Source organism: Paenibacillus sp. EKM211P (assembly GCF_011066175.1).
In the GTDB taxonomy this organism is placed as follows: Bacteria; Bacillota; Bacilli; order Paenibacillales; family Paenibacillaceae; genus Paenibacillus; species Paenibacillus polymyxa.
In genome coordinates, this window is record NZ_JAAMNS010000003.1 from 173,014 (window position 1) to 401,262 (window position 228,249).

The 228,249-nt window shown below is 45.8% G+C and carries 259 protein-coding genes, 5 tRNA genes, 2 pseudogenes and 3 riboswitches (1 of these 269 only partly in view); of the genes and pseudogenes, 214 read left to right on the top strand and 52 right to left on the bottom strand.

The genetic code is table 11. From position 1 onward, the window contains the following. Window positions 1–318, top strand: the 3' portion of a protein-coding gene (locus G9G57_RS06660; RefSeq protein WP_164964684.1) for an AraC family transcriptional regulator. Its footprint begins 516 nt before the window's first position; only the last 318 of its 834 coding nucleotides appear in the window; its start codon lies beyond the left edge, outside the window; the stop codon is at window positions 316–318. Window positions 319–451: 133 nt separating this feature from the next. Here the strand turns inward: G9G57_RS06660 and queF are convergent, their stop codons facing one another. From queF to G9G57_RS06690, 6 genes are all read right to left on the bottom strand, one after another. After that, window positions 452–949 carry a preQ(1) synthase gene (gene queF, locus G9G57_RS06665; protein ID WP_017426398.1) on the bottom strand — a complete coding sequence of 166 codons (498 nt, stop codon included), beginning with the start codon at window positions 947–949 and terminating at the stop codon, window positions 452–454. A 455-nt stretch (window positions 950–1,404) separates the two neighbouring features. Further along, on the bottom strand, window positions 1,405–2,268 hold the full coding sequence (queE, locus tag G9G57_RS06670) for a 7-carboxy-7-deazaguanine synthase QueE (protein WP_153794743.1): 864 nt from the start codon (window positions 2,266–2,268) through the stop codon (window positions 1,405–1,407). Next, window positions 2,261–2,752, bottom strand: coding sequence for a 6-carboxytetrahydropterin synthase QueD (gene queD, locus G9G57_RS06675; RefSeq protein ID WP_164964685.1), 492 nt, complete (start codon window positions 2,750–2,752; stop codon window positions 2,261–2,263). Before queD ends, queE begins: the two co-directional genes overlap by 8 nt. Further along, window positions 2,745–3,428 (bottom strand): 7-cyano-7-deazaguanine synthase QueC, encoded by a 684-nt coding sequence (queC, locus tag G9G57_RS06680; RefSeq protein WP_016821332.1) that lies wholly within the window; start codon window positions 3,426–3,428, stop codon window positions 2,745–2,747. The genes queD and queC overlap by 8 nt, the downstream gene beginning before the upstream one ends. A 135-nt stretch (window positions 3,429–3,563) precedes the next feature. Then, window positions 3,564–3,607: riboswitch (PreQ1 riboswitch) on the bottom strand. Between the two features lie 85 nt (window positions 3,608–3,692). Continuing rightward, window positions 3,693–4,397 carry an AIM24 family protein gene (locus tag G9G57_RS06685; RefSeq protein WP_090888202.1) on the bottom strand — a complete coding sequence of 235 codons (705 nt, stop codon included), beginning with the start codon at window positions 4,395–4,397 and terminating at the stop codon, window positions 3,693–3,695. Between the two features lie 25 nt (window positions 4,398–4,422). Beyond that, entirely contained in the window at window positions 4,423–4,863 is a 441-nt protein-coding gene (locus tag G9G57_RS06690; protein WP_017426402.1) for a hypothetical protein, read from the bottom strand. A gap of 309 nt (window positions 4,864–5,172) precedes the next feature. Between G9G57_RS06690 and G9G57_RS06695 the strand changes: the two genes are divergently transcribed. From G9G57_RS06695 to G9G57_RS06705, 3 genes are all read left to right on the top strand, one after another. Beyond that, entirely contained in the window at window positions 5,173–5,328 is a 156-nt protein-coding gene (locus G9G57_RS06695; protein ID WP_164964686.1) for a hypothetical protein, read from the top strand. A 223-nt stretch (window positions 5,329–5,551) separates the two neighbouring features. Next, the gene (locus G9G57_RS06700; protein ID WP_016821328.1) at window positions 5,552–6,319 is read left to right on the top strand and encodes a hypothetical protein; all 768 of its coding nucleotides are present in this window, start codon (window positions 5,552–5,554) and stop codon (window positions 6,317–6,319) included. A gap of 71 nt (window positions 6,320–6,390) precedes the next feature. Continuing rightward, the gene (locus tag G9G57_RS06705) at window positions 6,391–7,374 is read left to right on the top strand and encodes a helix-turn-helix transcriptional regulator (RefSeq protein ID WP_016821327.1); all 984 of its coding nucleotides are present in this window, start codon (window positions 6,391–6,393) and stop codon (window positions 7,372–7,374) included. Window positions 7,375–7,415: 41 nt separating this feature from the next. On the opposite strand, the gene G9G57_RS06710 is transcribed toward G9G57_RS06705, so the two are convergent. From G9G57_RS06710 to G9G57_RS06725, 4 genes are all read right to left on the bottom strand, one after another. Continuing rightward, window positions 7,416–8,087 (bottom strand): 3'-5' exonuclease, encoded by a 672-nt coding sequence (locus G9G57_RS06710; protein WP_016821326.1) that lies wholly within the window; start codon window positions 8,085–8,087, stop codon window positions 7,416–7,418. Window positions 8,088–8,332: 245 nt separating this feature from the next. Next, entirely contained in the window at window positions 8,333–10,246 is a 1,914-nt protein-coding gene (locus G9G57_RS06715) for a 5'-nucleotidase C-terminal domain-containing protein (RefSeq protein ID WP_164964687.1), read from the bottom strand. 194 nt (window positions 10,247–10,440) lie between these two features. Further along, window positions 10,441–10,866: an ImmA/IrrE family metallo-endopeptidase gene (locus G9G57_RS06720; protein WP_017426406.1), complete on the bottom strand. Its 426-nt coding sequence runs from the start codon at window positions 10,864–10,866 to the stop codon at window positions 10,441–10,443. 11 nt (window positions 10,867–10,877) lie between these two features. After that, window positions 10,878–11,351 (bottom strand): helix-turn-helix domain-containing protein, encoded by a 474-nt coding sequence (locus G9G57_RS06725; RefSeq protein ID WP_017426407.1) that lies wholly within the window; start codon window positions 11,349–11,351, stop codon window positions 10,878–10,880. 275 nt (window positions 11,352–11,626) lie between these two features. Between G9G57_RS06725 and G9G57_RS06730 the strand changes: the two genes are divergently transcribed. The 31 genes from G9G57_RS06730 (at window position 11,627) to G9G57_RS06870 (ending at window position 39,502) form a co-directional block, all read left to right on the top strand. Further along, complete coding sequence (locus G9G57_RS06730; protein ID WP_017426408.1) at window positions 11,627–12,103, top strand: ArpU family phage packaging/lysis transcriptional regulator; 477 nt, start codon at window positions 11,627–11,629, stop codon at window positions 12,101–12,103. Between the two features lie 118 nt (window positions 12,104–12,221). Next, the gene (gene ant(6) / locus G9G57_RS06735) at window positions 12,222–13,076 is read left to right on the top strand and encodes an aminoglycoside 6-adenylyltransferase (protein WP_019686365.1); all 855 of its coding nucleotides are present in this window, start codon (window positions 12,222–12,224) and stop codon (window positions 13,074–13,076) included. A 344-nt stretch (window positions 13,077–13,420) separates the two neighbouring features. Continuing rightward, window positions 13,421–14,389: a hypothetical protein gene (locus tag G9G57_RS06740; protein WP_164964688.1), complete on the top strand. Its 969-nt coding sequence runs from the start codon at window positions 13,421–13,423 to the stop codon at window positions 14,387–14,389. Between the two features lie 10 nt (window positions 14,390–14,399). Further along, window positions 14,400–14,618 (top strand): hypothetical protein, encoded by a 219-nt coding sequence (locus G9G57_RS06745; RefSeq protein ID WP_016821321.1) that lies wholly within the window; start codon window positions 14,400–14,402, stop codon window positions 14,616–14,618. 2 nt (window positions 14,619–14,620) lie between these two features. Beyond that, entirely contained in the window at window positions 14,621–16,087 is a 1,467-nt protein-coding gene (locus G9G57_RS06750) for a phage tail sheath family protein (protein ID WP_017426412.1), read from the top strand. Window positions 16,088–16,209: 122 nt separating this feature from the next. Then, the gene (locus G9G57_RS06755; RefSeq protein ID WP_013369776.1) at window positions 16,210–16,617 is read left to right on the top strand and encodes a phage tail tube protein; all 408 of its coding nucleotides are present in this window, start codon (window positions 16,210–16,212) and stop codon (window positions 16,615–16,617) included. A gap of 100 nt (window positions 16,618–16,717) precedes the next feature. Further along, window positions 16,718–17,152: a phage tail assembly chaperone gene (locus G9G57_RS06760; RefSeq protein ID WP_007429164.1), complete on the top strand. Its 435-nt coding sequence runs from the start codon at window positions 16,718–16,720 to the stop codon at window positions 17,150–17,152. A gap of 23 nt (window positions 17,153–17,175) precedes the next feature. Next, on the top strand, window positions 17,176–17,304 hold the full coding sequence (locus G9G57_RS26190) for a hypothetical protein (protein ID WP_013369777.1): 129 nt from the start codon (window positions 17,176–17,178) through the stop codon (window positions 17,302–17,304). Window positions 17,305–17,324: 20 nt separating this feature from the next. Further along, window positions 17,325–19,202, top strand: a complete 1,878-nt coding sequence (locus G9G57_RS06765) for a transcriptional regulator (protein WP_164964689.1) — start codon at window positions 17,325–17,327, stop codon at window positions 19,200–19,202. Between the two features lie 16 nt (window positions 19,203–19,218). After that, window positions 19,219–19,860, top strand: a complete 642-nt coding sequence (locus G9G57_RS06770; protein WP_164964690.1) for a LysM peptidoglycan-binding domain-containing protein — start codon at window positions 19,219–19,221, stop codon at window positions 19,858–19,860. Continuing rightward, complete coding sequence (locus tag G9G57_RS06775) at window positions 19,857–20,834, top strand: XkdQ/YqbQ family protein (protein ID WP_164964691.1); 978 nt, start codon at window positions 19,857–19,859, stop codon at window positions 20,832–20,834. The genes G9G57_RS06770 and G9G57_RS06775 overlap by 4 nt, the downstream gene beginning before the upstream one ends. Further along, window positions 20,827–21,234 carry a hypothetical protein gene (locus G9G57_RS06780; RefSeq protein WP_164964692.1) on the top strand — a complete coding sequence of 136 codons (408 nt, stop codon included), beginning with the start codon at window positions 20,827–20,829 and terminating at the stop codon, window positions 21,232–21,234. Before G9G57_RS06775 ends, G9G57_RS06780 begins: the two co-directional genes overlap by 8 nt. Further along, on the top strand, window positions 21,221–21,691 hold the full coding sequence (locus G9G57_RS06785) for a DUF2634 domain-containing protein (RefSeq protein WP_164964693.1): 471 nt from the start codon (window positions 21,221–21,223) through the stop codon (window positions 21,689–21,691). Before G9G57_RS06780 ends, G9G57_RS06785 begins: the two co-directional genes overlap by 14 nt. Further along, window positions 21,691–22,842 carry a baseplate J/gp47 family protein gene (locus G9G57_RS06790; protein WP_164964694.1) on the top strand — a complete coding sequence of 384 codons (1,152 nt, stop codon included), beginning with the start codon at window positions 21,691–21,693 and terminating at the stop codon, window positions 22,840–22,842. Before G9G57_RS06785 ends, G9G57_RS06790 begins: the two co-directional genes overlap by 1 nt. Beyond that, window positions 22,835–23,509, top strand: coding sequence for a YmfQ family protein (locus G9G57_RS06795; RefSeq protein WP_017426419.1), 675 nt, complete (start codon window positions 22,835–22,837; stop codon window positions 23,507–23,509). Before G9G57_RS06790 ends, G9G57_RS06795 begins: the two co-directional genes overlap by 8 nt. A 1-nt stretch (window position 23,510) precedes the next feature. Next, on the top strand, window positions 23,511–26,135 hold the full coding sequence (locus G9G57_RS06800; RefSeq protein ID WP_164964695.1) for a hypothetical protein: 2,625 nt from the start codon (window positions 23,511–23,513) through the stop codon (window positions 26,133–26,135). A 12-nt stretch (window positions 26,136–26,147) separates the two neighbouring features. Next, the gene (locus G9G57_RS06805; RefSeq protein ID WP_164964696.1) at window positions 26,148–26,753 is read left to right on the top strand and encodes a hypothetical protein; all 606 of its coding nucleotides are present in this window, start codon (window positions 26,148–26,150) and stop codon (window positions 26,751–26,753) included. Window positions 26,754–26,817: 64 nt separating this feature from the next. Next, window positions 26,818–27,084 carry a hypothetical protein gene (locus G9G57_RS06810; RefSeq protein ID WP_142611622.1) on the top strand — a complete coding sequence of 89 codons (267 nt, stop codon included), beginning with the start codon at window positions 26,818–26,820 and terminating at the stop codon, window positions 27,082–27,084. A 41-nt stretch (window positions 27,085–27,125) separates the two neighbouring features. Next, the gene (locus tag G9G57_RS26195) at window positions 27,126–27,257 is read left to right on the top strand and encodes a hypothetical protein (protein WP_274597694.1); all 132 of its coding nucleotides are present in this window, start codon (window positions 27,126–27,128) and stop codon (window positions 27,255–27,257) included. 52 nt (window positions 27,258–27,309) lie between these two features. Further along, on the top strand, window positions 27,310–28,077 hold the full coding sequence (locus G9G57_RS06815; RefSeq protein WP_414004399.1) for a putative phage tail protein: 768 nt from the start codon (window positions 27,310–27,312) through the stop codon (window positions 28,075–28,077). Between the two features lie 41 nt (window positions 28,078–28,118). Beyond that, entirely contained in the window at window positions 28,119–28,508 is a 390-nt protein-coding gene (locus G9G57_RS06820; RefSeq protein ID WP_164964698.1) for a phage tail-collar fiber domain-containing protein, read from the top strand. A gap of 15 nt (window positions 28,509–28,523) precedes the next feature. Next, entirely contained in the window at window positions 28,524–29,225 is a 702-nt protein-coding gene (locus G9G57_RS25805; RefSeq protein ID WP_238799268.1) for a phage tail protein, read from the top strand. 11 nt (window positions 29,226–29,236) lie between these two features. After that, window positions 29,237–29,395: a hypothetical protein gene (locus G9G57_RS06830; RefSeq protein WP_164964699.1), complete on the top strand. Its 159-nt coding sequence runs from the start codon at window positions 29,237–29,239 to the stop codon at window positions 29,393–29,395. A 439-nt stretch (window positions 29,396–29,834) separates the two neighbouring features. Further along, entirely contained in the window at window positions 29,835–30,281 is a 447-nt protein-coding gene (locus G9G57_RS06835) for a phage holin family protein (RefSeq protein ID WP_016821295.1), read from the top strand. A 152-nt stretch (window positions 30,282–30,433) separates the two neighbouring features. Next, window positions 30,434–31,402, top strand: coding sequence for a glycoside hydrolase family 25 protein (locus G9G57_RS06840; protein ID WP_164964700.1), 969 nt, complete (start codon window positions 30,434–30,436; stop codon window positions 31,400–31,402). A 743-nt stretch (window positions 31,403–32,145) separates the two neighbouring features. After that, the gene (locus G9G57_RS06845; protein ID WP_016821272.1) at window positions 32,146–33,801 is read left to right on the top strand and encodes an ABC transporter substrate-binding protein; all 1,656 of its coding nucleotides are present in this window, start codon (window positions 32,146–32,148) and stop codon (window positions 33,799–33,801) included. A gap of 29 nt (window positions 33,802–33,830) precedes the next feature. Then, window positions 33,831–34,835 (top strand): ABC transporter permease, encoded by a 1,005-nt coding sequence (locus G9G57_RS06850; RefSeq protein ID WP_017426444.1) that lies wholly within the window; start codon window positions 33,831–33,833, stop codon window positions 34,833–34,835. A gap of 35 nt (window positions 34,836–34,870) precedes the next feature. After that, entirely contained in the window at window positions 34,871–35,782 is a 912-nt protein-coding gene (nikC, locus tag G9G57_RS06855; RefSeq protein WP_019686396.1) for a nickel transporter permease, read from the top strand. A gap of 280 nt (window positions 35,783–36,062) precedes the next feature. Then, a complete protein-coding gene (locus G9G57_RS06860) occupies window positions 36,063–37,478 on the top strand; it encodes a deoxyguanosinetriphosphate triphosphohydrolase family protein (protein WP_016821269.1) in 1,416 nt (471 codons plus the stop codon). Window positions 37,479–37,549: 71 nt separating this feature from the next. Beyond that, window positions 37,550–38,494, top strand: coding sequence for an MsnO8 family LLM class oxidoreductase (locus G9G57_RS06865; RefSeq protein ID WP_044785740.1), 945 nt, complete (start codon window positions 37,550–37,552; stop codon window positions 38,492–38,494). Between the two features lie 21 nt (window positions 38,495–38,515). Beyond that, window positions 38,516–39,502, top strand: a complete 987-nt coding sequence (locus G9G57_RS06870) for a methyltransferase domain-containing protein (RefSeq protein WP_044785742.1) — start codon at window positions 38,516–38,518, stop codon at window positions 39,500–39,502. A 4-nt stretch (window positions 39,503–39,506) separates the two neighbouring features. Here the strand turns inward: G9G57_RS06870 and G9G57_RS06875 are convergent, their stop codons facing one another. Further along, window positions 39,507–40,463: a D-2-hydroxyacid dehydrogenase gene (locus G9G57_RS06875; protein ID WP_044785744.1), complete on the bottom strand. Its 957-nt coding sequence runs from the start codon at window positions 40,461–40,463 to the stop codon at window positions 39,507–39,509. 227 nt (window positions 40,464–40,690) lie between these two features. On the opposite strand from G9G57_RS06875, the gene thpR reads away from it, so the two are divergent. The 23 genes from thpR to G9G57_RS06990 all read left to right on the top strand — a co-directional run bounded on the left by thpR (window position 40,691) and on the right by G9G57_RS06990 (window position 71,883). Then, on the top strand, window positions 40,691–41,257 hold the full coding sequence (gene thpR, locus G9G57_RS06880; protein ID WP_025364252.1) for an RNA 2',3'-cyclic phosphodiesterase: 567 nt from the start codon (window positions 40,691–40,693) through the stop codon (window positions 41,255–41,257). Window positions 41,258–41,368: 111 nt separating this feature from the next. Next, window positions 41,369–42,181, top strand: a complete 813-nt coding sequence (locus tag G9G57_RS06885) for a cell wall hydrolase (protein WP_016821264.1) — start codon at window positions 41,369–41,371, stop codon at window positions 42,179–42,181. 170 nt (window positions 42,182–42,351) lie between these two features. Next, complete coding sequence (locus tag G9G57_RS06890) at window positions 42,352–43,035, top strand: metal-dependent hydrolase (RefSeq protein ID WP_017426450.1); 684 nt, start codon at window positions 42,352–42,354, stop codon at window positions 43,033–43,035. Between the two features lie 460 nt (window positions 43,036–43,495). Further along, on the top strand, window positions 43,496–48,094 hold the full coding sequence (gene gltB / locus G9G57_RS06895) for a glutamate synthase large subunit (RefSeq protein WP_025364254.1): 4,599 nt from the start codon (window positions 43,496–43,498) through the stop codon (window positions 48,092–48,094). Between the two features lie 322 nt (window positions 48,095–48,416). Next, entirely contained in the window at window positions 48,417–50,054 is a 1,638-nt protein-coding gene (locus G9G57_RS06900; protein WP_013369810.1) for a sensor histidine kinase, read from the top strand. Window positions 50,055–50,170: 116 nt separating this feature from the next. Next, on the top strand, window positions 50,171–50,815 hold the full coding sequence (locus G9G57_RS06905; RefSeq protein ID WP_013369811.1) for a response regulator: 645 nt from the start codon (window positions 50,171–50,173) through the stop codon (window positions 50,813–50,815). A 277-nt stretch (window positions 50,816–51,092) separates the two neighbouring features. Continuing rightward, a complete protein-coding gene (locus G9G57_RS06910) occupies window positions 51,093–51,836 on the top strand; it encodes a YveK family protein (RefSeq protein WP_185156676.1) in 744 nt (247 codons plus the stop codon). After that, window positions 51,820–52,458: a CpsD/CapB family tyrosine-protein kinase gene (locus G9G57_RS06915; protein ID WP_016821260.1), complete on the top strand. Its 639-nt coding sequence runs from the start codon at window positions 51,820–51,822 to the stop codon at window positions 52,456–52,458. The genes G9G57_RS06910 and G9G57_RS06915 overlap by 17 nt, the downstream gene beginning before the upstream one ends. Before the next feature lie 42 nt (window positions 52,459–52,500). After that, window positions 52,501–53,391, top strand: coding sequence for a UTP--glucose-1-phosphate uridylyltransferase GalU (gene galU, locus G9G57_RS06920; protein ID WP_025364257.1), 891 nt, complete (start codon window positions 52,501–52,503; stop codon window positions 53,389–53,391). A 16-nt stretch (window positions 53,392–53,407) separates the two neighbouring features. Further along, entirely contained in the window at window positions 53,408–54,106 is a 699-nt protein-coding gene (locus G9G57_RS06925) for a sugar transferase (RefSeq protein WP_013369815.1), read from the top strand. Next, the gene (locus G9G57_RS06930; protein ID WP_017426453.1) at window positions 54,106–55,041 is read left to right on the top strand and encodes a glycosyltransferase; all 936 of its coding nucleotides are present in this window, start codon (window positions 54,106–54,108) and stop codon (window positions 55,039–55,041) included. The genes G9G57_RS06925 and G9G57_RS06930 overlap by 1 nt, the downstream gene beginning before the upstream one ends. A 10-nt stretch (window positions 55,042–55,051) precedes the next feature. After that, window positions 55,052–56,389 (top strand): O-antigen ligase family protein, encoded by a 1,338-nt coding sequence (locus G9G57_RS06935; protein ID WP_013369817.1) that lies wholly within the window; start codon window positions 55,052–55,054, stop codon window positions 56,387–56,389. A gap of 4 nt (window positions 56,390–56,393) precedes the next feature. Then, window positions 56,394–57,164 carry a WecB/TagA/CpsF family glycosyltransferase gene (locus G9G57_RS06940; RefSeq protein ID WP_014599532.1) on the top strand — a complete coding sequence of 257 codons (771 nt, stop codon included), beginning with the start codon at window positions 56,394–56,396 and terminating at the stop codon, window positions 57,162–57,164. A gap of 5 nt (window positions 57,165–57,169) precedes the next feature. After that, complete coding sequence (locus G9G57_RS06945; protein WP_026065389.1) at window positions 57,170–58,612, top strand: O-antigen ligase family protein; 1,443 nt, start codon at window positions 57,170–57,172, stop codon at window positions 58,610–58,612. A 5-nt stretch (window positions 58,613–58,617) separates the two neighbouring features. Then, window positions 58,618–59,997, top strand: a complete 1,380-nt coding sequence (locus G9G57_RS06950) for a lipopolysaccharide biosynthesis protein (RefSeq protein ID WP_016821254.1) — start codon at window positions 58,618–58,620, stop codon at window positions 59,995–59,997. Window positions 59,998–60,019: 22 nt separating this feature from the next. Next, window positions 60,020–60,859 carry a glycosyltransferase family 2 protein gene (locus G9G57_RS06955; RefSeq protein ID WP_016821253.1) on the top strand — a complete coding sequence of 280 codons (840 nt, stop codon included), beginning with the start codon at window positions 60,020–60,022 and terminating at the stop codon, window positions 60,857–60,859. After that, window positions 60,846–62,033 carry a glycosyltransferase family 4 protein gene (locus G9G57_RS06960; RefSeq protein WP_017426458.1) on the top strand — a complete coding sequence of 396 codons (1,188 nt, stop codon included), beginning with the start codon at window positions 60,846–60,848 and terminating at the stop codon, window positions 62,031–62,033. The genes G9G57_RS06955 and G9G57_RS06960 overlap by 14 nt, the downstream gene beginning before the upstream one ends. Then, window positions 62,030–63,178 (top strand): glycosyltransferase family 4 protein, encoded by a 1,149-nt coding sequence (locus G9G57_RS06965; RefSeq protein ID WP_016821251.1) that lies wholly within the window; start codon window positions 62,030–62,032, stop codon window positions 63,176–63,178. The genes G9G57_RS06960 and G9G57_RS06965 overlap by 4 nt, the downstream gene beginning before the upstream one ends. 28 nt (window positions 63,179–63,206) lie before the next feature. After that, complete coding sequence (locus G9G57_RS06970; protein WP_025364260.1) at window positions 63,207–64,307, top strand: glycosyltransferase; 1,101 nt, start codon at window positions 63,207–63,209, stop codon at window positions 64,305–64,307. Between the two features lie 5 nt (window positions 64,308–64,312). Further along, window positions 64,313–65,641: a UDP-glucose dehydrogenase family protein gene (locus G9G57_RS06975; RefSeq protein ID WP_153794517.1), complete on the top strand. Its 1,329-nt coding sequence runs from the start codon at window positions 64,313–64,315 to the stop codon at window positions 65,639–65,641. A 670-nt stretch (window positions 65,642–66,311) separates the two neighbouring features. Continuing rightward, a complete protein-coding gene (locus G9G57_RS06980) occupies window positions 66,312–67,688 on the top strand; it encodes a sugar phosphate nucleotidyltransferase (RefSeq protein ID WP_045244088.1) in 1,377 nt (458 codons plus the stop codon). Between the two features lie 155 nt (window positions 67,689–67,843). Then, a riboswitch (cyclic di-GMP riboswitch) is annotated at window positions 67,844–67,925 on the top strand. 13 nt (window positions 67,926–67,938) lie between these two features. Next, complete coding sequence (locus G9G57_RS06985; RefSeq protein WP_113050678.1) at window positions 67,939–69,540, top strand: glycosyl hydrolase; 1,602 nt, start codon at window positions 67,939–67,941, stop codon at window positions 69,538–69,540. 48 nt (window positions 69,541–69,588) lie between these two features. Beyond that, window positions 69,589–71,883 (top strand): hypothetical protein, encoded by a 2,295-nt coding sequence (locus G9G57_RS06990; protein WP_153794656.1) that lies wholly within the window; start codon window positions 69,589–69,591, stop codon window positions 71,881–71,883. 547 nt (window positions 71,884–72,430) lie between these two features. Here G9G57_RS06990 and G9G57_RS07000 read toward each other — a convergent pair. Then, on the bottom strand, window positions 72,431–72,799 hold the full coding sequence (locus tag G9G57_RS07000) for a helix-turn-helix domain-containing protein (RefSeq protein WP_016821244.1): 369 nt from the start codon (window positions 72,797–72,799) through the stop codon (window positions 72,431–72,433). A gap of 328 nt (window positions 72,800–73,127) precedes the next feature. Here G9G57_RS07000 and G9G57_RS07005 point away from each other — a divergent pair, with 328 nt between their 5' ends. The 16 genes from G9G57_RS07005 (at window position 73,128) to G9G57_RS07080 (ending at window position 90,158) form a co-directional block, all read left to right on the top strand. Beyond that, window positions 73,128–73,877 (top strand): YveK family protein, encoded by a 750-nt coding sequence (locus G9G57_RS07005; protein ID WP_016821243.1) that lies wholly within the window; start codon window positions 73,128–73,130, stop codon window positions 73,875–73,877. Then, a complete protein-coding gene (locus G9G57_RS07010; protein WP_016821242.1) occupies window positions 73,858–74,535 on the top strand; it encodes a CpsD/CapB family tyrosine-protein kinase in 678 nt (225 codons plus the stop codon). The genes G9G57_RS07005 and G9G57_RS07010 overlap by 20 nt, the downstream gene beginning before the upstream one ends. Window positions 74,536–74,618: 83 nt before the next feature. After that, window positions 74,619–75,317 carry a sugar transferase gene (locus G9G57_RS07015; protein WP_102998587.1) on the top strand — a complete coding sequence of 233 codons (699 nt, stop codon included), beginning with the start codon at window positions 74,619–74,621 and terminating at the stop codon, window positions 75,315–75,317. Window positions 75,318–75,351: 34 nt separating this feature from the next. Continuing rightward, window positions 75,352–76,290 carry a GDP-L-fucose synthase family protein gene (locus tag G9G57_RS07020; RefSeq protein ID WP_016821240.1) on the top strand — a complete coding sequence of 313 codons (939 nt, stop codon included), beginning with the start codon at window positions 75,352–75,354 and terminating at the stop codon, window positions 76,288–76,290. Between the two features lie 20 nt (window positions 76,291–76,310). Then, entirely contained in the window at window positions 76,311–77,300 is a 990-nt protein-coding gene (gmd, locus tag G9G57_RS07025; RefSeq protein ID WP_025364263.1) for a GDP-mannose 4,6-dehydratase, read from the top strand. A 122-nt stretch (window positions 77,301–77,422) separates the two neighbouring features. Further along, a complete protein-coding gene (locus G9G57_RS07030) occupies window positions 77,423–78,766 on the top strand; it encodes a flippase (RefSeq protein ID WP_126666712.1) in 1,344 nt (447 codons plus the stop codon). After that, window positions 78,753–80,021 (top strand): hypothetical protein, encoded by a 1,269-nt coding sequence (locus G9G57_RS07035; protein WP_164964702.1) that lies wholly within the window; start codon window positions 78,753–78,755, stop codon window positions 80,019–80,021. Before G9G57_RS07030 ends, G9G57_RS07035 begins: the two co-directional genes overlap by 14 nt. Window positions 80,022–80,762: 741 nt before the next feature. Further along, on the top strand, window positions 80,763–81,977 hold the full coding sequence (locus G9G57_RS07040) for a glycosyltransferase family 4 protein (protein WP_102998583.1): 1,215 nt from the start codon (window positions 80,763–80,765) through the stop codon (window positions 81,975–81,977). Beyond that, window positions 81,974–83,215 carry a glycosyltransferase family 4 protein gene (locus G9G57_RS07045; protein ID WP_102998582.1) on the top strand — a complete coding sequence of 414 codons (1,242 nt, stop codon included), beginning with the start codon at window positions 81,974–81,976 and terminating at the stop codon, window positions 83,213–83,215. Before G9G57_RS07040 ends, G9G57_RS07045 begins: the two co-directional genes overlap by 4 nt. Beyond that, window positions 83,193–84,002, top strand: a complete 810-nt coding sequence (locus G9G57_RS07050; protein WP_025364267.1) for a WecB/TagA/CpsF family glycosyltransferase — start codon at window positions 83,193–83,195, stop codon at window positions 84,000–84,002. The genes G9G57_RS07045 and G9G57_RS07050 overlap by 23 nt, the downstream gene beginning before the upstream one ends. Window positions 84,003–84,054: 52 nt before the next feature. Continuing rightward, complete coding sequence (locus tag G9G57_RS07055) at window positions 84,055–85,395, top strand: UDP-glucose dehydrogenase family protein (protein WP_102998581.1); 1,341 nt, start codon at window positions 84,055–84,057, stop codon at window positions 85,393–85,395. A gap of 13 nt (window positions 85,396–85,408) precedes the next feature. Then, the gene (locus tag G9G57_RS07060; protein ID WP_102998580.1) at window positions 85,409–86,386 is read left to right on the top strand and encodes an LCP family glycopolymer transferase; all 978 of its coding nucleotides are present in this window, start codon (window positions 85,409–85,411) and stop codon (window positions 86,384–86,386) included. Between the two features lie 117 nt (window positions 86,387–86,503). Beyond that, entirely contained in the window at window positions 86,504–87,001 is a 498-nt protein-coding gene (locus G9G57_RS07065; protein ID WP_102998579.1) for a hypothetical protein, read from the top strand. 115 nt (window positions 87,002–87,116) lie between these two features. Beyond that, a complete protein-coding gene (locus G9G57_RS07070; protein ID WP_102998578.1) occupies window positions 87,117–88,037 on the top strand; it encodes an ABC transporter ATP-binding protein in 921 nt (306 codons plus the stop codon). Next, on the top strand, window positions 88,030–88,812 hold the full coding sequence (locus tag G9G57_RS07075; protein WP_102998577.1) for an ABC transporter permease: 783 nt from the start codon (window positions 88,030–88,032) through the stop codon (window positions 88,810–88,812). Before G9G57_RS07070 ends, G9G57_RS07075 begins: the two co-directional genes overlap by 8 nt. A 260-nt stretch (window positions 88,813–89,072) precedes the next feature. Continuing rightward, window positions 89,073–90,158, top strand: coding sequence for an AI-2E family transporter (locus G9G57_RS07080; protein WP_025364270.1), 1,086 nt, complete (start codon window positions 89,073–89,075; stop codon window positions 90,156–90,158). A gap of 39 nt (window positions 90,159–90,197) precedes the next feature. Here the strand turns inward: G9G57_RS07080 and G9G57_RS07085 are convergent, their stop codons facing one another. Next, window positions 90,198–90,662 carry a bactofilin family protein gene (locus G9G57_RS07085; RefSeq protein WP_164964703.1) on the bottom strand — a complete coding sequence of 155 codons (465 nt, stop codon included), beginning with the start codon at window positions 90,660–90,662 and terminating at the stop codon, window positions 90,198–90,200. A 45-nt stretch (window positions 90,663–90,707) separates the two neighbouring features. Then, window positions 90,708–91,739, bottom strand: a complete 1,032-nt coding sequence (locus G9G57_RS07090; RefSeq protein ID WP_164964704.1) for a M23 family metallopeptidase — start codon at window positions 91,737–91,739, stop codon at window positions 90,708–90,710. Between the two features lie 122 nt (window positions 91,740–91,861). Between G9G57_RS07090 and cls the strand changes: the two genes are divergently transcribed. After that, window positions 91,862–93,292, top strand: coding sequence for a cardiolipin synthase (cls, locus tag G9G57_RS07095; protein WP_019686424.1), 1,431 nt, complete (start codon window positions 91,862–91,864; stop codon window positions 93,290–93,292). A 194-nt stretch (window positions 93,293–93,486) separates the two neighbouring features. Then, the gene (locus tag G9G57_RS07100) at window positions 93,487–94,431 is read left to right on the top strand and encodes a YitT family protein (protein ID WP_013369852.1); all 945 of its coding nucleotides are present in this window, start codon (window positions 93,487–93,489) and stop codon (window positions 94,429–94,431) included. 68 nt (window positions 94,432–94,499) lie between these two features. Here G9G57_RS07100 and ligD read toward each other — a convergent pair whose 3' ends face one another. Further along, window positions 94,500–95,402 carry a non-homologous end-joining DNA ligase gene (ligD, locus tag G9G57_RS07105; protein ID WP_164964705.1) on the bottom strand — a complete coding sequence of 301 codons (903 nt, stop codon included), beginning with the start codon at window positions 95,400–95,402 and terminating at the stop codon, window positions 94,500–94,502. Between the two features lie 212 nt (window positions 95,403–95,614). On the opposite strand from ligD, the gene G9G57_RS07110 reads away from it, so the two are divergent. The 10 genes from G9G57_RS07110 (at window position 95,615) to G9G57_RS07155 (ending at window position 106,692) form a co-directional block, all read left to right on the top strand. After that, window positions 95,615–96,901 (top strand): sulfotransferase family protein, encoded by a 1,287-nt coding sequence (locus G9G57_RS07110; RefSeq protein WP_164964706.1) that lies wholly within the window; start codon window positions 95,615–95,617, stop codon window positions 96,899–96,901. After that, window positions 96,876–98,801, top strand: a complete 1,926-nt coding sequence (locus tag G9G57_RS07115; protein ID WP_164964707.1) for an asparagine synthase-related protein — start codon at window positions 96,876–96,878, stop codon at window positions 98,799–98,801. The genes G9G57_RS07110 and G9G57_RS07115 overlap by 26 nt, the downstream gene beginning before the upstream one ends. A 53-nt stretch (window positions 98,802–98,854) precedes the next feature. Next, the gene (locus G9G57_RS07120) at window positions 98,855–98,983 is read left to right on the top strand and encodes a paeninodin family lasso peptide (protein ID WP_013369856.1); all 129 of its coding nucleotides are present in this window, start codon (window positions 98,855–98,857) and stop codon (window positions 98,981–98,983) included. Window positions 98,984–99,111: 128 nt separating this feature from the next. Further along, complete coding sequence (locus G9G57_RS07125; RefSeq protein ID WP_025364273.1) at window positions 99,112–100,167, top strand: dephospho-CoA kinase; 1,056 nt, start codon at window positions 99,112–99,114, stop codon at window positions 100,165–100,167. Continuing rightward, entirely contained in the window at window positions 100,154–100,456 is a 303-nt protein-coding gene (locus G9G57_RS07130) for a lasso peptide biosynthesis PqqD family chaperone (protein WP_017426480.1), read from the top strand. Before G9G57_RS07125 ends, G9G57_RS07130 begins: the two co-directional genes overlap by 14 nt. A 1-nt stretch (window position 100,457) precedes the next feature. Beyond that, window positions 100,458–100,943 (top strand): lasso peptide biosynthesis B2 protein, encoded by a 486-nt coding sequence (locus tag G9G57_RS07135; protein WP_025364274.1) that lies wholly within the window; start codon window positions 100,458–100,460, stop codon window positions 100,941–100,943. Window positions 100,944–101,000: 57 nt separating this feature from the next. Beyond that, window positions 101,001–102,527: a nucleotidyltransferase family protein gene (locus G9G57_RS07140; protein WP_017426482.1), complete on the top strand. Its 1,527-nt coding sequence runs from the start codon at window positions 101,001–101,003 to the stop codon at window positions 102,525–102,527. Between the two features lie 20 nt (window positions 102,528–102,547). Then, on the top strand, window positions 102,548–104,407 hold the full coding sequence (locus tag G9G57_RS07145) for an ABC transporter ATP-binding protein (RefSeq protein WP_164964828.1): 1,860 nt from the start codon (window positions 102,548–102,550) through the stop codon (window positions 104,405–104,407). 25 nt (window positions 104,408–104,432) lie between these two features. Then, window positions 104,433–104,624 carry a UDP binding domain-containing protein gene (locus tag G9G57_RS25810; protein WP_274597696.1) on the top strand — a complete coding sequence of 64 codons (192 nt, stop codon included), beginning with the start codon at window positions 104,433–104,435 and terminating at the stop codon, window positions 104,622–104,624. A gap of 736 nt (window positions 104,625–105,360) precedes the next feature. Next, window positions 105,361–106,692 carry an erythromycin esterase family protein gene (locus tag G9G57_RS07155; protein ID WP_164964708.1) on the top strand — a complete coding sequence of 444 codons (1,332 nt, stop codon included), beginning with the start codon at window positions 105,361–105,363 and terminating at the stop codon, window positions 106,690–106,692. 196 nt (window positions 106,693–106,888) lie between these two features. Here the strand turns inward: G9G57_RS07155 and ku are convergent, their stop codons facing one another. Continuing rightward, a complete protein-coding gene (gene ku, locus G9G57_RS07160) occupies window positions 106,889–107,803 on the bottom strand; it encodes a non-homologous end joining protein Ku (RefSeq protein ID WP_164964709.1) in 915 nt (304 codons plus the stop codon). Window positions 107,804–108,011: 208 nt separating this feature from the next. Between ku and G9G57_RS07165 the strand changes: the two genes are divergently transcribed. Then, window positions 108,012–108,251 (top strand): hypothetical protein, encoded by a 240-nt coding sequence (locus tag G9G57_RS07165; RefSeq protein ID WP_016821216.1) that lies wholly within the window; start codon window positions 108,012–108,014, stop codon window positions 108,249–108,251. 53 nt (window positions 108,252–108,304) lie between these two features. Next, window positions 108,305–108,484 carry an H-type small acid-soluble spore protein gene (locus G9G57_RS07170; protein ID WP_017426487.1) on the top strand — a complete coding sequence of 60 codons (180 nt, stop codon included), beginning with the start codon at window positions 108,305–108,307 and terminating at the stop codon, window positions 108,482–108,484. A 131-nt stretch (window positions 108,485–108,615) separates the two neighbouring features. On the opposite strand, the gene G9G57_RS07175 is transcribed toward G9G57_RS07170, so the two are convergent. The 5 genes from G9G57_RS07175 to G9G57_RS07195 all read right to left on the bottom strand — a co-directional run bounded on the left by G9G57_RS07175 (window position 108,616) and on the right by G9G57_RS07195 (window position 113,150). Further along, entirely contained in the window at window positions 108,616–109,272 is a 657-nt protein-coding gene (locus G9G57_RS07175; protein WP_016821214.1) for a 3-oxoacid CoA-transferase subunit B, read from the bottom strand. Further along, the gene (locus G9G57_RS07180) at window positions 109,265–109,933 is read right to left on the bottom strand and encodes a CoA transferase subunit A (protein WP_164964710.1); all 669 of its coding nucleotides are present in this window, start codon (window positions 109,931–109,933) and stop codon (window positions 109,265–109,267) included. Before G9G57_RS07180 ends, G9G57_RS07175 begins: the two co-directional genes overlap by 8 nt. Window positions 109,934–109,971: 38 nt before the next feature. After that, entirely contained in the window at window positions 109,972–110,712 is a 741-nt protein-coding gene (locus tag G9G57_RS07185) for an acetoacetate decarboxylase (RefSeq protein ID WP_044785771.1), read from the bottom strand. Window positions 110,713–110,767: 55 nt separating this feature from the next. Further along, complete coding sequence (locus tag G9G57_RS07190) at window positions 110,768–111,952, bottom strand: acetyl-CoA C-acetyltransferase (protein WP_164964711.1); 1,185 nt, start codon at window positions 111,950–111,952, stop codon at window positions 110,768–110,770. Between the two features lie 667 nt (window positions 111,953–112,619). Further along, window positions 112,620–113,150 (bottom strand): cysteine hydrolase family protein, encoded by a 531-nt coding sequence (locus G9G57_RS07195; protein WP_164964712.1) that lies wholly within the window; start codon window positions 113,148–113,150, stop codon window positions 112,620–112,622. 135 nt (window positions 113,151–113,285) lie between these two features. On the opposite strand from G9G57_RS07195, the gene tsaE reads away from it, so the two are divergent. The 4 genes from tsaE to tsaD are packed head-to-tail and all read left to right on the top strand — an operon-like array spanning window position 113,286 to window position 116,198. Next, window positions 113,286–113,765, top strand: a complete 480-nt coding sequence (gene tsaE, locus G9G57_RS07200) for a tRNA (adenosine(37)-N6)-threonylcarbamoyltransferase complex ATPase subunit type 1 TsaE (RefSeq protein WP_016821205.1) — start codon at window positions 113,286–113,288, stop codon at window positions 113,763–113,765. A gap of 3 nt (window positions 113,766–113,768) precedes the next feature. After that, window positions 113,769–114,605, top strand: coding sequence for a tRNA (adenosine(37)-N6)-threonylcarbamoyltransferase complex dimerization subunit type 1 TsaB (tsaB, locus tag G9G57_RS07205; protein WP_044785772.1), 837 nt, complete (start codon window positions 113,769–113,771; stop codon window positions 114,603–114,605). 16 nt (window positions 114,606–114,621) lie between these two features. Further along, a complete protein-coding gene (gene rimI / locus G9G57_RS07210; protein WP_017426492.1) occupies window positions 114,622–115,137 on the top strand; it encodes a ribosomal protein S18-alanine N-acetyltransferase in 516 nt (171 codons plus the stop codon). Continuing rightward, window positions 115,134–116,198, top strand: a complete 1,065-nt coding sequence (tsaD, locus tag G9G57_RS07215) for a tRNA (adenosine(37)-N6)-threonylcarbamoyltransferase complex transferase subunit TsaD (RefSeq protein WP_017426493.1) — start codon at window positions 115,134–115,136, stop codon at window positions 116,196–116,198. The genes rimI and tsaD overlap by 4 nt, the downstream gene beginning before the upstream one ends. 544 nt (window positions 116,199–116,742) lie before the next feature. On the opposite strand, the gene G9G57_RS07220 is transcribed toward tsaD, so the two are convergent. Further along, window positions 116,743–118,707, bottom strand: a complete 1,965-nt coding sequence (locus G9G57_RS07220) for an ABC-F family ATP-binding cassette domain-containing protein (RefSeq protein WP_153794655.1) — start codon at window positions 118,705–118,707, stop codon at window positions 116,743–116,745. Between the two features lie 269 nt (window positions 118,708–118,976). Here G9G57_RS07220 and G9G57_RS07225 point away from each other — a divergent pair, with 269 nt between their 5' ends. The 7 genes from G9G57_RS07225 to groL all read left to right on the top strand — a co-directional run bounded on the left by G9G57_RS07225 (window position 118,977) and on the right by groL (window position 124,259). Then, a complete protein-coding gene (locus G9G57_RS07225; RefSeq protein WP_164964713.1) occupies window positions 118,977–119,630 on the top strand; it encodes a 5-formyltetrahydrofolate cyclo-ligase in 654 nt (217 codons plus the stop codon). Between the two features lie 38 nt (window positions 119,631–119,668). Beyond that, entirely contained in the window at window positions 119,669–120,157 is a 489-nt protein-coding gene (moaC, locus tag G9G57_RS07230) for a cyclic pyranopterin monophosphate synthase MoaC (RefSeq protein WP_017426496.1), read from the top strand. A 113-nt stretch (window positions 120,158–120,270) separates the two neighbouring features. Then, window positions 120,271–120,753 (top strand): MogA/MoaB family molybdenum cofactor biosynthesis protein, encoded by a 483-nt coding sequence (locus G9G57_RS07235; RefSeq protein ID WP_013369877.1) that lies wholly within the window; start codon window positions 120,271–120,273, stop codon window positions 120,751–120,753. Window positions 120,754–120,855: 102 nt separating this feature from the next. Continuing rightward, on the top strand, window positions 120,856–121,107 hold the full coding sequence (locus tag G9G57_RS07240; protein ID WP_164964714.1) for a twin-arginine translocase TatA/TatE family subunit: 252 nt from the start codon (window positions 120,856–120,858) through the stop codon (window positions 121,105–121,107). Between the two features lie 112 nt (window positions 121,108–121,219). Further along, complete coding sequence (gene tatC / locus G9G57_RS07245; RefSeq protein WP_016821197.1) at window positions 121,220–121,987, top strand: twin-arginine translocase subunit TatC; 768 nt, start codon at window positions 121,220–121,222, stop codon at window positions 121,985–121,987. A gap of 288 nt (window positions 121,988–122,275) precedes the next feature. After that, complete coding sequence (gene groES / locus G9G57_RS07250) at window positions 122,276–122,557, top strand: co-chaperone GroES (protein ID WP_007429271.1); 282 nt, start codon at window positions 122,276–122,278, stop codon at window positions 122,555–122,557. A gap of 73 nt (window positions 122,558–122,630) precedes the next feature. Then, window positions 122,631–124,259, top strand: a complete 1,629-nt coding sequence (gene groL / locus G9G57_RS07255; RefSeq protein ID WP_016821196.1) for a chaperonin GroEL — start codon at window positions 122,631–122,633, stop codon at window positions 124,257–124,259. 66 nt (window positions 124,260–124,325) lie between these two features. On the opposite strand, the gene G9G57_RS07260 is transcribed toward groL, so the two are convergent. Next, window positions 124,326–125,522, bottom strand: coding sequence for a tyrosine-type recombinase/integrase (locus tag G9G57_RS07260; protein WP_164964715.1), 1,197 nt, complete (start codon window positions 125,520–125,522; stop codon window positions 124,326–124,328). Window positions 125,523–125,537: 15 nt separating this feature from the next. Continuing rightward, on the bottom strand, window positions 125,538–126,464 hold the full coding sequence (locus G9G57_RS07265) for a helix-turn-helix domain-containing protein (RefSeq protein WP_164964716.1): 927 nt from the start codon (window positions 126,462–126,464) through the stop codon (window positions 125,538–125,540). 181 nt (window positions 126,465–126,645) lie between these two features. On the opposite strand from G9G57_RS07265, the gene G9G57_RS07270 reads away from it, so the two are divergent. From G9G57_RS07270 to G9G57_RS07620, 72 genes are all read left to right on the top strand, one after another. After that, window positions 126,646–126,927 carry a hypothetical protein gene (locus G9G57_RS07270; RefSeq protein WP_164964717.1) on the top strand — a complete coding sequence of 94 codons (282 nt, stop codon included), beginning with the start codon at window positions 126,646–126,648 and terminating at the stop codon, window positions 126,925–126,927. A 19-nt stretch (window positions 126,928–126,946) separates the two neighbouring features. Further along, window positions 126,947–127,180 (top strand): helix-turn-helix domain-containing protein, encoded by a 234-nt coding sequence (locus G9G57_RS07275; protein WP_164964718.1) that lies wholly within the window; start codon window positions 126,947–126,949, stop codon window positions 127,178–127,180. A gap of 13 nt (window positions 127,181–127,193) precedes the next feature. Beyond that, window positions 127,194–127,937, top strand: a complete 744-nt coding sequence (locus G9G57_RS07280; RefSeq protein WP_164964719.1) for a phage antirepressor KilAC domain-containing protein — start codon at window positions 127,194–127,196, stop codon at window positions 127,935–127,937. Between the two features lie 2 nt (window positions 127,938–127,939). Continuing rightward, the gene (locus G9G57_RS07285; RefSeq protein ID WP_164964720.1) at window positions 127,940–128,206 is read left to right on the top strand and encodes a hypothetical protein; all 267 of its coding nucleotides are present in this window, start codon (window positions 127,940–127,942) and stop codon (window positions 128,204–128,206) included. 2 nt (window positions 128,207–128,208) lie between these two features. Then, window positions 128,209–128,400 (top strand): hypothetical protein, encoded by a 192-nt coding sequence (locus tag G9G57_RS07290; protein WP_164964721.1) that lies wholly within the window; start codon window positions 128,209–128,211, stop codon window positions 128,398–128,400. Between the two features lie 2 nt (window positions 128,401–128,402). Then, window positions 128,403–128,534 carry a hypothetical protein gene (locus G9G57_RS26200; protein ID WP_274597695.1) on the top strand — a complete coding sequence of 44 codons (132 nt, stop codon included), beginning with the start codon at window positions 128,403–128,405 and terminating at the stop codon, window positions 128,532–128,534. A 5-nt stretch (window positions 128,535–128,539) separates the two neighbouring features. Next, window positions 128,540–128,734 carry a hypothetical protein gene (locus G9G57_RS07295; protein ID WP_164964722.1) on the top strand — a complete coding sequence of 65 codons (195 nt, stop codon included), beginning with the start codon at window positions 128,540–128,542 and terminating at the stop codon, window positions 128,732–128,734. Between the two features lie 2 nt (window positions 128,735–128,736). Continuing rightward, the gene (locus G9G57_RS07300) at window positions 128,737–128,994 is read left to right on the top strand and encodes a hypothetical protein (protein WP_164964723.1); all 258 of its coding nucleotides are present in this window, start codon (window positions 128,737–128,739) and stop codon (window positions 128,992–128,994) included. Continuing rightward, on the top strand, window positions 128,969–129,136 hold the full coding sequence (locus G9G57_RS07305; RefSeq protein ID WP_164964724.1) for a hypothetical protein: 168 nt from the start codon (window positions 128,969–128,971) through the stop codon (window positions 129,134–129,136). Before G9G57_RS07300 ends, G9G57_RS07305 begins: the two co-directional genes overlap by 26 nt. 50 nt (window positions 129,137–129,186) lie before the next feature. Further along, window positions 129,187–129,750, top strand: a complete 564-nt coding sequence (locus G9G57_RS07310; protein WP_153794648.1) for a host-nuclease inhibitor Gam family protein — start codon at window positions 129,187–129,189, stop codon at window positions 129,748–129,750. A 3-nt stretch (window positions 129,751–129,753) separates the two neighbouring features. Beyond that, window positions 129,754–130,665 carry an AAA family ATPase gene (locus tag G9G57_RS07315; protein WP_153794649.1) on the top strand — a complete coding sequence of 304 codons (912 nt, stop codon included), beginning with the start codon at window positions 129,754–129,756 and terminating at the stop codon, window positions 130,663–130,665. Next, a complete protein-coding gene (locus G9G57_RS07320; RefSeq protein WP_153794650.1) occupies window positions 130,658–131,269 on the top strand; it encodes an HNH endonuclease in 612 nt (203 codons plus the stop codon). The genes G9G57_RS07315 and G9G57_RS07320 overlap by 8 nt, the downstream gene beginning before the upstream one ends. Then, complete coding sequence (ssb, locus tag G9G57_RS07325; RefSeq protein WP_164964725.1) at window positions 131,259–131,693, top strand: single-stranded DNA-binding protein; 435 nt, start codon at window positions 131,259–131,261, stop codon at window positions 131,691–131,693. Before G9G57_RS07320 ends, ssb begins: the two co-directional genes overlap by 11 nt. 8 nt (window positions 131,694–131,701) lie before the next feature. Then, complete coding sequence (locus G9G57_RS07330) at window positions 131,702–132,028, top strand: hypothetical protein (protein WP_164964726.1); 327 nt, start codon at window positions 131,702–131,704, stop codon at window positions 132,026–132,028. A 12-nt stretch (window positions 132,029–132,040) separates the two neighbouring features. Then, a complete protein-coding gene (locus tag G9G57_RS07335) occupies window positions 132,041–132,361 on the top strand; it encodes a hypothetical protein (RefSeq protein ID WP_164964727.1) in 321 nt (106 codons plus the stop codon). A 12-nt stretch (window positions 132,362–132,373) separates the two neighbouring features. Beyond that, complete coding sequence (locus G9G57_RS07340) at window positions 132,374–133,114, top strand: hypothetical protein (RefSeq protein WP_164964728.1); 741 nt, start codon at window positions 132,374–132,376, stop codon at window positions 133,112–133,114. 10 nt (window positions 133,115–133,124) lie between these two features. Beyond that, on the top strand, window positions 133,125–133,490 hold the full coding sequence (locus G9G57_RS07345; RefSeq protein WP_164964729.1) for a hypothetical protein: 366 nt from the start codon (window positions 133,125–133,127) through the stop codon (window positions 133,488–133,490). Then, window positions 133,487–134,782: a replicative DNA helicase gene (gene dnaB / locus G9G57_RS07350; protein ID WP_164964730.1), complete on the top strand. Its 1,296-nt coding sequence runs from the start codon at window positions 133,487–133,489 to the stop codon at window positions 134,780–134,782. The genes G9G57_RS07345 and dnaB overlap by 4 nt, the downstream gene beginning before the upstream one ends. A gap of 27 nt (window positions 134,783–134,809) precedes the next feature. Next, complete coding sequence (locus G9G57_RS07355; protein ID WP_238799270.1) at window positions 134,810–135,253, top strand: BC1872 family protein; 444 nt, start codon at window positions 134,810–134,812, stop codon at window positions 135,251–135,253. Then, window positions 135,250–135,456, top strand: a complete 207-nt coding sequence (locus tag G9G57_RS07360) for a hypothetical protein (protein ID WP_164964731.1) — start codon at window positions 135,250–135,252, stop codon at window positions 135,454–135,456. Before G9G57_RS07355 ends, G9G57_RS07360 begins: the two co-directional genes overlap by 4 nt. 32 nt (window positions 135,457–135,488) lie before the next feature. Further along, complete coding sequence (locus tag G9G57_RS07365; protein WP_164964732.1) at window positions 135,489–135,680, top strand: hypothetical protein; 192 nt, start codon at window positions 135,489–135,491, stop codon at window positions 135,678–135,680. 3 nt (window positions 135,681–135,683) lie between these two features. Beyond that, window positions 135,684–136,022, top strand: coding sequence for a hypothetical protein (locus G9G57_RS07370; RefSeq protein ID WP_164964733.1), 339 nt, complete (start codon window positions 135,684–135,686; stop codon window positions 136,020–136,022). A 102-nt stretch (window positions 136,023–136,124) separates the two neighbouring features. After that, window positions 136,125–136,277, top strand: coding sequence for a hypothetical protein (locus tag G9G57_RS07375; protein WP_164964734.1), 153 nt, complete (start codon window positions 136,125–136,127; stop codon window positions 136,275–136,277). After that, on the top strand, window positions 136,246–136,491 hold the full coding sequence (locus G9G57_RS07380) for a hypothetical protein (protein ID WP_164964735.1): 246 nt from the start codon (window positions 136,246–136,248) through the stop codon (window positions 136,489–136,491). Before G9G57_RS07375 ends, G9G57_RS07380 begins: the two co-directional genes overlap by 32 nt. Further along, window positions 136,488–136,910, top strand: a complete 423-nt coding sequence (locus tag G9G57_RS07385; protein WP_164964736.1) for a RusA family crossover junction endodeoxyribonuclease — start codon at window positions 136,488–136,490, stop codon at window positions 136,908–136,910. The genes G9G57_RS07380 and G9G57_RS07385 overlap by 4 nt, the downstream gene beginning before the upstream one ends. Window positions 136,911–136,946: 36 nt before the next feature. Then, on the top strand, window positions 136,947–137,162 hold the full coding sequence (locus G9G57_RS07390; protein ID WP_164964737.1) for a hypothetical protein: 216 nt from the start codon (window positions 136,947–136,949) through the stop codon (window positions 137,160–137,162). 34 nt (window positions 137,163–137,196) lie between these two features. Then, entirely contained in the window at window positions 137,197–137,535 is a 339-nt protein-coding gene (locus tag G9G57_RS07395) for a hypothetical protein (RefSeq protein WP_164964738.1), read from the top strand. A 50-nt stretch (window positions 137,536–137,585) separates the two neighbouring features. Continuing rightward, window positions 137,586–138,389 (top strand): phosphoadenosine phosphosulfate reductase family protein, encoded by an 804-nt coding sequence (locus G9G57_RS07400; RefSeq protein WP_164964739.1) that lies wholly within the window; start codon window positions 137,586–137,588, stop codon window positions 138,387–138,389. A gap of 49 nt (window positions 138,390–138,438) precedes the next feature. Continuing rightward, entirely contained in the window at window positions 138,439–138,657 is a 219-nt protein-coding gene (locus tag G9G57_RS07405) for a hypothetical protein (protein ID WP_164964740.1), read from the top strand. A 39-nt stretch (window positions 138,658–138,696) separates the two neighbouring features. After that, a complete protein-coding gene (locus tag G9G57_RS07410; protein ID WP_164964741.1) occupies window positions 138,697–139,017 on the top strand; it encodes a hypothetical protein in 321 nt (106 codons plus the stop codon). 64 nt (window positions 139,018–139,081) lie between these two features. Beyond that, window positions 139,082–139,495 (top strand): YopX family protein, encoded by a 414-nt coding sequence (locus G9G57_RS07415; RefSeq protein WP_164964742.1) that lies wholly within the window; start codon window positions 139,082–139,084, stop codon window positions 139,493–139,495. A 6-nt stretch (window positions 139,496–139,501) separates the two neighbouring features. Further along, window positions 139,502–139,681, top strand: coding sequence for a hypothetical protein (locus G9G57_RS07420; RefSeq protein WP_164964743.1), 180 nt, complete (start codon window positions 139,502–139,504; stop codon window positions 139,679–139,681). Next, the gene (locus G9G57_RS25630; RefSeq protein WP_185156677.1) at window positions 139,678–140,043 is read left to right on the top strand and encodes a hypothetical protein; all 366 of its coding nucleotides are present in this window, start codon (window positions 139,678–139,680) and stop codon (window positions 140,041–140,043) included. Before G9G57_RS07420 ends, G9G57_RS25630 begins: the two co-directional genes overlap by 4 nt. 350 nt (window positions 140,044–140,393) lie before the next feature. Further along, window positions 140,394–140,552, top strand: a complete 159-nt coding sequence (locus G9G57_RS07430) for a hypothetical protein (RefSeq protein WP_164964744.1) — start codon at window positions 140,394–140,396, stop codon at window positions 140,550–140,552. Window positions 140,553–140,576: 24 nt separating this feature from the next. Then, complete coding sequence (locus tag G9G57_RS07435) at window positions 140,577–140,882, top strand: hypothetical protein (protein ID WP_164964745.1); 306 nt, start codon at window positions 140,577–140,579, stop codon at window positions 140,880–140,882. Between the two features lie 60 nt (window positions 140,883–140,942). Beyond that, window positions 140,943–141,269: a hypothetical protein gene (locus G9G57_RS07440; protein ID WP_164964746.1), complete on the top strand. Its 327-nt coding sequence runs from the start codon at window positions 140,943–140,945 to the stop codon at window positions 141,267–141,269. 120 nt (window positions 141,270–141,389) lie between these two features. Beyond that, window positions 141,390–141,605, top strand: coding sequence for a hypothetical protein (locus G9G57_RS07445; RefSeq protein WP_164964747.1), 216 nt, complete (start codon window positions 141,390–141,392; stop codon window positions 141,603–141,605). A 21-nt stretch (window positions 141,606–141,626) separates the two neighbouring features. Continuing rightward, window positions 141,627–142,148: a sigma-70 family RNA polymerase sigma factor gene (locus tag G9G57_RS07450; RefSeq protein ID WP_164964748.1), complete on the top strand. Its 522-nt coding sequence runs from the start codon at window positions 141,627–141,629 to the stop codon at window positions 142,146–142,148. 488 nt (window positions 142,149–142,636) lie between these two features. Beyond that, a complete protein-coding gene (locus G9G57_RS07455; RefSeq protein ID WP_164964749.1) occupies window positions 142,637–142,888 on the top strand; it encodes a hypothetical protein in 252 nt (83 codons plus the stop codon). A 291-nt stretch (window positions 142,889–143,179) separates the two neighbouring features. Beyond that, complete coding sequence (locus G9G57_RS07460; RefSeq protein WP_164964652.1) at window positions 143,180–143,605, top strand: hypothetical protein; 426 nt, start codon at window positions 143,180–143,182, stop codon at window positions 143,603–143,605. Between the two features lie 41 nt (window positions 143,606–143,646). Continuing rightward, entirely contained in the window at window positions 143,647–143,967 is a 321-nt protein-coding gene (locus G9G57_RS07465; RefSeq protein ID WP_164964750.1) for an HNH endonuclease, read from the top strand. Beyond that, complete coding sequence (locus G9G57_RS07470) at window positions 143,957–144,175, top strand: hypothetical protein (protein ID WP_164964751.1); 219 nt, start codon at window positions 143,957–143,959, stop codon at window positions 144,173–144,175. The genes G9G57_RS07465 and G9G57_RS07470 overlap by 11 nt, the downstream gene beginning before the upstream one ends. Further along, complete coding sequence (locus G9G57_RS07475; RefSeq protein ID WP_164964752.1) at window positions 144,172–144,438, top strand: hypothetical protein; 267 nt, start codon at window positions 144,172–144,174, stop codon at window positions 144,436–144,438. Before G9G57_RS07470 ends, G9G57_RS07475 begins: the two co-directional genes overlap by 4 nt. 114 nt (window positions 144,439–144,552) lie before the next feature. Continuing rightward, window positions 144,553–145,176, top strand: a complete 624-nt coding sequence (locus tag G9G57_RS07480) for a P27 family phage terminase small subunit (RefSeq protein WP_090887593.1) — start codon at window positions 144,553–144,555, stop codon at window positions 145,174–145,176. Next, window positions 145,169–146,932: a terminase large subunit gene (locus G9G57_RS07485; protein ID WP_164964753.1), complete on the top strand. Its 1,764-nt coding sequence runs from the start codon at window positions 145,169–145,171 to the stop codon at window positions 146,930–146,932. The genes G9G57_RS07480 and G9G57_RS07485 overlap by 8 nt, the downstream gene beginning before the upstream one ends. Next, a complete protein-coding gene (locus G9G57_RS07490; protein ID WP_164964754.1) occupies window positions 146,929–147,099 on the top strand; it encodes a hypothetical protein in 171 nt (56 codons plus the stop codon). The genes G9G57_RS07485 and G9G57_RS07490 overlap by 4 nt, the downstream gene beginning before the upstream one ends. 5 nt (window positions 147,100–147,104) lie before the next feature. Beyond that, window positions 147,105–148,361, top strand: a complete 1,257-nt coding sequence (locus tag G9G57_RS07495) for a phage portal protein (protein WP_164964755.1) — start codon at window positions 147,105–147,107, stop codon at window positions 148,359–148,361. Beyond that, window positions 148,358–149,209: a head maturation protease, ClpP-related gene (locus G9G57_RS07500; protein ID WP_164964756.1), complete on the top strand. Its 852-nt coding sequence runs from the start codon at window positions 148,358–148,360 to the stop codon at window positions 149,207–149,209. Before G9G57_RS07495 ends, G9G57_RS07500 begins: the two co-directional genes overlap by 4 nt. Then, on the top strand, window positions 149,210–150,616 hold the full coding sequence (locus G9G57_RS07505) for a phage major capsid protein (protein ID WP_164964757.1): 1,407 nt from the start codon (window positions 149,210–149,212) through the stop codon (window positions 150,614–150,616). A 49-nt stretch (window positions 150,617–150,665) separates the two neighbouring features. Next, a complete protein-coding gene (locus G9G57_RS07510; RefSeq protein WP_164964758.1) occupies window positions 150,666–150,998 on the top strand; it encodes a hypothetical protein in 333 nt (110 codons plus the stop codon). Continuing rightward, window positions 150,973–151,515 (top strand): hypothetical protein, encoded by a 543-nt coding sequence (locus tag G9G57_RS07515; protein ID WP_164964759.1) that lies wholly within the window; start codon window positions 150,973–150,975, stop codon window positions 151,513–151,515. Before G9G57_RS07510 ends, G9G57_RS07515 begins: the two co-directional genes overlap by 26 nt. 9 nt (window positions 151,516–151,524) lie before the next feature. Beyond that, window positions 151,525–151,995: a hypothetical protein gene (locus G9G57_RS07520; protein WP_164964760.1), complete on the top strand. Its 471-nt coding sequence runs from the start codon at window positions 151,525–151,527 to the stop codon at window positions 151,993–151,995. Window positions 151,996–152,005: 10 nt separating this feature from the next. Continuing rightward, on the top strand, window positions 152,006–152,380 hold the full coding sequence (locus G9G57_RS07525; protein WP_164964761.1) for a hypothetical protein: 375 nt from the start codon (window positions 152,006–152,008) through the stop codon (window positions 152,378–152,380). Next, complete coding sequence (locus G9G57_RS07530) at window positions 152,340–152,816, top strand: phage neck terminator protein (RefSeq protein WP_164964762.1); 477 nt, start codon at window positions 152,340–152,342, stop codon at window positions 152,814–152,816. The genes G9G57_RS07525 and G9G57_RS07530 overlap by 41 nt, the downstream gene beginning before the upstream one ends. Window positions 152,817–152,821: 5 nt before the next feature. After that, a complete protein-coding gene (locus G9G57_RS07535) occupies window positions 152,822–153,823 on the top strand; it encodes a DUF3383 family protein (RefSeq protein WP_164964763.1) in 1,002 nt (333 codons plus the stop codon). Between the two features lie 13 nt (window positions 153,824–153,836). Beyond that, on the top strand, window positions 153,837–154,235 hold the full coding sequence (locus G9G57_RS07540; RefSeq protein ID WP_019686501.1) for a phage structural protein: 399 nt from the start codon (window positions 153,837–153,839) through the stop codon (window positions 154,233–154,235). Window positions 154,236–154,260: 25 nt separating this feature from the next. Further along, window positions 154,261–154,572, top strand: coding sequence for a hypothetical protein (locus G9G57_RS07545; RefSeq protein ID WP_164964764.1), 312 nt, complete (start codon window positions 154,261–154,263; stop codon window positions 154,570–154,572). Next, complete coding sequence (locus tag G9G57_RS07550) at window positions 154,535–154,726, top strand: hypothetical protein (protein WP_143069131.1); 192 nt, start codon at window positions 154,535–154,537, stop codon at window positions 154,724–154,726. Before G9G57_RS07545 ends, G9G57_RS07550 begins: the two co-directional genes overlap by 38 nt. Window positions 154,727–154,766: 40 nt before the next feature. Next, the gene (locus G9G57_RS07555) at window positions 154,767–157,343 is read left to right on the top strand and encodes a phage tail tape measure protein (RefSeq protein ID WP_164964765.1); all 2,577 of its coding nucleotides are present in this window, start codon (window positions 154,767–154,769) and stop codon (window positions 157,341–157,343) included. Next, window positions 157,343–157,876 carry a phage baseplate protein gene (locus G9G57_RS07560; RefSeq protein WP_164964766.1) on the top strand — a complete coding sequence of 178 codons (534 nt, stop codon included), beginning with the start codon at window positions 157,343–157,345 and terminating at the stop codon, window positions 157,874–157,876. The genes G9G57_RS07555 and G9G57_RS07560 overlap by 1 nt, the downstream gene beginning before the upstream one ends. A gap of 15 nt (window positions 157,877–157,891) precedes the next feature. Next, window positions 157,892–158,227, top strand: a complete 336-nt coding sequence (locus G9G57_RS07565; protein ID WP_164964767.1) for a phage baseplate plug family protein — start codon at window positions 157,892–157,894, stop codon at window positions 158,225–158,227. Next, window positions 158,211–159,008 (top strand): phage protein, encoded by a 798-nt coding sequence (locus G9G57_RS07570; protein WP_238799271.1) that lies wholly within the window; start codon window positions 158,211–158,213, stop codon window positions 159,006–159,008. Before G9G57_RS07565 ends, G9G57_RS07570 begins: the two co-directional genes overlap by 17 nt. Then, entirely contained in the window at window positions 159,005–159,403 is a 399-nt protein-coding gene (locus G9G57_RS07575; protein WP_164964768.1) for a Gp138 family membrane-puncturing spike protein, read from the top strand. The genes G9G57_RS07570 and G9G57_RS07575 overlap by 4 nt, the downstream gene beginning before the upstream one ends. A gap of 10 nt (window positions 159,404–159,413) precedes the next feature. After that, window positions 159,414–159,782: a DUF2634 domain-containing protein gene (locus tag G9G57_RS07580; protein ID WP_164964769.1), complete on the top strand. Its 369-nt coding sequence runs from the start codon at window positions 159,414–159,416 to the stop codon at window positions 159,780–159,782. Next, complete coding sequence (locus G9G57_RS07585) at window positions 159,772–160,959, top strand: baseplate J/gp47 family protein (protein WP_164964770.1); 1,188 nt, start codon at window positions 159,772–159,774, stop codon at window positions 160,957–160,959. The genes G9G57_RS07580 and G9G57_RS07585 overlap by 11 nt, the downstream gene beginning before the upstream one ends. After that, window positions 160,943–161,584 carry a hypothetical protein gene (locus G9G57_RS07590; RefSeq protein ID WP_164964771.1) on the top strand — a complete coding sequence of 214 codons (642 nt, stop codon included), beginning with the start codon at window positions 160,943–160,945 and terminating at the stop codon, window positions 161,582–161,584. Before G9G57_RS07585 ends, G9G57_RS07590 begins: the two co-directional genes overlap by 17 nt. A 15-nt stretch (window positions 161,585–161,599) precedes the next feature. Further along, window positions 161,600–164,170: a hypothetical protein gene (locus G9G57_RS07595; RefSeq protein ID WP_164964772.1), complete on the top strand. Its 2,571-nt coding sequence runs from the start codon at window positions 161,600–161,602 to the stop codon at window positions 164,168–164,170. Window positions 164,171–164,185: 15 nt separating this feature from the next. Then, on the top strand, window positions 164,186–164,671 hold the full coding sequence (locus tag G9G57_RS07600) for a hypothetical protein (RefSeq protein WP_164964773.1): 486 nt from the start codon (window positions 164,186–164,188) through the stop codon (window positions 164,669–164,671). A 17-nt stretch (window positions 164,672–164,688) separates the two neighbouring features. Further along, window positions 164,689–164,895, top strand: coding sequence for a hypothetical protein (locus G9G57_RS07605; protein WP_164964774.1), 207 nt, complete (start codon window positions 164,689–164,691; stop codon window positions 164,893–164,895). 159 nt (window positions 164,896–165,054) lie between these two features. Then, complete coding sequence (locus G9G57_RS07610; protein WP_164964775.1) at window positions 165,055–165,519, top strand: phage holin family protein; 465 nt, start codon at window positions 165,055–165,057, stop codon at window positions 165,517–165,519. A 12-nt stretch (window positions 165,520–165,531) separates the two neighbouring features. Next, window positions 165,532–166,482 carry a GH25 family lysozyme gene (locus G9G57_RS07615; protein WP_164964776.1) on the top strand — a complete coding sequence of 317 codons (951 nt, stop codon included), beginning with the start codon at window positions 165,532–165,534 and terminating at the stop codon, window positions 166,480–166,482. Window positions 166,483–166,484: 2 nt separating this feature from the next. Then, entirely contained in the window at window positions 166,485–167,036 is a 552-nt protein-coding gene (locus G9G57_RS07620; protein ID WP_164964777.1) for a phage holin, LLH family, read from the top strand. 258 nt (window positions 167,037–167,294) lie between these two features. Here the strand turns inward: G9G57_RS07620 and G9G57_RS07625 are convergent, their stop codons facing one another. Further along, a complete protein-coding gene (locus G9G57_RS07625; protein ID WP_164964778.1) occupies window positions 167,295–168,266 on the bottom strand; it encodes a DUF6414 family protein in 972 nt (323 codons plus the stop codon). Window positions 168,267–168,487: 221 nt separating this feature from the next. Between G9G57_RS07625 and G9G57_RS07630 the strand changes: the two genes are divergently transcribed. Further along, on the top strand, window positions 168,488–168,934 hold the full coding sequence (locus G9G57_RS07630; protein WP_164964779.1) for a NucA/NucB deoxyribonuclease domain-containing protein: 447 nt from the start codon (window positions 168,488–168,490) through the stop codon (window positions 168,932–168,934). A gap of 326 nt (window positions 168,935–169,260) precedes the next feature. Here the strand turns inward: G9G57_RS07630 and G9G57_RS07635 are convergent, their stop codons facing one another. Continuing rightward, a complete protein-coding gene (locus G9G57_RS07635) occupies window positions 169,261–169,869 on the bottom strand; it encodes a hypothetical protein (RefSeq protein ID WP_164964780.1) in 609 nt (202 codons plus the stop codon). A gap of 273 nt (window positions 169,870–170,142) precedes the next feature. On the opposite strand from G9G57_RS07635, the gene G9G57_RS07640 reads away from it, so the two are divergent. Together G9G57_RS07640 and G9G57_RS25815 are read left to right on the top strand one after the other, a co-directional pair. Beyond that, complete coding sequence (locus G9G57_RS07640) at window positions 170,143–171,558, top strand: helix-turn-helix domain-containing protein (protein WP_164964781.1); 1,416 nt, start codon at window positions 170,143–170,145, stop codon at window positions 171,556–171,558. A 341-nt stretch (window positions 171,559–171,899) separates the two neighbouring features. After that, entirely contained in the window at window positions 171,900–172,139 is a 240-nt protein-coding gene (locus G9G57_RS25815; RefSeq protein WP_238799272.1) for a hypothetical protein, read from the top strand. A 64-nt stretch (window positions 172,140–172,203) separates the two neighbouring features. On the opposite strand, the gene G9G57_RS07645 is transcribed toward G9G57_RS25815, so the two are convergent. From G9G57_RS07645 to G9G57_RS07670, 6 genes are all read right to left on the bottom strand, one after another. Next, complete coding sequence (locus G9G57_RS07645) at window positions 172,204–172,662, bottom strand: hypothetical protein (protein WP_164964782.1); 459 nt, start codon at window positions 172,660–172,662, stop codon at window positions 172,204–172,206. Between the two features lie 183 nt (window positions 172,663–172,845). Beyond that, the gene (locus G9G57_RS07650; RefSeq protein ID WP_164964783.1) at window positions 172,846–173,046 is read right to left on the bottom strand and encodes a hypothetical protein; all 201 of its coding nucleotides are present in this window, start codon (window positions 173,044–173,046) and stop codon (window positions 172,846–172,848) included. Window positions 173,047–173,058: 12 nt separating this feature from the next. Next, a complete protein-coding gene (locus G9G57_RS07655) occupies window positions 173,059–173,262 on the bottom strand; it encodes a hypothetical protein (RefSeq protein WP_164964784.1) in 204 nt (67 codons plus the stop codon). Then, window positions 173,262–173,687, bottom strand: coding sequence for a type II toxin-antitoxin system HicB family antitoxin (locus G9G57_RS07660; RefSeq protein ID WP_164964785.1), 426 nt, complete (start codon window positions 173,685–173,687; stop codon window positions 173,262–173,264). The genes G9G57_RS07655 and G9G57_RS07660 overlap by 1 nt, the downstream gene beginning before the upstream one ends. Before the next feature lie 29 nt (window positions 173,688–173,716). Beyond that, window positions 173,717–173,911: a type II toxin-antitoxin system HicA family toxin gene (locus tag G9G57_RS07665; RefSeq protein WP_164964786.1), complete on the bottom strand. Its 195-nt coding sequence runs from the start codon at window positions 173,909–173,911 to the stop codon at window positions 173,717–173,719. A 133-nt stretch (window positions 173,912–174,044) separates the two neighbouring features. Then, window positions 174,045–174,554, bottom strand: a complete 510-nt coding sequence (locus G9G57_RS07670; protein ID WP_164964787.1) for an Ltp family lipoprotein — start codon at window positions 174,552–174,554, stop codon at window positions 174,045–174,047. Window positions 174,555–174,715: 161 nt separating this feature from the next. Between G9G57_RS07670 and G9G57_RS07675 the strand changes: the two genes are divergently transcribed. The 5 genes from G9G57_RS07675 to G9G57_RS26375 all read left to right on the top strand — a co-directional run bounded on the left by G9G57_RS07675 (window position 174,716) and on the right by G9G57_RS26375 (window position 176,827). Then, window positions 174,716–175,048: a YolD-like family protein gene (locus G9G57_RS07675; protein ID WP_164964788.1), complete on the top strand. Its 333-nt coding sequence runs from the start codon at window positions 174,716–174,718 to the stop codon at window positions 175,046–175,048. A 124-nt stretch (window positions 175,049–175,172) separates the two neighbouring features. Then, the gene (locus G9G57_RS07680; protein ID WP_164964789.1) at window positions 175,173–175,796 is read left to right on the top strand and encodes a hypothetical protein; all 624 of its coding nucleotides are present in this window, start codon (window positions 175,173–175,175) and stop codon (window positions 175,794–175,796) included. Beyond that, window positions 175,793–176,320, top strand: a complete 528-nt coding sequence (locus G9G57_RS07685) for an accessory gene regulator ArgB-like protein (protein WP_164964790.1) — start codon at window positions 175,793–175,795, stop codon at window positions 176,318–176,320. The genes G9G57_RS07680 and G9G57_RS07685 overlap by 4 nt, the downstream gene beginning before the upstream one ends. Then, window positions 176,317–176,436 carry a cyclic lactone autoinducer peptide gene (locus G9G57_RS07690; RefSeq protein WP_330707789.1) on the top strand — a complete coding sequence of 40 codons (120 nt, stop codon included), beginning with the start codon at window positions 176,317–176,319 and terminating at the stop codon, window positions 176,434–176,436. The genes G9G57_RS07685 and G9G57_RS07690 overlap by 4 nt, the downstream gene beginning before the upstream one ends. 13 nt (window positions 176,437–176,449) lie before the next feature. After that, window positions 176,450–176,827: a LytTR family transcriptional regulator DNA-binding domain-containing protein gene (locus tag G9G57_RS26375; protein WP_164964791.1), complete on the top strand. Its 378-nt coding sequence runs from the start codon at window positions 176,450–176,452 to the stop codon at window positions 176,825–176,827. A gap of 271 nt (window positions 176,828–177,098) precedes the next feature. Here the strand turns inward: G9G57_RS26375 and G9G57_RS26380 are convergent, their stop codons facing one another. Further along, complete coding sequence (locus G9G57_RS26380; protein WP_414004470.1) at window positions 177,099–177,323, bottom strand: helix-turn-helix domain-containing protein; 225 nt, start codon at window positions 177,321–177,323, stop codon at window positions 177,099–177,101. Between the two features lie 71 nt (window positions 177,324–177,394). On the opposite strand from G9G57_RS26380, the gene G9G57_RS07705 reads away from it, so the two are divergent. From G9G57_RS07705 to G9G57_RS07740, 8 genes and pseudogenes are all read left to right on the top strand, one after another. Then, a complete protein-coding gene (locus G9G57_RS07705; RefSeq protein WP_185156678.1) occupies window positions 177,395–177,649 on the top strand; it encodes an oxidoreductase in 255 nt (84 codons plus the stop codon). Between the two features lie 320 nt (window positions 177,650–177,969). Next, a pseudogene (locus tag G9G57_RS07710) lies at window positions 177,970–178,592 on the top strand (LysE family translocator). Window positions 178,593–178,841: 249 nt separating this feature from the next. Then, on the top strand, window positions 178,842–179,603 hold the full coding sequence (locus tag G9G57_RS07715) for a collagen-like protein (protein WP_164964793.1): 762 nt from the start codon (window positions 178,842–178,844) through the stop codon (window positions 179,601–179,603). A 140-nt stretch (window positions 179,604–179,743) separates the two neighbouring features. Then, window positions 179,744–179,971: a hypothetical protein gene (locus G9G57_RS25820; RefSeq protein ID WP_231124968.1), complete on the top strand. Its 228-nt coding sequence runs from the start codon at window positions 179,744–179,746 to the stop codon at window positions 179,969–179,971. 57 nt (window positions 179,972–180,028) lie between these two features. Further along, window positions 180,029–180,652, top strand: a complete 624-nt coding sequence (locus G9G57_RS07725; protein WP_031463095.1) for a LysE family translocator — start codon at window positions 180,029–180,031, stop codon at window positions 180,650–180,652. Between the two features lie 64 nt (window positions 180,653–180,716). Then, window positions 180,717–180,791 (top strand): annotated as a pseudogene (locus G9G57_RS07730) (phage terminase small subunit-related protein); the annotation flags it as partial. Window positions 180,792–181,059: 268 nt separating this feature from the next. Next, a complete protein-coding gene (locus G9G57_RS07735; protein ID WP_151255751.1) occupies window positions 181,060–181,932 on the top strand; it encodes an AraC family transcriptional regulator in 873 nt (290 codons plus the stop codon). A gap of 100 nt (window positions 181,933–182,032) precedes the next feature. Then, entirely contained in the window at window positions 182,033–183,358 is a 1,326-nt protein-coding gene (locus G9G57_RS07740; protein ID WP_164964794.1) for a prolyl oligopeptidase family serine peptidase, read from the top strand. A gap of 105 nt (window positions 183,359–183,463) precedes the next feature. Here G9G57_RS07740 and G9G57_RS07745 read toward each other — a convergent pair whose 3' ends face one another. Beyond that, the gene (locus tag G9G57_RS07745) at window positions 183,464–184,432 is read right to left on the bottom strand and encodes a Gfo/Idh/MocA family protein (RefSeq protein ID WP_164964795.1); all 969 of its coding nucleotides are present in this window, start codon (window positions 184,430–184,432) and stop codon (window positions 183,464–183,466) included. Window positions 184,433–184,462: 30 nt separating this feature from the next. Beyond that, the gene (gene rpiA, locus G9G57_RS07750) at window positions 184,463–185,140 is read right to left on the bottom strand and encodes a ribose 5-phosphate isomerase A (RefSeq protein ID WP_164964796.1); all 678 of its coding nucleotides are present in this window, start codon (window positions 185,138–185,140) and stop codon (window positions 184,463–184,465) included. 135 nt (window positions 185,141–185,275) lie between these two features. On the opposite strand from rpiA, the gene G9G57_RS07755 reads away from it, so the two are divergent. After that, window positions 185,276–186,250: a sugar-binding transcriptional regulator gene (locus G9G57_RS07755; protein ID WP_238799273.1), complete on the top strand. Its 975-nt coding sequence runs from the start codon at window positions 185,276–185,278 to the stop codon at window positions 186,248–186,250. Between the two features lie 89 nt (window positions 186,251–186,339). On the opposite strand, the gene G9G57_RS07760 is transcribed toward G9G57_RS07755, so the two are convergent. Further along, a complete protein-coding gene (locus tag G9G57_RS07760) occupies window positions 186,340–187,128 on the bottom strand; it encodes a polysaccharide deacetylase family protein (RefSeq protein WP_031463100.1) in 789 nt (262 codons plus the stop codon). A gap of 366 nt (window positions 187,129–187,494) precedes the next feature. Here G9G57_RS07760 and G9G57_RS07765 point away from each other — a divergent pair, with 366 nt between their 5' ends. Beyond that, entirely contained in the window at window positions 187,495–187,869 is a 375-nt protein-coding gene (locus G9G57_RS07765) for a hypothetical protein (protein ID WP_025364291.1), read from the top strand. 117 nt (window positions 187,870–187,986) lie between these two features. Here the strand turns inward: G9G57_RS07765 and G9G57_RS07770 are convergent, their stop codons facing one another. Continuing rightward, complete coding sequence (locus tag G9G57_RS07770; protein ID WP_044785783.1) at window positions 187,987–188,307, bottom strand: hypothetical protein; 321 nt, start codon at window positions 188,305–188,307, stop codon at window positions 187,987–187,989. A gap of 193 nt (window positions 188,308–188,500) precedes the next feature. Between G9G57_RS07770 and G9G57_RS07775 the strand changes: the two genes are divergently transcribed. The 6 genes from G9G57_RS07775 (at window position 188,501) to G9G57_RS07800 (ending at window position 195,223) form a co-directional block, all read left to right on the top strand. Next, window positions 188,501–189,466, top strand: a complete 966-nt coding sequence (locus G9G57_RS07775) for a carbohydrate ABC transporter permease (protein WP_016821187.1) — start codon at window positions 188,501–188,503, stop codon at window positions 189,464–189,466. After that, window positions 189,463–190,284: a carbohydrate ABC transporter permease gene (locus G9G57_RS07780; RefSeq protein ID WP_016821186.1), complete on the top strand. Its 822-nt coding sequence runs from the start codon at window positions 189,463–189,465 to the stop codon at window positions 190,282–190,284. Before G9G57_RS07775 ends, G9G57_RS07780 begins: the two co-directional genes overlap by 4 nt. A 117-nt stretch (window positions 190,285–190,401) precedes the next feature. Next, window positions 190,402–191,769 (top strand): ABC transporter substrate-binding protein, encoded by a 1,368-nt coding sequence (locus tag G9G57_RS07785; RefSeq protein ID WP_123796901.1) that lies wholly within the window; start codon window positions 190,402–190,404, stop codon window positions 191,767–191,769. 255 nt (window positions 191,770–192,024) lie between these two features. Further along, window positions 192,025–192,609: a TetR/AcrR family transcriptional regulator gene (locus G9G57_RS07790; protein WP_016821184.1), complete on the top strand. Its 585-nt coding sequence runs from the start codon at window positions 192,025–192,027 to the stop codon at window positions 192,607–192,609. Window positions 192,610–192,633: 24 nt separating this feature from the next. Continuing rightward, on the top strand, window positions 192,634–193,998 hold the full coding sequence (locus G9G57_RS07795; RefSeq protein WP_016821183.1) for an HlyD family secretion protein: 1,365 nt from the start codon (window positions 192,634–192,636) through the stop codon (window positions 193,996–193,998). A 1-nt stretch (window position 193,999) separates the two neighbouring features. Continuing rightward, window positions 194,000–195,223 carry an ABC transporter permease gene (locus G9G57_RS07800; protein WP_164964797.1) on the top strand — a complete coding sequence of 408 codons (1,224 nt, stop codon included), beginning with the start codon at window positions 194,000–194,002 and terminating at the stop codon, window positions 195,221–195,223. An 83-nt stretch (window positions 195,224–195,306) separates the two neighbouring features. On the opposite strand, the gene G9G57_RS07805 is transcribed toward G9G57_RS07800, so the two are convergent. Both G9G57_RS07805 and G9G57_RS07810 read right to left on the bottom strand, forming a co-directional pair. Next, window positions 195,307–197,898: a glycine betaine ABC transporter substrate-binding protein gene (locus G9G57_RS07805; protein ID WP_164964798.1), complete on the bottom strand. Its 2,592-nt coding sequence runs from the start codon at window positions 197,896–197,898 to the stop codon at window positions 195,307–195,309. After that, window positions 197,873–199,096, bottom strand: coding sequence for a quaternary amine ABC transporter ATP-binding protein (locus G9G57_RS07810; RefSeq protein WP_014599546.1), 1,224 nt, complete (start codon window positions 199,094–199,096; stop codon window positions 197,873–197,875). Before G9G57_RS07810 ends, G9G57_RS07805 begins: the two co-directional genes overlap by 26 nt. 514 nt (window positions 199,097–199,610) lie before the next feature. Here G9G57_RS07810 and G9G57_RS07815 point away from each other — a divergent pair. Together G9G57_RS07815 and G9G57_RS07820 are read left to right on the top strand one after the other, a co-directional pair. Continuing rightward, window positions 199,611–200,174, top strand: a complete 564-nt coding sequence (locus tag G9G57_RS07815; protein ID WP_164964799.1) for a GbsR/MarR family transcriptional regulator — start codon at window positions 199,611–199,613, stop codon at window positions 200,172–200,174. Between the two features lie 152 nt (window positions 200,175–200,326). Next, a complete protein-coding gene (locus tag G9G57_RS07820) occupies window positions 200,327–201,808 on the top strand; it encodes a carboxylesterase/lipase family protein (protein WP_164964833.1) in 1,482 nt (493 codons plus the stop codon). Window positions 201,809–201,947: 139 nt separating this feature from the next. On the opposite strand, the gene G9G57_RS07825 is transcribed toward G9G57_RS07820, so the two are convergent. The 6 genes from G9G57_RS07825 to G9G57_RS07850 all read right to left on the bottom strand — a co-directional run bounded on the left by G9G57_RS07825 (window position 201,948) and on the right by G9G57_RS07850 (window position 208,957). Further along, window positions 201,948–203,978, bottom strand: a complete 2,031-nt coding sequence (locus G9G57_RS07825; protein WP_164964800.1) for a methyl-accepting chemotaxis protein — start codon at window positions 203,976–203,978, stop codon at window positions 201,948–201,950. Between the two features lie 226 nt (window positions 203,979–204,204). Continuing rightward, a complete protein-coding gene (locus tag G9G57_RS07830; protein ID WP_107734004.1) occupies window positions 204,205–205,152 on the bottom strand; it encodes a DMT family transporter in 948 nt (315 codons plus the stop codon). 171 nt (window positions 205,153–205,323) lie between these two features. Next, window positions 205,324–205,468: riboswitch (FMN riboswitch) on the bottom strand. Between the two features lie 124 nt (window positions 205,469–205,592). Then, window positions 205,593–206,285: an ABC transporter permease gene (locus G9G57_RS07835; protein WP_016821175.1), complete on the bottom strand. Its 693-nt coding sequence runs from the start codon at window positions 206,283–206,285 to the stop codon at window positions 205,593–205,595. Then, window positions 206,278–207,201, bottom strand: a complete 924-nt coding sequence (locus G9G57_RS07840; RefSeq protein WP_107734003.1) for an ABC transporter ATP-binding protein — start codon at window positions 207,199–207,201, stop codon at window positions 206,278–206,280. Before G9G57_RS07840 ends, G9G57_RS07835 begins: the two co-directional genes overlap by 8 nt. 102 nt (window positions 207,202–207,303) lie before the next feature. Beyond that, window positions 207,304–208,248, bottom strand: a complete 945-nt coding sequence (locus tag G9G57_RS07845; protein ID WP_107734002.1) for a sensor histidine kinase — start codon at window positions 208,246–208,248, stop codon at window positions 207,304–207,306. Between the two features lies 1 nt (window position 208,249). Beyond that, window positions 208,250–208,957: a response regulator transcription factor gene (locus G9G57_RS07850; protein WP_107734001.1), complete on the bottom strand. Its 708-nt coding sequence runs from the start codon at window positions 208,955–208,957 to the stop codon at window positions 208,250–208,252. Window positions 208,958–209,263: 306 nt separating this feature from the next. On the opposite strand from G9G57_RS07850, the gene G9G57_RS07855 reads away from it, so the two are divergent. Both G9G57_RS07855 and G9G57_RS07860 read left to right on the top strand, forming a co-directional pair. After that, window positions 209,264–209,752: a DUF6933 domain-containing protein gene (locus tag G9G57_RS07855; RefSeq protein ID WP_107734000.1), complete on the top strand. Its 489-nt coding sequence runs from the start codon at window positions 209,264–209,266 to the stop codon at window positions 209,750–209,752. Between the two features lie 275 nt (window positions 209,753–210,027). Next, window positions 210,028–211,659, top strand: coding sequence for a formate--tetrahydrofolate ligase (locus G9G57_RS07860; RefSeq protein ID WP_107733999.1), 1,632 nt, complete (start codon window positions 210,028–210,030; stop codon window positions 211,657–211,659). A 27-nt stretch (window positions 211,660–211,686) separates the two neighbouring features. Here G9G57_RS07860 and G9G57_RS07865 read toward each other — a convergent pair whose 3' ends face one another. Beyond that, on the bottom strand, window positions 211,687–213,408 hold the full coding sequence (locus G9G57_RS07865) for an ABC transporter substrate-binding protein (protein ID WP_107733998.1): 1,722 nt from the start codon (window positions 213,406–213,408) through the stop codon (window positions 211,687–211,689). Between the two features lie 109 nt (window positions 213,409–213,517). Then, complete coding sequence (locus G9G57_RS07870) at window positions 213,518–214,489, bottom strand: ABC transporter substrate-binding protein (protein ID WP_107733997.1); 972 nt, start codon at window positions 214,487–214,489, stop codon at window positions 213,518–213,520. Window positions 214,490–214,723: 234 nt separating this feature from the next. Between G9G57_RS07870 and G9G57_RS07875 the strand changes: the two genes are divergently transcribed. From G9G57_RS07875 to G9G57_RS07900, 6 genes are all read left to right on the top strand, one after another. After that, a complete protein-coding gene (locus tag G9G57_RS07875; RefSeq protein WP_045244041.1) occupies window positions 214,724–215,356 on the top strand; it encodes a LysE family translocator in 633 nt (210 codons plus the stop codon). A gap of 110 nt (window positions 215,357–215,466) precedes the next feature. Beyond that, window positions 215,467–216,744: an outer membrane lipoprotein-sorting protein gene (locus G9G57_RS07880; RefSeq protein ID WP_164964801.1), complete on the top strand. Its 1,278-nt coding sequence runs from the start codon at window positions 215,467–215,469 to the stop codon at window positions 216,742–216,744. 267 nt (window positions 216,745–217,011) lie between these two features. Beyond that, window positions 217,012–218,208 (top strand): alanine racemase, encoded by a 1,197-nt coding sequence (gene alr / locus G9G57_RS07885; protein WP_103042652.1) that lies wholly within the window; start codon window positions 217,012–217,014, stop codon window positions 218,206–218,208. 293 nt (window positions 218,209–218,501) lie between these two features. Beyond that, complete coding sequence (locus G9G57_RS07890) at window positions 218,502–218,783, top strand: CopG family ribbon-helix-helix protein (RefSeq protein WP_007429334.1); 282 nt, start codon at window positions 218,502–218,504, stop codon at window positions 218,781–218,783. Window positions 218,784–218,789: 6 nt separating this feature from the next. Further along, window positions 218,790–219,140, top strand: a complete 351-nt coding sequence (locus G9G57_RS07895; RefSeq protein ID WP_007429335.1) for a type II toxin-antitoxin system PemK/MazF family toxin — start codon at window positions 218,790–218,792, stop codon at window positions 219,138–219,140. Between the two features lie 178 nt (window positions 219,141–219,318). Further along, a complete protein-coding gene (locus tag G9G57_RS07900; RefSeq protein WP_185156679.1) occupies window positions 219,319–221,541 on the top strand; it encodes a Tex family protein in 2,223 nt (740 codons plus the stop codon). Window positions 221,542–221,644: 103 nt separating this feature from the next. On the opposite strand, the gene cmpA is transcribed toward G9G57_RS07900, so the two are convergent. Next, the gene (cmpA, locus tag G9G57_RS07905) at window positions 221,645–221,779 is read right to left on the bottom strand and encodes a cortex morphogenetic protein CmpA (RefSeq protein WP_016821163.1); all 135 of its coding nucleotides are present in this window, start codon (window positions 221,777–221,779) and stop codon (window positions 221,645–221,647) included. 142 nt (window positions 221,780–221,921) lie between these two features. Here cmpA and G9G57_RS07910 point away from each other — a divergent pair, with 142 nt between their 5' ends. The 3 genes from G9G57_RS07910 to G9G57_RS07920 all read left to right on the top strand — a co-directional run bounded on the left by G9G57_RS07910 (window position 221,922) and on the right by G9G57_RS07920 (window position 222,644). Beyond that, window positions 221,922–222,434 carry a SprT family protein gene (locus G9G57_RS07910; protein WP_045244039.1) on the top strand — a complete coding sequence of 171 codons (513 nt, stop codon included), beginning with the start codon at window positions 221,922–221,924 and terminating at the stop codon, window positions 222,432–222,434. Window positions 222,435–222,478: 44 nt separating this feature from the next. Further along, window positions 222,479–222,554 (top strand) — tRNA-Asn (locus tag G9G57_RS07915). 1 nt (window position 222,555) lies between these two features. Next, window positions 222,556–222,644: transfer RNA gene (locus tag G9G57_RS07920), tRNA-Ser, on the top strand. Window positions 222,645–222,812: 168 nt separating this feature from the next. Here the strand turns inward: G9G57_RS07920 and G9G57_RS07925 are convergent. Together G9G57_RS07925 and G9G57_RS07930 are read right to left on the bottom strand one after the other, a co-directional pair. After that, window positions 222,813–223,688, bottom strand: coding sequence for a Cof-type HAD-IIB family hydrolase (locus tag G9G57_RS07925; protein WP_045244038.1), 876 nt, complete (start codon window positions 223,686–223,688; stop codon window positions 222,813–222,815). A gap of 72 nt (window positions 223,689–223,760) precedes the next feature. Then, window positions 223,761–224,522 carry a DeoR/GlpR family DNA-binding transcription regulator gene (locus G9G57_RS07930; RefSeq protein ID WP_017426528.1) on the bottom strand — a complete coding sequence of 254 codons (762 nt, stop codon included), beginning with the start codon at window positions 224,520–224,522 and terminating at the stop codon, window positions 223,761–223,763. Window positions 224,523–224,768: 246 nt separating this feature from the next. Here G9G57_RS07930 and G9G57_RS07935 point away from each other — a divergent pair. From G9G57_RS07935 to G9G57_RS07960, 6 genes are all read left to right on the top strand, one after another. Next, window positions 224,769–224,840, top strand: a tRNA-Glu gene (locus tag G9G57_RS07935). 86 nt (window positions 224,841–224,926) lie between these two features. Then, window positions 224,927–225,002 (top strand) — tRNA-Lys (locus G9G57_RS07940). Between the two features lie 15 nt (window positions 225,003–225,017). After that, window positions 225,018–225,100 (top strand) — tRNA-Leu (locus G9G57_RS07945). Window positions 225,101–225,265: 165 nt separating this feature from the next. Continuing rightward, window positions 225,266–225,721 (top strand): MarR family winged helix-turn-helix transcriptional regulator, encoded by a 456-nt coding sequence (locus tag G9G57_RS07950; protein WP_017426529.1) that lies wholly within the window; start codon window positions 225,266–225,268, stop codon window positions 225,719–225,721. 186 nt (window positions 225,722–225,907) lie between these two features. Then, window positions 225,908–226,282, top strand: coding sequence for a helix-turn-helix domain-containing protein (locus G9G57_RS07955; RefSeq protein WP_164964802.1), 375 nt, complete (start codon window positions 225,908–225,910; stop codon window positions 226,280–226,282). Window positions 226,283–226,369: 87 nt separating this feature from the next. Then, window positions 226,370–226,753, top strand: a complete 384-nt coding sequence (locus tag G9G57_RS07960) for a helix-turn-helix domain-containing protein (protein ID WP_016818371.1) — start codon at window positions 226,370–226,372, stop codon at window positions 226,751–226,753. Between the two features lie 116 nt (window positions 226,754–226,869). On the opposite strand, the gene G9G57_RS07965 is transcribed toward G9G57_RS07960, so the two are convergent. Further along, on the bottom strand, window positions 226,870–227,091 hold the full coding sequence (locus G9G57_RS07965; RefSeq protein ID WP_013369935.1) for a Rha family transcriptional regulator: 222 nt from the start codon (window positions 227,089–227,091) through the stop codon (window positions 226,870–226,872). 290 nt (window positions 227,092–227,381) lie between these two features. Beyond that, window positions 227,382–228,119, bottom strand: coding sequence for an urease accessory protein UreF (locus G9G57_RS07970; protein WP_016818370.1), 738 nt, complete (start codon window positions 228,117–228,119; stop codon window positions 227,382–227,384). Window positions 228,120–228,249 lie beyond the last annotated feature (130 nt).

Sequence of the window (228,249 nt, forward strand, 5' to 3'; positions counted from 1 at the left end):
AAGACGATCATGGACTTTATTAAAGAACATTACGCTGAAAATATTAGCCTAGCGAAAACAGCTCGAATATGTGGCTATTCAGAGGCCTATTTGTCGAGAATGTTTCATGAATATACAGGTCAGACGTTTACGGAGTACAAGCAAATTCTTTGTCTAGAAAAAGCAATCGATTTATTGGAAACAACGAATAAGTCACTTACAGAAATTTCTTACGAGGCAGGCTTTCCCAACGAAAAATCGTTTAGAAAAGCTTTTAAGGAAGTTATGGGTAAGACCCCTTATGAATATAAAAAATCAAAATTTGATCTGAGTGTGTAAACGACGCCACAAGCGCTATACTCTTATGGATGATTTCAATAGACTAGAAATATGGGGGCTGTCCCTGAGTCATTTATGACCTGTGGGACAGCCCCTTATTTATATTTGTAGCGAATGAGTAGAGGTGATCAGCCTATCGATTATCCACCGTCTCTGGATACATATCATGGTTCATCATACGGTGCTCTGCGATTTGCTCATACTTCGTTCCCGGCTTGCCGTAGTTGGTGTACGGGTCGATAGAGATACCGCCGCGTGGTGTGAATTTGCCCCATACTTCAATGTAGCGAGGGTCCATCAGCTTAATCAAGTCATTCATGATGATATTGACGCAGTCTTCATGGAAATCACCGTGGTTGCGGAAGCTGAATAGGTACAGCTTAAGGGACTTGCTTTCAACCATTTTAATATCAGGAATGTAGCTGATGTAGATGGTTGCAAAATCAGGCTGTCCTGTGATCGGGCACAGGCTGGTGAACTCTGGACAATTGAATTTTACAAAATAATCGCGGTACGGGTGTTTATTATCAAAGCTTTCGAGAATGGCGGGATCATAGGCAAATGTGTATTGTGTGCCTTGATTGCCAAGTAGGGTAACGTCGGTCATTTCTTCGGGTTTTCTTCCGGTCATGTTGAGTGAGGCTCCTTAAAGTTGGTTTAGTTTGGTAAAAGAGAGAGGGAGTTATGGTGGTGGGGAGGTTCGGTTCGGTTCGGTTAGGCGACGCTTCGCGAAGGATTTGAGCTTCCGATCGCTGTTGAAATGGGATTCTTTCTGATAAAAGATCTATAGGTTAGAATCCCATTTCAAAGGCGAACGCTAACGCTTCTCCAGCTTCAAATCCTCCGCTCCGCTGCTGACCGCCGTCAACACCATAAAGTCCCTACCCGTTTACTTATAGATTGGTGTAGAAGAGAATAATGCGCACTCCTATATGAAAGGAGCGTTATTTTATTGAGAAACCCCGTCCTTGCAGACGAGGGTTTCTCACTTTTTATATGGCTTTGGGTGTCGAGGGTGTACTTCGACTAATTTGGTGTATCTTGTGTATCACATACAGACCATATGGAATATATTGTATATGCATGTTATACGCCGCGTTTGTTGCCCCATACGAGGGTGTGGAGCTGCGGGAGTACTCTTACATCGTTTAGTCTGGAATCGTCCATGACGCGGTCGATAAGCCATTCATAACGATGTAAAAGAGACTCTGCAATCTGCCCGGTGTTCTCCGTGTTCACATCTGGATTACCCGTCTGGAGGAACAACGGTACGTGTGGATAGCGCTCATGAACGGTGCGGGCATAGGCAAGATCGGTGTCATCGAAGATGACGACCTTCAGGCTGCATGCTCCAGCGTATAGTCTGACCGATTCATTATTTGATTCCTGGGTGCACGTTGTAACTGAGACGTTTGTTGTAGACTTGGACGCTCCAGCCATTTTCCGGTTGGTCAGACGGGCCACGATATCATCCAGCACGTCCCAGTTGGTCGTCATGCCAGAGCTGGGCGGCTTCGGGGATAAGGTCACCTCATCAATATCGTACAGCCATTCCTGCCAACGGGAGCCTTGTGTTTCGACAGCTGTGGCAATGCCTTGACTGCGTAACAGGGTAATCAGCGTCCCGAGCTGTGGCAGCAGGACGGGATTGCCTCCGGAAAGGGTCACATGCGAGAACCGTTCGCCGCCGATGGACTGTAGTTCCTGCCAAATATCAGTGGCACTGAGACGACGGATTTGATCCTTGGCGCTGCCGTCCCAGGTAAAGGCGGAGTCGCACCATGAGCAATGGTAATCGCAGCCTGCGGTACGAACAAACATCGTTTTACGACCAATGACCATACCTTCGCCCTGCACGGTGGGACCAAACACCTCCAGCACAGGAATAGGGGCTGCTTTAGCCCTGTCGGGGGTTGCCATAGGTTGGTGAGTAGTTACAGTATTACTCATCGTACATCCACTCCCGTCGAAATTCGGCGTAGCTGGTAGGTGTTTCGAACAGTCGTACAAATTCGGTACGTCCGCCTTCAACACGATTGCAGTATGCATCCGAGGTCAAGGCTGACTCCATTTGTTCAAAGATCCAGACGACCATGTTTTCTGCCGTTGTATTCATTGGCGGGAGCGTTTCATTCAAGTAACGGTGGTCCAGAAAAGGCTCAATTCGCTCTTTCCAAATCGTTTTGATATCACCAAAATCCAGCGTCAGACCTATTTCGCTCGGTATACCGCTTATGCCAAATACGACGATATAAGTATGTCCGTGCAGATTTTTGCATTTGCCTTCGTAACAGTGCAAATGGTGCGCTGCATCGAACGTAAATTGTTTGCTGACGAGAACACGCTTGCGGTGATAGCGCAGCTGAGAGTGCTCAATGTCTGTCCCGAACTGCTGGAGCTTGTCGACAATACGAAAGGTACCTGGCTCACGCATGACCTTCAGCTCCTTGGGACGAAGCGCCGCGAACTGCGAGATATTGCTCCAGTCCGGCACGACGGAGATTGCAGGCAGGACATTCGCCACAGCCATCGCCAATGATGCCGTTATAGCACGTTAGTGTACGGGTTCTAACAAATTCAAAAGCTTTCAGCTCATCAGCCATTTGCCAGGTTTCGGCCTTGTTCAGCCACATGAGCGGGGTATGAATCACAAAGGGATAGTCCATCGAAAGGTTCAGTGTGACGTTCAGCGATTTAATAAAGGAATCCCGACAATCGGGATAGCCGCTGAAATCTGTCTCGCAAACGCCTGTAATGATGTGGCGCGCTCCTTTTTGCTTGGCGAGAACTGCTGCAAAGCTCAGGAACAAAAGATTACGACCGTCTACAAAGGTGCTAGGCAGTTCGCCTTCCTCTTGAGTAATGTCAATGTCGGTGCGTGTGAGGGCATTCGGGGCAAGTTGGTTGAGCAGGCTCATATCCAGTACCGTTTGCGGAACACCCAGCTCGCTGGCGATTCCGGCGGCAACTTCAATTTCCTGCTTGTGGCGCTGACCGTAATCGAACGTCACAGTTTCTACTTCGGCAAAATGTTTTTTTGCCCAAAATAAACAGGTTGTACTGTCTTGACCGCCGCTGAATACGACGACTGCTTTTTCGTTTGTAAACATAAAAAAACCTCTCGATCTTCTTGGAATGGTGTAAGACACAGAGTCTTGTCACGTGGAAGAAGGAGAGTTCTTGAACCGGCTTCAACAAAAAACAGGCCTTGCCCCGCAAATTCATTTTTCAATGCGGAGGACAAAGCATCGTTAGTTTTTTATAGAGGGAGTTCGCGAACCTCTCCCATGCGTTATGCATGGATTTTCTTCATTAGCAGCTGCCACAAGGACAGACAGCTTCATTGATAGCATTGCCATTATAGCATGGCAGGGCTATTTGATAAACACTCCACCAAATGGAATGACTTCCCTTAAAAATCGTTTGATCACGCCATCGTCGTTCATATCCTGCTGAAGTCGCCGATGATGCTCACCAGCATGAAATAGTACGGTACCGTGCCCCGTCATTTTAAAATGATAGTTCATATGCTGGCTGGCCAAATGGTTACCATATACGGTTAACTCCAGCTTGGCGTTTTCGGGATAGGCAATGACGCTGCTCGCATCGACGTAGATCGGCTCCGATGGATGAAGCTGTTCTTGACATACCAATCCCTGCGTCAAAATGCCAATGTGGCCGATACCGTCAAATTTCATTTTAATGACATCACGGCTAAACAACATGTTTTTCATGCTTAGCAGCTTGGTACGCATTTGGATGCCGGCGCTGTACCAGAACAGGTTGCGGAAATCGTATAGCAAATCGTCGCTTCCTTCTAGCTTGATCATCTTCAGACTAAAGCCAGGAGGAAGTGCGGCAATTAGCCGGCAAGCGCCTGTGAAATCGGCCTGAATCAGTTTGTGTTTGCGATACATGCCTTTAATATTCATCAGCTTATCACTGCGACCTGAGTTGGGTCCGCGATAGGCGATGATTTGCTGCGGATGCAGAACGTGCAGCTTTTCCCCTTCAGCCAGGTCGAGCGTTACGACCGAACCGACACTTTCATCATGGTGTTGTCCTGCTTGTATGTCCATTCAGACCCTTCATCCTTTCAGGCAGTTAGTATCTTCCCGAGCGTCGACGCATCCCGTAACGTAACAGTCGGATACCTATAAAATAACCGGCCAGCAGAATGACAGCCGTGAGGATGAGCATTTTATTTCGGTGTGAAGCCTGATCGCGCTGGGTTTGAAGATTTTTTAGTTCTGTAACGGTGTCGTTCAGCTTGCGATTTTGCTCCAGCAGTTGGGCGTTTTGCTTCTGGTAGGTCTCGATGCTGGTACGGGCTTTTTCCAGGTCTTCCTGTGTTTGGCGGTAGCTTTCCTTGAGCTGATATACATCGCCTGGCAAACGTGAAAACTGCTCAAAGCCTTGATATACATCATCCCAATAAGCAGCATGAGCTTCGGGTACACGGGTTACTCCAAAAATAAACAAAAGCGCTATAGCAGCGCAGACAATGCGGCGGTACAAAGCAAAGCGATAAGTTGCTCGTGCCAAGTGATGTTCCCCCTTTTGAGAAACCAAGATGTTAGATGTTACAGATCATTACCCATATCACATGGTTACGTACAATATAATGATTTGGATGCAGTATTTAGAATATATAGACGACAAATACGGGAAAAGATTATCAAAAAAACTCGATTATTAGTTTAAGTGTAACCTAAAACGGGTATATCAAGGAAGCGGCAACATTCCGGCATTTTTCCCAACAAACGAGTCAAGAACCATCCGCACCTGATCAGGGCTTGAACAAAATATATGAACTAGAAATATTAAAATAGATATAGAAGGAGATTTTGAAAGATGAATGAGAGAGAACAAAACTATACAATTTTAAAAATCACTGTAAATGGCAAGCCATTATCGAAGGAACTTATCGTGGATAGCACTACTTTTGCTCCAATATCCGATATTTGCACAAATACGAAAGCATCTTTAACAGAAACTACGATTTCATAATTTTAAATATAGAAGCAGACTATCATGTAGCCCGGCAAAAGCCGGGCTATTTTTGCGTATTTATGTAATTAGAATGGATGAAAATGTTATTTGCCGAATTAGGTCCCCTTTCATAAAGATTACCATGTATAATTTTCACAATCAAACATATGTTCCCTGACAATATAGTGTCAGATAACACTGTTAATTTAGAGTTACATGTTCTTTTAGGGGGAATTTACCAGTGGTGAAGTCAATGCTCAATGTAACGTACACATGGGACAAAGAGTCTATATCGGCGAATGGGTCCAAACAAGTAAATCTACTGATAGAATGGGGCTATGGGGCTATACGTAAAAGAAAAGGGAATCTAATACCGAAGGCAGCGGGATGTGACCTTCAACTTCAGTTCATTCCAGAAAACGGGGTAAATCTATTAAAAGCTGAAGGGGTGAGGCTCGGGTTTAAACAATCAGAAAACGGAGATTGCATGCTGGTTCACTGTGGTGATGTGCGACGGGGAAAATATAGACAAGCTATTTTAACGTTTTCTATACCGGCTCACGCGTCCGGAAGACATACGATTGGAATGATCGAGTGGAGCTGGCGCAAGCCATCGCAGGAAAAGCGAACGCTGATCCGCACAGACCAGCTTTATATCCATTACACGCATCATCTTGGTCTGCTGAGCATTCCATCCAACCCGAAGGTGGAAAAATACATAAAGCTGAATGAGACGTCCCCAATTGTAAAAAAGGCATTACGTATGTATGAGAAAGGGGAGCCTGAGCGAGGGGCGTTCATCCTTACGAGACAAGCAGATGAATTGCTTATATGTGCAGCTAGAAGCGAAGACATGGATTACCTTGAGGAAGCCGAGTTACTTCTATCCATACGCAATAAATGGAGTGGGTCTTTTGTATCGTTTACTGCGTATAGTTCTAAGGTCTTTTTTAATAAGGAAATATCGTTAGGAGATGTTCGTTTTACGAAGAATAATAGGTTGAGATAGGTAATTGTGCTAGTTTATTTGTGCAAATTAGTGAGTCTAATTTACTATCTTTTTGTAAAGGAGAGACTTCCTTGACTGATCGGTTGATACGTTTAATGCGGATTATTACTATTGTTCAGGCAAATCCAGGAATATTGGCAAGAGAGCTTGCCGAACGTTGTGAAACATCAGAACGTACCATATACCGAGATATGGAGGCGCTAAGCGCTATGCATATTCCGATTACGAATATGGGGCATGGCAAGGGGTACATTTTTATTAGCAATTTTGCTTTGTATCCTCTGAATTGGACAGAAGAAGAGGCAGAGGCTTTTACCAAGCTGGGAGAGATGATGGAAACGATAAAGCCTCTTCTACCGCCAGCTTTTGAAAGTGCTTATGAGAAAGTGATGGCCTCTAGTCAGAAAAAAAAGATGGACCAGACGAGCTTCGCGCAGGAAATGAAAAATATCATCCGGCTCGGCTCGACACTTGATCGGGAAAACCAGCCCTATCTGCTCAGGCTGATTGTTTTGGCGAGTCTTACGCAGCAGACAATTGAAGCGGAATACAGCTCGCCTCAAAATGAAGATGTATCATTGGTGCAAGTAGATCCTTATTGTTTGGTTCCTCAAGATCGGCGATTCTATATGCTTGGTTTTTGTCATAAGCAATCCGCCATGAGAACCTTTCGGATCAGCCGTTTTCGGAATATGAGGATTTTGCCGTATACGTTTCAAAAAAATACATCTGAAATGGAAATGTTTTTTAAAGGCACCTGGTCGGTGACCAAAGGAAATCAAAATATTCGGTTTGTCGTACGTTTCTCTGCCGATTCTGTATATCGGGTCAAAGAAGAGGAGCTGTTCATCAAGCCTCTTCTCAAGGATTTGCCAGATGGAAGTTTGTTGTTTGAGGTGACGGTCAATCATGACCGTGAATTTCTGGATTGGCTCACATCCTATGGAGCTGAGGCCGAGATTCTGGAACCTTTACGGTACCGCAAACGTATGCAAGAAATGCTGCGAACCTGGGGGGCGTTTTACTTCGATAAAAAGGCAGGAAATCAAGAATAACAGGGGGAAGATCCCCCGGAACGGGCCGGGGAGCTATCTGCTTAACGGTCCTTAAACAGGTTGGCGAGATTGCCGAAGGGACTGTACTGCTCCTGTTCTTCTTCTGGTGAGGAGTAGACGAGCTTCGAGCCGCGACTTTCCTCATCGTCGGCAGCATTATGAACTAATGTAAGACGATCAAAATGGTACATGAAAACCTGAGCGGTGTTCACGGCATCATCCAGTGCCCGATGCTGTTGACCGTCAAAGTCAATGTTGCACAATTCCAACGCCTGAGACAGGCTCAACTGACGATACTTTCCATTGGAACTAAACAGACGGGAAATTTGCTTCTGTATATCATTTGTATTATGAATCCAACCGAGATCTACATGATGGGTACGACAATGGGATACCAGCTTCTGACGGTCATCCGGTCCCCATGCGCATAAATAATAGGGCGAATCTGTACCGAGCCAGGCAATAAATTGCTTCACAGCTTCAGGAAAGAGTGGAGCGGCATCAATGTCTCGTTGAGTAATACCCGTGAATTGAACGGTATCTGTAGAGATCACAGGTCGATTCGATGGTCTCACAAAACTGTGAAATGTATCCGCAACGAATAGGCCATCGTCTCCCTGAATAACTTTGACGGCACCGATATCAATAATTTCGGAGGAATATCTGGCGTTACGGCTAACGGTAAATTCAAGATCATAAATAATGTATTGCATATAATGGACTCCTTCCACACACATAACTGATCCCGATGGATACCGGGACAAATGTTCTCTGCCCGAATAACTCTTCTCCATCATACCTCTCGGTTCACAACTTGTCAGCGGTTAAAAGGCATGCTTTCAAAAAAAATATGCGATGTCCAAATAATCTTGGACTATCGCATATCTATAAACTCCCTGACATACAGCAGCATCCGAAACCACTTGGATTTCGAACGCTGTTTATGCTAGCTATTGAATTAGGCCGGGAGGTCCAACTTTTGACCCGGATAAATACGGTGAGGATTCTTCAACTTATTCAACTTCTGAAGCTGTTGCCAGGTGGTACCGTGTTTGCGAGAAATGGCATACAGCGTATCCCCGGATTTCACAACATATACATGGCTATTTGCAGCTTGTGCAGTAGCCGATGCCTGCTGTGGCTTGCTAGCTTGGGACTTTGCAGGTGTCAACTTTGCGGGTGCCGATTTCACAGGTGCTGGTTTCGCAGCCGATGTGGAATCGGATTGCGGTATCTCCTGCAGAGGTGCTGGCGTCGTGGCTGGAGCAGACGGTACAGCTTGTGTGGCAGGGACAGAAGTTTTCCCGTCTGCCTTGGCTTCCTGAATACGGCCGGCCGCTTGTACTTGCAGGCTAGTAGACCCGGCCTTTTGTATATAGCGGATTAACGCTTCATCCAGCGATCCGAACATACCTGCCTGTGGATATTTAGCGAACATTGTATATTGGTCACCACCTACGGCAGTAAAATCATTGGTAGCCAGTGTATATGTTGCCTCAGGATCAAGGGCCTTGCCACCGATCAGGATGGAGTGAACACGGTTGCCTTTGGCTGCTGAGGTGTCTATTTTGAACGAGATACCGGACACTTGCGGGAAGCCCCCGCTTGGTTCCGGGTAGGAGGCTGCGCCATTTTCCAGTGCGGCCTGAAGGTCAGAGCCTTTCACTTTCAGGGTAACGATTTGGTTGCCGAAAGGCAGTACGGTGATGATGTCTCCCTTGGTAACCGTTCCTGCCTTGATGGAAGCGCGGATGCCGCCACCGTTCGTTAAAGCCACGTCTGCTCCCGAAACGTCACGCATAGCATCAGTGAGCAGGTCGCCGAGATTAGTTTCACCCGCACGTACCTTTTCGCGCGCGCCCTCCAGATCCACACTGGTTTGTGCTACAACCTCTTTAAGAATAGGTTCTTGCTCCTTCTGAATGGAGGCGATTAATGCAGCAATTTCAGCGTTGGGCTGCACGTCAGCAGCTTGAGTCGAATCGATCAGCTTCGCTTGCTTTTGGATAACCTTGCCGCCATCGACCCACAGATCCACCACACCTAGATACTTGGTGTATTCACCTGCACTAGCGATTAACGTGCCATTGTCACCGACCAGGCCTTTTTCCAGCACGGTATGGCTGTGTCCATCGATGAAAATATCAATGCCAGGCACTTCCTTCACAACCTTGAGGCTGGTGTCTTTGCTGGATGCATCTTGTCCCAGGTGACCCAGAGCAACGACGACATCTACTTTGCTGCGGATTTCGTCTACTGCCGCTTTGGCTTCAGCCGCAGGGTCGGTGAATTGAATGCCCTCCACATTTTTAGGATTGGTTTTATATGCTGTTTCAGGCGTAGTTAGGCCGATAATACCGATTTTAACGCCATCGACTTCTTTAATAGTATACGGTTGGAACAAGCGTGTTCCGTCGGTTTGCTTAATGTTGGCGCTCAGTACAGGGAACTGAATCTCTTTACTCAGCTCAACCAGATGCTTCCAGCCGTAGTTAAACTCATGGTTACCTGGAACCATTGCATCATAGCGCAGCTTGTTGATTACTTTTACGATACTCTCACCATTGACCAAAGTAGCGAAGGTCGTCCCATGAACGGTATCCCCGTCATCCAGCAGCAATGTATTGGGGTTAGCGGCGCGATATTGGTCGATGATTCCCGCCAGCTTGGCGAACCCCATTTCCTTATCGTTGGCCACTACGTGAGCATGGGTATCATTCGTATGTAGGATGGTGATGTGTTTACCGCTGACTGGAGTCATTGTTGTCCCCGTTCCCGCAGTAGTAGCTGGGTCCGCTGCTGCTGTACCGAGACATCCGAACAGAAGCGCGGCGGTCGTCAAGATCGACGAGAGTTTTTTCCATGAGTTCATGTTGTTCCTTCAACCTCCCATAAAATGAATGAATTAGAGAAACCGCTTACGTCCACATTTTATCAGATGATTGTAAAAATAACTCTTATTTTATATCAAAGCACTACATTTTTTTGAGATATCGGTTGTTAAACACACCGTCTAGTTACCTATATTGTAGAGGCAGTAATAGACAGCAACTCATAGAATAGGAACTATTGTTCTGTTTTGTGATCAAAAAAAAGGGCAGTCTCTTTGGGCAGCCCGATCCGGGGTAAATAGTGATCCAATGTTTCGTCAGCCAGCGGCGGATTGCCTGCACTCAGCAAAAGCACGGCAAAGCGATTAGCCTGCTGTTCAAATTTTCCTGGAGAAAAGTAGGAATGCTCCTCCATAAAAAAACGGCTAATGCCTTTATGCAGTCGGTCATGTCCCAATTCATGCGCACAGACGAAACGTTCCCATTCTGGTGTAAGGCCATTGTGAATGACGATAAATCTTCTGCGCAACTTGTGATAATACAACCCTTTGGTTGTGGAGCCCAGATCGCAGTATCGGATATGGATGCCTAGGGCTTTCGCAATATCGAAGGGGCAATTAGTGCGGTATTTTCGGACAAGTTGGTGAATGAGTTCCTTCATACGATCACCTACTATCCCTGATCATTGCTCGCACCGGGATCGGCGGGCTTTTTATGTTTGTTCATTTGCTTGGCTTCCCAGAACAGACCTGTCAGTACGTCCTTGATTCGTTGCCGGTCTTTTTCATCCAGCGGAATGCCATCAAACATTAATTCGTCGTCTTCCTCCAACATTTTTTTAAAATCCCGGCGGTCTTTGGAGTTTGCCCATTCTGGTACAGTAGAACGATAAAGTTCGTGTGGGTTTTGCTCTATTGAATCATCGTCCGCCCAATATCCGGCGGCCTTCATCATTTCGGTATAGGATACGCTGAGCGCGTCCGCTATTTTGCGGAGGGTGGAGGGTTTGGGCACTCCGCGCAGCCCATTTTCGATGCGGGAAATTTGTGAATTACTAATACCTGCGGCATCTGCTAATTGGTTGATGCTCAATTGCTTGTGCTCACGCTGCTGTTTTAGGTAAGTTCCGAATGCTGGCTGTTCCACAATGGAGCTCCTTTCTGCAATAGAATCATAGAATTAGCTTTATTATACCATTAGGCAAATAGTAAAAGCACGTAATATGCCAAAAGGCATAGAAAAGTAGAGCGAATATCCTGTTTTTGGGGCTATATTGCTTTTTTTCACGATGGATACCTATCCTAAATAATGTTATGTTATACTAAAGATACGAACAAAAGGGGAACAAAATGTAAACAAGTGCGTTTTTATTTGAAAATACATCATTGTCAAAAGGCATAATATAAGGAGTGTTGCTTTTCATGAGAAATAACTTACCCGAATTAGACCGTCGCAAAACGCAGAATGCATTGGAGGGTGTATTTGAGAAATACCGGATTTATAAAACAATAACCTTTATGGATCGGGAAAGCTTTATTACTGCTGGCTATACGGATCGCCCGAACGGACCCACGAATGTGACAAGCGACCCAACGGCCCGGACTGCTGTATATAATGTAGATGCTCCTGCCGCCCGCTTGGCCTATTGCCAAATGGTGGATGCCGTAGTGAGCCGCTTGAATGAACGTGAACAGTTGCTGATCCGTGAACGTTATTTAAAGGATGATGATGTGTTCGATTACAAGGTTTACAATTATGTGCTGGACCCGCCAGTCAGCAAAGATACGTATACGAAGCTTCGCACACGTGCTTTTTACAAAATGGCGCTAGCGCTGGCAGACCAAGGCGTTCTGAATCTGGCAAACTTGCAAAAGGGTGCGGATCGCAGACTGGGGTAGGTAAATGCATAGGGGTCACAACCTGTGGCTCTATTAACCTAGACAGCAAGGAGTATGAACCGCAACGGTGAATAAGAAGCATAGGTCTCAATTAAAATAGGAACGGAGGACGGATGTATTGAGAAGTGAACCAGAAATGATGAATATCCTTATAAAGTTTGCTATGAACGATAAAAGAATACGATTGGTCACGATGGAAGGATCACGTACAAACTTCAATATTCCTCCTGATTCATTTCAAGATTATGATATTTCTTACTTTGTAACAGATATGGATTCTTTCAAGGAAAGTGATCAATGGCTCCACGTGTTTGGGGATAGGCTTATGATGCAAAAACCCGAGGATATGGAACTTTTTCCATCAGAACTAGGTAACTGGTTTTCATATATCATTCTTTTTGAGGATGGAAATAAATTAGATCTGACACTGATCCCTATAAACGAGGTAGAGGATTATTTTACGAATAGCGATGGTTTAGTTGAGGTTCTGCTCGACAAGGATGTGCTGATCCAAGAGGAAGTGATCGCGAACGACCATCAATATTGGATTAAAAAGCCCACGGCAAAGGAATTTGATGATTGCTGTAATGAGTTTTGGATGGTTTCAACTTATATCGTAAAAGGATTGGCGAGAAAAGAAATCCTGTTTGCTATTGACCATTTGCACGAGATAGCACGACCTAATTTGCTGCGAATGATGGCTTGGAAGATTGGCTCAGAGCAAGGGTACACCTTTAGCGTAGGAAAAAACTATAAATTTATAAATCAGTACCTTCCTAATGAAGATTGGGAAAGTTTACTATCTAGTTACTCTGAAAATGGCTATCGAGAAATGTGGGAGTCTTTACTTACTTGCTATGCATTGTTTAGAAAATACGCTAAGGCTGTGGCCAGAAGTTTGGAGTATGAGTATCCAGATTACGATGAAGCCATCACTAGGTATACTGCAAATATTTATAATTCATTGAATTGAACGGTGTAATAACCGCCCTTTTAAAGGGCGGTTATTTTTTTGTGTGCACATCAACAATGAGATTAAACGCATTTTTAATATAAGAACAAACGTTCGCAAAATACCACCTAACTTCATCCCTAGTCTCTACTTTTATCGTCCATTTCCCCGGCAACGCATTCGTTATAAGGGTGTAAGATTATATCATCGGGAATCAAGACAAGAGGACATACCGAAGACACACACTGTCAAACGTTAGCCGGCCAATAGGGCCGGTTTTTTCATGCGGTCATCGTCTTTGTCACTTCCCGGGAATTCGATGTATAGAAAGGAGGAGTCGTGTTGCCTAAGCAAGGGATGCTGCAATGCATGAGTACAAGGCTACGCCGGCTGAGAGCATGGAAGTGGAAAAAAGCCTGGCTAAACAGCCACAGCATGCGAGCACAGGATACGCAAGGGTGGCATGCCACAGGATGAGACAAGCCTTTAAGCAAAAGCTCATTGACATTATTCCGGCGCTGCAAGGGCGTGTATACGATGTTCAACCCCCGTCGCAGACGGCAGAGGAGCCGTATGCGGTTATGGTGCTGGGCGAGGAAATCTGGAAGTCTTCCTGGGCCGGTTACCGGCAGGTTGTCCGCATCAAGCTGTACGCAGGACAAGCGGGGCTGGCGCAGGCCGATGTATGGGCGAATACCCTGATTGCCGGACTGCACCGAGCATCGGTGACAGGTAAAGGTGAGGACACGTCTGCTTTTACCGCGCACTATTTGGGCGTGCGGGATGCAGAAATGCTGGACATGGTTACGGGCAAGGCCTATAGAACGCTGCGTTTTGGCGTGTATGTGCCTGAAACAGAAGGTGGATCGGCCGCTTCAGTACCTGGTGCAGTACAGCCGGAAGAATGGCTGGCAGCACTGGTCGGCTGGACGCAGAAGCAACTGGGCGAATTATGGTCGATATACGCCGACGCATGGCCCGCACAGCCGGGAAGCCACGCGGTATTATGGCGGCTGAGCGGCTGTGAAACCCGGATGGCAGGAGCCTCCATGTATGAGCTCCGCAAACGGTTCATCGGGCATATCACTGCTCCGGTCACCACCGAAGAGAACCGCGCAGCTTCCGCGCTGGTCGAAGGCTTTGCCGCTCAAATCCAGCTTCCTCTGGAGCAGGACAAGGGCCGTTATATGTCTACGGCTGAAGCCTCAGCCGATTTGCAGGCGGATGCCATTTTAGACGGTCAGCTTCGGCTGACGCTGGTACAGCGGCGTATGCGTCCGGCTGAGGAAGCGGCATTGATTCGCAGAGTGGAAATTCATCCTATTTTGAAATGAGGTGGTCCGAGTGACCTTGGAAAGCCATGAGAAGACCCCGCTACATAGCGGGCAGGAAGCAAGTGGCCCACGCTATACGCTAGAGGAACTAAAGGAACACGCAGAACAATTATTTTCTGTAAAAGTAGAAGTGCTGGCAGGCGCCTTTTTTGGCACACAGGACAAGCTGTTTACGGTAGCAGAAGCACACACTAAAATCGAACAATTTATGAAAGCGAAGGTGGATTAATTATGGCAGGCGGAACATGGGAAAACACGAATAAACCGGTATTACCGGGTTTGTATATGAATTTTCAGGCAGCAGCAGCTTCAGCGATTCAAGGTGGATCACGTGGTACGGTCGTTGTACCCGTCAAGGCGAATTGGGGCCCTGTACGTGAGTTTGTAGAGGTGGGCAGCGAAACGGCTATTAGCCAAATCTTCTCCGGTGACAGTGAGAACGGTGCGACAGCATATTCCACGTTGTATCTGGCTTTGCTGGGCGGTCCGAAAAAACTGCTCGCTTACCGATTGGCAGATGACACGGCTGCTGAAGCGTCTGTAACACTGAAAAGCGGTGGCGAGACCCCGACCGACGTGCTGCGTTTGAAGGCTTTGTACACAGGTAGCCGCGGTAATGGTTTTGCCGTAACGGTACAGCCAACTTTGGGCGACGAGCAAGCTCGTGAGGTGCGCCTCTATGAAGGAACCAAACTGCTGGGTACGTACAAAGGCAGCGACGGTACGGCTGCTTCGATTGCCAAAGCGCTGAACGAAAACAGCGAAAACGTATGGGTGAAAGCTGAGGTTGTCGGCGAAGGCGGCATTCCAGCGGATGTCAGCGGCGTACATCTGACAGGTGGCAATAGCGGCAATAGCAAGCTGGTTAATGCCGATTACATCGCCATGCAGGAAGCATTGGAAGGACAGGAGTTTAATGTGCTGGCCCTGGATTATGCAGCCGATCTGGCTTTGCTGCAAAGCTTTGCTGCCTGGATCAAACGTGTCCGGAATGAAGGCAAAGGCGTCATCGCTGTATTCGGCGGTTCTGCGGCAGATGATGTGTCCAAAACGGCTGTCAGCTTGGCTTCTGCACGTTCTTTGGCACTGAACCATGAAGGCATCGTAAACGTGGGCACAGGCGTACGTCTGGCAGGTACGGACTACAGCTCCGCCCAAACGGCTGCCTATGTAGCCGGACTGATCGCAGGCCAACGGTTGAACCAATCCGCAACGTATGCGGTTACGCCTTTTGAGGATGTAACCCGCCGCTGGACACGTTCCGAGCAGGAACAGGCTGTCCGTAACGGGGTGTTCCTCCTGTTCTTCGATGGCCGTCAGGTCAAAGCGCTGCGTGGAATCAACAGCTTGGTGAACCCGTCTGCCGGACAAAACAATGCGTGGAAGAAAATCCGTTCCATCCGTGTCATGGATGCCATTAACGCTGACTTGCAGCGTGCAGCCGAAGAGACTTACATTGGCAAAATCAACAACACAGTAGAAGGCCGTCTGGCACTCATCGGTGCGATCAAAGAATACCTGGCACAGCTGTCGCTGAGCAACGTGATCGAGGCGGATGGCTACGATGTCATTCTCGATCCGGCTTACTACGGTGATGCGCCAGTCATCAAACCGGAGCCGGATCAAGTGTTCCTGCAATGGAATGTGAAGCTCACCGACGTGATGGAGCAGCTGTTCGGCACATTTTACGTGCAATAAATAAGCATTTTACGCGCCTAAGCATTTCGCAGGCGATCAGTAGGATTAAGGTAGCTTTTTAACAACGAGGGTTTTGTGAAATCCCGAACTATATTATGAATTATTTTGAGGAGGAAAAAGAAATGTTGGATGCTTCAAGAGTTATTTTAGGTACGTTTGGTCAGGCATATATTGATGGGGTATGGCAGACACATATTAACAAGCTGGAAGCTAGCGTGGAAATTGATAAAAGAGAATTGAATTTGGTAGGTAATACGTGGAAAGTCCATAAAAATGGAGCTAAAAAAGGTACTGGAACGATGAGTGGTTACAAAGTAACTTCTGATATGATTCGTCGCGGTTTTGAAAAATTCGATATTATTTCCAAGCTGGACGATCCCGAATCTTTTGGACATGAACGCGTTCGTTTGATTCGCTGCATGCCGGATAAAATTCAATTGGCTAACTGGACTGCAGGGGAAGAAGTGCCAGAAGAAACGACTTTCACCTTCGAAGGCTATGAGCTGCTTGATCCGATTGTAGCAAACTAACTTGGTAAACGGGGAATTGGGATGCTGTCAGGTGTCCCGTTCCCCAAATACAAATAAGGATTTTTAAAATTCTGAAATTAACAATAAGGGAGAATGACCTATGAGTTTGAATGAGAATATGACAGAAGAACAAATTTTGGACAGTCTGTTTGAAGCCGCTGAGAAACTACCGGAAGAAACGGTTCGTATCAAGCGCCTGGATATGAAAATTGTGCTGCACGGACTGACCTCTAGTAAGGTGGACAGCATTCGTGAGCGTTGCACGATTCGCCGAACCGTGAAGGGTGCTGTAGACGAAAAGGTAGATACCGAAACGTTCAACGCCTTGTTGATTTCGGAAGCTACCGGAAAGTTGGAAGTGAAGGGCCTGTCCCTTAATGGTTGGGGAGATCCCCGGATTACAAGCCGCTTGAAGCTGTCCGGTGGCGAACAGTCTGTCCGCCGTATGCTGCTGGCGGGTGAACTGGATGCAGTGGGAGATAAAGTGCTGGAACTGTCCGGTTTTGGCGTTGAGATTGCTGATCTAAAAAACTAATCAGCTCCGGGGGAATGACGACGATGCTGTACCACTTGTGGGTCCGGCACCACCTCCGTCCCGGAGACTTTTGGCGGCTTCCCCGCGGTGAGCGCATGCTGCTGCTGGCGTTTGCTGAAGAAGAACTAGATGCTCTAGCAGATAATATGTAGTAGTTAAAGGAGGTGTAGGTGTGGATGATATCTTGGATATAAGAAGTTTAAGTAGAGTTAATAAAGAATTAAAAGCTATGGATCGATACTTTGAGAGTATCCAGAAGCGGGCAAGAAATTTTGGGCTTAGTAGTTTTCAAAGACAAAAGATAGTTATTGACCAAACTACGGAGTCAGTTAAGCGACTTTCTAATGCGTTGAGTAATTTAACTTCACGTTTATATAAAATAAATCGCCTGACCCGAAATTTATCTGGAATTAAGATTGCTGTTAAATGTGTCTGTTCTAAGGATTGCTCGAAATGTAGATCAACATGTCACAGTAAGATGGGCAGTTCTAATGGGGTCAACCATTCTTTTACTAATTTACAAAAAAAGATCACGTCTCAACTTGATTTACAAAACAAAGTAAACATTAACAAGTCCTCAGCTCCTGGCGTGCCCTTAAAAACTAGCACATCTAATTCTCCCAGTAGATCTGTAATTTCTCAGAGCTCTGCGACTAAAAATACTGAAAAAGAAAAGATAGTTGTAATAAAGCCTGTTATGAATACTATGGCTTTCATTAAGAAATTTAGTAAGGTGAATGATACTGTAGAATCACTAAATAAAACTGTTAAAGCCTACAAGGCCATTACTCCATCACAAGTTGCTGCAATGCCTTCATGGTTACAAACTGCTAAAACTAAAATTGACGATGTAGTAAATCGAATTAAAACATCTACTATTTACACACGAGCAGCCTCTATGTACTCGGGTGCGCCATCTTGGGTAAAAACAGGTTTGAAGGGTGCAGGTAAAATAGCCAAAAGCGCCATTGTTGTTGCAGATATTGTATATGATGCTTCTGAAATACTCAATGCTACTGGAGAAGAAAAGTATAAACTAATAGGTGAATTTGTTGGCTCAAAAATAGGTAATATAGTAGGTAAAAGTGTAGGTGGAGCTACCGTGGCTATTCCTTATGTGGGACCAGTTATCGCTCCTATTGCCTCATTAGTTCTTGGGGCAGCAGGAGAGTGGTTAGGTGGTATAGGTGGGGGCAAAATTATGGAAAAAGTCTGGTATGCTAAAACGCATCTTAAAGGCTGGACTAAATCCTTAAATGAAGGCATTGATACTACTACCAAAGATTTTAAACAAAGTATGAATGGTTTTAATAATGAAGTGGCTAATAAAACGAATAATATAAAGACTACTGCTCCTGTAACAATTGATTCTTGGAGTAATAAAATTGTCAATTTCATTGGGAACAAAAGTGAAAGTGCTATCGGAATTGTTGAGAATATAACAGGGAAACTATCGAAAAAAATACCTTTATCTAGTGATTTGACTAATAATATAAAGGGAGCTTTTGAAAACAAGATTAATGGTGTGAGTAATCGATTAAAAGATTATGTTCCAGGGTTAGCAGAAGGGGTCAAGGAGAAAATCAACAATATTAGTGAAGGGACTAAAAATTTCTCTAATAAATTGAATAACTTTGTTCAGAAAAATGCTGACCCTTTTAAAGAAAAGGTTAAAAAAGCAACATCAAAAACAAGCGATTTCCTTCAAATGATCTTGGATTCTCCAGAGAAATTGAACTGGGAGATTTTTCAGAGTACAGAGAAAACTGCTGCTAAAAAAAGTACTCCGAATAAATATTCTCGGACTCTAGTTGCAAGTTCTAGAACATATCGTGCAAATGATAGACACAGAACGGCAGCAGTTCATTCAGTAAAGAACGCAAATAGAAATAAATCAAACATGCAAGTGAATATGCCAACAGGAGCAATTCAGGTGGCTGTTGGAGAACGTGTTAATTTTGATGCTTTGGCTTCAGAAGTAGGCAAACGCTTCGTAGCAGGATTTCGTCAAGCTATGGATAACAACAAGACAGCGAGGGCCCTAGTGTGAGTAGGAGGTGAATAGTATGGAATTTAGTTTGACGGATGGTAAGGGAAAAAAGTTTCAGTTTCCAGTAAATCCTGAGGAAGTAACGATTTCACGACAAAAGGGATTTGATACAACGACGATTTTATCCTATGGGGAGTTTGACTTTCCACAAGGGGAGAAGGTGAAGGAAATCTCCTTCTCTTCTTTTTTTCCGAAAGAATACAATCCAGCATATTGCACATATGAAGACATCCCTGATCCGCAGGAGGCCATGAACACGTTGAATGGCTTTTTGTTATCCAAGAGTCCGCTACGTTTTATCATTACGGAGACAGCTGTGAACGTACCCGTAATTGTAGCTTCTCATAATTCGACCTTTCGGGGCGGGGAATATGGGGATGTGAATTTTGATTTGTCACTGCGAACCTGGAGCGAAATGAAAGTAGCCAAAAAAGCTGGTACCGGTTCGAAGTCTGTGACAGTCAACAAAAAGCCTCGCACGGATATGAAAGAAAAAAAGAAAACTTACACGGTTAAATCGGGAGATTCCTTGTCCAAAATTGCCAAGCTGGAGCTGGGAGATAGTTCGCAATGGAACCGCATTTATCAGCTTAACAAAAAGGTCATCGGGAAAAATCCGAATGCGATTAAACCGGGGCAAAAGCTGGTGCTGTCATGAGCTATAAAGTCATTTTACAGGATAAATATGATCTTTCGCCACTTGTGGAGAACATTAATTTGAGAGATTCGCTGGAGCAAATCGCCTATCAGGGGACGGTCAATTTGGTCGTTACGTCCGATATGCCGACCATTTCTCCAGGGATGTCAATCCGGGTTAGTGGTATTCCTTATGGTAAAAAAGACTATGTTCCTTTGCTATCTCCAGCGGTGATCTGGGAAGTGGAAACCTCCAACAACGGGCTTAAACGTATGACGCTGACGCTATATGACCGTACGGTATATTTGGACAAGTCCGAGGATGAATATTTGCTCCCTGCCAAGCAGACGGCTACCCAGCGTTTTCAGAAATATGCGAGGGATTGGAAGCTGAAAATCGCTTCTTTACCAGACACAAAAAAGCAGCTCGGGCGCGCCGTATACCGGACTCAGTCCATTTATTCCATGATGCTGGGCGATCTGCGGGAGACGGCCAAGGCGGGCGGCAAGCTGTATCATCCACGTATGATTTCTTCCGGCTTGGAGCTGTACGAACTGGGCACGAACAAAGATGTATATGTTTTGGAGAAAGTGACCGATACGACACAATCCCGTACATTGGAAGGCGCAGCCACGAGAGTGAAGGTGCTGGCTACGGCGGCCAGTGAAACGGGGAAAGAGGTTCCTTCCAAGGTGATGGCGCTTGAGGAAAAGGATATTGCCAAATATGGAACACTTCAGGTGATCGTACAGGATGACGAGGTGAAATCGGGTGCGGCGGCACGTGAGTTGGCCAAAAGTAAGCTGAGAGGCATACAACAAACGATATCGGTAAATGCACCAGATATGAATACGATTCGAGCAGGAGACGCGGTAATGTTAGGGACCATGAAGCTGCTGGTGATTTCAGTAAGCAGGGAATTGGGCAACCCTGGGAGTATGTCGCTGGAGCTCGGAACGTATGACGATGTAAAAAGGAGGTTTTACCTTGAATAAGGACCCCTACGGGCATTTAGCCACTGCGCTGCAATCTTCATTTCATAAACACACCAAGCAAGCGCTGAGTGGAGTAGGTGCAGTATTAGGTACCATCACTTCCACAGGACTCAAGCTGGATGATTTTAAACATGAGCTTCAGGATTATCTGGTCGCCGAGCTGCCGGGGCTGCTATCTGTACCACGCCATATGTACAAAGGTACCTCAACATCGGTAGAATCAGAAAATTGGGAAGGCAAAGAGCTGAAAACCTCTTTTTATATCGGGGAGGATGAGCTGGAGGATGTAAATCTGAGCCTGAACAAAGGACTTAAGCCTAGGGATCGTGTACTCGCGGTGCGGGTGAATAGTGGTAACGATGTGGTGGTCGTGTGTAAGGTGGTGAATGGACGTGGCTAATTTATTTCCCGAAACAGATGATATGATCTGGACAGACATAGATGTGACCAATCCAGATGTGCTGGAGGATAACCGTGCGGTATTTGGGCGAAGCTGGAGGTTTGATTTTGAAGCTGGGGAGTTTGTAATGAGCCCTAGCCGTAAAATCGTGACTACAGGCGAGAAAGAAGCTTGGGTACAGTGGTGTGAAAAAGCCATACGCACTCCTCGCTACCGTCATGTAATCTATTCGCCTGATTATGGAAGTGAGCTGGAGGAGCTGATTGGCAGCAGCTATGGGCACGGTGTGCAAGAAAGTGAAATTAAGCGCATGGTCACAGAGGCGTTGCTAGCAGATGCACGTACGGCTAGTGTGGATCAGTTCACGTTTCGCTGGGAAGGTGAGGCATGCTATTTTAGCTGCCAGATTACGAACGTGCGGGATGAGACAGAAATTGTGGAAAGTGTGGTGATCTAATGGCAGACTTGCCGGAATATTTGGTAGACCAGACGGAAGAGGAAATTTTAAATCGAATGCTGGAAAAAGTGCCTTCGGACATCGATAAGTCCGAGGGCTCTTTTATTTGGGATGCGCAGGCGCCAGTGGCATTTATGCTTTCTGAAGCGGCAATCTGGGCGCAGGAGCTGCTGCGTCGGGGGTTTGCCAGCACAGCAGCCAGTGATAACCCGGATTTTCGCTCGCCGGAACTGGATTTGCGTACAGCAGAGCATGGAGTGACACGACGGGAAGCCGTTGCTGCATCAGGGAAGGTCAAGTTCACAGGCACAGCTGAAACAATCGTCCCGGCGGGAACGTTGGTGGCGACTCCAGCAGATGATGTATCCGGGGAAGCCTCTATTGAATATGCGACCACGGCATCGGTCACGCTGGATGAACAGGGCACCGGGGAAGCGGCCATTCGGGCGGTTAATCCTGGACGCAGCGGCAACGTGCCAGCGGGTGTCATTCAGGTGATGGCTACTCCGATTAGCGGGGTTTCCTCCGTGATCAATACGGAGGAAACCAAAAGCGGCACAGACGTTGAGAGCGACCAACTGTTGCTGGAGCGTTTTTATGCCAAGGTGCGGAACCAGGGTACAAGCGGTAACAAGGCGCAGTATACCCAGTGGGCGAATGAAATTGCTGGAGTGGGTGGCGTGGAAGTTGTTCCGCTCTGGAAAGGGCCAGGAACAGTGGGGTTATATGTGCTGGATACGGACAAACGAGCTGCCAGTCCGGATATCGTGGCTGCGGTGCAGAAGTATATTGATCCGACTCAGGATGGGCAAGGGGAAGGGCTGGCACCAGCAGGTCCCGTGGTGACGATCATGCCAGCGACAGAAGTGGAGATTAACATTTCGGTCAAGGTACAGCGCACCAAAGAGAAGCCGTCCACACTGGATGAAATCAAAAAGCTGATCGAAAACGGTGTGCGGACGTATTTGAAGCAGCTTGCTTTTTACAAGGCAGATCCGTTGGTAAGGTACACCCGGATTTCTGCTGTGCTGTTAGACATTCCAATTATTATTGATTTCTCTGAGCTGAAAATCAACGGACAGAGCAATCAGAATATTGAGATTGGATCAGGTCAGGTGGCAGTGCTGGGGACGGTGAGCGTCAGTGAGTAACAACGGAATGGACAGTTTTGAAGAGTTTTTGAATAACCCTGACGAGGGAAAACGTGTAAACCGTGATGACACCTTTGCTAACCGGTTAGCAATAGCGGGAGATACAGTAAGCCAAATGAGCAGCGAGCGGGGACGCGAGTTGCTTTCCTATTTGCCTGCCTATTATGAAACCTCACGTGTGATGCGTTCCGATATGGATGCTAAAGGAAGCGAACTGGACGCCTTGTATCTTGCAATGGATGCAACGGTGGGACAGTTTTTCGTACGTACCGCCACCTGGGGGCTGGAACGCTGGGAAATGGAGTTGGGGATCGAAACCGATCTGGGGAAGCCGTTGGATCAGCGGCGCGCAGTGGTGGAATCGAAGCTACGGGGAGCAGGAACCTTTTCAGGCAAGCTTGTCAAAAATGTAGCTGAGGCGTATGACGGAGGCACAGTAGATGTTACTTTTCACCCTGCTGAATGGGGATTTACGGTCAAATTTATGGACACCATCGGAATTCCGCCCAACGTGGAGGATCTTAAAGCAGCCATTGAGGAGATCAAACCTGCTCATATGGCGGTAGAGTATAAATTACGCTACCTGACCATTGCGGAAGTGGAGTCCATGACCCTCTATGAAAATGAACATACAACACAGGATAGATATTTAGGAGGTGGCGCATAACATGGCAAGCGAAAAAACACCGAATCTTGGTTTAAATCAAATTGACCGCACATCGCCCAAAACAACATATTTTGATCTGGAGAAGTACTTGGATGAAAACTGGCGGTCTGTAGATAAATTTGCAGGTGACGTGAATGACGGTGTGAATGAGATTAAGAAGCGTTTGAATACAACAGAGCGTAAGGCGGTAACTTTGGAACCTGGGGTACAGATTGTTCATGCGGAAAAGGCTGCGCCATTTTCGTTGACGGGGCTGAGCGGGCGTACTTTAGTGAATTTGTTGGGGCGGGCAGGCTCTTGTGACCGAATCGGCAGCCTTTTAGGTTGGGAAGCTGATCTTGCAGTTGAAACATCTAATAAGGCGCAGGGTGCAGGATCTATCAAGGTTACTGCAAAGAATGCCTCCGGTGTGTATAACGTGTATAGTACCGGATTGAAGTTTACTGGTGGAAGATACTATATCGCCCTAGCTGATGTTAAAAACATCAATGCTTCAAACAATATCTATGTAAACTTTTCAACAGGTGGTAATAAGGCCCTCAAGCAGTCAAAAGATCAAAGTCGATTCGTAACGATCTATACAAAATGTGCACCGACAAACGATACTGCGACGAACTTGGAAGTTACATCAATTTCAACAGCAACTGGCCAAGCTTTTTATGCAGACGCTATTCGTCTTTATGAGATTAGCGCTTCAGATTATGCTGCCTTAGACAGCATGACCGCTGAACAGGTAGTTACCAAATATCCATATGTGGACAGCATAATGCCTGTTCGTAATCCGTATGCGATTCGGTACGGAGAAAACCTGGCCCCGCATTCTTTTTATTCTTGGGATACTAAGGTTGGAACGCCTATTATTAAAGATGGTCAAAATGTTGTCGTTTCTTCTTCGAATATAATGATAGCATCCATCTCCCCGCTAGTTCCCGGGCAAATTTACACTGTTTCCGGTCAGTCGAGTGGGGCAACGGGCAGAATACATGTAAATTCACAAAATGAGACTGCTGTTATCGGTAATGTGACAGGTAGTGGACGTATCTCGTACACATTCACAGTTCCTGCGGGCACTAATGGTATAGTAATCCGTTTGTTAGGGACATCCACGGAAGAAATAACGCTTTCGGATATTATGCTCAACATTGGCAACACAGCCAAATCATTCAAACCACGCGAGGATTCCATGCTGGCGTTGCAAACAGACTTGTACGCCGATCCAGTTACAGGAGCTAATGCGGATACAGTGTTTGAGCGTGACGGGCAATATTCCAAGTCCAAACGATGGCAGGGGATAACGCTTGATGGCAGTAGAATCTCCAAAGTGAATAACATTGTGTCGGGAACGGGTTTTAAAGCCCTCTATCCTGTAGTAGATGGCATTAATTATGCTTACGCTGGTAACGGGGTGGGCGTGAAATTTGACGGTAAAATACTACTGTGGGGTGGGCAAGATACAACAGTAGATAGATGGGCAATAGATGGCACAGCTGGCAATTTTGCTATTTCTATTTCTGCTGCCGACAGTGGATGGGGAGACAGCTACACGCCCACAGTAGATGAGATTAAGGCGTACTTCATGGGCTGGAAGATGTACGACAGTGTAGACCCTTCCGGAGTATCCGTGTACAACCGAACGGACGGCATTAATAAAGCTTGGACACCGTTGGATAGTTTTAACGGATCTGGCTACAGTGGCGCTACCACCTCAGTACCTACGGTGACAGCGGACAAAAGTGGGGTAGCGTACACGCGTAAGACCTCGTGGACACCTTACCAACTCGTTTATCAACTTGCGACGCCTACCGTGGAGCCTATTGTATCCGAGGGACAACTAAGTTTTGTAGAGGGAGATAATCAGATTGAAGTAGGTACGGGGATTGTATTGCGTGAAAACTCTGGTATTAACACAATCGCGGGTGCTTATGCCTATATTAACGCGGAATACCCATTAAAATACAAACCAAGAAATATCGTTGCTGTATACAGGAATGGTAAAAAAGATTCACGATGGGAAGTCATTATCAGACAAGGATCAGATGTATTCTCACCAATAGGCGTAGCATTCGCGCGGTTAGTTGTGGGGCTATATGATCCAACGGATAGCTTTTCGACAACCTACTTTATGACAGCTGACTCACCGTCCGCACCATTCACAGGTAGTTACGCTGCCAATGAAAAGACGCTGCTGACGGACTTGGTGGACAGTGTGCAGAAAAACACAGAGCGTGTGTCGGTACTGGAGAACAAGAAGGCTGACAAAGATAATCCTGCGTGGATTACGCCTACTTTGCTTAATGGATGGGTGCCGTACGATGTTCAGACAGGTACAGGATACCGGACAGCACAATATTATAAAGATAGCTCCAATCGCGTTCATATGCGAGGTTTGATAAACAGCGGTGCGAAAACAGTAGGAACAGTCTTGTTTAAGCTTCCGCAAGGATACAGACCAGAGTTTGCAGTAACCTTTATAGTAGCTATGGCCTATGCAAACACTACTGCAACTTATCATTCGAGAGTAACGGTTTTGCGTACAGGTGATGTGATCCTGGCTGCTGATCTTACGGGTGGTACTGATCCGTACTGGATACAACTATTTGGTATATCTTTTTTAGCTACACAATAAGGAGGTCACGCCATGAAAGCAGTACCTAAAGTAAATACAAACGGCCTCTATCTTGAGGACGAGCTGGTGGACGATACCTTTTCAGGTATCGTCCCTTTTTATACTCCATTTTCACCTACGCTATCTGATACAAACCAGCAACTAGCCACCCATCGGCTTGCTGACAGTAGTTCTAGTACCACAGATGGAACAAGTTCAGAAAGCATCCCTGCTGGTTATACAGTGGGGATTCCAGTGCCATCTGGTCTATACCATCCTCGTTTTGACATCCAAGGCTGGCTGACCTATGAAGCGGAATATAATCAAAAGCTGATGGAAGCACAAAAAGCCTTTGATCAGTTGAACAACGAATCCCAAGTTTTATTTCAGAAGCAGCATGATGAATGGCGAAGCAAGCCGGAAAACGAACGTGGAGACGAACCTGTATATTCTGCTCAGACATTCACGGCTCCAGAACGAAGAGAGCCGACGACATTCTGGAATGAAGGGTTGAGTGAGGAAGCAATTAAGGAACTGGCACAAATAGCAGGGCAACAGCCAAGCGAGACAGATCAACTGAAGCAGCGGATTGCAGATCTCGAAGTGACGTTGACCCAGCTCATGCTTGGTAACACATGAAAATAACGTGTACTGACGATGATATGTAACAACAATCTTTATAAAAAGAGGTGAAGTCATAACCATGGCAGCTTTAACAGAGGCTCAAATACGTATTTGTGCTCATGCTTGCATCACCCGCTATGATCGGGGAGAAGGCCATGTAGCAGCTATTATTGGAAACTATGCTTTAAATGAAGAACAACGTAAACAAGTGTTTGGAATGATTTTATCCAATCGCTCTGATCTGGTGTTGGATAACATAGAGGATTCGCCATCTATGGAGGTTTCGAGTGCACAGCGAGAAACGGTTAAATGGTATAGCTCAATTTTCCGTAAGAAGACAGTATAAGTACAGAGCAAAAAATGCCTGTACTCAAAGGAGGAGTGAGCATGTATGAAAGAGTGTTTTTAGTTTTGATGAGTTTCTCCAGGCTGAAAATGAAAAGACAAAGCAAACCTTTTATAAACATTCAGCCCGATCAGGTGGCAGAGCTGGGGATGGTGAGTATGGATGGGTATTGATGAAAAAAAGGAATCTGTTATCCAAGATATAACCGGAGAATTCAAAAATCGAATGTTCAGTTCGCGGGGACAAAAGCTATTCTCCTATCTGCCAGCCTATTATGAAACCTCTCGTGTAATGCATGTCGATATGGATGTAAAGGGTAGCGAACTAGATGTTCTATATCTTGCTTTGGATGATACATTAGCCCAATTTTTTGTTCGCACCGCCACTTGGGCGCTGGAAAGCTGGGAGATGGAGTTAGGTATCCCGATCAATTTGGAAAAGCCGTTGGAACAGCGACGTTCTGTCGTGGAGTCGAAACTCCGTGGGAGTGGTAAATTTTCAGGCAATTTAATACGGAAAATCATGAACTCTTTTGGTGTGGAAGGGGAAGTAGACTTTCATCCGACGGAATATAAGTTTGGTATAAGCTTTGAAAACCATATCCCCGAAAATATGATTGATTTCAAAAAGATTATCGAGGATATTAAGCCTGCTCATCTTGCTTTTTATATGAATAATAAAACTAGGCTTGCATTTCTTCATGAGAATCTAATGGTTTCTCGTATTCGATTACGTTCGCGAGTTCGCTTTTTTGGTGGGAAGCCATGGTATCTAGATGGTGTCGAGTTACTGAACGGAATAGCCTCTTTGTCTGGGTGGACAGAGGAACCTATGCGTTATGTGAACCGTATGAAATTAGTCACCAAATATCAAGTGATTCATCATCAGGAAGGCAACGTGAAAATTCGAAACCATTATTGGAAGTTAGATGGAAGTAGGAAGCTGGATGGAAGTCAGATGTTAAGCTCAACGGAGAAAGTCATTTCAATTTAAACAAACTAGCTTTTACTTTTAAAATAGAAAGGATGATAAGTGTGGCAGAACAAGTTCTGACAGTTACAACTGCTTACGCAAGGGAACAAATGGCACATGCCCGCGCTGAGGGAGGAACGCTGACAAAAGTGATAAAGATGGCGTTTGGTAGCGGAGGCGTAGATCAAGCGGGGAAACCACTGCCTTTGGACGGAGCAGAACAGGCCTTGAAAAAGGAATTGATCCAAAAGGAAATTACTAGTTTTGAATTCATTGCGCCTGCGACGATCCGTTATATTTGTTCACTAGCAGAAAATGAACTGGCGGGTGAGACGATTAATGAGCTTGCGCTGGTAGACTCGACGGGTAAGCTGACAGCTGTTCGTACAATGACTAATAAAGTGAAAGATAGTGATATGGAATTTGTATTCGAAATTGATGACATTTATTAAGGAGGATGAAGAAGTATGAGTATACAACAACCACGCAGATTTGTTACTACTGATCAGGGACATGCGGACGTTCTGAATGTCCCCATTGATACTCTTTACGCAAACGATCAGGGATTGGCCGCACAGGTTGAAAATATTAAAAAGGATCCGGCTGGAAACGGGGTTGCTTCTAAGGAAGCGTTAGACAGCCATGCCAGTAATACAGATCTCCACGTTACGGCAGCCAAACAAGCGGCATGGAGTGCAGCTGAGGGAAATGCCAAAAAGTATACAGAGCAATATGCAGCACCAAAGCAGCATAGTCATCCGGCATCAGATTTGCCTTCTGCATCAACACAGGCGAGAGGGATTGTGCAGCTTAATACCTCTACCAGCAGCACAGCTACAGATCAGGCAGCTACGCCGAGTGCGGTAAAGGCAATGGGCGATGAATTAAGACAACTTATAAACAATATAAAGGAGGCTGGTTCTGTGAAAAGTGTACAAAGGTTAGTTGTATCTCTAGAAGCAGGTGTTAAAGAACTTGTTGTCAATATTAACCCAGTTAACTCAAGTAAAACCATGTTGTCTCATTTAGGTGCACAAGGTTACTCAACTGATGATGGATTACTTGCCATGTTAAGTTTGATTAGCTCTAATCAAGTTAAGGTTACTCTTACGAATATTTATGATAATGCTAGTCATAATGTTAGTTTCGAAGTGATTGAATTTAATTAGGAGGCTTGGTCATGTTATATGCTTATGCGGATTTAAATAATCGCATTTATGCTGTTTTAGAAGCTGCAGCCAGCCCAGATCATGAACATACAATACTTGTTTCTTCACGGGATGTTTTAGGAAAAAATATAATCCAGAAACTCATGAATTTGAAGATATACCGGTACTAAGGAATCCAAGAAAATTATCAGAACTGGATTAATTGAAGGCACAGATTGAGGAAGTTCAGACCCAAAATGCTGTACTGAGGCAAGCGGATTTGGACAATAAAAAATCTATAGTAAAACTGATTCAGATGATTATGGGCAAAAGTGATAATTTACGAGCAATTGAAATCCTTTAGAGTCACTGGTACTTAATGCAAAGGAGGTAAGTCAAGTGGATGAAAATATAAAAAACCTTTTGTAACTGTATTCTTTCATCTTGTTCAATCTGGTCGTCGTTCAATTGATAATGTGTCAGTAGTGCTCCAAGACATGGTTAAGGCGAATTTGGATTTAGCTAAAAATAAAAAAGTATAAAAAATGCCCACGCACAGCGTGTTTTTTTATGCCCTTGGATCAACCAAGGGCATTCACTTTACACCTAGGTTCAAAAGGGGGAACAAACATGCATGAAAAGATCGATCAGATTTGGCTGGGGTTTTCCACGGGGACCTTGATCGGTTATTTTTTCGGGGGGTGGACCACAATGTTGACGTTGCTGTGGTGGATGGTCGTGATCGACTTTTTCACCGGATGGGCAGCGGCCTGGATCAATGGAGAGCTGAAAAGCCGCCAGGGGTATTATGGTATTTTTCGCAAGGTTACCGTATTTTTGCTCATTACGGTAGCCCATCTAATCGACGGTATTCTCGGGGATGCACACTATTTCCGGGATGCCGTCGTTTTCTTTTATTTAGCGAACGAGCTGTTGTCTATTATAGAAAATGTGGGCAGAATGGGAGTGCCGATGCCGGATATTTTGCGGAATGCGGTCGCCATTTTTGAGTCCAAGTCGAGTGGGGAAAAAATAAAGCCAACCGATCCTTCTGACAAGCAAAATAAAGCTTTATAAAGTGCTGACTGTTGCCATTACAAAAAAGGAAGACTACCTTATCGCCCTTTTTCGGCGTAAAAGTGGAAAAGCCTAAACCGTTTCCTTGGTCCAAGCATATATAACAGATACAGAGTGCTACAACATTATGAATGACAAGGAGGGAGCGCCTTATGCAAAATCGCATCCCTAATGCTGCCGAAGGCATTGACGTGTCCCGATATCAGGGAACGATTGATTGGAAACGCGTACGAGCCGATGGTAAATCGTTTGCATTTATTAAAGCAAGTCAAGGACAGCGTTACGTTGATCCAACATTTATCACGAATGCAAAAGGGATCAAGGCAGCCGGGCTTCTGCTGGGAGCTTACCATTTTGTAGATGCAACCAGTGTAAATACAGCCAAAGCGGAAGCCAGACATTTCGCCGAGGTACTGGATCAGGTAGGGGGTGCGAAAGCGCTAGACTTGCCAGCGGTCATGGATTATGAAAACAATCCGGGAGGGCTTAGCTCAGCTGCAATTCATGAGATTGCACTGGCATTTTTGACGGAATTTGAACGAGTTAGCGGCCGCAAGCCGATGGTATATACGGGCAATGCTTTTGCTGCCCATTTTAAAGTCCCGTTGGGTAGTTATAAGCTATGGATTGCGCGATACAGTAGTACACGAGTGCCCAGTGATACCACACCATGGAAGAGCTGGGACTTCTGGCAATACAGCGATAATGGACGGGTTGAAGGCATTCAAGGACCAGTTGATCTGAATGTATATGCTGGAACAGAGGCCGAGCTACGACAAGCATTTGCAGGAGAAGAGGGGGAAGAGCCAATGACAGCAGAGGAAAAAGCGGTATTTAAGGCCCTACAGCAGCAGGTGGCCGCCCTTGAAAACAGCAGAGATGTGCTCAAGCAAACATTAAATGAACAGAGTGCTTATATTAAAAAGGTGGATCAGCGAGTAGCTGAACTGGAGGCACATCAGGCTATGCCTGTACCGGCCTGGGCCAAGGAAGCGATGGCTGCTGCTGTTGCAGTTAATCCGGCAAGCCTGATTGTGGATACGAAACTGCCAAGCAGTTATGATTTTTATCGTTTGCTGGTCGTGTTGAACCGTCTAGGTGTGTTTAAAACCACCAAGTAATTTACTAGAGCGCTTTAAAAGTGTGAATCATTGGGTGAAAATGTAGCATATCTACCAGCTGGACCGAGCTGCGACGGCCCCTGTATGTTTCTTTATTTTAGAACATAGCTGGGAGTTGGGATTTAAAGGATGGAAGCGGTGTTGTAAGAGGCAGATGTTTACCTATAAAGTTTCTGTGCATTTTTTCATCGAAAAAGGAGTCAGGCCGTGTCTGTAGGTTCAGTGATGAATGCTTCTTTGAGAAAGATCTACTCCTGCTTGTAGGTTTACGACCACAAGCAGGAGTTTTATTTGATATGAACGTGTAAGTTGATTTGTGATGTTAATTAACATGATGCATAAAAACATTTCGTAATGTATGAAGAACCCCCTTGTCTGCTTCCAAATTTTATAGTAAAGTATCCAATAATCAACTTATTTTGAAACAAGTATTCACTATCTGTGAGTATATATCACACATTCTCCATAATCTAACATAATCCTCTCTTTTATGACATTACATCTATTCAATTTTCCTACTACATCTCTTACATACACCACTAGATTATGAGTGCTTCTGCCAGTATTTTACGATAAAAGCCTGTCCAGAACCCCCATACTTTCCCTACTACTACACCTATTGGATGAACTCTGAACTTGGGACTACAGCTTGAGGACAAGCTTGTCATGCCAATCCAAAGGAATTGGTATTCATCCGGTATCAACGAATTAACAATATATAAGGTGTGAAAGGGGTTCGCTGCATGAGCAAAAAGTACGTAAAACACAAGATCTGGACCGTACTGCTGGTACTTGCGCTAGGAACTGTTTTGGTGCTTTCCGGTTGTGGGGGATCAGGTGAAGGAGCAAAACCAGAAGCAGGACAACCGCCAGGTGGAGCGGGAGAAGGCGCGCAAGACACGTTGATCTATGGGCGTGGCGGAGATTCCGTGGCATTAGATCCTGCCATTGTGACTGAAAGCGAGTCGTTAAAAATCGGAATACAGGTGTTCGATACACTACTGGAATACAAGGAAAGTACCACGGAGATTCAGCCGGGGCTCGCAGAGAGCTGGGAAGTATCACCGGACGGACTTGTCTATACGTTCAAGCTGCGTCAGGGCGTAAAATTCCATGACGGAAGTGACTTTAACGCAGAAGCAGTTGTATTTAACTTTGACCGCTGGGTTGATCCAAAAAGTCCATACAAATTTGAGGGTGACTCGTTTGACTATTATGATTCTATGTTTGGGCCTGATGGAAGCAGAGTGATTAAGGAGGTTAAAGCGGTGGATGCGAATACCGTCCAGTTTACACTGAACAAGCCGCAGGCTCCTTTTTTACAAAATATCGCTATGCCATCCTTTAGTATTGCAAGTCCCAAGGCTATTAAGGAGAAAAAGGCTGATTTTAAAAATAATCCGGTCGGCACAGGGCCGTTTGTATTTAAGGAATGGAAACGTAACGATACGATCACCTTGGAAAAGAATCCTACTTATTGGAAAGAAGGACAGCCAAAGCTAGCTAAGGTCATCGTTCGTTCCATTCCAGACAACACTGCGCGATTTAATGCTCTGCAAAACGGGGAAATTGACCTGATGGAAGATTTGAATCCGGATGATGCGAAGCAGTTAGAAGGTAACAGCGAGTTGGTAAAAATCGAACGTCCCTCCTTTAATGTGGCATACATTGGATTTAATTTAAAGAAAAAGACATTTAGTAATCCCAAGGTACGGCAAGCACTGAATCACGCAGTGAACAAACAGGCCATTATTGATGCATTGTTTGCGGGCGAGGCCAAGCCTGCGGTCAATCCGATGCCGCCTACGTTATGGGGATATGACGAAAGCATTCAGGACTACACTTATGATCTAAATAAGGCTAAATCTTTGCTAGCGGAAGCGGGTTTTCCTAACGGACTTCCAGAGCCGTTAACCTTCTATGCAATGCCTGTATCTCGCCCATACATGCCTGACGGCAAAAAGGTAGCAGAGGCCATTCAAGCTGATTTTGAAAAAATAGGAGTCAAAGTCAACATTCAATCTCCAGAATGGGCTACGTATCTGGATGATCTTAAAGCTGGAGAGAAGGATGATCTGTACATGTTGGGATGGAATGGGGATAATGGCGACCCGGATAATTTCCTTTACACATTGCTCGACAAGGACACGATCCCAGGCAATAACCGCAGTTTTTATGTGAATGAGGAACTTCACAAAATACTGGTAAAGGCGCAGGTTGAGGTTGATCAAGATAAGCGTGCGGAATTGTATAAACAAGCACAAGTCATTATTAAACAAGATGCACCTTGGATTCCCTTGGTTCACAGCACGCCGTTGATGGCAGGCAAAGCCAATCTTAAGGGTTTTGTACCTTGTCCGGCAGGTATTGAAGCGTACGGTAATATTTATTTTGAATAGCCCAAACGCAAGTAGGCGGTGAATAGCATATGAACTCATATATTGTAAAAAGGCTGGCCATATTGATTCCCGTATTGCTGGGGATGACGCTTATCGTGTTTTCGATTATTCATGCTATTCCCGGTGATCCGGCGGAAACAATACTGGGGGACAAGGCCACGGAACAGTCCAAACAGGCGCTGCGTGAGCAATTAGGGCTGGACAAGCCGTGGTTACAGCAATATGGGACCTATCTAAGTGAGCTGGCACGAGGGGACTTGGGCGATTCCATTCGCACCCGGCAGCCGATTGCCCGGGAAATGGTCCCTTATCTGGCGGCTACGCTAGAGTTGACGGTAGCAAGCATGTTTTTTGCCGTTGTCGTGGGTATGAATGCAGGCATCGTAAGTGCCTGGAAGCGTAACTCTTGGTTTGACTATGTCAGCATGGTCATTGCCCTGGTCGGAGTATCGATGCCGATTTTTTGGCTGGGCTTGATGGAGCAGTGGATCTTTGCTAATAAGCTGCATTGGCTCCCTTCCATTGGACGTATGAATTCTCGTGATCCGGTGGAAGCTGTGACACATTTAGCCGTGATTGATGCGGTCATAGGTGGACGTATGGATCAGGTATGGACCGTCATCAAGCATTTGATCCTGCCCAGTATCGCACTGGGAACGATTCCAATGGCGGTCATAGCGCGTATTACCCGTTCCAGCATGCTGGAGGTGATGGATGCGGACTATATCCGCACGGCTCGGGCGAAGGGGCTGGCATCTTTTCAAGTCGTGTACAAACATGCGCTTAAAAATGCTGCGATCCCTGTGCTTACTGTCATTGGTCTTCAGACCGGATCGTTACTGGGAGGCGCCGTACTGACAGAGACCATATTTGCCTGGCCCGGCATCGGACGGTACATTTTTGAAGCGATCAGCTCGCGTGACTATCCGGTTATCCAAAGCGGAATTCTAATCATTGCGTTCCTGTTCGTCATCATTAATCTGATTGTCGATTTGCTGTACGCTGTTCTCGACCGGCGTATTCGTTATCAGTAATCAAGTCGTCAATTGGTCAAGGGGGAGCATGTCCGATGTCACAATTTTCAATCGAACCCAATAACATACCGACAACACGCAATACATTGGCGCATTTGCCTGTGGTGTCGGGCCCTTGGAGAGACGCGTGGAGAGCGTTCCGTCACAATAAAATGGCGTTCGTCGGTCTCAGCATTATTATCTTCTTTGTCATCATTGCTTTGATCGCGCCCTGGATTGCTCCTTTTGACTATAAAGAGCAAAATTTGGTGAGCCGCTTGCAGCCTCCTTCCGCAGAGCATTGGTTCGGTACCGATGATCTTGGTCGTGATTTGCTGACTCGTACGCTGTATGGCGCCAGAATCTCATTATGGGTCGGTTTCTTGTCCGTTATTGGTTCCATGATTGTAGGAACTGCCTTGGGATTAATTGCTGGATTCTATGGAAAATGGGCTGATATGATCATCTCACGCCTATTCGACATTTTACTGGCATTTCCGGGGATTTTGCTGGCAATTGCTATTGTGGCCATTCTGGGGCCTTCGTTGGAAAATGCGTTATACGCCATTGCCATTGTCAATGTGCCAACGTATGGACGATTGGTTCGCTCCAAGGTGCTGAGTGTCAAAACGGAGGAGTATATTACGTCTGCCAGAGCGCTTGGAGCTAATAATCGGCGAATCATACTCCGTTATATTTTGCCTAATAGCCTGACGCCGATCATCGTACAAGGAACATTGGGGATCGGAACGGCCATTATTGAAGCAGCAGCGCTCGGATTTCTGGGCTTGGGTGCACAACCTCCTGAGCCCGAGTGGGGCAAAATGTTGTCCGATTCGCGGCAATATATCCAAAATGCGCCGTGGACAGTTATTTTTCCGGGGATATCTATCATGCTGACCGTATTGGGCTTTAATCTGATGGGTGATGGCCTGCGGGATGTTTTGGACCCAAGAGCGAAGCGTTAGGGTAAAAATAGCGAGGTATATAAACAGCATCATTCCGTCTACACCGTTTTCCATGCACATTTTTTAGTTTTACTTATATACTTCTATTTAAATTGAAGAAAAAAGGTGTTCCCTGAATCTGGTAGCTGGGGAACACCTTTTTATATGACTTTGTTTACGTTTAGTGTACTTCGATTCATCCCGCTATGGTTTGCAATCTTCTCCGTAAGTCATGTGAACTTTCCTGAGGCGTGAAAAAAATGTATAATCACTCCAATTGAGTACGTAGGGAGTGGGCTTTATGACATGGCAAAATAAAAGAGAGCATCGACAATTTGCGGAGCAGACACGAAGCGACGCTTCACGGGCAGCATATGAACGGGATTATTCCCGATTGATCCATTCACCGACTTTCCGTCGGTTGCAGGGTAAATCACAAGTATTTGGCGCAGGCACAGGCGACTATTATCGCACACGGCTGACACATTCGTTGGAGGTAGCGCAAATTGCGCGTGAGGCAGCACGAAGCTTGCTGCGCCGTCATCCAGAGGTAGAGTTGGAACAGGCGGATAACGCAGGACTGATCATTGACCCTGAGGTGGTGGAGTGTGCTTCGATCGCGCATGACTTTGGGCATCCACCGTTCGGACACAAGGGAGAAGAGGTGCTGGACGGGATTTTGGATCAACTGATTGAGACGAAGGTAGAAAAGATATCAGCTGCTGGTGGCTTTACGCCAGAGTCCAAGCGTGGGCTTGAGGCCTATGCACGCGAGCGACGAATTTATGAGCATTTTGAAGGGAATGCGCACAATTTTCGGCTGATTATGTTTTTGGAGAAGCGGGAGAATGTAGATGGTTTGAATTTGTCGGACGCTGTATTGCTCGGAATCAACAAATACCCGTATCCAGGGATTCTGAACAAAAAAGGGTTGTACCTGCATGAGTGGGAATATATACGTTCGATCCGCGAGGATTGGGGCATCCCTGACGGTAAAAAAACGCTGGAGGCCCAGCTCATGGATCTGTGCGACGATATTGCTTATTCCGCGCATGATTTGGAGGATGGGATTAAGGCAGGGAAAATTGAGGTGCACGAGCATTTCTTATATGACCCATATTTAATTCGTCTGATCACGGAAAAAATCACTACGTTGGAGGATAGCTTCTGGCAAGGCTGGCAACTGGCTGAGATTGAGCAGAAGGTCGCAGCGGTACTAAGCGAATTTTTGAAGGTGTGGAATGGGAAGATGCCGATATGTGAACACGATTATTCTCGCACCCGCCGGGAGGTCAAAGCATACTGGGTCAGCCTGTTTGTCAGCAGCTTAGGTGTAATTGATGATGGAAACTGGAAAAAGGTAACCTTCGTACGGGATGGAAGCGAGGATTTGGATATGCTGCGCACGGTGAGTGTATTAAAAAGCTTTGCTTGGGTCACCATGATCCGCGATCTGCGCGTACAGCGTCTGCAAAAACGCAGTGAATGGATGCTTAGACGGTTATGGTTGGCTTTTCTGGACCCCGAAACATCCAAGTCCATTATTCCGACCGATTGGCTCCAGCGCTACGAGCGAGACCAGGCCAAGGCCAAACCAATCTGGACATGGGAGCATATGGTCATTGACTATATTGCAGGCATGACTGATGCTTTTGCTGAAAAAATTTATAATGAGTTATATGGCCTGAAGGTAGGTTCCATTTATGACCTGGACTAACGTTTTTATTTAACCCTATATAGTAGAAGAAACTTGTTTAGAACGGATAGAAGGGAGAGGAGAAGGCGTATATGCAACCTCAGTCTTTAGCTACTAACTCGTTGAATCTCGGTGTGCTTGATATGGTACCGCTGCTGCCCGGCAATCGTCCGGAGCAAGCAGTTCAATGGGCGGCAAAGCTGGCGAAACAGGCGGAAGCATGGGGATATACACGCTACTGGACCTCCGAGCATCATGATATGGAGGGGCTGGCTTCCTCCAGTCCGGAAGTGCTGTTGTCTCATATCGGGGCGGTGACGACGACCATCCAACTGGGGGCGGGGGCTATATTGCTCCCGCATTATAGTCCAGTCAAGGTCGCCGAATGGTTTCATCTGCTGGCTGCTCTATATCCAGGCAGAGTCGAATTGGGTCTGGGGAGGGCCCCTGGCGGGGGGCCTCATGCTTCGATGGCACTAAGCGGCAATTTTCTTCAACATGTGACTGAGCTGCCACAGAAGATGGAAGCTCTATTGGCTTTGTTGGAAGGCACATATGAATATGAACAGATCCCCGTGTTTGCCCGTCCAATGCCAGAACAGCCGCCAGCGCTGTGGATGCTGGGTACCAACCGAAAAAGTGCCGAATATGCTGCGCAGTATTCAACGGGCTATGTATTCGGCCAATTTATGAGTGAACAGCAAACGGAAGAAATGCTAAGCATTTACCGCTCCAGCTTTCAGCCGTCCGCACGTATGGACAAGCCCCGTACTATGGTTGCTGTAGGAGCAGTATGTGCGTCGACAGATGAGTTGGCGCAGCAATGGGCTGCACAGATTTCATTAGGCGATCCAGCGATCCGAGCCAGTTGGCTGGTGGGAACACCATCGGTTATTGCCGAACGGTTGCGTAGCTTGCAGGTCAAATATGACAATGATGAGTTTCTGTTGGTCACGCCCATTCCCGATTATGAGCAGCGACTTCATTCCTACCGACTAATAGCGGAGGCTGTGAATGGTAGTCTTGATTCCAAATGAAAAGATGAAAAGAGAACTGACATGAATAAATACAAAATCGATACAGATAAAATGAAACCTCGCTACATATATACCTATGCGTGTCATGAGACCGAGCGTGAATTGTGTCTTTTGGAACTAAAGTGCTTGTTCGGTCAACAGCCTGTGCATAGTTCCATGCTGTCGTCCCATCTTCGGCTGGAGCCGGGGATCAGCCCGTTTATCCATCTTCGTCTGGATATCATCATCGAGGCGGACACGCTGGAGGAGCTATGCGAGGCAGCTTCCATGTTACAGCTTGAGGAAGGAAAGACCTTTAAGGTGCTGTGCCTTAAAGAAGGGGACAATGAGGCTGATTATGACGAGCGGCGCGAGATAGAACGCCGGATTGGCGCACGTATTCAGGGGCAGGCGCAAATGAAGACACCGGATGTAATCCTAGGAGTCATACGATTAGGAGAACGATGGCTAATGGGCATATGCGAGTATAGCGACAGGTCGTGGCAGGAACGTCGTCAGAAGCCGCAAAACTATTCTACTGGACTACCCGTTCTGGTAGCCAGAGCACTTGTGAATTTGGCAGCAACGGATCTAACTGCATCTAAGGGAAAGTCAGACTCCTTGAAACTGCTGGACCCGTGTTGTGGGATGGGCAATGTAATGATTGAGGCATTGAGTATGGGCAAGGATATTCGCGGCTGTGATATCAACCCGTTGGCGGTGCGTGGGGCACGAGTGAATTTACGCCATTTTGGATATGAAGAGGATCTGGTGAAACTGGGGGATATGAACATGCTCACAGGTAATTATGATGCAGCTATATTGGATATGCCTTATAACCTGTGCTCCGTGCTCCCTGCTGACGAACAAAAAAAGATGCTGCGCAGTCTGAGACGCCTGGCCGCGCGGGCAGTGATTGTGAGCACGGAGCCGATGGCAACATTGCTATCCGAGTCAGGCTGGACCGTTATGGAGCAATGCCGTATCTATAAGACAGGTATGAGTCGGGAAATCTGGATCTGTAAGTAGCTTGTTAATACTGAGTTTTGTAGTTAACCAAATTCAGCGGCAGCTTCTGACCAGTAGCATAGGCCTTCAAATTAGTGAGAAAAATATCTACCGCTCGTTCAGCATATCGGTCTGTATCCCCTGCAATATGCGGCGTAATCAGGACATGCTCTAGGCCCCATAGTGGATGTGACGCAGGTAGAGGTTCTTCCTCGAATACATCCAGTCCGGCAAAGGCAATATGTTTTTGTTCCAGCGAGCGTACCAGCGCATCTGTATGAACAGTCTTGCCGCGACCGACATTAATGAAGAAGGCGCCTTTACGCATCGCTGCAAATGCTTTTTCGTCAAAGAAGTGATGGGTCTCTTCAGTGAATGGCAAAATATTAACCACAATATCCGCAACGCCCAATGCTTCATGTAGTTGTTCGTTTGTGTACATGTGTTCTACATGGGGAGCTTCCTTGCCGGAACGGCGAACCCCGATCACTCGCATGCCAAAGGCTTCTGCAATCCGAGCTGTTTCACGGCCAATTTCGCCAACGCCTGTAATCAACAGCGTTTTGCCACGTAATTCCGTCAGTTGACCTTCCGGTGGCTGCCATGTTTTCTGACGCTGCAAGAGAGCCGCTTGCTGTAAATAACGGGTATGCGATAGCAGCATTCCAAAGATCTGCTCTGTAATTGGAATCGCATGTACACCACTCGTATTCGTGAGTGCAATGTTGCGCTTTTCCAGTTCGGTAAGCGGGAGCTTATCAATCCCAGCCGACCAGGTTTGTACCCACTTTAGCTTGCTGTCTGGATGTAATGCTTCCTCGGCAATATGCTTGGACCAGCCTAGAATAACCTTAGCCTCACGGATCTGTTCAGTCTCCAATTCCTGGGCTTTGCCAATAATCAACTCGTAGCCTGGAGCCGCTGCACGAACCTGTTTTTTTTGATCATCCGTCAATTGATGTAAACTTAAAATGCTTCCCATGATTCATAGCCTCCTCGATGTTTGATTCCTTGGAGTTTCCAATATATTCTGGCGAACCATCCCTTCAAGGATAACAGATTGCCGGAAAATTTGCATAAGATGGGTAGAAACAAGCCCGCGGTGTCATCATATATAACAACAAGTGGCTTTACCCTGATTGGGGACCAACCAAACAGCTACTTTTTGGGATATCCACGGGATATTCATTAAGAAAGGAGAAGAGATTGATGAAAGGTGAATCGCAAAGACTCTTTACAGCGATAGCTCTCCCGGACCAGCACAAGAAGAAGTTACGTCATTGGGTAGAGCAGGATTTGAGTAATTTGTCTTTCCGCAAATGGAGTGACTTCAGAGATTACCACGTGACACTTCAGTTTCTGGGTGATGTGGCGAATTCGGTTATTCCAAAACTTGAGTCGGCTCTAGTTCATGCTGCAGCTGAGCATCGCCCGTTCACGCTTGGCATGGGTGAAGCAGGCTTTTTTGGACGCGAAGATTTTCCGCGTGTACTATGGAGGGGAGTGACCGGGCAGCGAGAGTCACTGGATCAGCTGTACCAGTCCATACTTCGAGCTACCGAACCGCTGGGTTTTAAACCCGAGGAACGACCTTATCGACCTCATATCACTGTAGCACGTTCATATACAGGAGGGGAGCCTGTTTCAGCGTCTGTGTGGCAGTCAGATGACCGAAGCGGCGAGCCTTGGGAAGTGGGGGAATTTGTATTATATGCAACCCGAATGGGACAAAAACCGATGTACCAAATAATTCAAACATTCCCATTAATGAGGTGAAACCCTTGATCTATCAGCGAATTTAGTGATATAGTGTTTCAGCGTTATTCAAAAAGCGCATTTTGGGTTACATATCTGAGGAATGTGCTTAAAGTTAACGGGAGGAACATTATGGAAATCGTTAAAGAACATCGTTGGTTTGCACCTCTTTTGAGTGTGCTGCTTGTTTGTATATTGGGGATAGGCCTCTACGCTGAGGTTCAGCAAACACAGAATAATCATAAAAATGCACCTATGCAATCTCTGAGCTGGTCAGGGAACACTTCGGTTCCTACATATGGCGACAGGATGGGGACCCATAACGGGTCAAACAGGACAAGCCCCATCTTTGTCGCTGCTCATGGGCAGCCAAGCTGGAAAGAAATCATGCCGACTCCGTTACCCGCTTCCCAGATGAAGCAGGTGGAACAAGCTCGGAATAACGCTGTTACAGGCAAGAAAAAGCCTGAGGTCCAGCATAGCAAGTCCGCAATCCTAACCCCTCCTACAACCATCTACTTTACGAAGACAAAAATGCTCACTCAGGATGACAAGGCGTTGTCTACCTGGAGCTATCCTGTCTCCGCTAAAGAACTGCTCCTGCTGCAAAAAATAGTGATGGCAGAAGCAGAAGGCGAACCGTACGAAGGCAAAGTGGCAGTTGCCAACGTTGTCTTAAACCGGCTGCGGTCAGCCTCATTTCCCGATACGATTCAGGCAGTGATTTATCAAAAAGCGCAATTTAGTCCGGTTGCGAACGGGCGTCTTCGTCGTGTTCAGCCTAACCAGGACTGCATACGTGCAGTTACGGCCGCTTTGAATGGCCATAAAGCCGTGCCTGATAACACCTGTTTTTTCCTTTCGCTTACGTTGGCCCAGGACCTTACGGTTCATCATTCGCGTACCAAGGTGAAAACTATCGGTCATCATACCTTTTATAAATGAGCATTTGGTATAAATCCCATGAGCGACAAATAACAGCCCTTTCTAAACAACAGGGTTCAGCTTTGTGAGCGTATTTTGTGTGCGCAGGTGAAGCAGGTATGCAAAAGAGGTATAATTAGGTAAAGGAAAGTAACCTAAATAATGAAAGTGACAAAGGAGGCGTAAATGTTATGAAAATCACATATTATGGACATTCAGTTGTGTTGGTGGAGGCAGAGGGGAAACGGATTATTATCGATCCTTTTTTGACGGGGAATCCTAAAGCAACCGTACAGGCCGAAGATATTCAGGTCGATGCAGTACTGTTGACACACGGTCACGCCGATCATTTTGGTGATGCAGTTGAAATTGCCAAGCGCAATGATTGCCCTGTAATTGCGGTGGCGGAACTGGCTGAATATTGTGCATCCTTGGGAACCAAAGCTCACGGTATGAATCTGGGTGGTGGTCACCAATTTGACGGTTTTCATGTGAAATTTACGCTGGCGTTCCACAGTTCCTCTTTGACAGTGAACGGACAAACCATCTACATGGGAGAGCCTGCGGGGATTTTATTGACTATGGGAGGCAAAACATTTTTCCATGCAGGGGATACCGGCTTGTTTGGCGATATGCGTCTCATTGGAGAAACCAACTCCATCGATGCCGCAGTATTGCCGATCGGAGATGGTTATACAATGGGACCGGAGGATGCTTTGCTGGCAGCGAAATGGCTACGGGCAAGCCGCGTGATACCGGTGCATTACAATACTTTTCCCGGCATAGAGCAGGATGGAGACGGCTTCTGTGACCGTCTTCATAAAGAAGGTATTGAAGGGAAAGCATTGAAGCCAGGCGAAAGTCTCGAATTTTAATACGGTTTGTCGATTTGCGGGAATGTACATGATGGTCCGTATGTATATTAAACTCCTTTGTCAGCCTTTTCTGTTCCTTGGGAATAGAAAAGGCTGACTTTTTTAATGAATATTTATACATAAAAATGATATATTTTTGCATTGGTACGTTGAAGCTGTAATGTAAAAGATTTATTATCACAACCATAAAAACTTTGAATTGCTAACACAATAGGTCAATGATAAAATGATAGAACTAATTAGATTCATCAGTGGAATCGACGTGTTTTTCAAGTCAAGCCATTGCATAATTATTGAAAAACATGCGCATTCGGCGGACCGTACCGCCTTGAATACGTCTTATGTTTTTGTCCCCCATTCCTCGTAGTTGTTCTTTGATTTACCTCTTGTTGCCACTGTCTTCTATTCGGCCGCCTGTATTTCAGGCCAGCATGACTTTATAACAGAAAGGTTGCGTTCCATGAGACAGACAGGTTTACCACCCAAACAGGGACTATATGATCCCCAATTCGAAAAAGACGCCTGCGGCATGGGCTTTGTTGCCCACATCAAGGGAAAACCATCGCACGATATTGTAAGTCAGGCTTTGACCATGCTCGTAAACATGGAGCATCGGGGCGGTCAGGGAAGTGAACCAAACTCCGGTGACGGAGCAGGGATCATGATTCAGGTTCCGCATCTGTTTTTTCAAGAGGAAGCGGAGCGATTGGGCTTCAAATTGCCTAAGGCCGGACAATATGGCGTGGGTATGCTTTTTGTATCCAATGATCCAAAAGTTCGTGAGCTGCATGAGCAGAAGCTTAGAGAAATCATTGTGGACGAGGGCCAGAACTGTCTGGGCTTTCGCGATGTACCAACGTATGACGAAATGCTGGGTAAATCGGCAAAAGCAGCTAAACCTGGCGTACGTCAGGTGTTCATCGGCCGCAGTAGCGATTTGAAGGAAGAACTGGATTTTGAACGGAAACTGTATGTCATTCGTAAACGTGCAGAGCTTGCTATTCGCTATAACCAAGAGGATATGAATGGTGAGTCGTTCTATATTCCAAGTTTGTCATGTCGCAAGGTTGTATACAAAGGAATGCTGACAACCGAGCAGGTAGGTAAATTTTATCTGGATTTGCAGGATGAGCGGGTGACATCGGCGATCGCGCTGGTCCATTCCCGTTTTAGTACGAATACGTTCCCGAGCTGGGACCGTGCGCATCCTTATCGTTTTATGATTCACAACGGTGAAATTAATACCATGCGCGGCAACGTAAACTGGATGCATGCGCGTCAGGCACAGTTTGAAAGCGAAGCGTTTGGCAACGATATCAAGAAGGTTAAACCTGTCATCAACCCAGATGGCTCGGATACAGCTATGTTTGATAATACCCTGGAATTTCTGTATCTGAGTGGACGTTCGCTTCCTCATGTAGCCATGATGATGGTACCTGAGCCTTGGAACAAGCATGAGACCATGGACCCGAAGAAGCGGGCATTTTATGAATATCATAGCACCATGATGGAGCCGTGGGACGGACCTGCTGCGATGGCGTTTACAGACGGTATCCAAATCGGGGCGATTCTTGATCGCAACGGCCTGCGTCCTGCACGTTACTATGTGACCAAGGACGACCTGATTGCACTGTCATCTGAGGCGGGCGTATTGGATATTGCTCCTGAAAATGTGCTTTATAAGGATCGTCTCCGTCCAGGGCGTATGCTCCTGGTGGATACTCAAGAAGGCCGCATCGTTTCTGATGAAGAGTTAAAGGAACGTATCGCATCCGAAGAACCTTATCAGCAGTGGCTGGATGAGCATTTGATTGATCTGGATGATCTGCCTGAAGCACTGGAGCAGCCAGAGCCGAAACATGAAAATGTAAATCAGTTGCAACTCGCTTTTGGATATACGTTTGAAGAACTACGCAAACTTCTGGAGCCGATGGCACTTACAGGTGCGGAACCGATTGGCTCAATGGGGTATGATGCTCCATTGGCGGTATTGTCTGACCGTCCGCAACGTTTGTACAATTACTTTAAACAAATGTTTGCTCAGGTTACCAACCCGCCGATTGACGCCATTCGTGAAGAAATAGTGACGTCAACTGCAACGACGATTGGACCAGAGCGCAATTTACTGCACCCAGAACCGGAAAGCTGTCGCCAGATTCGTTTGGATTCGCCGGTGCTGTCGAATGAAGAGTTTGCTAAAATTCGTCACGTACACCGTCCAGGCTTCAAATCCATGACCATTCCGATCTTCTTTGAAGCAAAAGAAGGTGCTGAGGGCTTATACAAGGCGCTGGAAGGACTGTTTGAGGCGGCTGACCGTGTCATTGACAAAGGTCATAACATTCTGATTCTGTCTGACCGTGGAGTGGACGCAGAAAATGCAGCCATTCCGGCGTTGCTAGCTGTTTCCAGCCTGCATCACCATCTGATTAAGCAGGGTACACGCACACGTGTGAGCATTTTGCTGGAATCCGGGGAGCCAAGAGATATTCACCATTATGCGGTACTTTTGGGCTACGGTGTGAGCGCGGTTAATCCGTATCTGGCGTTTGAAACGCTGGATGTCATGATTCAACAGGGCTTGCTGCGCGGCATCTCGCACGAAAAAGCAGTTAAAAATTATATTAAAGCGGCAACCAAGGGTGTCGTTAAAATATTGTCCAAAATGGGTATTTCCACGATTCAGTCGTACCGTGGAGCGCAAATTTTCGAGGCCGTAGGTCTGAAGCAGGATTTCGTTGACCGTTATTTCACATGGACGCCTTCCCGCATTGGCGGTATTGGTCTGGAGGAAGTGACGATGGAAGCGCTGGCCCACCATAACCGTGCTTTCACTGATAAGGACGGCAATGACAAGGTGCTCGATTCGGGCGGCGAATACCAATGGCGCAACGATGGAGAAGAGCACTTGTTTAACCCGCAAACAGTGCATTTACTCCAGCAGTCGGTTCGCTCGGGAGACTACGAGCTTTACAAGAAGTATACCAAGCTGGTACAGGGTGAATCTGAACAACATTTGACGATTCGCTCCATGCTTCAATTGAAGCCTGCTGGTGAGCCTGTGCCGCTGGATGAAGTGGAATCTGCTGCATCGATTATGCGTCGCTTTAAAACAGGGGCTATGTCTTTTGGCTCCATTAGCCAGGAAGCGCATGAAGATTTGGCGATTGCGATGAATCGGATCGGTGGCAAGAGCAACACGGGTGAGGGCGGGGAAAACCCTGCGCGTTTCATCCCGGATGCTAATGGTGATTCACGTCGCAGTTCGATCAAGCAGGTGGCATCTGGCCGATTTGGTGTCACGTCGAACTACTTGGTGAATGCCGACGAAATTCAGATTAAAATGGCGCAAGGCGCGAAGCCGGGCGAAGGTGGGCAACTACCAGGACGCAAGGTGTATCCTTGGGTCGCCGAGGTACGCGGTTCAACGCCAGGAGTAGGCCTGATTTCGCCACCACCGCATCACGATATTTATTCTATCGAGGATTTGGCAGAGCTCATCTATGATCTCAAAAACGCCAATCCACGTGCTGATATTAACGTAAAGCTGGTATCAGAGGTAGGTGTGGGCACGATTGCTACAGGAGTAGCCAAAGGCCGTGCTGACATTATTCTGGTCAGCGGTTATGACGGTGGTACAGGCGCTTCCCCGCAAGGCTCCATCCGCCATGCGGGTATGCCTTGGGAGCTGGGGCTGGCTGAGACGCATCAGACGCTCATGCTGAACAACCTGCGCGACCGCGTGGTACTGGAGACAGACGGTAAGATGCTGTCTGGACGTGATTTGGTCGTAGCTGCCCTGTTGGGTGCGGAAGAATATGGCTTCTCCACAGCGCCGCTCGTAGCGTTGGGCTGTATTATGATGCGGGTATGCCAAATGGATACCTGTCCGGTTGGTGTGGCTACGCAGAATCCAGAGTTGCGCAAAAATTATATGGGTGATCCAGCCCATGTGGTGAATTTTATGCGTTTCATCGCAGAAGATGTCCGTGAAATTATGGCGGAGCTGGGATTCCGCACGATTCAGGAAATGATTGGCCGTACGGATTGTCTGGATACCGTGAACGCCGATTCACATTGGAAGAAGAAGGGCGTAGATCTGAGCTTGCTACTGCATGTTCCTGAGTTGGAAGATGGAAGTGTACGTTACCGCGTACAGCGCCAAAACCACGGTCTGGAAGAAACACTTGATATGCAGAAGCTCTTACCGATGGCTGCGGAAGCACTGGAGAGCGGAACGCCTGTGGAGGGTACCTTGCCTATTACTAACGTGAATCGGGCGGTAGGTACGATTCTGGGCAGCGAGGTTACACGTAAGTATGGAGCGGCAGGTCTGCCTGAGGATACGATTCGCTTTAACTTCATTGGATCGGCAGGTCAGAGCTTCGGAGCCTTTATTCCGAAAGGTATCACGTTGAGCGTCGAAGGCGATAGCAATGACTATGTCGGTAAAGGGCTATCTGGCGGTAAAGTTATTGTAAAGAAATCTCACAAAGCGACCTTTAAGGCTGAAGAGAACATTATTATCGGAAATACAGCCTTGTATGGAGCGACCAGTGGTGAAGCTTATATTAACGGAATCGCAGGCGAGCGCTTTGCCGTTCGGAATTCCGGCGCACGTATTGTTGTTGAGGGCGTTGGTGATCATGGCTGCGAATACATGACGGGCGGACGTGTAGCTGTATTGGGTGGAACCGGACGGAACTTTGGAGCCGGGATGTCCGGAGGTATTGCATACGTCTATGATCCTGAAGGAACGTTCCTGAGCCGTTGTAATCTGGAGATGGTGTTGCTGGAAGATGTGGAGGACCCTGCAGAAGCAGCGGATTTGCGCGGCTTAATTCAGCGCCATGTCACTTACACGGGTAGTGAAGCAGGACAACGTATTTTAGATGAATGGCAGACTGCGATTCAGCAATTTGTACGGGTGATTCCAAAGGATTACAAGCGTATGGTTGAACAGATCCAAAAAGAAGAGGCGACCGGTTTGAGCGGGGATGAAGCTCTACTGGCAGCATTTGAAGCCAATATGCGTGAGTTGGCGCGTACCGGGGGCTAAAAAGCAGACCGCCAAATTCACTAAAAAGGACTTGCTGAATACCGCTGTTATAGTCACGGCGGTGCCAGCAAGTCCTTTTTTTAGGCTGATAAAAATGTGATTTATTACCTTGACAAACGTCATAAATTCTGACATTACCCCCAAAATGTTTTCCTGAAACGGTAAATATGTTATAAAAAGTACCAAATTTTTTGGAATGTAACCGTTTACGTAAGAGTTTATGTCTTGTTATTTATTTTTGGATTGGTTATGATTTTTTTAGAGTACGCAAACAAACCTAATATGCCCATCGTCCCTTCAAAACACAGAATAGGGTGACAGGATGAAGTTGAAGAAGTCAGCAGAAGACAAAATGATTTTTTTATACCGTTATGTATCATTATCTTTAACATCACTTGTTTTTCTGTTCGAAACATCTAGATTAATGGTATGGCAAAAGCTATTACTGATTGTTTTTCTATTTTTATCCGTTACAGCATTTACTTGGATTTACCGTAAATACAGACTTCATGATATGGTATTGAAATGCAGTATTGCACTAGAAACCGCAGGGATCATTTTGCTGTTATTCCCGACCGGAGGGATCAATAGCCCGTTCAAATGGTATGTGATTACTCCCATGCTGGTAGCTTGTGCTCATCTATCTATGAGGTACAGCTGGACGCTCCTACTTTCTTATATCGGTTTGGTGCTCACATTTTGTTATATCTTTTTTACACCAGGTCAATATTTTTTGTGGGATCTTATATTGCAGAACATTAATCTGTTTCTGGTATTGATCGTAACCACTATGGCAATGCAGGTTATTCGCGTCATGAAGGACGAACTGAAGGTGGCTAAAGAACAAGCCAATGAGACGATGGATCATATCAAGTCGATTTACCACATCATGGAGACGACCAGCCATAATGAGGCATTAAATCTAGGTCAGGTCATCTCGGATTACACTGTCAAGTTAACCAAGCAGAGCCGTGCATTTTTCTGGCTGGATAGTCAGGAGGAAGATGCGCCGGCAAGCAGCCAGACAGGCTGGACGGTAGAGGAAGAGGAACAGCTATTCGAGGAACTGGAGAATTACCGGGAGGAGTTCAGGGAAGAGCGCGAACCATTTTTCAGACATCTGCCGGAATGGGGCGACTTTCTCATGATCACCGTACCGATGACGACCCGCTTTGTAGCGACGATTGGCCTCAAGCTGGGACCGGATCAAAGTTTGACAGGAAGACGCTGGCTTGTGCAACAACTGATATTCTTAGCTGAGCTGAGTGCTGTGTTTTTGGAACGCTATGAGCTGGAGCGTATTGAGAATCAGTTGATTGTGACGAATGAGCAGAACCGGATTGCAAATGAAATGCATGACAATGTTTCACAAAGTCTTTTTGGTATTGTGTATGCAACGCATTCTCTCCGGCAGACTTGGTGCCATCAGCCTAAGGAGCAGGTGGAGGAACAAATTGATCTAATTCAGCAATCGGCCAATCAAGCGGTTAGAGAGCTGAAGGGGGCAATTCATAGTCTAAGCTCGAAAAAAAGCGGAGGATCAACTTGGTTGGGGACGGTGAAAAGTCATCTGCATACACTCTCCAAGCTGAACCATGTACAAATTGATTTTGACATCCATGGTGATCATTATTCACTTCCGTATTTGTACCAAAAGGCTTTGTTTCGCATCATTTCCGAAGCGGCGGGGAACGCAATCCGTCATGGATTGGCCAAGCGAATTGATGTGAAGTTAAAATTGACGCCCCAAGTGATTAGACTGTCTATTCATGACGACGGAGTAGGGTTTGAGACGGCGAGAATGGTAGCAGGAGGTGAGGCGGTCAGTGCAGGCGGGGGCCTGGGCATGATGAATATGGAATATTTAGCTCAATCGATGGGAGGCGAATTTGATATTTCAAGTCGAATCGGAGAGGGAACACAGATCCGATTGTCCATTCCGGTAAATGCTTATGAATGAGGATTTTACAAAATCCTTGAATACATTGCGTGAACATTCTGCAATACAAAATCTGCGGTAACAATCGGATACATAGGGATTATGCAAATCCTGAACTGTAGACAGGAGGCCGAATCATGAAAATTGTCATTGTCGATGATCATCCTTTAGTACGGAAAGGACTCGCTGCGGTTATATCCATGCAGCCCAATGTTCAGTTCGCGGGAGAGGCCCAGAATCAACAGGAAGCACTTGCGGTGATCGAGGAAACGGATCCGGATTTGGTGCTGCTGGATTTGAAATTAGCTGATGAATCAGGTCTGGATATTATCAAGATAGCGCGCGGACGCGGGTTCAGAAGCAAATTTATTTTGCTGACCTCTTCTGCAACACGTGAAGATTTTCTGAAAGCGGAGGAAGCCTCTGTGGACGGTTACGTGCTTAAGGAGGCTTTGCCTGAGGAACTAATTTACGCGATTCATCTTGTCAACAAAGGACGCAAATATTATGATCCGGCTATTCTCGAAAATAAGCTGCGTGAAGATGCTGGCAATCTCACGGACGACCTGACACCCAAGGAAAAGGAAGTGCTGGTCGAGCTGGGACAAGGGGCTTGCAATCGTGAAATAGCATCCCGGTTATTTATCAGTGAGTTCACCGTCAAAAAGCATGTCAGTCAGATCTTGGCCAAGCTGCGACTGGCAGATCGTACGCAGGCAGCATTATATGCCAATGCGATTGGTCTAGCGAAGTACGAGCCAACCAATATGATGATGCGCTAACCCCATAAGCTACGCAGTAGTTTCAATATGCGAGTGGTATAGAGAAATCCTCAAAATCACCAACTTTGGTGGTTTTGAGGATTTTTTCTTGTGTATTTACCATAATCGACAAAGTATGGTACAAAAGTATACCATGCCGTGTCCAAAAGTATACATCCCCCTTCCTCTGTAGTGAGGGAGAAAGTGCCGTTCGGTTCCATGTCGTTAATACAACGGATTGTTACAATTAGATCATACTTAAAATAAGAAGAGAAATTGTATGGGAGGGAGGATTTTTGTGGAGAAAACCATTTTGGATTATCTAGTCCTGATCAAAAAAAGATTGTGGCTGATTGCGATTTTTGTCATTCTCTCATGTGTAACGACTTACTTTGTGAGCGACAATGTCGTAAAGCCAGTCTACTCCGCTTCAAGCCAACTGCTGGTTAATCATATTTCCGCCAAGCAGGGGAGTAACAATCTGAATGACGTCAACACAAGTCTTAATTTGGTGGAAAGCTACAAGCAAATTCTCACTTCACCTAAAATTATGGACGCTGTGGTAGCGACTCATCCTGAGTTCAATTTGACGTCGCAAAAGTTGGCAGAGAAGCTGCAAATTAAATCCTCGGATAAAAGTCAGGTGATTGGCTTGACGTTTGAGGCAGGGAATTATCCCCAGGCCGCAGCGGTTGTAAACGCAGTAACCCAGAAATTCGTGCAGACGGTTCCGGGATTGATGGAATTAAATAATGTGAAAATTTTAAATGAAGCGGACCCGCAAGCCAATCCTGACCCGATTAATGGGAATCCGCTCATGAATATTGCGATTAGTTTTCTCGTATCGCTGATGATTGCGCTGGGCACGATTGTGTTCCTGGAAAGCATTAACGGCACGCTGCGCACGGAAAAAGAAGCGGATGCAGACATCGGCATTCCGGTAATTGCATCGATTCCCGTCATTCGCAAGAAGGACATCGATGGAGTGGCCGGAAATTCCAAAGAACGGGTAGGGGAGCGTAAATATGCTGCGATTGAATGACATGTTGATTACAGAAAGTAATCCATCATCGTATATCTCGGAATCATTTCGATCCCTCCGTACATACATCCGGCAGCAGGTGGTCGGGCAAAAGGACCGTGGGACGGTTCTTTTGTTAACCTCGCCGGAAAGCGGAGCGGGGAAAACAACAATGATCGCCAACATCGGAGTTTCCTTTGCTCAAGAAGGCAAGAAGGTGGCTCTGGTGGATTGCAATCTGCATAAACCAGCGCTGCACGAGATATTCGGAATGGAGAATACCGGAGGTCTATCGGCTTATTTGCGCGGTGGGGCTTCTTCCAAATCTATCGTTAGGCATGGTGGACTGGAACTATCGGTTGTTCCTGGTGGGGACAGTCTGTATAACGCAGCAGATCTGCTCGGTAGCGAACGTATGGCAGAGCTGTTGGAAGAACTCAAACGTGAATATGACATCATATTACTCGATTCGGCGCCAGCGCTGAATTATACGGATGCTCGCCTGATTGCAGGCTTGACGGATGGTGTGATTCTCGTTGCCAAACATGGCCGGACCAAACGGGAAGATCTACGCAAAACAAAGCAACTCATGGAGCAGGCTAGCGCGACGCTGGTTGGAATTGTGATGAATCAGGTGAAGTAAGCAACACCAAAATTCGATGAAGCAAGGAGAATGAGTGCGATGATGAAAAAAGTGAAAAAGGCCATTATTCCAGCAGCAGGATTGGGAACGCGCTTCCTCCCTGCCACCAAAGCAATGCCTAAGGAAATGCTCCCGATTATCAATAAGCCTACGATTCAATATATCGTGGAAGAAGCGATTGCTTCTGGTATCGAGGACATCATTATCGTTACGGGTAAAGGTAAACGTGCCATTGAGGACCACTTTGACAACGCATTTGAGCTGGAATCCAAACTGCTCGAGGACGGTAAGCTGAAGCTTCTGGAGGAAGTACAGCGTTCTTCAGGCGTGGAAATTCATTACATTCGCCAGAAAGAACCCAAAGGTCTTGGACATGCGGTATGGTGCGCAAGACGCTTTATCGGGGACGAGCCATTTGGTGTGCTGCTGGGCGACGATATCGTAACAGGTCAAAAACCTTGCCTGCGCCAGCTGATGGATCAATATGAGGAAACACAAAACTCTGTGATCGGTGTGCAGCGGGTACCACAGGAATTCACGAACCGGTATGGCATCATTGAACCGGACCAACAGGACGGACGATTGTACCGAGTGAATAATTTTATTGAAAAACCGGCTCCAGGCACAGCCCCATCCGATTTGGCTATTATGGGTCGCTATGTGTTCTCGCCGAAAATTTTCAAATATCTTGATCTTCAGGAAAAAGGAGCTGGCGGCGAAATTCAGTTGACGGATGCGATCCAAAAGCTGAATCAGAGTGAACGTGTGTACGCCTATGACTTTGAAGGCACGCGTTATGACGTAGGTGAACGTCTTGGATATATTTTAACCACTCTTGAATTTGCACTTGCCAGCGATGATTTGAAGTATCCGGTTATGGAGGCCATGAATGAATGGCTGAAAAAAACCGAGAAAGCAACCACAGCGGGTTGAGAGGAGGTACGTCAGCATGAGCATGGAAAATTTACCGGAGGATGGCGAGGCTGTCATGTCAGGTAAAGCGTTTTACATGCCATACGGAAATACACAAATTCAGGATAAAACGTCCTACCTGGTCACAAAACGCCTCCTTGATATGCTGCTGTCTTTTGTGGGCTTAATCGTATTGCTTCCATTGTTTGCAGTGGTGGCCATTCTGATTAAGCTCGAAGACCCAAAGGGAAGTGTGTTTTTCAAGCAAACTCGGGTGGGCAAGAATGAGAAGTTATTCGATATGTATAAATTCCGTTCAATGGTGTCCAATGCCGAGGAACTGAAAAAGGACCTGATGGAGCTGAATGAAGTGAGCGGCGCCATGTTCAAAATTAAAAACGATCCTCGGATCACGAAAATTGGCAGTTTTCTGCGCAAGACGAGTATTGATGAGATTCCGCAGCTGTGGAATGTGTTGGTTGGAGACATGACTTTAGTCGGTCCGCGTCCGCCGTTGCCCAGCGAGGTTGAGCAATACTCCGATTATGACAAGCAGCGCCTGATTGTAACACCGGGATGTACGGGTTACTGGCAGGTGAGCGCACGTAACAGTGTAGGCTTCGAAGAAATGGTGCAAATGGATTTGAAGTATATTCATGTTCGCAATACGTGGCTCGATCTGAAAATCATCATGAAAACAGGCGTTAAAATGCTGTTCTCCAAGGATGCTTACTGATGGATGCATTTAAGCGATGTCCCGCAGTGTCCGTCGTTATTTGCACCTATAACCGGGCGGACCTGCTGGAGAAAACGTTAATGTCTCTACTGAAGCTGGAAGACCTTGCACTGGCTGAGATCATTGTGGTCGATAACCGATCCACCGATCATACAGCAGCGACGATCAAAAGATTCACCGTTGCGCATGGTCAGCATATTCATCTTCGGTATCATTATGAGCGCGAACAAGGACTGTCTGCCGCTCGTAATGCTGGCATTACGTTATCAAAAGCAGACGTCATTGCTTTTCTGGATGATGATGCAATTCCGTGTGTTACATGGCTGCAAACGATTATGTCGGCCTTTGGGAACAATCCCGAGCTAACGGCTATGGGTGGGAAGATTGATCCTAAGTTTGAGACGGAACGGCCGAACTGGTTGACAGGGCCGCTTGAACTGCCTTACACGATTATTGATCTGGGGAAATCCGTTCGGGAATATCCAGCGGGCCTGAATCCATTTGGAGCGAATATGGCTATGCGCAAAACGGCTTTCGCCGCCGTCATGTTCCCGCTCCACTTGGGCAGAAAGGGAGATATCCTCCTATCTGGTGAAGAATCGTGGGTATTTGAGCAAATCCGTAAAAATGGTGGAACGATTATGTATCATCCGCACATGGCGGTAGAACATTTTGTTCCGGCTTCACGCTTAACGAGAGAATGGATTTTGAATCGCTACTATTGTCAGGGCATGTCTAATGCTGCTCAGGCTGCAGGTCTGCGCGGCAACGCGGTGCTGATGGCAAAAGTGGCAGCCAAAGTGTTATACATCACGGTGGATTCCCTGCTGGCACGTACTGAGGGCAGGAAGCTGTTGAACCGGTGCAGGCTTGAAAATATCCGCGGAACGCTGGATACACTGCGCAACCGGAAAAGCGAGTCAGCTGCGGGGTGAAAGATTGAACATGAGTAACTATCCTTGGACTTCCAGAATAAACACGATACAGCATGTTTTTATTTTTCTACTAGGCGCTCTTGCTGTAGGAATTGCAGCTACCTATCAACCTGTGGTCAGTATTGCGGCGGTATGCTTACTGCTTTTGTTGGCTGTCTCTATCCATCATCCTGAGCGCATTAGCTATGCGGTTTTACTAAGCACAGCGGTCTCGGTCGATTCTCTGTATCAGGGTGGCGTGTTCGGCATTGAGATATTGTCATTGTACAAATTGGGCATTTTGGCTCTGCTAGTGCCCTGCATGCTCGTGTATGGCATTCGTCTCAAGTTCAGCTATCCAGTTTGGGCATTGGTGATCATGCTGGGGATTACATTTGGATTTTCAGCATGGCTGCCTTTGTTAACGACCTCGATTGCCGTCAAGGCGTTCGTGGGACTATCACTGCCCTTCTTTTTTTTACTGATCCAGTGGAAAAAGGATGTGGCGGAAAAGCATATTCGACTGATTAGCCTGTTGCCGATTATTAGTGTGGTCATTGGATTAGGCTTACAGGTTTTAGGATTGCACTCATTTACGGATGTGGAATTTACGGGCGCAGTCAGAGTACAAGGAGCGAACATACCGCCGCATTTGGCAATGCTCTCCTTTCTCGGAATTGCTGTCTCTCTGATTGAGGTAAAGCGCAAACCTAGGCAAGCTGCCTTTTATTACACGGTGTTGGCCCTGAACTTTCTAATCCTGATCGCCACCGGTACACGTGGGCCGATTCTGGCATTGCTATTAATGTTTGCTGTGTATCTGTTTGATATTGCCCGTCAGTACCTCAAGGGAAAAGTCAATTATTTGCTACCGCTGGCCGGATCGTTTTTGGTTGCTCTGGGGGCGGTGGCCCTACAATGGAACAATTTAAAAAAACGCTCCTTCGAACGGGAGACCGACACAGGCATTGACCTATCGGGACGCTCGGAGGCATGGGAATATTTTTTGAACAGAGTACATGATTACCCTTGGTCAGGCAGAGGCCTTGGCGCGGTAACGGTTGCGAACGACGGGACGTTATTCAATGGTTTTGTTGTACCGCATAACGAGTATATACGATTTTATTTTGATACCGGATATATCGGTTGCGGGCTATTAATGCTTTCATTACTGATCGTGTTCGCTCTTATTTACCGGTCACTTGCCAAGTCTATCAAACCTTATTTTGCAACTTTAATTGCAGGTTTTTTGATCTACTCGTTTTCAGATAATACGTTGTCGACGGTTCAGATGATTATTCCGTTTTGCTGGTATTTGAACGCATTATACCAGACATCTACTCAAACCGATTTTCGCAAAGAGAAGTGATACGATGAGCAGAGTGAACATGTTCGATGTCAACTTTGATAATTACGATTTTAATGATCTACTCGAATTTATAGATACTTCTATTGAGCATCAGCGTCATTCCTACATTTTGACCTGTAATGTCGATCATGTGATCAAGCTTCGTAAGGATGATGAATTCCGCAAGGTGTATTCGGATGCCGGAGCTGTAGTGGCCGATGGAATGCCTATCATTTGGGCGTCTAAGTTGCTGAAAAAGCCCCTCAAACAAAAAGTGTCAGGGTCCGATTTGTTCACCCGGCTGGGAGAGGCTTTTGAGGATCGGGGCTATCGCTTGTTTTTTCTGGGTGCAGCTGACGGTATTCCTGAGAAGGCTATGCTTAATCTCCAGGAATCCTATCCAAACATGAATGTAGTAGGCTGCTATTCTCCTTCTTATGGTTTTGAGAAAAACGAAGAGGAGAACAGATACATTATCCAGTTGCTTCAAGAGGCTCGCCCAGACATCGTTTTTGTAGGTGTAGGAGCACCGAAGCAGGAAAAATGGATTTACAGATATTATGAGACTTACCGTGCTCCAGTTTCGATTGGGGTGGGAGCGACCTTTGATTTCCTGTCGGGAAATGTAAAGAGAGCACCGGAGCTGATGCAGAAGACAGGATTTGAATGGTTTTGGAGGTTGTCTCAAGAGCCTAAACGATTGTGGAAAAGATATTTGATTGAGGATTCCCAGTTCCTCGTTCTGCTGTTTAAAGAGATGTTTAAGCGGAAGCGGATGAAGGGAGGCCAGGGGTGAGAAACATGAGTCGGTTGGCAGATCAGCAGATTTCCTTCTGGCTAGGAAGTCGGCGTGGAATCGGCATGATCGGCATGGGGGTGCTGGCTTGTATGCTACCACTCGCCATCGGATTTGTCAGCGCCAAGATGAATCCCACCACGAGCCAGCAGGGAGCCATATTGCTGGCGATCGTTTTTCCAGCCTTCCTGCTGGCGATCTTGCAATCACGGCTATTGATTTCTTACACATTGGTGGTGTGGGCAGTAGGCCCGGAAATCCGCCGCATTGCAGATTGGTTGGAGGGAACGTATCACTCGGTTTCCTTATTGAGCGTGGCGCCGCTGCTGGTAAGCAGCATGCTGATCATTCCTGTGCTGCGGGGTATTCATCTGGCGGAAAAGCCATTAACCCGGATTGCTGTATTTTTCGGCATAGAGTTGGCCTACGGAAGTGTGGTCGGGTTATTCAAAAATGGTATTGTTTTTGCTTATGATTTGGCCAATTATGTGGTTCCATTGCTTCTATTGCCTTATCTTGCAATTAAGCCTATGAAAGCCAAGGAGTTGGACCGACTGCTGTATTCATACGCCAACATTGCTGTTCTAGTAGCGATATACGGCATTATTCAGTACTTGACGGTGCCTCCTTGGGATGCATTTTGGATGAATCATGTGGAAATGAATTCCATTGGCGTGCCAGAACCGCTTCAAATCAGAGTGTTTTCTTCCATGAACTCGCCCGGCCCATGCGCTATTTTCCTGGCAATGGCACTTGTACCGATGCTGATGGAGAAACGGTGGCGAGGCACTTTGGGATGGATTGGAGTCCTGCTAACAGTTGTTTGTCTTTTGGTCACGCTCGTACGTTCAGCCTGGCTAATTGCATTCGTCATGTTGCTGGCTTACATTCTCAGCTCATCCTCCAAAGGAAAGTGGAAGACTCTGTTTCAACTTGCTATCGTCGGCCTTCTTCTCTACATCATCGTTCCAAAACTTCCAGGGGCAGAAGGTTTGGTGGCTCGCATGCAGACGTTGACAGATATTCAACAGGATCATTCGTACAATGAACGTTTGGATCTACTGCATACAATGCTTCCGGCGATTACTAGCAATCCGGTCGGGCAGGGGATCGGGAGTGTAGGTATCGGAACCAAGCTTGATAACGGCGGCGATCTCGGTGAACTTGGGATTATGGATAATGGATATATTGCCATTTTCCTCACCTTCGGTATTTGCGGAGCATTCTTTTTCTTCGGTGGTCTGTTCGTTATCATCAAGCGCCTTCTCGTCCGTATTGCCGAACGGAATTCCAGTCAGCCTTATATCAGACTGGCGTTGGCTACATGGGCCGGAGCTGTAGCCAGTCTCATATCGGATAATGGTTTCCCCGGTATGCGCGGCTATTTGATCTGGATGATGATCGGAATAGGACTATGGGCAAAAGATGTCATCGCGGAAAGAAGGTAAAGGCTGTGCAAAACTTACAAGCATTATCCGCACCTGTCCGGACACTATGGTCCACGGTGATTCGGTTTGCCAAAAGCAAGGATAACAGCTCTGCAGCAGTAAAAACGATGATATTCAGTATGCTGATTCTCGTCGTGAATATGCTGACTGGTGTGCTGACGGCACGATTCTTGGGTCCTACTGGACGAGGAGAACAGACAGCGATGGTGAACTGGTCCCAATTTCTTGCCTTCTGCATGAGCTTCGGTGTTCCATCTGCATTGATTTACAATGCCAAAAGGAAACCTGAGGAAACGGGTAAGCTGTATGGTCTGGCCTTGCTGCTGGCTACGGTATTTGGGGGAATGGCGACACTCGTCGGAGTATTTCTAATTCCTTATTGGCTGCGCTCTTTTTCTTCATCGGTCATACTTTTTGCGCAGTGTTCTATGATGATGTGTCCGCTCATAGCGATTTCACAGATCAATAATGCATTGCTTCAAGTTCGCTCGGAATATAAACAATACAATTTATTCCGGTACCTGGTACCACTAAGTACACTGCTGGGTCTGGCGATTCTGATCCTGACGGGGACAATGAATCCGTACACCTCAGCATTGGCTTACTTACTGCCAGGCTTGCCGATCTATATCGGTGTCACGATACGAATGATTCGGCTGTACAAACCAAAGGTGAAGAACAGCTGGACGCAATTTAAAAATCTCTTTACCTACGGTATGGGTTCATACGGGAATGATCTCATGGGGCAGGTTTCCACTTACATTGACCAGATTTTGATTGCAGGTCTGCTCAGACCTGCTGATCTCGGTTTATATGCGGTAGCGGTCAGCCTGGCCCGGATGGTGAATGTATTTTCAACCTCGATCATTGTCGTGTTGTTTCCCAAAGCCTCTGGTCTGGATAAGGAAGAGGCAGTGGCCATAACATTCCGGGCATTTAGAGTGACTTCAACGGCAACCTTTTTGGCTGCGGTGATGTTAATGCTGGTTGCTCCGTTCGTATTTACATTGTTATATGGTCAAGAGTTTAAACAAGCGCTTACGGTATTCCGGTTTCTGGTGCTTGAGGTTGCTATCAGTGGAGGTACCATGGTGCTGGCACAACAATTTATGGCGCTGGGTAAGCCCAAACTGGTTACCATTCTACAGGGTGTCGGATTGGCGCTCGTCATTCCATTGCTGTCCATACTCGTGCCGAGATATGGATTGACGGGTGCAGGGATAGCAATGCTGTCTTCGGGGATTTTACGGTTCGTTTTCATTTTATGTAATGTTAAGTTCGTTCTAAAAATGAAAATTCCAAGACTGCTTATTTCCAAACAAGATTTTCAATGGCTCCGATCAACGATGTCACACTACATCCGGAAAAAGCCAGTTAACGGTTAGATAAAGAAGGAGGCACCTGCTAATGAACCACATGTCTAGCGTTCCCGCGGACAACCGGATATCCGTAGTTATTATCGCTCAGGATGATGGCACTCGAATTACAGCCGCCATTAAATCCTGTCAGCCCTTTGCGGACGATATCGTCGTCATTGACGGAGGGAGCAAGGACAATACGATTCAGGTAGCTGAATCATTGGGCTGTCGGGTGTTTTCCAACCCATGGCCCGGTTATGCCAAACAGCGCATGTTTGGTGTTGATAAAGCGGAATTTGATTGGATTTTCCTGATTGATACAGACGAAGTAGTGGATGCAGAGTTGCTTGGTGACTTATTGAAAGTAAAGGAAACGCTCCACGATCCGGCCAAAGCCTATTCCGTATTTCGCATTGGCGATTTTCTCGGCAAATGGATGAACAAAGGCGAGTATTTGGTTCGTTTGTACAATCGGCGAATTTATGGCATTACGAATAGTCTTGTTCATGAAATGCCGGATGTAGCCTCTTCCCAGATCATCAATCTGGAGGGCGTGTTATGGCACTATGGCTTCCGCAGCATCAGCGATCATATGACCCGTTTTAACAAATATACGGATCTGGAAGCAGAGACGGCATTTAACAAAGGAAGATCCTTTCGGATTACTAGACTGTTGTGGAGACCGCCTGCCCGCTTTGTACAGAAGTATTTTGTTCAAGGCTTATACCGCAAGGGGTTGGCGGGTTTTGCCGTAGCCGTTTTCTGGGTGATGTATGAGTTTCTCGTCTGCTTCAAGCATTATGAGTTAACCAAGCGGCGAAAAAAGATTGAAGTTGTGGATGGCGGACAAACCGAGCAGAAAGGAGAAACCAGCTATGTCGTACAATAACGGATTTCGTATTGCGGCAACCGGGCTGAGCTGGCCGTCCTTGCAGCCAGGAGGTCTCAACACATATTTCAAATCCATCTGTGAGCAGCTTACGCTAGAGCGCAATACGCTGGATGCTTTAATCTGTAGTGATGAGCAGCCTCAGGCGCCTGAACGTATTCGTATTCATTCAATTGCTAGCAAGCAGCAATCCATCTGGAAGCGTCGAGAGCTGATGCAAAAATATGCAGCAGAACTGTTCGACAAGCAACCGATAGATGTGCTGTATTCCCACTTTGCTCCCTATAGTGTCGGACCGGCACTGGAGGCGAAAAAAAGAGGAATCCCGGTCGTTACCACCTTCCACGGACCGTGGACGGAGGAAATGAAGATTGAAGGACAGGGAATTAAGCATTTTCTTAAAACGACGTTGGCCAAATCCATTGAAATGAAAGCTTATGGTTTGGCGGATAAATTTATAGTGCTAAGCGAGACTTTTCGGGATATTTTACACGAGCACTATAAAGTTCCACTTAGTAAAATTCATATTATTCCTGGTGCGGCGAATGTAGAAAGGTTCCATCCGGCAGAGGATCAGGAGGCCGTACGGAAGCGGCTGAATTTGCCGCAAAATGCGACGATTGTGCTAACCGTTCGTCGTCTTGTTAATCGCATGGGACTGCTACAGCTGCTTGAAGCATGGCGGCGAGTAACCGAGCGACACCCTGATCATCTGTTGCTGATTGGTGGGAAGGGCCCCTTGATGGAGGAATTGGCTTCCAAGGTGGCGGAATACAATCTTCATAATCACGTAAGATTGCTTGGTTATGTGTCGGATGAGGAGCTGCCCCTGTACCATCAAGCCTCGAACCTGTTCGTTGTGCCAACACAGGCACTAGAGGGTTTCGGTCTGATTACAGTCGAGGCGATGGCCTCGGGACTACCGGTGCTGGCCACTCCTGTAGGCGGCAACAAGGAAATCTTAAGAGGATTCCGTCCTGAGCTTTTGTTCCAGGGGACGGACAGTGAAGCCATTGCTGCTGGGCTGCTGCGTGTGCTGGATCATCGTGAACTTCTACCGAATGCACGGGAATGCCGGGACCATGTCCTGAGCAGATACACATGGGGACATGTAGCGGAGCAGGTAGAAGAGGTGTTCCGACAGGTCCTTGACAGAAAGGCGGCGGCGAAATGATGAGAGTAGCTTATATTGACCATACGGCAAGATGGAGCGGCGGCGAAGTCGCTTTGTATAACATCCTGACGAATATTGGGGAACATATCGACCCGCTCGTTATTTTGGCGGAGGAGGGCGATTTGGCGGATCGGCTTCGGCAGCGTGATATTGATGTGCGCATCGTTCCACTAGATGATTCGATTCGCAATCGAGGACGAAATGCTGTTAATCTGGGTGCGCCTGCAGCAGCCTTTCGGTTGCTGGCTTACGGCAGAAAACTCGCGCCATTGCTGCGTGAGGAAAAAGTCGTGTGTGTGCACACAAACTCACTCAAGTCTGCACTGTATGGTGCAGTAGCCGCCAAATCGGCGAAGCTGCCCTTGATCTGGCATATCCGTGACCACATCGGTCCGCCGTATCTGAAGCCGATTGTAGCCAAAGGGATTCGGCTCATGTCCCGCTTTTTGCCTAACGGTGTGATTGCCAATTCCAAATCCACGCTGAGTGCATTGGAATTACCCCCGGACAAAAAGACGCTCGTCGTCTACTCCGCTTTTGCCAAAGCAATTACGGCTCGTGATTCGGCTGCGCATTTGCGTGGCGATGACTCGTTTAACGTCGTATTGGTCGGCAGATTGGCGGAATGGAAGGGACAACATATTTTATTGGAAGCGGCACGTTCTTTTTTACCAGATCAGCGTGTGAAATTCTGGCTGGCTGGAGATGCGTTGTTCGGAGAAGAGGAATACAAACAACGATTGGAATCCACGATGCGCGAATATGGGTTGACCAACGTCAATCTGATGGGACACGTCGATGACATTCAGGGACTGATGCAGCGCTGTGACCTGCTAATTCATACTTCCATTACACCGGAGCCATTCGGTCAAGTCATTATTGAGGGCATGGCTGCAGGTTTGCCAGTGATCGCTTCAAACGAAGGTGGTCCCAAGGAAACGGTGGTACCTAATGAAACCGGGCTGCTCATTGAACCGGGAGACCCGGCCAAGCTGGAAGAAGCCATCCGCTGGATGCTGGAGCATCCACAGGAACGTCAGCAGATGGGTGAGAGAGGGATGGAACGGGTCAAGAAGCATTTTGTCATCGAGAACACTGTTAAGGATATAGTTCATTACTATAAGGGTTTGTTGGCAGGAGTCTGACCGACATTCGCGTTAAAGGATGATTCAGATGAAAATAGCGATAGCACATGATTACTTAATCCAAATGGGCGGAGCGGAAAGGGTAGTAGAGGTATTCCATGATATGTATCCGGAGGCTCCCATCTTCACAACGGTGTTCAGCGACGAGCGCCTGTCGCGCAACTTGAAGGATGCGGACATTAGAGCCACTTGGCTACAAAACGTCCCAGGAGTGAAGACCAATTTCAAAGGAGTGCTGCCGCTGTATCCCATCGCTATCCGTGATTTTGATTTTAGGGATTTCGACATTGTTTTAAGCTCCAGCAGCGCATTTATGAAAAGCATCCAGGTACCCAAACATACGTTTCACATTTGTTACTGTCACACACCGATGCGGTTTGCCTGGGATTACGATACATATATGGCCCGGCAGTCCAAATCCAACCTGCTCAAAAATATGCTAAAGCTGTACATGAACAGGCTGAAAACATGGGATGCCAAAACTTCTCGCAACGTAGACCAGTTTATCGCCAATTCTTCCGTCGTCAAACGGAGAATTCTGCACTATTACCAACGGGAGGCAGATGTTATTTTCCCTCCTATCAATACATCCCGTTTTAAACGTGCTACAAGCATCGGTGACTATTATCTGATCGTATCCCGATTGGTGTCTTACAAGCGTATTGATCTCGCGATCGAGGCATTCAAACGTAACGGTCTCAAGCTGCGCATCGTTGGCGAAGGACCAGATCGTAAACGACTCGAAGCCATGGCTGGCCCGAACATTGAGTTCCTCGGCAGGCTTGAGGACGAAGAGGTTAACAAGCTGATGGCCGAATGCCGGGCGCTTGTCTTTCCGGGGGAAGAGGACTTCGGTATTACGCCTTTGGAGGCGAATGCGGCTGGACGGCCAGTTATCGCTTTTCAGGGCGGGGGAGCGCTGGATACGATTGTTCCTCATGTGAACGGCGTATTTTTCCGCAAGCATCAAGTAGACGATGTGCTGGAGGCCGTCGCAAAGGTCGAGCAACATGCATGGAATGTGGACGATATCATTACCCATGCCCGCAAATTTGATGAAGATAACTTCAAGGATCAATTGAAAAAGTATGTAGAACAAGCCTATGTGAACTTTCTAAAAGGAGGATGAACGGAATGAAGCTGGCTGTAATCGGTACTGGATACGTTGGACTCGTCTCGGGTGTGTGTTTTGCGCAAAAAGGTAATGAGGTGATTTGTGTCGATCTGGAGCAGTACAAAATCGACATGTTGAACCGGGCAGAATCTCCGATCTATGAACCGGGTATTGAGGAATTGATCGCGTTGAATCTGGAAGCTGGCCGTTTGGAGTTTACCTCCGATTTGGCCGATGCGGTACGTCGCTCGGATATCGTTATTTTAGCGGTAGGTACGCCTTCACTGGCTAACGGCGAGGCGAATTTGTCTTACATTGAACAGGCGGCTGCCGATGTCGGCAAAGCCATGAACGGGTACAAGATTATTATGACCAAGAGTACCGTACCTGTCGGAACGAACGAAAAGATTAAGGATGTAGTGGCTCGACATACGAGTTTGTCTTTTGATATTGTATCCGCGCCGGAGTTCCTGAGAGAAGGCTCAGCCATCAATGATACGCTTCATCCAGATCGCATCATTATTGGTTTGGACAATACAGGTTTGCGTGAAACAATGGTCACTCTGCATCAGGTATTCACGGATAAAATCTATGTGACCGATATCCGCAGTGCTGAAATGATCAAATATGCCTCCAATGCGTTCTTGGCAACTAAAATTTCGTTTATTAACGAGATTGCTAATATTTGCGAAAAGGTTGGCGCGGACGTTACCTGTGTGGCTGAGGGTATGGGCATGGACAAACGGATCGGTTCCTCTTTCCTGCAAGCAGGGATCGGATACGGGGGCTCTTGCTTCCCGAAAGATACGAATGCGCTCATCCAAATTGCGGGTAATGTAGACTATGAATTTAAGTTGTTAAAATCGGTGGTCGAGGTGAACACTGACCAGCGTTTTATGATTGTATCCAAGCTGCGTGAATCGCTGGGTCAGCTAAACGGCGTATCGATTGGCATTTGGGGCCTCGCCTTCAAGCCTAATACAGATGACATCCGCGAAGCTCCAGCACTGGAAATCGTAGAAACGCTCATTCAGGCAGGTGCTATTGTCAAGCTGTATGATCCCATTGCGATGGATAAATTCAAGGAGCGCGTGGATCACCCGAATATTTTATGGTGCTCTTCCCCGCAGCAAGCCGCCGAAAGAAGCGATGCTGTGTGCCTGCTGACGGATTGGGAAGAGTTCAAAGAAGTTGATCTCGTGCAACTGGGCTCTATTCTACACAAGCCAGTTCTGATTGACGGTCGTAACGTATTCACCGAGGAACAGATTCAAGGCTCTGGACTGGAATACTACTCCGTGGGTCGTCCGCGGATGAGTGGATGGAACAGAGATAAAGTGGAAGTTTAAAAGTGACAGATTAAAAAGTGACTGTGGGCGGTGGGGGAGACGCTATGCGTTCCATTTGATTTTCTGATCGCTGTTGCAGTGGGATTCTCTGGATTATATAAAACATTCCAAGGTAAGAATCCCACTGCAAAGGCGAACGCTAGCGCTTCTCCAGATTCAAATGGACCGCTTCGCTGCTTTTGCCGCATAGAGTCACGGTTTTTAATCTCCCATCTTAGGGGATGGGAGTAGTAAGGGCGTATCGGAAGGAGCGGCACAGTTGAAGCCGCTCCTTCCGATTAAGGCGCCATGCGCTGTACCGCGGTGCCCCCTGTGGAGCAAGCCTATTATGTGGATACACTATGCTGCTCCTGCGGAGCAAAGAGGCCATTGCGGTTGTCGAAGGCAATCTTGGTAAGGCGTTACGAAGCGTCGATTGCTAGAAGCTTGCAAGCAAGGCAGGCAAACGCCGAGCTCCCGAACGTTTTTTACAGGCTGACCGGACTTAATAATGTCCGGTCGTGCCTTTTGCACCACAAGGTATGATCGATATGATGCATTTTTGAGTAGCGTAGGAATGGATTTGAATCCCAGTCCAACAGCGATCGTAAGGTCAAATCCAGCCCGTAGCGGGCTACTCAACCTTGCCTCATCCGATCGCCCACACATTATAGAGAGGAAGTGGAGAATTATGAAGCTCGTACTTTTGTCTGGTGGTTCCGGTAAAAGATTATGGCCGTTATCCAACGATTCCCGTTCCAAACAATTTTTGAAGGTACTGGAGAGCCCGGAAGGGATTTCGGAATCCATGGTGCAGCGGGTATGGAGACAATTGGGAGACAACGGATTATCCGAATCCTCGTTTATTGCGACAGGGAGAGCGCAGGTTGAAATGATCCAGAGTCAGGTCGGACCGAATACGCGCATCATAGTTGAGCCGGAACGCAGAGATACCTTTCCTGCGATTGCGCTGACAGCGACTTATCTATATTCCATTGCGGGTGTTTCGCCTGATGAAATTATAGCTATATTGCCTGTAGATCCTTATGTAGAGGATGCTTTCTTTGCTTCCGTTGCCCAACTGGAACATACACTTCAGGAGAGTGAAGGCAAGCTTGCATTAATCGGGGTTGTCCCTTCCTATCCTTCAGAGAAATACGGTTATATTATTCCAAAAAATGATGCCACTCAAGGTAGCACAGGCTACCGCGAAGTGAGCCATTTTCAAGAGAAACCCGACCGGGAGCAGGCGGAGCGTCTGATTGAACGCAATGCTCTATGGAACTGCGGGGTTTTTGCATTCAAATTAAGCTATTTGCTGGATATCCTGGCATCCAAGGGCCTGCCGCTGAATTATGAAGAAATGCAAAAGCAATATGCGTCTCTGGAAAAAATCAGCTTTGACTACGAAGTCGTTGAGAAGGAAAAAGACATTGTGGTGCTTCCGTACGATGGTTTTTGGAAGGATTTGGGCACCTGGAATACGCTCACAGAAGAAATGTCTAATCAGCAAGTGGGCAGAGGTGTAGTAACGGAGGATTGTGTCAATACAAGCCTTATTAATGAGCTGGACATTCCGGTAGCGATCATTGGAACGAATGATCTGATTGTAGCCGCTAGCCCAGATGGTATTCTTGTGACCAATAAGGCAGAGAGCCCACGCATCAAGGAAGTGCTCAAGGCTCATGATCAGCGTCCAATGTATGAAGAACGTCGTTGGGGGCAGTATCGAGTTGTAGACTATGTAAAGTATGACGAGGGTAATGAGGTACTTACCAAACGAATCCGCGTACACAAAGGTAAAAATATCAGCTACCAGCTTCACTTCAAACGAAGCGAAATCTGGACCATTATTAGCGGCGAAGCGGAAATTATTTTGAATGAGAAGCTGCACAAAGTGAAGGCCGGTGACGTAGTCCGTATCCCTGAAGGAACCAAGCATAGTATTTTGGCTGTAACCGATGTGGATTTTATAGAGGTGCAGACTGGCACTGAGTTGGTTGAAGAGGATATTGTACGCTTTTGCATGGATTGGAATGAAATTGCCCGTCATCAATTTATCTCATAATCGTTTTCGTAAAAACGAAATAAAGAAGATTTGATGAAAATTTATAGCCCAAACTGTCGAAATTGGGCGAAAACCTGTAAATTCATGAACATGACCTATTAAATTTTGGTAAAAAAAAGTCGATACTTAGGTTAAGAAGGAATCCAAACTCCTTCCAACGATAAACGCAGCCCTGTCGAAAGGCAGGTACGCAAAGCTAAAGGGCCTTCCCGTAAGGATGGCAGCCTGGCTACCGAAAGGAAGAGCAAAAGTGAGATTCAATTTTATTCCTCTGTATCGACTGATACGTCATGTACTCCCCGTAGTTATAATTTTTTCTTTGTTTCCCGTCGGATTTGGTGATTCTCTGTCTGTGGTGAATGCCGCTTCATTACAACCTGTTAATTCGGACGCTTGTACTCAGGCCCGTGAACTATACAATTATTTACTCAGCATCTCTGGAAAGAAAACAGTCACTGGTCAGCATGATTATTTGGAAAGTCCAGATGAATTAAGCGACAAGGTCCAAAAAATCAGCCAGGCGTATGTGGGTCTGCACGGCTATGAGATGGGAGCCATCTCTGGTCAATCTGACGCTACAGAAGCAGCACAACGTAAAAATGTCGTCGATAGCGCTATTCGTTGGAGCAGAGCAGGTGGCATTGTGACGATGACTTTTCATGAAGCGCTGCCGGGTAGACCGCTGACTTGGGCCAATGTGCAGGCCAAAGTAAGTCAGGCGGAGTTTAATAAATACGTCACGCCAGGCACTGCGCAGTATAACCTCCTCATTGCCGATCTGGATAAGGTCGCTGTATCGTTAAAGCAGCTTCGTGATGCAGGGGTTCCGGTATTGTGGAGACCTTACCACGAAATGAATGGTGACTGGTTCTGGTGGGGAAACAAAAACAATTTCAATCAGCTATGGAATATCATGTACGACCGTTTTGTTAACACGCATCAATTGAACAATCTGCTGTGGGTGTGGAGTCCAAATGCTCCCAATTCCTACACTGTCCCGTATACCCCAAAATATCCGGGGGATGACAAAGTGGATATTTTGGCAGTAGACATCTACAACAATGATTTTAAGCAAAGTCATTATGAAGGACTGCTCGAGTTGGCACGGAATAAGCCGATTGCCATTGGCGAGCACGGTGAGATACCTAGTTCTGAGGTGTTGCAGGCTCAGCCAAAATGGGTGTATTCCATGACTTGGGGCAAGATGCTGACCGAGAATAACACAACCACTCAAATACAGGATTATATGAACGATGCGAAGAGTTTGACACGGGATGATGTGAAAAATGGGCTGGAGGCCATCCAACAACCCGGAACAGATGTACCGACCTTACCGGATGAGGGACAAAGTGAGCCTCTCCCAGCTCCACCAGTAGTGATTGCTCCTCCAGCTCCGACTCTTCCTTCCGTTCCTGATGTAGTATATGTGAACGGGCTGCGGGGCGAATATTTCAACAATATGAATGTGAGCGGCAGTCCTGTTTTGATCCGTACAGACAGCAAGCTGGACTACAACTGGCGCGCCATTGCTGCTGATCCAAAGGTAAATGCCGACCAGTTCTCGGTTCGCTGGACGGGTAAAATCAAGCCACAATACTGCGAGACCTATACGTTCACAACCATATCCGATGATGGTATTCGTGTATGGGTAGACGGTAAGTTAGTGATCGATAGTTGGTTCAAACAAAGCTGGACAGAGCGAAAAGGCAGTATCGCTTTGGAAGCAGGTAAAATGGTAGATCTAAAAGTAGAATACTATGATGAAAAAGGCGATGCGATGGCACGTCTGATGTGGGAAAGTCAGCATGAAGCGAAAGCGGTGGTTCCCGGAAACGCTTTGTTTCTTCCTTGATAGATACTCTTTCCCGGTCAAAAATTTTGAGGAGAGAGGGTGTATCATATGATGAAAAAATGGTTGACCCATAGGTATACGGTCGTATTATCCGGATTACTAGGGGTCGCAGTTCTAGCCATGATCGCTTGGTTTATATACACGCCTTCAAAAAGTGTAGAATTGCAGACAGATAAGGTAGCGGCGGCCAGTCCAGTATGGAAGCTGGGTCAGAGGGATGACTCCTCAGCGGAATTTAAAGGAGTGGTCGGTAGGGATAATATCGATATTTCTGCAGCATCAGCTTCTTCCGAATCATCTGCTAAAGCAGCATTTTCGGCGTTGTCGGAAGCAGAGAGTACAACAGTTCCGGTATTGCTCAGCAGTGGAGATATTCCTCCCGGTTTGAATGCATCCACGAATCCAGAACTAACACTTCAATATAAGCTGAATCAGGTTCCTCCCAATGGTATGATATTCCGTGTTCGGATTTTGGATGCGGGCAAAGCTGTGCCGCAGATGGCTGTCTTCTCAAATCATCAGCTGTCCGGAATCATTCAGATTGCCGGGGTATCCGGTACTGGGAGTACCTATAATTTCAAAAACAACTACGAGCTGTATATCCCCAAAGAACAATTGCAAAGCGGTGTTAACGTACTCAAGCTAAAGACAGCGCGCTGCCTATACTGCTCCTCTGCGGAAGATAAAAATGTGTGGTGGACTTGGGATGACTTGAGCTTGGAGACGTTAGCTTCCCCTGCGGCCGAACCGGTACATGGGAAATATATACTGACTGGTACGAATGTGAATAATAAAGAATTTTATTATGATCAGGGTGCAGTTAAGCATCTACCATACGTTCTCAAATGGCTGGGAATTGCCTATAGCGGCAACGTCATGAGGGTAACCTGTGCCAGTAATGTAGGTAAGGCATGCACAGACGTGGATGATTACTATCAAACGTTAAAGCAGTATAATATGCAATCGTCTGCATTGTATCTATACACAGGTGATATTAAGCTGCAAAAAGATGGTACTCTGCCAGAGACGGCCAAGCAAAAGTTGCGTGATTATGTAAAAAAATACGGTTCATACCTTCAATATTATGAAGTAGATAACGAACCTGGATTGTTTAATCGCTCCAAGGCGGTAGACCTGGCTGTGGCTAAATGGTTGAATACGGAAGGCAAGCAATTGGCACCGCATCTCAAAACCGTAGCGCCGGGCTGGGCCTACTGGCCGACATACTCTACCAAGGCGTGCAAAAATCAAACCGGAGGCACGCAAAAATGCGGTGATCCGGATGGATGGGAACGAGACCCAGCGCAGCGTAAACAGCTGGAGGAAGTCACCGACCTAACCAACGGACACGCCTACGGTGAATCGTATAATGAAGAGGGCGGGGGCAGCTTCGTTCAGAATTTAAAAACCTTCGGTGGTTCGAGCAACGGACTGGCGAAAAAGATGCTAAACACGGAGTTCGGTACTAACGATACGCATCGAGACAATCCTGATTACGGGGCTAGTCAGCCACAAGCAGCTGCATTCGATCGGATTATGCGATCGCAAATCGGGTTTGCCGATATGTTTATCCAGCACGCTGCTTTTTATAAGGATTACACACTATTTAAAACGGGTTTTGATCTGCAAAGTCACAATCCGGCTAACACGGAAATTTATCCGTTTGGGCAAGGACAGGACACTCGCGTTAAGATTATGAGACGCTTGAGTCTAGCCTATGCCACGCATGGTAAACCGCTGACTTATACAATGTTGAATCCAGAGGAGACCAAGGACAAGATGGTCTATGTTCGCGCGGTGGATACGTCCAAGCTTAAACCGCTGGCAGGTAGCGGCGCTACCTCGAACAAATTGCTGGTGAACCTAGTGAACTTCGAATCCACTACGCAGACCGTTCGTGTACGGGTGACGATGCCGAAAGCTGGCTTGTACACGGGGGAACGTTTTGGGGCGGGTTCCACCTACAGTCAGGCGCAGCGTTCCATATCAGGGCTGAAGGCTTCTCCTGCCCTTGATTTTGAAGAAAAGCTGGGCCCTGGCGAATCGGTACAATATATTTTGGAATTAAAAAGTACAGATCAAACCACGGCCTCTGCCCCAACTGAGGTGAAAGCAGCCTCTATTCAGGATGGGGTGGTAAAGATTAATTGGCTTCAAGCAGAAGGCATATCTTCCTATGATGTGCTGCGTGCTGACCGGACAGACGGTGCCTATCAGGTGATTGCCTCGCAAGTAGAAGGAAGCACGTATACGGACCGCACTGTAAAAGCTGGAAGTCATTACGTCTACAAAGTCCGAGCGACCGGAGGTACTCAGGTTTCTCAGGCAGCCGAGGTCGCTTAGTTACACCGGAATGCATGTAGGACCTTACCTAATGAATATCTAACACCATTCCGAAAGAAAGCAAAAAAGAACCTATCAGGAGAAAATAGGACCTGACAGGTTCTTTTTTATTTGTAAATCGTTCTGAATTGCCAATACTTTACGTATAATGGAGAAAAAAATAAGAAAATCCTTTAATATTCTCGTCATAAGACGACAACATTGCAGGTATGTATTCATATATAATAGTTTTGTTCATGACTATACATACATGGTTTGTAGGGAATCTCTTTCTTTCCGGCGACCAAGACTAATAAAGTGAGGTTAGTGCTGAATGAACAAGGAAACAGAATTAGGGGGGAATGGCCCTCTTCTTCGAGACAACGCACGGAAAGCAGGCAAAGCAGCCATCCACTTGGACATCCGGAACATTTTGCTCCAATGTGGTATCACGACACCAGAATGGCTGGAGGGCGACGCTGATAGAACTAAGTGCCAGAAGGACAAGCGCGTGTAATTTTCGGTTGCTGGTCCTACTTAAGCCAAACATCAAGCAGCGGCGCTTTCTTTATTCCATCATTCGTTCCATTCGAACAAACGCGATAAAACGTTTGGCTTCTTCCTCAGACAAGGTGCGTCCGTCAATCGTCAGGTTAAAACGTTGCAGGATATCCTCGTCTGACAGTTCAAGCTGATCCACAAATTCCCTCACATCTGAATCCAATATGGCTGTCGGGTGGCTCGTACGTCCCACCAAATAATCGATGGTTACCTCGAAAATATCAGCGAGCTTGGTCAGGGTCTCAAAGTCTGGCTTGCGTCTATTTTTTTCATAGTGAGAAAGAGCCGCCCGCGTAATTCCGAGGGATTGCGCTAATTCCTCTTGTTTTAATCCCTTATGTTCTCGTAATTCAGCGATGCGGGTTCCATAATTCATCTGTTTTTCCTCCTGAAGGCAAGGTTAAGAAAGGTAAGAAAAGCAATTTTGCGCTTGACAAGATACAATTTGTATCATAAATTAATTATGTAAGTTACATAACGTATCCTTATTTCATAGTTTTCACTTATATCTTCATTTATATACCCTTAAGAGGCCAACGATGATTGAGCATTGTGTGCTTATTCGCTGGCTAGACCTTCTATGCGCTATTATACAACATTTTACTATAGATTAGAGGGTCATGCATCGTTCTTTTCCCCGTCATGCAGAGGATCAGTACAAGCGTTATTCACCGAAAACAAGTCAAGCAGGGAGGACTGGTCTTGTGCAGTTGAAAGAGTACATCCGTTTGATCCGCAAAAGAATGTGGTTGATTGGTAGCATTGTACTGCTGGTGTGTACTGTAGTAGGCATAAAAAATGTATATTTTACCCCGCAGGTTTATGAAGCTACCGCCAAGCTCATTATTAATCAGACACCACGACCGGACCGTGCAGGTGTCGTCGATTACAGTGTGGTGCAAACCAATATAGCTCTAACGAACTCCTATAAGCAAATTATGATCTCCTCGGCGATTATGGATCAGGTGGTCGCCAGCTTCCCCGATCTTAAGGTTACTCCGTCAGCTTTGGCGCAAAAATTAAGAGTAAACACCGCAGGTGATTCACAGGTCATGGATGTTACAGTCCGCGACTTATCGTATACGAAGGCTGTGAAAACCGTCAATGCGGTAGCCAAAGTATTCAAACGGCAAATCCCCTCTATCATGAAAATGGACAATGTCACCATCCTAAGCGAAGCCAGTCTGAATGACCCAGCAGTTCCCGTGAACAATAATCCCGCCATACAAATTTTTATTGCTTTTACCATTTCTTTATTACTGGGCATAGGCTTGGCGTTTTTGCTGGAGGTATTGGATGATACATTTAAAAATGAGGAGGATATTGAAAAAGAACTCGGCCTGCCTACCCTATCCCTGATTACAAAAATGAAAAAAGAAGATAGACGCTCTGACAGCTCTACTACAACTCCTAAACAGGTAGGTGAGGGACAATATGCCGCGATTAATCAATAATCAGCTCGTTACATCCTTGCATGCTCAGTCTTCCGTGTCGGAGGAGTACCGCATGCTTCGCACTAACATCCAGTTTTCCTCTATAGACGAGCCGATTGAGGTGATGATGGTGGCGTCCGCTCAGGCGGGTGAAGGCAGAACAGTCACGATTAGCAATTTGGCTGTAACCTATGCGCAAGAGGGAAAAAAGGTGCTCGTTATGGATATGGATCTGCGTCGGTCCTCCTTGCATCATATGTTTGGTTTGCGCAATCATACAGGGCTGACACGGGTACTTGCCAATCAACAGACATGGCAGGATGTGGTTCAGGAAACCGGGATTGATCATCTGCATGCAATCACAGCTGGACCGAATCCACCCAATCCGTCCGAGATGCTCAGTTCCCGTAGAATGAAGGCTCTACTAGTTGAGCTAAAAGAACATTATGACGTGATTCTGATGGATACGCCACCCCTGCTGCCTTTTCCGGATGGCCTCATTGTAAGTGCCATGTGTGATGGTGTCATTTTGGTAGTACAGGCAGGGAAGGTCAAAAAGGATGTCGTTAAGAAGGCGAAGGCTAATTTAGAAAGAGTTAAGGCGCGCATTCTGGGTGTAGTGCTCAATAACGTGAAGCGCCGCGCCGAGCGTGGTATGGAGGAACGCAATCTGACATGAAAAATCGGGGAAAATAAAAGTATATAAAATTCTTTTAACAATGAATAAATAATATTTATCAATAAGGAGTGAGGTGATGAGACGTGTCTTCTTCCCGCTCGAACGAGGCCAAAGTGCTGGGTGCGTCAGTAGATGTATATTCGGTCGCTCATGGGCTTGAACGACGACAAGGATGGAGCGTATATCCGTTCGTGAAGCGAAGTATGGACATTATACTGTCCTTTATTGGAATCATCGTACTGTGCCCGGTATTTCTGCTCGTCATTTTGTTGATCAAGCTGGAGGACCCCAAAGGAAGTGCATTATTTTATCAAATACGTATCGGTAAACATGAGCGACCGTTTCGCATGATCAAATTTCGTTCCATGGTGTCTGATGCCGAAGCCAGATTGTCTGCATTGCTGGTGGAAAATGAAATTGAGGGTGCGATGTTCAAAATGCGGGACGATCCCCGAATTACCCGTGTGGGTAGCTTTCTTCGCAGAACGAGCATCGACGAACTACCGCAACTCTTCAATGTACTGCGTGGGCATATGAGCCTTGTAGGACCCAGACCCCCATTGCCAAGAGAAGTCCATGATTACACCATGAGGGATAAGCTGCGTCTGACGGTTACACCGGGCTGCACCGGACTATGGCAGATCAGCGGTCGCAATCATCTAAGCTTTGACCAGATGGTAGAACTGGATTTGGAGTACATATCTAGACGCAGTTTCCGCACGGATATGATCATCATGCTGAAAACATTTCGTGTGCTGCTGGGCTCCAAGGATGCTTATTAAAGTCAATTTTAATAAAGAGGGGTAGGAGAGAAGGATGGAGCTTCATTCCAACATCTATGTGGCAGGACACAATGGGCTGGTGGGTTCCGCTATTGTTCGAGCGCTTCAGAAAGCGGGATATCGTCATATTACTACTCGCACAAGCCGTGAGCTGGATCTGCGCAATAAAGAGGCCGTAGATCATTTTTTTGATACAGAGCCCGTGGATTATGTATTTCTGGCAGCAGCCAAGGTAGGCGGGATTTTGGCGAATAACGAATATCCGGCCGATTTTATCCGTGACAATCTACTTATACAAACAAATGTGATTGATGCGGCATACCGGAAGAATGTAAGCAAGCTGTTATTTCTAGGCTCTACCTGTATCTATCCCAAATTTGCTCCACAGCCGTTGCGAGAAGAATATCTGCTTACAGGTGAGCTTGAGCCTACCAATGAGGCCTATGCGGTTGCTAAAATTGCCGGGATTACAATGTGTCAGTCCTACAACCGTCAGTATGGAACCCGTTTTATTTCGGTGATGCCTACGAATTTATATGGTCCGGGCGACAATTTTGATCTCCAAACCTCTCATGTGCTGCCTGCGCTGATCCGCAAGTTTCATGAGGCAAAGCTGAATCAATCTCCGACTGTAGAAGTATGGGGCTCCGGTACGCCTCGGCGAGAATTTCTTCATTCGGATGATTTGGCTGATGCCTGTCTATTTCTGATGAATAACTATGAGGGGAATGAGATTGTAAATATCGGTGTGGGTGAGGATATTTCCATCCGTGAGCTGGCTGAACGAGTCAAGAATGTAGTCGGCTATGAGGGCGAAATTACTTTTAATACATCCGTTCCTGACGGAACGCCGCGTAAGTTGGTAGATGTATCCCGGATTTCCGGGCTGGGCTGGTCGGCGCGTATTTCACTAGAAGAAGGATTAAGGTCTGTATACCAGGCGTTTCAAGGTCTGGATCTGGTTGAACAATAAATAACGGTGGGGGAATTGGAATGAAAAAAGCGCTGATCACTGGGATTACCGGACAAGACGGGTCTTATCTAGCTGAGTTGCTGCTGTCCAAGGATTATGAGGTGTACGGGGTGCGCAGACGAACCAGCACACCGAACTTTGAAAATGTAGCGCATATCCAGAATGACATTCACTGGCTTTCCGGTGATATGACCGATCTGGCTTCGCTGATCGAAGCCGTCCGTCAGTCCGACCCGGATGAGGTCTATAACTTGGCTGCTCAATCCTTTGTAGCGGCCTCATGGCCGCAGCCCTTGGCTACTGGGCAAATCACAGCATTATCTGTTACCAATATGCTGGAGGCGGTTCGAATTGCCAAGCCGGATGCACGCTTTTATCAGGCTTCAAGCAGCGAGATGTTCGGTAAGGTACTGGAGACGCCGCAGACAGAAACGACCCCATTTTACCCACGTAGTCCTTATGGTGTAGCCAAGGTGTACGGCCATTGGATTACAGTCAACTACCGCGAAAGCTTTGATATGTTTGCTTGCTCCGGTATTTTGTTCAATCACGAATCGCCTCGCCGAGGGCTGGAGTTTGTAACACGCAAAGTGTCGGATGCAGTAGCTCGTATCAAGCTGGGATTGCAGCAGGAGCTGCGCATGGGGAATTTGGATTCACTGCGAGACTGGGGTTTTGCAGGGGATTATGTAAAGGCGATGTGGCTGATGCTTCAGCAGGATCGACCAGATGATTACGTGATTTCTACAGGAGAAATGCATTCTGTGCGTGAACTGCTGCAAATTGCTTTTTCTCATGTAGGTTTAAATTACGAAGATTATGTCGTGATTGATCCGCAATTTGTTCGACCGGCAGAGGTAGATCTATTGCTTGGCGATTGTGCCAAGGCGAAAGAAAAGCTGGGCTGGCGATTGGAAGTCGGCTTCGACCAGCTCGTTCGTATGATGGTGGATGCAGACTTGGAGCGTGTAAAAAGGCAGGCTGCAGTTGAAGCTTCTGTCGTCGTGTAAGAGGTGGAGAGGCCGCCCGCCTGGCCGGGGGGTCTCTTCGTTGTACATGATTTCAGCTGTATGACAGATCAACAGATCATAAAGCAATGTTTAAGGTCATTTTTCAAGATGGAGTAGAACCTATGACATTAGTCAAGAAACGTGCCAAACCGCGCAGAAGCTTGCTGGTGAATACATCCTGGCTGTTCGGTGACAAAATGATTCGCATGGTGTTCGGGCTGGCAGTCAGCATCATCATGGCGAGAGTGTTGGGACCAGAGGAACTGGGAAAATGGAATTATGCGGAATCCTTTTTCGGGATGTTCCTGATTTTCACGACCCTTGGCTTTGATTCTATATTAGTACGCGATCTTGTCAAACACCCCAAGGATGAGCACGAGCTATTGGGTACGGCGGTTCTGCTGAAGTTGTTAGGTACTTTGGTAGCCATTGTACTGTCCTATTCCTTTATTTCACTGCTCAGACCGGAAGACAGTTCAGTGCGGTTAATCAATCTGATCCTGGCTACGGCCTCGGTAATTCAGTTGTTTGATATTATCGACTACTGGTTCCGTGCGCAGATGTTGTCCAAATATACGGTTGTTGCCAAGAATACCGCCTTTGTCCTCGGTTCCACCGTCAAAATCATTCTATTATTGTCCGGTATTCCAGTTTGGGCAGTGGCGTTGTGTGCTCATGGAGAGTTTCTGCTGGGAAGCCTGCTGCTGCTGTATTTCTTCCATAAGGAAGGGCGGCGTGTGAACAAGTGGACGTTCCGCTTCGCAACTGCTCGGCGAATCATGAATCACAGCTGGCCGCTTATTTTGTCCTCCTCCGCTGTATATGTACAGGCACGGATTGATCAGGTCATTATCGGAGAATTGTTGGGAAACGAGGCTGTCGGGCAATACTCCGTTGCACTCCGACTCATCGAGGTGCTGGGCTTTATCCCGGTCGTGCTAACGACAGCTTATGCCCCGGTGGTGACGCGTTCCAAGCAGAAAGGAAGCGACGAATACAGACGGACGTTGTCTAACGTGTATCGGCTGATGTTTATATGCTTTCTTGTGACCTCAGTCCCCTTATTTTTTCTATCCCAATGGGTAGTCGTTGTGCTGTATGGGAGAGAGTTTGGTGAAGCAGGCTCGCTGTTGTCACTGTTTGCGATTCGTCTATTTTTCACCAACTTTAGTGTCGCCAAAAGCTTGTTTATCACCAATGAAAATTTGTTCAAATACACGCTGCTGACCTCGATAATAGGTGCGGTTACGAATATAGCTTTCAATTACGCGCTGATCCCATGGCTTGGTGTTCGAGGGTCCTTAGTGGCGACGATTTTGTCCTTTACGATATCTGTATTTCTATTGGATTTGTTGTTTAAGGAAGTCAAAGCCAATTTGGGTTGGATGATGAAGTCAATCCTGACCTTCTGGCATGTTCATATTACAGTACCGAAAGTTGGAGAGAACAATCATGATACCGATTAAACCATTTGTTCGGCATGAGGAACAGTGCCTGCATTGTGGAGACACGTTACGTGCTGGAGAGGTGCTGTGGCAGGGAATCCACGTATGTGTCAGTACTAAGTGTGAGGGTTGCGGACGTGAATATCTCGAGGACATGAGGGTTGGTCATGCGACGTATTCACCTTATCGTGTAGAAATGCCTGACTATATCCTGACCGGTAATGCGAAGTCAAGAAAATGGCTCGGAGAGCCTCTGCGGCAATCGTTGATGAATCCTTCCTATGATTTGGCAGTCGGTATGACCGTGTATAAAAAGAAAGCTTCTTCGCGTGTGATCATCATCAACACTATAGATTATTTATATGGTCATGCGTTGCTCAAGCTGCTGAATGTTCAGCGTGAATATGAGCAATCGCCGGAACTGGGGATCATCGTTATTGTACAAAAATCGCTGGAGTGGATGGTGCCGGCATATGTGTCAGAAATTTGGACTGTCGATGTCCCGTTCAACAAGGCGCGAAACTTTTATCCTCTGCTACATCATCGGATGATTGAGGAATTGATACGTTTTGATGAGGTGTATGTCAGTCCGTCATATTCACATCCCAGCCAATTTGAGATTGAACAATTTACAGGGATCTCCCGTTATGACGAGGAACGTGAGCGGAAGCCACGCATTACCTTTGTATGGAGGGAAGACCGCATGTGGAGCGGCAGCCATCATATTGCCAGAGCAGTGCAAAAATTTCCGAAGCTCAAACGTGGCCTGAAACCGCTAATTTATCATCAACGCAGCAAAATCATTGGACTGTTCCGCAGACTGAGAGAAAGCTTCCCTGATCATTGCTTTACAGTTGCGGGACTTGGGCGCACGGGAAGCTTCCCAGCATGGATTGCTGACGAGCGCGTCTCACGCTTCGATCGGGATAGTGAAAAGCGGGTATGCGAGGTATACGCAGCCAGCCGATTAGTCATTGGTATTCATGGCTCCAATATGCTGCTGCCTTCTGCACATGCAGGTATGACGATTGATTTGATGCCTAAGGACCGATGGGGCAATTATGCCCAGGACATTTTATTTCACGAAACGGATCATCGGCTTACAGCCTACAAATATCGCTTTGTACCGATGGAATCGAGCGTGAGCTTGGTAGCGGATATGGCAGCCGCCCAGCTTAAAGGGGCAGACCATTTTAATATGCAGATGATGGAGGAAAGGCAGCGGCAGGGGGAACATTCAAGTTGGAGGGGAAAGGCCGCTACGGGAAGGATTTGATCTTGAAGCGGCTATTGTGGATGGAAGCCCTACAGAGGGCGGAATCCCACGGGGAATATGCTTTCGAAGCGAGCTTTCCTTCGGAAAGCTTTGAGGCGAACGCTGACGATTCTCCAGATTCAAATCCTTACTCTCCGCTACCCGCTACCCACCGTCGCCAAAAAAGATTTTCCCCCAGCCTATAAGGTGGGGGAGGGTAAGAGCCGCCTGGCAATAGCTTCGCCCTATCGCCGCGAACTTCACGCCGGGCATGTGTGCCGGTGTATTAATGCTCTGTATAGTCCTCTCTCAAGGTGAGAGAGCTTGATGAATAGTACTCACAGCAAGCAACAATCAAGCCTAGTTAGGGCATCTTGGTCAGCCTAGCAGTAGTATAGCCATGCTTGCTTGACTTGTGAGCGTGCCATAACGTGCCAAGCTTACAAGTCGTTTGACGAAGTCAACGCCCTGCATGCATTCGCTCACGTATTATCCGTGCAGCGATGGCACTTCATGCCCAGCATTCCCTTTTTTAAGATGGGGTGACTTTATGGAAACGGCGGTCAGCAGCGGAGTGGATGGAATCGTTCTGAAGAAGCGATAGCGTTCGCCTTTATCCCCGGATTTTACCCTTTAAAGGGTTTATATAAATCAGATGAAATCCGGGGATAACAGCGATCGGAAGAATGATCCATCCGCGTAGCGGACTCTAACCCCCGCGTGCCATAACTCACCCAATATGAAATGGCAGGAGTACTGATGATGATTCCAAAAATATTGTATCTTCGCAACTTTGCCAGCAAGGTGAATGGAGCCTCATACAATTTGCAGGAAGTCGGCTTGGGCAAAGCGCTCGTCCGTAAAGGTTACGATTGCGATATTGTTTACTACAACGATCGTAAGGAGACCCATCTGGAACAAGTCTATCGTCACGCAGGCTGCACCTTGCGCATTATCTGGCTGCACGGTTTCAAGTTTTTAAGCAACAGCATCTACAGAGATGTTCTCAAAGATTCTTTTCTGGCAGCTTATGATCTGGTTATTACTACAGAATACAACCAGATCATGACCTACCTGCTTTCCCGCAAATGTCCCGATAAGCTGGCGCTGTATCACGGTCCATACCGGGATAATACGCATGCGCTGATCCGCAAACTGTACGATGTTATGCTGCTGCCTAAGGTGACAAAGTCTCTACGCCGAACCTATGTCAAATCCGATCTTGCCAAGCGCTATCTGGAGAATAAAGGCTTTGACAACGTGATAACGATTGGGGTCGGACTGGATCGCAGCAATGTAGAGAGAGGATTCAACAGTGACGACCAAAGCGGAGAGCGTGAGGAAAACCGTGAGGTTGCGAATGAACTGCGTCGGATCGGTAATCGTCCGGTGTTGCTGTATGTCGGTGTGCTGGAGGAACGGAGAAATATACGTTTTATGCTGAATACGTTCAAAAGAGTACTCCAAAAGCATCCCGGCTGCCTTTTGTTAATGGTTGGGGATGGACGAAAGATAGATACCGATCGTTATTGGGCTTATGCTGAGCAACTGGGGTTGACGGATAGTATTATACATTTTCCAAGAGTGGAGCAACGTCATCTGTGGCAGATTTACGGAGCAGCGGATGTGATGCTGTTTCCGACCCAATACGATATTTTTGGCATGGTGCTGCTGGAAAGCATGCTGTTCCGTGTCCCGATTATTTCTTCGGTGAACGGTGGCTCGGTTACCTTGATTGAGGACGGAGTGAGCGGAGTGATGCTGAGAAGCTTTTCGGAGGAGGAATGGGCTGGTCGTATAGGCACATTGCTGGATGATGCTGGGCTTAGACGAAGTCTGGCCGAGCAAGCGTTTCTTACGCTCGAGCGTATGTCGTGGGATCGGATTGCGGATGAAATCATAAGCCAGCAGCGGATCAAACCCATAAGCTCCAATCACGCTATGCAATCAACACAGGAAAGTGGGGCGGCCACGTGAGTCAACAGGTTAGCAGACGAATGGCCCCGCCTGTAAGCAAAGTACTGATCATCCATAACTTTTATCAGCAAAGTGGGGGAGAAGACAAGGTTGTCGAGCAGGAATCGGCTATGCTGCGTTCCAGAGGAATAGAGACGGAGCATTACTATGTGCATAACGACAGCATTCAAAGCAAAGGATTGGCCAACATGGCAAAGCTGGCGGTAGAGGCAGCCTGGTCCTTCCCAGAATTCAAAAGGATCAAAGAGCTGCTTTTGCGGGTGAAACCGGATGTGGTACATGTGCATAATTTTTTTCCGGTCATATCCCCATCGGTCTATCATGCCTGTGAACGGCTGGGGGTTCCGGTTGTCCAGACACTGCATAATTACAGGCTGATTTGTCCGGCGGCAACCTTTATGCGAGGGAATGAAGTTTGTGAAAAATGCCTGCACGGCACGCTGCTGCACTCCATCCGTCATGGATGTTACCGAGGCTCACAGCTGCAGACGATTCCGGTGGCGGCGATGATTAAGTTCAACGAGCTGATCGGCACATGGCAGCACAAGGTAAGTCGCTATATTGCGCTGACGGAGTTTGCACGGGACAAATTTGCTGAAAGCGGCATTCCGCTGGATCGCATCGCAGTAAAACCGAATTTTATCCATCATCAAACAGTCAAAGCCAAGTATGACCCCAATGATCGTTATTTGTTGTTCGTGGGCCGGATTTCAGCTGAAAAAGGGGTTCGCAATCTGTTGCAGGCCTGGTCACAGCTGGAAGATCGAGGTGGATTGAGACTGGTCATCATTGGCGATGGTCCGCAAAAGGCTGAACTGGCTGCTGCTTATTCGCAGGAAGACATTCGGTTTCTCGGCAAGCAGGATGGAGACACGGTGCTGGATTGTATGAGCCGAGCCATGTATGTGATGGTGCCTTCCATTTGGTATGAAGGTTTTCCGATGACGATTGTAGAGTCCTATTCCGTGGGAACGCCGGTATTGTGCAGCCGAATTGGCGCATTGGAGGAAGTCGTGGAGGACGGAGTGACGGGTTTCCATTTTCAACATGATGATCTGGAAAATATAAAGACCGTGATTCGCCGTGCAGTAGCCTATGAGAACTATGCAGCTATGAGACAGAAAGTGGCGGAAAACTATGCAGCACACTATACGGAAGAAGTGAATGTGAAGCAACTGCTGGCGATATATAGCGAGGCCATGGAGGAATGTGATTATGAAGCAGCTGCCCCAGTATAGAGTCGGAAGGATTGCGAGCACAGATGTTGCAGCGCTGACGTTTCAGGAGACGGTACATACGCTGGAACGATGGGCAGTCGGACGAAAGGACAGCTATGTATGTATTTGCAACACCCATTCCATTGTCACGGCCGGGAATCATCCCGAGTTCCACGAAGCGCTCACTCAGGCTGATTTGTGTACTCCAGACGGTATGCCACTGGTATGGGCACTCAAGCTGTACGGGTTCGAGCGTCAGGATCGAGTAGATGGTCCCAGTTTGATGCTCAAGTTGTGCGAACGTGCGCCACAAACGGAGGTGAGCGTATATTTTTACGGCAGTACGCCGGATACGCTGGATAGCTTAAAAGACAGGGTAGGACAGGATTACCCTGGAATTCGTATCGCGGGCAGCTTTTCACCGCCATTTCGTGAACTTCAGCCAGAGGAGGAGAAGCGGATCATTGAGGAAATCAATGCTTCAGGTGCGCATCTCATATTCGTCAGTCTGGGCTGTCCGAAGCAGGAAATCTGGATGCATCGCAACAAGGATCGTATCCGTGGCGTGATGGTTGGAGTAGGGGCTGCCTTTGACTATATTACAGGCAAGGTTCGCAGACCGCCGCTAATGATACAAAGGTTGGGACTGGAGTGGCTGTACCGTCTGCTCTGTGAGCCAAAGCGTTTATGGAAGAGGTATGCCTATAACAATCCAATGTATATCTATCGTTTTCTCAAATCCTATCGGCATAATAAAAGGCTCACGCTCTATCATAATCGGCATACAGGGAGAGGCGTAGAGAAGTGAAGCAGGGCAAAAGTACAGTGAAATGAGACAGCATGTAAAAGGGGGAATTGGTTTGAAACTATGTGTTATAGGTGCCGGGTATGTCGGACTGGTGTCAGGGGTCTGTTTTGCCGCGCTTGGCAATAACGTCGTCTGTATCGATCAGAATGAAGACAAAATTCGTCAGCTGCGTGCAGGCGGAGTACCGATTTATGAACCAGGCTTAAAGGCTCTAATTAAAGATAATGTCGAGCAGGGCCGGCTAAGCTTCACAACAGATACCGCAGCTTCAGTGCAGGCAGCTGAAATTGTTATTTTGGCGGTGGGTACGCCTTCATTGCCGAGCGGTGAAGCCAACTTGTCTTATATTGAAGAAGCAGCGTGCGAGGTGGCAACTGCCATGAATGGCTACAAGATCATAGTTACCAAAAGCACGGTGCCTGTCGGAACGAACGAGCGTATTCAACATTGGATCGCTAGCCGCACGAACTATCCTTTTGGTGTCGCTTCGGTTCCTGAATTTTTACGAGAAGGCTCGGCGGTCATGGACACCCTACAGCCTGATCGAATCGTCATTGGAGCTTCCGATCCGCATGTATCCGCAGTGCTAACTACTCTGCATGAGCCGCTGACAACGAATATTTTAACCACGGATATCCATTCGGCCGAGATGATTAAGTATGCGTCGAATGCTTTTTTGGCGACCAAAATTTCGTTCATTAATGAGATTGCGAATATTTGTGAAAAGGTGGGTGCAGACGTTACACGCGTGGCACACGGTATGGGACTGGATCAGCGGATCGGTTCCTCCTTTTTGTCTGCTGGTATCGGCTATGGGGGTTCGTGTTTTCCCAAGGATACGCAGGCTTTAATTCAAATTGCAGGCAACGTGGATTATGAATTTAAGCTGCTGAAATCCGTGGTAGAGGTGAATCAGGGACAACGTTTTAACGTGATTCGCAAGCTGAAAGAGGCACTGGGTGAGCTGGAAGGGGCTACGATTGGCATATGGGGGCTGGCCTTTAAACCAAATACAGATGACGTAAGAGATGCCCCGGCGCTGGATATCATACAGTCGCTGCTGGAGGCAGGGGCACACATTCGTGCATATGACCCGATCGCTACCGCTAACTTCCGCCGATTACTGGACAGCTCGGAAATAAAGTGGGCCGATAGCGCACGAGAAGCAGCAGAAGGATGCGATGCATTATGTCTCTTGACGGAATGGGAGGAGTTTGGTGAGGTCGGACTGGGTGAGCTGAACGAGCTGATGAAGTATCCCATTATGATTGACGGGCGCAATGTGTACAGCGAAGAACAAATCAGACAATCTGCCTTTGCATACTATTCTGTCGGCAGGCCACAGATGAACAATCTGGATATAGATCGTCATCAGTCTGTAGTGAATCCGTAAAGGGAGGCTGCGTATGAAACGATGGCTGAAGGTGACATTGGGGGCTGTGGCGTTATTGGTTGTAGGAGGTGCCACCTATACCGTCTATGTGTATCATTCCTTTAAAACAGCGGCAAATGCGATGTATCATCCGCGCAGCATCGTGCAGCCCGGAGCGGTCTCTACCCTTGCAACGGGCGGAGCAGGGCGCTCCGTAGGTACAGACACTGGATCAAGTACACCCAATCCGGCAGCCATCTCTCAGTTCAAGCCGTTCACCGTGCTGGTGTTGGGTGTTGATCGGAGACCGCACGATCCAGGACGATCGGATACGATGATCGTTCTATCTGTGAATCCCGCCAATGGTTCGATGTTGATGTTCAACATTCCGCGTGATACGCGAACAGAGTTGGTCGGTAGAGGGCGTGAGGACAAAATCAATCACGCGTTTGCTTTTGGGGGCGTGGATATGTCGATCCGTACGGTAGAGCATTTTTTGAATCACCCGATAGATTACTATGTACAAATGAATATGGAAGGGTTTGCGAAAATGGTGGACCTTGTGGGAGGAGTGGAGGTCTACAATCCACTTGATTTTCAGTATGAGGGGCATCATTTTGCGCAGGGGAATTTGAACTTGAACGGAACTGAAGCATTGGCCTATGCCCGTATGCGATTTGATGATCCGCGTGGGGATCTCGGAAGGAACGCCCGCCAGCGAGAGCTGCTCAAGCAAATTCTTGCCCAGTCCATCAGTAAAGAAGGGCTGTTGCGAGTAAAACCGATACTGGAGGCAGCAGGGGAGCAGATTCGCACAGACATTAGCTTTGACGATATGAAGACCTTCCTGACCCGGATCGGCCCGTCTCTTGAGCAGACGGATACCGTTGAGATAAAGGGACATGGGAGCAAAATTAACGGTGTGTATTATTACATCGTAGATGAGCAGGAACGCCAACGTATCCATGGAGTGCTGGAGAAGCATTTGCTCACCACTCCCGCATCACCTTAAGCATCCCTTATATAGGCGAATGTCCTTTAGGGAGACCTGTTATTCTCTTCTAAACTCCTCTTGTCCCACATACATCTGTAGAGTATTCGGTACAGTCCGACAGAGGGAGGGACAGGTGTGCTGCTTAGAAGGAGAGCGGCTTCGGCGTTCGTCCGTAAGCTACTGTATTTTGCAATCATATGTGGATTGCTATGGCTGCTGTGGATGGGTCTACGTGGGGTGATGTCTACAGGGGAAGGGGATCAAGCCGTAGAAGCGCTGAACGAGTTCTACAAGATGGAGCAATCGGGGAATTTTGGCGGCTCATGGGAGCTTTTTCATTCCCAAATGAAGAAGAAATTCGAGAAGTCCACGTATGTGCAGCAGCGTGCGCACGTTTTTATGCAGGATATGGGGACGGATACGTTTACGTTTGAACTGGGGGAGCCGCAGGCTGAATATGACATTCGTACCGATTCGAATGGGGAAGATTTAGGGAAGGTCTACCGTATTACGGTCACTCAGCACTACAAGACCCGATTCGGTACTTTTGATATCGTACAGCCTTGTTATGTGACACAGGAAGATGAGGAGTGGAGAGTGCTTTGGATATACAAGGAGAAGGAACAGACGTGATAAGGTGCTCCCAAAGGTGTTTCTGACAGGATAAATATGGTACAATACTTCCAAAACCGGAAATGTACAGTAAAATGGATGACAGCTTCACTCCGGGTGGAAGGAGTTTCATAGCATGCAGCAAGCGACAGGGCAGGTTCCCGTCATACGGATGGAGGGTGTGAGTAAAATCATTTCCTCAAAAGCGATCGTGGACAATCTGACACTGGAGGTTCCGGCAGGACAGGTATTTGGTTTCCTCGGACCGAACGGTGCAGGAAAAACGACCACCATTCGTATGATGGTTGGCCTGATTTCGATCAGCAAGGGTGATATTCATATATGCGGAGACAGCATCAATACCGATTTCGAAAAGGCTGTTTCCCATGTCGGTGCGATTGTTGAGAACCCGGAGATGTACAAGTTCTTGACAGGCTATCAAAATTTGCAGCATTTTGCGCGCATGTCGCCTGGGGTAACCCAAGAACGTATAGATGAAGCGATTCGTCTGGTGGGACTCGGAAACCGAATTCATGATAAAGTCAAAACCTACTCGCTCGGGATGCGTCAGCGACTCGGGGTAGCTCAGGCGATTTTGCATCGACCGAAGCTGCTCGTGCTGGATGAGCCGACCAATGGCTTGGACCCGCAGGGTATTCGTGAACTGCGGGATTATTTGCGTCAGTTGACCCGTACCGAAGGAATTACCGTGTTTGTATCAAGCCATTTGTTGTCCGAAATGGAGCTGATGTGCGATCGCGTGGCCATTATTCAGAGCGGGCGATTGGTTGATATTAAGCAGTTGAAGAATACAGAGGGAGAAGTGCAGACGGCGGAAATTGCTTTTGAAGTCAATGATGCTGAGCAAGCTTATACGCTTGCTGGAGCAGGGCGCGTCGAAGGCAATCAACTACTGCTTCACCTGGAGCGGGAACAGATTGCAGAGATGAACAGTCTGCTGGCTGCAAATGGAGTCAAAGTGTATGCGATTCACCCGGTTGCCCGTACGTTGGAAGAGCAATTTTTGGAAGTGACGGGAGGCGGGTCCATTGGCTGATTTCTTCAAGCTGGTACATAATGAAAATCTTAAAATCTACTTGCGTGTGCGCACATGGATCATGCTGGGGCTGCTGGCGGTCATCACCGCTGTGATTCCGATGCTGATTTCTCTAGTTTCTGATCAGGTTAGTGTGTGGGATGGCATCGCATTGACAACGTTGTTTACATTTTTCCTCAATACGACGTTTACAGTCATTGTAGCTGCTGATTCGGTGGCTGGCGAATTTACATGGGGAACGATTAAGTTGCTGCTCATTCGCCCTTGGACTCGCAGCAAAATTCTGTTGTCCAAGTATATATCGGTGATTTTGTTCAGCTTGCTTGGAACAATCGTTTTGGTCTTGATGGTTACGCTGTCCTCTTGGCTGATGTTATCTAGGGACGCACCAGCGGGCTCTGTTCCGCTGTTCAGTGACCCGATATCTTACGTAACGCTGAACTTTTTGTATAGCTATATCGCCTTATTCGTGACCATGGCTTTTGCATTTATGTTATCCGCGGTGTTTCGTTCGAGCGCCTTGGCGATTGGTTTGTCCTTGTTTATGATGTTCACCAAAACGGTGTATAACTCTATTGGCTTGTTCAGCACAGATCGTTTTGAATGGACCAAATACGTACTCTTTACGCATATGGATCTGAAAAAATATCTAGATATGCCGCCGGGTACAGTAAGTTCCAATCTAACCTTTTCGCTCGCCGTGCTGGCCGCTTATTATGTGGTTTTTATCGCGATTGCCTGGGTGGTTTTTGTAAAACGCGATGTCTCCACCTAAACACGTATCTCTTAGCATGTGTGATTGAATAACACGAGGATTTTGGCAAAATGCTGAGATCACAAAAAGGAAGTCCAATGCCTAGCCATTTGGACTTCCTTTTTTGCTATGTTGGCACTGTTTTATTCAGTATCTATGTCATTTTTGCTACATATTCTGTAAGTGTGGGTATATTGTAATCTATTTTCAGCAAGAATCAATCAATAGGGTCGGTTTGCGTTTAAAGAAGTAGAGAGAAACAGAACAGGGGGGCGCATGATATGCTGCAAAATAATCGTTTTTTTCGTCTGACTTCAGGAATCGTCATGCTATTGCTCATCATTTACTTGGGCACCAAAGTAAGCTTTATATTCAGTCCTCTTGTATCCTTGGTCAGCTTGCTGGTTGTACCGTTGATGCTATCTTTTTTCCTCTATTATTTATTGAGACCGATTGTAGATGTCATGGAACGGAGAAAAATCAAACGATCGATTTCCATATTGCTGATTTATTTGGTTATTGGCGTGTTACTGTTCCTCTTCTCATGGGGAGTGTGGCCTACGCTCCGTGATCAGGTAACCAATTTATTTGAGAATGCGCCGAAGCTTATTAAAAGTCTGGTTGATCAATTGAGCCAATGGCGGCATAATCAATCCTTGAGACAAGTACTGCCTCCGGGTGAAGACCCGCTGTCACAACTGTCAGATACGTTAAACGAAGCTTTTTCAACGCTGTCAGATTACTCGGTAAAGCTGGTATCGTTCGTATCCTACTTTTTTATCGTATTGGCTACCTTTCCCATATTGCTCTATTACATGTTGAAGGAAGGGAGCAAGTTTGGTCCCAAAATGCTTAACTTCTTTCCTAAAAAGTATCATAAGGACGCGCTGGAAGTTATGGAGGATATTGATAGTGCGCTCAGCAGCTTTATCGTCAGTCGAGTGCTGATCAATGTCGCGTTGGGCTTGATGATGTTCCTTGGATTTTTGATTATTGGTTTGCCTTATGCCTTGCTGCTTGCCGTTATTTCGATTTTCCTTAATTTTATTCCCTATGTGGGGGCAGTAGCTGCTTCTATACCTGTGGTTATCATTGGATTTCTCGAATCGCCTTCCATGGCGCTCTGGTCGCTGGTGGTGGTGATCGTTGCACAGCAAATTCAGGATAATTGGCTGTCGCCGATTGTCTTTGGCAAGCAGTTGGACATTCATCCGTTGACTGTCGTCATTTTATTGCTAGTTGGTGGCGACCTGCTCGGGATCTTGGGTATCATTTTGGTTATTCCATTATATATGTGCGGCAAAATCGTCATACGCAAGGTGTACCATTTATTTTTGGAACGCAGAGTGGAGGATATTATGGAGTGATTGGAGGATGTACTGGATATATAGGAGTATAAGCCGGCCCTATCCCGCTTCAGGTTGTAGGGAGGCTTGGCTGTCCTCTATGTTTTGGCTGAAACTGGATTGATTTTCATCCTCTGATTTATCTATAGCAGCTGGCGACTCTGCATCCATAGTTTGGTTCATTTGACTTGTGCCGTTCAGTACGCCGCCTTCAGAAATGACCAATGTAGGGGTCGCCGTATTTCCGTACAGTTCGCCTGTCGATGTAATGGTCAGCCGTCCTTCTGTGGTGATGCTGCCGAATACCTTGCCGGCAAGAATGACGTCCCGTGCAATAATGTCCGAACGTACAACTGCTGATTCTCCAATGACGACAGTGCGAGTGCTGTAGATATCGCCCTGAAAATGACCGTCAATGCGAATGTTGGCCTCTGCCTCAATCGTACCTTCAAAGCTGGTGCTGTTCGCGAGCAGTGTATCCGTCGTCGCCGGGGTGGAGAGCTTTTTTTTGGATTCCTTGAACATGATCGTTTTCCTCCAATCCTTTATTGTCGGTATTTTGCAAAACCCTTATTGTACATACAGCAATGGATCAACAGGTTGGTTATGCTTGACGATCTGAAAATGAAGATGAGGTCCTGTGCTTCTCCCGGTACTTCCCAGCAGGCCAATGGTCTGTCCTTTGTGAACACGGTCCCCCGGAGCCACCTGCATACCGCTTAGGTGCATATACCAGCTTTGGAGTCCGTCAGGATGCTGAATGATGATGCACTTGCCGCGAGCTCCGCTGGAAGCGGCCTCCAGCACAGTGCCTGCCCCTGCTGCATAGACAGGATCACCGGATTGACCGGCAATGTCCACGCCTGAGTGAAAAGCGGATTTCCCTGTAAATGGGTCGCTGCGATAGCCGAAACTGGAGGTCATGCGCCGCGAACCAACAGGCCAAATGGAGGGCCTGCCTTGTTCAGCAAGTGCCAGTCTTCGGGTCTGGAGCAGCTGCGCGGCTTGTTGGCGCTCCAGGTTCTGCTGTACGGCGTTTGCCTGTTGAATAGAGCGCGTAACCGTGCGCTCCACTGTGTCCAGCAGAGCTTCGATTTCCTGAAAATCATCCATGGCCTGGCGGGCTAGAAGAGCTGTATTTTCATGCACTGCGATCAATTCACCGCCGGTATGGCCGGAAGCATCCCAGGAGAGGGGGGTGATGGTTGATTTATTGCTGCTTGCGCTGGAGGAATTTCCATGTTTACGAATGAATTGCTGCATTTGCTGTTCCAGCTCTGTTACACGCTGGAGACGTTCGCGAATACTGGTGGCTTGATTCGTCAGCTCCATGACTTCCTGCCGCAGTCGCCCAATGGCTGCGTCTTTGTCTGCTACCGTGACCTCCATCTGCAAACTCTGGACAGCAAGATTGGTTTCCATTTGGGAAATAATATGGGAAGAACGGATTTGCAGCCCGATCACGAGCGTAGAGATTGATGCGATCACAAGGGTCGGGACGAGAATGACAGCGGCTGCGGAGCATTGTAGCTGCTTGGGCGGTTGCTGTGCATCCCGAATGACAAGCAGGGTCATCCGGCGATTTAGGCTTCCTTTTTTCATAATCGCTCCTTTCCGGACATCGCTCCTATAGTGCTTGGTTACTATCTATTCAGCTTAAGAGGCAAACATGTCAAAAAAATTGGAGCTTTGTATAAAACGTAGATATATAAGGAGGCATAGACATGCTGTGGTTGCTGTTGGTTTTAATTATTTTTATTTTTCAGACCGGGACGATTCTGCTCTTTGAATTTCGCAAGCCGTCCAAAGCGGTAGCCTGGCTCTTTATTTTGTTTTGCTTCCCGCTTATTGGTTTTGTGGTGTACTATTTTGTTGCTCAGGATTACCAGAAGCGTAAAGTGGTTCGTAAAGCAGGATCGCAGCTATTTCGTGAATTCCGTGAACATCTGTGGGCGCAAACCAAGGTGATTGAAAATGTAGAGCAAATGCACAATCCCCATTTCAAGCATCAGGAGCGTCTGTTTAACCAGTTGATTCGTATGTCGGAAAACCCGTTGACTGGCTGCAACCGTACACGTGTGCTGACGAACGGGGAAGAGACTTTCGACGCCATGTTGAAAGCGATGGAACAGGCACAACATCATATCCATGTGGAGTTTTACATATTTCGGGCAGACGAAATCGGGAAAAAATTTCAGGAGGTCATGATCCGTAAGGCACGCGAGGGAGTTAAGGTACGATTCATTGTGGACGGCGTAGGGAGCTACCATTTACCCTATTCATTTATTCGCACCTGTAATGAGGCTGGGGTCGAATTTCATTATTTTCTACCGCCGTTTTTCGCCACGCTGGACCGCCGGATTAACTATCGCAATCACCGGAAAATCGTGGTGGTGGATGGCACGATCGGATTTGTGGGGGGAATCAATGTAGGCGACGATTATCTCGGAAAGTACCCCAAAGTGGGATTTTGGAGGGATACGCATTTGCAGATTGAAGGAGATGGCGTTTATTTTCTGCAAAATGTGTTTCTTAGCGATTGGAAGCTGGCTTCGGGAGAGAGGCTAATGGACGTGAATTTATTTCCTCCACATACCTGCACAGGGGATGAGGAAGTACAGATTTTGAGCAGTGGGCCCGATCAGGTATGGGATACGATTCAGGAATTGTGTTTTGGAGCGCTTACGGTTGCCAAAAAGCGGATTTGGATAACGACGCCGTATTTTATTCCCGATCCGGGAATTTATGAGGCACTGAAGCTGGCGGCCGTCAGCGGCATAGATGTGAAAATTATTATTCCCTACCAATCAGATTCGAAACTGGTCCACCTGGCGTCACTGTCCTATGTGCAAGAACTGCTGGAGGCAGGAGTGGAGTTCTACCAATATCGAAAAGGATTTATTCACGCTAAAGTGGTGATTGTGGACGATTTGCTCGGCTCGGTTGGGACCGCCAATATGGACATGCGTAGTTTTTTCTATAATTTTGAGTTGACCGCTGTACTTTTTGCAACTTCGGCGTTGGAACGGCTTTCGGCAGATTTTGTAGAGGACATTTCCAACTCTTCCAAAATAGATTTGAACGTGTTCCGCAGACGCCCTCGATCTCAAAAAATAGCTGAAATTCTAACTCGCATGCTCTCTCCCCTCCTTTAGAGGCGGTTTTCGCCGTTTTTATCAATATAATCCCGCTTTATTGTGATTTATGTGCTCTTTGCTAACTTTTTTGCGCAAAATCACAGTTTTATGATATACTAATCACATAACTAAGCGCCGTAAAGGAGAGGGGACTGCGGAGAGCAGCCCCTTTTTCGGTCCAATATACCATACTGTAACGGGGGGATTTATATATGAGTGTAGTGAGCAAGGAAGTCCAAAATCTGTCTGAGATCACAGATGTAACCGGAGAGTTGACCAAGATCAGCAAAATTCCAGCTAATCCAAAGAACAAAGTAAAACGCTTATTGCAGCGTGCAGCCATGATCGTGGTTGGTGCAGCGCTGATGGCCGTGGGATTGGAAATATTCCTGGTTCCTAACGGCGTTATTGACGGCGGCGTTACAGGTATTTCCATTATGGCCTCCAAGATTACTGGTTATCCGCTCGGTATTTTCCTGACCCTGTTGAACCTTCCATTTTTACTTATCGGCTACAAACAAATCGGTAAAACCTTCGCTTTATCCACATTATTCGGCATCGTCGTTATGTCCATCGGAACTGCGTTACTTCACAATGTAAGTGCATTGACGCCTGGGGAACCGCTGCTTGGCGCTATCTTCGGGGGTGTCATTCTCGGCGTGGGAGTGGGTCTTGTGATTCGGTCCGGCGGCTCGCTGGATGGGACAGAGATCGTGGCTATTCTCGTCAGCGAAAAAACTCCTTTTTCGGTCGGTGAGATCGTATTGTTCGTTAATATTTTCATTCTGGGAAGTGCGGGTTTTGTATTCGGTTGGCCGAATGCCCTGTATTCCATGATTGCTTATTATATTGCTATGAAAATGATTGATATTACAATTGAGGGTCTGGATCAGTCCAAATCGGTCTGGATTATTAGTGATAAATACCGTGATATCGGAGATGCTCTGACGGATCGTCTTGGACGGGGTGTAACTTACTTGGAAGGTGAAGGTGGCTTTACAGGCGAGAGCAAAAAAGTGATTTTCGTCGTCATTACCCGACTGGAGGAAGCGAAACTCAAGAGCATCGTTGAGGATTGGGACCCGCACGCCTTCATTGCAATTGGTAATATTCACGATGTGAAGGGCGGACGTTTTAAGAAAAAAGGAATACACTAGCGCAAGGGGACAATTTCTCAGCCTATGGCTGCGGGGTTCGTCCCCTTTTTTGTGCTTCAAAGCATGGATCAGGTTGGGTGTGTTTTGAAGCGCATATGTTTGAGGAGGTCCTCTACGGGCTGGGGAGGCACCTTGTCGATCAAGTCGCCTACCTGGTTTAACCGTTCCTCAATATTTAGCAAATGGTAATCAAGTGGTGACACATCTTGCCGTACCTCTTCCCAGGTTAGCGGAGTCGAGACCGTAGCACCGGGACGTGCCCGAGGAGTATAAGGAGCGGCTAGGGTTTTTCCCTGATAATGCTGCAAGTAATCAAAATAGATGGCTGTTCCACGATCCTTCTTTAACCGTTCCAGTGTGAACAGATGCGGGTGCTTTTCCGTCACAAATTGTCCAACCAACAGTCCGATGCTGCGTAGCTCGTCAAAGGTGATGCCTGTACGGATCGGGACGATAATTTGTACACCTGTGGCCCCGGAGGTTTTAGGGACAGAGTCCAACCCCAGCGAAGCCAATACTTCGCCTACAATGGAGGCGGCCTCCATAATACGTGGCTCGACTTCTCTGGATGGATCCAGATCAATCATCCATTCACAGGGCAGTTGGCTTCCTGTTCTGTGCAGAGAGGGATGAAATTCCAACGCAGCTTGATTACCGAGCCAGAGTAGTTGGGGCAGCTTGCCAAGCACGATATACTCAATGCCATCATGCAGAGCGGTTTCAATATAGTCTGGCCGAGGATGTGGGGCATTTTTCTGATAAAAAAAATCTCCATGGATACCATGTGGCCAACGGATGACAGTCAATAGACGCTGATGACAATATTTGAGCAGGTAGGGGGCTAATACCGCAAGCTTGCGAAGATATAGCGCCTTAGTTACACCTGCTTCGGGCCACAGCGGTTTATCCGGGTTTGTGATTGCAATTTCATGACCTTCAATCGTAATCGTACCTTTAACAGCTCGTCCCATAGTGCTATGCTCCTTTGGTTAACATGCAGCAAGATCATTGTTTACAGACAACTGGCAGCATTTCTACATCTACATAAGGTTTAACATGAGCGTGCAGCACAGAATTTATCCATCAAAGGGATTGACAAGATACATTATGTATCATAAATTATAATAAAAATACGATATGTATCTATTAAAACGTCTTGAGCAGAGGTAGAGGAGGAGTGTGCTTGATTGAAAAGCAGGGCGGAAAGCTAGTATTTCTGTTGAGTGTCCCTCGAAGTGGAAGCTCGCTACTAACTGCCATTTTGCAAAACCATTCCCGTCTGTTTGCCACGCAGGAAATGTGGTTTCTGCTCAGTTTATATGATCTTCCTCAGTCACATGCACGGCCATATGGAGGAACAGGAATACTCCGGCAATTTTTTAAAGGTATGGTCCCTTCAGATGTATTGGAGCAGGCCGCTCGTTCGTATGCACTTGAAATATATAATGGCCTGCTTCAAGGGACGACCGCTGATATGCTTATCGACAAATCACCGCGTTACTATACAGTGCTTGAATTTGTAGACCGTTTGTTCCCGGCTGCCCGTCGAGTGTGGCTTATCCGCAATCCTTTGTCCATCGTGGCCTCGTTTAAAAAGGTCAATCAGCTCCGAAATGGGAACTTTCACCTGCTGAAGGAACTGGGAAGTCCGCATTTTAATATGAAAATGACAGATATTACGGTTGGTTTGTTCCGGTACGCTCATTATTTTGCCACACCTCATCCACTTGCATACCCGCTGATGTATGAACAGCTCGTAGCCAATCCAAGGATGGAGATTGAGAAGCTGTGTCATTTTCTAGAGATCCATTATGAGCCGGGGATGGAAAGGTACGGGAACTTCGCGGATACGCCCCAATCCAATCTTTTTTATAGCATGGGAGCGGGTGATCCGTTTGTTATGGAGCATGAACAGGCGCATCAGAATTCGGTACATAGTTGGCAACATCTGTTGAGTACAATGGAAATTGAACTGTATTGCAGAAGTATTGGAGCTCGCTTGTTTAGGCAGCTTGGTTACGGAGAAGCGCTGGAACAGGCTGAGCAGATGACTGGAGTCCACTTTGAGGATGACCCGGATGTAGAGCTGTTGAGTCGGCGTACACACCAGTTCCTCCAACAAAGTGGCTTTGAATGGAAGACAGCTTATCGGATGCTGGAAGAACAGGATGCAGATAACAAAGAATTCATGACAAATGCAACCTGTCATGCTGCACCTCACAACCCGGCAAGGATGGATATGGCACAGATCGTGAGTGATCGACGAATTCAATCACTGGAAAACAGACTAGCACATAGCTTTGAGGAACGGAACCGGCTGATCGCGCAGCTCCAAAGCTATCAGCGCCCAAGCCAAGGATTCCGGTCCCATTTATTGGCCCGTAAGTTCGGGCGCTGGGCGTCTGAAGTATTATCAAGTATCGGAAAAGAAAAGGGGGGAGAACGTGAGTGCAATTGCCGGAATCTATAGATTTGGGCATGAGTCTGTATATGCTGAAGAAGGCGAAAAAATGATGCAAACTCTGCAAAAATATCCCGCTGACCGCGTGTGCGCTTGGTGTGAAGGTTCCATTTTTTTGGGATGTCATGCCCAGCATGTGACCCCAGAATCTGTTCATGAGCGTCTTCCCTTTTATGATGAGCTAAGAGATTTGGCCATCACGGCCGATGCGATCATTGACAACCGTTCTGAGCTGTTTGAACGACTAGCAGTTGAGCAGGGGCGGCGGATAGATATCACGGACAGCGAGCTGATTTTACTGGCATACGACAAATGGGGTGTTGATGCAGCAGGTTATCTGATAGGTGATTTTGCCTTTGTCATTTGGGATGCTAAGAAACATCGGTTATATGGTGCTAGAGATATGACAGGCAATCGTACGCTGTATACCTACCAACATGACGGAGGATTTGCGTTTAGCACGGTAGTTGCTCCGCTATTGGTTCTGTCCTCTCTGCGAAAAGAACTGCATGAACCATGGCTGGCCGAATTCTTATCTATCCGTGCAATGCAGGAATCCGTCGATATCGGGACAACCGCCTACAAGCATATCAACCAGCTACCTCCTGCACATTGGTTCACTATGGAAGAGGGAAAGCAATCGCTCTGTAAATATGCATGTCTGGATAAGGTAGAGCCGTTGCGGCTCAAAACAGGCGGCGAATACATAGAAGCTTTCCGCGAGGTATTCTCCCAGGCGGTAACTGCCCGATTACGGACGCATCGCGCTGTAGGGGCTGCCCTGAGTGGGGGATTGGATTCCGGAGCGGTTGCCAGCTTTGCCGCGCCAACGCTGCACTTACAACACAAGCCGCTACATGCCTACAGCTATGTACCTGTTCAAGATTTTACAGATTGGACACCACCTACATTGCTGGCAAATGAACGCAGCTATATTCAGTCCACGGCTCGCTATGTGGGTAATATTCATGAAAATTATATGGATTTTGAGGGGAAAAGCCCGTTTTCTGAAATTGATATTTGGCTGGAGTTGATGGAGGCTCCCTACAAATATTTTGAAAACTCCTTCTGGATTAGAGGTTTTTATGAGAAAGCACAGGAACATAATGTCGGAGTTCTGTTGACTGGGGCACGCGGCAACTTTACCGTTTCGTGGGGGCCTGCACTGGACTATTATGCCCGTCAGTTTCGCCGTTTGCATTGGCTGCAATCTTGGCAGGGAGTGAGGCGGTATAGCAAGCTTACAGGCAGTCGTATGTCTCATTTACTGCCCGTGATGTTGAAAAAAGCCACCTCACTTGACGCTCGCACATGGTGGGGACGTGGCAAGCAAAGTCCGATTCCTTCACTGATTCACCCGGAGTTTGCCAAGCGGATGAATGTAGAAGATATTCCCGTATTGAGTGGAACTGGCTGGAGAAAAAATGCCGATCAGACAAGAAAAGAGAAGTTTTCAAATTTGGCGATTGCCAACAAAAATGGTGTCATGGCGACCAAACTTTCACTTCGTTATGGCCTGTGGGAACGTGATCCAACCGGAGACAGCCGTGTCATTCGCTTTTGCTTATCGGTACCTTTTGAACAATATGTACAAAATGGCCGGGACCGTGCCCTCATTCGTAAAGCTATGCATGATCATCTCCCTGACGATGTTCGGTTGAACCAGCGAGTACGCGGCGTACAGCCTGCGGATTGGCTACATCGTATGCTTCCTTGCTGGGACACGTTTATGGGAGAGCTGCAAGTGATGTGTCATGATTTACGAGCTGCCGAATATCTCAATATGGACTACATTAAGACGGCTATGGCGAAATACCGACATCCCCGTCCGGACCAGGCATCCGATCCGAATATACGACTATTCATGCACAGCCTGATCGTGTACCGTTTTCTCTGTGGTTTGAACTGATTTGGATCTAACCGATCAGACGGCGTGCCATTCGTGGGAGGGGAGGTGATGAGATGAGTAAAAAAGAATGGCAGGAACCGACGATTGAGGTGCTGGATATTAACCAGACTATGGCGGGTAAAGGCTGGAAACAGATTGATTGGGTGTCAGACCATGATGCCGATCTGTATAATCCGAGCTAACGGAAGATAATTATACATGAGCCGATGTTGGGCTGAGATCCAGATAGCTTACTGATCACGAGCCGTCTTTATTTCATTCGGGTTAGGTTGGACCGGAAGAAATAAAGACGGAATTTTAAGAACAGGGAGTGAGTCCTATCGCGCATGACAGGAGTGCCCATAACAGTTGGGTGAAATATACAGCCTTTGGACTCAGGATTGCCAGTGAGCTGACTCTGCCTGAGCTGATCCCAGCAGAACCGGGATTGGTAGAGGATGTGGTCATCCGGCAGGTTGATCTGTCAGCATGGAGGGACCAACTGGAGCAGGCCAATTTTGTAATGCAGGGTGAACGCTTTATGTTCCTAATACCGGACACGGCCATTTATGCCATCAGGGGAGGCAAGGAAATCGAGGTAAGTATGTTGCCTGGGGCTGATCCTGACACCGTGCGGTTGTTTGTACTGGGCACATGCATGGGTGTTCTACTGTTACAAAAACGGGTTTTACCTATTCACGGAAGTGCGGTCGTCATCGGAGGTCGGGTCTATGCATTTGTAGGTGAATCCGGCACGGGAAAATCGACGCTGGCTGCTGCCTTTAGACAGGCTGGCTATCAGATGATCAGTGATGATGTGATTGCTATAAACGTGACAGCTTCCGCAGCCATCGTATATCCGGCATATCCGCAGCAGAAGCTGGGACTGGAAAGCTTGCTTCAATTGGAGGCATTACGGGAGAACAAGCATGTACGGCAAAGAAAGCATGTTCTTTCCCTAACTGACGGTAATCCTGTAAGGGCACAATACCAAGATTTGCGTAGGATTGCAGGTGAGCTCAATAAATATGCCGTGCCTGCTGTGGACGAATTTTATAACGATCCGCTTCCCCTGAGCGGTGTATTCGAGCTTGTGAGCGATTCTCCCAACCGTGAGTCGATGCGTGAAGGGGAGCCAGTGGTGGTTACGGAACAGCCCTTGAACAAACTGGAGTGCTTGCATACATTACTACAGCATACATATCGTAGGGCGATCATTTCGCGAATGGGTTTGGGTGAATGGTATTTTGATACAGCGGCCCGGATGGCTCGGAAAGTGGAAGGCTGGCGGCTGCTGAGGGATAGCTCCTTTTTTACGGCGTCCGAGGTTGTACAACGCGTACTTGAACTCATTCATAAGGAGGAAAAGAGTTATGGCAGCCATTAATCCAGCTAAGGATCATTATCGCATCACGTATGGTGAAGAGGTCTATGTAAGTGATATGGACGGAGAAAAAGTGATGATGAGTATTCATACGGGAAAGTATTATAATTTGGGCTTCACAGGAGGACGGATTTGGGAATTGGCAGAATTCAGCCCTTCAATTGAAGATATTGTAACTGTCCTGACGAATGAATATGAAGTGGACGAGGAACAGTGCAGACAGCAGGTGCATACCTTTGTAGCTGAATTGGAGCGGGAAGGATTGCTGAGGCTCCTACGGGAGTTGGACTAACATGCGGATACAACGGCTTCTTCTCTTGTCTCCAGAGGTCAGGAGATTGTTGCCGGAAGCCTGGCTGGAGCTGGGATGCGCGAGATTTCGCCAGCGTCGTTCTTTTGGAGATTACTCAGGGGCTTGGGGGACATGTATGGAAGAAACTTCTTGGCAGTGCGAGGTCGGGCAGGAGAAGTCTATCCGTCACATTTCACAAGCTGTGGATGTAGCCAGCCGTTATACTCCTTGGCGCAGTAGCTGTCTTGTACAAGCCGCTGCCGCTATGACGTTGCTGGTACGCAGAAAACTGGACTGTACACTGTATCTGGGCACAGCCAAAAATGCTGCGGGACAATTGGCAGCACATGCATGGGTACGGAGTGGGCCGATCTATGTTACGGGAGAACGGGAGATGGGAGCGTTTACCGTGGTGGGAATATTCGGGAGACGTGCTGGGACAGCTACAAATACGAGGACAGCGGATAAAGGCAGTTCTCTGTTTTAGTTTTAGTGCGATATAAAAGGAACAAAGAACGTTCAAAGAATCGAAGGAGAAGAATCCATGACCACCAAGTCTATTTTGGAACTTGCGAATTGGAATGAGGATCAAGAATTAACGTTGTTACTCTCTCTACTTCGTAAAGACGTCAATCTATGGCAGAATACGATGACTGCTTCCCAGTTGCAGGAGATCGATTGGTCCCGCTTGCTGCGTCTGACAGAACACCATCGTGTGATACCTACGGTGTATCTCCAGCTGAAAACGTTGAATCACCCGTTCATTCCCGCAGAATTGCTGCGAAACCTTCAGGCGCAATATCATCGAAACACGCTGCGCATGCTCCATCTTCAAGCAGAAGCCGAGCGTCTGACCAGGCTGCTCACAGCTCATGGAATTCGTGTGCTGATGTTGAAGGGTCCTGCTCTGGCGCAGCAATTGTACGGGGATGTTTCCCTGCGTACCTCTAAAGACATTGATTTACTTATTGCCCCGGATGACATGGATGAAGCGGAGCACTGGATGAAGGAAGCTGGGTATGCGTCCAAAAGCGGAGAAGTGCGCGTCCTTGGCAGCTGGAAGTGGAAGGATCATCATGCCTCCTTCTTACATCCGCAAAAGAGGGTCGAAGTCGAGTTGCACTGGCGGCTTCACCCGGATGGGGGGCGGGAGCCCTCCTTTGATGAGCTTTGGGGCTGCCGGCAAATGGGTAAAGCCCCAGCAGTTCGAGCCAGTCAGATGGCACCAGCGACTTCTGCCGACAGCAGGAATGTGACGACATCCTGCATGTATACGCTTGGCAGCCAGCATCAATTTCTGTACCTCAGCGCACACGGAGCGCGTCACGGCTGGTTCAGGCTGCGCTGGTTGGTTGACATCGACAGGCTTGCGGTACGCGCTGTCGATTGGGGGGCGCTACTGCCGCTAATGCGCCGTTACGGGGGCCTGCCTGCGGGCGGGCAGGCTTGGGCACTGGCCGCTGCGTTGTTCGGTACGCCGATCCCGGAGCCGGTGCGTCCGATATCGGCTACCCGGCAGGCGCACAGGCTTGCGCTGAGCGCGCTGGCCTTTATGCAGGCCAGCGTCCCTGCGCCGTACCCGGTTGCCAATGGGGCGGGTACAGGCAGACTCGTTCGGCCAGAGCTATTGCCTAACGTAGCTTTGACCGAGTCAATGAATACCGCCCCTTCAGATGGCGGTATTTCAGCTAACGGAACCTCGGGCGAAGCTGTTCTGTACGCCGTCAGTAGTGCTGCTGGCATATCGAAAGATGCCAGCAGCATCCTTGGTGACCCGGTGAATACAGTGAACACTGCTGTAAGTAGCCTTGCCAAGCCTGTAGGTGCTGCTACAGTCGCCTCCAGTCCAGCCATTGCTGGAGCTACAACAACAGCGTTTACTCCTCTGCCGGTTAGCCGCGCTTACCTGCTTTCCTTAAAGGAGCCAAGACACAGACTATGGTATCTCATCAGCCGTTTGTTTCCTTCTACGAGGGATTCAGTCATTTGCCCACTGCCTCGCCAGCTGCATTTTTTGTATATTCCTTTACGTCCATTTCTTTGGCTAAAACGTCGATTTTCAAAGCACTGACCTGATAAGGAGTGTACATGATGACACACCTGCGATTATATATAACCAAGCTGTATAGCGTGAACGGCGCGGCGTTATTTCTTAATATTGGATGTATGATGATCGTCAGCCTATTGGAGGGTGTCGGCATTTATATGCTTGTTCCTATGCTGGCGGCCATCGGCGTATTTGGCGGTCATTCAGAGATGCCATTTCTGTCGGATGGATTTGATTATTTTTTGCCGTACATTCCTAAAAGCTGGCTGTTGCCGGGGATGCTAATGTTTTTCGTCATGCTGCTTACCGGGCAGGCTTGGCTTCAGCGTTACCAGTCCATTCTTAACTCACGGATTCAGCAGCGTTTTATGCGTTCCCTTCGAATAGACGTATACACTTCCTTTATGAAGGCGCAGTGGGCTTTTTATTTGCGTCAGCGTAAATCTGATTTTAGCCACGTGATGACGACCGAGCTGGCGCGTGTCAGTCAGGGAACGAATTTGCTTCTTCAACTGACCACGGCCGTCATGTTTACGCTAATCCAGATTGCGCTGGCTTTTTGGCTATCCCCTTCTTTAACCGGGCTGGTGTTTCTGAGTGGCTTGGTGTTGTTTGTCGTGTTCCGTCGCTCCATCCGAAATGCCAAACAATTAGGTGACCGTACCACTGAGCTGTCACAGATTTATTTTGCCGGAATTACGGATCATATGAACGGGATGAAAGATATTAAAAGCAATCTGCTGGAAGCAGCGAATATCCATTGGTTTCGCTCCCTGACGCAGCGCATGGAGGATAATACGACTCAGTTTGTTCGGCAAAATGCGACCACACAGTTTTTTCATCGCATAGCGGCAGCTGTTTTTGTTGTTAGTGTCCTATTTGTGTCGCTCCAGTGGCTGCATGTTACACCTGAAAAACTGATCGTGCTCATCCTTATATTTTCCCGCTTATGGCCCAGGTTTGCCCTTATTCAAGCGAGCCTGGAATATATTGTGTCTATGATCTCTGCTTTTGAAAGTGTAACCAAAGTGCAACGGGAATGCGAGGCTTTCTCAGATCCTGCTTTAATTGGGCTTACATCCTCTGAGAATCATGTCCCATTCGATTCATCGGTAAATCATTTGTCATCTACATCTGCACGGCAACCCCTATCCCTTCGTAATGGAATAGAATGCAGCCATTTGGATTATTGCTACGAGGGTGCAGCAGTGCCTGCACTACGTCATATTAATTTGTTGATACCTGCCCGGGGAATGACCGCCATTGTAGGGAAATCAGGAGCAGGCAAAAGCACAATGGTCGATGTTCTGATGGGTTTTTTACGCCCAACTGGAGGACAGATTAAAATCGATGGTTATGTGCTGGACGACAAATTGCTGCCGCTGTGGCGGCAGTCGTTTGGCTATGTGTCACAGGACCCGTTTTTGTTCCATGCGACCGTCCGTGAAAATTTGAAGCTGGCCGATAAGGATGCTAGTGAACAACAGCTATGGGAGGCGTTACATTTTGCAGCTGCAGACAACTTTGTATCCAGACTGCCAGAAGGGCTGGACACAGTCATTGGTGATCGCGGGGTTCGTCTGTCCGGGGGAGAGCGTCAACGGCTGGTCCTTGCGCGGGCTATCCTGCATCATCCTCCTGTACTCATCCTGGATGAAGCGACAAGTGCGCTGGATGGTGAGCATGAAGCTGCAATTCAGGCAGCATTGGAGCGGATGAAAGGTCAAATGACGTTGATCGTGATCGCTCACCGTCTGTCAACGATCAGACATGCGGATCAAATTGTTGTCCTGGATCAAGGCGAGATCATTCAGCAGGGGAACTACCGCCAACTGGTAGAAGAGGAGCGGGGGGCGTTCAGTCAGTTGCTTTCGTACCAAAGCACTGTCAGCGCCGCCCCTTAGTCATAAGAGAGTCACCTCCATAAATATACTAAAAATTTTGCAACAAAAAGGCGCTAATATTTTTTATTCTGATCCTTATGTTCCAGAATATAAAGTAATACAAAGCTTCAGTTTGAAGAGTACTGAAATTAACGAGGTGAATTTGAAAAAGATGGATTGTGTACTTATAAGTACGAATCATGACATATTTGATTATGATTATATTTTTGAACATTAAGCTTAAAATTAACCCCGAGAAATATCGAGTGAAGGAAAAAGAGCGCTACCCTAACGTATAGAACAATGAAAGTTTTATCACAAAACTTATTATCAGGAAAACCAGCTGACAATTAAGCTTAACGCGAAGCGACGCAAAACGAAGGTTCGGGAGCTTACATATAAAAAAAACAATCCAAGTTATGGGCTGAGTTAAGGGAATGATATAAGTTATGCAGTCGAAGTCCCTGTTCAAAGTAGAAAAAAGAAAATGTCTAATCCGTAAGCCTCACGGGGATCTTTTCGCACAAGAAATGAAGACGATTTATAAAGACTTGATAAATGATTTTGAACTACGGAAAATGACAAAAAGCTAAATAACACCCCCCCTTTTTAACAAATGGCGTGCATTGATATTAATATCGATGCACGCCTTTATTGATGGTACTGCTCCATACTAACCGCACAGCTGTCATCTTTGTCATCAACATGTCATCATTTTCTTTGTGACATGTTGGCGCAGATCATTACGTTAGCGAGCATTGCATGTCACATGAAATAGTGAAGATTTGTAACTAGCTTAAATGATAGCGAGTGAGTGACAATTGGATTACTGAAGACGACCCAATATGCTTGTATGCAGAAAGAGTCGTACTTCAAAAAAATCCATGAGGTGAATGCCGAATTTTAAATTGATGGTTAAAGGGGACTTTTAGGGAATTTAGAAAAATAATAAGTAAGTATTTCAGGAGGTTTTTATGAAAAAGAAAATGATTATCGCACTTGGTGCTTCTGCTATAATGCTGGCTAATTTTGTAGGAAGTACTTATGCAGATTCGAAAACAGTAGTTCCTGTTACAGCTCCCTACAATATAAATCAAATAGCAGAATGGTTAGAAGCGCATGCAAAGCCTTTAAAAACAACGAATCCAACTGCACCTCTTAATGATTTAAAACCACTTAAGAATATGGTAGGTTCAGCTTCAATTGTAGGTTTAGGTGAAGCTACACATGGGGCTCATGAAGTTTATACAATGAAACACCGCATTGTTAATTATTTAGTATCTGAAAAGGGCTTTACCAACTTAGTTTTAGAAGAGGGATGGGACAGAGCTTTGGAACTTGATCGATATGTTCTTACTGGTAAGGGAAACCCAAGCCAACATCTATCACCTGCATTTAAGACGAAAGAAATGTTACATCTACTTAGTTGGATTCGGCAATATAATGCTAATCCAAAACATAAATCTAAAGTGCGTGTCATTGGGATGGATATTCAATCAGTAAACGAGAATGTTTATAATAATATAGTAGAATATATAAAAAGAAACAATTCAGATCTTGTGCCTAGAGTCGAAAAGAAGATAAGAGGGCTTATTCCTGTAACAAAGGATATGGATACCTTTGGCAGCCTTACGCAAAAGGAAAAAGAAAAGTATATTTCAGATGCTAAACAAATCAGTGCTTTATTAGAACAAAATAAAAGCTATCTAAATGGAAAATCCAGAGAGTTCGCATGGATAAAACAAAATGCCCGTATTATTGAACAATTTACTACAATGTTAGCGTCACCACCTGATAAACCATCCGACCTTTTTTTGAAACATGATATTGCAATGTATGAAAATGCGAAGTGGACTGAAGAACATTTAGGAAAAACCATTGTTTGGGGACATAACGGACACATTTCGAAAACAAATATGATTCCTTTTATATACCCTAAAGTAGCTGGGCAGCATTTAGCGGAATATTATGGGAAACGGTATGTATCTATTGGAACATCAGTTTACGAAGGGCAATATAATGTCTACAATAATGACGGTGAATTTGGCCCATATGGAACATTAAAATCAGATGATCCCAACAGCTATAACTACATCTTTGGACATGTCAAAAAAGATCAATTTATTATAGATTTACGTAAGACGAACGGAGTGACAAAAACTTGGTTAAACCAACAACATCCAATTTTCGCTGGAATAACTACGGAAGGCCCTAATATACCAAAAACTGTTGATATATCATTAGGTAAATCGTTTGATATACTTGTTCAAATTCAAAAAGTGAGTCCATCTCAACAACATCAATAAATTTGTAATAATGTGGCTCAACGAAGTGTAGTATTGATGGTAGTGTTAAGTGTCAATAGAGTTGATTAAAAATGTCAGTCATGTTATTCCATTAAAGGGTCATTAGATGGAATAGGATGTGGGGTAGAAACACATCCCATCCCCCTAAATGAAAATTTTCTGTCTCTACATTTAGTTATTTCCTTTCCTGTAAAGCTCACGTTTCTTTACGTTTAGCAGGGCTCCTTTTCTTTTTGACTGGAGTCGGAGTGAGGGCGTCGCCTGCCACAGCCTGCTGTGCTGTCACGGCTGCTGGTTTACGCGTAGGACGTTTTTTCGTAGCAGGACCAGGATCGGTAACGACAGGCTTCACTGCCTCAATACTGGCTTGAAGGGCAGCCATTAAGTCAACCACATTGGTCTGAGGCTGTGTTGGGGCAATTCGTACCTCTTCACCAGCCACTTTATGCTGGATAAGATCCAGCAGACGCTCGCGGTACTGATCCGTATACTTTGCTGCATCAAAAGGGGTAGATAGCTGCTCAATCAACATTTTTGCCATGGTCAGCTCTTTCTCTTTAACCTCCTCCTGTCCAGGTAAGTTGGGAACTTGAGCAATGGGACGGATTTCGTCCGGGTAAAACATGGTCTCCACCGCCAAGCATTCATCCAGCACGCGAATGGCTGCCAGACTGCTTTTCGAGCGGATGGAGATTTGGGCAATCCCGATTTTTCCGGTATCCTTCATTGCATTCATGAGCAGCTTATACGCATTGGAGCCGGCCTGATCCGGGGACAAATAATACGTTTTCTGAAAGTAGATCGGATCAATTTCCTGTAAATCCACAAAGTCCAAAATCACGATATTTTTATCGGCTTGCCCGCTAACTTGCTCCAGTTCCTCCTTGTCGAACATGACAAATTTTCCTTTTTCATATTCGTATCCTTTTCCAATTTCCTCCCATTCAACCTCCTTATCACAAACAGGGCACTTCCGTACATAGCTCAGTGGACTCCCACATTCCTTGTGAATATAACGCATGGAAATATCCTTGTCCTCAGTAGCTGAAAACATTTTAACTGGCACATGAACCAGCCCAAAGCTGATCGCGCCTTTCCAGACTGTATGCATACCGCCAGTCCTCCTTTTTTACCCGCATATTTCATATTTCGATTCCGGACACCCGGGCTGTGAGCATTTCCTTTTTCACTTAGTATGCTTCGCACAAAGGAATGTATGAGGTGCAAATGTAGGCTACGAATTGCTTTCACTTGCGCATGGTTTCGGTTTTATTGGTGAATGTTAAGTCATATCCGATTCAAAAGGAGGTACACCATTGATGCCTAGAAAACCTTATCCTCAGCAGATCAGTCATCGTGTGGGGCAAAGTCAGATTGCCTTTCGAGGGCCTGCTGCAGGCGAACAGGATGCATTGCCACCCGAGTTTGCTCTTTCACATGGAACGCCGCCGCCTTTTCCCGTAGCTGTCGCTCATGTGGATTTGGAGGCTGTAGTTTCAACTTCGCCTTCTCATAGCTTTCCTTCATTGGATGTGGAACGGATTATAGACGAAGACTAGGTGACCTATATTCCTAAATATTGCACAAAAACAAGGAGCAGGAGGAGAACAGTATGAATGTGGAACGAGCAAAAGCCATTTATGATTCAACCGAAACGATTGCCGTTCAATTGGATGGCAAACCGATTTGGATTGAGCATGTAGATGAAGCGAATGGTATGGCAACGATACAGATCGGCAGCAGACCCGGCAATACACAAACCGTTCGTGTGGATCGATTGGAAGAACAATAGGAGAGGGAATCCAACCTAAAAAGGCTCGCAATTGCTCAATGAGCAATTAGCGAACCTTATTTTATATAATAAGTGCGATTGTGGAGACAAGTTAAACGCCAAACAAGTTAATTTGAAGGTGGAACTGGTTTTTACACTGCAATGGTCTTCAAATGTGGAGAAACCATCAACTCAGCCTCTGTTGCCATTTGAACATCTTCCACCGACAAACCTGGAGCAATTTCCTTGAGCATCAGCCCTTTACCTGGAATAACATCGATGACACCCTTTTCGGTTACGATGGTCTTTACCACATTTACAGCGGTTAGGGGCAGCTTGCATTGTTTCAGTATTTTCGGCGCCCCATTTTTGTTCACATGCTCCATAGCTACAATCACTCTCTTGGCTCCAACCACCAAATCCATGGCTCCGCCCATGCCCGGCACCTTTTTCCCTGGGATCATCCAGTTTGCAAGGTTGCCTTTCTCATCGACCTCCAGAGCACCCAGAACGGTAACGTCCACATGCCCTCCACGTATAATGGAAAATGAAAGCGCACTGTCAATATAGCAGGCTCCTTTCACGGTTGTAACGTAGTTTCCGCCTGAATCGATACAATCGAGTCTTTCTTTTCCCGGAGCTGCTTTGGGACCAACGCCGACAATTCCGTTCTCCGCCTGCAGCATAATATTAATATTTTCCGGGATGTAGTCCACCGCCATGGTAGGTAATCCAATACCAAGATTGACCACTTCGCCATCTTTGAATTCCTGGGCTATTCTTCTAATAATCAATTCTCTATTATTCATTGTCTCCACCCACCTTTACAATCGCGTCGACAAATATTCCGGGAACATTGATATGATTGGGGTCAATTTCTCCCGCCTTTACGTATTCGTCTGTCTGAGCAACTACATACTCGGCTGCGGTAGCCATCACCATATTGAAGTTGCGTGAAGTGCCGTTGATGACAAGGTTCCCCGCTTCATCAGCTTTATGGGCTCTGATGAGCGCCACATCGGCTTTGAGCGGTAGTTCGAGCAAATATTCTCTTTCGTCAATTTTGATTTTCTGTTTTCCTTCCTCTACAATGGTGCCTACACCTACAGGTGTTAAAAATCCACCCAAACCGGCTCCGCCTGCGCGTATTTTTTCAGCGAGCGTCCCTTGTGGGAAGAGTTGAACCTCCGCTTCTTTTGTCATCAAGAGCCTTCCTGTTTCGGGATTGGAGCCTATATAGGATGCAAAAATCCGCTTGACTCTACCACTTTTTACAAGTCTATAAATAGATAATTCCGTTGTGCCTGTGTCATTGGAAATAATCGTAAGATTGTCAGCGGAACTTGTATCGACAAGCGCACGCACCAGTTCTTCTGGAATGCCTCCTTGCAGAAAACCTCCGACCATCACCGTATCTCCGTCTTTGATTCTCTTAACAGCTTCTTCAGCGGAGTTTACTTTTTTATTCATGGTTCCGTCTCCTTATCTATTTTTTAGGAAAGCATACTTTATTGGAGATAATCGTAGAGGACTCTTCCATATGGAAGTGTTAAATCGGCAATAAAATGTTTTCCGCCAACATAAGCTCTAACCGGCAAATCTGCCACCGGAGCGTTGACATGGGGGATCAGGCTTAATCTGGCAGGTCCTGACCAGGCGCCTTTTACAGTAATATCTTCGAGATTATACGCCACTAACTGAGCAATTTTAGGGGTACCGTCCACATCAGGAATTAATTTCAGATTAACTTGCGTTTTTGCAATGGCTTTAGCCGTTTCCTTTTCATCAAGAACGTTATATTTGAAAGGGGTGGTTCCCATGGCTACCAGGGCGTTATTATAATGCAAGGTACCCGTCAGCGTCTCTGTATCCTCAACGATCAGGCGAGGTTTCGCCCATTTTTTCGGAAATCCCCAGATTTCACGTCCCCCCAGAATAGCAGGTGCGTTATCCAGATACATTTGGGCAACAAAATTACACGGTTCTCCATTATAAGTACACGGAATGACAATGCCGCTTTCCTCATAGCTTCCTAAACCGGATGAATCGGGCATTTTGATCCATTCATAGGAAACCGTATTACTTCCATCCGGCTGAAGAGGTTCAGGGACCGCCTGTTTAATCGCTGCGGGATCGGATTCATAGGTAATAATAAAGAATTCCCGGTTGATGAACCGGCATGGCGGACGTCCATAACTACCACTGGCCGCAGGCATGGATTGGAGTGAAAGTACATCTTTTTGATTCATAGCGATCTCCCTTCCTTTTTAAGAGGTATTTCAACAATTATCTTGAACAAGCACTTTAAATGAGAGCATTTTCAACCAGCATGGCTATTCCCATTCCCGTTCCAATGCATAACGAGACTACGCCATAACGTGAAGATCTGCGTACCATTTCATGAACCAACGTAACCAATACCCTAGCACCGCTTGCACCAACAGGGTGACCGATTGCGATCGCGCCGCCATTGACATTGACTTTCTCTGGATTAACTCCAAGCTCTTTTTGCACCGCTAGAGCTTGTGCAGCGAACGCTTCGTTAATTTCAAAGAGATCAATGTCATCTATAGACATTCCCTGTTTCTTCAGCAGTGACGAAATGGCTTTTACCGGTCCCATTCCCATATATGCAGGGTCGACACCAACAAGCGAGTAACCTTTGATATATGCCAACGGCTTTAACGCATGTTCCTTACATTTGTCTTCCGACACGACTAGCATAGCCGCCGCACCATCATTGATGCCCGAAGCGTTTCCCGCAGTAACCGTTCCGCTCTCCTTAAACGCAGGTTTTAACTGAGAAAGTTTTTCTTTCGTCGTATTTCCTCTTATGTGTTCGTCCTCTGTGAAATAAGTAGTTTCTTTTTTGTTTTTGATCATGACCGGAACAATTTGCTCTTCAAAAACCTTGTTGTTTTTTGCTTCGACAGCCTTTATCTGGCTTTCATAAGCAAATGCATCTTGCTCAAGTCTTGAAATTCCATATTTTTCGGCAACATTTTCGGCGGTAATTCCCATATGGTAATGGTTGATCGGGCATGTTAGGCCATCGGCCACCAAGGAGTCTACCAATTCACCGTTACCGAGCTTGTAGCCGTTTCTAGCATTTTTTAGCAGATAAGGGGCGTTCGACATGCTCTCCATGCCACCGGCCAAGACGATGTTTCCTTGTTCTGCCAATATGGAATCGTAAGCTAACGCGACGGCATGAAGTCCTGAACCGCAAACCGTGTTTATCGTTGATTCGGGTACATCAATGGGGATACCGGCTTTTAGTGCCGCCTGTCTGGCAGGATTTTGACCATTGCCCGCTTGAAGAACATTTCCCATAAAAATTTGATCAATCAAAGAAGGCTCTAATTTACTTTGCTGAAGGCATGCTGTCATCACGGTTGCTCCCAGTTCAGGAGCGCTCAGGGGGGCAAGAGCTTTATTAAATGAACCGACCGCTGTTCTCAACGGGCTTACTATAGCTACTTTTTTCATAAAAACTCACATTCCTTTCGCTGTGTTCAAGGACACAATACATCCATGACTGCACTTCCATTCGTAATTCCGGTCCTAACCTACGAAACGTAAAAACTGCAAGATACATTTACATGCGGGCATATCATGGTGCCTAAGACAGTGAGTATGACGGTCCGATCGCCTTCTTTCCTTTCTGGAAATTAAAACCAGAATTATCATAGTTCTAATACAGATTTTGCTCAATGTTCAAATCTTTACATAGATCCAAATACAGATGTTTATAGAGCCATATCGTCCACAATAAGTAGGTCATTCTAATGTTTTCTGTTAATTTCTTGATTTTTCTGAAAATAGTGATCAAAAATTGAATTTTATGTTAAATACGAAAGTGCAAATCAATCTGTGGAAAAAATTTCTTGGTAAATTTCATTTAGCTCATCGCAGGGGAAAAACTCCCTCTATATGTAAATTCGCAACCGACTTATAGCATCTAAAAAAGCAAAGTAGGTTGCCAATCCAAATGAATACATTTGGAATTCGGATAAATATCAATTCATATATGTCTGGGCCACCTATAGCAATGACGTTATGACGTCAGTGTTTTTTTATTTGCTCGTGTGAACAAAAAAGAAGCCGACTGCTTGAGAGCAATCGGCTTGGAACGTAAAAATTTTACTTCAACAGCTCACGAAAAATGTACGTCTGCCGTCGTGAGCAAACGCGCAAAACGATTACCTAGCACTGCGTTGTGATGAGCTACGATTTGTTCGCCGCATAGTACCTTGCTATCAAATGTACTATGCGCATCCGATACGAGCACGTTGTTCTGGTATCCCAGACTATAGGCACTTCGGCAAGTCGTGTCGAGACAAAATTCAGTCTGCATTCCGGCAATAATCAGCTGGCTTGCCCCCAATCCCTGGAGCACATCACGCAATTCAGTTTGGTAGAAGCTGTCCCAGGATGATTTTCGGACAATTCGTTCCTGAGGAAGAGGACGCACCACGTCTGCGATGGCCCAGCCTAGACTGTTTTCCCGGAAATCCTCATCCGCTTCATCGGTATGCTGCACGAAAATGACCGGTGTACCAGAAGCTCTGGCTTCGGTTAAAAGCTGCTGCAAATGCGCCATAACTTCCTGTTCACGATACAGCTTCTCATCATACATGAACATAGCCTGCTGAACATCAATCAAGAGTAAAACGGTTTGTCCCATCAGTTCGATTCCCTCCCTATGTGTAACACTTAACTTACAATAGCATGTCTTCATGCCTTGCGGCGACATAAGGTGAACTATATAATAAAGAACAAGTTGGAACGGTCCGATTCGGACGAAAGGTGATTAAAAGAGATGACAATTTCGCAGGAACAGTTTGTATTCCGTTCTGTCTCAGAGGCACAGACCGGGACATTAGCAGGCTTTTTGGCAGCCCAAGCAGTTCCCGGAACCGTGATTGTGCTGGATGGAGATCTGGGAGCGGGCAAGACTGCTTTTTCCAAGGCTTTTGCCAGCCATTTAGGGGTGCCGGGTATCGTAAATAGTCCAACCTTCACCCTCATTAAGGAGTACGAGGGCCGATTGCCTTTGTATCATATGGATGTATACCGTATCTCTCAGGACGAGGCGGAGGATCTGGGGCTGGACGAATACTTTTACGGGACAGGAGTATGTCTGGTGGAATGGGGTAGTATTATACCGGATATGTTGCCGAATCAGCGGCTTCACATGTATATAGAAACAACGGATGTAGGGGAGCGCTTGATTCACCTGACCGGGTACGGCGAGCCTTATGAACAATGGTGCCGCAGCTTGCGGGAGAATGGAGTTTGAACCATGCAAAGAGAGCATACAGATGTAAATGAAAAGCCGCGTGAGCGGTTTTTGACGTTAGATACAGCGACGACTGTAATGGCGGCCGCCCTGATGAACGGAAAAGAGCTGCTGGGAGAAAGTAATGTTTATGGCGAACGCAATCACTCGGTGCATGTCATTACTGAGCTGGAACGGCTTTTGAGCGAAGCAGGACTGACACGCGATGATGTGGACGGTCTTGCAGTAGGTGTTGGACCGGGATCTTACACTGGCATCCGAATCGCGGTGACCGCAGCCAAGACACTAGCTTGGGCCTGGGGGGTTCCGGTGACATCCATTTCCACTTTGCAGGCTTTGGCTTGGGGTGGATGGAATCATGGTATCGAAATGAAGGGGCAAGAAGGTAAACATGAGTCTGCGAATAACGACTCGTCTGGGACGCAGGCAGCAGATTGGATTGTGCCTGTGCTGGATGCCCGCCGTGGTCAGGTGTACACGGGGCTGTTCACTGCGAATTCAGTTAACGACAGCGGTAGCCCGCAGCGGTTAGAGGCGGATGCTATCCGGTTGATGACTGCGTGGACCGATGATCTGCTGCAACGTTTGGAGGTTTTGTCTGTCGAAGAGCGTCCTGCGGTGATTTGGCTCGTCGGTGAAACGACGATTCACGCCGAAACAGCGGAGCGCTTGCGTGCATGGAGCGAGCTTCGTATTGTACCATATGAGCTGGAAGGAAAATGGGTTGGCCGCCTTGGGGCGGATAAGCTGCTTCGTCAGGAATATGACGAGCTACATACGCTGGTTCCGAATTATACCCAGCTGGCGGAGGCGGAAGCCAATCTGCTTCGTCAGCGCTGAAGAGGCGGTGAGCAACATGGCAAAGAACATACAGCGGGAAGAGAAACTTGAGTTTCGCTTAATGCAACTGGATGACATCCCCGATGTGCTGGAGATTGAGCATGAAGCGTTCACGCTGCCGTGGACGGAGGAAGCCTTCCGCAATGAGCTGACGATGAATCATTTCGCTAAATATATGATTATGGAGCTTAATGGACGAGCTATTGGTTACGCAGGCATGTGGACGATTATGGATGAGGCGCATATTACGAATATTGCGGTTCGTGAGGCTTATCGTGGACGCAAGCTTGGAGACAAGCTGTTGGATGAGCTGATGCAGACTGCCTCTTATTTAGGGATGGAGCGTATGACCCTAGAGGTCCGGGTAACGAACCGGATCGCTCAGGGCTTGTATGAGAAAAAGGGCTTTAAGCCTGCAGGTGTACGCAAGGGCTATTATTCGGATAATAACGAGGATGCCGTGATTATGTGGGCGGATATTCCCGCACACGGGGCATCCGGTGAACAGGAAGGAAGCGTGCAGAAGCAATGACGCAAGCGGAAAAAGCAGGTACAGGCTCTGTCTCTAGCGAGCCTTGCTATATACTGGCAGTGGAAACGAGTTGTGATGAAACAGCTGTTTCCGTCGTGAAAAATGGCACAGAGGTGCTTTCGAATCTGATCTCCAGTCAGATTGAAACACACAAAGCCTTTGGCGGTGTTGTGCCAGAGGTAGCGTCGCGCAAACATGTAGAAAGCATTACCTATATGCTGGACGAGGCTATGCAAACATCGGGAATCAGCCCCCGTGAGATTTCAGCGGTTGCCGTGACGCAAGGACCAGGACTGGTTGGCGCATTGCTGGTTGGTATAGTCGCCGCCAAGAGCGCTGCTATGGCGTTCGGCAAACCGTTAATCGGAACGCATCATATTGCGGGACATATTTATGCAAATCAGTTGGAGCATGATATTGTATATCCGTGCATTGCTCTCGTGGTGTCAGGAGGGCATACCGAGCTGGTGCTGATGGAATCCGAAGGCCATTTTCAACTTATTGGTCGTACAAGGGATGATGCGGTTGGAGAAGCCTACGACAAAGTAGCGCGAGCCATCGGATTTCCATATCCGGGCGGTCCGCATGTGGATCGTGTAGCCCATGAATCGGAGGAAGTGGTTACTTTGCCGCGTGCATGGCTGGAGCCGGATTCTTATGATTTTAGCTTTAGCGGCTTGAAATCGGCGGTGCTGAATGTAATTAACCAGACGAAAATGCGCGGAGAAACCGTTCATGCGGGAGCGATTGCAAGAGGCTTTCAAGAGTCGGTCGTAGAGGTGCTGGTGGAAAAAGCGATTCGTGCTATGCGTGAATACGGTGCGAAGCAGCTGCTGCTTTGCGGCGGTGTTGCTGCTAATCGTGGACTACGTACAGCATTGCGGGAACGCTGTGAGCGTGAAGGCATCGAACTGCTTGTACCCTCCATGAAATACTGTACAGATAACGCAGCGATGATCGGTGCCGCGGCATACGCCAAGTGGAAGCGCGGAGAATTCACCTCATTGGACATGAAAGCTGATCCAGGGCTGTCTCTGGAAGAGTGGTCTGTTCAAACTTAATTGAGCGAATAGGAAGGACACGACACATTCAGGGTCGTGTCTTTTTTTATTCCGCGCTATACATATATATAAATAGAATTTCAAGAGGATAAAATACAGGAGTTTGAGCGAATGATTGCCAGCATCTTATTTCCTCGCATGATTCGTCACAATTGTTCACGATTTTTCATGTTCCACCAAAAAAACATGAAAATTTTATACTGCCCGAATAATGATGTGATTTGTCAAGTTGTGAACAAAGTTATCCACATATACCGTTCAAAATGTGGATAAACAGGCTCGAAGCAAGCAGGCTAAGACTTTTAGGTGATAGTAGAATGGGGGATATTTCATAGCTATATTGATTGTGAAATCTGTGGATAATGTGGATAAAAGAGTGGATAAATTTGGTTTTCATTTGAAGGTGGCGTTTTATCAATAAAAAAATGGCCTAGAAGGCCATTTTTCAATATCGTCCATACACAAATGTTGTGGATATTCTTGTGTACAAAAAATAGAAGAGGGAAATGTGAAATTTTTATGGCTAAGATTTTATGCAGCAGCTTTATGCCTCAAGCAGTTCCTCCCAGGATGCATAGGTTTCAGTCAATTCCTGTTTATGGGTGTCGAGTTGTGCCTGAATATCCTGAAGTGCCGTGTAATCCTGATAAATTTCAGGCATGGTCATTTGTTCCTCCAAGCCTACAATTTGTTCTTCCAGCGTTTTAATCTTGTTTTCCAATGCCTCCAGCTTGCGTTGACGACTACGTTCCTCGCTTTTGGCTTGTTTGTCTGCCGCATAGGTGGCCGCGCGTGATTTTGGAGTGGTCTCGTCTGCTACGGACGCAGAGGCAGATGGGGCCTTGCCACGATTGCTCTGATTTGCCTCGAGCGCCTCCTGTGCGATTTCCTCCAACTCTTGTTTCTTGGCTACATAGTCATCATAATTCCCCAGGAAATGTTCTATTCCTTCAGGATGAAGCTCAATGACACGTTCAGCCATTTTGTTAAGGAAATAACGGTCATGGGAGATGAACAAGAGCGTACCGTCATAGTCCATCAAAGCCGCTTCCAGGACTTCCTTGCTAAATAGATCCAGATGGTTGGTAGGCTCATCGAGAATTAATACGTTGGCTTCGCGCAGCATTAGCTTGGCCAGGGATACGCGGGCTTTTTCTCCTCCGCTTAATGAAGCTACCTTTTTTAGTACATCGTCACCGCTAAATAGGAAATTACCCAGCACTGTCCGAATCCGTGCTTCTTCCATATGAGGGTATTCGCTCCACAACTCCTCCAGTACAGTATTGGCGGGGTTCAGGTTTGTCTGCTCCTGGTCATACAGACCGATTTTGATTTTCGTACCCCAGTGGATGGACCCAGCAGCAGGTTTAAGTGAGCCAGTCAGGCATTTGAGCAAAGTCGATTTTCCGATCCCGTTCGGACCGATCAGTGCCACCGTATCTCCACGTTTTAAGTCAAAGGATGCATGCTGAAATAAAGGCTTTTTCCCCTCATACGCTACGGAAAGGTCACGCACCTCTAATACTTCCTTACCCGACATATAGGCAGTTTCAAAAGAAAAGTGGGCTTTTTTTAAATCGCCCATAGGTCGATCCATGCGCTCCATTTTGTCCAGCTGCTTGCGGCGGCTCTGGGCACGTTTGGTTGTAGAGGCTCGCACGATATTGCGTTGTATAAATGCCTCCATCCGTGCGATTTCCTCTTGTTGCTTTTCGTAATGCTTGATGTTTGTTTCATACTCAGCAGCCTTTAGTTCCATATAGCGGCTGTAGTTGCCTGTATAGCGGGTGGAGCGATGGCGCTCAATTTCAATAATCGTCGTCACCAGTCGATCCAGAAAATATCGGTCATGTGATACGACTAGCAGCGAGCCGGAGTAGCCGCGCAAATAGTCTTCCAGCCAGGTCAGTGTTTGAATATCCAGATAGTTGGTAGGCTCATCGAGCATAAGGACATCTGGAGCGAGTAGTAGGATGCGCGCTAGCGCAAGTCGGGTTTTTTGACCTCCGCTTAGGGTGGCTACAGGCGTTTCGGGTGCAAATGAACTAAAGCCCATGCCGTGCAGCACGCTGCGAATACGGGTCTCCATTTCATAACCACCGTGATCCTTGAACCAATCTGAGCGTCGTGCATAGCGTTCGAGCAGATCGGCATAACGCTTTTCGTTCTGCGCATTGGCCGGATCGGCGATTTCCTGCTCCATTTGCCGAAGTTCCCGTTCTGCTTCAATCAGCGGTGTGAACACCAGCATCATTTCATCCCAGATCGAACGGTCAGAATTTAAGCCACTGTTTTGCGCCAAATAACCGATGCTGGTTTCCTTCGCTTTAAAGATTTGTCCACTGTCATAGGATATTTCACCAGCAATGATTTTGAGCAGGGTCGATTTGCCTGCACCGTTCACACCTACCAGCCCAATACGTTCACGTTCCAATATTTGAAGGTTAATCCCGTCCAGAACGGGCTCAATTCCATAGGATTTAGTAATTCCGGTTACTTGCAATAGCATAGCGTATCGTTCCTCCATTACATTTTGCACAGTTCTTCCTGCCTTTTTCGCAGGTACCTTCCTTCCAGTTTACATGAAATTACCCACTATTGCACTGCTTTCACCCCCGAAACCCTTGAGCCTCGTATAGTCAATTTGTATAAACAATGATAAACTTAAACGAGAAGTGAAAAAGAATGAAAAAAACTTGCAACGTACAGCACTTACTGACAAATGGGACAATTGTAACGTTTTGATGATTATCGACGATTGTGCGGGAGGGCGGATGTGTGGATGTCTGTAATGTGAAGAACGCGCTGCGTGTACAGCAACGGGAAGCGCGTGACTCCATGGACCCGCTGACAAGGCAGAAGGCATCGGCTGTGGCCTGTCGGCATGCAATCGAGGCATGGGAGCAGCTTAGAATAGACAGAAACGGGGATAAGCTAACATTATTTAGTTATCTCTCTTTTGGCAGCGAGATTTCTACGACTCCCCTCATTGAGCATTGCTGGTCACAGGGAGATCGTGTCTTGGCCCCGAGAGTGGATTCGGTAACCCGAACCATGGAGCTGAGGGAGATGGATCAGTATGAAAATATGGTGCCCGGCGTATGGAACATCCCTGAGCCTGCATTGACATGCAAGAAATGGTTGCCTGAAATGTGGACGGGAATCGACTGGGTTGTTGTGCCCGGCTTGGCCTTTGATCGTCGTGGAGGCAGAATCGGCTATGGCGGAGGCTACTATGATCGCTTTACCGCACAGGTAGAGGCAGAGAAGCGTAATAACGGCTCTGTAGGTCCGCTTTATGTCTCGCTGCTGCTGCCGGGACAATTGTTGGCACAAGTACCCATGGAGCCAGGAGATTTGCGAGTGGACGTGCTGTTTACACCTGAAGGACGCTTAGATTGTAACCATGCAAAATCGACAAATGATGAATGAAGTAAAGTTGGGTATGTGAAAGGAGCTGTGAGGGAGTCGTGGATTCCTTTACTCATTTTAACGAACAGGGACGAGCTCGTATGGTAGATATTTCGGGCAAAACGTCTACGGTTCGTACAGCAGTCGCCGTGACTCAGATTACGATGAACCCGGCTACATTGACGGCTGTAAAAGAAGGCAGAATCGGCAAGGGTGATGTTCTTGCTGTGGCCCAGGTCGCGGGGATTCAAGGCGCGAAAAAAACGTCAGACTGGATACCGATGTGTCATCCGCTGGCTCTGACAGGCGTGAACATTACTTTTTCCGATAATGGACATGATGTGCTTCATATTGAAGTTGAAGTGAAGACCGAGGGTAAGACGGGTGTAGAAATGGAAGCTTTGACAGCGGCTTCAGCCGCAGCGTTAACCGTGTATGATATGTGCAAGGCGCTGCAAAAAGATATGATCATCGGCCCTACCATGCTGCAATCCAAAACGGGTGGCAAGCATGGGGATTTTCAAAGGGAGGACCACCGGAAACCTTGACATAGACAACATTGTCGCCGAGAGGGTACTGTGATGTGATGGAGGATGCAGCGTGGCTGTTTCTGATTTTCAGAAGAGAAAGTATTCTTTCATGATAGGAGAAGGGTGATCTTATGGTGTGGAAAACGGCGATCCTAACAGCCAGTGATAAAGGGGCAAGGGGAGAGCGTGAGGATACAAGCGCACAGGTCATCCGGGAACTCGTCGAAGAAGAACTGGGCGGAGAGATTGTGGAATACCGGATCGTTCCCGATGAACCGGATGAGATTATTGCGGCTTTAATCGAAATGACCGATTATTTTCATGCAGACTTGGTGCTAACTACGGGCGGAACCGAACTGGCGATCCGTGATGTGACACCTGAGGCGACCAGACGGGTCGTGGAGCGGGAAGTGCCAGGTATGGCGGAAGCCATGAGAATGATCGTGATGCAGAAAAATCCGGCGGCCATGCTTTTTCGTGGAATCGTGGGGATACGCGGACGTACATTGATTGTTAATTTGCCAGGAACGCCCAAAGGCGTGCATGAAAACTTGGCAGCAATTATGGATCAGCTCCCGGAAGCGCTGCTCATGGTGACAGGTCAGTTCCGGTAGAAGGCAGCCCGTGTGTGTGGTATGATACCTGTAAGAATTTATATGGCCGTATATGGACAGAGGTTCTCATTTTGTCCGTCAACATAAGGAGGATTACTACACATGCCCAATATTGGAGCACCGGGTTATATTTTGTTAATTATTCTGGCGCTGCTGCTTTTTGGTCCGAACAAGCTGCCTGAGCTGGGCCGAGCTGTAGGGCGTACATTCCGTGAATTTAAAAACGGGGCACGCGATATCTTATCTGAAGATGAACGGGCTGGGCGTAAAGAAAGCAAAGATAGTGTGGTCCAAGCAACACAGACGACGTCTTCAGAAGTTCAACCTCAGCCTGAGGATAAACGCTTGTCATAGATTTAGTTATTCATTTTTGCTGCTTGTATAATATACATGAGCCTCTTCTTCAGTGAAGGGCTTTATTTTTTAGGAGGCGCTGCTGCGTTCCGTTCAGAAAGGAGGAATAGGCTTGACCCCATCAGAGCATGAAATGCCGCTAATGGAACATCTGGGTGAGCTTCGTCGACGAATAATTTATGTGCTGATTGTATTTGTATTGGCGCTGGTTGGTGGATTGTTCGCGGCGGGTTCTGTCTATAACTGGCTTATTCGCTCCGGTTCGGCGCAAGCTTTTCAGTTAAATGCATTTTCCTTTTGGGACGGAATCGGTATCTACATGAAGATCGCCATGATCATTGGGATTGCAGTGGCGTTACCATTTGCATGCTACCAATTGTGGAAGTTTGTCAGCCCGGGATTAAGGCCGCAAGAACGGAGTGCAACCTTGCGATATGTGCCTTATGTGCTGCTTTTGTTCATTATTGGTGCAGCTTTTGCTTATTTCATTATTTTCCCGATGGCGATTCAGTTTACATCGTCCGTCACCAAAAGTATGGGATTGCAGGAAACGTACGGTATTGCACAATATTTCACCTTTATGTTTAATATTGTGTTGCCTGTAGCGTTGCTGTTTGAACTCCCCCTGCTGATCATGTTTCTGACAGGGATTCGTGTATTAACCCCGATGAGGCTTCGCAAATGGCGGAAGATTTCTTATTTCCTGCTTGTTTTTGTCGCTGTTGTTATCACTCCGCCGGATTTTATATCCGATTTTTTGGTGGCGATTCCGTTGCTGGTGCTGTATGAAGCGAGTGTATACTTGTCATCAGTCGTGTACCGCAAGCAACTGCGTGCACAGGAGGAACGGGAGGCCCAATTGCGTGTAGCTGCGGAATAATAAGCAGGGCCTGAACGGCTCAATAACTAATTTCTCTAAAATTGATCAACATAGCTGTCTTAAAAATAACCATTAGCCTTGAGTTAACGGTTATTTTTAGGATAGGTGGATATAATCGAGAATGGCTGCCCATAAAAATTCCCATAAAAAATACATTAGGGACTTGAAATTCAATCTCAAGTTGAGTATCATAAAGTTGGTTGTTAGCACTGACGACTGTTGAGTGCTAATACATACAACATAACAACCAAATTACAGGATAAACACTTAATAAGGAGGCTATTTTTCATGATCAAACCTTTGGGTGAACGCGTATTGGTGGAAGCAATTGAGCAAGAAACAACGACTTCCTTCGGAATCGTACTTCCTGACTCTGCCAAGGAAAAGCCGCAAGAAGGCAAAATTATCGCGGTTGGCGCAGGCGCATTGAAAGACGGTGCCCGTATTCCTCTGGAAGTAAAAGAAGGCGACCGTGTCATTTTCTCCAAATACGCTGGAACGGAAATCAAATATGAAGGTAAAGAATATTTGATTATGAAAGAAAGCGATATTCACGCGATCATCGGTTAACCGGAACCCGGACAAGACCTAAATATAGGAATTGAAACAAATCATTCATAATCCATAGGGAGGTTTATCACAAATGGCTAAAGACATTAAATTCAGTGAAGACGCTCGCCGCTCCATGCTGCGCGGGGTAGATGCATTGGCTAACGCTGTTAAAGTAACACTCGGACCGAAAGGCCGTAACGTTGTACTGGAGAAAAAATTCGGTAGCCCGCTCATCACTAATGACGGTGTAACGATTGCAAAAGAAATCGAGCTGGAAGACGCGTTCGAAAACATGGGCGCTCAACTGGTTAAAGAAGTAGCAACCAAAACAAACGATGTAGCTGGTGACGGTACGACTACGGCTACTGTTTTGGCTCAAGCCCTCATCACTGAAGGTTTGAAAAACGTAACTGCTGGCGCAAGCCCAATCGGTATCCGTAAAGGGATCGACAAAGCGGTTAAAGCAGCAGTTGCTGAACTGCAAGCTATCTCCAAACCAATCGAAAGCAAACAATCCATTGCTCAAGTAGCTGGTATTTCCGCTGCTGATGATGAAGTAGGCGAACTGATCGCTGAAGCTATGGAAAAAGTGGGCAAAGACGGTGTCATCACTGTTGAAGAATCCCGCGGTTTTGCAACAGAACTGGAAGTAGTTGAAGGTATGCAGTTTGACCGTGGCTACATTTCTCCGTACATGATTACAGATACGGACAAAATGGAAGCTGTACTGGACAATCCATATATCTTGATTACTGACAAGAAAATCACAAACACACAAGAAATCCTGCCATTGCTTGAAAAAATCGTACAACAAGGCAAGCCACTCGTTCTGATCGCTGAAGACATCGAAGGCGAAGCGCTGGCTATGCTCGTTGTCAACAAGCTGCGTGGTACATTCAATGCTGTAGCTGTTAAAGCTCCTGGCTTTGGTGACCGTCGTAAAGCAATGCTGCAAGATATCGCTGCCCTGACAGGCGGCCAAGTAATCACAGAAGAACTGGGTCTGGACCTGAAAACAGCTTCTGTGGACCAACTGGGTACAGCACGTCAAGTGCGTATTACAAAAGAAAACACGATTGTGGTTGACGGTGCTGGAAACAAAGCCGACATCGACGCTCGTGTTAGCCAAATCCGCACGCAACTGGAAGAAACTACTTCCGAGTTCGACAAAGAGAAACTGCAAGAGCGTCTGGCTAAATTGTCCGGCGGCGTAGCAGTAATCAAAGTCGGTGCGGCTACTGAAACAGAATTGAAAGAACGCAAACTGCGCATCGAAGATGCTCTGAACGCAACCCGTGCTGCGGTTGAAGAAGGTATCGTATCCGGTGGTGGTGTAGCGCTCCTGAACGTATACAATGCAGTTGCTGCTGTTGAACTGCAAGGCGACGAGCAAACAGGCGTCAACATCGTGTTGCGCGCTCTGGAAGCTCCAATCCGTACAATTGCTGCTAATGCAGGCGAAGAAGGCTCTGTTATCGTTGAGCGTCTGAAACGCGAAGAAGTAGGCGTTGGTTTCAACGCAGCTACTGGCGAGTGGGTAAACATGATTGACGCAGGTATCGTTGACCCTGCGAAAGTAACTCGTTATGCATTGCAAAACGCTGCTTCCGTAGCGGCTATGTTCCTGACTACTGAAGCAGTGATCGCTGACAAGCCAGAACCAGAAAAGGCTGCAATGCCTGACATGGGCGGCATGGGCGGAATGGGCGGCATGATGTAATAAACCAAAAAACCCTTGTTGCACCAAGGGTTTGATGGATTGTTATATTGACTTGTTAACATTTTGTTAACTCTGATCAGATTTTTTTGAGGCTCTCATTAGTTCGCTGAACTTTTGAGCAGCCTCTTTTCTTTTTGGCTTAGTTATATGAAGATATATTCTGCGTGTTATCTCATCGTTTGCATGTCCTAACCGCTGCATGATTTGTTCAAGAGTGGCTCCGGCTTCAGCTAATAGTGATGTATGAGTGTGGCGAAGTGAGTGGGGGGTAAGATCGGGATTTAGGCCAGCTAGTTTTAGTAATCGCTTCATCCGAAGTTCAACCATTTTTATTACTTGAGGATATCCAGCGAATTTACCGATTCTTGCGAATATGAAACCTTGGTCGTGATAAGTTTTTGGTTTTTTTGATTTCTCTATTTGTTGAATGGTTAACAAGTTTTGGAATCCTATAATGATTTCGTGATCAACATCTATTTCGCGAACCGATGATACAGTTTTAGGTGTGTTGAGTTTATAAAGAGCGTAATTATTATTTGGGTTATACAGAGTTTTCGTTATTCTTATCTTGTCATCTTCGAAGTTGACATCCAGTCTTTTTAATGCACATAACTCACCGACTCTCACGCCTGTATAGGCCAATGTATTAAAGGTTTCAAAATCATTATCCAATCCATGGTCTTGAGCGATCTGTAGAAAATGGACGAGTTCATCCCTTTCTAAATACTTAGGTAGCTCGTTATTTTCTTCAAGCTCTTGGACTGTTTTCTGACGCTTAGGCACAAAAGCAGTTGATGTAGGATCTGTTTTCAAAGCCCCAATTTTTAAACCGTATGAAAATATCATTCTGCCGGTTGAGTGTACACCTGATAACGTATTGTCGGCTAGTTTATTTTGTAGGCTTGTGAGTGCATCCTGATACATCTGTTCAGTGATCGAAGATACATTGAGCTTTGCAAAGAACGGTAACAAGTTTTCTTTTTCATTAGTTCTGATTCGGATCGTACCATCTTTTTTTGGTTTTCCATGTGAACTATAATATTTCAACCACTTGTCCGCTAATTCTTCAAAAGTCATTTTGGTTTCTTCTTTGAATACGCCTCGATTTATCTCGGACAGCATATCCGCGGCAGCAGCTTGCGCTTCTTTTTTAGTCTTAAACCCGCCTTTTCCCTTTTGCTTTCTTTTACCTGTTTTCGGATCAGTACCTATGCTAATCATAAATGACCAGGTTGACCCTCTTTTATAGAAACTTCCTTCCAATTTCTAACACTCCTTTTATTGTCTGAAATGCCCCACGTAAACTCCACAAACTATAAATTCATTTGGTGTCACCTCCATGGACTGATAAGAATCATTCTCTGGAACAAGGTTAAATTTTGCAGAACCTTCAGACCATTTCATTCTCTTTAAAATGCCTTCTTCGCCGTTAACGATAACAGCAACGATTTGTCCATTGAATTCCGCCCAGTTTTCTCTCCTCATGAAAACAATGTCGCCATCATTAATGCCTGCATTGACCATAGAATCACCTTTTACTCTTAGAGCATAGTCTGGTTGTTTTTGTTTCATAAAGGGATAGTTTATGTATTCTTCAATATTGTTTTCTGCAATTATCCCGTCACCAGCACAGATTGATCCGATCAGAGGTATCGGTTTTGCGTATTTGACTAGAGTCAAATACTCTCCTAGTTTTGGAGAATACTTATTCAATATATTTTCAAGAGTATTAATTACGTCATTCTTTTGTTCAATGTTAAGATCGCCACGCAGATACTCAGATTTAATATCGTCTAAAGTAGCATGGGAAAACAAATCAGCGGTCTGTGGATCGACGAATAAGCTAACGATTTCTCTATGTAAGTCTTTATCAATATGAGTGAATAAAAACACTTTATCAATAAGAGCATAAATTCGGTTATCGAGTTCCTCGTTTTCGTTCATGAAATTAGCAAGGAACGTTTCGTGATTTTCTTCTAACCCCTTAAGATAACCCGCTGCTTTCATTAATTCTCCGTATGTAACCCCATCCAGGTGACGAGAAATTTGCATAAGAGTATTAGGCAAAGGTTGCTGCATATTCTTTTCAATTCGAGTGAGAGTGGCAGCTGAGATACCGCTTTTGTCAGCAAAGTCTTTCTTTGTTTTATAACCGCTTGCAAGTCTTTTCTCTTTAATAATGTCACCTATTGTTTTTTCGCTCATTGCCTTCAAAAATCTCCCTTCATCTAATGGCTAAAGAAACTATAACACAAATATTGCGTGCACGCAATTATTTACTCAAAACATATTGCGTGCTCGTAATCGCTGTAATATACTTAAATTGCGAGGACGAAATTACACAAAAAGGAATTGCGCGGGCGCAATAAAAGGGGTGATACAAAAAATGAAGAAATTCGTCGTCCGACTAAAAGTTAAAGAGTTAATGAAAGCGCAAATTGATAAGGACATCGCTACGGATAAAGAACTTGCTGATCTGATGAATGTGAACATTACGCAAATTTGGAGAACAAAACTCCCTGTAGATGATGAGCGCCATAACGCACCTGGTAACCAGTTCATAGCTGGTGTGATGGAAGTCTTTGGCGGAAGATTTGAAGACTTTTTTTTCATCGAAGAAGTTGAAGATGTGAAAAAGAAAAAGAAGAGTGTCCCGGCACTAACCTAATAGAAATGAGGTGTATGTGATGACAAAGCCAAAAAAAACGCATTGGGATGAACTTCCTGATATATTGACTGCTCAAGATATTGCTGAATTATTTGGACTAACTAGGCGTACTGTTTATGACTTATTCATTCTTAATCCTTCGCATGGAGGAATCCCTAACTTTAAAATAGGAAAGTCCCGGCGTGCAGATAAAAAAGATGTAAGAGCCTGGAAAGATAACTTAAAACAAAAGCACCTTAAAAACTTTGCCTGAGGGGAGAAACAGTATGACTCAATTGGTTACGATCCATGGTGTTAGAGGATTTACCGACGAGAAAGGGACAGCACATCTCAATCTGGAGGATGTGGCTCGAGGATTGGGATTCACAGACAATTCTAAAAATTCTGAGTACGTAAGATGGAATACCGTCAAGGCATACTTAGTAGGATTTGGCTTTTCGCAGGAAGTTGCGAAAGACACATTTATCACAGAAAACTTCTTCTACCGCTTAGCGATGAAAGCCAAGAATGCTGCTGCCGAAGCTTTCCAATCCAAAGTAGCGGACGAAATTTTGCCTTCGATCCGACGGACTGGTATGTATGCCACAGCTGAGTTGCTAGACAATCCTGACTTACTGATTGAAGCTGCAACACGGCTCAAGAAAGAACGGGAGGAACGCTTGAAACTTCAAGCCAAAATTGAACAGGACAAGCCCAAAGTAGTATTTGCAGAAGCACTGGAGGTTTCAAAGGACTCTATTCTCGTCGCTGACTTAGCCAAGCTACTTAAACAGAACGGTTTTGAGATTGGCGAGATTAGATTGTTTGAATGGCTGCGGCAAAATGGTTACCTGATTAAATCCGGCAGTGAGCGCAATATGCCTACCCAACGATCGATGGAACTCAAGATTATGGAGATCAAAATGGGGCAGAGAATGAGTTCCAGTGAAGGTTCCAAAATCACACGAACAACAAAGATTACAGGCAAAGGGCAGATTTACTTTATCAATAAATTCAAGGAGGGTGCATGAACATGGAACTAACCAAACAGGAAAGTGAACTCATCCAATTTATTCGCACGCTGGACTTTGACGACATGCTAAATGTCTTGGATGGCATTAAAGCCGTAGCAGAAGACTTGTCTAATAAATCTGTGGTGTATGCAAACAACGGAATTAACAGTGCTGCACAAGGATTTAAAAGCCAAGCTGAAAACATGGACAAGCTTGAGCAGTTACTTGGTGAAGCAAATGAAGAATACCGTAAGGAAATCTATTCTGGATTAGAGGAAGGAGAATGAATATGAACATCGGCGCGATTAAGCAAGGAGCGGCATCGGCTCTGTTGGAGAAGGGCATTACATCTACTGAGTTTAAGTTTATAGCTCAGTTAGAACGGCAAGCGGTTGTTTCGACGGAAGACGAAAATGCGGTAAAACGCATCACTCACAAAATTAACGCTTGGTACCTTGGTTACCGAGTGAAAGGAGAATGAATTTGGACCCGATGTTTAGTGGCTTCGTTGCTGGCAAGCGAGTAAATGGCATGCTACTGATCAAGCGTGACGGTACCTGGTTCCAGCTTAAGACTGTGGCAAGGTTGCAGGCTGACTCTATCAAAAGGAGTTGATAGGTATGTGGCGGTGGTGGCGGAAACGTAAGACTGTTATGACTAAGAATTTAACTGGTTTGAGCGTATTAACGGACGAGCATTTAGAAAGTTTGGCCGAGTCTTACTTACAGCAAGAATTTGGTGACATTAAGCTCAAAGACCAAATACCATTTTCTGTTTATGTCGAAGTTGAGAGAAAGATTAAGTGGGAGGTGTGACGATGCAAGTAGGCATTCGCATAAAAGCTAGCGACAACCCGGAAGACCGTTCTGCGCTGTCTCTTGTAGGCGGTTGGGTAGTGGACGGACCGCATCCAAAGTTCGCCTTCAAAAACGAAATGCAACGCCGGGAATATGATCGGATTCGCAAACAGATCAAGGAGGGAGAACATGCCGAACCTGCAGCAAGCCCAACAACACGTCCAGTCAGTTATCCGCAAATTAGAAGCAATCGTGGAAAACACGGATACCAAAACTAATTCCACGGCATCTATCTTAGAAGCATTGATGGAAATGTACCGTTACGAGGATATTCCTAAAATGGTGGAAGAGCTTAAGCAAGTGGATTTATACCTGGAAAGTAAAATGACTCCGGTTGCAGCCGAAGTCAAATCGAACTAATTAATAAACATTTCACGGTCACTATAACAAAATTTTAGGAGGATGTAAATATGTCTAACCTTTTAAACCCACTTTTTCAAGCGGAACTGGATGAATTGGATCAACAGGAACAGGAGGAACGCCAACGCTTTGTGGTGGATAGCCTGGACTCGCTAACTTGGGTTATGCGTAAGCTGGTGGCACTAGAAATGAAACGCAAAGAGGCCAATGCGGTAGCTGATGCTGAGGCGCATCGAATTGAGTCATACCGCAAATCAGAACTGGAGAAGGTGCAACGTGATGAGGACTATTTCCGTGGTCTGCTGTCTGAATATGCAGCGCGTCGCCGGGAAGAAGACCCTAAATTCAAGTCTGTTAAAACTCCGTATGGTTCTGTGTCTCTCAAGAAGCAGCAGCCTAAGTGGAATTACGATGATCAAGCTTTGACTAGTTGGCTTAACGATAACGGCTATGACCATCTCATTAGAGTTAAGTGGGAACCAGTTAAAACGGACATCAAGAAAGCATTCTCTGTTTCTGATGCTGGCGTGGTGGTTGATCCGAATGGTGAACCGGTAGAAGGAATCCTAGTTGAGCACCGTGGCGATGAACTTGTCATCAAGCCGGAGGTGTAAGGCATGCTGATACGTAAATCGAAACGAACTGTAACCAAGGCGAGAATAGGTATGACAGGTCCTAGCGGATCGGGAAAGACGCTTACTGCTTTGCTAATGGCCTTTGGAATGACTGGTGATTGGGAGAAGATCGGTCTAATTGATACAGAGAATCGAAGCGCAGATTTATACGCCGAGACGACAAAAGCAGGCGTTCATATTCCCGAATTCTCAAAAATCGACTTAGAACCGCCATATACCACTGAAAAGTATATCGAAGCTATCAAAGCTTTTGAAGATTACGGAGTTGAAGCGATCATTGTCGATTCACTTTCCCATGCATGGGCTGGTGAAGGCGGGATTATTGAGCAGAAAGACAAGCTTTCTAAGACTAAAAATAGCTTCACGGCTTGGGGTGAGTTAACACCCAAACAGAACAAAATGGTAGAAGCCATTCTTCAATGCTCTGCACATATCTTTGTGACCATGCGGTCTAAGACTGAATATGTACTTGAGGCCAATGAGAAGGGAAAACAGGTACCGCGCAAGGTCGGTATGGCTCCAGTACAGCGGGATGGATTGGAGTATGAATTTACTCTTGTTATGGACCTGTCAGCGCATCATATTGCTTCGGTCTCCAAAGATCGCACGGGCTTGTTTGATGGTCTGGAATTTACACCAGGGGTGGAGACTGGACAGCAGCTTTCAGAGTGGTTGGAGTCGGGAGAAAAGATTGTTTCCAGTGAAACAGCAGAGGAAATCAAAACGGTTTGGGAATCACTTGGTTACAAACCTGAAAAAATAGATGCACAAACTAAGAAATTATACGGTTTCACGTTACTAGGCATCACCGAAAAACAAGGTAAAGAGTTCCTTGGAACGTTGACTGAATCTATTAAAGAAAAAGAAGTAGAGGGGGACAAAGAGAATGGCTAGGAAGAAAATGCTTCATAAATTGGTTCCTGAAAAATATGGAGTTGATTTGGAAACTTTTCTTCGGCAGGCCTATTTCGAGCAAGGTCTTGATCAATATAAGATAGCTGAAATTTTAGAATGCACAGCTGGAGCTATATGTCTTTGGTTCTCTAAATTCAACATCCAAGCACACCCTAATGGCACCTTTCAAAGAGGCCGAAAGTTATCCCCGGAACATATTGAAGTCATCAAAAGAACTCATACTGGCAAAAACGTTTCAAAATCAACCAGAGAAAAGTTAAGTAAGGCCAGACGCGGTATTTCATATATCGGTAAATCACCACATTTTACAGGAAAGCGATTAGGTAGAACTGACGGGTACATTCAACTTTACAAGCCGGATCATCCTAACGCATCGAAAGAAGGATACGTCATGGAACATCGTTTTATCATGGAACAAAAACTAGGGCGGTACCTTACTCAAAAGGAAGAGGTACATCACATTAACCATATAAGAAATGATAATAGAATTGAAAATTTGTACTTGTTCTCCTCAAAAGAAGAACACCAAAGGTTTCATATGAAGCAGCGCCATAATGAAAGGAGAAACAAAAATGTCAATTAATCGCGTGGTACTTGTAGGTCGCTTGACTGCCGATCCTGAATTAAAATATACGCCCACCGGTGTGGCGACTACCCAATTCACCTTGGCTGTAGACAGACCCTTTTCAAACAATGGGCACCGTGAGGCCGATTTCCTAAAGATTGTGACTTGGCGGCAGCTTGCTGAGACTACCGCTACTTACTTGAAAAAAGGTAGATTAACCGCGGTAGAAGGGCGAATCCAGATTCGAAGATGGGAAAGTGATAGCGGTACTCGTTACATCACTGAAATCGTCGCAGACAATGTACGATTTTTGGAGTCAAACAGGGACAATAACCGGAACCAAGCCGATCCGAACGAACCAGCTCCATACCGTGCCGATGGAGACCCGTTTCATGATGATGGACAACCAATAGACATATCGGATGATGACTTACCTTTCTAGGAGGATAAATGGAAGTAGCTAATGTAACACAAGAGTTGTATGCCGCTTCAAAACGGCTTGGGAAGTCAGCAGACGCATTGTTTGGATTAGGTCGAGACAAGGCAGAGACAGAGCGTGTATATCGCGCTGAATTGGCTAAGGAAATGTTTAAGCTACGGCATGATAAGGTTCCTGTAACTCTTATACCGGATATAGCAAAAGGGAACGTGTCGAAGTTGCTGTTTGAACGGGACTTAGCAGAAACACAGTTTCAATCTGGTATCAAAGCAGCGGATGCAATCAAGGTTCAAGTGTCTGCGCTGCAAACAATTCTTAAATTCCAGTCTGATATATAGGAGGCATGCAGCATGATACAGTACGGATTTCATCCAGCCCCTAAACCAGCCAAAAGCAAACGTGTAAAGCTCACACAGAAGCAGAAAGGCGATATAAGCCAACAGGTAGATAAGCAGCTTAAAGCGCGGTCACATGGGCTCTGTGAGCTTTGTGACAACGCACTGGCTACCGAACGAGCTCACTTGATCGGACGTAAGCACATTAACCATAAAACGAGAGTAACGGACTTATTACATTTATGTACGGCATGCCATGACTGGCTGGACGAAACCCCCGAGGGGATACGGGCTAGAAGGGCAATGGCAACGCTGGTTAAATCAGCAAAAGAATAGTGTGGTGATAATATGGCTTGGCTTGAGAGCCACCAAGGGCTTGGGAGACACATCAAGACTAAACGATTGGCCCGTAAGCTAGGAATTACAGTTCCGGCGGTTATCGGTCATCTACATCTGTTGTGGTGGTGGGCCATGGATAACTTGCCAGATGGTTGTGTATCTGCATTGGAGCCGGAAGACGTCGCAGATGAAATGATGTGGACCGGGGATGCAAATGAACTTTTAAACGCATTACTTGATGTTGGCTTTATCGACGAAATTGATAATCAGCTATTTATTCATGACTGGCAGGATTATATTGGGAAACTGGTGGATAAGCGTAAATCGGATGCGGAAAGAAAGCGGATGTCCCGCAAACCTTCCAAGTCACGTCCAAAGGATGTCCAACGGACGTCCAGCGGACAGTCTACGGACAGTCTTGGGGACGGCGCAGGTAACAGTACAGTACAGTACAGTACCTTACCAAATACTATTACTACTACTGCTGACGAAATGGAAAAAATAGAAAAGGTATATAGCCAAATACACGGTTGCATAGGTTTTAAACCTAAAGAATGGCCTTTGGTCACTCAGTTTATAAATCAGGGCATTAAGTCAGATTTGATCATTGAAGTGATGCGGGAACGACATAAAAAGAAATTGGAGGAAGGCGGCAAGGTCAATTCATTCTCTTTTTATACAAATGCAATAACAGAACGAGCTGCACAAGTTGGCTCACAAGATCGCTTGGACTTTATAGACGACATATAGGAGGTGCGCCATGGAAAGAGAGGATGCCAAAAAGCTATTCAAAAAAATAGCGGCCAGTTATCCAAGCTGGAAAGTTGATCGGACCGTTGCTGAAAACTGGCTGGAGGAATTAGAACAAGCTGACGGGGAACATTGTTGGGCCAATGCCCGGGAGCATATCCGAGAAAGTAAGTTTGCTCCTTCGATTGCTGAGGTCATTAAACCGAACGCCAGAATTGAGGCTGATAGAGAAATAGAGCGCACTAGAAAAATGCTTGATGAGCAAGATCGAATACGGCAAAGCGCGTCAAGTGAGCCGCCATGGAAACGTGAAGGGATTGACCGTGAGGAATGGATGCGTAGGACCATAGCTGCTCACAAGGAAGGTAAGTCATGAGTTATTACAGCTTGGAAGCTGAGCAGGCGGTACTAGGTTCGATTATTCTACAACCAGATTTGATTTATGAATCCATCTTAACGGCAGAGGAATTTTATCACGGTCCACATCAAACGATTTTTGAAAGCATGGAGCTCATAAGGGAGCACGAGAAAAAGATAGACTTGGTTTCTCTGACAATGAACATCGGGGAGAAGATCCAAGATGTTGGCGGTGTTGATTATTTATCTAGGCTATCTCAATCCGTTCCGACTGTGGCTAACTTCCTTGAACACGAAAAAATAATCAAGGAGAAGTATTTATTACGAACTGGATTCAATTCGTTGAAAACCATTTTTAACGATGGGGCTGATGATCCTAATACACTCGCAGCCGAACTGATGGGGATTGCCGAGTTCATCGAAGATCACAATCGGGGTACGGATTATTTCAAGCATATTAAAGACGGAGTAATGCAGCACTTTGATGTTATCAATGACAAGAAATACAATGGCAGGCCTAACGGGGCGAGCACGGCCGGGAAGGACCTTGACGACATAACAGGCAAATGGAAGCCTCAGACACTCAATATAATCGCCGCAAGACCATCCGTAGGCAAAACTGCCTTCCTCCTAAATAACGCCGTTAAAAACGGCAAGGAGGGCCTTACAGTCGCTATATTCAGCTTGGAGATGCCCGACCTGCAACTATATGACCGTATGATATCGGCAGAATGTAATATCGACGGCAGCCGGATCGAGAGTGGGCAACTTCAGGATGAAGAATGGGAGACTTATACAATCGGCCTGTCTGAGCTTTCGAAATTGGACATCTACATTGATGATCGGCCGGGCCTGTCCATTCAGGAGATACGGGCTGCCGTTAGAAAGTTGAAAAAGAAATGTCCTGACCTGATCGTCTATATCGACTACTTGCAATTAATCAAAGGCGGCAAGAAATTCAGCAACCGGAACCGTAACGACGAAGTGGGCTATATAAGCTCTAGTTTGAAGCAGATGGCACGGGAGAATGACTGCCCGGTGGTTGCCCTGGCTCAATTAAGCAGAAGCGTAGAACAGCGTCAGGACAAGCGTCCAATGATGTCTGACCTTAGGGAGTCGGGAAACATCGAGCAGGATGCAGACACAATCACATTTCTATACCGCGACGATTATTACAACGCCGAAACAGAGAAGAAAAATATCATCGAATTTATAGTTTCTAAAAACCGAAATGGACGAACCGGAACTGCGGAAATGGTAAACCTTAAAAACTATGGGAAGTTTGCAGATTACGAGCGGTATCAAGGCTGACTCCAATAAGAAGGGAAGAAGATACGGATGGAACATGAATCTAATCATACGTTTGAGCAGTTAAAGAAATATTGTGGTAAACAAGCTGCCAACATGACCAGAGATGAAGTAATAGCTAAATGGAATAGTATGCAGCCACAAGAGCGAGATATATGGATTGCTACGGATGTGATGGGATATAAGGCGGATCGAGTCAGACCAGGGATGATTATCAACAGTAAAGGTTATTCAACCTCACCAGCAATGTACAGCACTGACATAGGCGCAGCATGGGAAGTATCACAAAAGTATCCGATCATGACTCTGACTAGAACACAAATCTTCGAAATTAGCCCAGCGGAGTACAGCTGCACATTTTGGAATGATGCAGATTCGGGTCCAATTGAAGTCCCTGCCAAGACTGCGCAGGAAGCGGTGTGCTTGGCTGCTCTTATAGCCGTATTAACCCAAGGAGAGGGGATAGAGGAATGACAGATAGAGGAATGACAATATCTGAACTAATCGAAAAATTACAAAAGTTCCAGGAAACATACGGGGATATAAATGTCAATGTGGGCACTCTTAGAGACGGTGTTGTTGATTACGACTCAATAGGACACCTTGCAGTTTTAAGGGATGTTGGTAAGAAAACGGGTGGCAAACTGGTTATTTTTGATAAATGGTCGGATGAATAACAGCCCCTAAAGGGCAAGGAGAGGAATAAAGGATGATTAGAATATCGGGAACAGCAACTGTGCGTGTGGATTATGAAGTGGAAATCGAATTGACGGAAGATCAATTTTATGAACTAAACGGGAAGAAACAAACCGAACTAATTGAATCCGCAATTGACTGGCGGGATGCTTTACGGAATGGGCAAACAGACGAAATTGAAGTCGATGACATTGAGGAGGTCTAAACCATGGATAAGAAGATACAAGAGATAAGATCAGCACTGGCAGAAATACCAGATAACGTCGATTTCCTGATAGATTTTTGGACTGAGGGCGAAGTAGCTGGAGAACCCTTGCCTAACCCTGTAAAAAACGACATACTATCCTACTTGAAATGGGTTAAGGCATTGAAAACGGTGATAGAGATTAAGGATAAGGCACTGAAATGGTATGCCGCAATTGAAAATTACGAGATCGGCAATTTCACGGTTGATCAAAACGGAGAGCTAGATGAATGGGAATCAAGAGTCCAACAGGATGCAGGTGAAAAGGCACGTACAGCATTAAAAGGAGAGGATACCCCATGAATCCAATAGACCCCTACAACCTCACGGATTGCGATTACAGCGAGTTTATACGCATGGGTAGGGAAACGTATGGAATTGCTGAAAAGGAGACTGAAAACGAACGTGAGACCGTTTGAAAGCATGACCGGATCGGAACTGGTCATAGCAGCTTATGACGAAACTAAAGATTATGATTATCGAATACTTGCACATGAAGAAATCTACCGGAGGGCAGGTGTAACGGATGGCATCAAAAGGGATTCAGAGAGACCGTAGATCTATTTACTTGGCATGTGAGGAAATGGACTTCACTTGGAAGCGGAAAGATGTAGACGACTTCGAACTTATGTGGTCAGAAGGAAAAAGTATCAGGCAAATAGGAGATGTGCTCAACCGTGACCCTGACGAGGTATTGATATTAGCACTCGATCGAATCAAAAACAGGAAGATAGAAGAACGCCCAGGCGGAGCATTGGGGGCGATGGCATGATTACTTTCGTGATAAACGAACCTCCTATGGGAGCTGTCCGGATGACACAACGCGGCAAATGGACGAAAAAGAACGCTCAAAGGTATCTGGCTTACAAACAGATGATCGGACTTATAGCGCGGAAACAGTTCTTAGAGCCGCTAGAAGGGCCCGTAGCGGTCGAAATAGGATTCAGATACCCATTTCCTAAGTCATGGACTAAAAAGCGATTAAGAGAGGCGCTAGAGTCTCAAGAACTGCCGACGATTAAACCTGATATCGACAACTGTGTAAAAGGTATATTCGATGCCTTAAATAAGATAGCGTGGAACGACGATTCCCAGGTAGTAGCGCTGGTAACGCGCAAGTATTATTCTGACCATCCAGAGATTGAGGTAAAGGTGTGGCAGATTGGTGAGGAAGCGGAAGGAATAATTTAAATAATTCATATAACAACGCATAGAGGAGTATTAGAAATGGAGAAAAAGACTCTTAAATATATCCCTGGCTATTATCCATACCGTATCGACGAAGACGGAAAAGTATTTGCATCACATCCGAAAACAGGATTCCCAGTGTTGGTGAAGGAGAGCAATCGGATGGTAAATGTTCGTCAAGATGGGCGAGCAAAGAGAGTAAAAGTAGCTGAATTATACCGTAGAGCATTTAACAAGCTGCTTCCAGAGGATTAAATATATAGCCCCCAAGGGCAGAGAGGACAAATACATGGATAAAGCAATTTTAACCCAAGCGCAGGCGGAGGCAATTGATTCAATTAAAGCTGCATATCGTTGGACGGCAGAGTCATTCATCCGCAACCATGCAGCAAATCCGCGCCAATGGATAGAACCTTACAATGTACTCAACGGAGTTCCTTTGGATACCATTATCCGTGCGCTTTATATCGGTTATGAAGTCGAACTGACGATAGAGGAAAAATTGTTAGAAATATATAGGGAAGGACTACCATATCGGGCGGCACCCGATGTGAAATCAGCTTTTCGTGAGGGCATGAAAAAGGCGTGTGAAATAGCGGGAATTAAGGTCAAATGGTCCAGAGATTAGGCCCAGGGGATAAGAAGGAGGGAACAGCCCTCCATAAGGGGGATAGACATATGAATGTTATTTCGCTTGGCGTTGGTGTTCAATCATCTGCGATCGCTCTTATGGCGATGAAGGGTGAGATTCAGCCTCGGCCCGATCTAATTGTATTTTCTGATCCAGGATGGGAGACCAAAGCGACCTATCAGTATGCACGTTGGCTCAAAAGAACATTGGAGACTGGCGGCATGAAAGTCATATATACGAACAATGGGAACATAAAAAACGATTTGCTGAAGGCTGCAAAATGGGGAACTAGAGTAGCGTCATTACCTTTCTTCACCCTCTCTGAAGAAGGAGATACAGGTATTGTAATGCGGCAATGCACGTCTGAATACAAAATAAACGGCGTACGCAAAGCGATTAAGCAATACAGAGGCTTCAAGACAAGCAGGGGATTTGCAGACAAGGAAATTAAGCTTTGGATGGGTATAAGCACGGATGAAATACAGCGTGTGAAGCCTTCACAGGAACGTTGGATAGAGAATATATACCCGTTAATAGACAAGGGTATGAGTCGGATGGATTGCATGAGTTGGCTTGAAAGAAACGGTTATCCAGTGCCTCCAAAAAGCAGCTGTATCGGGTGCCCATTCCATTCCGATCGCACTTGGCTAGAAATGAAGAGACATGACCTGGAATCATGGAAAGATGCTGTAGAAGTCGATAAGGCGATTCGGAAGATGCCTAAAATCAAAGGTCAGGTATTCCTTCATCGGAGTTGCAAGCCTCTGGATCAGGTAGAGCTTAACGAAAACCAACTGGAATTTGATTTTGATGGATTTGGGAACGAATGCGAAGGATTTTGCGGAGTTTGATATAAGGGGGATACACCCCCTACTACCTATACCAAAGGAGCAAATGAGAATGATACCACCAGTTGAACGCTGCCCACATTGCGGCAATAAAGAAGGATTTTACACGAAAGATTTTGCTTCCGGGGCAATTAGAACCCGCTATAACTTTGACGGCAGTGAAGCAGATAACACTAATCTATATAGCGGATTGCGACACAAGATCGGGAAGAAGGCCCATTGTGCTGAGTGTGACAAGGTTGTTTTCGATATGTCTGAGTTTGAGGTTTAACAACCTCTTGTCCCTACTACCTATAAAGGAGAGATAACGATGAAAGTATACCAAATTGAGAAGTACGCTATAGCTGCTGAAAATGCGGAAAAGGCGTACATGTGCTGGTTGGATACAAATGATGTAGATTTCCTCTGCGATATGTTGACGCTTGAAGAGGGCGGCGTTGAAGAGTTGACGATTACTATCTCGCGGCTAACTACTGAGCAAATCAATACCGTGGACATCCCTTGTTGCAATGATGGATGCCTGCGCTGCGAAGGCAAAGACGAAAACGTCTATCTATCATATGCCGAATTGATTAAGGAACATCAAGCACAGGGAGGTTCATTTCCTACAGTGCTAACAAAAGACGAATAAGGATATACAGCCTTAACGAGGCAGAACAGCCTCTTACCCTATACCCCTATAAGGAGCGATAAGCATGAGAGATATTAAATTCCGTGGTAAACGTCTGGATAACGGCGAATGGGTATTCGGAGATATCTGGCAGCACAACGGCAGGGTGGACATTGTAGATCATAGAGCACAATCACATCCGGTAGCCCATGAAACAGTAGGTCAATACACGGGTTTGCGCGATCGGGACAACAAGGAAATTTACGAAGGCGATATTTTAAAGCGTGATTGGCAGGAACATTCGCTGGAAGATGATATTGGACATGTATCTTTTCAGGATGGTGGTTTTGTTCTGCATTTACCCGGAACTGTTGGGTTTGATGAATACCTTTCTCAATACTATAGAGGTTACTCAGCTTCCAGCGGAACGGATTTTTATGTAATAGGCAACATACACGATAACCCGGAGCTACTACAGCCCCAAGGAAGGAGGCGGTAAAGGTGAGTGATACACCTCAAACGTCGAATAGAGCGGTTTTACACGGATGAAGATGGCGAACTGGTATTTGCACTTTACGAAGACATAGATGGATACGTGCATTACAGATACTGCACGTTTGATACGGATAAATACAGCATGTTGTCAGTGCTGTTTGATAAAGAATTCCAGGAGGAACAGTCATGAGTGAACGGACAGTAGATTTAATCCGTAAAGATGTGCAGTCGGCAAAGAATGAAGCGAAGAAAAATATCCTGTTACCAGTTAGAGAGGTAGAAGACGTGCTTGCCCTGGTAGACTCACTCCAGCAGCAGGTTAAAAAGTTGTCTGAATACAAAGTATCTTCTAAGCAGTTTGCAGAGCTTTACGATAAAGCCATTGCCGTTGTACGACAAAACGAGATTAACAAAAAGAAAGCTGATGACAATTACCGTGCTTTATTGGAGGATACCGTCCAGCTTCGTGATCAACTGGCAGAGAGGGACGCAGTTATACGCCGCCTGACCTATAAGCTAGAAGAAGCCCGTAAGGCATTAGGTAGGGAGTAACCACCAATACAAGGAAGGATGATAGATATGAATGTGTGGCCAATATCGGCTGTTAAACAAGACGGACAAGAAAGGTGTGCCAACTGCGGAAAGCCGATAAGCGAAGCCAGAGAAATACTTACAGGCAGGTTATACGATGAGGAGTTTGCTTGTTGTCGAAAATGCGATGATGAACATGAGGAATTAGGCTGCCCCTTTGAACATGGGATAAGGTATCGTGATTTGAAATATTAAACCAAACAGGGGATTGACAAAAGCTTGTTGCAACTATCTCACTAAAAAACCGTGTATTTTGCAACCAAAAGATATTCAGGGTGTAGGACCTACACCCACTAAGGGAGGATATATATATGGCAAAAGGAACCTTTATGTATGATTTGAAGCTAAACGAAAATGACAATGTTCCAGCGGTCATACAACTTCCGGGACAAATGATCGAATTTGAAATAACAGAGAAAGATTTAAAAAGAATGCTTCATCTTTATTTCATGAAAAGGATGGAACAGTAACAACACCTATAAGGGAGAGATACCATGATAAACGAAACCAGAAATGTAATGTTTGACGTTGATCCAAAGCATCTCAGTGAGTCCATGCAGGAGAATCCTCGTGACGACCGTCTGTGGGTGGTAGCTCCATTCTCAGGACAAGCCCAAATATATGCACCATCTAAGCGAGGGAAACACAAAGGATACCATCGTATCAAATGTGAGATTTGGATTCCTGAGGATGCGATTAAAGGTAATGACACACTGGGAGAGTTTGGAGCCTTTGCAGTATTGAGTGTGCCTAAAGTGAGGGTGCAGGAGCATTTGAAGGCTGGGGAGGAACAACAATGACAGATAAACCACAGACTCTACAGGTCGCCTTGTGAAGCTCAAATAGAAAGGAGCGGGGATATGAAGTTAATAGAATTCACTGACGGATCGAGCACAACGGAATTTGTAGGTAAGAAAAGCGCGTTTAAAGATGCTGCTGATTTCTTGGAACAATGCAAACGGGAATGGGATTGGAAATTTGATGAATTAGATTTTGAAATTAAAAAGGAGCATGTCCAAGACGGAGCATACTGCCGATATTACCCCAACATGCCAGAAGATTACTCACATTTAGGACTAGAAAGCGGATATACATTTTGCGAACGGGGGCGTGGCGCATTTGAGGTTTATTTCATACCCTTTCGTGATCTATATGAGAAATATGCGTATGGGGAGAACACCCCATGATAAGAGCCTATACCTCTATATTATGCGCATTACTGTTATATGTGGGTGTAGTCAGTATAGATAGGTATATGTTGATTGAGCAGATAGAACCGAATAAATTGAGCGAAGGAAGGATTTTGGATGTCAGATAACAACGACATGGTAACTGCTAAGAGTTTCTGGGTTTGGACGAAGAAAGCTGAGATAAAGAACCCAGCGCATTCACGTGAAGGAGATCCAGTCCATGAAAGATATCTCTATGAGGCTCCTAAGTTTATGCTGGACGATGGATTAATACAGGACTCGGCAGATTCGCCGCGTGAGGGGCAGACAACTATTTTTGACTACATTTTTTGATTTCATCTAGGAGGTGCTAATATGATACCGGACGAGGATACGGAACAAACACCCATTGTAACAGACTTGGGAGGGGCTACAGCATTAAGCTACCGCAAGGCAAGGAACATAGCTGCAAGGATATATAAAAAGGCTGACGCGGACGACAAGAAGGTTATATCCGGTATGGTGAGTGATTGTGAGTTCGTTGAAGAATGGTTGGTGACAGGTCGGCGCCCAGGAAATAAACGTGGTGTTGAACGGTTGGCAGCATACCAGCGAGAAAAGTTAGTAGATCCATTACGCATGCAGGCATATGTCAGTAATTCAAAGGCTGGAAGCCCAAGCAATCTAACCGATAGTGACTACTTTGTAATTGAGGAAGCCCTAAGAGTCCTGACGGATTTAGAAAGAGATTGCTTTCTTCTTTCTTACGGTCACTGTATGCCACATTCCTATATTGCGGATGTTCTGGGATTATCTAGAGGAAATATATCAACACTATTAAAGCGGGCAAAAGAAAAAATTCAAGAAAACCGCAATAATAATCTATTTTTAACCTAAAACACCTGTTTTCTGTGGGGCAAATGCCACCTATATATAGGGATATCCTATAAACGATTGTTATCTTATAGTTCGAAAGAGGATTATCCAATGATGAGGTGGCGGAATATAGACGCTATTGGTCATCTTTAGAGAGGACGTTAGATGAATGAGGCTAGGGCAGCCCAGTAAATATGCCCAGTGGCGCAATAACCAAAAGGCCAAAAACCTCTCATACAAGGGTGAAAGTCCCTTGTCCACATCGAAACTAATTACACCAAATTTAAAACAGCCCTAAAGAGGGTAATAATACCCCATCAATAAGGGCGGCAGACTGTTCCGTACGTAATACGGACTATGTGAAACAATTACCGTTGGGAACCATACCGCAAGTATAAGGGAGCGGCAGTGGCAAGCGCATGACGGAGGGTTAGGGCGCAACTAAATAAGCAAGCATGAGGGCATCGGTATACGGTGTCCTTTTTGCTATGTACAGGAGGAAACAAACGATGGCACAGAATTATGCATATCTTGATCAGTACGGCATTCTGCATCTACACGATGAAGAGCATGCTAAACAGCACGGCAAACATGTTGCTACTGAACTGCAAGCAGACGAAAGCGGCTATCCTGTCGTAGAGGGCACTGGTGTAGTCTACTACAGCAATGAGGATGCAGCATACATCAAGGGTAACCGTAAAGATGGACAACGTATCAGTACACCGGCTGTAATTAAGCAGTTGGTTGATCAACTGAAGTAACACCTTTTTCCCGGCTTAGTCCGGGGATATGACACATACAGGATTATAGCGGTTCGATTCCGCTGTGTGTATAAAAAGAAAACCCACCTTTCGGCGGGTTCAATTCTTGCGATTGTATATGCTGGCTTCTTCCTTACGCTCCAGGACATCAGAGCGAAGGAATAGCCGTTCACGGTTTGTCTCTTTAACTGGTATCAGCTTACCGCGCTTCACGAAACTGTGAAGGTTCTGCCGGCTACAATTTTGGCGGGTCTCTTTGTCGTTTCAAAAAAAGATAAGGATGTGTTTTTTATGTCAAGAGATATTACAGGAAGAATGCTATTTATCGAAGGTGAAAACGGGGAACCCATCCCAGTAAGTACAAAAAATCCGATACCTTTTGGCGGCGGTTCAGGCGGTGGAACGATAACGGCGGATAGTATCACTGACGCAACAACGACTGGTAAGGCTCTCGTAAAGGCGACTGACGCAGCGGCAGCAAGAACCGCTATTGGCGCTGGTACATCGAGCTTGACCCTTGGCACAGGAGCCGGAAACGCTGCTGCAGGTAATCACACACATGTCATGGCTAATATCACAGATTTAGCTACGGCATTGAATGCAAAGACGAATAAGTCTGCATTTACAGCACTTACCCCATTAGCAGATCCTGCTACAGCAACAACAACCCAGATAGCTACATTACTCAATTCAGTTGTAGCCGCGCTCAAAGCATAATGCCGTTAAAACGATTCTGCGGTAAGCAGGGATGCAAACAGATGGTCACAGGCAATGAGAGATACTGTGAGTCTCACCAAGACCAAGTACGTAGCTATGACCAGGAGAGAGGTACAGCAGCAGAGCGCGGCTATGATAGCAAATGGCGTAAGGCACGTGAAGGATATCTGCGTAAGCACCCGTTATGTACGTCTTGCTTCCAACGTGGGTACTTGGCTGCTGCAACAGTAGTGGATCATATCGTACCGCATAGGGGAGATAAGCAACTGTTTTGGGATAGGGATAACTGGCAACCGCTGTGTAAGCAATGCCACGATATCAAGACTGCTAAAGAGGACGGAGGATTCGGTAATGAATGTTAAACACGTGATCCTTGTAGGAGAAAACGGCGAGATTAGTGTTATAGAAGGAGATGCCTTCTTACTAGCGTCAATATCGAACATGAGGCGTACAGAGGAAGGCAAGTATACGGCTCAAAGGTTATTAACTATAACAGGCAGTGAAGAAGAGAACCTGTCTATGCTAGATAGGATTATGCAGAATTTTAGGGATGCGGGGTATGAAGTATGATCGTTAGAATGGGAATCTATGAGTTGGAAGGTACACCGCAGGAATTAGTAGAGTATGACCGACTGAGTGATGAGTACGAGGAAGCGAAGCGGTTAGCAGCAGCCACCAAGGATGTAACAGTTAATGCACAGCTACACGCTAGACACTACATGCGAGTGGAGATAGACCTTGACCAGACGTGTACAACGCAGGACGTGCAAGAGAAGGTTAGGCAGATACTGAATGAATTTTTTGAAAAAAATAAATTTAAGATTATTTCTTAGAAAAGGGGAAGGGGGGTCAAATTTCTAAAAACTTTTTTTGGAATAGACCGCGCCGGACTTTTTTCGCGTAAAAACTCGTTTTATAAATTTTTCGGGATTTGGAGGTGCGCCCGGATGGGGAGAAATGCAAAACCGATTGACCTTCACATCGCGGGAGGCAATCCGAACCGATTAACAAAAGCACAGATTCAGGCGCGTAAAGAAGGTGAGGTTAAGCTTGGGAAAACTGAACTGGAAAAGCTGAAACCGCCTGTGTTTGTAAAGGATGATACAGTTGCTTTCGCTCACTGGAAACAGTGCATGAAAGATTATAAAGCCGCTGCTGCTGAAGGTGTTAATTTGCTTTCAAGCTCTGATATAGGGCTGCTGGGTATGTACTGCCGGACGTATTCGGAGTATGAAAAGCTGCTGAAACAGTATCAGAAAATCGAGAGAATTTCTATTGAAGATTACGTATTTGATGAATATTTTGATGAATTAACACGCAAAGCTGAGGAAACGGGAGAGGATCTGAATGAGTATGGTTTGAGGGCACAAAAGTACCTTTCCCAACTTGCTTCCTTAGAAGGTGTATTAAAAATCGAAACGGCAATCAACAAGAAGATGGACATGCTTCTCAAAATGCAGGACCGTCTTTTCTTAAACCCTTTGTCTAAGGTGAAGAATGTTCCGAAGCCGAAGGAACCGGAGAAGACCTCGAGCAAGTTCGGAAAGTTCGGGGGAAACCGAAGTGGCTAACCCGCAGATTTATCCTTACAACACTGTCGGAGAGACGGACCGGGTAACATCCTATGCACTGGAAGTGGTGTCCGGCAGGATTATCGCTGGTCAGGCACAGCGACAGGCGTGTGAGCGCCACCTTAAGGATTTGGATCGGCAGGGTACGGAAGATTTTCCTTACGTGTTCGATCCAGATAAGGCCCATGAGATTATAGAGTTTGCCGAATCCCTCACGCTGGCAGAAGGTGAGGAACCTTTGCCGCTTGAACTATGGGGCTTTCAAGACTTTATGTTTGGGAGTTGGAATGGCTGGGTTACGTTGGATGGTTACCGTCGATTCCGCACCTCATATGTTCAGGTGGCCCGGCAAAACGGTAAATCTTTGGGCAACGCGGTCCCGGCCCTCTTTTATGGAAACTTTGACGGCTATAATTATCCCCAAGTATACTGCACCGCTACAAAAGAAGCTCAGGCAAGAATTGTCCTAAAGGAATGTATCAAATTCATTGATGCAGACCCCGAGCTTGGTGGTTCAGATTATGAGTCGGGGCTATTTGACGTTAAAGACTATAAGAGCACTATACTTTGTTCTCTGACCAAGGGTGAAATCAGGGCGCTTGGTCGAGATACGAAAACGATAGATGGATTCCGTCCGTATTTTGCAAGCGTGGACGAATACCATCTACATAAAGATAATCAAATGTACAAGCTGCTTGCTGATGGAACCAAAAAATTAAAACAATGCCTTATTTCCGTTATTACAACCGCAGGCTTTAATATCAACGGTCCATGCTATGAACTGTACAAATATTGCAAGTTAATTCTATCCGGCGCACATGCCGACGAAACTCAGTTCGTTTTCATCTGCGAGTTGGACAAAGACGACGATGTATGGGACGAAGCCAACTGGCCGAAAGCGAACCCGTTATGGACTCCTGAAACGTTAGATAGTTTAAGGTCGGAAGCAATAAAGGCTAAGGTTCAGCAGGGGGAAGAACTGCGAAACTTCCTTACCAAGTCCTTAAATCGTTGGGTTCAGTTCTCCGATACACAGTATATGAACATGGAGCATTGGCAAGCCTGCGAATCTGACACAACTATCGAAGATATGGAAGGCAAGGAATGTTACTTAGGGCTGGATCTTTCTTCCGGGGGAGACTTGACAAGCGGAAGCTTAGAATTCCCTTTGGATGTGGATGGTCAACGCAAATACTACATCCATTCTCATAGCTGGATACCAGCGGCGCGGGTACATGAGCATGTGCAGTCTGACCATGCTCCGTATGACATGTGGATCATGGAGGGGTTACTTACTCCTACAGAGACTATGGGCGGCGTGAAGACAGATTATAAGTATATCCTTGCTTATTACCGCGACCTAATCAAAAAACATAACTTCAAATTAAAAGGCATCGCTTATGACCCTCATAATGCGGATGCCTTTTTGTCTGACCTTGAAGAATTTGGCGTCGACCTGGTTGAGATAGTTCAAAGTGCCAAGAGCCTAAATGATGCAACGGTTGATTTTAGGCTGGAGGTTGAGGCGGGTAATGTCATTTATGATCGTCGCAATAAGTTGCTAACATGGTCTATGGCGAACGCTAAGACCACCAGTAACAGTTTTGGGGAAATAAAGATAGACAAGGACCCTAACGCCAAAACAAAACGTATTGACCCCGTGGACGCTGTCATAGACAGTCACAAACTAACTCTGTCCTTGGCGGTCAAGCCAAGAAAATCAGTCTACGAAGAGAGGGGACCACGTTCACTGTGAAAAAATTAAAAATCAAGGAAGATACAATCCGCGAGATGTTACTATCGGCGGGTTTTTTGACGTTTTGCACCGGAATATGGCTTATCTACCCTCCGGCATCGCTGATTATCGGGGGACTGCTGTTGATGTGGCTTGGATTTCCGTCAAAACGGCAGAAAGGAGGCTAATTTAATTGGGGATTTTGACTAATATAGCGGCTCAAAAGTCGGAATATTCGATGAATGATTTCACGAATGACATCCGAAAACGGCTGTATGGTGGTCGTACATCGTCTGGCAATCAGGTAAATGAGGACTCAGCAATGCGCTTTATCACGGTATTTAGCTGTGTTCGGGTCCTATCAGAAGCTGTAGGAGCCCTACCTTTGTTCGTTTATAAGCAACAATCGGATGGAAGAAAGGAAAAGGCAACCGATCATCCAGTGTATGGGCTTCTTCATGACCTGCCAAACACGGAAATGACGTCTCAAAGTTGGCGTGAAGCTATGGTGGGACACCTTTCAACGTCCGGTAATTGCTATTCAGTGCTGACACACAATAGGCGTGGACAGGTATTTGACATTTACCCTCTGGATTGGACGACAGTCCACCCTTACCGTAATACAGAGAGCGGAAAAATAGAATATCGTATCAGTGATCGAGGAAAGCAAGAAATCCTGCCAGCGGAAAAAATGTTGCACATCCCCGGGTTCGGAGGTAACGGTATTGTTGGTTATTCCCCTATCCGAATGGCTGCTGAAGCAGTTGGTTTGGGGATGGCATCTGCACAATTCACTTCACACTTTTACAAAAACGGAATGAATGTAGGTGGTGTGCTTGAGCATCCAGGTGGCTTGAGTGATGTGGCATTTGATCGGTTGCAAGAATGGATCAATGAAAAAGGTGTTGGGCTGGGCAATTCGTGGAAACCTCTTATTTTGGAAGAAGGGATGAAGTACAGCCGGATACCAATGCCCTTTGTGGATGCCCAATTTATCGAAACTCGCAAACTTAACCGTGATGAGATATGTGGTTTGTTCAGGGTGCCACCCCATATGATTGCCAACTTGGAGCGCAGCACTAACAATAATATTGAGCATCAAGGAATTGAGTTTGTTATGCATACGCTCATGCCGTATTTAACAAGGATTGAAGCGGCAACTAATTGGAAGTTGTTCACTCCGGCTGAGCGTGCAGCTGGTTACTACGTTAAATTTAACGTTGATGCGCTTCTGCGCGGTGACTACAAGAGTCGCCAGGAAGGACTTGCTATACAACGGCAAAACGGCATTATTAACGGGGATGACTGGAACATTATCGAAGATCGCAACCCGGCTCCAGATGGTAGCGGTAAAGAATACCTAGTGAACGGAAACATGATTCCTATTTCTAGGGCTGTAAACGGACAAACAACACAAGCTGCACCGGAAGGAGGTGATACGACAAAATGACAAAAATCAAATACTTTAGAGCAGAGGCCAAAAAGAACGCCAAAGAGCGTAAAAAGTTTTGGTCTTTTCGTGCTGCCGATCAAGGTGTAGGTGAGTTGATGCTTTACGGAATTATTGAGGCGCAGACATGGTGGGGGGATGAAGTTACACCTCAAACCTTTAAGGATGAATTGGACAGTTTGGGAGATATATCCAAACTCAACGTTTATATTAACAGCGATGGTGGCGACGTTTTTGCTGGTCAAGCTATCCATAGTATGTTGAAGCGTCACAAGGCCTATGTGAATGTTTACATCGACGGAATTGCTGCAAGTATCGCCTCTGTTATTGCGATGGCCGGAGATACGGTGTTTATGCCTCGAAATTCCATGATTATGATTCACAGTCCGTGGACAGTTGCGATGGGGAATGCAACAGATTTTCGAAAGTTGGCAGACGATTTGGATGCTGCACGTGAAAGCATGATAGCTGCATACCAGGATAAATCAGGAATGGAGCGCGAGGAGTTAATAACTTTGCTTGAAGCGGAGACATGGCTATCCGCAGAAAGGGCGATTGAATTAGGGTTTGCAGATCAGATTGAAAATTCCAAGCAAATAGCTGCGGCTGTTCGCAATGGGGCCTTGACGATTAATGGACAAACCATGAATTTGGATCGTTTCAAGAATGCTCCCATGATTGTGGAGACAGAGTCTGAGTATACCAGCGAAAAAGTTATTCCGCAGGAACCAGACCAGAAAAAAGAGTTACCCAATACTGATCCAGAAGACGTGAGCTATGCAACAAGTTCGCCGATGGCATTATACGAACGAATAACCCTATACAACGAATCTAGGAGGAAATTATAAATGAAAAATAAAACTATCAAGCACCCTATGAACCTTCAACTGTTTGCGGAAACTGGAACTCCTACTATGCAGGAGATGTTGCAAGACCGAGCTGATTTGATAACGCGCCAACGGGCTCTATTGGACTCAGCGAAAAAGGAAAAACGTGATTTTACGGAGGATGAAGATAAAGAATTCAACGCGTTCGAAGCCAAAATCGTGGCATTAGACAAGCAAATCGTTCGCGAAGAGGCCGTCGCTTCCCGCGAAAAACAATTGGATGAAGCAACAAAACCATATCGTCCATCAGCTTCGGTTCTTGGTGGTAACCCTACTCAAGAAGAGAAGAAGGACGACGCTGGTTTTAAAGGACTTGGTGAGTTTATTCATGCCATGCGTTTTGGAGATGAAAAAGGCCGCCAGTTTGCTTTAGCATCCAATCCGGGACAAGGCGGTGGTCGCCAAGTTCCAGATGCTTTTGCTTCCCAATTGCTTGGGTTCCGGAATGAATGGACTATTGGGGGCGGTGCTGGGGCTGGACAATTCCTGCCAACGCAGTTTATGCCTGATAACATCCTACAATTGAACCCACAAGCGGCTATTGTACGCCCACGAGCCACAGTAATTCCTGCTGGAGACCCACCAGATTCCAAAATTACAATCCCTGCCTTAGATCAAGGCACAAACGGAGTGTATGCCGGGGTTGAAGTGGACTGGATCGAAGAGGGCGCCGAAAAACCAGAAACAGGAGGGAAAATGAGTGAAGTTTCCCTTGAGCCGCATGAAGTAGCGGCTACTACTGTTGTAACGGACAAGTTGCTTCGCAATTGGAAAGCTGCAGACACTTTTATTCGTAATTTGTTGTCTCGCGCAATGCTGGCGGCGGAAGACGTGGCATTCTTGACGGGTAACGGCACAGGCAAACCACTTGGAGTTCTGAACGCAACAGGTGCATTGACTGTTAATCGTAAAGCAGCAAACCAAATCAGCTATATTGATGTGGTAAACATGCTTGCAAAACTGCTACCGGAATCGGTTGGTAGCGCGGTATTCGTCGCTCACCAATCTACATTGCCGCAGTTGATGACCATGCAAGACCCTGCTGGGCGGTACATCTTTATTCAAGGCGACGCGACAAAAGGTATTCCGTCCACACTTGCTGGTATCCCAATTCGCTTTACGGGCCGCACGAGAGCGCTTGGCACAAAAGGCGACCTGCAATTGGTGGATTTCTACTACTACCTCATTAAAGACGGTAGCGGCCCTTTCATTGATGCGTCTGAACATGTCTTGTTCCGCAGTAACAAAACGGTAATCAAGGCATTTTGGAATGTGGATGGCAAGCCGTGGGTAATTTCCCCGCTCACGTTGGAGGATGGAGCAACAAAAGTTAGTCCTTATGTGCTGTTAGACGTACCAACAGCCTAAATAAAACGATAGACCCGGATCACGCCGGGTCTTCTAAGGAGGAAACCCAATGCCTAAGGGAGATAAACTACAATATCTAGTAACATCCACTTTTACGGATAAGGAAACGGGTGATGTCGTGTTGCCCGGCTCCTACTTTGCAGCCACGGAACAACGCGCACGTCGTTTGCAAGCTGCTGGCGTAATTGCAGACGACGATACAGGGACACCACTTGGAACTGACCCAACGAATCCTGCGCCTGATGCGGATAAAAAGCCAAGCAAACCTAAAACAACTAAGACGGATACCCCAGATGTACCTGACACATCCGATGCACCTAATGTACCTGATGTACCGGACGCTGGTGGTGACACGAATGCTGACAACCCTACAGAGGGCTAAAAGATATCTGTCCATTCCCTTGGACGATACATCACAAGATTTTACACTTCTCACCGCTTTAGGAGCAGCTTCGGAATGGATTGAACGGGAATGTAATCGAAGCTTCGAATACAAGACATATCGGCAGACGCTAGACGGTCCTGGAACTAAGTTCCTCCGGCTTCGAAATTTCCCGATTCATTCTGTCTCATTACTTAACCTGAATGGCAAAGACTTTTTGAGTGATCCGTTTACTGTAGAGTCTGAAAACGGCATGCTCTTCAAACGCTCTGGCTGGCCTTGTGGCGAACGTATTATTGAGGTCGAGTATTTGGCTGGGTACATCTTGCCGAGCGATTCGCAGGACGCGCCAGCGCCTACACTGCCGCAAAAGTATGAATGGGCCTGTGTACTTCTTGCTCAAACACTAATGCGTGAACAAGGTGTAACCTCTGAGCGAGTGGGCGATATATCTGTAACATACAAAGATGAGGGCCGAAGCCTGCCGGGTGCAGTCAAGGCCCTTATTCAGTTATGAGGTGATTGTATGGCTGGCGCAAGACGGACCCGCACTCGCCGTGCTAACGTGGAACTGGATGAAACGAGTTTCCTTCCGGCAATCATGGCCAACTTAAACAAGCTTGCCAAAAAAGAGGTTCATATAGGTATGCAAGGTGATGCGGATCTGGCGATGATTGCGGGTGTTCATGAATATGGGTCTGCCAAGATGAAAATACCAGCTCGTTCATTTATCGGGACTGGTAAAAAGAAGTCTGCTGCCGGTATATCCAAATGGGTCCGCACGAACATAACACCTGTCGCTATGGGCGATATGGACGTTATGTCATTTCTTGAACAGGTTGGAGTAATAGGGGAAACCAAAACACTTGCTAATTTTAATAGGATTAAGCAGCCGCCACTTTCTCCACTTTATGCCCGGCGTAAGAAGGGGAAGAAAATCCTTATTGCAGAGGCCGATCTTCGGGACTCTATTACTCATGTGATCGTGGACAAGTAGGAGGTAGGTTATGCGTAAGTTTGCTTTCGGGGGGATCGTGCGGAAATATAACATGCCTTACGTATTTGTCCGGCCCGGTTCAGGGGAATGGGACGAAGACGGTGTATGGGTTCCGGGAAAAGAAGAACGAGTTTCGCTACAGGGTCATTTTCAGCCCGTTTCAGCCAAGCTCCAGCAGGAGGAAGGCGGTAACTATACCGAGGAAGATAGGACGCTGTACACGGCTTCTATGCACTCTAACGGCGACCGGATAGAGTGCCAGGGCAATCATTACACTGTGGATACCGCTGAGGTACGAGAGTACAGCGATATTAATAAATACATGTTGAAAAAGGTGGTCAGAAATGATTCCATTCAAGGCAATCCGGTCAGCGATAGTCCGTAATCTGTCGTCCCATTTAGGTATCAAGGTGGTGGAGCTGAACGGTGGGGGAGAAATGCCGAAAGGTGCATTCCTGACCTACTCATATACTGATGGTCCAGCAGAAGGGCGGGGCTTTCCGGTAGTAACACAGGAAAACGGAAAATTGGTTCAGCGGGAGACGGTGGAATTTACCGTCTCTTTTTTGTCCTACGCTACGGATAGCGCGGACAGCATTACAAACGCGCTTAGAGCGCAGGACTGGCTTAAAACCATTGGGCGGGATGTCCTCAAGGATTTGGACGTGGTTGTTTTTAACATTGGCAGCGTGGACAACCGGGACATTCTTATTGCCGATGAATGGGAACGGCGATTCGGTTTTGATGTGGATTTTCGTATCACTGCCGTTGCCGATCAGGATTTGCAATGGATCGAAAAAGCTAATATTCAAAGGGGGTAATTCTTTTGGCGGTACGCAGTGACGTGCAAGTAATAATTAATATTCTGCGGCCTACTCCTAAAACAGGGCTAGGTAGGCCATTAATCATTGGAGAGGCAGCAGCGGCAAGCGACTTCAAAGTGTACTATGATCTTGACGCTGTGCTTGCAGATTTTGCAAACACAACACAAATTTATAAGGCAGCTTATGCCATGTTCAATCAAGGGGACAATTCGCCTGAGTCGATTGCTGTAATGCAATACAAAACGGGTGATCCAATTGCTGATTTTCTGCCGAAGATTTTCAGTAAAGACTGGTATTATCTTATTTCTACCAGCCGCACGCTGGCGGATGTTACGGCTATTGCCGATGCAGTTGATTTGGATGATTCAAGGTTGTTTTTCACAGCGAGCAGTAGCAAAACGGATTTAGCCACAATAAAATCCAAAAAATATAACAACACTACTGCCTTCTACCACACGGACACATCAAATTATCCAGATGCAGGATTGGTCGGTGCTGTTGGTTCTAAAGATGCAGGCAGTGTCACTTGGAAAAACCAAACGATTAAAGGCATTGAACCGTTGGATATTACAACCACGGAATTAATGGCGATTCATGATCTTGGTGCAATTACTTATGTAACCAAAGCCGGGGACGATGTGACCAGTGAAGGAAAAACAGTAAGCGGTGAGTACATCGACATTATTCAGTCCAAACACTGGCTGATTATGAACATTGAATTGGGCGTACAGAAATTGTTTAATCGTTCCGACAAAGTATCGTTTGATAACCGCGGTATTTCACAGATTGAGGCAGTTGTTAAAACCAATCTGCTCCGTGCTGATCAGCAAGGAATGATTGCACATGATGACGATGGGTTGCCACTATATAGTACAACCTTTAAAACACGTTCTCAGGTTGATCCAGCAGACCGAGAGCAACGCATATACAACGGTGGTAAATTCGAATTTGAATTGGCTGGTGCAATTCACGGAAGTAAAATCATAGGCTATATCAGCCTCTAAGGAGTTGTTTTAATTGGCTACTACAACCACATATGATCCTATGGACCTCTCCGTATCAATTGGAGGGGTTTTTCTTACGGGTTTTTCTGAGGACTTGGTAGAGTGGGAAAAAGACGAAGATTCCAATACTTTCAAAGTCGGGGCGCAGGGTGATGTACTCGTAACCAAGGTGAATAACCCACTTGCCACACTCAAAATCACATTGCTTGCAACAAGCCCACAAGTGGCATACATGGACAAACTGGCCGTTACTGGTCAGGTAGTGGATGTTAGTGTTATTTACAATGGCACCCCAAAGGAAACCATCACCAGTACAGCCGGGGTCGTCAAGAAGCCTGCTGCCCGTAAATATGGGAATGAGGCAGATGACCGGGAATATGAAATTCAGTTAACAAACCACGAAATTCTTTAATCCAAATTTAAGGAGACGATAAATCATGTCAAATTTCAAACAAAAACAATACACTTCCAAAATTGAAGGAAAGGAATACCTGTTCCAGCATCCAGGTGTCCGTGCCGTTGCTAAAATTAACGATGCTAGTAAAAATAAACATGGCGTAGTGTTGGAAGAACGTATGTATGAGGAAATGCTTAAAAATGTAATTGTTCAGCCTAAACTTAAACTTGACGACTTTGACAATTATTCTGAATGCTCCGAAGTTATCAATGCCGCCTATGCTTTTATTACGGGGACAGAGGATGATAAAGCAAATGACGATCAGCAAACGGGAAGCCAATCGGAGGGCTAATGAACGTTGGAGTCAATGGCGGCTTTTGTTATCTGATATGGGTGTTACGTACAGTGATCTTTTTTTGATGGACGACGACGATCTAGCAGAGGCAAACGCAGCTTTAGATATCCATATAAAGCAGCAGGAACGTGCTGCAAATAAACCTAAATGAGCGCCTATACGGGGCGCTCTTTTTGTTGTGAGGTGATCGTATGGCTGGCGGCGTAATTGGTAACTTAATGTTTGCCGTTGGTTTCAAAGTGGCAGAAGGTCCGTTGCGCCGAGCTGAGGACCAACTTAGTAGCTTACGCGGCGGGGTATTTGCTTTCGGCGCCGCTGCAACAGCGGCTATGGGGGCTTTCGCTGTGGCAGCCATTAGCGCTGCATCGAATTTCGAGAAGAATATGGCTAAAGTACAAATGGCTACAGGGCAGACTGACCAGCAGATGCAGGCTACAAGAGAAATTGCCACTAATTTGTACGGCCAGAATTTTGGTGAGAATTGGGAGGACTTAGGGCAAGCCATTTCCACCACGGCTCAGATTACAGGGCAAACTGGATCGGCGTTGGAGAATACCACCAAGAATGCCATGCTGTTGGGTAAAGCCTTCGGTTTTGAGGTTGGGGAGTCTGTTAAAACCACAGATACCATGATGCGGCAATTTGGTATTACTTCCGATCAGGCTATGACACTGTTGGCGCAGGGAGCGCAAAAAGGGTTGGATAAGTCGGGTGAGTTACTAGATACGGCGAATGAGTATTCTAACCAATTCAAAAGCTTAGGCTTCAGCGCGACAGAAATGTTTGATACTTTGGCTGCGGGTAGTCAGAACGGGGCATTCAACCTTGATAAGGTTGGGGATGCCGTAAAGGAATTTAACATTCGTTCCAAGGACGGTAGCAAGACGAGTATACAGGCCTTTGAAATGTTGGGACTAAATGCAGATAAGATGATGCATACATTTGCCAAGGGTGGACCAGAAGCTAAGAAGAGTTTTCAGCAGATTATGCGGATGATTGGTGATATAGAGGACCCGGTTCAACGCAACACAGTCGGGGTTGCTTTGATGGGTAGCCAGTTTGAGGACCTAGAAGCTAAGACGATTACCGCTATGGGTACGACTAAATCGCAATTCAATTCTGCCGCTGACACTATGGAGGAATTAAACAAGGTTCGATTTAAAGACCCAGCCGAAGCGTTTGGGATGTTTGGCAGGCAGATTGAAACCGGAATATTAATACCTGTTGGACAAAAGCTGTTGCCTTACTTAAATAAGTTTGGGCAATGGCTAACGGACAATACGCCACAAATAAAGGCTTTCGGGGCAGCGATAGGTGATAAGGTAGCGGCCGGGATAAATTGGATTACAGTCAAAGCACAAGAGTTGTGGCCTACTCTGCAGAATGTTGGCAATACAATCAAAAATGTAGGATCGGCAATGGTCGGATGGGGTGGGTTTAAACCTACGCTTATAGGCATTGTCGCAGCGCTTGTCACATATCGGACAGTAGTCACTACGATTACTATTGCTATGAAGGCATGGGCTACGTGGCAGAAGATACAAACGGCAGCGATTGTTGCTTATAATGCAGCTGTAACAGCGATAACTTCCTTGACCAGAGTGTGGACGGCTGTTCAGACTGCATTCAACGTGGTTATGAGTCTTAACCCAGTTATGCTTATTGTTATCGCTTTGGTGGCATTAGGAGTGGCGTTAGTAGTGGCTTATAAAAAGTCTGAGACATTCCGCAATTTTGTAAATGGAGTGTGGACGGCTATCAAAGTCGGGTTTTCGGCCGTAATGAATTTTATTACGGTTACCATTCCTCAGACATGGGACAAGATCAAGAATGCTACGGTTTCCAAGTTAACAGCGGTATGGAACTGGATTACTAACTTGTTCAATTCTGTTGTGAATTTCATCGTACAGTGGGGGCCAAAGCTATTAATGGTTGTTGCTGGTCCATTGGTATTGGTAACTGGATTGGTGGTAACTTACTGGAGCCAGATAAAGGCATTTACTGTGGCTATTTTTACGGCTGTGTGGATGTGGCTTGTATCGGTATGGACAGGAATAACCGGGAGCATAAGCGGGGCTGTATCGTCAATATGGAGCCGGATAACAGGGGCCTGGAACAACGTAAAGACCACCACATCCAATGTATTCAATGGTGTGAAGTCTTTCCTGTCAAGCGTATGGAATAGTATTCTTTCTACCATTTCAACAACTGTTACAAATATCTGGAACAAAATCACGAGTATCTGGAATCAGATAACGGGCTATTTAAAGGGGATCAACCTCTTTGATATCGGCAAAAACATAATCGAAGGTATGATAAACGGTATTAGCTCAATGGCTGACTCTGTGGTTCAAAAGGTTAAAGATATTGGTTCCAGTATTACGCAAAAAATTAAAGATATCTTAGGTATTCACTCACCGTCTCGCGTAATGATGGAAGTCGGTTTCTTCACGGGTGAAGGTCTTGCCCGAGGTATTGAAGGAACTCAGGACCGTGTGTCTGCTGCTGCAACTGGCATGACGGACGAGATTATACCATCCACAAATAGCCCAACAAATGCACCAGCCCGTAAATTAGCCCCGGCTCGTGTTGGCGGAGGTGGCAGCGCAGGAGGTGCGATGAACATTAGTGTGAATATCGACCTCCGGGCAGATGCTTCAAGCGCTGCGGTTGCCGGGGATGTAGCCGCCGAAGTTCGCCGCCAAGTTCAAAAGATTCTAGAAGAAACATTCCGGCGCAGAGGACTTGAACCGGAGGTGAATATGTAATGGCAATGATAGATAGTCACTACATTTGGATTGAGAAAGAGTCCCCCACATTCGATGTGGAGATAACGAGCCAGCCCGTAGAAAAAGGAATAGATATGGTGGACCATGTGCAGCGCAAAGCCCGGGCAATGCCCCTCAATGGGGTTATATCCGGGCCGGATGCGGCGCGTGTGCTTACGTATCTTAAAAAAGCAAGTGACACCGGACAGATTGTAAAATATGTTGGTCGGACAGCTTTCACCGGGATTATATCCGGCCTAGCGACTGACCACGATTATACAATCGCTGACGGTTACGCCGTTTCCTTTACTATCACTGAGGTTCTTGTCGCTCAATCTTCTTACGTGGGCAAACTGCCGCTTCCTGTTAAATCTCAGGCGGCGAAGATAGTAAACAGCGGGGTAAAGCAAAAGAAATCTAAGAAGAAATCAGGCAAAAAGGACAAGACCAAGAAAGGTAAAAAGGGTAAGGGCAAAAAGGAAAAAGAAAAGGTCCAGAAGGTGAAATTTAAGAAGGGCAGCCCGTGGGCTTAATAGGGGTGAACGCTGATGGACTATGAATACATCGAAATCGAAAAGGAAAATATTCCGTATCGCTTTGATATTGAGCTGGCTGAGCAAATGTACACCTTTGAGGTTCATTACAACTCTGATTACGACTATTTCACAGTTGACTTGGAGTTGGATGGGGAAACATTGGTTTACGGGGAAAAAATCGTATACAGCATGCCGTTATTTTACGATGTCCAGGACGATCGTTTTCCAAAGGTTCCAATCGTGCCATATGACGAATCCGAAAACAGTACAGCCGTAACATGGGACACGCTCGGTGTGAGCGTGTTTCTTTATGTTATAGAGGATAGTGAGGATGAAGATGATGCGTAATTTTGGCCGTGTAATCGAGGTTATGACAGCCGGGATGAAATTCAGTAGCGATAAGTACAACATCGAGGGCAAGGTTCCTTTTGACAATGACACCCTACCGAATGAAAGTGAAATTAAAATTTGGAATTTGGCAGAGACAACCATAAACAATATCAAACGTGGTAAGGTGCTCATGCTCAATGCTGGATATAAGGGTGATGTGGGTCTACTGCTGCACGGCTACATATCCAACGTAGATACCGTTTGGGAGGGCGTGGACAAAATCACAACTATCCACGTTCTGGATAGCGAAGACCTGGACAAACGTGAGGTTAAAGAAATTGCTTTTGCTGAAAACACACTTGCCAGCAAAATAATTAAGCAAATGGCAAGCTACATTGGTCTACCTATCGCTCAATTTAATCTAAATCAGGATTACCGCTATCAGGACGGGTACACCGCCAAAGGCAAAGTAACGGAGATAATCGCAAAGGTCGCTAAGGATTGCGGGACCAGCGTTTATATAAATAAAAATAAATTGTATGTGCGGAATTTGCGGAGTGGTGGCGACAACGTTTTTGCTGTTAATACCAAAACCGGATTGATAGGGACACCGGGACGATTCGAAAAAGATGGGGCCAAGGGCTTTAACATAAAGATGCAGCTCCAGCACCGGGTAACGACTGCTAGTGTTCTAAACCTGTCCTATTCAAGATTTACCGGGAAAACACATGTCCGCAGTGGTTCTCATACCTTCAGCCGAACAGGTGATTTTGTAACGGAAGTGGAGGCGATTTTGTGAGTAAAATTGATCCTGCTGCCGCTATGTCTGCTCTGCTTGATGGCTTGATGGCAAAGCTATACACGGATTTTAATGTGGCCTTTCCGTGTAAGGTCGTTAAATTCGATCCTGTGAAAATGGTTGCCAGTGTGCAGCCGCTTATCCGCACGAGTAACGATCAGCCGGCTATGATTCAAGCCGCTCCCGGGTTGGGTTTTCGCCTGAAGCCGAAGGATGGAGGCAGCGAACAAGAATACCTACCCGTATATAAGCAGGGTGACGTGGTTTATGTGGTCGTTGCAGACAGGGAAATACGTAACGGACTTGCTGGTGCGGTGGTTGCGCCTGACACGGCAAGGAAACATGATAGCAATGACGCGGTTATAGTCGGGATATTCCCGGCTTCTTTTAGTTAGGGGTGACATTATGCAGTCTTTCAGACTTACCACAGATGGCGACATTGAATTTGATTCAAGTGGGAACCTGGTCATGATCGAAGGTGATGAAGAACTGGCGCAATGCTGTCGGGTAGCAATCGGGACCAATGCGGGGGAATGGTTTCTGAATCCAGATATCGGCCTTGCTTTTCGTTTGTTCCTTGGAAAGCTCGCCAGTGAGGAAGAAATGAGAAATGAGCTTACCCGTGCATTGTTGCAGGAAGAACGAATTGAGAGCGTGGACGATGTTACTTTTAAAGTGGATCGTGCGGCCCGGCTGCTGACAGTAACGTTTAAAGCAACCGGGACCAGCGGCGAGATAATCCAGCAGGAGGGAGTGAGTATAAGTGCTGGATGAAAAGGGGTTTAAGCGTAAGAGATTCGACGATTTAATAGACGAAATGGAAGACAAGTCGAAGGAAGCGTATGGGGATAGAATTAATACATCTGCTCTTTCTCCGCTGGGTATTTTTTTGAGAATCGTTGCTTGGTTTTTAGCAATTTTATACGCTTTGGCTGAGAAGGTGTATTACAGCGGATATGTAAATACGGCCGAAGGTGTGAGTTTGGACAGACTTGGCCCCCATGTTGGTGTATCCCGTATTCTTGCACAGTATGCAGTAGGCAATGTCACTCTTACAGGTACGCCCGGCTATACAGTCGCGGCGGGTTTTTTAGTGTCAACAGATACAGATATACAGTATGAAACCACATCCGATGCCACTTTCCCGGCTTCTGGTAGTATGACGGTCCCCGTGGAGGCGATGGAGGCGGGTTTGTCTGGAAATACGCCAGAGGGTACAGTAACGATCATTGTTAACCCGGTACCGGAAGTGACAGCAGTAAACAATCCCGCTGCTATTCTTGGCGGACGTGATAAGGAGACTGACCCGGAATTTAGGGACAAATTCAGTTTATCCGTAGCTGGTGGGGGAAGTGCGACAGGCGATGCTATACGGGGGGCGGTACTGCGGGTAACGGGGGTACGGGCGGCGGCGGTGATTATAAACAATAAAATCACTCCTGATGCTGCTGGCCGTCCTGCAAAATCATATCAGGTGTACGCTCTTGGCGGATCAGACACCGACATTGCCAACGCAATTTTATCTGTGGGGGCCGCGGGCATCGAGTCTTACGGTGACATATCCATGCAAGTTAAAGACCTTAGTGGGAACCTACAGCCGATTAAATTTAGTCGCGCCGTGGTTGTACCTGTTCATATAAAAATTCAGGTTTATAAAAGTACGTCCTATCCTTCTGATGGAGACGATCAGGTTAAATCCAAGTTGGTCCGGTTCATCGGCGGCGCGGATTTGGACGGTACGGTGTATGCTGGTTTGAGCATGGGCGAGGATGTGGTAATGATGCGCCTTGCTGCTGCTGCATATTCCATTGTAGGCGTGGAAGACGTAGTTATAGAGCTGTCCACGAATGGAACAAGTTACGGGCCACATAATTTAGTTGTGGACGTGCAGCAAGTGGCCCAAACAGCAGCGAATTGGATCGAGGTGACACATCATGACTTCTCCGGTTGACCTTATTAAAAAGCTGACAGATGTGTTTACCAAAAATCCAAACAGCAATATAGGAAAGCTTTTTACAATTGTAGCTGGTCCGATAAACGACTTAAAAACTACGTTCAAAACAATCGAAGAATGGCGTGATATCGACACTGCAAAGGGAACTACATTGGATCTTATCGGCGGAAATGTGGGACAACTTCGTGGAGCTGCTTCAGATGAAATTTACCGAATCATGATAAAGAGCAAGATAGCCCGTAACCTGTCCAAAGGGGACGTAAACACGATTATACGGGTTATTGCTCTTGCGGTTGGTGCAGATTACAGGGAAATTAAGATTCAACAAAAATTTAGTGATCCGTTAGATCCGGAACCTGCTGCATTATCTCTCATGCGCTTACCGCTTGATAAGTTGGACGAATCCGGTATTGAATTATCGCAGTTTGTTCAAATAATTCAAAAAACCGTGGCGGCTGGCGTTAGTGTCCAGAGTATTGAACTGGCTGGAACCTTTGAGTTTGGTAGCCTGCCAGAAGAAGCAGACCCAGAGCGCGGGTGGGGCAGTTTGGACGATTCAGTCATTGGCGGCAAGCTTGGCGCGGTTTACGAGCCGGGGAAAAATACAGATTTACCTATTTAGGAAAGGAGTAATTTTATGCCGTTTAAAGAGAAATTACCGGAATGGTTTGCGGCTGGTACCGAACCTACTACTACACAGAAAACAGCGGGTTACACACCGGGTTTGAAACCTCCGGCGCAATGGTTCAACTGGCATCTTAATACAGCTTATCTTGCAATGAAGGAGCTACAAGAAAACGCAGTCCATAAAGAGGAAATAGAATCGCGCTTTAACACGATAAATACTAAAACGGTGACGTTAGAGGCTGGCGTACAGGTACTTAATTCACTCAAGGCAGCTCCGTTTTCTCTATCGGGTATAGCCGGACGGATGCTGGTAAACTTGCTAGGCCGCATGGGAAACTGCGAAAGCGTAGGCCTGTGGTCGTCCAATACCACAATTGCAACGGATACGACCAACAAAACCAGCGGGACCAGCAGTTTCAAACTTACGCTAGGTTCTGTACCCGCTACAGCTTCAGCAAGCTTTTTAACCACGCCAGGTAAAAAATATGTAGCCATTGCTGACGTTAAAAATGGCAATTCCAGCAAGATAGCGATATCCATAAATGGTATTGCTGGCGCCATTGGAAATGATGTAGCAGCAGCTTCGGCTTTTGGTCCGTCTGTTGTCCGTTTCGCAGCGACTGACTTTTTCCATATCGTCACAATCACAGGGACGGGCAACAGCGGCAGTACGTTTAATATGGATTCTGTCCGCGTCTACGAGGTATCTGAGGCTGATTATGCAGCAGCGGCAACCCTAACGCCAGTGCAAGCGGCTGCTAAATGGCCTTACGTAGACAGCGTAATGCCTGTACGTAATCCATATGCGGTACGGTACGGGGAAAACCTGCTTCCAAGCTTTTACGAGTGGACGCTAGTTGACACCAAGGCGACAGAGCCATATGCAGCAGCCATGACACCAACTGTTTCTAACCGCGTAACCTATTACGAAACGGCTACAATCCCAGGTATGTCATACACTTTTTCAGCACAACACACCGGAAACATCGCTCTATCATTCTTAGATGCCAGTGGTAACGTTATCGGGACACCATCCTATACAACATCACAGACGGTATCCGGTACAGCACCAGCAAACGCGCAGCGGATGAGGGTATCTTTTTCGAATCTAACCGTCACAACGGGTACATTGACTATTTCAAACCCTATGCTTAACATCGGCAGCACAGCCAAACCATTCAAACCGCGAGAAGATTCCATGCTGGCGCTGCAAACAGACCTGTACGCCGATCCAGCAACAGGGGCAAACCCTGATACGGTGTTTGAGCGAGACGGGCAATATTTCAAGTCCAAGAAGTGGCAAGGGTTGACGCTTGATGGTAATAGAGCGTGGGTACAAGGTGAGGGCGGCGCTACCGCTGGAGTTAGACAGGTAAAACTGGTAGGGGCGGCACCAGGTGCCGTAGCTGGTAGCGGTATTGGTGTTAAATTTGACGGTAAGATCGTTCCTCAAGGAAGTACAGGCAACACCGCCGACAGCAACGCCGTAACAGCAGCGGGAGATATCTATTTTGGTATTCCAGTTGCAGATAGCGGATGGGCTGACGGATATGGTCCAGACCAGAACGACATCAAAGCCTATTTCTACGGCTACAAAGCGTATGACGCTAATACCATCACTCCTGCAAATGCTCAATCCATGACCACGGCAACGTGGAATGGTACAGGCACTAAGTATTGGGTTCAACGTGTGGGCGCGCCTAACTTCACTCAATCCGTACCGCAACAGTCCTATGCAGGATATACACCATACCAACTCGTATACCAGCTTGCAACGCCTACCGTGGAGCCTATTGTATCTGAGGGACAACTATCATTCTGCGAGGGAGACAATCAGATTGAAGTAGGTACGGGGATTGTGCTGCGTGAATCCGCTAGACCAAAACTGCATACTAATGGGTTTTATTACATCAACAATTCGAACGTCGCCGGAACTAACCTCGCGTATTCGGTCAGTAAAGTTTTGGGAATATACAAAGGGTTACGACCTGACACTGAAAAGTGGGCGCTGTATATAGGTTCAGGTAGCACCAATGGCCCGACCGCCGAGGCATCCGCCGCTAACTATGACGAATCAGCAGCCTACAGCGTTACGTACCTTGTGCTTGATCGTTCGCCAGTCGTACCGTTTACAGGTTCCTACGCAGCCAACGAAAAGACGCTGCTTGCGGACTTGATGGATAGTGTGCAGCAAGCAAACTCACGTGTGTCGGTGTTGGAGAACAAGAAGGCTGACAAAGATAATCCTACATGGCTTACACCTACGTTGCTTAATGGTACAACGGCATTCGGTGTAACTTATCCGAGCGCTAGGTTTTATAAAGACTCATCAGGCATGGTTCATTTGGACGGCATGGTTAAAAATTCTCTGACTCTGATTGAGTTATTCCGACTACCCAACGGTTATAGACCCAATGAACAGATTACGGTTATTACGGTTGGTAACTCGTCCGAAGGCTTAGAACAAGCGAATGATAAGTTTTGCAGATTGTCCATAGGTACAAATGGAGCTGTTACGCTTGTATCAGGCTCTGCTGTAGGGTTTGTGTCACTTGCGATACCACCGTTTTTAGCCAAATAATAAGGAGGTCACGCTATGAAAGTAGTACCTAAAGTAAATACAGACGGCTTCTATCTAGAGGACGAACTGGTGGACGATGCCTTTAATGGTGTCGTCCCTTTTTATGCCCAGCCAGATAGCACTGATCAAGACGAGGGCACCGAACCAAAAAAGCCGGAGCTTTTAGGCTACACAGTTGGCGTACCGATCACAACGCCGGGACTGTTCAAACCGCGTTTCGATCTTGCTGCATGGAAGGTTTATGAGAGTGCCGTATACGAGGCACAGGAGGCGTATATAACCGCACTGGACGAATGGCAATCTAAGGGCAGGGTAGAGGAGGGGCAGCCTGTATATGTTGCTCCTAAGCAGCCTGATAGCCTTTGGACAGAAGGCCTCACACCGGAGCAAATAGCAGAGCTAACAAAGCCAGCTACGCCGGAACAAAGTGAAACTGATTTGCTCCGTCAACGCCTGTCCGATCTGGAATTAGTGCTTACAGAAATCATGCTAGGTAAATGAGGGGAGGTGAAATGAATATGGCAGCTATGTCTATGCCGCGCGTTCGCATTTGCGCCAATGCTTGTATTACCCGGTATGAGCGCGGAGAACGAGGAATTGAAAATGTCGTTGATAGTTATCAAATGGACGATGAAAATCGTAACTTAGTGTTGGCTGAGATTTATTCCAAGCGTCCAGACCTTGCAGCCGATCCAGTATCTGAGCAACCGAAAGAACAAGTGTAACCAGCGCACCCAAAGGGATGCGCTATTTTTATGCCCTTGGAGTGGTCGGGGGCTTTTCTCTGCACTGGAATAATTAAGAGAATATTTAACGGAATAATTTACACGGATTTTGACAAAGGTCAGGACAATTTTCCTGACCTATAGAGACGGGGGAGAACGATGGACGACAGATTAACACAAATCATAAAAGGGGCGGCGGCGGGGTTTGGGGCGGTTGCTGGCTACCTGTTTGGAGGGTGGAGCGTCATGATACATTTGCTTTTTATGTTTGTAATTGCGGACTGGCTGACTGGGTGGATAGCTGCATGGATTCGCGGAGAGTTGCGAAGCCGGATAGGTTATCACGGAATAGCAAGAAAGGTCGTCATTTTCTTGATCGTGGTGGTGGCGCATTTCATAGATGTGGCATTGGGCAACTTACACTATTTCCAGGATGCAGTGATCTTTTTCTATTTGGCGAATGAGCTGTTGTCCATTATTGAGAATGTTGGTCGCATGGGTGTACCGATGCCAGATGTACTCAGGAATGCGGTTAAGATTTTTGAGTCACGTTCACAAGTGCCACCTAATCCAAATATGCCAGAGCAAGAAAACAAAGATCAGGGGCAAAAGCCTGCTGTATAAGGGGGAGTTATTTTGCAATCACGTAAAAAAGGTAACGCACGGGGAATCGACGTATCCCGTTATCAAGGAAAGATTGACTGGAAAGCGGTCAAGGCAGATGGTATTTCATTCGCCTTCATTAAAGCAAGTCAGGGGCAACGTTACGTTGATCCTACATTCACCACGAATGCAAAAGGAGCCAGAACAGCGGGGGTATTGCTGGGAGCATACCACTTTGTAGACGCAACCAGCGTTGAGGCAGCCAAAGCAGAAGCACGGCACTTTGCCGAAGTATTGGAACAGGTAGGTGGTGGGAAAACGCTAGACTTGCCGCCTGTAATGGATTATGAAAATAATCCCGGTAACCTGTCCAAAACACTTATTAGTGCTGTAGCTTTGGCCTTCCTGCTTGAGCTGGAGAGACTTACAGGACGCAAGCCCATTATCTATACAGGCAATGCATTCGCAGCTAATTTTAACGCCTCATTGGGCGGTTACCCACTATGGATAGCCCGGTATAGTGATACTCGCGTCCCAAGCGATACAGTGACGTGGAAACGTTGGGATATTTGGCAATATAGCGATAGCGGCAAGGTAGCAGGGATAAAAGGGAACGTGGATATGAATGAGTATGATGGTACGGCGGACGAGCTGCGTGAACGTTTCACAAAGCGCCCTGAGCAGCCGGAGACAGTCACGTCCGGTACGTTCATCGTAAATGGCAAACAGGTAGGGAAGACGCTGCTCTTTAGTGGCAGGACGTATGTTCCGCTGCGTGTGCTTGCTACTGTGTTGGGCTTATCGTGTCATTGGGACACCAGTCTCAAGGTCGCTTATTTAAATGGAGCCAAGCTGCATTTTATCCAACTGGTCGAAGGAGTGGCATACGTGCAGCTCAGACCCGTTGCGGAGGCATACGGCGCTGTAGTGTCCTGGGATTCAAAAAATAAAATCGCATCGTTGAAAACGAAAGGGGATAAATAATCATGCAAACAATTATCGAAACTGTACAGCCTTATGTAAATACCATTGTCACAGCCGCTGCGGGTGTACTTACAGCGTTTGTTTTAGGAGGTCTGAACAAACTCAAGACTAAGGTTAACGTGTGGTTAGAGGCGCGTACAACGGCAGCACAACGTGAGGTAATCCATAAAGTAGCAGGGGAGGCATTCGCACTTGCTCAAACAGCATTTAAAGAAGCTGGGGGAGAACGTAAGCTTCAGGAGGCTTTGCAGTATGCTTCACTTACTCTTTCCAGTCAAGGTATTGTAGTATCCCAAGTAGAGCTAAAATCCGCGATTGAGAAGGCATATCTGGAGTATAAGGCCAAAACAAAAGCGGTACTGGCTACTGAAGCACAGCCAAACGAGGCGGCAGCACAGGTAGCAGCTAAAGAAGCTGTATCGGACCTGGCTGCAAAGCTCAATGATTTCTTGGCACAGGCTACAGCAGAGGTATCGTCAACTCAGGTTCAATCTGCGCCTGAGCCTATTCCTGCAGCAACAGAAGCTACACAAACGCCTGCTACTACTGAATAAACTGTAAGTAAATACCCTGCTGGCTTCGGCTGGCAGGGTATTTAAAAATAAAAGGCAGTTTGCTTGTGCTATTTGAAAAAAAGTACAGTATAATACTGACAGAGGTGATAAAAATGAAAAATCTTCAGAAGTTCTTTAATGATGGTTTTAAAAATCTATTAAAAGAATCATCTGAATTTGAAAAAAAATTTGAATCCACCAATAAATATTTAGAAGAAGAAGAACAGTCCATGAAGGAATGGTCCAAAAATAGACGAATTATTCGAAATAAATCGCAATCGGCGAAACGATAATATCTCCTTTTTTTACGAGGCTAATGTCTCCAATAAGGTTATTAGCTAAATCGCTGAATGTATTAATTGTATTAGCCATCGATTGCGAGTCGGTTTCTTCTGAGGGGGGCGAGACAATATTGTCGTATACTCTTGTGAATTTTCCAAGAACGTTGATCTGTATGTTGCTGTTAGTTCCATATTTGAAGGTGAGTTCTTTGGTTCCCTCTCTGAGGTATTCATCCTTAACCGGACAAAGATAATTACCAATTCGAATGAAAGTTTTAGTAGGAAGTAGAGTTGAAATGAAGTTCATTATTTTCTCAATTTTTTCGAACAGTGTTTTCTGATTTTCCATTTCTTTTTTTGATTCTGTTCTCAAACGATTAATAATCGTTCCCTTTTTAGGATCTGATGTCGCTGCAATTTGAGAAATTGTAGTTTCAAGCTCTTCATTCATTACATGTTGGAAAACAGGCATTATTGTTTCTGAGTTTGAGATGCTCATTAAATAATCCAAGCTCACAATAGAGAATGTCCCTCTTATATTCAGAAACGTGCCGGGTTCGGCTTCATCCCCTTCGTTTTGATTAACCAACAATGAATTTTCAATTAGATAATTCTCGAATTCATGTAGGGCATTATCATGTAACTGTTTAGATATAATCTCTTTTCCTGCGTCTAACTGAGTGAGTGCAGTAGAACCGTTATTCATTCTATTGTTTGTTAAGCGGTACCTGCCTTTTGCAGAAGGCGTTTCGATAAGACCCATAAGTTTCAATTCCCCGCTCGATAACTCTACACTTCCTTCATGGATTTTAGTGCTACTAGTCCCTTTTGTGAGGGTTTTAGACTCAGACTCTTGGTGTTCTGTACTTTTTGACATAGGTAGACCTTCGTTGTGTTGTGCCAAAAATGAATGCAAAAAGCTGGTATCTAAATAGATTAATTCTTTCATATAAATACGCTCCTTAGCAGTTGTTAGATGCAGAATTAACTTTACTCTATATTCCACCAAATTTCACCATATTTTTTGAATGTATTTACATAACCACCTAGAGCGAATATACTGATAACAACACATACGGAAGCACCGTTGTGCAATCCGAAAGCATCGGTGATACCCTGCTGGCATACGCTGGTGGGGTGTTTTTATGTTTTATAGGGGGAGGAATACATATGTTTAGATGGATATTCACCGTACTAATTACAATCCTATTAGCTGGATGCAGCGTACAACAGGAAGTTACAAAGACCACTAAGAGCGACCCTGTATCCGTTCCGGTAACGCAGGTATCTGCCGATACGGTCAAGCTTGAATTTCCGTCAGCCAAGTACCCGGAAACAGCAAAGCACATTAAAGAGGCTATAGCAGCAGGGAAGTCGTCAGTATGCACCATAGATCGCGAAGGAGCCGACCATAATCGCGAGCTCTCCCTAAAGGGTGTGCCCACCAAGAAGGGCAAGGATAGGGATGAGTGGCCTATGGCGATGTGTTCGGAAGGTGGGGAGGGTGCAGACATTAAGTACATAAGTCCAAAGGATAATCGTGGAGCTGGATCGTGGGTAGGTCACAAGTTAGACGACTACGCAGATGGGACAAAAGTTGAATTTATCGTGAAATAGAAAATCCCCGCTAACCTTAATTGGTCGGCGGGGAGTCTTTTTGTCATTGCTCATATGGGATTTACACCAAAAGATTTGGTATGTAATATAAAAGCCCTCCATTAAAGGAAGGCTATAAAAAAATCATAAATTTGTTTGATTATAAATATGAACTAAACAAAGCGATTGCTAAAATAACAAGAATAACCATAAAAAATATTTTATAACCAGGTTGCCCGTGTGTATTTTTTTTCTTCTTAATGTAGTAGACAGCCATATAACTTATTCCCCAAATAATCACTAAAACAGCTAAAATACTGGTCATAGAGTCTCCTTACTGTGTCGTATTACAAAGGTTCAACATCAAACACTGCCGCCCATGAAACAGAAACATAAACTCCGTTACCATTGTTATTAGCGCTCATACGTGCTGCAAACAATGCAAAGTATCCTGCGACTGATCCTGAAATACCTGAAACAGGAGGATACCAAGCCGTTGCCCCTGAAACGAGTGCGCCGCCACCTGCCACAGTATTATAGTAATCTATCGCTTGTTTAGTTTGAGAGTCAGTGAATTTCCGATCATATCCCCACCAATGGTAGGTCCAGGATCCGTATTCTGCATTAAGCGAGATGGTATTGTCCTTTATGCTTAAATCGCTATTAACAGTAATTTTACCTGATTTTGATAACTCATTTAATTCATCAAAATGCTTTTGCAAATCCGATAAATTATACTGGTTATAAATATTTTCAGGAACGTCTTTTAGGGACAATACCCCATCCTTAACTTGTACATAGGGTTTTACTGCCTCAACTGCACTCTTTTGAGTTACACTTGAACTTGAATTTTGTGTGATTTGTTCTGTGGATGATTCAGCAGATGCTGCAATTGGAGCAACTGCTGTAAGAGCCAATACACCTGAAAGAATGATTGCTGTGTTCTTTAACTTCATCCAAAACCGTCCTCTCGAAATGGTATTATTTTGAACTACCAATCCAGTGTACCACAAAATAAGGAATAATTTGTGTATTTTAAATAATTAAATGGAAAATGACACTATAGAACTATTTGTCTTACAGTAGTCGACAGTATTCAAAAAATATAATTTAGTCGAATATCGAATGACAAAAATTTCAAAACTTATTGACAACTGTTAAATTATCGACAACAATAGATTGCAATAATATAAAAGTTTTGGAATTTCTGTGTGGAAGGTGGATATGATATGAAGCATACACCTACGATTAGAGCAGAATTAGACAGATACATACAACAAGAAGGTTTGAGCTTAGCGCAATTCGGACAACTTGCAGGCATGAATAGGGGGATAATAAGTGCTATTGTGACAGGGAATAAGTCTATGTCAATTAACCAGCTTGACCGAATCACTGAGGCAATGGGTTTACCAGAAGGGGAGTTTTACGATCTGTTTATAGAAAACTTTATCATCAACCATCCCCCGAATATGAGGCGAATCGAGCCGTTTTTGTTTCGCTGTGCGGAGTTGGGCAAGTTGGATGCAATCCGTCGAGTAGTGGGAGCCATCATGGATAATCTACTGTATTCGCCCAAGCTATTTGAAATTGCAGAAGAATTATTGTCGCAGGGGAAAAATGCGGCTGCATTGATACTCTATGAGGGAGTAGCTGAAACAGAGAGATATCAACATTCTGAACGCTTGGCAGTCTGCCAATATCGTATATTCACGATTCAAGTTGGAGACGATCAAACCCAAAATCTCCACGCTGCTGCGATACTTGAAGCTTTTGTTGAGCGCCTTGATGAAATAGACCAACTTGACGCATTGAAGGACTTAGCGAATTTGTATCGTTCATTGAATAAGTGGAACAAGGTCGATGAAATGGCAAGAAAAATGAGAGAAAAAGCGGAAATCCAATATACAATTAAACATCAACAGAAGAAACGAGAGTGTGACGAACTTGCTAAGAAGTTAAGTCGTCCCTTGTTTGTGTACATCACATATGCCGATTTACTATGTGCAAGTGTCTGCGAAGCCCAAGGCGATTATCGACAAGCTCTAGAATATACTTATGCCTACACTGATTTAGATTGGGTATTGGAGACAGACGAAGATACTTTATATTGGCTAAATCTTTATAAGGATTGGGCGCAATGTAATAGTTACATTTATAAACTTTTGTCCGGTGATACAAGTGTGCTTCCAGATTATGTTGAATACATTGCCAAATCAAAAGTAGATAAAGAAATGGTAACTAAGATATTGAACGTACTGCTTGCAGCTAACCAGTATCAACTAGATATAGACGATATACTTAGACGTTTTGAAACTATAATTAATTCGTTTACTCAGAAGGTGCAGCCATCATCCGACATGTATACTAGTCAAGTTATACCAGAACAATATGCACGATTTGGATACGAGTTAGCTTATTATTATTTATATAGAGGATCATACGGTGATGGCTTTAAACATTTGATGTATGCAATGGTACAGTCACATATAATAAATAACGAAACTTATTTTATAAACTGCATGGGGCTATTCGTGAAGTTTAGAACACATGCAGTTCCTGAGTTCAAAGAAGAGTTTTTAAATCTTATTGAAAAGGTGTGGTTAAACAATGTTGAGAAAAATGGTTCTTCTGATCGTCGCAGCTAGTTTTTTATTTATTGTGAGTGGGCCTAATCATGCTTATGACCAGCACCCTATTCAGCTTAATGCTACCGTTGGAGGTTCCTAAGCTTAGAAAAACAAAAAAATACCCGCTAACCTTAATTGGTTGGCGGGATTTTTGTTGAACAATCTGAGGAAACAGTGTGTTTAACGAATCTAAGGACAGTGTCTTGAATAGTACCCCTTTCAAAACCTCTCCTTATTTACTTATGATTCCCAAAACTGAAGAATTAATGTGTAGTTAAAAAGAAATTTGATATGTGACCTTTTTTGTCGTTGAAGGAATTACCACACATACGGCAGAATAACTATCTGAGGTGATCTGCTTGAACCATACATATAAAGTGTTAAAGTCAGATATAGAACTATTTGCAGCTGCATTAAGCCAGGTAAGAGTATATGTTGTTCAGTTGTTGGGCGATGATTTGATAACTGTTATAGATTATGGGGGATCCATAGAAAAGTTTTCACCCGATATGATTAAGATTGCCGGAGTGTATTATATGCGGAATCAGTTTGAATTTAGAGTAGATGTGAAAAAGGACTCCAACGGTTTTAGCCGATAGAGTCCTTTTCTTTTTTATGTGAATCGAATGTATATGAATCCACTTAGTAATTTCTGTATATTAATTAGAATTGTCTTGCACTTATATTGAGGTCCATTTGGGAACCGTCCTGGGTGTAAATGTATACACTATATGAGTTTTTACTTTGAGAATAAATTTGCAAGGTCTTTTGACTACCAGGTGAAACCGAAGTGTCTATAGAGGTGCTAGAACCTGCTTTCTTAATCTCTACATAAACTGTTGAACTTCCATTATTTTTAACGAACACATTGGCGTCTTCTCCATTCTCAGGGATCATGGTGAAGGTTTTCTCAAATGCTCCTTTTCCAGTGTGATGTATCGGATTAATCAATTGAACATCAAAAGGAGTAATAACATGCCCGTCCTGATTCTCAGTATTCTCAACCACTTTAATGAAACCATTATCAGTCTGATTGGCTGAAATTGAATCCTGCGCAAAAGCAGCAGGGCTTAGTGACAGAAGCAATGATGCGGCGATACCAAAACTCATTAATTTTTTCAAATTAAATCCCTTCTTTCTATAATTTAACTACAAAAATAATTATATATAATCTGTATATCTGTGTACATAGTCACTAAGTACCATAAAATTTAGTTGTTATGAGAATTGAGTAAAGGCAGTCTTATTTGCGATATGTAATAGAAAGCTCTGCTAACCTTAATTGGTCGGCAGAGCTTTTTAAGCTTATGTTGATTTTGTATCTTTTGATTCTACTTTCTTATACTCCGCCTCATCTCGTTCCAACTGTTCATGCAATGCCTCTATTTTTCTCCATATAGCCAGTTCTTCGGGAACGAAACCACGATTATATTTTAAGCGCTCCTTCATATCGTCTCGCAATATGAGCATTTCCCAAGGTGTTAGTTCTAAATTATAGGGTCCCATTACTGCACCTTCCTATTTAAACAATTTTCCAATTAGTTTGAATATATCAAACGTTGACCGATTGTACACCTTATTGTATGCCGCCTTACGTGGGTTTCTTAGCCATCCCCAATCCCGTGGCATCTTGAGTCCTGAACGGTGTACAATCTGCCGCTTGAGACTGGTACGAGCTGCTATACGCTTGTTTAGGCTGGGCTTACGCGGACCGTATTTCATTATCGTTTCTCCAAAGGATCAATTCCCAGACTGCGTTTCAATCCTTCTTGTAGCACTTGAGAGAAATTAAGGTGTTGCCGTTCCGCTTGATCATTAAGCCATTTCGGGACAGTCAATGTCTTTTTAACGGCCTTACTTTCCATGGCTTCCCGAACTACAGGCATGTAGACCTGAACGTCACACGCAGCCTCTGTTTCTTCCCGTTGTGCCAAAATAACATCAAGCGGGGAAGGATCAGGAATAGGATCGTTGTCTTGTTCCAAAACATACATAAACCCCTCCAGCAGTTCACGAGCTGCAGCATGCGCTTCTTCCGCTGTATCTCCAGACGTAAAACAGCCATGAAGATCGGGGAAGCGAACGGAAATACCTTCATCCGCATAATCGAACAAAGCCCAAAAACGATATACATCTTTTTTACTCATTATAATTAACCTCCTTTGGGGAGGACTGTTCAGCCCTTAATCCCCGCTGTTTTTAGGATACTTGTTTGTGTCTTCGGAGGAAAGCTTTTCTTAGGATGCGGCACCGTAACCTTACCGATTTTTGTCGGATGCTTGAAGTAATGGTGACTGCCATGTACTCCTATTATGTACCATCCGTCCTCTTCTAACAGTTTGATTAATTCTCTCGAACTGTATGATTTCAAGTGATTAACCTCCTTACACTAATCATTATACACGTATTATTAGTACGTGTCAACGTATTAAATGCACGTATACAGAAAATGAGCATAAAAAAGGAGCAGGAGGGTTTAACCATCTGCCCCGTTTCTACTTTTTTTACTTTAAATTAGCTATTGCGTATTTTGCTTCTTCCTTAGTGAATTTTTCCCCGTGTTCTGAAATCAATTGATCGTAAATAGCCGGATTTGACATATTCATAGTTTCTGCATATGATTGTGCCTTTTTCAATGCGTTTCCTTTCCAATCAAACACAATGTTTTCAATAGCATATCGAGCGGCTTTTTTATCGAAATGCTCACCGTATTCAGAAGTCAATTGATCGTAAATGCCTGCTTTCGACATGTTCATAGTTTCTGCGTATTCCATCGCTTTTTTCAATGCGGCTTTGTGTTCCCTAGGGACACTTTCCTCTTTTGCCTCGGTTTTAACTTTAGGTTCTTCTTTCTTTTCCACATTTGCTGTAGTTGACACTGCTTTAGTATCTGTTGTTTTAGAATCGGTTGTCGCAGTCTTCGCTGGGTCATTGTTCTTTGAACCAAGGGCACCTATGACTAATACAACGATAATAACCCAAAACCACCACTTCTTATAAAACGGCTTCTTCAAAACGTTTTCCCCCTAATTAACCAATATTATTATAAAAATAGTATATATGACCTAGGAATATTTTTCTAGTACAAAAGTTTTATAGATGGCAAATAAAATACCTTGTTAGGAACAAATGTTCGTAATATAATCATTACATAACACATCAGGAGGCTACATACATGTCTAAAAAATTAGAAGGTAACGGTTTTTGGGAAAGCAGCCGGATTATCATACCAGAACATAAAGAAGCTTATTTGAAGCTCATGAAGGACCGTCAGCGGCGCGGTAAACCGGAATTGGATGACCAAGAGGTACAATTGATTGAGCAGGCTCTAATAGAGTCTTACAATACACGTACAGCCGTGACAGTGACCGTATTTAGCCCGTTTGATGATACGGACATGACTGGTGTAGTTACGTCGATTAACACCGCGCGTAGAGAAGTAAAACTGTTTCGTGGTGAGGATGATTTTAGTTGGATTAAACTAGAGGATATTATATTCGCAGGCTGAAAATAATTACCTCACATAATACATAAATACTTCCATTTAACATGGTAATTGGATTGCCTCTAACAAGTAACAAATATAGAATTAAAACATATTTGTTACCAATTATGTGAAGGGGTTATGTGTTATGTGGGAGCCTATTAGGTTCTTGCTTTTTTCTACAATGGAGTCTTTTGCGGCCTTTTCGCTAATGCTCTCTGTTTTCCGCTTGAAGGCGACTGATTATGCTTGGCAAGCGATTGTTGTCATGGTAATAATGAGTGCTCAAAGTTACGTCTTAAGGGAAGAGTTAGCTTTATCTGTTGTTGTGCCGATAATTAGTATACTGCTGTACATCTTCCTTATAACTACTGTAGTGAAAGTCCCAATTTTGTGGTCTAGCATTATAACAATAACTGGGTTTTCGATTTATGGTGTTATCCAGTCATTAATCTTAAAAGGTATCTTTCATGACGTGCCAACTATACAGTTTCAAGGGTCCGCTCAAGGCGCTCTATTACAAGCTATTACAAGTGCCACAGTTCTTCTTTTATCATGGATGCTTTACAAGTTTGGAATCGGATTTATGGCGGATTTCGAAAAGCTCAGATTCAAATGGGAACATTTTATTGTTAGCGTTTTAATCATCTTTTCTCTAATTGCAGTCACGATAATGTTGTACTACAACGATGTGTGGCTAAATATCGTATTTTTTGCTTTAGCTTCTGGTATGTTCCTTTATTACGCTTTCAAAAAGGAGGAAGAAATTTGATTGAAGCTTTATCGAATAAGATAGCTATTCACATAAAAAGTGTAGTGCCAGATCACCCAGCTTCAGTTCCAGTATTGAAGCATGCACTGGCTATCACTTTGAATGTGATCTTTATTACTGGATTATCGATTCTTATTTCTTTAATCACAGGCAGGGTAAAAGAGGTAGTTACCATCATGGCGGCATTTGCATTCCTACGCCAAATGACTGGAGGGGTGCACCTAAAAAGCGGTATGAGTTGCGTAGCTGTTTCGACATTATTGTTTACAGCGTTATCGTTCATATCCTTGGATCATAAGTGGACAATGATTGCAACGATAATAAGTATGCTGTTAATTCTAATATTTGCGCCTGCGGGAATCGAAAACCAAACACGTATACCCAAGCGATATTTTCCTCTGCTAAAGGTAGCGGCACTTGTAACATTAGGCTTGAATTTATGGTTTGCTCTACCGTATGTAGCCATAAGCTTTTTCGCTCAAACGTTGTTATTAATTAATGGAGGGAGGTGGAAAACATCATGAAAAACATTTACAACACAATTGCAACGGCCCTGTCTGCAATCGCAGTAATGTCTGTCAGTGTTGCCAGTCTTATTTATGTCTATAATCCTGAACCGCCGAAAGAATTACTTAAGTAAAGTTGGTGAAGAAATGCTTACAGTTTCAAAAGATGTCGATGGCAAATGTGGTAAGGTGGATCTTCCTATACAGGATATTTTGTATATGTCCTATGACAGGTGGAAAGAAAGGGTCATCATACACACATTTCGTGGGGTATTTTATCTAGTGGGTACACTAAAGTTCTGGGAAACGCTTCTTAATAGTAGTGGATGTAACTTTCTTAATGTAGATAGAAGTAATAGCATCAACATGGAGAAAGTTGTACTAATGAATAGTGTCTTCAGAGTGGCCTATTTTTCACATGACATAAGTAAGGATTCTCCTAAATGTCAGATAGCAATACGGCGATATGAAGAAGTAGCTCAGACACTTAATCTTTTTAATCCCAATATTGTGTTTGCTACCTGAACCGCCACAATGCGGTTCTTTTTTTTGTCGATACAACGAGGAAAAATGTCGAATTATAGGACGAATTCATCCCGACGAATTTTTGTTGCCAAGCCCCTAATATTGGGATTTAATATAAAAGAGGGATATGTCTTTCTCAAGATAGTTGAAGTTAGTCATATGGTTGTAACTACATATAAAATCAATTAGAGGAGGGGAGAGAATAACAATTAATTTGACTCTTAGGCAAATTTAACGGCGACGGGAGGGCCTAAGCCACCGCCGCTTGCCGTTAATCGTCTATCCACTCATGCAGTTCTTCCATGGTGCACCCAAATTTTTGTGCTGCGCGAGCTGCTAAAGGGTAGGAAAAAAATCTATCCCCATCAATTATTCTTGTTATAAAGGATGGGGATACGCCTAAGTAGTTGGCGAGGTCAATCCGCTTCATCTTGTGTTCTTTAAGAAGACGCGGCAAACGGCTTCTCCCTGGACGGAGAGCCATGTTACACCTCATTGATAATGATTCACAGTGAGTATACAGGAAAAAAGGTTGCCAGTAAATAAATACATCGGGAGAGTGGTTTGATGACTGAACTTGGTGAAAGAAGAATTGAAGCGATTATGGAGACATGTGAACGTAGTGAAGATTTATTACACAAGAGACTTGCGGTTATCTTAAACGATCTACACGATGACTATAATGTAAGTGTTGAAATTATTGAAGAGATTGAGAACTTGTACATTGTAAAAGGGGATATTTATTGCAGAACAGGTTACCGACAGGGATTCAAGGATGCTTCAAGAAAAAGAAGGGATGTTAACACGTTAACCGAATGTTAACGCAATGTAGTATTTTCGGTTCTTATTAGTTCATAAATAGCACAGTATAAACCCTTTGTATTCATATGTTTTCATATATAACACAAGTGAAAGCGGAATGGGCGGCATGATGTAATAAGGGCCTCAAAACCCTGTAATCCCGCTATTTAAAGGGCTCCCGAGAGGGAGCCCTTTTCTATACCATTGCTACACCATGAGTGCTCATGTAGCTTGCAGCGGAGTTTCTGTAATTCGGCAGTTTACATCAATCATTTGCTCTAATAGCTTCTATACATATTGTGGTGTAGTATATATGCAAATTATCCAAAGGGGGAAGTTGTGTGGAGCTTCAAACTATATTAGCTTTTCTGGGAGCAGCAATTGTTCTCACCATTATGCCGGGTCCCGACAACGTGTTCACTCTGACACAGAGCATAGCAAAAGGTAGGAATGCAGGGATATTTACTACTTTAGGCCTTTGCACGGGATTGTTGGTTCATATTTTTGCAGCAACCTTCGGCCTCGCAGCAATAATTTATCAATCTTCCTTGGCATTTGCAGTAATCAAATACGCTGGAGCAGCTTATCTATTATTTTTGGCGTATAAGTCATTTAGAGCAAAAGATACGAGTTTGAACTTAAGAGTGGAGATACCTTGAATTACAAATCATTGTATAAAAAAGGTGTCATCATGAATGTGTTGAATCCCAAAATATCACTTTTTTTCTTGGCTTTTCTTCCTCAGTTCGTAAACCAGGAAAGCGGTAATGTTTCTATTCAAATGCTAGTTCTTGGAGTGGTATTTTTAATACAAACTTTAGTGCTTTTTATTTTGATAAGTATTTTTGCTGGGAAAGTAGGCTCCTTTCTACGGAGAAATCCATCCTTTTCTAAAAAAATCAACTATATTCAAGGCTCGTTATTTACACTTATCGGATTGAAAATCGCATTTACCCAAAAATAATAGAAGGTAGCACTTTTTAAACCAACCATTAAGGACTAGCTATTGTGCTAGTCCTTTTTTTGTTGGAAAAGCATACAACACACGCCGAGAATAGGTGGGCGGTCACAGAGGTTTAAGATCATGACCAACGAGTTGGAGCATACGGACAGACCTATGCCTATCTTTTCCTAGATGAAGTCAACAGCCCAATCTTTTTGGTTAATTGCACAATAAGCTAATTTGACTAGACTTTGGAGGTGACCATTAATTATGTTTAGACATTATTGTTGGCAAAAGAAAATGCATCGGAGAAAATTTAGAAGATGTTCAGTTAAAAAATTCAAAGTTTTGCCGAAGGTCATTGTTAAAGGAATTCAAGGGCCTCAAGGACCTCAAGGGCCTCAAGGACCTCAAGGACCGCAGGGACCCCAGGGACTGCCAGGTCCACAGGGAGTTCCAGGTGCTCAAGGTCAGCAAGGGCTACAAGGTTTCCAAGGAATTCCTGGCCCTGCAGGGCCAGTAGGAGCAACGGGACCGGCAGGACCAGCAGGACCGGCAGGACCGGCAGGAGCAATAGGGCCAGCAGGACCAGCAGGAGCAACGGGGCCAGCAGGGCCTGCAGGCGTCGGGATATCAGACTTCTTAAGTGTTTTCAGAGCAGATCCTGGTACGGGGACTGACACAGTTCCGGGTAACTCACCCATTACCTTTACTGGGGTTTTAGCGAATGTTGGAGGTGCATTTACTTTCACTCCTCCATCTCCAACGATAACAATTAACGAGACGGGGAGCTACTTCATCTCATTTTCTATCCACAACCAAGGTAATGCGGACTTCAATCTCACTGTTAACGGAACTCCTATAACACCCTTACCTTTCTCAGGTAATGGTGGGGGACCTATCGCAGCTGAGGTTATAATAACCGTTACAACAGTTCCAACTACAATACAACTGGTAAATGCCAATGCAACTCCTGCTCAGTTGCACAATAATATTAATACAACTATGACAATATTAAAGTTGACGCCTTAATATTGTTGCTTAGTAGTAGCTTATTCAGTAAAAGGTTTAAGGTTTATGTCTTTTATCCGGTCAGTTTGTCTAATTATTCAGAGACCTGAGATATGGAAATACCTAGAGAGAGAATCCCTGAACGGGACAAAGCCAGACAGATGTGGTTGGAGAGCAGCGGGGCGATGCGACTTAAGGACATCGCCGCTGCTCTTTCTGTTCCTGAAAAGTCTGGTTCGCCAAGGGAAGTCTATGAACCGCTGGTAGGATACTTTGATTATTTTCTGTTTTCAAAAAAACATTATTTACAAAAAAATCTTATTTTCAGAAGATTCTTAAAATCGTACGAGTGGCGCATTAGCTTCAAAAGGATGAATGTTAGGTATTGAAATATAGCTGATAACGCGTTAGTATTGTGTATCTGAAATTTCATCTGGAGGCACATTATGAATGATATATTGGCATTTACGATACTGCTCATCTTTATTGTCATGTCACCAGGGATTGATTTTGCATTAATAACGAAAAGAACTCTCACTGATGGCAAGAAGGATGGTTTCAAAATTGCATTAGGTTTAACTAGCGGAGCTCTCGTTCATACATTGGCAGCCGCATTGGGGCTTTCTTTAATATTAATGAAGTCGGCTGTAGCATTTGAGGTAGTCAAATATGCAGGGGCAGTTTACTTGATATATATGGGACTGTCTTCCTTTGTAAAAAAAGGAAAGAGTAATTTGGTTCAAGAGAAGCAAGAGAATTCTAGAAAATCAGCGTTTACACAAGGATTGGTTTCCAATGCACTCAATCCGAAGGTTGCTATTTTTTTTCTCACGTTCTTACCGCAATTTGTTCTACCGGGCTATAATCCCAGTTTGCAGTTTTTACTGATGGGCTCTCTTTATGCTCTACTTTCGATTATATGGTTTACTACAATCGTATTATTGTTAAGTTACATAAGAAGATGGTTAATGTCACCTAAAGTTCAAAATATGATCGATAAGGTCACGGGACTCGTGCTGATTGGTTTTGGTTTAAATATGATCTTCAAAGTTCAAAAAACAGGATCATAAATAAAGGAACGGGCTATGGAAGCTCGTTCTTTTTTGTTAGGGGAGACGACCAGAAAGAGATACCGAGCGGCATAAGGCAAAACAGATGTGGCTGGAGAGCTACGGGCATATGAAGCTAAAGGACATCGCCGCTAGTTGAGGGTTAGACACCTTAAGTGAAAGCGTTGACATAAATTTCAAGCCTCTATATACTTAGCTTAGTTAATTGAAAATGAATAGCACTGGGATTGTTACTGTTACGCAGGCAAAACCTAAGGAACCAAATGCTAAGATCCAAGGATCTTATGTATTTTGTTATCTTAGGTTTTTTTGTTTATAGAGACAGGAAGATTAAATATGGCGGTTTTGGCAACCTATTGAAGCCGTTTCTTCTATTATGATGTTCACATCTGAGAGGAGCGACAAACTTGGAATACAAATATGAGCTAGTTCAGGCAGACAATCATTTTCCATTAAAAATTATAGTTCATTCCTCCAATGAACCAGCATACATACCTAGGCATTGGCACGACAGCATCGAAATATCTTATGTACTCTCAGGGAGAATTGACAATATCTATATAGATGGCATGAATTATAGCTCCAGAGAAGGAGATATTGTGCTCATTAATTCGAATGCTATTCATTCCTTTTCTGTGGCTAAGGGCCAAGGTAGACAGGCTATAACCGTTCAGATTCCTTCAGGATTTATTCGAGAAAACATAAAGGATAGTAATCCCATTTTATTTGATTGTATATCCATTTTCGAAACCAACGAGCAGAGATTTGAGGAGCTGCGTGATCTGTTAAACACATTATTTGTGGCTTACCTCAACCAGCACAATGACCCTTTAGTACATATTCACTTAACGTCCCTATCTTATAGATTGGTGTACCTTTTATTAATGCATTTTAAGATTGACAACGAATCGCTCCCTGGCTTTAACACGAATAAATATTTGGAGAGGCTGACATTGATAACTGATTATATCAAAGAAAATTACGATCAGAGCCTATCCCTGGATTCCATCGCTCAGGTTTTTGGATTGTCTCCCGAATATTTGTCCCGTTTTTTTGTAAAGCATGTAGGGTTGACGCTCTTTCAATATATCAACGCCATCCGTCTGGAGAAATCTTTCCGTGTTCTTATGAATACAGACCATTCTATTATACAAATTGCGCTGGAACACGGATTTCCGAACGAGAAGTCTTTTGCCAGGGTATTTAAAAAGGTTTATCACGTGACGCCTCATCAATATCGTAAAAAGCACAAGAGGCTTTCTGAAGCAAGGAGTCAGTAATTGACCTGAATTAGGCTAATAAAAGGCAGGATGCAAATAAAAAAATCGTTAAAATTAATAATGTAAGCGGTTTATTAATGGATCTAGGAGGTAAGACATCATGTTTAAACAGTTTAAAAAGGTTGCTAAAACATCTATGTTATTCACTTTAGCTGTCAGTACGACCTTTGCTTTCAGCTCCGGTGCATGGGCCAAGGATGCCAAGGTACAGCCCACCTCATACCGGACGGTTGCGGAGGTGAAGGATTGGGGAGCAGCCATTACGAAGATCATTGTTAACCTGGGTAAGCCGGTACCCAAAGATGCGATAACAAACGATACATTTAAGGTACATGTGGAAAGAAGCGACAATAGGTTGGTAAATTCCTTTATTGAAAAAGGTAACAGGAAGGTCACCAAGGCCTATGTATCGGACAAAAGCGGCAACCCTGTAAAGAAAACCGGAAGCTACGTTGTGCTGGAAATGGAAATCGGTCCGTCCTTAACATTGGGTTCCGCTATTCATTATGATGCAGGTTCCGGGTTTAACGGATGGAATGATAACAATTATACGATCACGCAGCAAAAGGCTATTAAAACCCAATCAGGAACAATTTCCGGATTGAAGATCGATACTTCCTCAGGTGAAATCCGGAAGCTTGTTGATCAGTTTACAACTGGCAAAGCTGCATTTGATGGGGTTACTTTAACTTACGCCGACTATGCACCAGCAAAAGACAAAGTGAAGAACCCTTTGGTGATCTGGCTGCACGGTATGGGAGAGGGAGGTACAGATCCGACGATTCCAATTTCGGGAAATAAGGCAGCGAATTTTGCTTCTAAGGATATTCAATCTTATTTTGGCGGGGCTTATGTGCTGGCACCTCAGACCCCAACCTATTGGATGGATGGTTTTACAGGCTTTGGAGACGGAACTTCGAAGTATGAGCAAGCATTGATGTCCTTAATTAAGGAGTACGTGGCCAAGAACAAAGACATTGATACAGATCGAATCTATATTGGCGGAGACTCCAACGGTGGATACATGACTATGCTGCTGATCCGTGATTATAAAGACTATTTTGCAGCAGCTGTGGTAGCGTGTGAAGCTCTGAAGGATAGCCTTATCACCGATGAACAAATTAATGACATGAAGGACCTGCCGATCTGGTTTGTCGCCGCCAAAACCGACACCGTAGTTCCACCCAACGATTACATGATTCCGACCTATGACCGTTTGGTGAATGCGGGAGCAAAGGATGTCCATATGTCGTTGTTTGATAATGTAGTGGATACTTCTGGTTTGTACAAAAAGAGCGACAAAACACCGTATGAATATAATGGTCACTGGTCCTGGATTTACGTATATAACAATGAAGTATCAAAGCTGATTAACGGAAAGAAAACAACAATGATGCAATGGCTGGCCTCCAAAACATTGAACTGAGAGGGCAGGTACAGCTTTGGAAAGCTGTTGAGGATAAGAACATGGGATTCTTGTATACCTCATATACAAGAATCTCATCCCTAGGCTACACAGTGGATAACCCTGTTATTCGAAGCTGTATTTAATTCCCCATTGCTCTCGTATCTGACTCATGATATCCATAACGTCGAGGGAGAGCGGTAGGGTATTCCGGTTACTTTTTCCGGAAATATGGCTCTCTATCTCTTCAATCTCATACTGCAGGGCTTTAGCACTATCTCCTATTTCAATCAGTTCTACAGTTCCGTCCAAATATTGAACAGTAGCGCTGGAGGCCCGAGGGAAATTATCCACGGTGATATATCCTAATTCCCCAGCCACAATGCCCCGCTTGGGCATTTTAGATCTCATCGCCAGAGAGATGACGGCCATTTCCTCTACATTGTTGTTCAGAATGATTCCAGATTGTTCATCGACACCTGTCTCAAAGCGTTTGACAGTCGATAGAATTTCTTGCGGCTGCTCCGAAAGAAAATAACGGGCAAATGATAGGGCATATGTTCCAATATCCAGCAGCGCCCCTCCCGCCAGATCCTTACTGAAAAAGCGGTTATTCACATCGTACTCTTTATGACTGCCGAAAGAGACTTGAATCATTTTCAAACGGCCGATGGCCCCGTCGTCCAGAAGCTGCCGTAGCTTTTTATAAAGTGGCATGTGGTAGATTGTCATCGCTTCAGCCACTACTAATTGTTTTTCTTCGGCAAGACGAGCAATCTCGCGTAACTGTGCGCTGTTTATCGTGATGGACTTTTCGCAGAGGACATGCTTTCCCATCGAAAGGCTGTCTATCACGTATTGGTAATGGTGGCTGTGCGGTGTGGCGATGTAGACCGCATCCAGCTCAGGGTCCTGCAGCATTTCGCTGTGTCCGCCGTAAGCCTTCAAGGCACCGTGTCGGCTGGCAAATTCCTCAGCTTTCTCTAGTGTGCGTGAGGATACTGCATACAGTGTTCCGCCAAGCTCATTTAGGGCGACTGCGAATTCTGCAGCGATCGATCCTAGTCCGATAATACCCCACTTCAAATGATCCATGGTTAAGCCCCCGTTCTTATTTTGGTGTGTCTATTTTTGGGACATAAATCGGACTCCATGCTCGCTCCCAACGAGCACTCCTGTCACTTCCTCCGTGAACAATGATGTCTCGATTACTCCGCTAATCTTTTTTAGGCTGCTCTGAATCTTCTCGATATCTATCCTTTCCCGAAAATAAACATCCATTAATAAATGCCCGTAATCGCTAATGGTATACCCATCTTTAGTTGGACTGCTGCGGACCATTCCGTTGCCGCCCAGGCTGGTAACCGATTTTTGGACATAAGATAGCGCATCCTCAAGAATCTCAAGTACGACAGGATGACTAAAGGTCAGTTCCTTTACCACCTTGCTCTCATCAACCAGTAATATGTAGTGCTCCGCCATCGTTGCGACCAGTTTTTCCCTGGTATGAATGCCGCCGCCGCTCTTCAGCGCCCGTAGCTGTTCATCGACCTCATCGCAGCCGTCAAAAGCAACGGAAATCTGCTCCACAGACCATAACGGAAGCAGCGGAAGACCATGCTGGATACAAAGGGCGGCTGTAGCACCGGAAGGGGTTATTACCTTAACGCGCCGACCAGATTCTTTAATCTGCCTGATTAAATAGGAGATGGTGCTTCCACCTCCCAGTCCAATGACTGTATCATCTCGGATATAAGTTAGAGCTTCTTTGGCACATTTGTTTTTTATCGTATCCGTGCTCAAAGTAATCATCTCCCCGTCATTATTTGATCCTCTGCACATTTGTGCGTTATAATAAAATATGTGCAAAATGATCGCCTACAGTATATCGACGGTTTTTTTATCTGTCAAATGCAATATGCGCAAAGGGAGGGCGAGATGATGAATTTGCAGGAAGACCGAAAACTTTTAATTAAGGTTGCCCAAATGTATTATGAGCAGGATATGACGCAGAGCGAAATTTCTAAAGTGCTGGGCATTTACCGGACGACTATCAGCCGGATGTTGAAGCGGGTACGAGAAGAGGGGATTGTGAGTATTACAATTAATTATGGGACAGCCGACCAGCTTCCACTGGAGCAGAAGCTATGCGAATGTTTTGGACTTCAGGAAGCTATTGTTGTTATGACCGATCCAGCTCAGCCAAGCCATCTTAAGCGTAAAGCCATAGGCCGGGCTTGCTCAGATTGGCTACAGCATAAGGTTCAGTCTAAGGATGTTATCGGTTTTTCTTGGGGAAGCAGTCTAGCAAGTGTAGTGGATGAATTCTCCACCGACAACCGCCCTTTTGTAACGTTCATTCCCATGGTCGGCGGGCCCTCAGGAAAACTAGAGAGCCGCTACCATGTGAACACTATTTGTTATCAAGCAGCGTTTAAGTGGAACGCCCGTTCATTAATGATTGATGCACCGGCGATTACAGAGCAGAGGGAAACCAGAGAGCAATTGATAAATTCCCCTTACTTCAAGACAATCTCTGATTATTGGGATAAGTTGGATATTGCGTTATTTGGCATTGGCTCAGCCAAATTGCAGGGGCACGAGAAGTGGAGAGGATTTTATGGCGATGCATTTATTACAGAATTGGAAGATGGGCGGGCGGCCGGAGATATTTGCTCGCGTTTCTTTGACGAAAGCGGTACTTCGATCAAAACAAGTTTGGAAGATAGGACCCTTACCATTTCGCTGGAGCAAATCAAAAAGGCGAAGCTTTCTGTCGGTATAGCAGAATCATTAGAAAAGGTTCCAGGAATCCTGGGTGCATTGAATGGGGGTTACATGAATGTGCTCATCACAACGGAAGAAACAGCATTAAAACTGCTGGAACAAGCTACTGAAAACAAATCCCCATGACATGATATGAACGATTATTTGCGTACACATGATAACATGGGGCTAGTTTCTGATCCATCATCTTAGGTCACAAGTACAACATTGCTCTTTCACTTATTCACTTCAATCAGCCCATCCGGCTTTTCTCGATTAGAGAGTAATTCAGATACAGTGACGAAGGAATAACCTCTTTTCTTGAGCTCAGGGAGAATAATCTTCAAGGCATCAACGGTTTGTGTACTTTGATGTACATAATCGTGCATGAGGACAATATCACCGTTACGGGCATTGCGAAGCACCTTATCAGCGATACGGTGTACACCGGGCTTTCGCCAATCTAGGGTGTCCTGATGCCAGGACCATAAAATAATTTTCAGTCCCTTCTCTTTGGATAGCTTGACCAGTGTATCGTTATAGGAGCCGCCTGGTGGTCTAAATAGATGGGTCCCTGCTCCAGTTGCCTGAACGATACTGGCCTGACCTTGATTCAATTCGGACAGAGCTTTATTGCGGGAAATATATTGAAAGGATGAATGAAGGAAGGTATGGTTGCCAACTTCATGTCCTTCCTCTCGTTCCCGTTTTACAAGGTGTGGCAGCTTTTCTACACGGCTGCCGACGACAAAAAAGGTCGCTTTCGCATCATATTTCTGAAGTAAATCAAGAATGGCAGGAGTATTGCTTTCGTCCGGTCCATCATCGAATGTGAGAGCGATAAGCTTACGATGGGTAGGAACTTCCCATACAATGTCGCCCCGTTCTTCGTAATAGGCTCTTCCCTTTGTAGGAGCGGGAGAGGCGTATGATGTGTCTTGTGCATTCGTATATGGAATGGGGCAAGGACTAATACTCAGCAAAGAAACAGCGATTCCAGCGCATAGCAAACGGTTATATTTCATCAGGCTTCTTCTCCGTTCTGACGTATTCTCACATTAGCTTGCCAAGAAGAAGCGTATACCATTCCTCATTTCTGAAATTCACATTACCAATCACCTAAATAAATCACCAAAATACTATCTAGTGTATAAGGTACAGATTGCTGATTTTTGCTCAATAACAGTGCTCGCTTGCTTGTTGATAACATCCTGTGCCCATGTTAAGTTGTACATATCCATCCTTGGTTTTAATGTGCAGTGGAGATCAGTCATTGTCCAGTTCTTATTCTGACGAAAAATGGAAGAGGTCGACGGGGCAAGCCGCAAAAGCTGATTTGAGGTCATGGAGCTGCGACTCGTTCCTGAACTTCGAACAGGAGATGAGACGGGATGAAAACAGATGAAAAAGAGCTACGAGCCATTAATCTGACGTTAGAAGCCGGCGAACACATCCGATCCTTTATTAGGTGTACGTATGATTTGCAGCAAAGCTCCGAGAAGATACCGCTTTGTGGAATGCTGGCAGTAACGTCCCAACGAATCATCTTTTATTCCTGCACTATGGGTATTCCTTGGATCAAATTCATTAATTATCACCATATTTCGCTGGCTAAGCTGGAAAAGGAATTGTCGGATACTAAGGGGAGCATCCTGCTGATCAATCAGGGGGTAAATGAGGTGTTCTGCCACCTGCCGAATGAAGAACGTATAGAGCGTTTTATAGCTGTACTAGAGCAGGAAGCAGGCATCTCCTGTGAGAACTAATGATTATAAAAACACAAATAAATAAAACCTCCAACTTCGTAATGTGCCAAGGGTAGGCTCCTTACGGATTTGGAGGTTTTTTTGTCTTTTAGTTAGACAGATTGCATGGATCGAGCGCTAGCTCAACAGGACTATAACCAACAAATTAAATAGCACCAGCGGCAGAATGACATTGTTGTAGGCATAGGAACGATCAGGGATCGGGGCTCCTAAGGAGGATGAGTGATACTGCTGAGGCACTCTCAAATACAAATGATCCGCATCCATATGCGCAATCGTTCCTTCATATACCTGATGATCCATCGTTTGTACCCTAACCGTGTGGTTCATGTAGGGACTCAATTGATAATGCAAATGATCGTGGACTTTTTTGAGTTCTTGTTGGAATTCCGGTCTAGCTTGATATAAGGTTTGCGGACTGACGGTGTTGTACGACATTCGCCTCTGACCTCCATACTCATATAATGATATATCGTATGCAGGAGCCTGTGCCCTTGTGCAAATACCCAAGTAAGACAGGTTTTACAAAGAGTCAAAACATTAACATTTTACTCCAGTTCACTTGATGTTCCCTTTACATCAAAACGATACACTTACTGAGGTTGGTTTGAAAAGAAAGGGGCGTTCCGTTTTGGGTGAACTTAACAAATCTTTGGGACTGGGGACGAGGAGCCAGCAACGGACATCGTCTAAAGCTCGCATACGCACGGGTTCGCTAAAAATTCAAAGACTGCGCGAAAACGCGCTGGCGTATACCTTTTTGGCTCCATCGCTTATTTTGTTTGCTGTATTTATGTTTTATCCGATGATAAAGTCCGTTTATCTCAGCTTGCATTCTACAGATCCCGCAGGAAACGTTGCAGATTATGTGGGGTTAGATAACTTTGCTATGCTGTTCAGCTCAGGTCAGTTTCTACAGGGGATTAAGGTCACGCTGCTTTTTGCACTATTGACGGTACCTGTGGGTATTTTACTGGCGCTGGTACTCGCTGCCCTTACACACAGTAAATTACGTGGAATGCGTATCTTCCAGTTTGCCTTCTCGCTACCGATGGTGTTATCGGTGGGTTCATCTGCGGTCATTTGGAAATTCCTTTTCCATCCTACACTGGGGATGTTCAACTATGTGCTTTCCCTATTACATATCAATCCAGTTCCATGGTTGACCAGCCCAGATTGGGCGTTGTTCTCCGTAGCCATAATGACCATCTGGATGAATCTTGGCTTCAATTACATTATCTTATCAAGCGGACTTCAAGGGATTCCAGATGACATGTACGAAAGTGCCAAAATGGACGGAGCCGGACCGTTGGTCACGTTCTGGCGTATCTCTATGCCGCTGCTATCACCGACGATCTTTTTTGTGACCGTAGTTTCCATCATTGGTGCCTTCCAGTCTTTCGCTCAAATTAATATCTTGACCAAAGGTGGTCCGGTGAACAGTACGAATGTATTTGTATATTCCATTTATCAGGAAGCTTTCGTTAATTTCCGGTTCGGAACAGGGAGTGCGCAGGCCATTGTCTTGTTTGCTGTCATTTTGCTGCTTACGATGATTCAGTTTAAGTGGGTGGAAAGAAAGGTGCATTACCAATGAAACAACACCTGAATTCAACATTATTGTATGTGCTGCTTACGATTGCAGCCGCTCTGATTTTGTACCCAGTTATTTATACATTTTTTATGGCGGTCATGTCACCGGAGGAAGCGAGCGCTTACCCACCAAGCTTTTTCCCGCATTCCTTTCATATGGCCAATTTTTCTGAAGTGTTTGAAATCGTTCCGATTGCAGCCTTTATCGGCAACACCTTTCTCATTTCGGGTCTGACAATGATCGGACAACTGATTACAGCCAGCTTGGCGGCCTATGCCTTTGCCAAAATGGAATTCAAGGGAAAAAACTTCATTTTTAGCATGTTTGTCGCGACGATGATGATCCCTTGGGAAGTTACTATTATTCCCAACTATCTGACGGTACGAAGCTGGAACTGGCTTGATACATATCAAGGGTTGACGGTTCCATTTCTGGCGACGGCGTTCGGAACGTTCCTGTTAAGACAATTTTTTCTCCAGCTTCCCAAGGAACTGTTCGAGGCTGCTCGTATGGATGGGTGCGGACATATCCGATATTTCCTGTTTCATGTGCTTCCGTTATCGCGTCCTGCGCTCGGAACACTGGCTGTGTATTCGTTCCTGAACATGTACAATTCATATCTCTGGCCTTTACTGGTCACAAATAGCGAGAATATGCGTACCGTACAGATCGGCATATCTATGTTGGAGTTTCAGGAATCGACTTCATGGAATCTGGTGTTTGCGGGTACGGCACTTGTCATTTTACCGTCTCTGCTCCTGCTGATCTTTGGATTAAAACAGCTGGTGCGTGGAATGGCAGCGGGTGCGCTTAAAGGCTAATTATAGAAGCAAAAGACAGCAACACCTGCGCAAGCAGCCTATATACAAAGCTTTAACACACAAGAGTACAAACATTTCATTCAAGAATCATTTAATCAAAGGGAGAGAAGAGAGATTATGAGATTTTTTCGTTTGAAAAGTGCTTTGACCCTGCTTATTCTGACTGCTATGGTCGTTGCAGCAGGCTGTAGCAACAATACAGCGGCGGAGAAGCCGAGTAATGGTAATGATACAGGGGCAGCAGCAACTTCACCTGTAAAGCTGACTTGGTGGCATTCAATGTCCGGCAACGGTGAAAAAGCGATCAAGCAGATTGCTGCTGACTTTAACGCTAGTCATAAGGACATTCAGGTAGAGCCAGTATATCAAGGTAAATATGATGACAGCTTGAACAAGCTGAAAGCGTCGCTTGGTTCTAATAGCGGACCAGACATCATTCAAGTATACGAAATCGGCAGTAAATTCATGATCGACTCCAAAATGATCACGCCTGTACAACAGTTTATTGATGCGGATAAGTTCAATTTGTCGCAGCTTGAACCGAATATTACACGATACTACACGATTGATGGCAAATTGAACGCCATGCCGTTCAATACGTCAAACCCGATTTTGTATTACAACAAGGATGCTTTCAAAGCCGCAGGACTTGACCCAGCTAATCCTCCGAAAACGTATGATGAATTCGAAAAAGCTGCCAAAGCCTTAAGTAAGGATGGTAAATCTGGTGCATCCATTGCCATTTACGGCTGGTTTATGGAGCAACTGTTTGCCAATCAGAACGCGGACTATGTGAATAATGGCAATGGACGTGAGCAAGCAGCTACGGAATCGTTGCTGAATTCGGATGCCGGTGTAAAAACGCTGACATGGTGGAAGAAAATGATCGATGAAAAGGTCGTATCCAATTTGGGACGTAACTCGGACGATACAGCGAAAGCCTTTTCCGCAGGACAAATTGCGATGACGCTGGATTCTACCGCTTCGCTGCGTAATATTGTGGAGCAGGTTGGCGATAAATTCGAAGTAGGCACAGGGTTTCTGCCAAGAGCCAATGAAGCAAAAGAAGGCGGCGTAGTTGTAGGCGGCGCGAGCTTATACATCATGAACAACAAACCTGAAGCCCAGCAAAAGGCGGCATGGGAGTTCATTAAATTCGTCGCTTCTCCAGCAGTACAGGCACAATGGAGTGTGAATACCGGGTACTTCCCGATCACGAAGGCGGCCTATGACGAGAAGGTTCTCAAAGATAACATGGTAAAATATCCGCAATTCCAGACAGCTGTTGACCAATTGCATGCATCGGCACAATCTACTGCTACACAAGGCGCAGTGATGGGCGTATTCCCAGAAGCGCGTCAGATCGTCGAAGGTGCGATTGAGGCTGTTCTGAGTGGCCAGCAACAGCCAAAACAGGCTCTGGATCAAGCTGCACAAGAAATTACAGGCAAAATCGCGCAATACAATCAAACGGTGAAGAAATAGTCGGCCCTCCCTTAAAATCGGCTGATAATTCGTAGATGTGCCTCCTTATTAGCCGATTTTATGAAATAACGGATCGAATGAGTGACCCCCTCACTTATTCGATCCGTTTTTGCATTTTTATTTTAGAATAATCGTTTAGACGAAGTGTCTAAAATGGTCATTTTTGCACATTTCCTATTGCTGGATAACTGAAAATGGGCTTATAATAAATACATAATTTTTGTACTGGACGGTCAGTTCAAAAAAGGAGGAAGCATGAAACAGCAAACGAAGGAAATTATTTTTAACGGCGCACTCAAGGCTTTTTCCGAACGAGGATTTAATGATACAAATATGGAGGAAATTGCCAAGGTATGTGGCATAGCTAAAGGAACCCTGTACTACAATTTTAAAAACAAGCAAGAATTGTACATTTACATTTTGAAGATGGGAATGGAACGTTTTGTCCAGGATATCCATGAAGCGATGGCTCAAATTCCTATGGATCAGGTAGAAGTGAGGGTTCGCAAGCTGATCCAAGTACATATTGAGTTCATTGGAAGAGAGCCGGATTTTTGCCGTCTACTGGTCAGTAAGGGTTGGGTCTCGCAGGAACAGCATTTTAATATTAGGCAGGTGCTGGCAGACTATTTTGATTTTATGGAGGCAGAGATTGATTCCGGCAAGTTCTATGGAAAAATTTCGAGTAAGCTGGATGCAAAAACGACTGCAAATTGTTTATTCGGCATTTACATTTTTACTCCAATGCGGTCGATGGTATGGGGCGAAACGATGAATCTGCAGGAAGTTCGTGAAAGTACCGAAGTATTTGTATGTAACGCGCTGGGGATGCAACATTAAATAGACAAGTGGAGTGATGAGAACATGAAAGCCAAAAAATATGCGATTTACATCGTACTTATTATTTTAATCGCTGTAGGAATCTATGCTTTGACTGCTTTCCCACGAGGGAGCAGCAGCTTATCCGCAGATGAATCTTCTTCTATCCCTACGGCTTATGTAGAATCCGATACGCTCAATGCCAGCTTTAAGATGGCGGGACGTATTGATCAGATGCTGGTGAATGAGGGCGACAAGGTAAAAAAAGGGCAGGTGATAGCCCATCTGGAAAGCCGTGAGCTGGAAGATAAGGTGAAGCAAGCACAGGCTGCTTTGCTGGCAGCCAAGAGCAATGTGTCCAAAGCGAAAGCCAGCGTATTGCAGGCTCAAGCAGGCGTAGGCCAGGCACAGGCTACCGTGAGCGCCGCTCAGGCCAAGAAGAGCCAAGGTACGACAGCGGTCAGTGTGACTGCTGAGGCTTCCTCCAGCCAGATAGAACAGGCCCAAGCGGCTGCGAACGCCGCCAAAGCGAAATTGGATGCCCTCAAGAGCGGGGCAAGACCGCAGGAGATTGAGCAATTGCAAGCATCTGTGAAGGTAGCGAAGGAAACGCTGGACCTGACTGTTAAAAATCTGGAGCGTGCCAAAAAGCTTCAAGAAGCCGGTGCAGCAACTCAGGCCTCACTGGATCAAGCGACATTGGAACATCAACAGGCAGTAGCCAAGTATAATGCTGAGTCGCAAAAATTGGATATGGCGCGGGAGGGAAGCCGTAAGGAGGAAATTACGGCGGCTGAAGCCCAATACCGTCAAGCCTTGGCTGCAGTGAAGGAAGCACAGGCAGGAGCGGGCAAAGTGGCTGTGCAACAGGAAGATGTCAAAGCTGCTCAGGCTTCGGTAGAGCAAGCGCAATCCGCTGTGAAGGCGGCGCAATCGACGGTAGAGCAGGCACAATCTGCGGTTGAAGGTGCCAATGCACAGGTAGCCCAGGCGGAAGCTGCACTTCAGGAGGCTCAGACCTATTTGGGCTATACTACGCTGCGTGCGCCTGAGGATGGGATCGTAAAATCCAAGTCGCTTAGCTTGGGTGAGATGGCTAGCGCAGGATTTCCTGTCTATACTATTGAAACATCCACACAGCGTTGGGCTAAATTCTATGTACCGGAAACGTCTCTGAACGGTCTTCAAGCAGGGGATACAGTTCAAGTTAAATTACTGTCAGGCGGTAAGGAGCTGAAGGGCAAAGTCATTTTGTTAGAATCGGCTGCGGACTTTGCCATTCAAAAACCGAGCCAAAGCTCAGGTGATAAGGATGTCCGTTCCTTTGGTGTGAAGGTAGCATTACCGGATCTTGCGGCTTCCGTTCCAACAGGCTCCACGGTTCTGTTTACAGGCAAAGGGGCGCAGTAATATGCAGGGTTCACAGGAAAGACTTCGTATCCGCGATGTGTTTCGCGAGGAATGGCTGAGTATCTTCCGGGACCGCCGCTTTATGGCTATTCTGCTGATTACGCCAATTGTGTATACGATACTGTTCGGCTTCCTGTATTCGCATCAGCGGATTACCGAGATGCCTGTTACGGTGTATGACGGAGATAATTCGCAGCTTAGTCGCCAAATCATTCAGGCGTTCGACGCGACTGATTCATTTGCCGTTACACGGCAAGTGACCAATCAGGATGATGTAGTCCGCCAGGTAGAGACTGGGGAAGCCAAGGTCGGAATTGTCATTCCAGATAACTTTACCTCTCGGCTTAAGCATGGGGAAAATCCACCTGTGCTTACGCTGATTGACGGCAGTAATATGATGTATTCCAATAGTGCCAGTCGGATTGCCAATCAGGTCATTAGTAGCGTGAGTGCCGGAGTATCGCTTAATTCCATGAAGCAAAAAGGGATGAACGCCGATCAGGCTGCCTCGACGCTGACTACCATCCCGTTCCGATCCAGAGTGCTATTTAACCCGGTATATGATTATAAGCTTTTCATGCCGTTGGGGGTTATTTCTGCGGCTCTCCAGCAGTGTTTGCTGCTAGGTATTGCGTTGTCTTGCACGCGGGATAAGGAAGCAGGGACTTGGGGAAGATTTGGCGCATGGAAAAATACCCCTTGGCGCTTGGCTATTGCCAAGCTGGCACCTTATTATGCGGCGGGAGCTTTCAATGTGCTGACTGTATTCAGTATTAGCGCTCTATGCTTCGATATTCCGTTTAGGGGACAGGTACTACCATTGATTTTGGTGTCGTTGGTCTTTAACTTTGCTTTGTGTGGATTAGGGTTCCTGTTCAGTCTTTTTTCCAAGACCAGAGTGGATGCGACACAAACTCTGATGCTCATTGCTGTTCCTTCCTTTATGCTGTCAGGCTATACGTGGCCATTGGAAGCAATGCCCGGCTTCTTGCGAGGACTTGCTGAAATATTGCCATTAACGTATTATTTGGACGCTGTACGGAACATTACTCTCAAGGGACTGGATATCACCTACATCTTTAAGGATTTGATTGCTCTGGGCGTCATTGGTTGTGTGAGTCTGCTGGTGGCCTTCGTGATCTATCCGTTATTCTTTAGGCAGCATCAGACGACAGCACAGCATGCCGATATGCCCGTACAAGAAGGATTTACACTTAAAGGCTGAGAGCAATTTTAATCAAAAAGGCAGATCAGGAGTAACCTGATCTGCCTTTTATTTATTAGTATAATTTAAAAGTGGAAGAAGTATTATTGCGTTTTAAGATCCTCAATAGAATCAATCGGTACATAGGATGGAACGACAAGTCCGGACATAACGCCAGTCATACTGGTTCCGATGTCATCTACTTTATCCTTATATTGAGCCCAATAATCAGCATGCGTCAATGGAAGCCAGGCGGCTGCGGTAGCATCTACACTTCCGCCAGCCACGCCTGTCCACATAGGACCGATTTCCACTTGCAGCGCTGTTACTTTATAGCCCAATTTTTGTTCTAATACATATTTCAATACGTTCGTACTGGCAATTTCAGAATCCCAAGCAGCGTAGCTCAGCTTCAGGGGATCGCCGTTGACGGGCTGCAAGCCCTTGATCCATTCCTGTACCTTATCAGGATACTTATCAGCCCAGTTCTTGGCAGCCTGCTGTGGGGGAGTACCATCTTGAATTGCGATCATCACTTCACCCATATCTTCAGCAGTCCACTTGAAACGGCTTAGAAATTCATAAGCCACAGGAGCATCCTGTTTCAACCCTTTGCGGGCAATGGTATGAATTTCTTCTTTATCACCGTATGCTTTTTTAGGGTCTTTTAAGTATTTCAAATCATACTTGTTAAACATCCAGTGAGGAGTCCAACCGGTTACAACGATAGGCTGCTTGGCTTTGATAGCTTTATCCAGTGTAGCGGTCATAGCAGCTCCAGAGCTTTCAAGCAGTTTCCAGTCAGACAATCCATAGTCACTGATAGCTTTAGCAGTCAGCTTCATCAGTCCGGCGCCAGGGTCGGTACCGACAATACGGTAGCCGACCTCCTTGCCAAAGTCCCCAGTAGCGGCGGAAGCCGGAGCCGCTTCGGCTCCGTTCCCCTGCAATTCAGTAATTGATTTAACATTCATGTAAGTTGGAACGACCAATCCGGTTTTAACACCAGTCATATTCGCACCTAGGTCGTCGAGCTTATCTTTGTATTTAGTCCAGTAATCCGCATGCGTTAACGGCAGCCATGCAGCCGGGGAGGCATCTACATCACCACTAGCGACACCCGTCCACATAGGACCTGCTTCAACTTGCAGTGCGGTTACTTTATAACCCAATTTGTTTTCCATTATATATTTCAGCAAATTCGTACTCGCAATTTCCGAATCCCAAGCTACATAGCTTAGCTTAAAGGTATCGCCATTGACAGTTTGCAGTCCTTGAGTCCATTCCTGAACCTTGTCGGCATGTTTCTCTGCCCAATCCTTGGCAGCTTGCTCTGGACTGGTTCCGCCTTGGATAGCAACCATCATTTCACCCATATCTTCCGCTGTCCATTTGAAACGTTTTAGAAACTCATAAGCAGTAGGAGCATCCTGCTGCAAACCTTTGCGGGCAATCGTATGAATACCCTCAGCTTCACCATAAGACTTTTTAGGGTCTTCCAAATATTTGAGATCATACTTGTTGAACATCCAGTGAGGAGTCCAACCGGTAATAATGATCGGTTTTTTCGCTTTGATGGCTTTGTCCAGTGTGGCTGTCATGGCCGCACCAGAACCCTCGACTAGCTTCCAATCAGACAAATTGTAGTCTTGAATTGCTTTAGCCGTCGACTTCATAATGCCTGCCCCGGCATCAATACCAATAATTTTATAATCAACCTCTGCGCCAATCGGATTGGCAGCATTACCTTTACCAGCAGCGGAATGATCAGTTCCAACAAAATATTGAGATGCGCCAGCGATCAGAATAACTGCTGTAACTGCTGAGGTGATCCATACTTTTTGCTTACTGGATACACGACTTTTGCTTTTTTTCGTCGGTTTAAACAGGTTTTGTGTAAAGCGGTCAAGCACAATAGCCAGAACGACCACAGCCAAGCCGGCTTCAAAACCTTTACCAATTTGCAGCTGGGTCACAGCACGATACACAACTGCACCGATACCTTCCGCACCGATCATGGAAGCAATAACAACCATGGACAGTGACAGCATAATCGTCTGATTAATACCAGCCATTAAGGTAGGCAATGCCAGTGGCAGCTGTACTTTAAACAGCTTTTGCGCCGATGTTGAACCAAATGCATCAGAGGCTTCAACCAGCTCATCCGATACTTGCATAATCCCCAAGTTGGTCATGCGAATGGTTGGGGGGATCGCAAAGATAACTGATGCGATAACACCTGGTACAACACCCAAGCTGAAAAAGGTAACCGCCGGGAGTAAGTACACGAACGCAGGCATCGTCTGCATAAAATCAAGTAAAGGCGTGATAATGCGTGATGCTGATTTACTGTATGCACACCAGATTCCGATCGGAATCCCGATAACAATGGATACAAGCGCAGACGTGATGACTAGTCCGAGCGTATTCATCGTTTCACTCCAATAGCCGAGATTATCAATCAGCAGGAAGCCGATGACAGTAAATAGTGTAAGCTGTACCCGCCCAATCATAAAGGCGATAATCCCGATGATCACGATGAACACCAGAGGGTGTGGAAGCATAAACAAGCCAGAGAAAAAGCCTACTACGGCTTCAATAACCGAAGAAATAACATTAAACAATCCAGCCAGATGAATACCCATCCAGTCTACAATGGATTGAATCCACTCAGCGATTGGCAGTTTCGGTATCATGGGCATTCACCTCCTTTGTAGTAGGTACATCTCCACTAAGTGCACCCAGTAAAGCTCCACGGACGATAACGCCCAGCAACTTCTGCTTGTCATCGACGACAGCCAGTGGCACCTTGGACGAGCTTGTAATTTCAAACAAATCATTAATGACAGTTTCAGCAGTTACCTGCGGTCCGTCAGTGATCAAAATATCTTCAATTTTCAGATTGTTGCGCAGTGCATGAACAGCATCCTCGGCATTAATAACACCCAGTAGCTTTTTGGTGCGATCAATGACGAATAGATTGGAAATCCCACGCTCTCGCATCAATTCCAGAGCTACACGCGGACCGCGGTCCATGGTGATGGTTTCTGGACGAAGCATGACATGAGCAGCCGTCAATACTTTGGACAGATCCACATCCTCGACGAAGCGGGCTACATAAGAGTTAGCTGGTTGGATCATAATTTCTTCCGGTGTACCAATTTGTACGACCACTCCGTCCCGCATCAATGCAATCCGGTCACCAATCCGCAGCGCTTCATCCAGATCATGGGTGATAAAGACAATTGTTTTCTTCATTTTATCTTGAAGCTCCAGCAGCTCATCTTGCATGTCACGGCGAATGAGAGGATCCAATGCGCTGAATGCTTCATCCATCAGGAGAACTTCAGGGTCATTCGCGAGTGCCCGTGCCAGACCGACACGCTGCTGCATACCGCCACTTAACTCATCGGGCATCTTATCGCCCCAGTTTTTAAGACCAACCAGTTCCAGCGCTTGTTGTGCCTTTTCCTGGCGTTGTGCTTTATCTACCTTTTGAATTTCAAGACCGTATTCTACATTTTCCAATACAGTCCGATGTGGGAACAGGGCGAACTTTTGAAAAACCATACTGATGGTTTTACGACGAACTTCGCGGAGTTGTTCTTTGTTCATCTTACGGAGATCTTTGCCGTGGACCAGAATTTCACCGGAGGTAGGCTCAATCAAGCGATTTAGCATTCGCACCAAAGTGGACTTGCCGCTACCTGATAACCCCATAATTACGAAAATTTCACCTTGCTTAATTTCCATGTTGGCCTTATTAACACCAACAGTAATCTGTTTTTCTTTGGCCAGCTTTTCTTTGCCCCAGCCTTGCTCCAGGAGCGGAACACCTTGCTCTGCGTGAGGACCAAAGAGTTTGCTGACATTTTTGACTTCCAAAATCGTCATACATACACCTCTTCTTTCTATACTTTGCTTGGTATTAACCCCATGTTGCATGATGGATTGAGTATAAAAATCATAATTCTGTACATCCTGAACGGTTAATGACAAAATTAATTGTAACAGAAGCATTGCTTACATTTCAAACAAAAAAACTGTTCGTAAAGTACGTACAGAAAAAACTGTACAAACTTTTCTTCGATATGCTCCTTCGTTCTTTAGAATGCTCAAACATTCGGAACTTTACAACCGATAGTGCTTTTTTTAAAATAGACAATGAAATATGACCATAAGAAAAAGATTTATGTATATCCATAATTTTAAAAGTTTACTATCATTAGCAATTTTGCGAATTATGATTTTGAACGATCATGCTGTTGTAATATAGACAGAAGCTTTGCTTTTGAAACATTTCATTTAGTATTGAAAGATTTCATATATTGCGTCAAAGCTAATCCTTTACGGGTAAGTCGTTCATACTAGGTTGTGCAAAATGCTCTAAAATTAGGAGGTTGCAAGCATGAGCTTGTACCAGTTAGGTGATGAGCAGCAGGCATCGCTGCAAAAAATTCGCAAACGTGTCATAGAAGCTATAGGTAAAAACATGGACCTATATGGGATCACTCTGTCCGCGGGGCATTTGTACGGTTTGCTTTTTTTTGCGGATAAACCGATGACGCTGGATGAGATGGGCCGTGAAATGGAAATGAGCAAAACGAGCATGAGTACAGGAGTTCGAACGTTGTTGGATCTGAAAATGGTGAACAAGGTATGGAGCAAGGGCTCACGCAAGGACTTGTATGAAGTCGAGTATGATTGGTATCAAACATTTACTGACTTCTTCGCTATTAAATGGAGAAAAGCAGTAGAAACAAATTTACTCGTACTGCGCAAAGCCATGGATGAACTGGACAAATTGATGGCGCAGGGTGAAGAATACGAGGAATTTAAGGCGATTCTACAGCAAGACCGTATGAAAATGAAGCAGGCTGTGGCTTATTACAAGTGGCTAGACCGATTGATTGATTCAATGGAAAGCGAAGAGATTTACAAGCTGATTCCGAAAGAAGAGGTTCGGGACTAATCACGATCAGCCCATCCTGTTTACAAAATGCCGGGGCGCAAAAGCGCTTCCGGTATTTTTTGGTTTGGTCCTGCACAAAGGGTATAATAGAGATATGTAAAGATTGATAGTATACCGTTATGTTAAACATACGAGATAAAGGAGGGTTCATGATGGAGAGTGTTACAGTACATACTCGTTTAGGTCAATTACGTGGGGAAACGAGGAATGGATATCATGTATGGAAAGGTATTCCATATGCACAGCCTCCTGTTGGAAAACTACGTTTTCATGGGCCACAGCCTTTGGAGCCTTGGGAGGGTGTACGGACTGCGACGAGTTTCGGACCCATCTGTCCGCAACCCATGCCCTCCGCTGAAAGTATGACTGGAAATCTGGTGGAACCGCCGGAGCAGTCCGAGGATTGCTTGTACCTGAACATTTGGACACCAGCTTCGAAGGCTCCTGAGAAGGGACGTCCGGTGATGGTGTGGATTCATGGTGGTGCCTTTGTCACTGGATCTGGGATTATCCCTTTATATGACGGGGAACGCATGGCGAAGAATGGCGATGTTGTTGTAGTTACGGTCAATTATCGGTTAGGGCCGTTAGGATTTTTGCATTTGACTCCAAAGGGAAATGGGCTGACCTCAAATGCCGGACTGTTGGATCAAATCGCTGCGCTAAAATGGGTTAGGGATCATATTTCTGCCTTTGGCGGCAATCCGAATGAAGTAACGGTGTTCGGTGAATCGGCAGGCGCGATGAGTATTGCCGCTTTATTGGCGATGCCAGCCGCTGAGGGGCTGTTCCAGCGTGCAATTTTGCAGAGCGGGGCATCGCAGGTGTTGCCAACTGCACAGGCCGAGCAAGTGGCGGCTGTGTATTTACAGCAACTGGGTGTAGACACTCAGCATCCTGAGCGATTGTTTACGTTGCCGATAGATGCGTTGATGCTCGCTATGGCAAAAACACATGAAGTCATCGGACCAGGGATGGCGATGATTTATCAACCCGTTGTAGACGGGGTGACCTTGCCGGATGTACCCCTGTCTGCAATCGCCCAAGGCTCAGCCAAACAGGTATCTGTTATGATTGGAACGAACTTGCATGAGGGGAACTATTTCATCCGCAAAGAATCCCATCTAATGAACAAGCCAACAGCACGTCAGGCATTGGAAATGATGACAGGCATGTCCGACATTGGCGACCTGATAGAGCCTTTTCCAGTTACTATTGAGGGACAGGCGCAAATGTTGACCGATCTCATTTTTTGGCGTCCCGCGTTGGCTCTTGCCGCTGCACAGTCGGCGTATGCATCGGTATGGATGTATCGTTTTGATTGGACACTGCCAGGACATCCTACCTTTGAACAAGCGGTGCACGGTGCAGAGATTGCTTTTGTTTTCGATAATCTGAAGCTGCTGGGCAAGCTGGGATTAGAGATTCAGCCTTCGATGCAGAAGCTTGCTCATGATATGCAGCAGGCATGGATTGCTTTTGCACGTGAAGGGAAGCCCATGCTGCCTGAGACGGCATGGCCGATGTACGACAAGCAACAGCGAGCTACAGCCATTTTTCATCAGAATATTATGGTGGAACATGATCCAGAAGGGGATAGACGCCGCCAACTAATGGGGCAGATGAGCATATAGGTAAATACGAGACATTGTTTCAAGGATTCAACGAAAAAGCCTCCGCCCGTATTTTGTATGCGGACGAAGGCTTTTGTTAGTAAACAGATAAAGCGCTGTTGAGCTTTTGTTGATGAAATTTCAAAAATAGCTGTGGAAGCTAAATCTTAAATCGCTTAACCAGCTCTTGCAGATCCTGTGCCATGTTGGACAACTCTTGTGAGGAAGATGCGATTTCCTCCATGGCTGCCATTTGCTCTTGAGCGGCAGCGGAGGTTGTCTGCGAACTGTCCGCCGAATTGCGGGATAGGCTTGCCAAATGGGTAACAGTGGCGGAAACTTCCTCCGTACTGGCTGAGATTTGTTCAGCAGCAGCGGATACACTTTGAATTTGTTCCACAATGTGAGAAGTTGAGCGTTCAATATTCGCAAATGCACCTTCTGCATCTTGGCTAATTCGTAATCCTTCACCCACCTGATTACGAACATTACCGTTCATCGTAGCAGTAGAGCGTTGAATCAAGTCGAGCATCTGCGTAATGATCTGACTGATGGAATCGGCACTTTCCTTGGACTGTTCCGACAGTTTGCGTACCTCTATAGCGACTACGGCAAAGCCACGCCCAGCTTCGCCTGCTCTGGAGGCTTCAATAGATGCGTTCAGGGACAACAAATTAGTTTGCTTGGCAATGGCAGCTATAGCCGCATTCATTTGCTTCGCATCGTCCGAGAGTTGGGATAGCTCATCCATCAGACTAGCCGTTTGGCTTACAGCTTCCAGAATGCGGTCCATCTGTGTCCGCACATGGCTAATCATTTGACTGCCTTGAGCTACGTCTTGCTCGGTTTGTCCTGCTGAATCCACGATGGAGCTTGCCGATTCGGCAATCGTGCTGACACCCTTCGCCATTTCTTCAACGGCATTGGCAGTTTGCTCGGATGCCTCGGCGCTGGTTGCTGCATTTTCTGCGGATTCCATAACCGTTTCCGCTACGTGTTGTACGGACTCCGTCGTTTGTTCTGTGCTTTCCTTGATTACCAGAGAAGAGGAAGCAAGCCGTGAGGACGTTTGGTTGACCTCGGAGACCATCGTATGCAAGGAATGTGTCATCTGGTCAAAATTCTGTGCCAGCTCGCCGAACTCGTCCTTTCTAGATATATTAACACGTTCGGTCAGATTTCCATCACGGACGATCCGTGTTCCTGCTTGCAGCTTCTTGAGAGGGATCAGGAATGAGCGGATCATTAGCACTATGATGATCGCAGCGGCCAGTATGGAAATAACAATTACAATCAGGCTTTGCCTCAGAATCGGTTGGGCTGCATCACTGTAATCCTCCAGATCCGATAATGCAACAATATTCCATCCAGTGAGAGGGTCCTTAAGTGTAAAGGCCAGCACATCCCGATTCATAAATTTAATTTGCGACACGGAAGGAGTATTATTTTCTCCGGTTGCCGCCACTTTGGGAAGTCCCTCCATAGTGTCAGCCGGTTTTTTGCCAGTCTTGTCAAAGGCTGTTCCAGCTCCAGATACAACCTTATGATCAGAATCAACAATGATGAGTCCTCCGCGTTCGCCTATCTTAACAGACTGCAGACTGTCCCCCATCTTGTCCAGATTCAAAGCCAATGCAACAGCCCCTTCACCGTTCTTCAGCGTTGCCGATACATTAACTACTAGGTTCCCTGTCGTAACGCTGGCAACTGGAACACCGACAAATATGTTGCCCTTATGTAGCATCGCATTTTTGTACCATTTTCTCTCCCTAGGATCATAATCAGCCTCCTTTTTTAGCGGAGAACGGATATATTCTCCTTTCGCATTGCCGAGGAGCGCGGCATCTAACTCAGGATGAGCTTTGACGATGTCATCCAACTTTTTCTGAAGGGCTTCTTGATCGGAACCAATGGAGTCAGCCTGGATTTCACTGGTAAGAACGTCCACGTCCTTCATGATCGGGGATACATACTGATTGACATTGCTTTGGATCAGATACAGATTCGTGTATACGGAACTAGCCATTTGCTGACTGAGCTGTGTCGTGGCCCCCTGATAAGAAAAGTATCCAATAAGTACGCTTGGAATCAATAACACAGCCAAAAAAGATATTATTAATTTTGTCCTCATTAAATAAAACTGCTTGAGAAACCTGTTCCACCACGGAACTGTTTGTTTTGCTTTAGTCATCGTTTTTTCTCCTCTGTGTCAGATGATCACTACATAGTTTTATTCGACATAAATCGACTAATTTTATAGATGTAATCTTTAAAAACGAGGAATAGTACACTTTTTTTGAGAAAATAGGTCTTAGGAACTAATATTAATATGAATATGAATACATAAAAAGCCAAATCAGAGATGCAAAAGCATCTTCACGATTTGGCTTGGATGAGCATGAAAGAAGATTAAGCTATTAATTTTTCTGCTGACGAGAAATCATAAAGAGTGTAATCCAGATCAGCATAAAACCAGTCAATTGCGCTACGGTAACGATTTGCTGGAAAGCGATCCAGTTAATTACGACACCAACCATGGGGAAGCTCAATTCTGCCATCGTAGCATAAGAAGCTTTGGTTGTACTTAAGCCTTTGTAATACAGTAATAAACTCAGAAGACCCGGAAGCAATGCTTGCAGCAGCAAGTTGATCATTACAGCTGCGGCCGCCCATGTACCTGTAGGCATATTCCACGGAGCATGCTCCACCGAGGTGAGAACAATGAGCAGAGGGAGCGCCACCATGAAGCGGAGGGAGGTTACCGTCTCATATTTCATCGAACGAAGCAAGTAGCTACCCATAACGGTCGAACCGCCCCACAGAACCGCTGCACCTAGTGCGAGCAGACTACCAACGTGAACAAAATCATGAACATGCCCAAAGGGAAGCGACCAACCGAAGGTCAAAAGATACGTTCCGAACAGAGCGATGACAATTAATATTCCAAAATGACGCGGTAGCATTTCCTTCAATATAACGCGGGCCAGAATAATAGCAACCAAAGGCTGAAGCTTCTGGAGCAAAAGAACTGCATTCAGATCACCGTTGCTGAGTGCCATGGTGAAAATCACACTGGCCAGTGCCGAGCCGCCCCACGAGACGAACAAAATAGCGAAAACCTGACGAAATCGTATCGTTTTGAGCTCCTCGCGATGCTTCCACAGCATCGGCGTCAGAGCGATAAAGAGCAGCACATGCTCCATCAGTACGATTTGTGCTGAGGTAAATGACTTTAACAAAATAATACGAAACAACGGGTCTGCACCCCACAAGGCCGCTCCGATCGCGACTAGCCAAAAACCGCTTTTCATGTGGGAGCTACGATCAAAACCTTTGGATGATAGTACAGTTGATGATTGACTCATACTTATTTAGCTCCTTGCGAATACAGGACCGGTGGCACAAAAACCCCCGTCCATGGCGAAAGCCATGCAAGACGGGGGGTGATCAAATAAACTTGCCGTTTGATACAAGTTAAATGAAGTTACTGCAAAAACAATAGCGCAGCATTCATTCACTTTGCGGCATGTTCATACTTCGATCTTCTTCCATCCGGACTTTACCGTCGGCTTTGGCATCTCACCAAATCAGTCCGTATCCTGTTGCCAGATACAGAGTCGCGGGCTTAGCTCCATGAGCCATACCGCCGGTTGGGAATCTCACCCTACCCCGAAGATCCTTATTCCGTTTTTTAATTTCTCCTATAGGATATACCTGTTTTAGAATGAAGTCCAGTGAAAAATGTGTGTATATCTAACAAGGATTTTCATCTTTTTTTGAAAGCGTTCCACTAAAATCTATATTACTAAGCAATATCCTTATACTCAATGCGCCGAATTGCCGCATAAGCTACAATCATTCCCAGCACAGAGAAGCTGATTTGCACGGGGGCAATGGAGCTAAGTGTAGCGCCGTTATTATTGGAGAAAAGCAAGGCTACAACCAGAATCGAGGTCACAATAGTCGTGGGTACTGAGTATCTTCGCATTCCCATATACAGCGGAACCAATCCCATAAAACTGGCGGCCACGGCATTGATTAGCGTCCGCGCGGATTGTTCGGCCAGTATGGAAAGAGTAAGCTTATCCGGTACAATCATGACAAACTGGTTGAGCAAATGAATCGCAGCCGTAATGATGATTTCCGATATAACAACAGACAAGAACGTAAACAGCAGCACAATCAAGAGTTTGGCGATCATCAGCTTTTGACGATGAATCGGATACATGAACAAGATTGTAATCGATTTGGACTTAAATTCTCCTACGATAAAACGGCATAGCAGAACGGAGGCAAATACAATAAATGTGGCTCTCACCATATTGTCCATGAGATCAAGAAGCTGAGCGTACTGTGTAAATTCGGGTACTCCTTCATTTTGGCTATCCAGCGCAATAATACAGAGCAACCCCAAAATACAGGCGTTGGCGATCAGTGCTGAACGGATATAACCCGCCAGATGAAGCTTTTTCATCTCCAACTGTATTAATCTAAGCATGGGGCTCACCTCCATGTAACAGACGTAAAAAGTAGTCTTCCAGCGTACTGCTTTTCTGATGAATGGAATCGACTTCTACATCATTTAAAATGAGCGTTTTCGTAATTTGCTTCTGCGGTACACTCATATCGTAAATACGTATACTCTGTTCATTGAGTACCTTTATATTATTCAGACTCAGATGATGGGAGAGGACGTAGGCCGCTTTTTTACAATCGTTGGTCGTAAATTCGATGTATTCTGTATTGGTATCCCGTACCTGTTCCATCGAAACTTCCTCAATCAGCCGTCCGTGATTAATCACACCTATTGTATCCGCAATCTGCTCTATTTCCGCTAAAATATGACTGGATACGAGCAGCGTCATCCCATATTCCTTGCATAACATGTGGAATAACTGCCGAATTTCCTTAATTCCCACTGGGTCCAGACCATTAATTGGTTCATCCAAAATGAGTAGCTCTGGCTTGGTCGCAATGGCTCGGGCAATCCCGAGACGCTGCTTCATTCCTAGTGAAAAGTCTTTTACTGGCTTGTCACCCGCATTCCGCAAGTTCACTAATTCTAGCGCATCCCGGACAGCCTGTTTATTATAATAGCCCATGTATTCACAATGAAGTTCGAGATTTTGCTGAGCCGTCAGTCTATCATAAAAAATCGGGTATTCAATAATCGAACCTATCCGTCCGAGCAGATGATAAGACTGTGGCGTTAGCTTTTCACCGAACAGTTCAATCTCACCCGATGTCGGCTTGAGCAGGTTGGTAATCATTTTCATGATCGTTGTCTTGCCTGCCCCATTGGGACCGAGAAAGCCATAGGTTTCCCCCTTGCGCACATTCATACTGACCCCTGCTATAATTTCATTGCCCTTCATGGCTTTGGTCAGATGATGTGTACGTATTATGTAAGTCATGGGTGTTCTCCCTTCGTATACTGTTGATAATTCAAGAATACAGGGCGAAATGTTCATTTTTCTTTCGTAATCCTTACAAATTTATTAAGTTGAGCAGCTCGCTTAATAGTTGATCTTCTTCAAGGTAAAAGAGAAGACGGTCTGCTCATAAGGTTTGCTGGTCAATTGCATCTCTCCATTCATGCATTCAACCAGGCGCTTGGCAATCGTAAGACCCAGTCCACTGCCCTGTACCGCCTTATTACGGGAATCCTCAAGTGTGTACATGCGTTCAAAAACCTTATCCTGCTCCGGCTCCTGTATGCCTTTTCCACGATCCCACACTTCTATACGCACTGTATCCTGCTGTTCTGACAGCGTCAGGCCTAGCGTTCGACCCTCTGCCCCGTAGCGAATGGCATTTGAAATCAGATTGCTCAGCACCCGCCCAATGGCTCCTTCGTTCCCCAAGGCATAAATGGGATGCTCCGGAATGTCAATATGTACCGTAAAACCCTGAGCCGTCAGCAGATCATAAAACTCCAAAATGCTGCGTCTGCACAGTTCTCCTATCTCCAGTCGGGTCAGTGGAATATCCGTATCGTTGGCTTCCAGCTTCGCCAAACTAAAAAAACTTCCGATCAGCTCAATCGCTTCGCTTGTCTTTTGATGAATTCTGGATAGCAGCTTTATACGTTCTTCTGACGAAATATCTGGATCGCCATCCAGCATCTCGGCATATCCAAGCACAACGGTAAGCGGGGTCTTGAGGTCGTGGGAAATATTCGAAATCATTTTACGCATAGCGATTTGGCCTCGGTTGTAATCGGCTGATACTCTCAGATTTAAGTCTAGTAGTCGGTTAATTTCCGTCATGAGTCGTTGCAGTTCAACATCACCTGTGACATATAGCAGCTTTTCGGCATGATTCACGGTCACGATCCGCTCTAGGGCGGTTCGGATATCCTTTATTTTGCGCTTATGGGATACACGTTCCTGCCAAAGCCATATAATAACGACGGACATCATGAGGACGACAATCCATTCGAAAATGATTTCGATGCTCATATCAACCATTCTCCCATTTGTAGCCGATGCCCCACAGCGTCTTAATGTGGACAGGGTGGGAGGGATCTTCTTCAATTTTCTCACGCAGGCGACGAATATGGACATTAATCACATTCTCATCACCCATATAATCGTCTTTCCAAATAAATCCGTATAGTTGAGCTTTCGTAAATACCCGATTCGGGTTGGATGCAAACAGCTTCAGAATATCGGATTCTTTGGCTGTTAGCTGAATTTCATTTCCATCGCGTATGACTGTAAAATGATCAAAATCAATGCGCAAATTTCCATAGGTCAACACTTGTGCTTGCGGCTGTTCCTCCTGCTGTTGCAGACGGGCATAGGTAGTCGATCTGCGGATCGCGGACTGAATACGAGCCGTCATTTCGAGCATTGAGAAAGGTTTGGCAACATAATCATCTGCCCCGAAGCCCAGTCCAAGCGCTTTATCCACATCACTGTCCTTAGCCGACATAATCAAAATCGGCACGGCGCTGCGGGTACGAATTCGGCGGATTACCTCCATACCATCAACCTTTGGCATCATCAGATCCACGAGTACGAGGTCATAGTTATGCCGTTCAAAGGCAATAAGTCCTTCTTCTCCGTCATAGGCGGTGGTTAAATTGTATCCCTCCTTGGTGAGTGCTTTGAGCAGCATTTCAGCAATGGATAGATCGTCTTCAATAAGTAAAATATGCTGTGACATAGGTGTGGAACACCCCTAATTTTTAGATTAAGCTCGTGTGACGAACTGTACCTGAATTATATAGAGCGGTGAAGGGGATTTCCATAAAAAATATCCACTAAGAAAACGAAAATGCCCTGGATTGTCCCGAAGGAGCTACGTTCAGCAGTGTCAGGTAATTAATAATTCCCCTATCCTATACTGAAATAGTCTATAATCCGATGTTTGGAATACGGTGTTATAATTTCCGGGGCAAGCCTAATGTGAGAGATTAGGGATGTCAGATCACGAGCTACGGTACAGAACCGTCAATAAAGGAGAGCAATGATGTTTGTTATACGGGGAACCCAAAAACTGCTGAAGGAATGGGAGACTGAACCACTTCAAGTTGATATTTATCCGCCTTTGAATAGTTGGCATGCCAGCTTGTTTTTACTGAACCGGAGAAAAAATATTGTGTTTATGCATGATATTTCCCGCTTAAGCGTCACGCTGTTTGGGATTAAAAAATCGCAGTACAAAAACCTGCCGTCTCTTTTTGTACAAACCTTGAAGGAATTAATGATCAGCGAAGGGTTTGATGAACAGATCGTTAAGGCATACATACAGGAAGGCGAGCAGATGCTGGCGACTACGACGAATAGACATAGTGTGATGGTAACCTTAGATGAGATTATATTTATTATGAAGGAACTGGACATGGAGCATGGGTGCGAGCTGGAAAAGAACCAGTGGAATAACCGGATTGTGTTCAAAACGGATCAATACAAGTACCCGATTGATGTTTTTAAGGAACTGCTAGAAAAGCATTATTAAGTAGAGAGTAGTTGAGAGTTTAATTGCTTACATATGGATGGTTTGTAGTCCCAAGCTGTCCTGATTTCTAAAGGATTTCTGCTGATTAGGACATGCCAAAAGAGTATCCTCAAAGTTCATGCAGGCAGGGGATGCTTTTTTTATAACTCACAGGATAGTCATGCTTGCGATGAAATGAATCATAGCGCAATAAACCGTACACTTTGGTAGAATAAAATGATAAAGGGTTCGACACCATGGGTCAGACTTATAAAACGGGGGGTACATAACGAAAGATGAAGAGGATTATTGATATAGCCAAAGAAGCAGGAATTGAAGAAGAGCATCTGGAGACGTATGGAAAGTATAAAGCGAAGCTGAATCCATCTCTATGGGAACAGTTAAAGGATCGCCCGAATGGAAAGCTGGTGCTGGTTACAGCGATGAATCCCACTCCGGCTGGAGAAGGAAAAACGCTGACAACCATCGGGCTGTCCCAGGCACTCAACGCGATGGGGCATAAAACCGTTGCTGCGCTGCGTGAGCCGTCCCTTGGACCTTGCTTTGGGATGAAAGGTGGAGCCACTGGGGGAGGACAGGCCCAGATTGTTCCGGCGGAAGACATTAATCTGCATTTTACAGGGGATATACATGCGATTTCGGCAGCACATAATTTGCTGGCAGCGATGATTGATAACCATTTGTTCCATGGAAATGCTTTGCGGCTGAAGCCAGACCGAATCGTGTGGAAACGGGCTGTCGATATGAATGACCGGAGCTTGCGAAGTATTGTGACTGGATTGGGGACGGGGAATGGAGCGGTAAGAGAAAGCGGCTTTCTGATTACCTCGGCATCGGAAGTCATGGCGGTGCTATGCTTAAGTGAAAATATGAACGATCTTAAAGTACGGTTGGGTCGGATGGTGATTGGATATAACGAATCCGGTGAAGCGGTAACAGCAGAGGATCTGCACGCGGTGGAAGGAATGGCTGTGCTGCTTCGGGAAGCATTAAAGCCTAATCTAGTGCAGACGTTGGAAGGCACTCCGGTTATTGTGCATGGTGGACCGTTTGCTAATATTGCCCATGGATGTAGCAGTCTGATCGGTACAAAGCTGGCGTTGAAGCTGGGAGAGGTCGTCGTCACAGAGGCGGGATTTGGGGCTGAGCTGGGAGCGGAAAAGTTCTTTGACATCAAGTGCCGCCAGTCCGGCTTGCAGCCAGATGCGGCTGTGCTGGTTGTAACCGCCAAAGCGCTGAAATATAACGGCGGTGTAGCTAAACATGAGCTGGATGCGGAAAATTTGGAGCAATTGCAACTCGGATTAGCCAATATGAGCCGACATGTACGGAATTTGCAAAAGTTTGGTGTGCCTGTATTGGTAGCGATTAACCATTTTGTAACAGATAGCGAAGCCGAGTTGGATTTGATTTTCTCAGAATGCCGCAAGCTGGGTGTACCTGCAGAGCTTTCACAAGTATGGGCGCAGGGAAGCCAAGGGGGAGAAAAATTGGCCCAAAGCCTGCTGAACTTACTTCAGAAGGACAAAGCCCATTTTGCGCCGCTATATGATCATACGCTTGATTTACAAGCGAAAATTAGTGTCATTGCCAAGGAGATTTACGGTGCGGCAGAGGTGGCTTACACGCCTGCAGCCAAACGGGCGTTGGCTGGTATGGAGCAGCTTGGTTTTGGACAACTGCCTGTATGTATGGCCAAAACGCCGTATTCTTTCTCAGATCAACCTTCCTTGCTAGGTGCGCCGGAGGGGTTCACCATTCACGTGTCCAGCGTATCATTGTCCGCAGGCGCAGGCTTTGTAGTCGTGGAAACAGGTAATACCATGACGATGCCAGGATTGCCCAAATCTCCAGCAGCTGAGCATATGTCGCTGGAGGCAGATGGGACTATTCAAGGACTCATGTAGCTTTTGAAAAATAGCAGCATTTCAGCATCAATGAACGAGCAGTTTGGGCAGTGCAGTGAGCAGCTTTTGCCGAGTCATGGCATCGCTCCAGTTCCAGCGGTCTGCTTCTACGAAATATACCTGGCCTTGACGTACAGCAGGGAGGCTATGCCAGAGAGGGCTGTTGAGCATGCATTCCAGCGTATGCTTGGAGTCTGGTGCCGTAGGGACGAGCATAAATATGCGATCTCCAGCGTAATCAGGCAATTCGTTTGGATTAATTTCTGCGAAGCCCAGTCCCTCATCAAGCATCTTTTGAATTGGCTCGACAGGCTGGAAGCCGTGCGGGTGGTAGAGGGCCGATGAGAATCCGGACATGCCCATGACAAAGAGCCGATCGCCATGGTCGAAGATAAAAACAGAGGCGGTTTCTCCGGCTGTGATATGCGTGCTGAGCTGCTGCCACATCGCCAGATTACGAGCGGTGAAGGTCGCTAACCAGCGTTCGGCCTCTTGTTCCTTATCGAGCCATGCGCCAAGTGTACGCAGTCGTTCCTCCAGGGCGGCAAAGGTGTTGAAGGTGAGGGTGGGCGCGATGCTTGCAATACGCTCATATTCCTGTTCATCCGAGTTAGCGATGATAATCAGATCAGGATCAAGAGCGCTGGTCAAGCGGGTATCCAGCGGAAGTCCCACGTCAGTTACGTTCTCAAGACGATGCTTATAGACGCTGTATTCACTGAGCCGCAGGCTTCCGCCTATGGCTGTGGCTCCTAACGCGAGCAAATCGCCCATCGTTTCTCCGTGATAGATGATGCGGCTCGCTCGACGAGGGATATGAATATGGTGGCCAGTCCAATCCTTAACGCACACAGAACCGGGAGCGGAAAGCGCATATTTACCCGGCGGAACCCCGGTCATTTGCCTAAAACGCCGATTAAAATAATATTCGTCAGAGAAACCCACCTGACGGGCAATTTCACGTAAAGGCCGTTTGCATCCCAGCAGCAGCCGCTTGGCATGGTTCAAGCGCAGCTCAGTGAGGTAATGCAACGGCTTTTTGCCCGTTATTTTGCGAAACAGCTGGGAGTATTGCCATATGGAAACGTTGGCCTGTTCGGCAAGCTGCTTGACGGTAATAGGCTTTTCGTAGTGGTTTTCCATATATGCAAGGGTGCTTTCCACCGATGCAGGCAATGTCGGATTAAAGCCCTCGTTATGCTTAATAGGGACGTGGGCTTCCTGCCACAGTAAGAGCAGCTCTTGAAACATGATTTGCTGACGCAATGCAGTGGTTTGTCTATGCGGCTGTATTGTTTGTTGGGTGCTATAAAATAACTCTTCGGCCAACTGAATAGGCTTGAAGGAAGAGGAAACGATGTATTCACGCGGTTCTGGCAGGACAGATCCATGATATATGGATGGCATGCCCGTTGCGTTTTCAACCAAGGTCGCGTCCGATTGTGGCTCCAACGGCATGGTAATGACCTTGAACGTGATTTTGTAGTATTCAGGAACAGTTCCATCCAAGGGAGCGATGCGATAGGATTCGCCAGGAGTTAACCAATACCCATGACCTGAATGGAATACATATTGTTCTTGACCCACATCCATCCTACCAGCCCCGCCGATGAACATAAGCAGACAGTGATCGGAATTTGATTGAGATATTAGTCCAACGGTAGGCTCACTAACCAACACAATTCCTTTAAAATGAAAAAGCAGTGTGTTGGGTGGAGGTGAATTTACAGACGACGAAGGCTGATTCACGGTGTAAAGCTCCTTTTACTGAGAATGGTTATCATATATGCATAAGTATACCTCCTTTAGGTTCAACAAAAAAGAAGCCTATCAACAAGGACGATAGGCTTCTCCAATCTTATTTTATGAGCTTGGGCAATTCCTCCAGCAACCATTCCCGAGTAGATGCATCACTTTCGGTTTTGCCAATGTCCTGCATGTACACATGTCCCTGCTTGACAGCAGGGAGCTGAAGCCACAGCTTGCTTTTCATTAATTGTTCGGTGGATTGCTGGGCTTCTGAACTTGGAGTGCTTAGTATGAAAATCCGATCTCCAGCGTATTGTCCGATTACTTCCTGTGATAATTGCACGAATCCTTTGTCCTCATCCAGCGCTTTCTGAATAAGAGGAGTAGGCTTGAGACCATTCTCTTCATATAGTATCTGTGACAGGCCTGTCCGTGCCATGACGAACAAACGGTCACCGGGATAGTAGGTAAAGACCGAAGCTGTTTCACCCGACTTAACACCTTGCGCATGAAGTTTGGTCCACATCTCTGCTTCCTTGATTTTATATTGGGCAAGCCAGTCCTCAGCAGCCTTTTTCTTGTTCACAATGTCTCCGAGATGTAGCAAACGATCGTTCAGTGGAGCGAAGGTATCGAACATAATTGTAGGTGCAATTATCGTTAACGCTGCGTATTGTTTTTCATCCGTATCGGCGGTGATGATTAGGTCTGGTTGTAGAGCCAATGTTTTTTCTAAATCAATGGGAAATCCTAGGTCCGATACATTCTGAACTTTTTTCTCATATATCTTTCCCTCGATCATAGAAGTCGATGTACCAACAGCCTGTACGCCTAAAACCAATAGATCCCCATAGTTTTCTCCGAAGTAAGCAATGCGCCCAGGAGTCGTGGGAATGTTTACTGTATGACCCTTGTAGTCTGTGTAGGCACGAGTTGTGGCAGCTTTCGAGGTTGTAGATGCTGTTGTGTTGCTGCTTGCAGTCTGCTTATCAGATGCGCCGCATCCTAGCAGCAATGCCCCCATAAGAGAGAATAGACAGATCAGAGCAGTGTATTGTCGAGTAGATTTTTTGTTGGTCATAGCAACCTCCGTATAATATGATAGTTCATAAATTTGCGAATGAGAATTATTATCACAAAAGCAATGATAAGTGCTGGAACCTCAATACTCAATGGACAAACTTGGTCAATGAATCCGATTTTGTACAAAATAAGTCTCATGTGTTTTAAGCTCATACAGGCTTCAACATTTTATTGATTTGTCATTTTTTATAGTATAGAATAACGTTTTTATACATTTGAAAGGGGTTTTGAAATGGCATTGTTCATTACATATGTTTTACTAGGTTTCTCCATAGCACTACCTGTAGGTACCATTACGGTTGAAATGACGAAGCAAGGGCTAAAGAATGGATTTATGCATGGATGGATTGTGGGGCTCGGGGGGATGACCATCGATTTGTTATTAATCATTGGTTTATATTTTGGTCTGGCCTCTGTTCTGTCCTTACCTGTTGTACAGGTGATCATGTGGCTCGTTGGAGCCATATTTCTGTGCTACGTGGGGTACGACAGCATTAAAAATGCGGATCATGATATTGCACTAGAAGGAGAGAAAAAGACGAAATCATTATTTTCTTCCTATAAAAATGGGCTGCTTGTAGCTGTTTCACCAGGGAATTTAGTGTTCTGGGTAAGTGTTTTTGGGACTGTGCTGGCAAGTTCATTTGATCGGTCAAATACAAGTCAATTTTTGATTGTTGGTTTAGGTATTTTGTTTGGTATTCTTATCCATGATTTAGGCTTGATGACCCTCGTAGCGACAACACGAAAAGCCATGAACAGAACCGCCATCAAGTGGGTTACAATCTGTGCCGGTGTGGTTTTGGTTGGTTTTTCGGTTTATTTCCTGTATGAATTTATGATCAGTCTTCAAAAGATTTTATAGCATTACACAAGGATACGCTCAAGCTTGTCATGCCAGTCTGCATAAATCGAACAAGTCCTTCATAGACATGTACTAATTCATTTAAAACATGTGCTGAAGGGGTTGATGACATGCGCCGGATTTCATGGATGCTTGCCATGGTCATGTGTGTAACGTTGCTGCTGGCCGGGTGCGGCAAGAAGAGCGCAGACGATGTGGTTAAAGATTTGAGTGACGTGGTGAGCGACCTGAACAGCTACCACGGTACAGCTTTGATGACGCTGCATACCGGCGACACGCCGCAGGAATACAAGGTGGATATTTCCTATCGCAAGCCGTCCTATTACCGAATTGCCATGACGAACGAGAAAAAGGATGTTACGCAAATCGTGCTTCGTAATGATGAGGGTGTATTTGTACTGACCCCCAGCCTGAACAAGAGTTTCCGTTTCAAAAGCGACTGGCCAAACAATCAGGGTCAGGTATATTTATATGAAACGCTGGTTCGCAGCATTATCGGTGATGCCTCCCGTCAGTTGGCTACCGACGATAAATCGTATGTGTTTGATGTGGCCGCGAACTACAACAGCCATGCGCTGGTAAGGCAAAAGATTTGGCTATCCAAAAACAACTATGCCCCTACTCAGGTACAAGTATCTGATGCGAATGCCAAGGTGGTTGTCGATCTGAAATTCGATCAATTTGCTTTTGATACGAAGTTTGACAAGGATTCCTTTGATATGGAGCGAAATATGGCTTCCGGAAAAACGAATGCAGGTAACGAGGGATCGCCATCTTCAGGGGCAGTGGATTCCAGCGGTCCGCTTGATACGACCGGTACGTTAGAAGGGACGACTGGCGTGACGTCCAGTGAAGCCGGACAAGAGCAGGGAACCGTAGGGGGCGATGTCCAGCAACCGTCTGGTGAAGCGAAGAGCGACGGAGCTGTCACTGGCGATACGTCCAAGTCGCAAGCAGCAGCTAACGCAGAGGAGCAGCAACAAACACCGGGCACAGCGGATGCTGCAACTGGAACGTCAGCGGGAACGGATGCCGCAGAAGCTGTGTTGGGTGAGTTCGGCTTGATTGAACCGTCCTACACGCCAGCCGGAGTACAAATCAAGGATACGCCGGAGCTGGAGGATAATGGTACACATGCAGTGATGCTGCGGTACAGCGGAACGTATAACTATACCATTGTGGAGGCGCGTCCAAAAGATCGGGCGGTCGCATTGACGGCAGGCGAACTGGTTGATATTGGAGGAAGTTTTGCCGTGCTGACAGGAAGTGAACAGCAGACGATGACCTGGATGAATGATGGAATAGAGTTCAGAATCACCAGTGCTGACTTGCCTGTGAGCGAAATGATAAAAATTGCCGCTTCTATACAGGAACAATCGGGTAAATAAAATTTTATAGACGGATGCAGACGGTCTAGAGTGTAAAATGCTCTGCTACCGCCCGTATCCGTCTTTTGTTCATTCGCAGTCTAAGATGTGCATCGCTTGTATATCTTGTTCTATTGTAAAGATGGTAGAGGAGGCTGGCAGAGCCCCCTGCCATTGACAGCCACGTCTCTGAACATTACCATTAACCTTTGGAAGCAAGGATTTTGCTATATCCAAAATGGTAAAAGGTTACGTTACAGGCTAACAATTGAAGAAGGTGACTGGATTTTGCAAGCACAATACAGATCGACCCGGGCCGAAATCAACCTGGATCACCTTGGCGCCAACTATGAGGCCTTTCGCAAGGCATTGCCTGCGGATAAGCTGATGCTGGTCTGTGTCAAGGCTAATGCCTACGGTCACGGTGCCGTAGAAATTTCAAAGGAAATGGAACGCCTTGGTGCGGATTATTTGAGCGTCGCTTTTCTGGATGAGGCTCTGGAGCTTCGTCATGCGGGGGTTGGACTGCCGATCCTTGTACTCGGCTATACCTCACCTGAAGCTGTCCAAACAGCTTGGGAGCATGATATCTCATTGACTGTGTTTAGTGAGGAAGTGCTGGAGGGTATCCGCAGATTGGATCGCCAAGGAAGCGAACGCAAGTTGAAGGTGCACATCAAAATAGACAGCGGTATGGGAAGACTCGGTTTGCTGCCTGGAGAAGCAGCTTTGGCTTTTGTCTGGCAGGTTCACGAATTAGAGCAGGTGCTGCTGGAAGGCATGTACACCCATTTTGCCCGTGCGGATGAAGAAGATAAAAGCTATACACTGCTACAATATGATCGGTTTCGGGGCGTGGCGGATGCGCTAAGGGAACAAGGTATTTCTATTCCCATTATACATACGGGCAACAGCGCGGCCACCATTGATACCCCTTCCCTTTCCCCCAATATGGTGCGGATTGGCATCAGTATATACGGTCTGTATCCGTCTGATGAGGTTAACCGGCAAGTCATTGAACTGTTGCCTGTATTGTCATTAAAGACGGCGGTGGTTTATACCAAGACGCTTCCTCCCGGCTGGGGGGTTAGCTACGGCACCCGGTATGTGACCTCTAGTGAAGAGCGGATCGGCACACTGCCAATTGGTTATGCGGATGGATACTCCCGCATGCTAAGTGGGAAGGTCGAAGTGTTGATACGCGGTCGTCGCGTCCCTGTACTCGGTACGATCTGCATGGACCAGTGTATGGTATCCTTACAATCTTTCGCAGAGGATGCGGAAGAAATCCAAACCGGCGAAGAGGTTGTTCTCATCGGCCAGCAGTCCGGCGAAATCATTGCGGCGGATGAGCTGGCATCCAAGCTTGGTACGATCCACTACGAGGTGATCTGCATGATCGCAGACAGGGTACCGCGTGTTTACATGCGAGATCATGTTCCTGTCGTTCGGGTGAACTCGCTTCTTCCAACCCGCTGGAATTAATTTCATAACGCAAATTACCGGATAAAAGCAGGAGTTTTCGTAGAACGTCCCGAAATATGTACAAAGGAAAGAAAAGAGCGCTATAACTGTCAAAAGACGCACTAGGCTCCGCTGACACTTGTATTTCGGGGATCAAACGCCTGTACGAAAACGAACTGCGTAGTTTATAATGGAATGCAGCATAGATGATATACGCATATCATATACATTCTCTTATATTCCGTTTGAATAAATTACCGGGAATAACGTTATAATGGTACAATGGCGACAAGGTTTTGGGGGTGGAAGAGAAGTTGGCCAATTTGCAGAACACCAAAAGAATAATGATCAGTTTGCCAGATCATCTCTTGCAGGAAGTGGACGGGATCGTAGCTATGGAGAATTCCAACCGCAGTGAATTTATCAGGCAGGCAATGAAGCTTTATGTAGGTGAACGTAAAAAACGTTACATTCGTGAAGCTATGCAGCGTGGATACATGGAAATGGCTAAAATTAACCTGACCATGGCATCTGAAGCCTTTCACGCGGAGGAAGATGCAAACAGCACCTTGGGCCGTACAGTTAGCGGGGTGTAATCCATATTGATCGTAAAGCGCGGCGACGTTTTTTTTGCAGACCTTTCACCCGTAGTCGGTTCCGAGCAAGGTGGCGTCAGACCTGTGCTGATCATTCAAAATGATATCGGCAACCGGTTTAGCCCTACCGTGATCGTAGCAGCCATCACAGCACAGATTCAGAAGGCAAAGCTGCCTACACACGTGGAAATCGACGCGGCGACGCATGGCTTTGATCGTGATTCTGTTGTTCTTCTGGAGCAAATCCGGACGATCGACAAGCAAAGGCTTACCGACAAAATCACCCATTTGGATGAAGAAACCATGCGCAAAGTGAGCGATTCGCTACAGATCAGTCTCGGTTTGATTGATTTTTAGTATGATGGAACGACGAGTGAAACGGGAAAGGACAGCGCTCTAGCGCTGTCCTTTTGCATGTCCGAAGAAAAATACAGGTAGGGCTTGCTTTTACGTCACCTGCTGGCGCTTTGAATCATTTTTTGTGATAATAAAAGACATGATGTATGACAAGAGCTGTGAGGAAGAAGGGATAGGTTTGTCTAACGAGGAAATGAAGACGGAAATTGGGCAGGAGCCGAACGAAGCAGAACGCCAAGAACGGATTGTCAAACAAGTGGCGAGAGAGCTGTCGCTGGCACTCAAGCAAATCCGGACAACGATCAGTTTATTGGATGAAGGAAATACAATTCCTTTTATCGCGCGTTATCGTAAGGAAATGACAGGAGAGCTGGATGAAAATCAGCTGCGTGAAATTGAAGATCGTGTGCTGTATTTACGTAATCTGGAGGATCGTAAGGTAGAGGTCATCCGCATTATTGATGAACAGGGCAAGCTGACTGAAGAGCTGCAGGCTGCTATCACCTCTGCGGTTAAACTTCAGGAAGTGGAAGATCTATACCGTCCATATCGGCAAAAGCGCAAGACTCGCGCCAGTGTGGCAAAGGAACGGGGGTTGGAGCCGCTATCCATCTGGATTTGGGGGCAGCCGAAGCAGGGTGATGTTTTGAAAGAAGCTGAATCCTATGTGAATGCTGAGCTGGGAGTCGAAACCCCTGAGGCAGCTATCCAAGGAGCTATGGATATTTTGGCCGAAAATATAGCTGATGATGCGGCTATTCGCCAATGGGTGCGCCGATACACGCTGGATCATGGGATGCTGACCTCTGAAGCGAAGGATACCGAGCAAGAGTCTGTGTATGAGAATTACTATAGCTATCGTGAGCTGGCTAAAAAAATGCCGCCTCACCGTATTCTGGCGATTAATCGCGGGGAGCGGGAAGGCATTCTTAAGGTTGGTCTGGAGGTAGCACCAGATTCCATCTACAATTATGTGGCTGGCCAAGTGATTAAAGGATCGTCTGTGGTGGAAGACCTGCTACGCAGTGTCATTGAGGATGCGTATAAAAGACTTATCGCGCCATCTATCGAACGTGAAGTGCGCGCTGAAATGACAGAGAAGGGTGAACAGCAGGCCATCACTATCTTTGCAGGCAATTTGCGCAGCCTGTTGCTACAGGCTCCGATCAAGGGGCGTCGTGTGCTTGGAGTCGATCCGGCCTATCGGACAGGCTGCAAGCTGGCAGTTGTCGATGACACAGGCAAGCTGCTGGAAGTGGCTGTGACATATCCAACACCGCCGAACAACAAGAAACGTGAGGCTGCCGAAACGTTCAAGCAGCTGATTGCCAAATATGGCATCGAGTTGATTGTCATTGGTAACGGAACCGCCTCACGCGAGACAGAGCAATTCGTAGCCGAAGTCATCGCGGATATTGGTGACAACAGCCTCGCGTATCTGATCGTCAATGAGGCAGGTGCGAGCGTATACTCTGCCTCCAAGCTGGCACAGGAAGAATTTCCTGATTTGGACGTAGCTGAGCGCAGTGCGGCGTCCATCGCGCGTCGTGTGCAGGACCCGCTGGCTGAGCTGGTCAAGATTGAGCCGAAGGCCATTGGTGTAGGTCAATACCAGCATGATGTGTCGCAGAAACATCTGGATGAGAGCTTGAAGGACGTTGTGGAATCCGCTGTTAACCACGTCGGTGTGGATGTGAACACGGCTTCCTCGGCGCTGTTGTCCTACGTAGCAGGGATCAACGCTACTATTGCTAAAAACATCGTTAAGTATCGTGAGGAAAACGGTAAATTCAGCAACCGTCGTCAGTTGCAGAAGGTGCCGCGTCTTGGCGCAAAAACCTACGAGCAATCCGTTGGCTTTATCCGTATACCGGGTGGAGAAAATCCACTGGATCGCACACCGATTCACCCTGAATCGTATGCTGTCGTAGACCGTCTGTTGGCGGAGCTAGGTATCAGTGCCCATGATCTGGGTTCGAAAGTTGCAACAGAAGCGCTGAATGTGTCTAATATTGATCAGCTGGCTGCGAAGCTGGAAGTTGGTGTACCAACATTGCGGGATATTTTGGACAGCCTCCAGCGACCAGGTCGTGACCCGCGCGACGAGTTGCCATTGCCTGTATTCCGCAAGGATGTGTTGAAGATCGAGGATCTGGCACCGGGTATGGAACTTCAGGGAACGGTCCGCAATGTCATTGATTTCGGTGCATTTGTGGATATCGGTATTAAAAGTGACGGGTTGGTTCATATTTCACAGCTGCGCAGTGGTTTTGTTAAGCATCCGATGGATGTTGTATCTGTTGGTGATAACGTAACCGTGTGGGTGTTGAATGTTGATTTGAAAAAAGGCAGGGTAGGTCTGACTATGAAACCTCCCGCAGATGCGCAGTCACAGGCATAGTGCTTTAAATAAACCTGTATAACCTTTTGTGAGAGTAAAAAAAGCCGGAATCTCCGAATCATATTGGAGACTCCGGTTTTTCATTTCTGGAACTTTTCTGCTTCTACCCGTTGTTGGCGTCAAATTCTATACCAGGTGCTTTATGATAAAAAAACCAACAATCGTTCAACAGTTTAATTTGGCGTCGGTCCTTCTTGTAAAAGGCCCGCATGAGCTGGTTGCTGAGCCATTGAGGCAAGCCGATCTCCTCCTCTGCGTTACATCTGTATGTTTAGCATATGGGGTGGATACCTAAAGTGTGCTTATGAACCAGGGTTAGACTTCGGCCGTCATTTTATAATATGCTTGTCAGTATGAAGCAAAGGAGGGAAACCATAAGGATGGAGTCCAAGTCTCTGAGCAATTCAATGAACCCTTCCATGAGTAATAAAGAACTTCAAGAATGGGTAGAGCGCATCTCGCTGGAGAGCTTTGGCGTGCCGTTTCAACATCAAGCCACCTTTAATACGCGCCTGTCTTCTACAGGCGGTCGATATTTTATGAAAAGTCATCATATTGAAATTAATCCACATCAACTCGCAGCTTATGGACGTTCTGAGGTGGAAAAAATTATAAAGCATGAGCTGTGCCATTATCATCTACATCTGCGCGGAATGGGCTACCAGCATCGTGATGCTGATTTCAAAGCATGGCTGGCTCGCGTAGGAGGAAGCAGGCATTGTCAGACCCTACCGGGAAGAGTGGGAAGAAAGCCTCAGCCTTATCGTTACAAGCTTGTGTGTGTTTCCTGTCAACAGGAGTATATGCGTAAGCGTAAAATGAATCCACAGCGATATCGCTGTGGGAAATGTGGAGGTAAACTTCGCTTGTTGGCACTTGACGAGGCCCCCTGATTCATGGTAAATTAACCATACTGTATGATAATCTACAGTAATATTCCCTGATAGCTCAGTTGGTAGAGCACTCGACTGTTAATCGAGTTGTCACAGGTTCGAGTCCTGTTCGGGGAGCCATGGAGAGATACCCAAGTGGCTATAAGGGGACCCTCTGCTAAGGGGTTAGACTGCGTAAGCGGTGCGAGGGTTCGAATCCCTCTCTCTCCGTTGGTATTTCAAACAGAAAAGGACGCTCGTATGCATGGTAACCATGCTTGCGAGCGTCTTTTTCGTCTAGATCTGCTTTTTAAGAATTGTTATATGTAAGACGGACATGTTGCGTACAGCATGAAGCAGCGTTAGCCTGAGTTGTACGCAGTACGCAACTAATCCCTTCTATTTCACAGTGTCAGCCTCGACGGTGTTGAGGAGGTTCAACAGAGCATTAGCAACGCCATCTTCCACATTGGTCAGGGTAACTTCGGAGCAGACAGCCTTAATGTCGTCATTTGCATTGCCCATGGCAATACCTCTTCCGGCCATCGTCAGCATGGAAATATCGTTATAGCTGTCACCGATCGCTACGGCTTCCTGCATAGGGATGTTCAGATAATTCGCGAGATAAAGCAATGCATTACCTTTAGACGCATCCTTATGCTCGACTTCAAAGTTGCGATCTGAGGAGATGACCATGTTTAGACCTTGAAAATCTCGGTAACGTTTACGCCCCCGTTCCAATTTGGCGTGATCAAAGGAGAAACAGAGCACATTATATATCTCTACATCCAGTGGAATCTGCTCATATGAAGCGATGCGGGTATGCCCGGTCTGTTCATATTGTTTTTCAGCTGCATGTAATAAAGTATCCAGCGAAATATCTGGGTTGGCGCTCAGCAAGCGGTCCATTTCAACAGCAAGTAGCTGATGCCCCTTTTGTGGAGAATAAATAGCCCGGTCTGTCATGACCTCATAGTAGAAGTCGTTACCCTCGAGCCAGCTTAGCACTTCAAATGTTTCGCTCCGGCCCATAGGAGTAGAGGTTAGCTGGCGACGATGCACATCGTGCACAGTGGCGCCGTTTGCCCCGATGACGGGAGTAACCAGCTCTGCTTCCTCTAGCTTTGTCCAGGCATCATAAGCGGCTCTGCCAGTGGCAATCGTCACTTGAACACCTTGCTGCTGTGCCTTGCGGATTGCCTCTGCGTTGGCTTTGCTTATTTTTCCTTCCTCGTTCAATAGCGTTCCATCCATATCAATCGCAAACAGTTTCATTTCTCTCCAGCTCCTGTCTTCTGATATCTCTGTTATACATATTGCGTCTAGTTAGAGCGATTGGCTTCAAGTTTATGAGGGGACAACAACTTCGATATCATGGTGTTGCAAAATTTCCAGCATCGCCGGTTCTGGTAAGCGATCGGTGATCACGATATTAACCTCAGACAAATCAGCAAAACGATACGGGAAATTGATTCCGAATTTCGAATGGTCCGCAAGGATGATCACCTGATCTGCCTGTTTCATCATCTGATGCTTCAGCATACCGTCCTCTTCATGAATCAGGCTTAGTCCGTGAGCTGATATGCCTCCAATCCCGATAAAAGCTTTGTCTACAAAATAGTGAGACAAAGTGGCGATTACGGACGAGCCGTATACATATCGGTGTTCTTTTTGGAGGCGGCCCCCCAATAGATGAATGGAGACACCGTCTTTTCCAGATAGTACGTCAGCCTGATTGATTGAATTGGTGATAACCGAACATTCCTGCACATTCAGTCTTTCTGCACACGCCTGTACGGTGGTAGAGGAATCCAATATAATACGATCCCTATCTCGTACCATACTGGCAGCCAATTGTCCGATCACTTGCTTCTCCTCAGATACAGTAAGCAGTCTTTCGTTATAATTTCCAATTGGATCGTGATGCAGTTTAGGGAGAAGGGCGCCGCCGCGGGTACGAATAATTTTTTGGTGCTCCTCAAGTTTTACCAGGTCTCGGCGGGCCGTATCCCGTGAAACATTAAAAATTTCGCAAATATCATCCACCGAAATACGCTTGTGAAGCTGTAAGTAATCAACGATTTTTAACATTCGTTCTTCCTGATACATAAAAAGCTCCTCTAATATATAATCATTTCGGTATCTCGTAAGTGATTATAAGTAAATGTAAGTGATTTTGCAATCATTTATCGTGATTTTTCAGGGTTTAGATGATAATAAATAAGTTGATGTAAGTAAATATGCATTTTACAATTATATAAAATAGCTTTTTTGAAAATTTTAAAAATAAGTATTGCCATTTACTATTCTATTTGATATACTCTTTCTTGTCGCCAAGTTGGTGTACATTCATAAGGCCCGTTGGTCAAGGGGTTAAGACACCTCCCTTTCACGGAGGTAACAGGGGTTCGAATCCCCTACGGGTCATTGTTGTCTTTACAGACTACATGTTGCATGCTTAAGGGGAATTCCTGAGGTCTGATCTAATGGCGGACAGCTAGGATGAACAGCATGAGCCATTAGCTCAGTTGGTAGAGCACCTGACTTTTAATCAGGGTGTCGAAGGTTCGAGTCCTTCATGGCTCACCATTTATATTTTGTTATGCGGTCGTGGTGGAATGGCAGACACGCTATCTTGAGGGGGTAGTGAGCGTACGCTCGTGGAGGTTCGAGTCCTCTCGACCGCATCAATGGAATAAACGGAAAAGTCTCTCGCGTTAGAGGCTTTTTTTATTTGTGCATGGATGCAATTAAACAATGATTATGATGAAATAATGATTCCATAGTATAATATAACGCCATAATGTTATAGAATAATAAATATATAAACTTATGAAGTGACGGTGAAAAATATGGACACTCAACTGTTAGGAAATATATCAGAAAATATTTTGGGCTTGTTTCCGATTGTGAAGAAGAAATTTTTCACCTACGGTCCGCTTGATTTTCCGTTGCATTTGTCGCCTAATAACTTTCAGGTACTCTTGCTTCTGCGTGAAGTGCGTTCGTCTACGGTATCCGATTTGTCCAAACAACTAAATGTCTCTCGTCCAAACATGACTCCTCTTCTGGATAAGCTGGTGGAGCATGGGTTGGCTGACCGTCAATCGTGCGACTCGGATCGTAGAGTCGTGAACGTAGCCATTACAGAAGAAGGCGACGCTTTTTGTGAACAGGTGTTTCATACCTTCTCTAATAAAATTCAAGAGAGACTGGTGTATCTGCCGGAAGAAGATTTATTGCACTTAAGTGAAACGTTGAACGAATTGAAGCGGATTTTACTTAAAATCGACAACTCTGCTACGTGATTGGCGTAAGCGAACTGACTTAAAGACCGCCCTTTCTTCGGAAAACAGGCGGTTTTTGTTGCATATTGTGGTATAATGAAAACCAACATACATAATTCGGTAATTTTGGCACACGTGATCTTTGAAAAGGGAACAAGGGACATGATATCGTTATTTGGAGAGCCTGCTAGGGAGGAAGGAACTTCTATGCAATCTATTTACCAACGCATTGAGGAGCTCATTAAGGAACGAGGTATGACGAAAAAGGCGTTTTGCCAGCAGTTGGGCATTAGTACAGGGAACTTTGGAGATTGGAAAAGAGGAAAAACGACACCAGGCACGAATAAACTCATAGAAATCGCTTCTTTTTTTGACGCTAGTCTGGATTGGATTATGCTGGGTCGAGACGTGCAGAGTAAGGTGCTGAAGGAGTCGCAGGACCCTTATTTTTTTGGAGCTTCAGGGCAACTGAATTGCCAGGGGGGATCGCTAAGTGAGGCGGAAAGAGATTTTATACTTGAGTATATTGAATTTACCCGCTTTCGTAAAGAGAAAGACCAGCCCAATTCAACTACTGATTAATGTTTGCTGTGGGATTTGATAAGGACATTCTAATATGTACAATTGAAAATTAATTAGAAAAAGCTACAGTGTCGGAGGGGAAACGTTGTGGGAGATCAAACTATTTATCAGCGGATTGAAGCTTTAATTAAGGATCGAGGAATGACCAAGAAGGCATTTTGTGAAAAGCTTAAAATTAGCTCAGGGAATCTCGGTGATTGGAGAAGGGGAAAAACAACGCCAGGTACCGCCCATTTGATTCAGATTTCGGACTTTTTTAATGTATCGCTCGACTGGTTGATGAAAGGGATTAAGCCAGGGGAAGGCGTGCTTCAGGAGCAGAAGGCTGCTTATTTTTTTGGGGTGATGGGGCCACTGAATTGCCAGGCTGAAGATCTTGAGACAGAAGAACAGAACTTTATTTTAGAATACGTTGAATTTGCGAAGTACCGTAAGCAAAAAAGAGAGAAGGACAAAACAAAACTTGAATAATCTATGGCTAAACGCCTGGGTGATAACCCGTAAAACGAACTGAGGGTTCGGTTTACGGGTTTATTTGGTTTCCTGATAATATGGCGACGCATTGGTTGCTGAAATGCTTGTTCGGTTTAGTGTGGTGTCGCCTCCTTATAATCGTTATCGTCGATATTCAGAATTGCAGCAACTTGTTTTCTGTACCTTTGTGCTTTGCGGGTGCCGTGAATCAGATTGGACAAGCGTGAAGGCGGAATATTATGTGTCTCGCAAAATGTTTTCTGATCCAGCCGAAGCTCGACAAGCCTTTGTTTGATGGCCCACCCGAAGGAGGTGACAGGCATTTTGTTGTTCAAGAGAAATCGCCCCTTACGGATTCTTACGGAATAATTGGTGTGATATAATAATCATCAGTAAACATGTTAGAATTAACCATCTAAAACTATGATACACTTTTATACGTGTTTATACAATCTTAAATACGGTATTTTGTTAAAATGATTACTTAATTAAGTGCAAAAAGTGAAAATAATCCGACTATGGTCTGTTATTGGTGTGAATTTGGGATACATGAATAAAAATACTCTGCCGCTTGAGAAAAGGGCAGAGTATTTTTATTGTGACTGCTAGATTGGTAAACGACGCATCAGAGGGATGCTGGAAGGTGTTTAAATAGGACGGAGGAGGAAAAGGGTCTGGATGCATTCAATTGGCTGCTATGGCTCATATAGGGTGGCTGAGTGATGTAGGAGCTGGTCCGATGGCTGTGGAAAAGATGGCGCTGATATGAGCTTGGCGTAGGTTTGTTAATCTTCTTCCAGGTGGTAAGCAACTCGCTGGTCATATGATCGATAAGAGGATTTTTTTCCTCATAAGGAGGATTGAGCAGTCTAAAGGCATCTTCGATACAGAAGGATACCGCTGTGGCAAAATAGCCGTGAATGGTCTGTTCTATATCGCTTCCGAGGAGGGAGTTAATCCAAGTGTGGACAGTAGCGAGTGTGCCAATTGCATTGTATTGAGTGAGTGTGTCTTCCAGTTGGTCAAATGCGAGCCAAGGATAGAGAGCCTTGGTGAGCTTGAGCAGTCGCTGGCCAGAAAGTCGCGACTCTTTTACATGCTGCAAGGAAGGATGTTGGGCGTGCAGCATTTTATCAATAAGGGCGATCCGCCAACCGTCATTCTGCTGGATGGCTGCATACAGACTTTTAATGGCCATGCCGTCAAGGGTTGTGATTTGAGGATACCAATCGTCTCGCATGTAATGTTTCAGATCCTGTAGACTGTTCAGGTGTCCAGCGCGGAAACGCTCCTCCAATCCGTAGAAACGGGTGAAACCACCAATAGGTAGGGAAGGGTCCAACAATAATGCGTAGTTTAGCAACCGGTTACCTTTATGCAGGACGGTTCGCCTCCTTGAAGTGAATGTTTGTGTGATGTTATTTGACTCAAATCTTATTTTTATAATAATAATTTAAACATTTATGTAATATATATTTACACTTCGAACTCAA

Excerpts from the sequence above, each read along its gene's own strand:
- queF (WP_017426398.1), bottom strand. The coding sequence starts at position 949 with ATGACCGGAAGAAAACCCGAAGAAATGACCGACGTTACCCTACTTGGC.
- queE (WP_153794743.1), bottom strand. The coding sequence starts at position 2,268 with ATGAGTAATACTGTAACTACTCACCAACCTATGGCAACCCCCGACAGG.
- queD (WP_164964685.1), bottom strand. The coding sequence starts at position 2,752 with ATGCGTGAGCCAGGTACCTTTCGTATTGTCGACAAGCTCCAGCAGTTC.
- queC (WP_016821332.1), bottom strand. The coding sequence starts at position 3,428 with ATGTTTACAAACGAAAAAGCAGTCGTCGTATTCAGCGGCGGTCAAGAC.
- G9G57_RS06685 (WP_090888202.1), bottom strand. The coding sequence starts at position 4,397 with ATGGACATACAAGCAGGACAACACCATGATGAAAGTGTCGGTTCGGTC.
- G9G57_RS06695 (WP_164964686.1), top strand. The coding sequence starts at position 5,173 with ATGAATGAGAGAGAACAAAACTATACAATTTTAAAAATCACTGTAAAT.
- G9G57_RS06710 (WP_016821326.1), bottom strand. The coding sequence starts at position 8,087 with ATGCAATACATTATTTATGATCTTGAATTTACCGTTAGCCGTAACGCC.
- G9G57_RS06715 (WP_164964687.1), bottom strand. The coding sequence starts at position 10,246 with ATGAACTCATGGAAAAAACTCTCGTCGATCTTGACGACCGCCGCGCTT.
- G9G57_RS06720 (WP_017426406.1), bottom strand. The coding sequence starts at position 10,866 with ATGAAGGAACTCATTCACCAACTTGTCCGAAAATACCGCACTAATTGC.
- G9G57_RS06730 (WP_017426408.1), top strand. The coding sequence starts at position 11,627 with ATGAGAAATAACTTACCCGAATTAGACCGTCGCAAAACGCAGAATGCA.
- G9G57_RS06740 (WP_164964688.1), top strand. The coding sequence starts at position 13,421 with ATGCATGAGTACAAGGCTACGCCGGCTGAGAGCATGGAAGTGGAAAAA.
- G9G57_RS06750 (WP_017426412.1), top strand. The coding sequence starts at position 14,621 with ATGGCAGGCGGAACATGGGAAAACACGAATAAACCGGTATTACCGGGT.
- G9G57_RS06755 (WP_013369776.1), top strand. The coding sequence starts at position 16,210 with ATGTTGGATGCTTCAAGAGTTATTTTAGGTACGTTTGGTCAGGCATAT.
- G9G57_RS06760 (WP_007429164.1), top strand. The coding sequence starts at position 16,718 with ATGAGTTTGAATGAGAATATGACAGAAGAACAAATTTTGGACAGTCTG.
- G9G57_RS26190 (WP_013369777.1), top strand. The coding sequence starts at position 17,176 with ATGCTGTACCACTTGTGGGTCCGGCACCACCTCCGTCCCGGAGACTTT.
- G9G57_RS06770 (WP_164964690.1), top strand. The coding sequence starts at position 19,219 with ATGGAATTTAGTTTGACGGATGGTAAGGGAAAAAAGTTTCAGTTTCCA.
- G9G57_RS06775 (WP_164964691.1), top strand. The coding sequence starts at position 19,857 with ATGAGCTATAAAGTCATTTTACAGGATAAATATGATCTTTCGCCACTT.
- G9G57_RS06785 (WP_164964693.1), top strand. The coding sequence starts at position 21,221 with ATGGACGTGGCTAATTTATTTCCCGAAACAGATGATATGATCTGGACA.
- G9G57_RS06790 (WP_164964694.1), top strand. The coding sequence starts at position 21,691 with ATGGCAGACTTGCCGGAATATTTGGTAGACCAGACGGAAGAGGAAATT.
- G9G57_RS06800 (WP_164964695.1), top strand. The coding sequence starts at position 23,511 with ATGGCAAGCGAAAAAACACCGAATCTTGGTTTAAATCAAATTGACCGC.
- G9G57_RS06805 (WP_164964696.1), top strand. The coding sequence starts at position 26,148 with ATGAAAGCAGTACCTAAAGTAAATACAAACGGCCTCTATCTTGAGGAC.
- G9G57_RS06810 (WP_142611622.1), top strand. The coding sequence starts at position 26,818 with ATGGCAGCTTTAACAGAGGCTCAAATACGTATTTGTGCTCATGCTTGC.
- G9G57_RS26195 (WP_274597694.1), top strand. The coding sequence starts at position 27,126 with ATGTATGAAAGAGTGTTTTTAGTTTTGATGAGTTTCTCCAGGCTGAAA.
- G9G57_RS06815 (WP_414004399.1), top strand. The coding sequence starts at position 27,310 with ATGTTCAGTTCGCGGGGACAAAAGCTATTCTCCTATCTGCCAGCCTAT.
- G9G57_RS25805 (WP_238799268.1), top strand. The coding sequence starts at position 28,524 with ATGAGTATACAACAACCACGCAGATTTGTTACTACTGATCAGGGACAT.
- G9G57_RS06830 (WP_164964699.1), top strand. The coding sequence starts at position 29,237 with ATGTTATATGCTTATGCGGATTTAAATAATCGCATTTATGCTGTTTTA.
- G9G57_RS06835 (WP_016821295.1), top strand. The coding sequence starts at position 29,835 with ATGCATGAAAAGATCGATCAGATTTGGCTGGGGTTTTCCACGGGGACC.
- G9G57_RS06840 (WP_164964700.1), top strand. The coding sequence starts at position 30,434 with ATGCAAAATCGCATCCCTAATGCTGCCGAAGGCATTGACGTGTCCCGA.
- G9G57_RS06845 (WP_016821272.1), top strand. The coding sequence starts at position 32,146 with ATGAGCAAAAAGTACGTAAAACACAAGATCTGGACCGTACTGCTGGTA.
- G9G57_RS06850 (WP_017426444.1), top strand. The coding sequence starts at position 33,831 with ATGAACTCATATATTGTAAAAAGGCTGGCCATATTGATTCCCGTATTG.
- nikC (WP_019686396.1), top strand. The coding sequence starts at position 34,871 with ATGTCACAATTTTCAATCGAACCCAATAACATACCGACAACACGCAAT.
- G9G57_RS06860 (WP_016821269.1), top strand. The coding sequence starts at position 36,063 with ATGACATGGCAAAATAAAAGAGAGCATCGACAATTTGCGGAGCAGACA.
- G9G57_RS06865 (WP_044785740.1), top strand. The coding sequence starts at position 37,550 with ATGCAACCTCAGTCTTTAGCTACTAACTCGTTGAATCTCGGTGTGCTT.
- G9G57_RS06870 (WP_044785742.1), top strand. The coding sequence starts at position 38,516 with ATGAATAAATACAAAATCGATACAGATAAAATGAAACCTCGCTACATA.
- G9G57_RS06875 (WP_044785744.1), bottom strand. The coding sequence starts at position 40,463 with ATGGGAAGCATTTTAAGTTTACATCAATTGACGGATGATCAAAAAAAA.
- thpR (WP_025364252.1), top strand. The coding sequence starts at position 40,691 with ATGAAAGGTGAATCGCAAAGACTCTTTACAGCGATAGCTCTCCCGGAC.
- G9G57_RS06885 (WP_016821264.1), top strand. The coding sequence starts at position 41,369 with ATGGAAATCGTTAAAGAACATCGTTGGTTTGCACCTCTTTTGAGTGTG.
- G9G57_RS06890 (WP_017426450.1), top strand. The coding sequence starts at position 42,352 with ATGAAAATCACATATTATGGACATTCAGTTGTGTTGGTGGAGGCAGAG.
- gltB (WP_025364254.1), top strand. The coding sequence starts at position 43,496 with ATGAGACAGACAGGTTTACCACCCAAACAGGGACTATATGATCCCCAA.
- G9G57_RS06900 (WP_013369810.1), top strand. The coding sequence starts at position 48,417 with ATGAAGTTGAAGAAGTCAGCAGAAGACAAAATGATTTTTTTATACCGT.
- G9G57_RS06905 (WP_013369811.1), top strand. The coding sequence starts at position 50,171 with ATGAAAATTGTCATTGTCGATGATCATCCTTTAGTACGGAAAGGACTC.
- G9G57_RS06915 (WP_016821260.1), top strand. The coding sequence starts at position 51,820 with ATGCTGCGATTGAATGACATGTTGATTACAGAAAGTAATCCATCATCG.
- galU (WP_025364257.1), top strand. The coding sequence starts at position 52,501 with ATGAAAAAAGTGAAAAAGGCCATTATTCCAGCAGCAGGATTGGGAACG.
- G9G57_RS06925 (WP_013369815.1), top strand. The coding sequence starts at position 53,408 with ATGAGCATGGAAAATTTACCGGAGGATGGCGAGGCTGTCATGTCAGGT.
- G9G57_RS06930 (WP_017426453.1), top strand. The coding sequence starts at position 54,106 with ATGGATGCATTTAAGCGATGTCCCGCAGTGTCCGTCGTTATTTGCACC.
- G9G57_RS06935 (WP_013369817.1), top strand. The coding sequence starts at position 55,052 with ATGAGTAACTATCCTTGGACTTCCAGAATAAACACGATACAGCATGTT.
- G9G57_RS06940 (WP_014599532.1), top strand. The coding sequence starts at position 56,394 with ATGAGCAGAGTGAACATGTTCGATGTCAACTTTGATAATTACGATTTT.
- G9G57_RS06945 (WP_026065389.1), top strand. The coding sequence starts at position 57,170 with ATGAGTCGGTTGGCAGATCAGCAGATTTCCTTCTGGCTAGGAAGTCGG.
- G9G57_RS06955 (WP_016821253.1), top strand. The coding sequence starts at position 60,020 with ATGAACCACATGTCTAGCGTTCCCGCGGACAACCGGATATCCGTAGTT.
- G9G57_RS06960 (WP_017426458.1), top strand. The coding sequence starts at position 60,846 with ATGTCGTACAATAACGGATTTCGTATTGCGGCAACCGGGCTGAGCTGG.
- G9G57_RS06965 (WP_016821251.1), top strand. The coding sequence starts at position 62,030 with ATGATGAGAGTAGCTTATATTGACCATACGGCAAGATGGAGCGGCGGC.
- G9G57_RS06970 (WP_025364260.1), top strand. The coding sequence starts at position 63,207 with ATGAAAATAGCGATAGCACATGATTACTTAATCCAAATGGGCGGAGCG.
- G9G57_RS06975 (WP_153794517.1), top strand. The coding sequence starts at position 64,313 with ATGAAGCTGGCTGTAATCGGTACTGGATACGTTGGACTCGTCTCGGGT.
- G9G57_RS06980 (WP_045244088.1), top strand. The coding sequence starts at position 66,312 with ATGAAGCTCGTACTTTTGTCTGGTGGTTCCGGTAAAAGATTATGGCCG.
- G9G57_RS06990 (WP_153794656.1), top strand. The coding sequence starts at position 69,589 with ATGATGAAAAAATGGTTGACCCATAGGTATACGGTCGTATTATCCGGA.
- G9G57_RS07000 (WP_016821244.1), bottom strand. The coding sequence starts at position 72,799 with ATGAATTATGGAACCCGCATCGCTGAATTACGAGAACATAAGGGATTA.
- G9G57_RS07010 (WP_016821242.1), top strand. The coding sequence starts at position 73,858 with ATGCCGCGATTAATCAATAATCAGCTCGTTACATCCTTGCATGCTCAG.
- G9G57_RS07020 (WP_016821240.1), top strand. The coding sequence starts at position 75,352 with ATGGAGCTTCATTCCAACATCTATGTGGCAGGACACAATGGGCTGGTG.
- gmd (WP_025364263.1), top strand. The coding sequence starts at position 76,311 with ATGAAAAAAGCGCTGATCACTGGGATTACCGGACAAGACGGGTCTTAT.
- G9G57_RS07030 (WP_126666712.1), top strand. The coding sequence starts at position 77,423 with ATGACATTAGTCAAGAAACGTGCCAAACCGCGCAGAAGCTTGCTGGTG.
- G9G57_RS07035 (WP_164964702.1), top strand. The coding sequence starts at position 78,753 with ATGATACCGATTAAACCATTTGTTCGGCATGAGGAACAGTGCCTGCAT.
- G9G57_RS07040 (WP_102998583.1), top strand. The coding sequence starts at position 80,763 with ATGATTCCAAAAATATTGTATCTTCGCAACTTTGCCAGCAAGGTGAAT.
- G9G57_RS07050 (WP_025364267.1), top strand. The coding sequence starts at position 83,193 with ATGAAGCAGCTGCCCCAGTATAGAGTCGGAAGGATTGCGAGCACAGAT.
- G9G57_RS07060 (WP_102998580.1), top strand. The coding sequence starts at position 85,409 with ATGAAACGATGGCTGAAGGTGACATTGGGGGCTGTGGCGTTATTGGTT.
- G9G57_RS07070 (WP_102998578.1), top strand. The coding sequence starts at position 87,117 with ATGCAGCAAGCGACAGGGCAGGTTCCCGTCATACGGATGGAGGGTGTG.
- G9G57_RS07080 (WP_025364270.1), top strand. The coding sequence starts at position 89,073 with ATGCTGCAAAATAATCGTTTTTTTCGTCTGACTTCAGGAATCGTCATG.
- G9G57_RS07085 (WP_164964703.1), bottom strand. The coding sequence starts at position 90,662 with ATGTTCAAGGAATCCAAAAAAAAGCTCTCCACCCCGGCGACGACGGAT.
- G9G57_RS07090 (WP_164964704.1), bottom strand. The coding sequence starts at position 91,739 with ATGAAAAAAGGAAGCCTAAATCGCCGGATGACCCTGCTTGTCATTCGG.
- cls (WP_019686424.1), top strand. The coding sequence starts at position 91,862 with ATGCTGTGGTTGCTGTTGGTTTTAATTATTTTTATTTTTCAGACCGGG.
- G9G57_RS07100 (WP_013369852.1), top strand. The coding sequence starts at position 93,487 with ATGAGTGTAGTGAGCAAGGAAGTCCAAAATCTGTCTGAGATCACAGAT.
- ligD (WP_164964705.1), bottom strand. The coding sequence starts at position 95,402 with ATGGGACGAGCTGTTAAAGGTACGATTACGATTGAAGGTCATGAAATT.
- G9G57_RS07120 (WP_013369856.1), top strand. The coding sequence starts at position 98,855 with ATGAGTAAAAAAGAATGGCAGGAACCGACGATTGAGGTGCTGGATATT.
- G9G57_RS07130 (WP_017426480.1), top strand. The coding sequence starts at position 100,154 with ATGGCAGCCATTAATCCAGCTAAGGATCATTATCGCATCACGTATGGT.
- G9G57_RS07135 (WP_025364274.1), top strand. The coding sequence starts at position 100,458 with ATGCGGATACAACGGCTTCTTCTCTTGTCTCCAGAGGTCAGGAGATTG.
- G9G57_RS07140 (WP_017426482.1), top strand. The coding sequence starts at position 101,001 with ATGACCACCAAGTCTATTTTGGAACTTGCGAATTGGAATGAGGATCAA.
- G9G57_RS07145 (WP_164964828.1), top strand. The coding sequence starts at position 102,548 with ATGACACACCTGCGATTATATATAACCAAGCTGTATAGCGTGAACGGC.
- G9G57_RS07155 (WP_164964708.1), top strand. The coding sequence starts at position 105,361 with ATGAAAAAGAAAATGATTATCGCACTTGGTGCTTCTGCTATAATGCTG.
- ku (WP_164964709.1), bottom strand. The coding sequence starts at position 107,803 with ATGCATACAGTCTGGAAAGGCGCGATCAGCTTTGGGCTGGTTCATGTG.
- G9G57_RS07165 (WP_016821216.1), top strand. The coding sequence starts at position 108,012 with ATGCCTAGAAAACCTTATCCTCAGCAGATCAGTCATCGTGTGGGGCAA.
- G9G57_RS07170 (WP_017426487.1), top strand. The coding sequence starts at position 108,305 with ATGAATGTGGAACGAGCAAAAGCCATTTATGATTCAACCGAAACGATT.
- G9G57_RS07175 (WP_016821214.1), bottom strand. The coding sequence starts at position 109,272 with ATGAATAATAGAGAATTGATTATTAGAAGAATAGCCCAGGAATTCAAA.
- G9G57_RS07180 (WP_164964710.1), bottom strand. The coding sequence starts at position 109,933 with ATGAATAAAAAAGTAAACTCCGCTGAAGAAGCTGTTAAGAGAATCAAA.
- G9G57_RS07185 (WP_044785771.1), bottom strand. The coding sequence starts at position 110,712 with ATGAATCAAAAAGATGTACTTTCACTCCAATCCATGCCTGCGGCCAGT.
- G9G57_RS07190 (WP_164964711.1), bottom strand. The coding sequence starts at position 111,952 with ATGAAAAAAGTAGCTATAGTAAGCCCGTTGAGAACAGCGGTCGGTTCA.
- G9G57_RS07195 (WP_164964712.1), bottom strand. The coding sequence starts at position 113,150 with ATGGGACAAACCGTTTTACTCTTGATTGATGTTCAGCAGGCTATGTTC.
- tsaE (WP_016821205.1), top strand. The coding sequence starts at position 113,286 with ATGACAATTTCGCAGGAACAGTTTGTATTCCGTTCTGTCTCAGAGGCA.
- tsaB (WP_044785772.1), top strand. The coding sequence starts at position 113,769 with ATGCAAAGAGAGCATACAGATGTAAATGAAAAGCCGCGTGAGCGGTTT.
- rimI (WP_017426492.1), top strand. The coding sequence starts at position 114,622 with ATGGCAAAGAACATACAGCGGGAAGAGAAACTTGAGTTTCGCTTAATG.
- tsaD (WP_017426493.1), top strand. The coding sequence starts at position 115,134 with ATGACGCAAGCGGAAAAAGCAGGTACAGGCTCTGTCTCTAGCGAGCCT.
- G9G57_RS07220 (WP_153794655.1), bottom strand. The coding sequence starts at position 118,707 with ATGCTATTGCAAGTAACCGGAATTACTAAATCCTATGGAATTGAGCCC.
- G9G57_RS07235 (WP_013369877.1), top strand. The coding sequence starts at position 120,271 with ATGGTGTGGAAAACGGCGATCCTAACAGCCAGTGATAAAGGGGCAAGG.
- G9G57_RS07240 (WP_164964714.1), top strand. The coding sequence starts at position 120,856 with ATGCCCAATATTGGAGCACCGGGTTATATTTTGTTAATTATTCTGGCG.
- groES (WP_007429271.1), top strand. The coding sequence starts at position 122,276 with ATGATCAAACCTTTGGGTGAACGCGTATTGGTGGAAGCAATTGAGCAA.
- groL (WP_016821196.1), top strand. The coding sequence starts at position 122,631 with ATGGCTAAAGACATTAAATTCAGTGAAGACGCTCGCCGCTCCATGCTG.
- G9G57_RS07265 (WP_164964716.1), bottom strand. The coding sequence starts at position 126,464 with ATGAGCGAAAAAACAATAGGTGACATTATTAAAGAGAAAAGACTTGCA.
- G9G57_RS07270 (WP_164964717.1), top strand. The coding sequence starts at position 126,646 with ATGAAGAAATTCGTCGTCCGACTAAAAGTTAAAGAGTTAATGAAAGCG.
- G9G57_RS07275 (WP_164964718.1), top strand. The coding sequence starts at position 126,947 with ATGACAAAGCCAAAAAAAACGCATTGGGATGAACTTCCTGATATATTG.
- G9G57_RS07280 (WP_164964719.1), top strand. The coding sequence starts at position 127,194 with ATGACTCAATTGGTTACGATCCATGGTGTTAGAGGATTTACCGACGAG.
- G9G57_RS07285 (WP_164964720.1), top strand. The coding sequence starts at position 127,940 with ATGGAACTAACCAAACAGGAAAGTGAACTCATCCAATTTATTCGCACG.
- G9G57_RS07290 (WP_164964721.1), top strand. The coding sequence starts at position 128,209 with ATGAACATCGGCGCGATTAAGCAAGGAGCGGCATCGGCTCTGTTGGAG.
- G9G57_RS07295 (WP_164964722.1), top strand. The coding sequence starts at position 128,540 with ATGTGGCGGTGGTGGCGGAAACGTAAGACTGTTATGACTAAGAATTTA.
- G9G57_RS07300 (WP_164964723.1), top strand. The coding sequence starts at position 128,737 with ATGCAAGTAGGCATTCGCATAAAAGCTAGCGACAACCCGGAAGACCGT.
- G9G57_RS07310 (WP_153794648.1), top strand. The coding sequence starts at position 129,187 with ATGTCTAACCTTTTAAACCCACTTTTTCAAGCGGAACTGGATGAATTG.
- G9G57_RS07315 (WP_153794649.1), top strand. The coding sequence starts at position 129,754 with ATGCTGATACGTAAATCGAAACGAACTGTAACCAAGGCGAGAATAGGT.
- G9G57_RS07320 (WP_153794650.1), top strand. The coding sequence starts at position 130,658 with ATGGCTAGGAAGAAAATGCTTCATAAATTGGTTCCTGAAAAATATGGA.
- ssb (WP_164964725.1), top strand. The coding sequence starts at position 131,259 with ATGTCAATTAATCGCGTGGTACTTGTAGGTCGCTTGACTGCCGATCCT.
- G9G57_RS07330 (WP_164964726.1), top strand. The coding sequence starts at position 131,702 with ATGGAAGTAGCTAATGTAACACAAGAGTTGTATGCCGCTTCAAAACGG.
- G9G57_RS07335 (WP_164964727.1), top strand. The coding sequence starts at position 132,041 with ATGATACAGTACGGATTTCATCCAGCCCCTAAACCAGCCAAAAGCAAA.
- G9G57_RS07340 (WP_164964728.1), top strand. The coding sequence starts at position 132,374 with ATGGCTTGGCTTGAGAGCCACCAAGGGCTTGGGAGACACATCAAGACT.
- G9G57_RS07345 (WP_164964729.1), top strand. The coding sequence starts at position 133,125 with ATGGAAAGAGAGGATGCCAAAAAGCTATTCAAAAAAATAGCGGCCAGT.
- dnaB (WP_164964730.1), top strand. The coding sequence starts at position 133,487 with ATGAGTTATTACAGCTTGGAAGCTGAGCAGGCGGTACTAGGTTCGATT.
- G9G57_RS07355 (WP_238799270.1), top strand. The coding sequence starts at position 134,810 with ATGGAACATGAATCTAATCATACGTTTGAGCAGTTAAAGAAATATTGT.
- G9G57_RS07360 (WP_164964731.1), top strand. The coding sequence starts at position 135,250 with ATGACAGATAGAGGAATGACAATATCTGAACTAATCGAAAAATTACAA.
- G9G57_RS07365 (WP_164964732.1), top strand. The coding sequence starts at position 135,489 with ATGATTAGAATATCGGGAACAGCAACTGTGCGTGTGGATTATGAAGTG.
- G9G57_RS07370 (WP_164964733.1), top strand. The coding sequence starts at position 135,684 with ATGGATAAGAAGATACAAGAGATAAGATCAGCACTGGCAGAAATACCA.
- G9G57_RS07380 (WP_164964735.1), top strand. The coding sequence starts at position 136,246 with ATGGCATCAAAAGGGATTCAGAGAGACCGTAGATCTATTTACTTGGCA.
- G9G57_RS07385 (WP_164964736.1), top strand. The coding sequence starts at position 136,488 with ATGATTACTTTCGTGATAAACGAACCTCCTATGGGAGCTGTCCGGATG.
- G9G57_RS07390 (WP_164964737.1), top strand. The coding sequence starts at position 136,947 with ATGGAGAAAAAGACTCTTAAATATATCCCTGGCTATTATCCATACCGT.
- G9G57_RS07395 (WP_164964738.1), top strand. The coding sequence starts at position 137,197 with ATGGATAAAGCAATTTTAACCCAAGCGCAGGCGGAGGCAATTGATTCA.
- G9G57_RS07400 (WP_164964739.1), top strand. The coding sequence starts at position 137,586 with ATGAATGTTATTTCGCTTGGCGTTGGTGTTCAATCATCTGCGATCGCT.
- G9G57_RS07405 (WP_164964740.1), top strand. The coding sequence starts at position 138,439 with ATGATACCACCAGTTGAACGCTGCCCACATTGCGGCAATAAAGAAGGA.
- G9G57_RS07410 (WP_164964741.1), top strand. The coding sequence starts at position 138,697 with ATGAAAGTATACCAAATTGAGAAGTACGCTATAGCTGCTGAAAATGCG.
- G9G57_RS07415 (WP_164964742.1), top strand. The coding sequence starts at position 139,082 with ATGAGAGATATTAAATTCCGTGGTAAACGTCTGGATAACGGCGAATGG.
- G9G57_RS25630 (WP_185156677.1), top strand. The coding sequence starts at position 139,678 with ATGAGTGAACGGACAGTAGATTTAATCCGTAAAGATGTGCAGTCGGCA.
- G9G57_RS07430 (WP_164964744.1), top strand. The coding sequence starts at position 140,394 with ATGGCAAAAGGAACCTTTATGTATGATTTGAAGCTAAACGAAAATGAC.
- G9G57_RS07435 (WP_164964745.1), top strand. The coding sequence starts at position 140,577 with ATGATAAACGAAACCAGAAATGTAATGTTTGACGTTGATCCAAAGCAT.
- G9G57_RS07440 (WP_164964746.1), top strand. The coding sequence starts at position 140,943 with ATGAAGTTAATAGAATTCACTGACGGATCGAGCACAACGGAATTTGTA.
- G9G57_RS07445 (WP_164964747.1), top strand. The coding sequence starts at position 141,390 with ATGTCAGATAACAACGACATGGTAACTGCTAAGAGTTTCTGGGTTTGG.
- G9G57_RS07450 (WP_164964748.1), top strand. The coding sequence starts at position 141,627 with ATGATACCGGACGAGGATACGGAACAAACACCCATTGTAACAGACTTG.
- G9G57_RS07455 (WP_164964749.1), top strand. The coding sequence starts at position 142,637 with ATGGCACAGAATTATGCATATCTTGATCAGTACGGCATTCTGCATCTA.
- G9G57_RS07460 (WP_164964652.1), top strand. The coding sequence starts at position 143,180 with ATGTCAAGAGATATTACAGGAAGAATGCTATTTATCGAAGGTGAAAAC.
- G9G57_RS07465 (WP_164964750.1), top strand. The coding sequence starts at position 143,647 with ATGGTCACAGGCAATGAGAGATACTGTGAGTCTCACCAAGACCAAGTA.
- G9G57_RS07470 (WP_164964751.1), top strand. The coding sequence starts at position 143,957 with ATGAATGTTAAACACGTGATCCTTGTAGGAGAAAACGGCGAGATTAGT.
- G9G57_RS07475 (WP_164964752.1), top strand. The coding sequence starts at position 144,172 with ATGATCGTTAGAATGGGAATCTATGAGTTGGAAGGTACACCGCAGGAA.
- G9G57_RS07480 (WP_090887593.1), top strand. The coding sequence starts at position 144,553 with ATGGGGAGAAATGCAAAACCGATTGACCTTCACATCGCGGGAGGCAAT.
- G9G57_RS07500 (WP_164964756.1), top strand. The coding sequence starts at position 148,358 with ATGACAAAAATCAAATACTTTAGAGCAGAGGCCAAAAAGAACGCCAAA.
- G9G57_RS07505 (WP_164964757.1), top strand. The coding sequence starts at position 149,210 with ATGAAAAATAAAACTATCAAGCACCCTATGAACCTTCAACTGTTTGCG.
- G9G57_RS07510 (WP_164964758.1), top strand. The coding sequence starts at position 150,666 with ATGCCTAAGGGAGATAAACTACAATATCTAGTAACATCCACTTTTACG.
- G9G57_RS07515 (WP_164964759.1), top strand. The coding sequence starts at position 150,973 with ATGCTGACAACCCTACAGAGGGCTAAAAGATATCTGTCCATTCCCTTG.
- G9G57_RS07520 (WP_164964760.1), top strand. The coding sequence starts at position 151,525 with ATGGCTGGCGCAAGACGGACCCGCACTCGCCGTGCTAACGTGGAACTG.
- G9G57_RS07525 (WP_164964761.1), top strand. The coding sequence starts at position 152,006 with ATGCGTAAGTTTGCTTTCGGGGGGATCGTGCGGAAATATAACATGCCT.
- G9G57_RS07530 (WP_164964762.1), top strand. The coding sequence starts at position 152,340 with ATGATTCCATTCAAGGCAATCCGGTCAGCGATAGTCCGTAATCTGTCG.
- G9G57_RS07545 (WP_164964764.1), top strand. The coding sequence starts at position 154,261 with ATGTCAAATTTCAAACAAAAACAATACACTTCCAAAATTGAAGGAAAG.
- G9G57_RS07550 (WP_143069131.1), top strand. The coding sequence starts at position 154,535 with ATGACGATCAGCAAACGGGAAGCCAATCGGAGGGCTAATGAACGTTGG.
- G9G57_RS07555 (WP_164964765.1), top strand. The coding sequence starts at position 154,767 with ATGGCTGGCGGCGTAATTGGTAACTTAATGTTTGCCGTTGGTTTCAAA.
- G9G57_RS07560 (WP_164964766.1), top strand. The coding sequence starts at position 157,343 with ATGGCAATGATAGATAGTCACTACATTTGGATTGAGAAAGAGTCCCCC.
- G9G57_RS07565 (WP_164964767.1), top strand. The coding sequence starts at position 157,892 with ATGGACTATGAATACATCGAAATCGAAAAGGAAAATATTCCGTATCGC.
- G9G57_RS07570 (WP_238799271.1), top strand. The coding sequence starts at position 158,211 with ATGAAGATGATGCGTAATTTTGGCCGTGTAATCGAGGTTATGACAGCC.
- G9G57_RS07580 (WP_164964769.1), top strand. The coding sequence starts at position 159,414 with ATGCAGTCTTTCAGACTTACCACAGATGGCGACATTGAATTTGATTCA.
- G9G57_RS07590 (WP_164964771.1), top strand. The coding sequence starts at position 160,943 with ATGACTTCTCCGGTTGACCTTATTAAAAAGCTGACAGATGTGTTTACC.
- G9G57_RS07595 (WP_164964772.1), top strand. The coding sequence starts at position 161,600 with ATGCCGTTTAAAGAGAAATTACCGGAATGGTTTGCGGCTGGTACCGAA.
- G9G57_RS07600 (WP_164964773.1), top strand. The coding sequence starts at position 164,186 with ATGAAAGTAGTACCTAAAGTAAATACAGACGGCTTCTATCTAGAGGAC.
- G9G57_RS07605 (WP_164964774.1), top strand. The coding sequence starts at position 164,689 with ATGGCAGCTATGTCTATGCCGCGCGTTCGCATTTGCGCCAATGCTTGT.
- G9G57_RS07610 (WP_164964775.1), top strand. The coding sequence starts at position 165,055 with ATGGACGACAGATTAACACAAATCATAAAAGGGGCGGCGGCGGGGTTT.
- G9G57_RS07620 (WP_164964777.1), top strand. The coding sequence starts at position 166,485 with ATGCAAACAATTATCGAAACTGTACAGCCTTATGTAAATACCATTGTC.
- G9G57_RS07625 (WP_164964778.1), bottom strand. The coding sequence starts at position 168,266 with ATGAAAGAATTAATCTATTTAGATACCAGCTTTTTGCATTCATTTTTG.
- G9G57_RS07630 (WP_164964779.1), top strand. The coding sequence starts at position 168,488 with ATGTTTAGATGGATATTCACCGTACTAATTACAATCCTATTAGCTGGA.
- G9G57_RS07635 (WP_164964780.1), bottom strand. The coding sequence starts at position 169,869 with ATGAAGTTAAAGAACACAGCAATCATTCTTTCAGGTGTATTGGCTCTT.
- G9G57_RS07640 (WP_164964781.1), top strand. The coding sequence starts at position 170,143 with ATGAAGCATACACCTACGATTAGAGCAGAATTAGACAGATACATACAA.
- G9G57_RS07650 (WP_164964783.1), bottom strand. The coding sequence starts at position 173,046 with ATGGGACCCTATAATTTAGAACTAACACCTTGGGAAATGCTCATATTG.
- G9G57_RS07655 (WP_164964784.1), bottom strand. The coding sequence starts at position 173,262 with ATGAAATACGGTCCGCGTAAGCCCAGCCTAAACAAGCGTATAGCAGCT.
- G9G57_RS07660 (WP_164964785.1), bottom strand. The coding sequence starts at position 173,687 with ATGAGTAAAAAAGATGTATATCGTTTTTGGGCTTTGTTCGATTATGCG.
- G9G57_RS07675 (WP_164964788.1), top strand. The coding sequence starts at position 174,716 with ATGTCTAAAAAATTAGAAGGTAACGGTTTTTGGGAAAGCAGCCGGATT.
- G9G57_RS07680 (WP_164964789.1), top strand. The coding sequence starts at position 175,173 with ATGTGGGAGCCTATTAGGTTCTTGCTTTTTTCTACAATGGAGTCTTTT.
- G9G57_RS07690 (WP_330707789.1), top strand. The coding sequence starts at position 176,317 with ATGAAAAACATTTACAACACAATTGCAACGGCCCTGTCTGCAATCGCA.
- G9G57_RS26375 (WP_164964791.1), top strand. The coding sequence starts at position 176,450 with ATGCTTACAGTTTCAAAAGATGTCGATGGCAAATGTGGTAAGGTGGAT.
- G9G57_RS26380 (WP_414004470.1), bottom strand. The coding sequence starts at position 177,323 with ATGAGGTGTAACATGGCTCTCCGTCCAGGGAGAAGCCGTTTGCCGCGT.
- G9G57_RS07705 (WP_185156678.1), top strand. The coding sequence starts at position 177,395 with ATGACTGAACTTGGTGAAAGAAGAATTGAAGCGATTATGGAGACATGT.
- G9G57_RS07715 (WP_164964793.1), top strand. The coding sequence starts at position 178,842 with ATGTTTAGACATTATTGTTGGCAAAAGAAAATGCATCGGAGAAAATTT.
- G9G57_RS25820 (WP_231124968.1), top strand. The coding sequence starts at position 179,744 with ATGTGGTTGGAGAGCAGCGGGGCGATGCGACTTAAGGACATCGCCGCT.
- G9G57_RS07725 (WP_031463095.1), top strand. The coding sequence starts at position 180,029 with ATGAATGATATATTGGCATTTACGATACTGCTCATCTTTATTGTCATG.
- G9G57_RS07740 (WP_164964794.1), top strand. The coding sequence starts at position 182,033 with ATGTTTAAACAGTTTAAAAAGGTTGCTAAAACATCTATGTTATTCACT.
- G9G57_RS07745 (WP_164964795.1), bottom strand. The coding sequence starts at position 184,432 with ATGGATCATTTGAAGTGGGGTATTATCGGACTAGGATCGATCGCTGCA.
- G9G57_RS07755 (WP_238799273.1), top strand. The coding sequence starts at position 185,276 with ATGATGAATTTGCAGGAAGACCGAAAACTTTTAATTAAGGTTGCCCAA.
- G9G57_RS07760 (WP_031463100.1), bottom strand. The coding sequence starts at position 187,128 with ATGAAATATAACCGTTTGCTATGCGCTGGAATCGCTGTTTCTTTGCTG.
- G9G57_RS07765 (WP_025364291.1), top strand. The coding sequence starts at position 187,495 with ATGAAAACAGATGAAAAAGAGCTACGAGCCATTAATCTGACGTTAGAA.
- G9G57_RS07770 (WP_044785783.1), bottom strand. The coding sequence starts at position 188,307 with ATGTCGTACAACACCGTCAGTCCGCAAACCTTATATCAAGCTAGACCG.
- G9G57_RS07780 (WP_016821186.1), top strand. The coding sequence starts at position 189,463 with ATGAAACAACACCTGAATTCAACATTATTGTATGTGCTGCTTACGATT.
- G9G57_RS07785 (WP_123796901.1), top strand. The coding sequence starts at position 190,402 with ATGAGATTTTTTCGTTTGAAAAGTGCTTTGACCCTGCTTATTCTGACT.
- G9G57_RS07790 (WP_016821184.1), top strand. The coding sequence starts at position 192,025 with ATGAAACAGCAAACGAAGGAAATTATTTTTAACGGCGCACTCAAGGCT.
- G9G57_RS07795 (WP_016821183.1), top strand. The coding sequence starts at position 192,634 with ATGAAAGCCAAAAAATATGCGATTTACATCGTACTTATTATTTTAATC.
- G9G57_RS07800 (WP_164964797.1), top strand. The coding sequence starts at position 194,000 with ATGCAGGGTTCACAGGAAAGACTTCGTATCCGCGATGTGTTTCGCGAG.
- G9G57_RS07805 (WP_164964798.1), bottom strand. The coding sequence starts at position 197,898 with ATGATACCGAAACTGCCAATCGCTGAGTGGATTCAATCCATTGTAGAC.
- G9G57_RS07810 (WP_014599546.1), bottom strand. The coding sequence starts at position 199,096 with ATGACGATTTTGGAAGTCAAAAATGTCAGCAAACTCTTTGGTCCTCAC.
- G9G57_RS07815 (WP_164964799.1), top strand. The coding sequence starts at position 199,611 with ATGAGCTTGTACCAGTTAGGTGATGAGCAGCAGGCATCGCTGCAAAAA.
- G9G57_RS07820 (WP_164964833.1), top strand. The coding sequence starts at position 200,327 with ATGGAGAGTGTTACAGTACATACTCGTTTAGGTCAATTACGTGGGGAA.
- G9G57_RS07825 (WP_164964800.1), bottom strand. The coding sequence starts at position 203,978 with ATGACTAAAGCAAAACAAACAGTTCCGTGGTGGAACAGGTTTCTCAAG.
- G9G57_RS07830 (WP_107734004.1), bottom strand. The coding sequence starts at position 205,152 with ATGAGTCAATCATCAACTGTACTATCATCCAAAGGTTTTGATCGTAGC.
- G9G57_RS07835 (WP_016821175.1), bottom strand. The coding sequence starts at position 206,285 with ATGCTTAGATTAATACAGTTGGAGATGAAAAAGCTTCATCTGGCGGGT.
- G9G57_RS07840 (WP_107734003.1), bottom strand. The coding sequence starts at position 207,201 with ATGACTTACATAATACGTACACATCATCTGACCAAAGCCATGAAGGGC.
- G9G57_RS07845 (WP_107734002.1), bottom strand. The coding sequence starts at position 208,248 with ATGAGCATCGAAATCATTTTCGAATGGATTGTCGTCCTCATGATGTCC.
- G9G57_RS07850 (WP_107734001.1), bottom strand. The coding sequence starts at position 208,957 with ATGTCACAGCATATTTTACTTATTGAAGACGATCTATCCATTGCTGAA.
- G9G57_RS07855 (WP_107734000.1), top strand. The coding sequence starts at position 209,264 with ATGTTTGTTATACGGGGAACCCAAAAACTGCTGAAGGAATGGGAGACT.
- G9G57_RS07860 (WP_107733999.1), top strand. The coding sequence starts at position 210,028 with ATGAAGAGGATTATTGATATAGCCAAAGAAGCAGGAATTGAAGAAGAG.
- G9G57_RS07870 (WP_107733997.1), bottom strand. The coding sequence starts at position 214,489 with ATGACCAACAAAAAATCTACTCGACAATACACTGCTCTGATCTGTCTA.
- G9G57_RS07875 (WP_045244041.1), top strand. The coding sequence starts at position 214,724 with ATGGCATTGTTCATTACATATGTTTTACTAGGTTTCTCCATAGCACTA.
- G9G57_RS07880 (WP_164964801.1), top strand. The coding sequence starts at position 215,467 with ATGCGCCGGATTTCATGGATGCTTGCCATGGTCATGTGTGTAACGTTG.
- G9G57_RS07910 (WP_045244039.1), top strand. The coding sequence starts at position 221,922 with ATGGAGTCCAAGTCTCTGAGCAATTCAATGAACCCTTCCATGAGTAAT.
- G9G57_RS07925 (WP_045244038.1), bottom strand. The coding sequence starts at position 223,688 with ATGAAACTGTTTGCGATTGATATGGATGGAACGCTATTGAACGAGGAA.
- G9G57_RS07930 (WP_017426528.1), bottom strand. The coding sequence starts at position 224,522 with ATGTATCAGGAAGAACGAATGTTAAAAATCGTTGATTACTTACAGCTT.
- G9G57_RS07950 (WP_017426529.1), top strand. The coding sequence starts at position 225,266 with ATGGACACTCAACTGTTAGGAAATATATCAGAAAATATTTTGGGCTTG.
- G9G57_RS07955 (WP_164964802.1), top strand. The coding sequence starts at position 225,908 with ATGCAATCTATTTACCAACGCATTGAGGAGCTCATTAAGGAACGAGGT.